The following is a 230,686-nucleotide window of genomic DNA, read 5'->3' as shown; positions in this document are numbered from 1 at the left end:
GATCAACGCCTTGGAGTTCCCCGGCTACTTCCTGGTGGTGCACGATATCGTCAGCTTCTGCAAGGACAACGGCATCCTCTGCCAGGGCCGCGGTTCGGCGGCCAACTCCGCGGTCTGCTACGCGATCGGCATCACCAACGTCGATCCGGTGCGCAACCAGCTGCTGTTCGAGCGTTTTCTCTCCCCGGAGCGCGACGGCCCGCCGGATATCGACATCGACATCGAATCCGACCGTCGCGAAGAGGCGATCCAGCACGTCTACCGCAAGTACGGCCGCGAGTACGCCGCGCAGGTGGCCAACGTGATCACCTATCGCGGCAAGTCCGCGGTGCGCGATGCCGCACGGGCCCTGGGGTTTTCGCCGGGTCAGCAGGACGCGTGGAGCAAGCAGGTGAGCCGCTGGACCGACGTCGGCGCCGAGACCGGCACCGACATCCCCGCCGAGGTGCTGGAGCTGGCCGCCGATATCGAGGGCCTGCCGCGGCATCTCGGTATTCATTCCGGCGGCATGGTGATCTGTGACCGGCCGATCGCGGACGTCTGTCCGGTGGAGTGGGCACGCATGCCCGGCCGCAGCGTCTTGCAATGGGACAAGGACGATTGCGCCGCCATCGATCTGGTGAAGTTCGACCTGCTCGGCCTCGGCATGCTCTCCGCGCTGCACTACATGATCGACCTGGTGCGCGAGCACAAAGGCGAGACCGTCGAGTTGCACGAACTCGATCTGGCCGAACCCGAGGTCTACGAGATGCTGTCGCGCGCGGACTCGGTGGGCGTGTTCCAGGTCGAGTCGCGGGCGCAGATGGCCACGCTGCCCCGGCTGAAACCGCGCAGCTTCTACGACCTCGTGGTCGAGGTGGCGCTGATCCGTCCCGGTCCCATCCAGGGCGGCTCGGTGCATCCCTACATCCGCAGGCGCAACGGGGCGGAGGACGTCCGCTACGACCATCCGGCACTGCAGAATGCGCTGGAACGCACGCTCGGCGTGCCGCTGTTCCAGGAGCAGCTCATGCAGATGGCCGTCGATGTCGCCGGATTCACCGCCGTCGAGGCCGATCAGCTGCGCCGCGCGATGGGCTCCAAACGCTCCCCGGAACGCATGGAGCGGCTCCGAGAACGGCTCTACCGGGGCATGCGCGAGCGGCACGGCATCACCGGCGAGGTCGCCGACCGGATTTACGAGAAGCTCTACGCCTTCGCGAATTTCGGCTTCCCGGAAAGTCATTCGCAGAGCTTCGCCTCGATCGTGTTCTATTCGGCCTGGTTCAAGCTGCATCATCCCGCCGCGTTCTCGGCGGGTTTGCTGCGCGCCCAGCCGATGGGCTTCTACTCACCGCAGTCGCTGGTCGCCGACGCGCGCAGGCACGGCGTCGTGGTGCACGGCCCCGACGTCAACGCCAGCCGGGCCGAACCCACTCTCGAGGCGAAGGGCAGCGAGGTGCGCCTCGGGCTCGCCGCGGTGCGCCAGATCGGCGACGACATCGCCGAACGCATCGTCGCCGCCAGGGGCGAGCAGCCCTACACTTCCTTCCTCGACCTGACCGGGCGGGTGGAACTCACTGTCGCCCAAGCGGAATCGCTCGCCACCGCGGGTGCGCTCGGCAGTCTCGGCGTCACCCGCCGCGAAGCATTGTGGGCGGCGGGCGCCGCCGCGGGCGAGCGTCCGGATCGTCTGCCCGGGACGGGCGCGGCTACCACCGCGCCCGCCCTGCCCGGGATGAGCGATCTGGAAATGGCCGCCGCCGACGTGTGGGCAACGGGTGTCTCCCCGAGCAGCTATCCGACCCAGTTCCTGCGTCCGCGGCTCGACGCCCTCGGCGTCATCCCGGCGGCCGGCCTGGTCGAGGTGCCCGACGGCTCCCGCGTCCTGGTGGGCGGCGCGGTGACGCACCGGCAGCGTCCAGCCACCGCGGAGGGCGTCACCTTCCTCAATCTGGAGGACGAAACCGGCATGGTGAACATCGTCTGCTCGGTAGGTCTGTGGAGTCGCTACCGCCGCCTCGCCCAAGGCGCGACGGCCCTGCTCATCCGTGGCCGGGTGCAGAATGCCGAGGGCTCGGTGAGTGTTGTCGCCGAACATCTGCAACGCCTGGATCTGCGAATGGGATCCAAGTCGCGCGACTTCCGTTGAACACGAAGCGCAAACGCTACTGTGCCAGGCATGAGGAAGCTTGCTGTGCTGTGCGTCGGCGTGCTGGGGTTGACTTTGCTCGCCGGCTGCGGTGACGACGAGAACGCGACACCCGGCCTGGACCGATCGTCATCCATAGCCACCCGTCCCGCCCCTGCGGTCGTGCCTCCCGGGTTCCGGGAGCAGGCGCCACCCAAACGGGACAACTCGGGCGGCGAACCGATGACCGCGCGCAAGGAAGTCGTCACCGGCAGCGTCGAGATCACCGCCGACGCACCGATCGCCGCGGCGGGAGCGATCATCGACCGGGTGCGCGACGCGGGCGGTCGGGTCGACAGCCGCACCGAACAGCCCGGCACCGACGACTCCGAGCCGAGCGCCACACTCATCGTCCGGCTCCCCGCCGACAAGACCGATGCGTTCATCGCGGGACTCGGCGGTGTCGGCCAGGTCACCCGGGTCACCACCAACCGCGACGACGTCACCATGCAGTGGGAGGACCTGGACGCCAGGATCAAGGCGCTGCAGACTTCGGTCGACCGGCTGCGCGCGCTCATCGCAGGCGCCACCAACACGTCCGACCTGATCGCCGCCGAGCAGGCGCTGTCCAGCCGCCAGGGCGAGCTGGACAGCCTCACCGCGCAGAAGCGGCGCCTGGACGATCAGGTTGCCTTGTCCACGCTGACCATCGACATCACCACCGACGAAAAGAAGTCCGACGACGACCCCGACAGCTTCTGGGACGGCATCGTCTCCGGTTGGCACTCGCTGGTGGACTGGTTGCAGGACGCGGTCGTGTTCAGCGGCAAGGCCATTCCGTGGCTCGGCTTCCTCGCGGTACTGGCCGCGGTGCTGTGGGCCGCCGCGCGGCTGGTGCGGCGTGGGAAGGCCGCACCGCGTGGGGAAGAATCGGCGCCCAGCGCCGCTTCCTCGGAAGGTGCGGAACCCAGCGCAGGAGAGAAGGGTGTCGACAGTAGTAAGGGCGACGATAAAGCCGAACAGCCGTAAGGGCCCGCTGGTGGAAACCCTCGATGACGGCAGCCTGCAACTGTATGTGCGGGCGCCCGCCGTCGAGGGCAAAGCCAACAAGGCGGCCATCGAGCTGCTCGCCGAGTACTACGGAGTGCCCAAGTCCGCCGTGCGCCTCATCGCCGGGACCACTTCGCGCTTCAAACGCTTCGAAGTCGACATCTGAGACCCTGCCTCACCTCGCTGAGGTGGGTGGCGGGCTGCGGACTCGGGCTATCAGTACTCCAGTTCCGCCCAGGGAATGTAGATGGGGAAGGGGAAGTCGATCTCCACACCGTTCGGATTGTCGTGGGTCCATTCGCCGACCACGAGGTAGTTGGCCGCACGGAGCGGATGGACTCCATCCGGCAGGTGGGCGTGCCCGGTCTCGAGTCCGTACGCACGGACGGTGGCAATGGCGCTCGCCTCGCGGGCGAGCGAGACTTCCCAGTACCAGGGTATTCCGGCGCTCGCGTAGCGGCCCTTCTTCGCCTCGATGTCGGTCTGGGTGTTGGACGGGGAGATTACCTCGCCGGCCAACAGGACGTCGGCGGCGCGGACGTCCTGATAGGGGGATTCGAGGCAGCGGTGTACCAGGAAGTCTGGTGTCACGAAGTCGGACTTGCCATTGGGCCCGAAGAAGACGTTCGTCTCGAGGTTGGCTCGCCAGCAGTGCTGTGGGTTGGCTGACATGTCCTTCCGGGCGCTGCGTTCGAGCGCTGTCCACATGCGGGCTGTGAAGATCTGGTGTTCACCCGGACCACGCCGCACCCAGACCACCCGCCCCTTCCACAACTCGATGTGTTCTGCGATCTCCTCGGGGAGACGCTCCAACTCCTCCCAGGTCATGTAATCCGGGAGGTCCGGCCGCTCAGCGCGTGGAAGGGACATGCAGCCATGGTAGCTGCGCAGTCCGCGGCTCACACCGCTCCCAGGGACCCGAGTTGGCCCAGACTTCACAGGGTTGGGCGCAGGCTGGCCGCCTCCTGGAAAGCGAGCCGGCGCCATGCCTCGTACATCGACCGCCGCCACGTTCCGACATTCGGCGGGCCGGGCGGGCTAGACCCCGCCGGGAAACCCGAGTTGGCGCCATGCCTCGTAGACGGTTACCGCCGCCGCGTTCGAGAGGTTCATCGAGCGGCGGCCGGGCAGCATCGGGATGCGCAGCCGGTCGGTGATGTGCGGGTCCGCCAGCACCTCCCCCGGCAGTCCGGTGGGTTCGGTTCCGAACAGCAACACGTCGTTCTCGCGGTACGTCACATCGGTGAATCGGGTGGTGGCCTGCGTGGTGAACGCGTAGACCCGCTCCGGGCGCAGCGCCGCCCACGCCGCCGCCAGATTCGCGTGCACCGTCACCGACGCCAGATCGTGGTAGTCCAACCCGGCCCTGCGCAACTTCGGCTCGGACAGCTCGAACCCCAACGGCTCGATCAGATGCAGATGACACCCGGTCCCCGCGACCAACCGGATCGCGTTGCCGGTATTCGGCGGAATGCACGGCTCGTGGAACATCAAGTGGAACACAGCGGACCAGTCAACCAGGTTGCACGGTGCGATCCGACAGGGCGTTGGTCACTCGGGCAGTAGCCGGAGGGGTTTGGGGTGACGGGTCCGGACAGCGTGGAAGTGTCGGCGATCCAGGGTTGCTACCTCGTCCACGTCGAGTCGTTCGGCGACCGCAAGGACCGCAGCATCGACGGCTCCCAGTGGGAAGTCGGCGTATTTTCGAACCAGTTCGGCCATTCGTAGGAGATCGGCTCGCGTGAGTTCAACAAGCTCGATTTCTTCGTTGGCTATCGATTCCAGGAACTTGGCCTCAGCAGACGGCCCGACACGAGTCTCCAAGAAGTAGCACACTTCTGCGAGTGCGGAGCAACTCCTCCGACCTCGCAGCGAGATCGGGCTCTGCGTGCATCAAACCGGCGAATGAGAGGCGCCTGCGCCGCTCGCCGACCGGCTCGGCCGTCTGATCGCGCTGGGCGGTATCCGTGACAACCAACTGCAGCGCCACGGCGCGCAACGCATGCGCTTGGTCAGGCGTGAGCCGATCGACCAAACGATGCAGGTCGTCGTAGTCGTGCGCTGCGGTCATAGCGCCGATTTTAGTGGCTTGCCACTATTCATGTCGTGACCGGGAGCAGCAACCTCGTTTGACGTTGATGAGCGGTAGCTGCCCGTTCTGCGGAGACTGATGCACGGCTCGTGGAACATCAGATGGAACACAGGTGTCAGTTGATCAGGGGCCGAGAGCCACCGACCGCGTCGGTCAGTCGGTCAGCAGTCGGAGCGGAACCGGGTGACGGGTCCTGACCGCGCCGATCACCACTGGGTGTACACCGTGTGGTCTGTGCCGAGGGCGCGAACGGTGTGGCCGGGAAAATCGATCTGCAGCACGATGGAGTCATGCGGAACCGGGCACAGTATGAGCGCGGGACTACGGGCGGAGTGGCCTGGCAGGCGGTGGCGGCCCCGGCCGACGTTGCGCTGTCCGGGATCGCGCGCGAGTATTCGGAATTTCGCGAATGTGCCTACCAACCCGTTGAGCGTAGCGAGGTGGCCGGTGCCGAACCGGTGCTCATCGTCGAATTCGATGATCCACTGCTTGTAGCCGATGTGGCGGAACACGGGTCGCCGCGGGTGTGGCAAGCATTCGGCGCGGGCATGAGCCAGGGGCCGACCTCCACCTTGCACGCGGGTAAGCAGCACTGTATCGAGGTGCGGCTGACGCCGCTCGGGTTGTATCGAATGTCCGGCCTGGCGATGGACGAACTGAGCAATCGCGTGGTCAGCCTCGAAGATCTGTTCGGCCGGGATGGTCGCGAGTTGCCCGAACGCCTTGCCTCCGAGCCGGATTGGGCGCATCGGTTCGACCTGCTCGACTCGATGTTCGTGCGCGCCGCGACCAATGGGCCCGAGCCGGACGCCGAGGTCGCGTTCGCCTGGCATCGGTTGCAGCGCACCGGCGGAACCGCGATCATCGGCGAAATACTGACCGAGATCGGCTGGAGTCGTGCTCGATTGGCGAAACGTTTCCGCAGCCAAGTCGGTCTGACACCCAAGGCCGCCGCGCGGGTGCTTCGTTTCGATCGCGCTATGGCGCTACTCGCCGAGCCGGGCCACCGATCGCTCACCTCGATCGCCTTGGCGTGCGGCTATTACGACCAAGCACATTTCAATCGAGATTTCCGTGAACTCGCGGGATGCTCACCGCGGGAGTGGGCGGCAGCGCAGCACAACTTGCCGGGAGCACCGGCCCCCGCCGTTCGATGAACATTTTTACAAGACGGTCGCGGATCGCGGGCCTAGCGTCGGTGCTGTCCAGCAAATTCGATTGCGGAGGAAACCACGATGACCGGTGAACCGACCTTTTTCGAGATCGGCGTGCCCGATGCGGTGCGCGCTCAGAAGTTCTACCTGCGGCTTCTCGGTTGGACACCGCACCCGATGGGTGAGGATGGGCAGGCGTGGCTCGAAACCGGAGGTATCCGCGGCGGGTTACACAACCACGACGAGGACCGCCGAATCGACATATTCTTCAGCGTCGCGGATATCGAGGCTGCGGTCTCGGCCGTCCGCGAACTCGGCGGTGAAGCCGAGGATCCCGGACCCGAGGAGCCGGGCTTCGGCCGATTCGCTTTCTGCAAGGACGACCAGGGCGTGCGGTTCGGACTGCATCAACTTGCCCGCTGAGTCACTGCTCCAGCGAAAGCCGCATCTCTGCTCCGCGGATCGGTGAAGTCCGAGCGGCTTTCTCCCAACGCTCGGGGTGTCTGCAAGAATCGGGGCGTGACCGATGCCGATACGCCTTCCGTGGAGCAGCGAACCGTGCGCCGCAGTTCGGGGGCGGAATTCCTGCGTTGCCATCTGCCGATGGTGGTTGTCACGCTGGTCATCGTGGTGGCGGTGGTCTTCGTCGCGTCCGATCGGTGGCGGCGCGGGGCCTTCTTCTTCGGTGGCGCGACGTTGCTGGCCGCGGCGTTCCGGCTGTGCTTGCCGACCGAGCGGGTCGGTCTGCTTGCGGTGCGCAGCAAACCCTTCGACGTGGGGACGCTGACCCTGCTCGGTTCGAGCATCTTGTTCCTCGCGGCCACCATCAATCTCGGCTAGGGAGTAGTGGCCCGGTCGCTCCGGCGGGCAATTCACGCAGGCGACTACGGCATGGTACGGGGCGAAACACCCTGGGGCGGCGGTCTTTTCAGCGTTCGGGCCGCACGCCGTCCCGCGCCAGCCGCATGGTCTCGGTCAGCAGTTTCGACACTGCCGCCGCCTCGGTGAGGAACCCGTCGTGCCCGTCGCGGGAATGCACGACCTCGAGCCCGTCGCAGCCGGGCAGCAGATCGGCGAGCTCCTGCTGGGTCCGCAGCGGGTACAGGCGGTCGGAGTCGACGCCGCCGACGACGCACGGCACCGGCGTCGCCGCGAGCGCCGCTTCGACGCCACCGCGGCCGCGGCCGACGTCATGGCGGTTCATCGCCTCGGTCAGCAGCACGTAGGTCGCCGGATCGAAGCGTTTGCACAGCTTGTCGGCTTGGTGGTCCAGGTAGCTCTGCACCGCGTAGCGGCCGCCGTTCCACGGGTCCTCGTCGCCCTGCGGCTTGTTCTCGAACCGATGGTCGAGCTCGAACTCGGTGCGGTAGGTCAGGTGTGCGATCCGCCGGGCGATGGCCATGCCCGCCAGCGGGGCGCGGCCGGTGGCGTGGTAGTCGCCCCCCTGCCAGTCCGGGTCGGCCTTGATCGCCGCGATCTGCGTGATCTGGGTGCCGATCTGGTCGGCGGTGGCGCGCGCGCCGACCGCGAGCACCAGCGCGGCGGCGACTCGCTCGGGCGCGCCGACCATCCACTCCAGCACCCGCATGCCACCCATCGACCCGCCGACCACGGCGGCGAGCCGGTCGACGCCGAGCAGGTCCATCAGGATCGCTTCCGCGGTCACCTGATCGCGGATCGAGATCTCCGGAAACCGTGTGCCCCAAGGCTTTCCGTCCGGAGCCGAACTGGACGGCCCGGTGCTGCCCTTACAGCCGCCGAGCACGTTCGTGGCGATCACGCACCATTCGTCGGTGTCCAGCGGCGCGCCCGGTCCGACCATGCCGTCCCACCAGCCGGGCAGTGGGTGCATGTCGTCGGGCTTGCCGACGACGTGCGAGTCGCCGGTGAGGGCGTGTTCGACCAGCACGACATTGTCCAGCTCCGGGGAGAGTTCACCCCAGCGCTGCACCGCGAGGCGCACGTCCGGAACGACCGCGCCGTTCTCCAGCCGCACGTCCCCGATGGGGATGAAGCAGAGCTCGCCGTCCGGAGGCGGCAGGGTGACGTCGGACGCGCGGAGGCTCGATTCGGTACTCACGGTCATGTCGCCGCCGCCGTGAAACCGGCGCACCGATCGGCGCGAATGTCCTCGATGCCCACCGCGAGGCGGATGGCTCCTGGACCGATTCCTGAGGTCGGCTCCTCCGGCATGAACTGGGGATGCGTCATCGACGCGGAGGGAATCACGAGAGAACGCACATCGCCGATGGTAGCCATGCGGCCGTACCGGCCCGATCCGCCTGCGAACGTCCTGCTCGCGTTCACATGGACCCGCAGGGTCTCGAAGGACCACTGCGCCGGTTCGTTCCCGGCCGCGGACGCGGTCGATTCACTCATGGTTTGCTCCAAATGAAGGTGTTCGCCGGTACAGCAGGGGCTAACGGTGTGCCGAACAACACATACCGGCGACCTCCTGATGCGCGCTTGCTCCCGACTCTCGGGAGCCAGGTCATCACCCGGAGCACCCCACCGCTGCTGGAGGGTTGCCGACCAGCGAGCCGGGGCTTGGCGCTGGCACTCATGACCTGCCCGGCATCATAACCGGCGGGCGGTCAGCGTCCGAAATCCTTCGGCGAACTCACTGGCCGGCGTCGTTCGGCGGGACGCAGCAGATGCGTACGAACTCGTCGAAGGTCTCGATGAACGCGGTGCGCCCGGCCCGGGACGCGGTCGCCACGTCCTCATGATCGAACGATCCGCCGGTGCACTCCATGCCGACGGTGCCGATCAGCTGCCAGGCTCCGACGATGAGCCGCACGGCGCGCGCGTCCGGCTCGGTGCCGAGGCGCTCGGCGAGCACGGCCGCGATCGCGGTGTTCTTGGAGTCGGCGTGCTCGAGACTGCGTGCGCTGACCGAGGGGCTGCTGCGCAGGATTCGCCGCATCTGCTGGTATCGCCGGAACGAGATCGGGCTGGTGTTGCCCGCTCCGGCGGCCTGGTCGACCACGTGCAGGAAGGCCTCGCGCAGCGCCTCCAGTTCGTTGCCGGCGCGGGGGAGCCCGCGCAGCGTCTCGGCGACGGCGATCCCGAAGTCCTGCACGGGGCCCAGGATGATGGCCTCTTTGCTGTCGAAATAGCGGTTGATGGTGCGCGGCGAGACGTCCGCGCAATTGGCGATCTGCTCGATCGTGGTCGCGTCGAAGCCCTGCGTGTCGCACAGATCGAGCCCGGCCTCGATGATGCGCAACCTGGTCTGCTGCTTCTTACGTTCGCGCAGTCCCGGGGTCGCTGGGGCGTTGTCCGCCGCTGCGCTCGCGCCCATCGGCGCCGATGACTCGAGCATTTCCTCATGCTAACGCAACCCTCCGTTTTCTTGTCGTAAACCGCCAGATGTCGTAGTACGACATTTTTCTCTTGACGACAAATGTCGCTCGATGACAGGATGATCCGGCACATCGAGGACGAGGAGATGACAGTGACGGAAACTGCGAAGGCGGTGGACGCGCCCGCAAGACAGGGCCGCTCGGCGCGCTGGCTCGCGCTGGCGGTAATCGCGTCGGCCCAGCTCATGGTGGTACTGGACGCCACCATCGTGACCATTTCGCTGCCGTTCGCGCAGCGTGATCTCGACATCAGCGATGGCAACCGGCAATGGATGCTCACCGCCTACACGCTGATCTTCGGCGGCCTCCTGCTGCTGGGCGGCCGACTCGCCGACTACCTCGGGCGACGCCGGATCTTCATCATCGGCCTGATCGGCTTCGCGGGCGCGTCGGCCCTCGCCGGGCTCGCCCAGAACGGCGCGGAACTGTTCGCCGGGCGCGCGTTGCAGGGCGCGTTCGCCGCGCTGCTCGCACCCGCCGCGCTCTCGCTGCTGTCGGTGACCTTCACCGAACCTGGCGAGCGAGCCACCGCGTTCGGCGTCTTCGCGGGCATTTCCGCCGGCGGTGCTGCGCTGGGGTTGATCGCGGGTGGCGCGCTCACCGAGTACGCGTCGTGGCGCTGGTGCCTGCTGGTCAACACGCCCATCGCGCTGGTCGCGCTGCTCGGCGCGCTGGCCTGGGTGGTGAAGGACGCGCCTGCGCCGCGCACCGGAGGTTATGACGTGCCCGGTGCCGTCACGGTGACGCTCGGTCTGATCGCCATCGTGTACGGATTCAGCCGCGCCGCCGAGGACGGCTGGCTGGCCGGCAGCACCCTGGCGCTGCTGATCGCGGGACTGGTCCTGCTCGTCGCCTTCGTCGCGATCGAACGGCGCTCGTCGAACCCGCTGCTGCCGCTGCACATTCCGGGCGAGATCAACCGGGGTGGCGCGTTCCTGGCCGCGCTGCTCATCCCGATCGCCATGTTCGCGATGTTCCTGTTCCTGAGCTACTACTTCCAGATCACGCTCGGTTACTCCGCGCTGAAGGCGGGTTTCGCGTTCCTGCCTTTCCCGGCGGGCATCGCGATCTCCGCGGCCGTCACCAGCGCCCTGCTGCCGAAGCTCGGCCCGCGGCCGTTGATGGTGGCCGGCGCCGTGCTCGGCGTCATCGGCTTGCTGCTGCTGGCGCAGTTGAACTTGGGCGACAGCTTCGTCGCCGGGGTGCTGCCCGCCCAGGTGCTCATCGCGCTCGGTATGGGCCCGCTGTTCGTCGGCATGCAGACCGTCGCGCTGCACCAGGTGGAGGAAGAGGACTCGGGCGTGGCCTCCGCGCTGCTGAACGCCGCTCAGCAGGTCGGCGGCGCGGTCGGCACGGCGCTGCTGACCACCATCTCGGTGCAGGTCGCCAAGACCTTCGCGCAGGAGAACCCCACCATCGACAATCTCGCCGCTCGCGCCGCGATCCACAGCTACGACGTGGCCTTCTATGTGGGCGCCGGGTTCTTCCTCGCGGCGGTTCCGATCATCGCGCTGATGATCCGGGACCGGCCGGAGAACCTGATCGAAGGCTCCGAGGACGGGGCCCGGATTCCGGTCGCGGTCTGACCCTCCGCAGGTGAGGTCCGCGCATCGCCTCGCGGTGCGCGGACCTCGCTGTTTGTCGGGGGTGCGTACCTCGCGACTTCCGGGCGGATCGGGATCGACGGTTGCCGCACCGAAACGGAAGGCGGATCATTACGGCGGCGGTTCGCGGGTGCCCGTGCCCCGCGGAAGCGCTACCGATCTATCGATCGGTAACTGACGTGGTGCGTCTCACACCGGGGGCTGCCGGTGCGGTGAGGACTTCGGCAGCAGTACGCTTGTCTTGTTTGCACCACAAGTCTCGCGGACAACGCGGGACCGTATACGTTGTCTGTTGGAACAGCTGGGGTCCGCTCACAAGCGTGTTCGCCTGGCCGTGCAATGAGGGCACCATCCTAGGAGGACACGAAGATCCATGTCCAAGATCAAGGTTGAAGGCACCGTCGTAGAACTCGACGGCGACGAGATGACCCGGATCATCTGGCAGTTCATCAAGGACAAGCTGATCCATCCCTATCTCGATGTGAACCTGGAGTACTACGACCTCGGCATCGAGTACCGGGACAAGACAGACGACCAGGTCACCATCGACGCCGCGAACGCCATCAAGCAGCACGGCGTCGGCGTGAAATGCGCCACCATCACGCCGGACGAGGCGCGGGTCAAGGAATTCGGCCTGAAGAAGATGTGGCGCTCGCCCAACGGCACCATCCGTAACATCTTGGGTGGCACCATCTTCCGTGCCCCGATCATCATCTCGAACGTCCCGCGGCTGGTGCCCGGTTGGACCAAGCCGATCATCATCGGCCGTCACGCCTTCGGCGACCAGTACCGCGCCACCGACTTCAAGGTGTTCCAGGGCGGCACCGTCACCCTCACCTTCACCCCGGACGACGGCAGCGAGCCGATCGTGCACGAGGTCGTGAAGATGCCCGAGGACGGCGGCGTGGTCATGGGCATGTACAACTTCCGCAAGTCCATCGAGGACTTCGCGCGGGCGTCGTTCAACTACGGCCTGCAGCAGAACTACCCGGTGTACATGTCGACCAAGAACACCATCCTGAAGGCCTACGACGGCATGTTCAAGGACACCTTCCAGGACATCTTCGATGCCGAGTTCAAGAGCCAGTTCGACGCGGCAGGCCTGACCTACGAGCACCGCCTCATCGACGACATGGTCGCCTCCTCCATGAAGTGGGAGGGCGGCTACGTCTGGGCCTGCAAGAACTACGACGGCGACGTGCAGTCCGACACCGTGGCCCAGGGCTTCGGCTCGCTCGGCCTGATGACCTCGGTGCTGCTCACCCCGGACGGCCAGACCTGTGAGGCCGAGGCCGCGCACGGCACCGTCACCCGGCACTACCGCCAGCACCAGCAGGGCAAGCCGACCTCGACGAACCCGATCGCGTCGATCTTCGCCTGGACCCGCGGCCTCGAACACCGCGGCAAGCTGGACAACACCCCCGAGGTCATCGGCTTCGCGCAGACCCTGGAGGACGTGGTCATCAAGACCGTCGAGGGCGGCCAGATGACCAAGGACCTCGCGCTGCTCGTCGGCGGGGACCAGGGCTACCTGAGCACCGAGGAATTCCTCGGCGCGCTGGACGCCAACCTGGCTCGCGCGCTGCGCTGAACTCCCCCGCCTCGCTCGCCCGCCTCTCCGGGTCTTCAGGCCGTACAAGTCGGGTGGCGCAAGAGCTGCGTTCAGGGCCTGCGCCGGGTGCCTGGGCAAGGTCTGGGCGTGCCCGACGAGTTACCCATGTTCGAGCGAAATCAGCTGTCGCTTGCGCAGGCTGATGTGAACGCCGAGTTCCGTGTTGATGCGGAGCATCGGTGCTGATCCGGGCACCCGCAGTCACACTGGTGGAACGGGTGCCCGGACTGTTTCGGCGATCAGTTCGCACCGGCTTCGGCGCGCTGAGCGCGCAGGTGGCTCTGTTCGCGCCGCTGACTTCGGTGCGGTCCAGCAGGCTCGCGACAGCCCGGGTGGAGCTGCCGCTTCTCTTCGGCGATCAGTTCACGGCGGCTTCGGCGTAGCCCATGGCGCCGCAGGTGAAGGTGGCTACCTGCGTTCGCCGCTCAGCTCGCGGCGACTGCCGCCTGGTCGACCAGGCTCGCGACAGCTCGGGTGAAGCTGGCTGTTCCGTTGCCACGTTCGACCTCCGCCTCGAACAGCCGCAGCAGGGGATCGAGCAGATCGGTCGCCACGCCCTGCTTGCGGCTGGCGGTCAGGATGTTGGCCAGGCCCGCCCGATTGACCGCGAGGTCGGAGAAGTTGACCGGGAATTGGCGCGAGTCGATCTCAGCGGCGAGCACCGGCAGCATGTCCAGCAGCGCGCGCAACCATGGGACCAGGAAGCCGTCGGTGAACTCGCCAGCGGTGAAATCCTCACTGCCGACCATCGCGACTGCCTGGAAGAACCCGGCGAACATGCCATACATACCCGCGAGTACCGCCATATCGTGCAATCCGGCCAGGCCCGCGTCCGCGCCGAGGAATTGCGCGTTCCCGAGTTCGGCGATGGTGGCGGCGTGCTCGGCCTGTGCGGCGGGGGAGCCGCTGTACATCAACAGCGTGTCGGGTGTGCCGAGAGTCTGTGGGACGCCCAGGATGGCGCCGTCCAGAAAATGGCCGTTGCGGGCGTCGATCGCGGTGACCAGGTCGCGGGCCTCGTCCGGGCGACCGGTCGCGACATTGAAGACGGTGCGCCCATCCAGCCCGCCGGACACCGAACCGAGCAGGGTCGCCGCCGCTTCGGTGTCGGCCGATGCCACCATGACGAGCCGCCCTGCCGCGATCGCCTCGGCTGCGGATGCCGCACGCGTCGCGCCGAGCTCTTCGAGCCCGATTCCCTTGTCCGCGGACCGGTTCCACACGGTGGTCGGGTGGCCGTTGCGCAGGAAGATCTCGGCGATAGCCGCGCCGATGCGCCCCAAGCCGAGCACGGTCACCGGTGTCCGGTTGTCATTCATGGATTCCTCCGTCGATGCGTGAAGTTCGGGTGTGGGGCGCCCGCAGACCAGTCTCGGCGCTCGAGCCCGCCGATCGTGAGTGGCAGGACTGCCCATCACCGAACTATTCCTGCCATACTCGGGGCATGTCCGGTCGAACTGTTGCGATGGCGATCGCCCCTGGAACCCTGCATCCCTGGGATCTCTACGAACTCGGCGTGGTGGTCTCGATCTTCGGCACGCCGCAGCCCGATCTGGCCGACCCCTGGTACGACCTGCGGATTTGCTCGGTGACCTCGGAACCGGAGACGCAACCGATGGGCTTCGGAGCGTTCCTGCGCCCGGAATACGGGCCGGCGGAATTGCTGGAGGCAGACACCGTGATCGTTCCGTCCGTCGCGCAGGATTGCGTCACCGCCGAACGCGAACTGCCGGGAGAGCTGCTCGACGCGCTGGTCGAAGCCCATCGGCGCGGCGCCCGCATGGTCGCCCTGTGCGACGGGACCTTCGCGCTGGCCGCCGCCGGACTCCTGGATGGACGCCGGGTCACCGCGCACTGGGAGCACGCGCCGCTGCTGGCCGAGCGCTATCCGAGCATCGAAGTGGACGACTCGGTGCTGTACGTCGACGACGAGGACGTCCTCACCAGCGCGGGCATGACCGCCGCGCTCGACCTCTGCCTGCACCTGGTCCGCCGCGACCTCGGCGCCGCCGTCGCCAACCGGTTGGCTCGCCGCATGGTGATCCCGCCGCACCGCTCCGGCGGGCAAGCGCAATTCGTCGACCTGACAGTGCCCGCGCGCGCCGAAGACGACCTCGGCCCCGTACTGCAATGGGCCATCGCCCACCTCGACGAACCTCTCACCGTCGAAACCCTTGCCGCCAAGGCGAACATGAGCCAGCGCACCTTCCACCGCCGCCTGCAACGCTCCACCGGCGCGACCCCGATGCAGTGGCTCCTCGGCCAACGCCTCGCCCACGCCCAATCCCTGTTGGAATCCACCGATTACGGCATAGAGCGAATCAGCCGAATGTCCGGCCTCGGCACCGCCACCAACCTACGCCGCCATTTCGCCGACGTAATCGGTGTTACTCCAGCGGAATACCGCCGCACCTTCCAACAGCGCGAACCGGCGGGTGCCGGTGCGGGCGGGGAGCCCGCGTAACCCTGGCCACCGCGCCGGTTCACGCGACGTGCCGTCGCGATGGCGGTCAGGGCCGCCGCGACGGCAGTTTCATCTGAGTGCCACCTTGACGCCACCCGAGAACATGGAGTCGTGCAACTCCAGGGCGGCAGGGACAGTGCCCGGCGGCACGTCGAACACGATCGTCACCGAGATCTTGTTGCCGGGGTTGATGTCCGCCGAGAGGCGTTCGTTGACATTGATCTCAGCGCGGGTGTCGTTGGTGAACTTGCGGCCCTGGTCGTCGATCAGGGTTTGATTGCTGCCGAAGTAGCCACGCGCTTCATTGCCGATGTTGCTGACATCGACATGGATCAGAAGGTATTCGCCTTGGGCTGTGGTGCTGAGGAACTGGTTGTCGCCGACCGTCCTCACGGGCGGGTCGACGGCGGTGACAACGAACTCGAACTTGCCGTCCCGGACCGCCGACCCCACGGGTGCGATATTGGACTTCGGGGGAGCTTTCGGGGCGGCAGGCGCTGGTGCGCCTGCCGCGGCGGACTGTTGCGCCACAGCGGTACTGGATGTCGCGGTGGTGCTCGTGTCGGAGATGGCGGCGACGCATCCGCCGAAGCCGCAGAGAACGAACAGCCCTGCGAGCAGCAGCCACGGCCACACCACCTTCTTGCGTGGAGGCTGCGGCGGCGGGTATGGCTGCCCGTACGGCGGCTGGCCATAGGGCTGCGAGCCATATGGTTGCTGAGGGTACTGCGGAGTGGTCATGGATGGTGATTCCCCTGTGTAGATGCGTGGGTGGGCCTTCCCCCGCTATTGCTGGCCCAGCTCCGGCGGAGCCTGACGGCGGGGGAATCCCGGCTCAGCCTTGCCGTGTTACGGGTCACAGCGTGTCTGGCGGGACACGCCGTGACGATCATCGAATGGCGTGGTACGGGTCCAGATCTGCTCGTTCACTCGGGCTCGGGTGTAGATCACTGGCCTATTGGTGGATTCTGTTGCTTTGCAACGAAAATCGTTTACACCTGGCTCTTCCTGTGGCGTCGGCCGACAGTTGGAACTGAGAAAAGACTGCTGCGACGGGGAACCCGACGCCGACGCCAGGAGAGCCATGCGCACCGCCGTGAATCCCCCGGTGAGTTCGGATACGGCTGTCGGCACCTGGATCGATACGCAAACCCAGAAGATACGCTGAAGGCCCTGCGCCTCGAAATCTGAACGAGGGCAGGGCCTTCCGGCCTTTGGTCAGTTGCGGTTGAGCTTGCCGTCGATGACGCATGTGGTGAAGGCGTCCCACTCGCCCGGGGTGAAGACCAGCGCCGGGCCGGTCGGGTTCTTGGAGTCACGGACACCGACATGACCGCGCCCGAGGAACGCGACTTCGACGCATTCCTTGCCGCCCGAGGATCGGCTGCTCTTGAACCAGTCTGCTCCGGACAAGTCGATACTCACAGTGCATACTCCCTTGCCATCTGCCGGAACCGATCCCGGCTCTCTACCTCGCTCAGCGCCAAGTCCTGAAGCGCTGCATGCGCCTGATGGTAGCGTTCGACCGCGATTGGTCTTTCCATGTAGAGGTCTCCCAGGTAGTTCTCCTGGTACACCACCGTTGGCTCTACTGGCTTGCCCTTCGCATCTATCCCGAACACGAGGATGACGTACGGTCCGAGCTGAGCGCCCAACGGAGCGCCAGCCGAGAACGGCAGCAGCCGGATGCTGATGTTAGGCAAAGTGCTGCGGTCCGCCAAATGACGGCACTGCGCTCCCATCACTTGTGGCCCGCCCACGATCCGCCGCAGCACCGCCTCGTGGATAACGACGTGCAGAATTACCGGTTGGCGACTTCGCGTGATCAAGGACTGTCGATGCATCTTGATCTGGACTCGCCCTGCCAGCTGCTCTGGAGTGTCATTTGGATACGCACCACGAGCGAGAACGTGCGCGTACTCCGGGGTCTGGAGCAGCCCGGGTACGAGATCGGGCTGATACACCGTCAGTTCCTTGGCGGAAGATTCCAACCCGACATATAGATTGAAATTTTCCGGGATGAGATCGCCATACTCGTGGTACCACGACTTTACATTCGCCTGCTTCGCGAGGCCGATTAGCGCGGCGGTCAGTTCGCCGTCCATGCCGTAGATGTCGCACAGCTCTTTGACATCGCGCCACCGGACTTTCTCGGCGTTGCCGGTCTCGATTCGTTGGAGTGTCGACTCGCTCCACTCCATCAGCTCGGCCGCCCGCACGATGGTCAGGTTGCTGCGTTGCCGCCATTCCCGCATGTACCGGCCGAGCTGTCGGCGAGGCAGCGTCGACCCTGTCTCAGACATGGGTTCCCTCACCATGAATGATGCAGTCCTTCACGCAGAATGACCCAAGTCCCCCGAGAGATTGTGCCTCTGCATGAACTACGTAGTTCGTCAGAAGATTCATGAAAGAGATTGTGCCGCAAGGTTGCCGGTGGTGTCCTGAGTTCCGTATCGGAATGCGGAACGGTCACCGCATCGGGCGTTATGTCAGGCATGTCGACATATAAGAGGACGAACCGGATGGACCACATACCTTTTGGTGATACGCCATTGACGCGGTGCCACTATTACCGGCGCGTGTGCGACTTACCCGCCGTAATTGATCCGCCGCACCTGGGTCGCATTATTATGCCCGCGACACACGTCGGGGCCCTGATCATGCCCGGATCTCTGGGGCAGGCCGTGAAGACCGAAATGCAGTGCTGGGGGACCGATCTCGGTCCGATTCTGTCGCACCCCCGGTCGCGCAGATGGACCTATCTGATCCGGCCGGATCTGCCGGACGAGGTCAGCTTGTTCGCCGAGCTGTTCCGCTTGAACGTCTCGGTGGTCCGCGACGGCGGCACCATCGCCTTGCCCTCACCCACCGGCGAGTGTCCGGGGTTCCGGCACTGGGTGGAGCCGCCGCGCTCCATGTACCGCCCTTCGGGCCGCGCCGTGCTCGACGCGATCCGCGCCTGTTCCGGACCGGGCAGGCGCCGGGCGGCAACGCATGTGTGAAAACGATTGCGGCCCATGGACTCTGTGGTCGCACTGCGGATTCGTCGCGCTCGACCCGAACACCGAGGTGCTGGTCGAGGTTGCCTGCCCGTCCCGCCACTGCGCGACGTGGGTCCGGCTCGCCGACAGCAAACTCATTGAACATGAACGCACCGAGGGCGGACGCCGCCCCTGGACCGGAGTCCGCGTCGACGACGACCGCGCCGCCTTCCATGGCATGCCGGTCATCGACCCCGAAGCGGCGCGATGGAGCGGCGAACAGTGATGAACACCGACCTGTCACCGCTCCCCAGCGAACCGGATGTGCATCTCAGCGTCTTTCTGCACGGCGCACGCTTCGACTTCGCCGCCTGCCGGACCGCCGCCCTACGCTTCATCGAAGACCATCAGGCACGACACCACGCCGACGCCGTATACGTAATCCCTGGCGATGCGACCGGCCTACCGCGGCTACCGTGCGAGCGCTTGTTCCTCGGACCATGAACCGGACCTGCGTGGGTCGCCGACGTTAGTCGAATGGTGGCGGAGCGCTACCGTATCGCCGCCATATCACTACGTTCGCCGAACCAGTCGGCATGTCGGTATCCCGCACCGTGCGTAGCCGGTTGCGACTGGGCGCTTTAGTGGCCCGTCGGTGTTTCTGGCCGGGATCTGATGCCGGAAGCGATTTCGAGCTGGCTCGCTGGCACGGAGACCATCGAGACCAAAGAAGCATCGGCTCCGGGACTTGGGTGGTGTTTGCCGTTTCGTCCGCTCGGTGCGTGGCATCGGTTTGACCAACCGTGGGCGAGCCATCCTCGCGGAGCGCTGGCTCCCATCGGAGTACTGGAGTACGGCCGCTTTGCGCGGCTTCGGTTGCTCGACCCGTGCTCGCGCCGATACGGGGTTCCGGTAGTAATCGTGCGACAAGCCTGGTGTCTCACCCTGGCCACCAATGCGGTAGTCGCCTGGACCACCGAGTATTACGGGCTCGCAATCGAGCAGATGCGCCGGGCCGGTCGGAGAGTGGACGACGAGGCTCGGCCCACATCTCACCCGCCCACAGCGAGAACATCAACTTCTTCGGTGCGATCGAGGCCGACATCGACGCCGAACTCGCCCAACTCGGACCCATTGGCTATCGACCGCTGCGGGTTCGCGACAACCTCTTCTGATCGTCAGCGATCGCAGCGACCAGTATCCGATGGGGCGGGTGGGGGGTAGACCCACCGCTCGTGGCGCATATATGCGGTAGTCGGCTGGACCATCGGGTTGCCGACTCGGCGGGTCAGCTGGCGCGGCGGGCGACCCAGACGGTGCGTTCGGTGCGCAGGGCGAGGTCGTCACGGCGCAGGATGTTGTGCGGGCTATCAATATCGAGCAGCCGATCGAGTGCGGCGAGGTCCTCGGTCGCGACCGCGCCGGCAACGCTGTGGCGCAAGCGCTGCAGGGCGGCGAGCGCGTAGCGGCCGACGGCCGAAGTCCGCGAGCCCGCGATATTGACGGTGAAGGTGCGCACGCCGTCAACGGTGAACCCGGCAGAGGTCAGCATCGGACCCCAGTCGGCGCCACGGTGGGGCACGTGCTCGGCGTCGAAGTGGGCGGTCGTGGCGTGGCACCGCTCTTCGAGGCCAGGCCGGTCGGCTGGGGCGGTCACCGGCAGGAACCGTGGTAGTCCTGCAAGCTCGACGACGGCGAACAGGCCGCCGGGCTCGAGTGCGTCGTGGACCTTGCCCAACGCTTGGACGGGATCGGCTATGTGGTGCATCGCGGCCGAGGCCCAGACCAGGTCGGGCGCGCCGAGGTCGGGCCACTCGGCGGCGTCGAGGTCGGCCGCAACGGTGTCCACGCGCTCGAGCATTCCGGTGGCGCAGGCCTTGTCTCGCAGCCGGCGAAGGTGTTCGACGGAGGAGTCGACTGCGGTGACATGCGCGTCAGGGAAGTGTGCGAGCAGTGTGAAGGTGCCGGCGCCCGTGCCGCTGCCCAAGTCCACGATCGAGCGTGGCGCTGCCTGGACGGGCAGCCATGCGGCAATGGCGGTGGTGTACTCGGCGAGGACTTCCGCATCCAGGTCGAGAATTTCGGCTTGGCCAGCGGACGCCGCGACATCGGGGGTCGCGTGATGGATGCTGTTCGAGTGCGTGTGGGCCATGTACACCACGCTAAGCCGTCATGCGTAAACGGCAAATAATCTTCCCATATGCGCAAGAAGAGTGTTCCCCAGAGTGCCGCACGCGCAAACGTGCGGCAGCGGCGATCACGTGCAGGAGCCGTCCGCTGCACAGTCATCGCTTCGCTCGGTGGCAGCGTCGCGCTGGTGGCCTCGGCGGGCGTCGCGGTCGAAGATGCCCAGGATTTCGCACGGACCGCCGTCGGCGCCGATGGCGTGCGGCAGCATGGTGGGGAACTCGGCAGCCTGGTTGGTCTCGACGCGGAAGCGCCGGTGGCCCAGCATGAGGACCGCGGTTCCGGACAGTACGACGAGCCACTCCCGGCCAGGGTGCGCGCGCATGCGTGCGGGATTGTCCGGCGGCGGTTCGGTCATGCGCTGGCGCACGACGCTCATGCCCGGCTCGCCCTTGATCGACCAGCGCATCAACCCGTGCGCCGCATCGATCATCGGGCTGATGACGACATCGTCGGCGGCGGTCTCCACCAGCTGATCCAGCGTCGTGTCCAGGGCGCGAGCGAGGGTGACCAACTGATCCAGCGCGAGTCGGCGCTGACCGTTCTCGATGCGCGAGAGCGTGGCCTGGCTGAAGTTGGCGCGGGTGGCCAGTTCCTCCAGAGACCAACCCTGCGCCACGCGTAAGGCGCGGATGCGCTTGCGTACAAGGCTGTCCAGCTCACTATCTTCTTGCGGCATAGGCAAGATTGTATGCCTTTGATGCAAGCCGCGGTTATGGTCGCCCATGGATGTCCACAACAGCTGGACCAGGCAGAAGGGTAAGGAAATGGCGGAGACCGCTTTCACCTACGCGTCTGACACACTGCCCGATGAGACCGTCGACGTCGTGGTGATCGGCGGGGGCGCCGCGGGCCTCAACGGCGCACTGATGCTGGCCCGCTCCCGCCGCTCGGTCGTCGTGATCGACAGCGCGAGCCCCCGCAACGCACCCGCCGAGGCCATGCACGGCTTCATCGCGCTCGACGGCACCCCGCCCGCGCAACTGCTCGAGCGAGGTCGGCAGCAGGTGCGCCACTACTCCGGCCGGGTCGTGTACGCGACCGTGGCTTCCGCCGAGCCGGCCGACCGGTCCGCCGACGGTGACCTGCGGTTCACCGTCGCCCTGGCCGACGGCCGAACCCTGACCGCCCGCCGTGTGCTGGTGGCCACCGGACTGCGCGATGTGCTGCCCGACGTACCCGGCTTGGCGCAGCATTGGGGCCACAGCGTGGTGCACTGCCCCTACTGCCACGGCTGGGAGGTACGCGACGAGCCCATCGGCATCATCGCCACCGGTCCCGCCTCGATCCATCACGCGCTGCTCTTCCGTCAGTTGACCGACGACCTGATCTATTTCACCGGCGACACCGAAATGGACGACGACACCCGCGCGCGCTTCGCCGCCCGAAACATCCGCATCGTCGGCACACCGGTGACCGAGGCCCTCACTTCCGACAACGGCACGCTCACGGGTGTGCGTCTGACCGACGGCCGAGTCATAGCCCGCCGCGTTCTTGCGGTCGCCACCCACATGCGGGCCCGCACCGCAGGCGTGGAAGGACTCGAACTGCCGATGGAGGACCTGCCCGACAACATGGGCCGCCGCTTCTCCTCCGGTATGGCCGGAACCACCGACGTGCCCGGCGTGTGGGTGGTCGGCAACGCCACCGACCTGACTGCCCAGGTCGGTGCATCCGCCGCAGCCGGCGCGCTGGCCGGCGCCCACATCAACGCCGTGCTGGCCACCGCAGACACCGACGCGGCCCTGGCCGCAACACAGGCCACCAGCACCTGACGGGTGGCCACCGCGGGCCCACCTCGGTCCACCCTCAATCCCCGGCGACCGGCTCTGCTTCGGCGCTGACTTCGGCGTGCCCTTTTCGAGAGGAATCCATGAGTACGAACCAACCCGCACAGGCGGTCCCCACCACAGGTAGTGGCGGGGGCACACCGGATGCAGGTGAGCTGCGCACCATTCTGATCGCGGTCTCGATCGCGCTGATGGCTGTCATCGCCTCGGTGTCCGGGCTCAATGTCGCCCAGACCCAGATGGCTGTCGAGTTCGGCGCCTCGCAGAACACCATTCTGTGGATCATCAACATCTACACCCTCACCCTGGCCGCGCTGCTGCTGCCGCTCGGCGCCATCGGCGACCGGCTGGGCCGCAAACCCATGCTGATCGCCGGCCTGGCCGTTTTCGGCATCGCCAACGTCGTCGCGGGGCTGGCTCCCAACGCCGAGGTCATGCTCGGCGCGCGTGTCGTCGGTGGTATCGGCGCGGCCATGATCATGCCCATCACCCTTGCCGTGATCACCTCCACCTTCCCCGAGGAACAGCGCGGGAAAGCGATCGGCGTGTGGACCGGAGTCGCCGGCGGCGGCGGCATCCTCGGCATGTTCCTGTCCGCGCTGCTCGTCGACGTCGCCGACTGGCGCTGGCTGTTCGTCCTTCCCGTGGCGCTGGTCATCGCAGCCCTGGCGACGGCGCTCAAAGCGGTGCCCAACTCCCGCGAGCATTCCGCCCACGCATTCGATACCGTCGGGGCGCTGATTTCCGTTATCGCCGTGGTCGGTCTCATCTTCGTGCTGCAAGAAGGCCCCGAACGCGGCTGGACCGCACCCGCGACACTGATCAGCCTCGCCGTGGGCCTCATCGCCACCGTCGGATTCGTGGCATGGGAGCTGCGCCGCCGCGACGCCGCACTACTGGATGTCCGCCTCTTCGGTGCGCGTGGTCTCGCTGGCGGCTCGATCACGCTGCTGGTGGTCTTCGGTGTCCAAGCAGGTATCGCCGTGGTGCTGTTCCCGTTCTTCCAGGCGGTGCTCGGCTGGTCGGGTCTGCTGGCCACGCTGGCGCAGATGCCCATGGCCGTGGCGATGATGATGACCTCCGGTCTGGCCCCCAAACTGGCCGAGCGCATCGGCTCCCGCTCGACCATGGCGATCGGCATCGCATTGGGCGGCGTCGGCCTGGCGCAGATGGCCGGGTTCGCCTCCGTCGTCGTCGGCTACCTGTCCATCCTGCCGGGCATCATCGCCATGGGCGTCGGCATGGGTCTGGCGATGACTCCCTCCACTCAGGCCATCACCAGCTCCCTGCCGCGAGAGAAGCAGGGCGTGGCCTCCGCTCTCAACGACGTCACCCGCGAGTTCGGCACCGCACTCGGTGTCGCCCTGCTCGGCGCGCTCGTGGCCACCGGCTACCGCAACGCTATCGATGGCAAGCTCGACGGCATCCCGCAGGACACCGCGGATACCGCACGCGCAGGCATCGCCAACGCCGTCGAGGCCGCCGGCGGCGCGGGCTCACGCGCACAACAGCTGGTCCAGGCTGCGCAGCAGTCCTTCGTCGATGGCTGGCAGCAAGCCATGTGGGTGGGTGTCGCCGTGATGGGTGCCCTGTTCCTCTACATCCCCGCCGTCGGCCCGGAGAACACCGTCGCCTACCCAGCGCAGGACGCCGAAGCGCCCGAGCCCATCGCATCGCGCTGACCACGCAACAACCGGAGTGGCTCGTTCATGCCTCCCTCGGTTGGCGTGCGGGCGCCGGGCAACGCCAGCCCGGTGCCCGCATGTGACCGGCCTGCGTGAGCGCGACGTGCTGTTCGGGCTCGGCAGCTCGATCTGCTACTGGCACGACCCGTTCGGCAAGCTCTTCCTTCAAACCCTCGCCATGGTCGCCGAGTTCGAGGCCGATCTGAACCACCTGCGCACCCGCGAGGGCATGGCCAAGGCCCGCGCGAAGGGCCGACTCGAGGGCAAACAGCCGAAACTGCCTCTCGCCGCACGGAAAACGATCCACCGCCGCTACCACGACCCCGACGACGACGCGAGCCTGGCCGACCTCGCCGAGGAATACAGCGTCGGCCGCTCCACCATCCACCGCATCAGCGGCACCGCGCCACGGGCATAGCACTCATTTACCCGGCACCCCCGAACTACTCGCCATCACCGCTGGTCAAGCCACTGTCGTTGTTTTCGCACGATTACTACCGGAACCCCGATACGGTGTGCGAACTCACGCTTGCTCGGGAAGAGAGTGCGGCTGGCAGACGGTTACATGAACACGTGACCACTCCTGTCGCCACCCGTATCAGCGCGCGTCCCGAGCGCACCGATTGGCACGTGCCCGCCATGTTGGCATTGGCGCTCGGTGGATTCGGGATCGGGACAACCGAGTTCGTCACCATGGGTTTGCTGCCGGATATCGCCTCGGCCATGGATGTCTCCGAGCCGACCGCGGGGCACGCGGTGTCGGCCTACGCGCTCGGTGTGGTGATCGGTGCACCGCTGATCGCGGCGCTGTGCGCGCGGGTGGGGCGCAAGCGATTGCTGGTCGCGCTCATGGTGGCGTTCACGCTGGGCAATGTGGCCACGGTGCTGGCGCCATCGTTCGAGACGCTGGTGCTGGCGCGGTTCGTCTCGGGGTTGCCGCATGGTGCCTACTTCGGTGTCGCCTCGCTGGCGGCCGCCACGCTCGCACCGGTAGGGCAGCGCGCCAAGGCGGTTGCCGCGGTTATGCTGGGCTTGAGCGCCGCCAACGTTGTCGGCGTTCCCGCAGCTACCTGGCTCGGCCAGCATCTCGGCTGGCGCGACGCGTTCGTGGTGGTGGCGGTGATCGGCGTGGCCACGGTCGCGGCCCTGCTGCGCTTCGTCCCCGAACTCACCGGCATCACGATGACCAATCCGATGACCGAACTCGGCGCCCTACGCCGTCCGCAGGTGCTAATGACGCTGCTGGTCGGGGCCATCGGCTTCGGCGGCATGTTCGCCGTCTACACCTACATTGCCACCACGCTCATCGATGTCGCGGGCCTGCGGGCCGGACTGGTGCCGCTGGTGCTGATGCTGTTCGGCGTCGGCATGGTGGTCGGCAACATCGTCGGCGGCGTCCTCGCCGACCGCGGCGTCGACCGGGCGATCTTCGCGGCGATGATCGCCATGACCGCCATCCTCGGCGGCTTCGTCCTCGCCGCGCACAACCCCTACACCGCCGCCTTCGGCGGACTCCTGGTCGGCGCTTCGGGAGCCGCGCTGGCACCCGCCCTGCAGACTCGCCTGATGGACGTCGCCGCCGACGCCCAAACCCTCGCCGCCGCCCTCAACCACGCCGCCCTGAACATCGCCAACGCCGCAGGCGCCTGGCTCGGCGGCCTGGTAATCGCCGCGGGCCTCGGCTATACGGCACCTGCCCTGGTCGGCGCCGCTTTGGCCGCCACCGGCGTTTTGTTGTTCATTGGGACGGTCTGGGCCGCGCGCAGGTAGCAGCCAGAGCGCGGACGAGATCGTGACGGCCGCCATCACCCCACCAGACGCCTCGTGGTCATGAGCATTCATTCATCCTTCCCCGCAAGGCTTTTCGTGGTCGCGCGGCAAACAAACCGCACGGCACGACAACTCGTTCTCACAGGAAATCATTGGCAGGATGGTCGGTTTCATGACCACTCCAGCTACGTGCGGTCGGCGCGAACATTGGGGCGTTCGGGATGTCAACCAGCCTCTGGTCGGGGATGCCGCCTGGATGGAATCGCTCTCCAGGGGGATGCGACGGCCGGGTCCTTGGATCGATGATGCTCGTCATGTCTTTGCGTCGCACCGCGTTCCGCGTGTTCTTGAGTACCGCCATGCTCACCGGCGCGTTGGCGGCGTGCACGTCCACCGAGGCGCCCGCGGCCGGTATCCGCTGGGAGCCCTGTGCGGAGAACGGTGCGTACGACTGCGCGGCCGTGCCGGTGCCTATCGACTGGGCACAACGCGATGGGGCGACGATCGATATCGCGGTGGTGCGGGACCGGGCCGATGACCCGGCGCGCAGCATCGGGACGCTGATTTCGCTGCCCGGCGGACCCGGTGACTCCGGTGTGGACCAAATCCTGCGTGGCTCGCGGTTTTCCGCGGAGTTGCGGTCGCGATTCGACATCGTCAGTCTCGATCCGCGCGGCGTGAAACGCAGCCACCCGGTGCGCTGTGATGCCGGGTTGGCCGATCGTCCGAACATGGTGCCCGATTCGGGTGGTCGACTCGATGAGATCCACTCCTACGCACGAGCTCTTGCCGCGAGCTGCCGACAGCACACCGGACCGCTCATCGATCATCTCGACGCGGTGAGCGTTGCGCGGGACATCGATGCGGTGCGTGCCGCGCTCGGCGACGACCGCATCAGCATCTACGGCCGTTCCTACGGGACGCTGGCGGGTCAGGCATTTGCCGAGCTGTTCCCGCAGCGTCTCCGCGCCATGGCCCTCGACAGCGTGGACGATCACGCGCTCGACGGCCCGGATTTCCTCGCCGGTGAAGCCCGTGCCGCGCAGGACTCTTTCGGTGAATTCGCGTCGTGGTGTGCGCGAGACGAACTCTGTGCCCTGCACGGTACCGACCTGGACCGGGCCTACGGCCGGCTCGTCGCCGCGGCCGGACGGGGCGAGCTGCAGAACCCGAGAATGCCCGGCAAACCGTTCGGGCCCCTCGAACTCAGCTGGCTGGTCACCCGGCGGCTATACAACCCTGACTGGCCCGAATTGGCCACCGATCTCCAGACATTGACGAATCAGCCGCCGGACCGCCCCGCCCCGGCGGCACCACCCCAGCAGCTCGGCGAAGCCGCACCGATGCCGGAGATCTTCGTTTGCTCCGACTGGCGATTCCGGATTCTCGACCAGGATCAGTGGGCGCGGCTATGGCGCGAGCAGAACGACAACGCTCCGACCCTGCGCGCTCACTTCGCTTGGGGCGTGGCCGCCCTTTGCTCCGGATGGCCGACCGGACCGCAGAATCCGCCACATCGGCCACAAGTCATCGACGGCCCACCGATCCTGGTCATGAACTCCCGGCACGATCCGGCAACTCCGCACGAGTGGGCCGCCGCGGTAGCAGCGAACACCGACCGCGCGACGTTGCTGACCTACGAAGGCTGGGGCCACGGTGTCTACGAACGAAATTCCTGCACCACGACCGCCGCGGACAACTACCTGGTCGATCTGACCCCGGCCCCGGCAGGCTGCCCGGCCCGCTGACAAGTCGCCGCCTGGGCTCAGGCCCGGGTTGTGTGTGAATCAGCGTGCCGACCAGGACAGCAATGTGGCGGATCAGGTCAGCGATCGAGCGCGGTGGACGCACCTCGACCCGCGGTTCGGATCGGCCGTCGACGTCCTGGAGCATCCGTGCGGCGTTCGTTCGATCATGCCGAGTCATCCGCGAGAAGGTCGGCGGCGGTGGAAGCGGCCTTCAGGCCGCTGCCGGTGAGCAGGACGACGGTCGACTCGGCGGGAGTGATCGTGCCTGCACTGCTGAGTCGTTCGAAGGCGGCGGCGGCGCTTGCGCTGGTCGGCTCCGCGAACAGGCCGTTGTTGCACAACCTGCGTAGGCCTTCGACGATCTCGGCTTCGGTGATCGCGATCGTGCTTCCCGCGGTCGCGCGCAGTGCCGCAATGATCTGGCGCAGGCGCAGGGGCTGTTTGATCGCGGTGCCTTCCGCGATCGTCTGACGGACGTCCCGGTCGACGGGGGTATCGACGCCTGCTTGGAAACTCGCGTCGATCGGGGAGCAATTCAATGGCTGTGCGGCGAAGAGCCGGGGGAGTTTCGTGATCTGTCCGGAGGCGAGGAGTTCGGTGAAGCCGAGGTAGCAGCCGAGCAGAGTGCTGCCTGCCCCCACCGGCATGATCACGTTGTCGGGGGCGGTGAAGCCGAAATCCTCCCAGATCTCGTACGCCAGGGTCTTGGTGCCCTCGAGGAAGAAGGGCTGCCAGTTGTGGCTGGCGTAGAACGTCGTCTCCGATTGCCGGATCGCCTCGGCCTGGGCGGCTTCGCGTGGTCCTTCGACCAGCTGGACGTCGGCACCGTACGCTCTGACCTGAGCGATCTTCGCCGGTGACGTGTAGGCCGGTGCAAGGATCTTGACGTTCATGCCGCCAGCGGCCCCGTATCCCGCCACCGAAGACCCGCCGTTGCCCGAACTGTCCTCGAGGACGGAGGTAATCCCGGCGCGCCGCAGATACGAGAGCATGACGCTCGTCCCACGGTCCTTGAAGCTGCCGGTCGGGCTGAACCATTCGAGCTTGAAATACGGCCGGTGCTGTCCCCAAGTCGTCTGGACGACGGGAGTGCGCCCCTCCCCGAGCGATATGGGATCGGCGATATCCACGGGGAACGCGGCGCGATACCGCCACAGCGAGCGATCGCCTATGACGATGTCGCCGCGCGAGATCCCGGTCTGCGCCGTGATCATCATCGGACGCCGTGCGTCCGAGCACCACCTGGGCTCATCGAGCGGATACCGGGATTCGTCCACTGGATCCACGTACTGTGCTCGCGTCATCGGCCACCGTCCAAGTCTTAGAAAATTTGTCGAACTTTAGACAGATTGTCAGAGTGGTTGAAGGTGGTCAATCCTGGGGGTCGGCGCAGGCTCGGCCGACCGTGCGGAAGTGGGGAGGTTCGGCCGGACGAGGTAACCGGAGGCGAATCGGTCCTACTTCGCGTAGTTGTACACCGTCGCGCGAGAGATGCCGAGCAAGTTTCCGATGATCTGGGCCGAACTGCGGGAGTCGAAGTAGCCGTCCCTGTGCAGCTGCTTGACGAGTTCCCTCTTCGCCTCGCGGTCGAGGCTGCGCGGGATGTGTGACCGTTCGGCGGCGAAACCCTCGATCACCTCCCGCAATTCCCGGGAATTGCGGTGGCGGAGGGTCTCGACCTGATCGACCTCGGGCTCGCCTGTCGCCAGGAGGTTGGACAGGGTGAGTGTTACCGGCGACAACGTCGACACGTCCAGATTCAGGCACAGCGCACCGATGTACTTGCCCTCGCGGTTCTTGATGCCGATGGAGGTGCTCTTCACCGGGCGGCCATCGGGGAACTCATTGGCGTAGTTCTGGATCACGCTGGGGTAGTTGGGGTCGGCGATCCTGCGGAGGCCGAGTTCGGTCACCGAATCGCCGACCTTGCGTCCGGAGAGATTGTTCTCGATCGCCCGGATCGCGTGCTCGGGCTGAGTGAGATCGTGCAGGACGACTTCACACAACCCGGGGAACATCTTCCCGATGGCGACGACGATCTTCTCTGCCTCGAGCATCAGGTGCTCATCCTCGGACTCGGCCATTGCTGGTTCCGTTCTGATCGGTTCGGCTGATGTCCACGCCGAGCTTCCGACGCTGGTGCGTGGCATGTCGCGCTCGCCGCTTGGACAAACAGTATCAACTTGGACGAGGGGTATTGAATGGCGTGCTTGACGCATGCCGGCACACCTCTTGATTTCTTAGACATTTAGTCTAATCTTGGACGGCACGACGAGCCTTCGGGTCGTGAACCGTCCGCCAGAGCATCCGGTCGCACTGTGCGACTGGTGTCGTTGTCGGCAATTCCGGCAAGCCGGAGCCCCGTCTTCACCCATCGCACAAGGGCGCGGCCCGCTCGAGTCGTCGCCGTCATCAGGAGACCTCATGAAGAACAAGACGAGTGCCTTCATTGTCGGAGCCATCGCGCTCGGCATCGGCGCGGGGCTGTCGTGTCACTATCTCGTCGGATCGGCGGAAGCAAGAGAGATCGTCGTCGGTGCGCTCGATACCGTCACTCACCTGTTCCTGAACTTGGTCAAGATGGTCGTGGCACCCCTGATCTTCGCCACCATCGTCAGTGGTGTCACCGGAGCGACAGAGTCGCTGCGCCTCGGAAACCTCACCGCCCGCTGCCTGGCGTGGTTCTTCTCCGCGTCGATCCTGGTAGGCGTAGTCGGATTCACCCTCGCCCACCTCATGGGGGTCGGACATGGCCTGCACCTGGTTGCTACCGGCGAGGATTCCGGACTCGACACCGCCCTGAACTACAGCACGTTGATCTCCGATATCGCGCCGCAGAGCTTCGTCAAGGCCCTGGCCGAGAACAAGCCGATGCAGATTCTGGTATTCGGCGTCTTTTTCGGCGCCGCATTGCTCGCCCTCAAACGTACCGGGCGCGCCAAGATCGCCAACGCGATCGACGAACTCGCCACTGTGATGCTCAAAGTTACCGGCTACGTGATGAAGCTGGCGCCGATCGGCGTCTTCACCGCGCTCGGCTCCGCCTTCGCCGAACAGGGCCTGGACGCCTTCGCCACCTACGGAATGTTCATCGCCGGCTTCTATGCCGCCCTTGCGAGCCTGTGGGGTCTGCTTGTCGGCATCGGTGCCATCTTCTTGGGACGGGCGGTCTTTCGTCTCATGGCCGCTCTCCGTGAACCGGCGTTCATCGCCTTCTCCACCGCGAGCGCCGAGGCCGCCTTCCCCCGACTCATCGAAACCCTGAGTTCCTACGGTATCGACCGGCGCATCACCGGATTCGTCCTGCCGATGGGTTACGCGTTCAATCTGGACGGGTCCATGCTTTACATGACGTTCGCCTCGGTGTTCCTCGTCAACGCCTATGAGATCGACCTCAGCGTTCCGCAGCAGATCGCGATGGTGCTCGTACTGTTTCTCAGCAGTAAGGGGATGGCCTCCGTACCCCGTGGTTCGCTCGTCGTCATCGCCGCGGTTGCGCCCGGATTCGGAGTTCCCGCGGCAGGAATCGGCATCCTGCTGGCGATCGATCAAATCCTCGATATGGGCCGCACCGCAACGAACGTCATCGGCAACGGAATCGCCACAGCCGTTCTCGGGCGCAACCCGAACCCGGGCCCGGGTGACGACAAGGGTCCCCGAGTTCGAGTCGACACCGACGAGCCGGCCGCCACAATCCCGGTGTCCGCCAGCTGATCCGCATCCAACCGTCCGCAATCCATAAGTTTGTCGCGTCACCCATATCGCTGTGCCACTTACGAATTCAGAAAGCAGGCCCATTCATGACCGACCCGGCTCCGGCCATCGATCCGCGCGCGAACGTCGCCGACATCGCGGTGTTCGACAGCCCCGACCTGCCCGCACCGCTCGGTCACTACTCGCACGTCGCGGTCCACGCTGGGCTGGCCTACATCTCCGGGCAGCTACCCCTGAGCAGAGAGGGCGTTACGCTGGTCGATCAACCGTTCGAGGTGCAAGTGCGGCAGGTTCTGTCGAACCTCGATCACTGTCTGAAGACCATCGGGATCGACCGCGCCCGCCTGGTGCAGGTCATGGTCCACGTCACCGACATCGACGAATGGCCCACGTTCGACGCGCTCTACCGGGAGTGGATCGGTGATCATCGCCCGGCCCGGGCAGTCGCCGGTGCCAACGCACTGCATTACGGCGCCGCGGTGGAAGTCCACGCGGTCGCCGCCGTGAATCCGGCCACTTGACCATGGCCGTACCCATGCGGGCGGCCGTCCCTTGGTTCAGCGGGCCGTAGAGTTCGGGTGCAAGCGCCGCCGAGCGGATCAGGCGCTGGGACAGGGTTGTCGAGATGAGGAGGCCCGCGATCGAGGTATCACGCGTAGAAGGTGTGCAGGCCGAGCGTGCAGAGGGTGCCGCGACCGCGCCGGGTTTCGCGGTCCTGGCGAGCGCGGTTCTCGCTGTCGCGGTTCTGTTGTGCGTCCACACCGACCGGGCTCCATTCATTGGGAGATTCACCATCGCCGATCAGCTCATTGCCCTGGTAATCGGCGGGATTGTGCTGGCCGGTTCACTGTTGGTGTGGGCGATCAAGACGCTGTACCTGGTCGGCAGAGAGCGCCGGTGGTCGTGGAAGGTCGTCTTGGTGCCGGTAGTCGTCCTTGCGGGTCTGATGATCGGGTTGGTCTTCCAGCCCGCGAACTTCGACTCCGCACATCCGGAAATGGAGGACGTCACGGTCGAGATGTTGCGCGCGGATGGGCCGAGTGCACGCCTGGACCTGAGTCTCGGCGGGCTCGATATCAGCTTGGCCCAGCGCCGGTTCGATGGGCGCGGCTACATCTAGGACGACGAGTCCGCCCAGGGACCGGTCCGGTTCGGCGAGCGGCCCGCGCCGCTCGTAGTAACGCAAAGTCTGGGTATTCACCCCGGCCGCCGCTGGCTCGCCAGTGCGCAGCGCGGAGTCCTGACAAGACAATGACAAGTCGACTGCAAGCCGTCTGTGGGACGGTGGGGGCATGGATTCCCAGGGTTTGCTGTAGACATGAACAGGCCGCTGTTCGCTGCCTTGGACGAGGTACGACGCAAATTGAAGAGTTTGCTCGGACCCGCGCGGGACGCCGATGATGGGCGTCTCACTGGCAGCGAGGCGGTGCATGGGTTCTACCGAGCTGAGTCCGAGACCTGGCGCAAAGGGGCGGATGAGTACGATCGCGTCGACACTGAAGGCGCCGCAAAGGTCGCTGGCATCGCCTCCGAGACGGCAGGACTCACCCCCGCGCCCGCGCGATTCAGCACATCATCTGTGCCGCTCGCCGAGATACGCCCAGCAGGGGTGTCCCGGTTGATCCGCAATGCGCATCAACCGACGCGAGCCGAGGCGGATGCCATGCGGCGAGCCTACGACGCCCAGGCCACGATCATGTCCCGGATCGGTGACCGGCCACCAACCCTCGCCGAAGTGCGCGAACTGCTGGCGCTGGTCAACCCGACCAGATCACGGACGGCGGGCAACTGTATGGAGTGCTCGTGGGCGGTGCGCGATATTTTTGCCGGGCGGCCCGCGGTCGCGGGGCCGAGCGGTGCCCAGAAGTTCATCGAGCCCTCGACGGAACGTTTCCATGGCGACAGCCACCACGAGATTCACGAATCGATATCCGAGGAACTACACCAGCCCGGCCAGATCGCGATCATGTCGGGGAACCGATACTCCGATGCCTTCGGACATCACTACAACGTCGCCAACATCGACGGAGAGATCTACTATCTCGACGGCCAAACCGGCACCGTGACAGATGAGAACATCGTCCCGGACGGCGACTACTACGTCGTGTTCCCGATACACGACAAAGACCCATGACGGCGTGCGGGCGCCGTCAGACGGACCGGTCCGTAGATGACTATTCGGCGCGGCGGACGGCGAGAGCGCGGACGGCGATCTCGTGCAGGTGTGCCGAGGCGCGCCGCCAGCGGCGCTGTGCGCGTTCGGTATCCGGGTCGACGAAATTCGAGATCAGGATGCCGCGCAGCGCGTCCATCGCCGTGTAGATGAAGTCGCGCGCCTCCTTGCGGCGCACGTCGTCGGGCACGAATCGGGCGACGGCCAGCAAGACGGCGTTGTTGACGAATGGCTCGACCTTCTCCATCGCAGCGGCAAGCACCGGGTCGGTTCGCCCGGCCACCCACAGCTCGACGGTCGCGATGAACAGCGGACCCTGGTGGAGATCCCACAGGAACTCCAGCGCCGCCGCCACCGGATCGTCACCGGCCTCGACCCGGGACATCTCCCGCATGGCGGTCTCGGCGCGCAGCTGCGCCAGATGGCTGATCGCCGCCACCACCAGGTCGGTCTTCGAGCCGAAGTGATGCACCTGAGCACCGCGGGTCACCCCGGCCCGTTCCGCCACCCGCGGTGTCGTGGTTCCCGCGTACCCGTACTCGACCAGGCAGTCCACCGTCGCATCGAGCAACCGGGTGCGCATCTCGGTGCTGCGCTGCTCCTGCGTTCGGCGCTGCTGCTTCACGACTACGCTCCTGGCCACCTGCCGATCTTACACTTACATACAGTGCTGTATGTTGCGGCCATCCAAACCCCGGGCAGGGGGACGAGATTGCCCGGCCACCCTCGCGATATTCGCACCTGGCCGTCGACCCCTTGCCCACTTACATACAAGTATGTATGTTTGTTTTCAGCTCGTACTCGAGGGCCGCCCCGCGCGGTGCACACGATCTGAGGAGTTCGATGACGAACAAGGTTTACGTCGTCGGCGTCGGCATGACGAAATTCGAGAAGCCGGGCCGCCGCCGCGTCGAGGAAGCCGACGGCACCACCCGGGCCTGGGACTATCCGGACATGGCCAGGGAATCGGGCAGCAAGGCGCTCGCGGACGCGGGCATCGCCTACGACCTGGTGGAACAGGCCTATGTCGGCTACGTATACGGCGAATCCACGTCGGGTCAGCGCGCCGTCTACGAACTCGGGATGACCGGCATCCCGGTGGTCAATGTGAACAACAACTGCTCCACCGGCTCGACCGCGCTGTACCTTGCGGCGCAGGCGATCCGGGGCGGTCTGGCCGAGTGCACGCTGGCGCTGGGCTTCGAGAAGATGCAGCCCGGCTCGCTCGGATCCACCTGGGACGACCGTGAGCAGCCGATGGCCAAGCACATCATGGCGCTCGCCGAGATCTCCGAGGTGCTGTTCCCGGTGGCGCCGTGGATGTTCGGCGCGGCGGGCCGCGAGCACATGAAGCAGTACGGCACTACCGCCGAGCACTTCGCGAAGATCGGCTACAAGAACCACAAGCACTCGGTGAACAACCCGTACTCGCAGTTCCAGGACGAGTACACGCTCGATGACATCCTCGGCTCCCGGATGATCTACGACCCGCTCACCAAACTGCAGTGCTCGCCGACCTCCGACGGGTCCGGCGCGGTGATCCTGGCGAGCGAGGATTTCGTGGACGCGCACGATCTCGCCGGGCAGGCGGTGGAGATCGTCGGCCAAGCGATGACCACCGACTTCGCCTCGACGTTCGACGACACCGCCAAGAATCTCATCGGCTACGACATGAATGTGCAAGCGGCACGGAAGGTTTACCAGCAGTCCGGGCTCGGCCCGGACGACTTCCAGGTCATCGAGCTGCACGACTGTTTCTCCGCGAACGAACTGCTGCTGTACGAAGCGCTCGGCCTGTGTGGCGAGGGCGAGGCCGGGCAGCTGATCGACGACGACCAGACCTCCTACGGCGGTAAATGGGTGGTGAATCCGTCCGGCGGCCTGATCTCCAAGGGCCATCCGCTCGGCGCGACCGGCTTGGCGCAGTGCTCGGAGTTGACCTGGCAGCTGCGCGGCGCCGCGGGCAAACGCCAAGTGGACGACGTCACCGCTGCCCTGCAACACAACATCGGTCTCGGCGGCGCCGCCGTCGTCACCGCCTATCAGCGCGCGGTCCGCTGAATTCAGCTCGGCCGCAGTCGAACTCGACGAGGAGCAGCATGGGGCACATCGAAGCCACCAAGGACGTCAACGCCACGCCCGAGGCGTTGTGGGCGGTCGTCTCCGACCCGCGGACCTGGGACAAGTGGTTCACCATCCACGAGCGCTTCATGGAGGAGCCGCCCGCAGTGCTGAGCGAGGGCGCGAAGCTGGTCGCCAAGATCGTGATGCTCGGCATGGCGAACAAGCTGGAGTGGACCATTGTCTCGGTGGCCGCGCCGAACAAGCTGACGCTGGGCGGCACCGGCATGGCGGGGGTGAAGACCGAATTCACCTTCGACATCCGGCCCAACGGCGACGGCAGCACGATCCTGGTGTCCGGCGACTTCGAGGGCGCGTTGATCAAGGGCGCACTGGGCAAGGCGGTGGAGAAGGACGGCATCAAACAACTGGACCGATCGCTAGCACAACTCGACGCCCTGGCCTCGGCATGAGTTCCGATTTCACCACCGCCGCCCGCGTGGTCGAGTTCGATGACGCGGGACTGGAAACCTGGTGCGACGAAGAGCATTTCGAGGTTACCGCCGAGCGGATAACGGAGTACGCCGCCGCCACGAACGACCCGATCGCGGCGCATCTCGAGGGCGCCGTGGCGCCACCGGTCTTCGCCATCGTCCCGGTCTTCGAGGCCATGATGCTGCCGGTGATCGATGTCGCGCCGATGGACATCTTCGGTCGAGTGGTGCACGGAGAGCAGGACTTCCACTTCCATCGCGCCATCCGTCCCGGCGACCGGCTGGTATCGCGCGCAAAGGCGGTCGGCTACACCAGCCGATCCAATGGGACGACCATCACCATCCGCATCGAATGCCGCACCGAGACAGGCGAATCGGTCAACGATCAGTACCTGACCGCGTTCTTCCGCAATATCGACGCAGGCAAGACGGCCGGCGCGGCCGCTCCGGCGCACAAGTTCGACGAACGGCTGCGTGAGCGGAACCCGGTCGCGGTCGTGGCGCAGCACGTCGACCACGACCAGACCTTCCGCTACGCACCGGCCTCCGGCGATCCGGTGCCGCTGCACCTGGACGATCAGGTCGCCAAGGACGCCGGGCTGCCCGGCATCATCGCGCACGGGCTGTGCACCATGGCCTTCGCGTCCTGGGCGGTGCTCACCGAGCTCGCGGAGTCGGATGTGCACCGGCTGAGCCGATTCGCGGTGCGCTTCACCAAGCTGGTCTTTCCCGGCGACGACCTGGAGACCCGGATCTGGAAGGCCGGTTCGGCCGACGGCGTGACCAGCTACGCGTTCGAGACCGTGCGCGGCGACGATGTCGTGCTCAGCGACGGTCTGGCCGAGATCGCCGACTGACAGCGGCGACACGAGACACCGCCGCGGCATCCCATCGCGGGATTCACAACGACTTCAGGAGACAACACATGGGCGCACTGGCCGGACGGGTCGCCGTCATCACCGGGGCGGGCCGCGGTATCGGCCGCGAGCACGCACTGCTGTTCGCGAAGGAAGGCGCCGCCGTGGTCGTCAACGATCTCGGCGGCAGCAACGCGGGCGAGGGGACCGATACCGGGCCCGCTCAGGACGTGGTGCGCGAGATCGTCGCCGCGGGCGGTAAGGCGGTTGCCGACATCAACGACATCGCGACCTGGGAAGGCGCGCAAAGGCTTGTGGCCCAGGCAGTTTCGGAGTTCGGTGGGCTCGACGTCGTGGTCAACAACGCGGGCATCCTGCGCGACGCCTTTGTCGCGGGTATGACCGAGGCGCAGTGGGACGCGGTGATCGCCGTGCATCTCAAGGGCCATGCCGCTGTGCTGCACCATGCCGCCACCTACTGGAAGCAACAGTCCAAGGCGGGCAACCAGCCCAAGGCCGCCGTGATCAACACCGCCTCTGCCTCCGGCACCACCATCCCGAACCCTGGCCAGGCCAACTACGGTGCGGCCAAGGCTGGGATCGCCGCGCTGACCCTGGTCGCCGCCGACGAGCTGGCGCGCTACGGCGTGCGGGTCAACGCGATCGCGCCGATCGCGCGCACCCGGCTCACCCTGGCCACTCCCGGCATGGGCGACATGATGGCGGCCGAGGCCGAGGCGGCCGCCGATGGCGGGTTCGACGCCTTCAGCCCGGCCAATATCGCACCGCTGGTCGCCTACCTGGCCTCGGAAATCTGCCCGATCACCGGCAAGGTGTTCGCGGTGCAGGGCGGTGCGATCTCCGAGCTGGCCGGTTGGCACGATGTAAGGACCATCGAGACCGAAGGCCCGTGGCTGATCGACGACATCGCCGCCCGGCTGCCCTGACCTCGGCGGAACGTGAGGAGAACGACGATGTTCGAATGGTCCGAAACCGATGTGCTGCTCCGCGATGCCGTCCGGGCGTTCATCGACAAGGAGATCCGCCCCAACCTGGACGCGCTCGACAGCGGCGAACTGCCGCCCTATCCGATCATCCGCAAGCTGTTCGGTGAATTCGGTATCGACGTCATGGGCGGCGAGGCGGTGCAGAAGATGCTGGCCAAGCAGCAGGCACGAGAGGCCGTCGCCGCGGGGGAGCCGAGGCCGGAGAAGAAAGCGAAGACGAGTCCGTTCGCCGGACAGGAATCGCTGATGGCGGTGCTGATCAGCGAGTTGTCCGGGGTGTGCATGGGCCTGGTCACCGCGCTGGGGGTGAGCATCGGTCTCGGCGCCACCACCATCATGTCGCGCGGCACGCTGGCGCAGAAGCAGCGCTGGCTGGAGGACATCGTCACCATGCGGAAGGTGGCGGCGTGGGCGATCACCGAACCGGACTCCGGTTCGGACGCGTTCGGTGGCATGAAGACCTACGTCAAGCGCGACGGCGAGGACTACCTCCTCAACGGCCAGAAGACCTTCATCACCAACGGCCCCTACGCCGACGTGATGATCGTCTACGCGAAGCTCGACGACGGGGCGGGCGGGGACAAGCGCGAACGCAAGGTGCTCACCTTCGTGCTGGACAAGGACATGCCCGGGCTCACCCAGGGCAAGCCGTTCAAGAAGATGGGCCTGCACGCCTCACCGACCGGTGAGCTGTTCTTCGACAACGTGCGCGTCGGCCGGGACCGGCTGCTCGGCGAGACCGAGGAGCACAAGGGCGGCGACGGCAGGGAGAGCGCCCGCTCCAGTTTCACCGCCGAGCGCATCGGCGTGGCCTTCATGGCGTTGGGCATCATCAACGAATGCCATCGGCTCGGCGTGGAGTACGCCAAGAGCCGCACGCTCTGGGGCCAGGAGATCGGGCGATTCCAGCTGGTCCAGCTGAAGCTGGCGAAGATGGAGATCGCGCGGATCAACGTGCAGAACATGGTGTTCAACACGCTGGAGCGCGGCCGGGCGGGCAAGCCGCCGACGCTCGCCGAAGCGTCCGCGATGAAGCTGTACGCGTCCGAGGCGGCCACCGAGGTCGCCATGGAGGCGGTGCAGCTTTTCGGCGGCAACGGCTACATGACCGAATATCGCGTCGAGCAGCTCGCCCGCGACGCCAAGTCGCTGATGATCTACGCAGGCAGCAACGAGATCCAGGTGACCCACATCGCCAAGGGCCTGCTCGCGCAGTAGGTCCACACCGCGTCACACCGCGCGCAGGCGAGTGCGGCTGGCATAGACGTGTTCGGCGATGAGGGTGGCGATGCGATCGGGCGCCTCCAGCATGGGCACGTGGCCGACGCCGTTGACCAGGATGCGGTCGGCGGATTCGGGCAGTTCCTTCAGGTAGCGGCGAGCGTAGACGCGGTTGGGGATGACCCGGTCGTACTCCGACAGCAGCAGCCGGACCGGTGTCCGCAGCGTGGACAAGTCGTCCTGTGCCGGTGCACGCAGGGCGGTGATGATCATCGGGAGCATGGCCGGGCAGTTCAGTGCGGCCGTGATGGCGGCCGCGGCATCGCGGCGCGACACCGCGGACGCGTGCTTGCTCAGCGCGAGCAGGGCGATGCGCTGGGCGAGCGGGTTGTCGATCGCGAATCGGCCCAGGTGCTTGCCGATTTCGAGGAGCGGAACCAGGGAAAGGAATTTCAGATTGATCCGCAGCTGGGTCAGCGAGGGCGCGTGCCAACCGCCCGCGGGCGCGATCAGTGTCAGCGTGCGGGCACGCCCGCGGCGGGCGAGCTCCACACCGACCCAGCCGCCGAGGGAGTTGCCCGCGATATGACAGGTGCGCCAGCCCAATTCGTCGAGCTGATCGCAGATCTGGTCGGCGAGGAAGTGCACGTCGATGGACCAGCCGTTCGCGGACGGGCCGCCCCAGTGGCCCGCGAACGCGGGCGCGAACACCTCGCACTGCGTCGCCAGCCGCGCCGCGGTCTGCTCCCAGCAGTGCGGCGACATCGTGAATCCGTGCAGCAACAGCAGCGGGTCGCCGGAACCGACGTGCAGAGCCTTGATCGGCTGGAGCGGGTTCGCCGCCTTCGCGGAGCCGCGAGCGGCGGCTCGCGCGGGTGTGCCGGGGCGATCGGCGGCGGAGGAGGACTTGGAGGCGTCAGACGACATTGTCTTCACCCCTTCCTGGACGGCAGTGTCCGAGGGATTTCATCAGACCAGCATTGTACGGTCGAGGAGTGCCCTATATCTCGACAGTGAACGTGAACGGTGTCCGCGCGGCCGCGGGCAAGGGCCTGCTCGCCTGGCTCGCGGCCACCGAGGCCGACATCGTCTGCGTGCAGGAGACCCGCGCGACCGACGAGCAGGTCAGGGCCGCGCTGGCGCCCGCGCTCGACGCGGGATGGCAGCTGTCGCACGCGGAGCCGGAGTCCAAGGGGCGAGCGGGTGTCGGCATCCTGTCCCGGCGCGTTCCGCGTGCCGTGCGAATCGGGTTCGGCAGCAGTGAGTTCGGGGCCGCGGGCCGCTACCTGGAGGCCGATTTCGACGACGTCACGGTGGCAAGCGTGTACGTGCACTCCGGCGACGCGGGCTCCATACGCCAGGACGAGAAGTACCGCTTCATGGCCGAGCTCGGCGCCTACCTGACCGCGCGGACCGGAGATTTCGTGGTGGCGGGAGATTGGAACATCGCGCACACCGAGCGCGATCTGAAGAACTGGAAGGGCAACCTGAAGTCGGCCGGGTTCCTGCCGCAGGAGCGCGCCTGGATCGACGAGCTGCTGGCAACGGGCTACATCGACGTGGTGCGCGGTCTGCATCCCGGGGTCGACGGCCCGTACAGCTGGTGGTCCTACCGTGGCCGCGCGTTCGACAACGACAGCGGGTGGCGCATCGATTACCAGCTGGCCCGAGGCGATCTCGCCACCCGCGCCAAAGCGGCGGTAGTGGAACGCGCCGCCGCCTACGATCAGCGCTGGTCCGACCATGCGCCCGTCACGGTGCAGTACCGATGAACCGCTCGCCGAAGGTGATTCGCGGGCTCGGCGTCATCGGGGCGGTCGCGCTCGCGCTGATCGTCGCGGTGCTCGCCCTGCGCGGCGGCACCGATGCCACCACCGCCACGCCGGTCAGCCGCGCGATCACGACCGCCACAAGCACCGTCGTCACGCCCGGCACGGCGCCGCGGGGCGCGGACAGTGCGTCACCGGTCACCCAGGCGGCCGGGGTCCCGGAGCGCGCCTACGCCACGCTGCGGGAGATCGACGCGGGTCGCTGGCCCGACTCGGCGAATGCGCCGGGCACCAAGGGCGGCGAACGCTGGATGAACCGCGGCGGCGACCTGCCCGCCACGGATTCCGCTGGCAAGCCGCTCACCTACCAGGAATGGGACGTCAACCCGAAGCAGCCCGGCCGATCCCGCGACGCCGAACGCATCGTCACCGGCAGCGACGGCTCGGCCTGGTACACCGGAGACCATTACAAGACCTTCACGAGGATGCGCTGATGACAAAGACCGTCACGCTGTCGCAATTCCTTGCCCGTCCCGACGCGGACGAAGCGCCGCCCAGCCCAGCGCTCGCCCCGCCTGGCGTCACATTCGGAGCGCTCGCGGTCGACGCCGCCGAGTTCAGTGGGGTGCGCGACAAGGCGCCTTCCGGTTATCTGGTGCGCGAGGTACGCGGCGCGAAGATGCCCACCGCGGCGCGGGTCTTCGACGAGTTCGCCGCCGCGTTCCAGTTCCCGTACTACTTCGGCGAGAACAAGGACGCGTTCGACGAATGCCTGCGGGACCTGGCCGATTTCATCGGCGAAGCGGCCGGATACGTTGCCGTGGTGCGCGACTCGGCCGGACTGCTCGCCGACGAGCTGGTCGAACGCGACTGGTTCGCCGAGGCGATGCGCGACTGCGCGGCCTATTGGTCGCGGCGGGACGTGCTGTTCCGTGTCGTCCTGCAAGGTGACGCGCCCGACCTCCAGGACGTGTCGCTGCGGATGTGACGCGGGGCGCTCAGCGCAGCTTTTCCGCCAAATCCTCGCCGAGCAAGACGAACACATCGACGGTGTGCTCGATCAGTTCGTCGCGGCTGAGCTCGAGATCGCCTTGGAGCCAGGCGGTCAACGTCTGCACCAGTCCGCCGACCAGATACATGGCCCGGAAGTCGATCGCCGGGTCCGGGGCGGCGTCGCTGATCCGGTAGAAGTCGATGCCTTCCGCGGCCACCATCCGCGCGAACACGCGCACCGTTTCGGTGGTGCGTGCGCGCAGCTCCGGCGTCGCCATGCCCGCGATCAGGGCGACCTTCGCCTTGCGTGGGTCCTCGGTGAGCAGGTGCACGCCCGCGGTGATCGCGGCGTGCGCGGTCGCGCGGGTGTCCGGCGGGGCAGCGCGCACGGCCGCGAGGATGGCGTCCGCCAGCTCCTCGGCGATCCCGTCGATCAGGGCGGCGAGCACGGCATCGCGGCTGTCGAAATTCTCGTAGTAGTACCGTTCGTTCAGCCCCGCCCGAGCGCACAACCCGGAGACGGTCAGCTTCTCCAGCCCCTCGGTGCCGATGATCTCCAGCGCCGCCTCCAGCAACGCCGCGCGCCGCTGCGCCCGGCGCACCTGTGCGGAAATCCCCCCGTACGTTCGTTGCGCAGTCACAGGCTGAGTCTATTTGCAGCGCCTGTGCTTGTTCGGTCGCGACTTCGTCGCGACGTGTTCGCGGCCCCCTTATGGCTCGCGTCCGAGCGACCGCCGCTTGCGACTTCGTCGCGGACGCGGCGGCCGCTCGGACGCGAGCCGGGCCGCGAACGGGGGAATGCTCGGTCTCGCTTCGCTCGAAAGCGGGAGTTGGGCCCAGTGGGTGCGTAGTGCCACGTCTGAATGTCTCGGTGGTCAGTGGACCTTCTTGGCTGTTGCGGCGGCGAGCGTCCGCTGGCGACTGCGTCGTGGCCGCGGCGGCCGCTCGGACGTGAGCCGGGCCGCGAATGGGCAATGCTCGGTCTCGCTTCGCTCGAAAGCGGGAGTCGGGCCCAGTGGGTGCGTAGTGCCACGCCTGCATGCCTCGGTGGTCAGTAGACCTTCTTGGCTGTTGCGGCGGCGATCGTCCGCTGGCGACTGCGTCGTGGCCGCGGCGGCCGCTCGGACGTGAGCCGGGCCGCGAACTGGGAATGCTCGGTCTCGCTGCGCTCGAAAGCGAGGGGTGGTTGCCGACCCGAAGTCGTGGGGATCTCAGCAGCACCTCGAGCGCCTCCGACATTTGTCGCTGTGCAACCGAGGCGGCGTCCGCTGGTATACGGGCAGGGTGAGCTCGGGTAGTTCGCACATGGGCAGATCGGGGCGCGAGTCAAATTCTGGCAGACACTCTTGCCAGAATTTCAATTCTGGTGGATGCTGTTGCCAGATGCTCTCGACGAGGAGGCGACCATGTCCGAGCCCGGTTACTTCAGCGATCACTCGATGATTCGGCGGGTGATGAGCAAGCGCGCGGTGGGGCTCAGCTACGGCTTGCGCGCCCTGGTCATCGGCGCGGTGCATCCGCTGCTCTACGTCGGTACCGCGGAGAACACCGAGCATCGGATGACGCCCTACACCCGCCTCGCGCTGACCGGGCATCTGTTCGAGGCGGTGTTCCTCGGCAGCAAGGCCGAGGCCGATCGCGCGCTGGCGTTCACCAGGAAGAAGCACGTCGAGGTGCGCGGCACGCTGCCCGAGGACGCGGGTGCGCAGCACCCGGCCGGCACCCGGTATTCCGCGCTCGACCCACACCTGATGTTCATGACGATGGCCTTCACCTTCGACTCGGCCGAGGTGATGTACGACCTGCTGGTGCGCGCCATGACCGACGGCGAGCGCGAGGGGCTCTACCAGGACTACGTGCGCTGGGGCCAGCTGTTCGGCATGCCCGCGGACGCGGCGCCCAGCAGCTACCGGGAGTTCCGCGCCTTCTTCGACGGCTACCTCGCCTCCGACGAGCTGTTCCTCACCGACGAGGCGCGGCTGGTCGGCTCGTACCTGGCCGGTCAGCGCGTGCCCTACGCGCAGGGGGTGCCGCTGCAGCAGGTCACCTCCGTGTTCTATCTGCTGGTCCAGGGCAGCCTGCCGCCGCGTATCCGCCGGATGTACGGGATGCGCTGGGGAGTGTCCGAGGAGGTCGCCTACCAGGCGCTGTCGCGGGCGGTTCGCACCGCGCACGTCTCGGTCCCGCTGGTCCCGCCGGTGCTACGAGGCACGCTGGCCGGGCCGAGCGCACCGGTCTACAAACTGCTCTCCCGCCGCGAACGTGAACTGGTCGGCAGCGGGCGGCCGAGCATGCCCGGAATCGATCCACGCAACTGGGTGCAGCGAAATTCGGCTTGAGCCACATGCGAAGATCGGGGTATGTCCAGTCCTGCGCCCACCCCGGCCGCCGAACGCAAGCAGCGGGTTCTGTCCGGGATCCAGCCGACCAGTTCCTCGTTCCATCTCGGGAACTACCTTGGCGCGCTGCAGTACTGGGTGACCATGCAGGACGACTACGACGCGCTGTATTTCATCCCGAACCTGCACGCGATAACGGTGCCGCAGGATCCCGAGGAGCTGAAGGCGCGCACGAAGGCCGCCGCCGCGCAGCTGCTGGCGCTCGGCATCGACCCGAAGAAGTCCACCCTGTTCGCGCAGAGCCAGGTGCCCGAGCACGCGGAGCTGGCCTGGGTGCTCAGCTGTGTCACCGGGTTCGGCGAGGCGAGCCGGATGACCCAGTTCAAGGACAAGTCGGTGAAGCAGGGCGCGGAGAACGCGACCGTCGGCCTGTTCACCTACCCGGTGCTGATGGCCGCGGACATCCTGCTCTATCGCGCCCAGCAGGTTCCGGTCGGTGAGGATCAGCGCCAGCATTTGGAGCTGACCCGAAACCTCGCCCAGCGCTTCAACACCCGGTTCAAGAAGACGTTCGTGGTGCCGGAGGCGCATATCGTCAAGGGCACGGCGAAGATCTACGACCTGCAGGACCCGACCGCGAAGATGAGCAAGTCGGCCTCCACCGACGCGGGCCTGATCAACCTGCTCGACGACCCGAAGATCACCGCGAAGAAGGTGAAATCGGCGGTCACCGACACCGAACGCGAAATCCGCTACGACCCCGAACTGAAACCGGGCGTGAGCAACCTGCTGGTGATACTGAGTTCGCTGACCGGGACGCCGATCGTCACGCTGGAGAAGGACTTCGAAGGCAAGGGCTACGGCGAGCTCAAGGCCGACGTCGCCGACGCGCTGGTGGAATTTGTCACGCCGTTGCGGGCGAAGGTGCAAGAGTATATGGCGGATCAAGGCGAACTCGATCGCATCCTCGCCGCCGGAGCCGAGCGGGCGCGCGAGATCGCCGGCAACACCCTCGCACAGGTATACGACCGGGTCGGCTTGCTGGCTCGTTAGGCGGCTGCCTCGCCTTCGCTCGCCCCGGCGCGGGCTGAGGACGGACTTCGTCCGGCTGCGTGTTTTCTGCGGCTGCCTCGGCCTTCGCTCGGCGGTGCCTGGTGGGCCTCATGCGAGGTCTCTCGTTCGAAGGGGCGCAAGGTGCAGGTGATCGACAACATCAAAGCCGGGCTCGAACGCCGGATTCAGACGCTGCCGTGGCTGGATCATCTGGTCCGGGCGGCCGGGCGCTATGAGCGACAACGCGGCGACTATTACGCGGCCGGTATCACGTACTTCACTGTGCTGTCGCTGTTTCCACTGCTGATGATCGCGTTCGCGGTGGCGGGCGTGGTGCTGTCCAGCAATCCGGACCTGCTCGGCGAGTTGCAGGCCAAGATCGTCGAGAACATCCCGGGCACGTTCGGCGACCAGATCAACGACCTGGTCGGCAAGGCGGTCGAGTCGCGGCGCACGGTCGGCGCGCTCGGTCTGCTCGTCGGCATCTACACCGGCCTCGGCTGGATGGCCAACCTGCGGGCCGCGCTCACCGAGCAGTGGGAGCAGAAGACGCCGGACGGCAATTGGTTCATGACCAAGCTCTCCGATCTGGGCGCGCTGGTGGGTCTCGGTCTTGCCTTCGCGGTGTCGCTGGGGCTCTCGGCGCTGGCGTCGAGCGCCCTCGGCACGCGGCTGCTCAGCAGCCTCGGCCTCGAACAGCTACCCGGTGCCGGGGTGCTGCTGACGCTGTTGTCGACCCTGTTCGGGTTCCTGGCCTCCTGGGCGGTGTTCGCCTGGGTCATCGCCAGGCTGCCGCGCGAACCCGTCACCCTGGCCAGCGCGGCCAGGGCAGCGGCGCTGGCCGCGCTGGCATTCGAGGTGTTCAAGATCGTCGCCTCGATCTACCTGCGATCGGTGCTGAGCAGCCCGGCCGGCGCCACCTTCGGCTCGATCATCGGTCTGATGGTGTTCACCTACGTCACCTACCGGATCGTCCTGTTCGCCACCGCCTGGGCCGCCACCGCCGTCGAGAACGAGCCGGAAGCCGAGATCCCGCCGCCCGCCCCCGCGGTGATCGCGCCGCGAGCCCCCGCGCGCGAGATCCCGGTGGGTGTGGGTGCCGCTTTCTTCGGTGCGGGCGCTCTTGCGGCTCTCGCCCTTTCGGGGTTACGCCGGTTGCCCGGCCGCCGGTGACCGGTCCGCAGGCCGAGTTGTCCTGCGTGCCGGGCTGATCAACGCCGTCGAGTGGCTCGGCGGGCCCCGGCCAGCAGGATGAGGATCAGCATGACGCCGCCGGCGATCAGCACGGTCCTGGTACCGACGCGGCGCTCTCCGGCAGGAGGCATGGCGGAAGGGTCGGTTCCCGATGCGGGCGGCGCGGCAAGGGCGACTTCGCTCTGTTCGCGCTGGGGTGCCACCGCGTCACGCTGGGGTACCACCGCGCCGGGCATAGTGCCGATCGACGCCCCGCTGGACAACGCGAAGCCGTAGTCGAGCAGCCGGGCCGCCTGTTCCCATGGCCGCAACGGCCGCACCTCGGCCTGCAGCAGCGTGACGACGAGTCTGCGGCCGCCGCGCTGTGCCGCGGCGACGAACGTCTGGCGTGCGTCGTCGGTGAAGCCGGTCTTGCCGCCGAGGGTGCCCTCGTAGTTGTAGAGCAGCTGGTTGTCGTTGCCGATCGGGTAGCCGGGCCGGTCGGTGTCGCCCGGAATTACCGGGTCCGCGGGGTAACCGGGGAAATCGACCTGCTCGGTGTGGATCAGCTCGGCGAACAGCGGGATGGTCATGGCTTCACGGAACAGCACGGCCAGGTCGTAGGCCGAGGTGCTCATGCCGGGTCCGTCCAGGCCGGACGGGCTGGCGGCGCGAGTGTCCATGGCGCGCAACGACTTCGCCAGCTCGTTCATCTTCGCGACGGTGGCCGCGTCGCCGCCCAGTTGCGCGGCGATGGCGTGCGCCGCGTCGTTGCCGGAGGCCATGATCAGTGCCTGCATGAGCTGGCGATTGGTGTAGCGACCACCGGGACCGATGCCGACCCTGGTGCCGTCCACATCGGCGTCGTCCCTGGTGCCGGCCACGACCTTGTTCAGGTCCAACGTCCGAAGCGCCAGCGTGGCGAGCAGTACCTTGATCGTGCTGGCGGGCCGGTAGCGCCCGTGCGGGTCCTTCGCCGCGATCACCTCGCCGGTGTCCAGATCCGCCACCAGCCAGGCCGTCGCCGAGATGTCCTGCGGTGCGGGCGGCGCGGATCTCGGTAGCACGACTCCGCACTCGCCGAGCCGGGCGCCGCCGATCGGTGGCGTCGGAATCGGCAGCGGAGCCGGCGTCGGCTGCCCCGGCGCGGGCACCTCGGATGCATCGATCGGTGCGGGCGGCAGCGTCTTCTGCGGGCAGCCGTCGGTGTTCGGCGTGGTGAACGGTGTGGTGGTGGTCGGCGCGGCGAGTGCGGGCACGGCTGTCGTCCCGATCGCCACGACAGCCAGCAGGGCGCCTGCGTAGAACCTGGCGCGGCGATGGAACTCCGTGGTCTTCATCGGCAGTGAGCCTAGCGAGCATTCCGCCGGTCGACCGCACACCCGTTCCCAGCGAAGCGACCACTATTGACATCTACTAGCAAATGATAGTTACTATCAAAAGGTTGTAGATGTCATTTGTGGAGGTGTCATGAAGATCGACTCGACCCGCCGCTGGCTCGCGCTCGGCGCGCTGGCGGTCGCGATGCTGACCATCGGGCTCGACGTCACCGTGCTGACCGTGGCCCTGCCCACGCTCGCCGTCGACCTGAATGCGAATACCGCCGCGCTGCAATGGTTCAGCAGTGCGTACACGCTGGCGTTGGCCGCCGTGATGCTGCCCGCGGGCGCGCTCGGCGACCGCTACGGCCGCAAGAAGTTCTTGTTGGCCGCGCTGGTGCTGTTCGGTGTCGCGTCGATCGCCTGCGCGGTGGCAACCTCGCCCGGCCAGCTCATCGCGGCGCGGGTCGTGCTGGGGATCGCGGCGGCGGCGATGATTCCGCTGTCGATGTCGGTGTTGCCCGACATGTTTCCCGACCAAGGGGAACGGCAGCGTGCGCTCACCATCTGGATCACCTCGACCGCCATCGGGCTTCCGCTCGGCCCGATCGTGGGCGGATGGCTGCTGCGCAACTTCTGGTGGGGCTCGGTGTTTCTGATCAACGTGCCGATGGTGGTGATCGGCGCGCTCGCCGTCGCGGCGCTGGTGCCGGAATCGCGCAGCGCGCAGGGCTTCCGCATCGATCTGCTCGGCATCGTGCTGTCGGCCGCTGGCATGCTGGGGCTCACCTACGGCTTCATTCGGATCGGCGAGGAAGGCTGGGGCGACGGCCCCGCCTGGGCGACCGTCGCGGGCGGTGTGCTGCTGCTCGGGGCGTTCCTGGCCTGGCAGCGCAGGACCGCGCATCCGCTGGTCGATCTCGGCCTCTTCGCCGCCGACGGATTCCGCTGGGGCACGGCGTTTTCCATCGTGGTGAACTTCGCCATGTTCGGCATGTTCTTCACCGTGCCGCAGTACTTCCAGGCGGTGCTCGGTGTGGACGCGCTCGGCAGCGGACTGCGTTTGCTTCCGCTGATCGGCGGGTTGCTGGTCGGCAGCAGGCTGGTCGACCGGATACTGCCGAAACTGGGCATCCGTGTGGTGATCACCGCCGGGTTCGCGCTGCTCGCCGGTGCACTGGCGCTGGGCGCGCTGACCACCGTCGACAGCGGCTACGGCTGCACCGCGCTGTGGCTGACGCTGCTCGGAGCCGGTATGGGCGTGGTGATGCCCGCGGCCATGGGCGTGGCGATGGGCGAGCTGACCGCGGAGCGCTCCGGCTCGGGCTCGGCGCTGCTGCAGGCGTTGCGCCAGGCCGGCGGCACGATCGGCGTCGCGGTGCTGGGTACCGTGCTATCCACCCGCTACCGTTCGGAGCTCGGCGCGTTGAATCGCGACCCGATCGCCGATGGTGTCAACGCGGGTGTCGCGACGGCACATGAGGCGGGCGATCCGGCGATGCTGCTCCATGTGCAGGACGCGTTCGTCGGCGGCATGAGCGCGATGTTGTGGGCCTGCGCCGCGCTGTGCCTGCTGGCGGCGGCGCTGACGGTGGCGTTCGTCCGCACCCGGCGACCCGCGCAGGCGCCCGAGCCGGGTGCGGCAGAATCGATTCATGTCGGTTGAGCTACCCGCGAACGGGATGGCGCAGGGTCTGCGCGAGCGGAAGAAGGAACGGACCCGCCGGACGATTCGCATGGAGGCGTTCCGGCTGTTCCGCGAGCAGGGCTACAACGAGACGACGATCGAGCAGATCGCCGCGGCCGCGGATGTCTCGCCGAGCACCTTCTTCCGCTACTTCCCGACCAAGGAACAGCTGGTACTCGCCGACGACCTCGATCCGGTGATGATCGAGGCGCTGCGACGGCAGCCGCGCGACATCTCGCCGTTCGCCGCCCTACGCACGGCGGTGCTCGAGGTCTTCGCCGAGCTGCCCCCGGCCGATCTGGCATTCGAGCAGGAGCGGCAGGCACTGCTCTATCACGTGCCGGAGCTGCGGTCGGCCATCGGCTGGGAGATCATCCGCAGCATCGACCTCCTCGCGGGCTTGCTGGCCGATCATGTCGGCAGGCCCGCCGACGATTTCGAGGTCCGGGTGGCGGCGGGCGCGATGGCGGGCGCGGCACTGGCCATGGCGACGATGACGCCGTTGAACGTCGAGAACATCACCCGCACATTGGATTTCCTGGACGCGGGCATGCCGCTCGGGCCGGATCGCGAGTCCTGAAGACTTCCCTCCGGTCGTGCTCGGCCCGGGGGACCGGACTCACTACGCCCCGGCGGCGCTGGCGTGTCGCAATCGATCGGGTGTGTCGTCGTCCATGGTCGCGAAGAAGCCGCCGATCACGTCCTCGATCTCGGCGACCGATTCCGCGCAGTAGAGAATCGGCTGATAGTGGGTGATGTCGTAGACCGCGGTACCCATCTGGGCGATGTCGAGCGGGCGCAGCTCAGCGTGGCGGAACTCCTCGATCTCGCCGTAGGACGACAGCAGACCCGCTCCATAGCACCGGACCTCGCCACCTTCCCGGACGACGCCGAATTCCATCGAGAACCAGAAGACGTCGGCGAGAAACTTCAGCGCGCGCTCGGTGCTCAGCCTGTCGACGGCAGCGCCGACCGCGGCGTAGATGGCCGCGAAGCGCGGGCTGGCGATCTGGTTGGCGTGCCCGATGATCTCGTGAATCGCATCCGGCTCCGGTGTGTACAGCGGCGCGGAATGGTGCCGGATGTACTGGGTGGAATGGAAGATCCGGTCGGCGAAGGAGCCGAAGAACTCGCGTAGCGGCACCAGGCCTGCGGCCGGGACGTAGCGGAATCCGGTCAGTGGTGCGAGCGCCGACGACACCTCGTCCAGCTGCGGGATGTGGTCGGTCGGCAGGGCGAGTGCCTCGGCGGCCGCGAGCACCTCCGCGCTGGCGTAGGTGCGGTGTTTGCGGGCGAGTTCGGCCGAAACGATCCGCCACACCCGCTGTTCCTCGTCGGTGTAGTCGATGTGGGGGAGCGGCTTCCCCGGCGCGTAGTCCAGTGCCAGCGCGGCGATGGCGTTGCGCCGGGCCCGGTACTCCGGGTCGTGCACGCCGGGGTGCTCGTCGCTCAGGTGCACTGTCACATCGTCGCCGGAGCGGGTGACCGGCGAGTACAGCTGAGCCTCGTTGAACATGCTTCGATGCAAGCACCGCTGGCCGCCGTCGACAACAAAAGCCCGTCCAGCTGTGCAAACTGCCTAGCTGAACGGGCTTCTTCGGGGCGAGTCGGCAGCTGAGGCTGGGCCGCGTGCTGATCAGTGGCCGTCGTGCAGCGAATGCACCACCGCGTGACCCTTGCCGCGTCCGATCATCCATTTGTTCACCGGCGTGGTCACCACGAACGCCACCGCGAACGCGAAAGCGAGAGTCGCCCAGAACAGCGCGCTGTCCAGGTGGGCGTCCATCGCGCCCGGGACGGCGAGGATCACCGCGTTGTCCACGATCTCCATGACGGTGATCGACACGGTGTCGGCGGCCAGGGCGGTGCTCACGGCGGCGGCCAGTGGAAGTCCCGCACGCAGCACGCTGCGCATGGTGAACGCGTAGCCGAACAGGAACGCCAGCACGATGGCCAGGGCCATGGTCGCGGCGTTGTTCCACCCCAGCGCGGTGCCGATCACCATGCCGAGGACCTCGCCGATGGCACAACCCGTGAGGCAGTGCAGTGTCGCCGCAGCCGCCATTCGCCAGGTAGCCGATGGGTGGTGTGCGGTGGGGTGCTCTGCTGTATGCGTTGTGTGCGCGGCCTGGTCGCCGGAGGGGTCGTGCCTGTGATCCATGGCTGGGACTATACCCCCGTAGGGTATTAATGCAAGGCCGAGTTGGTGATTTGCCGGACATGAGCGGGCGCCATGGCGCAAGATGGCGAATGTACGAAGGAGGGCGCATGAAATCCGTGCGGATCGATCTCGACCAGAACTTGCTCGCCGCTGCCGCCGCCATCATGGGCACAGTGACGAGCGATGCCACCATCAACGAGGCCCTGCGCAGGATCGTCGTGCACGAGCGGCAGCTGCATCACCTGGAGAAGCTCGCCGCGAACGCCTTCTTCGCCATTCCCGAGCCGAAGGCCGCGGTCATCGAGCGGTAGCGGAAGGGCGCTACCGCTCGTTGGGCGGTTGCTCCGCGAGGGCACGCAACCAGACGCTCTCGAACTCGCGAGAATCGACCTCGAGGGCGGAATACTCGAACTGGGTGTCGATCTCGTCCACCGTGGGGATCGGCATCTGGCTGAGGCTGGTCGTGCCGGTGCCGTGCCGAGAATCGGCCCAGTCCATGCGGCCGTCGGAATAGACCTCGACCTTGCGCACCTCGAAACCGTCATCACCGATCTCGCTGAACATCTCGACCGGCTCGTCGGCGAAGTCGTGATGCCATTGCGCCCTCAGGTACCACATCGCCCATCAACTCCCAGCTCACGGACCGACTCGGTGACCGAACCGCCCCTCAGCATATGGCGTCGCCGGCGGATCGCCGGGATGCCGCAGGCGATCGACTCTGCGCGAGGTGTCGGTGGCGGCTGGCAGAATCCCCGGCACTGTTGGCGTGACCGAGGGGTGGAGTCATGGCGGTCTCTCTAGTCGATGTGCCGGTCGCGCAGCGGCCGCGCGAGCGGTTGCTGGTACTCGGGCCGCAGGCGCTCAGCGACGCCGAATTGCTCGCACTGCTGTTGCGGCACGGCAGGCGCGGTGCGAGCGCGCTGGATCTGGCGGCGGAATTGCTGGTCGAGCACGACGGGCTACCCGGATTGGCGTCCGCGCGTCCGGAGGAACTGTCGCGGCGGGCCGGGATCGGCGTGGCGAAGGCGGCCGCGATCATCGCCGCGTTCCACCTCGGCGCCCGAGCGCGCGGTCGGCCGGACACCGCGTCCCGGCTGGCCAGCGCCGCCGACGTAGCCGCAGCGGCCCGCCCGCAGTTCACCGGCGCCCGTGTGGAGCGACTGCTGGTACTGGTATGCGACGCGCAGAACCGGTTGCGCCACAAGGTGTTCGTCGCCGAAGGCGCCGTCGACCAGGTCGCCGTCCCGGTCCGGGAAATCCTGAACACCGTCCTCCGTCACGACGGCCGCGCCTTCGCCATAGTCCACAACCACCCCTCCGGCGATCCCACCCCCAGCCCCGACGACCGCCGCGCCACCGCCATCCTCACCGAAGCCGCCCACACTGTAGGCCTCCGCTTCCTCGACCACGTCGTGATCGCAGGGGAGCAATGGGCCAGCGCGCCGGGGTATCCGATGCGCTGACGGCGAATGGCGAATGCCGCCTCGATGCTGAGCCGGTGATCGCTTCAGTAGACGGAGTAGGAGGTGGTTCGGAGGTGTGCAGCTGGCAACCCTGCAGCATCGACTGTTGTCATCGGTTATCTCCGCCACGAGATGGACTCTGCCGCGGCGGTGTTCGGCGGCGTCGGTCACGATGGCCGTGAGTTCGGCGCACGCGAGGTTCACTTGTTCGGTGGGCCAGCCGTCGAGCTGTTCGGCCAGCCAGGACGCGGCTTCCGACGCCGCGTTCGGGCTGTATTGGCCCTCCGGCTCGGCACGAATGATTCGCTCGGACCGTTGGGCCGACTCCACCACTGTCGCAGGTCGGGTGGCCGCGACGGAAATGTCTTCGGTCGGAGCCGTTTCGCTGCCCATCGCCCAGGACGCGCCGGAATCGGTGAGCCAGAAGGTGAACTTGTCGTGCACGACCGACCACGCGGCCGCTGCTCGCGCTTGATCCTGGCCGAACCGGACGGCGGTGTAATGCGCTGCGACAAAGTTCCCGTCGGCGCGCACGGTGATCGTGCCCTCGGCAGGTTCCCTTCGGGCCGCGTTGACCCGGATGGTGAACGACTGGCCCTCGGCGGTCGCTTCCCAGGCGACAAGGTCGTTCCAGAAGACAACGCGGTTACCCGCGCCGTCGTCAGCGGACGAGTAGCCGGACAGCAGCTTGTATGCGTCGCCTTCGTGGCTGAGTATCTGTCCGACAAACATCTCGGCTGCCGCGCCTCGCCACATCAGGCCCTGGTGCTCGGAACCGAACTGTGCGTCGAATTCGCACACGCTGAGATCGGCTCCGCTGTTCTCCAAGGCGTCGAGGATCTGCGCGGGGTTCATCGGATCCCCGTTCCATTCCTCGAAACCTTGGCTGAACGCATCGAGACCCTTCACCCGGCCGCTGATCCGCCACCATCCGAAGCCGCTGATCTCATCCAGCGATACGCCCTGCGCGAGGAGTGCGCTGAGCAGATCCTCGTGCGACGCGTCGGCGGTGACGAACTTTCCGTTGGCGAGCAGGATGAAAGGGTCGCCGTTCTCGGGGTCGTTGGTGTGATAAGGCTGCTTGTCCGGCCCCGTCCCGGCTATGAGGAACCAACCGCGCGAATCCACCTCAGGCCAAACCAGTTCGACGTCGTCCGCAGGCTCGAGCGGAATTTCCGGCAATGGCATTGTGTCGTAGGTGGATCGGCTCGTCCCTGAGGATGAGGCTGTCCTTAGCTCGGAACCATCGCCATCGCCGAGGTCGATGGCTACGGGGTCGATGCGGTTGCCGGATGATGGCGGAGTCGCCTCCGATGTGGCGGATCTCGTTGTCGGCCGCTGGTCGCTCTCGGCTGCTTACGGTTGCGCGCTGGGGGAGGGGAGATCGATTCCGGCGGACCGTGCCGCCTCCGCGAGCTGTGCCCGGTTGCCGACCCGAAGCTTGCGGTAAATGTGTTGGGCGTGCGTGCGGACGGCTGCCGGAGTGATCCCCAGCGCTGCGGCAATTTCCGCGAAGTACATGTCCGCCAAGAGCATTCGGAGGATCTCGGTCTCACGATCGGACAGCACCAATGGGCGTGGTTGCGGCGCGGTCGGTGGCGCGGTGGTCGCCGGTGCGTCGGTGGTTGTGCGCAGTAGTTCGGCGATGGTACGGACGGCGCGGAGCTCTCGCATCTCGAACGCACGACTGCCGACGCCAGCCGCCTCTGCGGCTTCCGCGCGTGGCAGGCGGCGGACGAACCGCAATATCAGCGTCTGTCGATGCGTGGCGTTGGTGAGTCCGGGGAGGGCGAGTATGAGTGCTTCCGGCGTGGTCTTCTGAACCAGTTCCCGATCGGCTTTTGCCCCGGGACGCGCTTGGGCGTCACCGAGCAGCAGCGCCGAAAGTCGTTGGATGCCACGGTAAAAGGTATTGCGATGGTCCTTTCCGTGTGCTTCGGCCAGTTCACGATTGGCATGCCCGAGTACCAGCCGGTCCCTGACGACGGCACCCCGTTTTCCGCCGAGTTCGGCGAGACAGCGGTTGAATGCGTCGGGGTCGTCCCGCTGAGCTTCCTCGACCACCGCCAAGGCCTCATTGCCTGCGCGCCGCTCCAACAGCGCGGCGAGACGGGCGAAGGTGGCATGCTGTGCCGTACGGACGGCGGCGGGAGTCCGATCCAACGTGTCCGCGGTCCGGTCGGGTGACATTCCGAGCCCGAAACGGAGATGCAGAATCTGTCGCTGGGGCGGGGCGAGTTTTTCGATGCAGTCCTGCAAGGCCTGCCGGTCACTCGCCAGCGCCTCCCGAACGACCTGCGGCAGGTTCGGTGCGATCGAACTGGTGGCCAGCGTCTCCACCAATTCGGCGGCCGATGGTGCATCGGGCGGTCCTTCAGGTGCGGCCGTCCTTCCCGCCGACTCCGCACGAGAATTCGCCGCTGGCGTAGTTTCTGTCGGTTCGGTCTGGGGCGGGGCAGCCGGCGCGGGACTGCTGCCGGACTTCGTACGCTGCGGCCTGGGTGCGTCCGGGAGCGACGCCTGCACGCCGCCCGCATCCGCGACCGCGGCGACCAGCGCGCAGGCCGCATGCCACAGAGCGAGTGACTCTGCGGCGGGGTCGCCGGGCAGCACGGAGCGCGCGCCGGGATCCGAAGGTCTCGACGCGAATCGGCGTAGCATCTGCTGTTGGTTGGGGGTGAGCGCGTGCATGTGTTGCCGCACCTGCACGGTGTCCGCCTCGGCGAGCACCGCGGCCAGCGGATCCGATTCGCGCCACCGCGCTCCGCGGGCAACGAAATCCTGGATGCGGTACCAGATCTCGGCAATCTCACGGTGCTGGGCCATGAGATTTCTGGCGTTGACGACAACCCATTCCCCAACCTCCCGCTGCCCTATCTGGCCGATCCTCCGGATCGCGTGGGCACACGCCTCGTCGAAGACTTCACGAGCCGCCTGCGGCGCTCGCATGTTCGCCTGTATCCAGCGGAACACGTTGTGTGCGAAGGATTCCCGGAGGATGGCGACTGCCTGTTCGGTATTGCCCTGCGCTACCAGCTGTTTCACCTGCCGTCGGAACTGTTCCGGGTCTCCCGGCCTCTCCGAGCCGGACCGATGTGAGGGCGCGTCCAGTCGGTCGCGCGGCGAGGCGTCGGTGTTCGGCAAGGCATCCGCCGCGGTATCGGTGTGCTCAGAGGCAACGAAATCGCGACCCTCGGAGCTTTCATCGCCGAGGTCGATAGCGACGGGGTCGGTGCGATTGCCGGTCGACCGCGGTTGCTCACCAATAGGAATGGATGCCGTCGCCGACTTCGCGCTCGGGGGCTCGGGTGGCTCGACGAGGTATGTGTCGTCGGCGACGTCGTAGCCGTTGAATGTCGTGTTCTCCGAATCGATCCGGATCCGCTTCAGTTTCTTGCGCTCTGCGGTCAGGTGATCGAACAGCACGGGACGATTCGTCGAGGCGCCACCTTTGTGATCGATGACAATGGCGAGCCGACATCCGCGGGCGGTGGCAATTTCTTGTGCCCAGTCCATAAATTTTCGGTAGAAATCGGCGACGGAGACGTGGTTGATATAGTTCTCGATGGGATTGAGGCCGCGCACCAGCAGGAGGGGTTCGCCGGCTTCGCTACTGGTCTCGAGGAGAAGACTGGCTCCGGCAAACGCGGTTCGGGCCGGGTCGTCCGGGTTCCGGACCATGATGACGGCCGTCATATTGGGCATGGCCTCGGCGACCGAAGGGTATCTGCCCGCCCAGCAGGCGCTGGCGATATTCCCGGAAAGTTCGAGCAGTTGTCCCCGTGTCGGAACAAACTGCAGTGGAGTGGAATCGCTCGAGACGCCGACCCCCTGGGTTCGTAGTATCGCTTCTTCCAGCGCCATGACACTTGTCATCCGGCGGAATTTGTTCGCACTCTTGCGGCTCGAGAAGTAGCGAGCAAATACTTCTTGATTGGTGGTGTGATCGACAAAGTCCCGGACAAGGCCCACGTCCTCCAGCGTGGGTTCTTCGGGTCGTAGGCTTTTCAATCGATCGATCCACACCGGATGTTGCTGTATCGCCCATGCAAAGCATATGGTTCGCAGATCGTCATGCAGTTTACCGACCTGCACCAATCGCTGAAAATTATTCTCGAAATTCTCGAGTGACCGCAGCGCCGGGAACTGTTGTGATCCCCCTGCCTCCGATGCGATGAGTTCCTTCAGCTCATGCACTCGCGCTACCATATTCCGACGTGCTTTGTCGTTCATGGGCGAACCGTCGGCCAGCGTGTCCGAAGCGATGCAGCGGTCCAATTCCTCGATATGCTCGACAATACCGCGGCCGAGTTTGCCGACTAGATAGGTAATCGGTCGATGCGCGCTCGTCAGAGCCGAGCGCGCATCGAGCAGATTCTTCGCCAGCCTCTCGAAGCGGGTCAGCAGGTCCTCCGTCCATTGCGATCCGGACCCACTGTCGCGAGACCGTAGTTTGGCGATTTCGAGGACACTGCTGGGTTGATATTCCGCGGGGATCGGTGCGATTCTGCCTTCCGCCGATGCCCGATCATGGTAGCGGAGCAATTCACGCAGGGACGCCAGGGTGCGGGACCCCCAGTCGGACGAGTCATATCGGGTGACGATGATCAGCAACTGTCCCAGGAATTCCGACGACTGCACCTTTGCCAAATTCTCGGGCGAGATATTTGCGCTTTTGACCTCGGTCACGAAGGTGCGTGCGATCTCTATCAACTCATGAACTACGGCGTCTCCGGTGCGTCGCAAACCGAGGGTACTTCGCTCGGTTTCGGAGACGCTGTCCGATATCAGATCACGGACGCATCGGGCAAAACCAGGCGTTACATCCCGCATGATCTCCAGCGACGCACGAACCGTCGGCGGCCGCTTGGAGGAAGCTAGCTTACCTACCGTTGTGATGTAGCAGCTGAAGTCCGGACCGGGCGGCCCATCGACGTAGGTGTCCTCCACTGCGTGCAGCTGCTGCGGACTGAACGTCACCTCGGCCAGCACATCGTCCGGGATGTGCGAGATCTGGCCGGACCGCAGGAGTCTGTCCGCGAACTCGTGCCGGACAGAGCCAGGCGAGAAATCCTCGAGAGACGACAGGAACTCCCATGCAATATCCCTGCCATTCGTTCCGTCGCTGAAACATTTGTCGAGCGTATCGAGAAGACGCGATTCCATGCTTCCCGGCGGCAGCTCGGCAATACGGCTCAATTCCCGCTCGAAGCTTGCCAGGTCTGCAATTCGGATTGGCATTCCCGCGATGACATAGGGCGCGAAGTGAGCATTTTTCTGATGAATCTCACGTAACGCGGCAGCGACCTGGGGTCTCGAGAGAAGGTTGATCCCGTCTGCGACGGTGGCGACACTCCAATTCGGATCCCGCACCATTTCGTACAGTATCTCGTACGCTAGCGGAGTCAGGATCGCGTCCTCGATATCGGCGTGGGCGGCGATGCGCATTCGAATCTGCTGCTGGTTCAAACTACTGCCGAGGCGGTCCTTGGTCCCGCTGTCGGCGTAGTACTCGGCCCCCGCTTTTGTGAGCTCGAACTCGGCCGTGAGGTCACGAAAGTAGCCGACGATCGCTTCCTGCGCGTCGGCTGGTCGTCCGGCAAGTTCGTGTACGAGACGTGCGACGGTGTCCGTACTCAATGAAAGACGGGAGCCCAGCTGGGCGAGTTCCGCGGTCGTGTCCGCTGGTGCGGGCACTCGATCGAACGCCTCCAGTGCGGCGGATACAGATGCTGTGAATCCCCTGGGCACACGTCGATTGGTTTGCCTGAGGTCCAGCTCATCGCGGGTCAGCCACTGAACATCGTGGAGCTGCGTCTCGCCGACGGCACCGGCACCGAACCGCTCGGACACCTCTACCACCGCAATGCCGGCCCGAGTGGTGGCCGACGCATCCACGGCCCGCACATTCAATGCGGTTGCCTCGTGCGCGGAAGGCAGCCGCCACAAATCCGGCCGACCGTTGTCGTCGAACCCCTTGACCACCAGGATCCGCTCGACGCCTGCGGCATCGACATGCCGGGCCAGCACCTCGGCGGCCGGTGATCTGTCGCCAGAGTCGTTCTGCCCGGCGGCAGTGGTTGCCCGAGTTCCGGGCGACTGATCGGTCTCAACTCGGGGTGTCTCGCTCGGCGGCCCTGCGGTTTCCTCTGCGTCCAAGGCGGGCCCCTCAGCGGGCTCGTTACCCGCTGAGCCGTCCGGATCGCCGAGGTCGATCGCTACGGGGTCGATGCCCTCGGGGCGGCGCGCTGATTTGTCGGTCTGCGGTGTCTGATCGGTGGTCTCGGTCGGCGCGGCCGGATTGCGCGGGGCGGCCGCGGCGGTGCTGGCGGCGTGGCGGACTCGGATTGCTGCTTCCAGCTCGTTGCGCCCCTCGATCGGCGCGACCGACGGGTCAGGCGACTCGGCGTTGTCGATCGGTGGTGTGGGTTCGTCGCCGTCGCCGTCGCCGAGGTCGATCGCGACGGGGTCGGGGCTGTTGCCCGGGGTCGTTCCTGTGTGCGTCGACGGCTGTGCGGTGTCGGGGGCGGGGACACCGTTCAGCGAGAGGGCCCGGACCACGGCGTCGCGCACCTCGACGGACAGGTCCCGATCGCTCTCTGACAGACCCACCGCAGCGCGCACCCTCGCGGTGGCCTCTTCGAAGGCCGTGATGGTCCGCGCGTCTTGCTCCCCGAACACGTACCCGCGCACCGCGGCTTCGGTGTAACTGCGCAACACCGCATTCTCTGCCCGGCGCAGTGCTTCCCGGACGCCGCCCGACACACCCAGCGGCGCAGGGAATCTGCCGATGACGGCATCGATGACGTCATCTCGGCCGAGCCCGCCTCGGGCGAGTTCCGACAACAGCGGCAGCAGCCGATCCTCGGGGATGCGGCGCCACGCGTCGGTGATGGCCCGCCGAGCGGCCTCGGCAGCGGACAGCATCGAACGGCTGTTGTCGAGCAAGCGCTGTACGGTCCACTCGGAGTCACTGCCGGAGTAAAACTTTCGCACCACATCGTCGACCTCGGCGCGGCGGCCGTGGAAGAATTCGCTGACAGCCAGGTCCACGGCCACGCGCGAGGGCCGGTCGGCGTCGAGATCCGCGAGCAGCGAACGGGCCGCCGCAAGCAGCGCTTGGACGTAGCGATCATTCGCCCCGCGCAACAACCCTGACATTCGGCTGCGTTTTATCGGGACGATCTCGGCGAGCGTTCGGACATCGCTCTCGGTGAGGTCCGAGCGAGAGGTCAAATCCCGCAGCGTGGCAATCGTCTGATCGTGCCGGCGCGCGGCATCCGGGCGGGCTGCCAGCCGGTCGTCCACGAGGGCGTCCAATTCCGCACGGATACGAAGCAGCACGGTCGGGTCGATCATTCCGGCGCTGTCGGCCAGTTGCCCGAGCGCACTCTCCAGGTCGCGCATCTGGCCGATGACCTGCGTAACTTCCTGCTCGGGCTCGGGGTCCGGTGAGTGGTCCACCTCGCCGCTGTCGGCCGTGGGTGCAGCGACGGAGTCCACCAGCAGGTCGTAGATCAGCCCCACCGGCTCGTTGACACTGTCGCGGCCGTTGAGCACGACATCGACGAAGGCCTCGGCCAACGCCTCTGTGGGGTGGAAATAGCCGTTCTCGTCGAAGCTGTATACGGTCAGGTAGCGGTGCAGCCAGGCCGTGAACGCCGCGTAAGTATTCTCGCCCAGGCGATTTGCCTTGTAATGATCGAACAGCATCTCGTCGGCACGGTATCGAGCCTTCCGCCGTCCCGCGTAGTCGAGCATGTGGCCGAACTCGTGCACGACGATCGCATACGCAGGACGGTCGGCCATGCTGGGATGCGCCTTCCCGGAGGCGATTCGGTCCTGCATCCACCGACGGAGTTCGTCCGGATCGGCGGCCAAGTCGGCGTTGAATGTCATCCATTCGGTTGTGACGGCACCGGTGATGGGATCGGTCTTCGACATCGTCCTTGCGCCCACCTTCGACGAGAGCTCGCCGATGTCGATGCTGCCGATATCGACCTGCGGGTGCTGCGTGGCCATGTCGACCAAAGCCCGGGCGATCTCACGGATAGTCTCCGGGTCGAGATCGGGCCGGTCGAATTCGTGGACCTCAACGTCGGGATTGCCCGTCAGTCGGCGCAGTTCGTCGCGCAGCCATACACCGACCTCCGCCGGGCTCAACCGCGATACTGCGTCCCCGCCGACGTCCTCGTTGCCCGCTGGCTCGTCCGGATCGCCGAGGTCGACCGCGACCGGGTCGACGCGATCAGCGGTCGACGTCGGCTGCGTAGCGGAGGTAGTGGATCGCGTCGTCGGCGTCACGCTCGCTGGTTCGATCGGCTCGACACCCGTCTCGGTCACGACCACGATGCCGCGCCGCTGCTGCGTCCAGCCGAGCTCGGTGGCGGCCGACTGCACCCGGTTCGTCGTCTCGGGATTCGCTCCGCCGCGACCGTTGAGCACGCGATCTGCCTGGGCCTTGCTTACCTGCGCCCGAGTGGCCACATCGTCGAGCGTCACTCGCCGGAGCGGGCCTCGGCTCAGCACCCGCGACACCAACTCTGGTGGGAGTTCCCCGGCCAACACGTGCGCGATCCGATACAGCGCGCCCTTGACGGTGCTCTGGCTGCGGCCCGTCGCTCGAGCGACTTCGGGTTGCGAGAGGCCCTGCACCAGATACAGATCGGCGTATTCCCACTCGGTGCGCGAAAGCTGCGAGTAGCACGGCCCCAGCACATCCGGGTAGTGCGCCGCGATCGCCTCGATCAGGAACATCGCCGAGCCGTCGGTCAGCGACACACCGATGGACAGCATCGTCGCCAGCCGTGGCGCGGCGGCCTGCCGCAGCGCGGCGACCCGCGCCGGCGACAAACCCAGTGCCTTCGACTTCTCCTCGATGGTCAGCTCGTCGGAGTACAACAGGGCGCCGCCTGCTTGCAGTTCCGGCGGAAGTTGACCGATGCATTCCGTCAGCACTTCCGGTGGTGCTGATCGGATGATCCGAAACGCCCTGCCGCGGCGCGGATAGTCGGCGGTGCCCTCGTGGACCGCCGGGACCGGTGACTTCTCGTCGGGATGATCCACCACGACGCCGGGACGTCTACTTGCCCATCCGAGCCGAGCGGCTTCCGTCCGAATCCGCTGCTCCGTCTTCGGATCGGCGTGTCCGCCAGCAAGTACCCGGCGCGCCGTCCCCTCGGTCACTCCGGCCCGAACGGCGATGTCCGCCAGCGTTACTCGACGAAGTGCGCCCGCCCTCAGATAACGCCGCACCAATGTGGGCGGGAGTTCTCCCGCCAGTATGTGGGCAATTCGTCGCAGCAGCTTGTTGACGGTCGTCTGCTGGATGCCCCGAACATTCGCTATGTCATGTGTCGAAAGCCCCTGTGCCAGATACTGATCGGCATACTGCTGCTGGAGACGGGTGAGTCGCGGGAAACACGCTGCCAGTATCGCCGGATCGTGCGCGTGGACCGCCTCGACCAGCAGTAGTTCCCAATTCTCCGACAACAGCATTGCCGCCAGCAGGTCGGCGATGTCATGTTGGCGTTGTTGCACCGAGCTTGCCGGGCGGCTCAATCGTTCCGCCGTGACGGAGACGGGCAGTCCCTCCAGGAGCAGCAGCGTTGCGACGTTCTGGTCTCCCTCGGAAAGGAACGGGATCAGGTGCCGCAACTCATCCTTCGACGTCGCGCGGACGAGCTGCAGCTCCCTACCTCGCTGGTGGTACGGCACTCGATCGTGATCGGTGCGTACCACGGGAACCGGCGAATTCGACGTCTGTTCGTCGCCATCGGCGACAATCCCGGTCCGTCCACGTCGCACACCGAGGCGGCGCGCGGTCGCCCGGATCCGCTCGATCGTGTCCGGTCCGGCATCCGGATGCCCAGCGAGAACTCGTTTCACAGTTGCCGTGCTGACTCCCGTTTCCCGGGCGACATCGGCGTGGGTGGCCCGCCGGAGCGGTCCGCCACTCAGATACCGCTCCACGACCTCCGGCGAGAGCGTCGAGGCCATGCGCCGTGCGATGCGGTGCAGCATGCGGCGAACTCGCTTCGGCCTCCAGCCCAGCGCCGTCGCGATTTCGGGCACTGTCCGACCCTGCCGGAAATATGACTCGAAAACTGCCTGCTCGGCCTCGGTTACCAGCCCCGTGGCCGGTTCCAGCAGATCTCGGTCGTGAGCCCAGACCGCCTCGACGAGCAGCAGCATCTCCTCATCGGTGCGTTCGCTGGGATGCGGTTGGGAGCGCTGCACAGCGGGAGAGTCGACGTGGGACAACGCCATCGACACGGTGCGAACCGCGTTGTGCAGCCGCTTGTGGATGAGGTCCTTCTTGCGCCCCGTGGCGGCCGCGATGTCGGCCACCGTCTGCCCCATGAACCAGCGGACGAAGTATTCCCGAGGTCCGGGGCGAAGGCGTCGAACTACGCTGCCGAGCAGTTCGGGCCGCTCATGCTGAGCTGTTCGAATCACGGCCACATCCGTGGCCAGGCGTTCGTCATCCATCGCAAGCGCTTCGCCGCCCTCGGCGAGCACCGAGGTGAGGCCTTCGTTGTCGGCCGCGAGCGCGGCCAATGCCCTGACCAGCGGGCCATGCTGCGGCTTTTCCGCCGCGAACTTCCGGCCCAGCTCGGCACGTGCGCGAGCGATCAGCTCCTTCACTTCACCCCGCGCAGACCCCAAGTGGTCAGCTACCTCCTCCGGGGAATAGCCTTCGACCGCGGTGAGCCAGAGCACCGTGCGAAATTCTTCGGGCATCGATTCGAACGCCAGACCGATAGGGGTCTCCTCGGAGATCTCCGGTGCTCGATCGCCGCCCAGCTGGATTCGATCGAGTTTGGCCATATCGTCGGTGGGGACCTGCCGGCTGGCGCGAGTGCTGGCGGCAAACGCCCGGTGACGAACGGCCGTACGCAGGTAGGCGCCGAAACTGAGGTCTGGTCCGTCACCTCGGCGGATCCTCACGAGAAGGTCGGCGAAGCAGTCGGCCACGATGTCCTCGGCGTCGGATCGGTCGCCGACAATCTCCATGGCGGTACCGAGACCCCATCCGTAGTACCGCTCGTACAGCTCGTCGTAAGCGCCGGGGTCGCCCGCGCGAACTGCGGCGATCCGCTCTTGATCCCAGGCACGTTCCCGGCGCCACCGCTCGGGGATGTTCGCGTCGTCCCGGGCCTCGTGCGTGTTCGGCTGCGCGGGTGCGGGATGCTCGGACTCGGTCCCATCGCCGAGGTCGATCGCGACGGGGTCGATGCGGTTGGCGGATGGGATCGGCTTCGCGTCCGGAGCGGCGAATCGCGTTGTGGGCGTGGGGGATATGGGCTGTGGGGTCGACGCGTCGGTGTCGGCCCGCGAGATGGGCTGCGGAGCCGACGGATCGGCGTCGGACGGTCGTGTGGGCCCGTGGTCGGGTGTTCGAGATTCCTGTTCGCCGGCGTCCCGGCCCAGGAGCTGGACTGGGTGTTTGCGGTGCAGGAACTCGGGTAGTTGGCGGCGGGCGGGAGTGGGGGTGCCCGTCTTGATGCTCTTGAAATAGGCGGCGAAGGACTCTTCGAATGTGTCGTACGAGGGTTCCCATTTGTTTTCACCGTTTTCGTCACCGTCGTAATTGCGGACGTGGAGGTCACGTTGTTTCCGGGGGCGTTTCGCTTCTGATGCGGTGCTCGCATCCGGGGTGGTGGCGGTGTCGATGAGGGTGTCGAAGATGAGGATTTGGCCTTCGACGTCGACGATGTAGTGGATGTGTCCAGCAACGGTGACAGCGGCGCTGTCGATTTTGTTGCGTTTGTCGCGGATTTTTTTGACGGCTATGGCGATGGGGTCGAGGCCCCTGGTCTTCATCGGGCGGAGTTGGGCGCCGAGGGTCTCTTCGGTGATGCGCCAATTGTCTTCGGCCTTCCATCGCGGATCGGTGTCGACGGGTTCCGGCGCGGTGTCGTCACCCAGTGCCCGGTGGACGCGGCTCATATGGATGGCGCAGTTGCCGATGACCTCCGGTGCGGGGGTCGGTGTATCCGGAGTTGCCTGCGTAGGCGAGCCAACGCTCGCTGTTGCCGGGATCTGCGTCGGCTCGATTGCGGTCTCGGTCTCGGCGGGGCGCTCGCGTCGTCCGAACCACCCGCGGCCGCCTTTGCGGACGATCCGGTAGAAGACGCGGCCCTGTCTGACGAAAAGGACAACGCCGTAGCCGGCCGCGGCGATTGCGCTGATGGTCGCCGCCAGCGCGGCAACCGGGTCGCCGCTGTGCGCGTTCGCTGCGGCACCGCCGATGAGGGCGCTGGCCACGAATAGACCGGCACCGGCGGGGACATTCAAGATCCCGCCCTTCACACCTCCTACTCGACCTCGCATTTCCGAGGGGATGACCTTTTGCTCGTGCGTGCCGGCCCGGGCGAGCATGGTCCACATCACCATCGAGTCCACGAATGTCGCAGCCGCGATAATTGCGGGGTCGGTGGTTGCGGCCTGGAGCGCGAAGCCCCCCGCCGTAGTGGCTAGTGCTAGCGGGTAAAAGGTGGTGGTCTTTACATTGCGAGTCACCTTCGAGAGAACGCCGCTCATTATCCCACCTATGGCAGGCGCGGCGACCACCGCTCCTGCTGCCCAGCCCAGGTCGGAGGCTTCCACAACGGTGGCCGTGCGGAAGCCCATCATTGCAAACGCGGCATAATTTATCGCGGAGATTGCGGTGTAGTCACGGAGAAACTTGTCGTCCCACAGTGTCCGTGCACCGGCGGCAATATCACGGAACAGGGACTGCGGCGCGCTGAAGGTCTGGGGCGGCAACGACAAGTTCTTTATGTTTACCCAATTCGTCAGATAGGAAAGGGTGTTCAGGCCGAATGGCGCCGCGGGCGCGATGCCGGCCAGGCCGGGACCCAGGGCCTGTCCGGTGACAGATGCCGTGGATCCGGTGACGTTCCTCAGGTCGTTGCCTGTTTGCTTCTGTGCATCGGTGAGTAGAAGGTCCCCGTTCACTGCTTGAAAGGCGCGGAAATAGTAGGTCGCCGCGGTACCTTCGACCAGTGATGCCGCGGCCACCGTAAGGGCGAGATTCGGCGCATCGAAAAGCATCAAACCGGTGGTGGTGGCGGCAGCCGCCGCGCCGATCGCTTGGGCCCGTAGCATTATTTTTCGCCGATCGGAACGGTCGGCGGTGCGGCCGGCCAATGGCTCGGCGCCCTTCGCGAGCCACCCCGCGGCGGCGGCTATGGCGGCGGCCGCCGGTGATTGGCCCGCGTTCATCAGCGCATAGGGTGCGGCAGTCGTTGCCAGGCTGGTGCCGAAAATGTTGCCGACCTCTGCCGGGAGATACCACCTGCCCAGCAATAGGTGTGCGAACGGTTTGTTGACTACGAGCAGCTCTCGCGTCGACAACGACTTCTCGGCGGGCGGATCGGTCGGTTGCTGTGGTGTGGCGGGCTCCTCAGCGGGCTCGTTGCCCGCTGGATCGTCCGGATCGCCGAGGTCGATCGCTACGGGGTCGATGCCCCCGGGGCGGCGCGCTGATTTGTCGGTCTGCGGTGTCTGATCGGTGGTCTCGGTCGGCGCGGCCGGATTGCGCGGGGCGGCCGCGGCGGTGCTGGTGGCGTGGCGGGCTCGGATTGCTGCTTCCAGCTCGTTGCGCCCCTCGATGCCGAATTTGGCGTAGATCGACGTGGCTTGCTTCTGCACCGCCCACGGCGTTATTTCGAGTTCCGCTGCGGTTTCTTTATAGGTCTTGCCTTGCACAAGTCGCGTGAGAACCCGGAACTCTTGCCGGTTCGACCCGATTCGGGCGAGTTCGAGCGACCCGGCCACGTTCTGGTAGGCGATGCGTACGCTATCAGGTATTTCTTGCTCGACGATGTGTCCCATCGCCGGTGTCTCTATGAGTCCTCGCACCTCGTTCGCGATGGCGGACACGAGTTCCCGTCTGGTCATGTCGGGCAGGCCGGAGCGGAGAAAATTGGGCATCGACACGGGTGCGGTAGCTATGCCCGGCTGGAATTCCCATTTCAGGTCGAGGCGCAGGTAGTCCCAGACTTCCGTCAGATCCGACATCATCTGTTCGGTGTCGATTCCCAGGTCCCGAAGCTCCTGGAACCATTCGTCGAACGAATTGGTGCGCGCGGTGGTCGGCGGTGCCTGCAGACCCGACCGAGCGTGTGGCACGACCTCTTTCCGAGTGCTGCCTGCGCTCCGCGCGGCCTCGGTGAGGGACGCTCTGTCCTTCCAGGGTGTCCAGCCGTCTGTTCGAGGCTCCGATGCGGCCGGATCGGGCCGAGCAGTGGATGGAGATTCGGATGGCTGCCACGGTGTCCGTGCCGGCTGCCGTTTTGTATCACTCGGCTCGGCATGCGGCGGGCGGTCGGGCAGCTGCCCGGGGCCGAACTGTTCGATGATCGTGCGGTACATCGACTCCGAGTCGTCGCCCATCCGCACGCCCGCCATCTCCAGGCCCCGCACGATCTCGTACACCGTGTGCTGGTGGGGAAGCATGAAGGCGATCAACGCCGCAATGAAATCGTGCCGGGAGACGCCCGGCGGGCGCAGCCAGTCGAAGCGGGCGAGCATCCGGGTGGCGGTGCCGGAAATGCCGGCGTTCGAGGGGATTTCCTGCTCGGCCAGCCTGCGGATGTCGTCGTTGCTGTCGTCGGGGGCGACGTAGACGTATCCCGGTCGCCACGGGAGCTGGATGACCCGTTCGGAGTGGTCGAGGGCGAAGGCTTCCTCGGCATCGACTGTGCCCTCGTCGTGATAGACGCTGATCCATGCGATGCGGCAACCTTTCTCGTCGACGATTCGCTGTCCGCGGGGGTCGAGCATGTAGGTGGGTACGACATAGGCGACAGAGTCGTCGTGTTCTCTCAGCTGGGCTTCCAACCGGGAGGTATCGACGCGGCCGTCCTCGAGACGCGGGATTGCCACGCCGTCCTCGAGTTCGAGTTTGCTGATGCGCAGCACTCTCCGCTCCGGCAGCGCAGCGAATTCGCGCAGCGACAGCGGCATGCCCAGCGCGGCGGCATCCCGGGAAGTGGGAGTGAGACGTGGCACGTCAGAATTTCGTTCGGGGAATGCCAGCTTTCGTCGCTCGTACTCCGTGTAGGCCCGATCGGCGGCGTCGCCGTGCCTCCGCACGTACTTGACCGAGTTGAGGTCTTCCCAGGTGACCGGTTCTCCGGGCTGCTTGTCCTCGAGAACGGCCGCGCGAACCGCCTCCAGTGCGTCGAAGTCCAGCCCCAGCTCGCCCGCTCTGCTCCGTCGCCACGCCTCCGTCTGATTCATGTACCGGGCGATGCCCTGGTCCAACGTCAGGCCCACGCCTGCTTCCCCCAGCTCGGCATTGCGGATCATTGCGTTGAGCATGGCCGACAACAGTTCGCGCAGGTTTCCGTCGCGCCTCAGCTCGTCCATCGGCACCGACGGCAGCACCATGCCGCCCCACCGCGGCCTCGCGGACGCGTCGAAGACTGCTCGGATCCGCTCGTCCCGGGCCGCCGCTGGCAGATCCTCGAGCACGTCCTCGAACAGGCCCCTGATCACCGTCTCCAGTCGGTCCAGCACCGCCACCGCCGCAGCCTTGACCTCGGGCTGACCGTAGAGGTATCGGGCCAGCTCCGCCTCCTGGACTCGATGCAGGAGAGGACCGGGCCGTGAATCGCTCACATTGAGCGCTGCGGTTCCCGGCGGTGTCTCGCTCTGTGCGGGTCGAGCCCACGGGGTGGCGCCGGGCGTCGCGGTGCCCTGCGCTGATTGCTCCGCCGGTCCAGCGGCGCGCGACGGTTGGGGTGTGACGGGCGCAGGTTCGTCGGGGTCTCCGAGATCGATGGCGACGGGGTCCGGTCTGCGGGCTGCACTCGGTGTTGTGCCTTCGTCCGCCGGTTCGTCGAAGGCTCCCAGCCGCACAGCCTTCATCAGCAGGGGAGTTCGCTTCGTCTCGCCGAGTACGGCACCGATCCGGTCTCGGCGGCGCTTGACGGTGAATGTCGCCACGCCGAGCTGCGCGGCGATGGCCTGATCCGTGAGGCCGTCGGCCATCAATCGGAGGAGTTCTCGTTGCGCTCCGGAAAGTTGGACGGTACCGACCTGTGGTCGGTCCCCGTCGTGGACGAATCCCTGCCGCTTGGCCGCCAGGACCGTCTGGATGGCGCCGGTGGTACCGAACTTCTTGGCCGCACTCCTCAGGTAGTTCGTGACCGCGTTCGGATCGACGCTCAGCCGCCGCCCGATCTCCTCATAGGTCAAACTCTGGTAGATCAGTTTGAGCACCTCGAGTTCCCTGCTGGTGAGCCAGGGCGAGGACGTCGTTGTGGACGGGCTGCTGGGTCGGCCGATCCGAGCTGCGTTGCTTGCGGCCCGAACCGGTAGCTGGGCAGGGAAGTTCGCGGCGGCCGCCACCGCTGTGGCCAACTGACGCGCTGCGACCCAGAGCGCATGAGGATCGGATTCGGTGCCGTCGGCCGCTGTCGGCGATGTGCCGGGACCTGCGGGCCAGAAGGCTCGGATCAAACGGTCACGCCGGTGACTCGGCAACGCCTCCAGTATCCGGCGCACATCCGTGGTTCGGGTTTCGGCCAGCAGCCGGACCAGTGGGTCGGATTGCTCGAGCTGTGCACATTCGGCAACGAACTCCCGGATCCTGTGCCAGGGGCCCGCGATTCTGTGATGGTTCCAGATGACCCCTCGCGCAATATTGTTCAACCACAACTCGATGTTTCGGTTACCGAGCTGCCCGAGATCTGCAATCGCCGTAGCACATACCTCGTCGGCGATGTGGTGCGCTGCTTGCTGGCCGAAATTCTCTGCGAGGCGCGGCATCTCGGCCTCGAACCGTCGCCGGAGCAGGGCGGTCGCGAGCTCCGGTCGTCCGTTCGCGACGTGCTGCTCGAGCACCTGCCGGAGCCGCGCTGCGCTGTCCCAGGGGGTGCCGACCCTGCCAGCGGTGTTCGCCTGTTGAGCCGTGCCGTCGTGCTGTGGGCTCGGCTGTGCTCCAGGGCGATCCGGCGAGTCCCGCAGTGGGGTGGTGTCCAGTGGTCGTGACCCGACCGGCGTGGGATCGGCTTCGTCCGGATCGAGGTCGATCGCGACGGGGTCAGGGCCGCGATTGGTCGGGGTCGCGGGCCCGTCGTGGTCCGTCGCTGTATTCGCGGGGGTGTCGACCTTCGCGGCCGATAGGAAGGCCGCTGCGGCGGTCACATCGTCGGCTGTGCCCGCTTCGATGCCGGCCTGTACCAGTGCGCGGGTGACGGCGCCGAGATCGCCCGGGGCCTCGGCGAGCGAACGCCGGACGATGGCTGCGATGGGTTCGGGGTCGTCCGGGCTGATCGGTTCCCACACGCCGTCCGTCAGCACCAGGACGACACCTTCGCCGCGTATGTCTCGGGCCTTCTCGCGCGGTTTCAGCCCGTCCAGAGACCGGCCCAGGTTGTGGGTGAGACCCGGGCCGCCGATCGGCGAGTGTTCGGCTTCCTCACGAGTGGTGTCGTCGAAGATATCCAGAACGTCCTGGACCTTCGAGTCGTCCCTGGTCAGCTGAATCGGAGGGCCGCCGTCCAGTGGAATCCAGTACGCCCGGCTGTCGCCGACCCAGTCGACGGTGAGCCGTCCCGACACCATCAAAGCGACCACGATCGTGGTGGCAGGGGGGCTGTCCGCGGGCGACTCCGGCGGCAAGGCGAGTACCGCCTCCTGGGCGGCGGCCACCGCGCCGTCGACTACGGCCACCGGATCGATCCGGCCGTCTCGGTCGGCCTGCCGCAGCGCCGCCACCACGAAATCGTGAGCGGCTGCTTTGGCGGCCGCGGAGGCGCGGTGACCGCCCTTCGGCCTGGAGAGACCGTCGTTCACGATGAGTGCGGTGGCCTCTTCGTCACCGACATTCATTCTGATCAGGGCGAAGGCATCCTCGTTGATCGCGTGTTGGCCCCGATCGCTCGCTGCCGCAACGGAACCCAGATCTTCCACCGTCAGGTTCTCTTCGGCATAGCGCCGCGGTGCGGTTTCATCGGAGCCGCGGGGTTCCTCGACATGGTGTCGCCGTGGGTGTTCCGATCCGGGCTGCGCTGCGCGGTCCTCTGCGGCCCGATCGCGCGACGCTGACCCGCTGGGATCGGATGCCGCGGGATCGGCGAGATCGTGCTGCCGGGGCTGGGTTTGTGCGATGTAGTCGGGTTGTCCGTCCGCACCGGGCCAGACGACGGGTGCGCCGGGTTGCGCCGCCGGAGGAGTGGCCGTCACGTGATGTTGCGGTTCGCCCAGCATCTCCGCGATGTTGCGGACCGCGCGGTCGGCCGTGCCGTAGTTCTCGGCGGCTTGCGCGAGTCGTCGTTCTCGATCGGTCGCCCCAACCAGGGCGGCAGCGGCATTGTCGCGAAGCTCGGTCGCCGCCAACAGCTCTGAGATCGCGCGGAAATGGTCGATCAGGAACGCGAGGCGCTCCCGGCCTATCCGTGCCATACCCCCCAGCAGTTCCTCCAGCCACTGCGACATATCCCGCAGCGCGTCATAGCGCCGCGTGGCCTCGGCAAGCTGTTGTTGGTTGGTGGTACTTACCGAATCGACAGCTGCCCCCGCAGCCACCATCTCCGCGAAGATCGTTTCGGCCACGTCGCGCAGCCGCTCTGTCTCCCCCGGCCGGAGATGATCCGCGGGCCGGGTCCGGATCGGTGTGTCGGTGTGCGGGCGGGTCTGCGCCCAGACCTCCGCGACGGCGGCGAGAGCCGAGCCGAGCCGAATCTCCGCGGCGTCCTGCCGGGCCTGCAGGACGGCCGACGTCCCTTCGCGCAGGCCCTGCTCGTAGGCGGCGTTCGCCTCGGCGGCTTCGTCCGCGCAGGCCAACCACGCCGACATCTGGTGCGCGAACTGCTCCAACAGCCGCAGCCGTTCCGCGGGAATCTGCATATTCGGCTCCCGCCGCGCGGTCACCAGCTCATCGATCAGAGCGGGTGCGCGATTCAGCACGGGATCGTTCGAAACGTCCGCTGCGCCTTCCAGTCTCGCAGCGACCGCCGCACGCAGCGCCCGCAACTGTTCTATGTCACGGGATTCCGCGTTGTCGGGCTGACGGTCTGCGGGTGAGCTTTCGTCGGGGTCGAGGTCGATTGCAACGGGGTCGGGTCCGTGGGGGGTGGTCGGCCTGGCACTTTCCGGCTGATCCGTCCGGCGAGCGGCATTTGCCTTGTGCTCCCGATATTGGCCGTGGATTCGTTCGGCGTCGTCGAGGAGACCGGACTTCTCGCGATACTCCTCGACCAGCGGGAGTGCGCGCGCCTGGCTGGAGTTCAGCTTGCCTTCTCGCTCGAGATGCAGCAGCGCCCCCAGCAACCTGTCGACCGCTGCCGCGGTCGACAGATCTGCGCGCCCCTTGCTGAGCTCGAGGAGTTGCCGCCGCAGTGCGTCGACTTCCTGCCGCAACGTCTTCAGTTTTCCCGGATCCGCGACCAGTTCCTGAGTTGTGGGCAGTGGGGCCGGATCGTGTTCGTTCGGGTTCGTCGACGAATCGGCCGACTCGGTGGGGCGGTCAGGGGACGAACCGGGTGTGTTGGGCTCGTCGGGATCGCCGAGGTCGATCGCGACAGGATCGATGCGGATCCCGGATGTCGCCTCACGGTCGCTGGTCGATTGCTGTTCTTCGAACCAGATGGTTTTGCCGCCGGCGCGTTCCAAGGTGACGCCCCAGGCCGAGGCCATTGTTTCGAGCATGCCGAGGAAGAAGCCGTGGGTGTCGGCGACGATTCCGGTTTCGGCCCATTCGGCGGCTTGGTCGTCGGTGAAGCCGGTGGCGTCGACGGTGCCTCGAGTGGTTGCCTCCTGTCGTGCGGGCAGGCCGCGGCTGGTGTCGGTGACCCCAACGCGAATTGTGTTTCCGTCGAGTTGGATTCGCACCCGGGCGTCGCCTTGGTCGGCATAGCGGTAGACATTTTGTACGAGGTCGGATACGAGGACGGTCACCTCGTAGGGATCCGGGTGGCCGGCCTGTCGCAAGCACTGTCGTACTGCTCGCCGCGCGAGGCCCGGGCCATGTTGCAGGGAGTCCTGCGGTATCGGCAGGTCGAGGATGAGTTCCTGTGGTGCTTGCGAGGGGTCGTTGGTGTCGGGCGTTTCGAAAAGCTTGAACCAGACTTGTTTTCCGCTGTTGCGGGGGAGCTCCCATCCCCAGGTTTCGGTGTGCGTGTCGAGGAGGTCGACGGCGCGCCACCCGAGGCGGCTGCCGCTCTCCCGCGCCGGCAGGGTGCGGCTGTTGTCGCTGACGTGGATCTCGATCCAGCGTTGACCTGATTGTCCGTGGATGGCAGCGGAGATGTCGGGTGTCCCGCCGCCGTCGGCGCGAGCTTGCAGCGCGAGTTCCCAGGCGATGGCGGCGGCCTGGTCGGTGTGTTCGGCGATGGGCCAGTCGGCCAGCGCCCGGTGCAGCGGTTCGACGGCCGCGGCGATGTCCTGCAGATTCAGGCATAGGGTGGCGGTGTCGACCAGGTGACGGAGTTCGGCGGGAGCGTCCGGGCGGCGCGTGAGTGCGCGGAGGTGGTGCAGCGGGTCGCTGCTGATGCGGTCGGTCCATCCGGTTCCCGGCTCGGGCAGGCCGAGGATGTGAGCGAGTGCGTGGTCGAGTCGTTCTGCCCGGCTTTGCCATTGGGCACGCTGGTCGGGGGTGGTTGTCTGGCGGGCGAGCTGCTGGGCTTCGGCTTCGTGGGCGAGGCGGTCGACCACCCAGCCGGGGAGCCGGGTGAGGTCGGCTCGGTCGGTGGCGTCGCGGCGCTCGGTGTCGGTCATGGATCGCAGTTCGACATCGATCTGGTCGAGGACCTGCTGGACCGCGCCGGGCAGGCTGTCCTGTAGGGCCGCGGCGACATCTGCGCGGGTATGCGTTGCGGCCGTCGCGCTTTCATCAGCGTCCGGCATCTGTGCGCCGGAAGCGGATTCTTCTGTGCGGTCGGTCGAAGATGCCTGCGGGTTGTTCGGTGGCTCGTTCGGTGTGTCGGACGGGCGCGCAGCGCTTCTGTGCAGCCTGCTCGAGTCGGCAAATGGTGCGGCACCGTTGCGCGGATCGGGCTGAACCGCCCCGAAACCGGAGGTGTCGACCGGCGTCGCATCCGTATCAGGCGACAGCGCGTCTCGGTGGGCGTTGACGTCCTCCAACGCCTCCACCAACTCGGTGGTTGTCTCGCGCAGCTCCGGAGTGGGTGTCACGGGTGACCGCAGTTGCCCGGCTTTCTCCCGGAGGCGGGACAAAAGCAGTTCACGAAGTACCCGCAGCAGGTCGGGCGTCTGCGCCGCGTCTACCAGACTCTGTGCTTTCGCATCGGCGCGCAGCAGGCCCTGGGCCGGCTCTCGGCGATCCTGTGTGGGTGAATCCGCATTGGCGGCATCGAAGACGAGCCGGGTGAGCCGTGCCGATTCCTCGCCCAGCCGGTGGAACTCCCGCGTCAATCGCGCGGTGTCGTCCGCGGCGGAAACGTGCGCCGCGTGGATTTCCGATTTCGACTCGTCGGTGGCGGAGTCGATCAGAGCGGCCAGCCGGTCGCGTTCGTCGCGCCACCGGTCTCGTGCGGCTCGCGCACGTTCGCGCGCGGTCACCACGGCATCGCGCCGATCGAGCAACTCTAGCAATGGGATTCGATCGCCTGGCCCGCCGGTGGCACCGCGGGGCTCGACCGCGTCGGCCCTGGCCTGCACCCGGAGGGTTCGCAGCTCCTCGGTGAGCATCTCCAAGCGCGCGAGCAGCTTTCGCTGCCTGGACTCGTCGGTCGGCGTCATCCGGTTCGGGTCGACCGGCGTGGGAAACAGTCGCGCCCGGACTGCGGCCGTGCGCGCGAGCTTGTCCTGTACGGCGGTGATCCGCGCACCCCAGGCGGGCTGCACCGCCGGCGGCACCACGGCCGGTTCGGCGGTGCTCAGCTGCCACAGTCGATACTGGCGCTGCGTGGTCGCCGCGCGTACCGCTTCCGGGAGTTCCTCGACCAGAATCCTGCCGGTCGGGTCCACCCGCACCTGCCGGGTGATCATCGGAATTCCCTGCTGCCGCAGTTCATCCCCCAATTCCTCGATCAGGGAGACGGGTTGGTAGGGGGCTTCGAACACCTCCAGCCGGACTCCGTCGATGATCCGCCCACGCGGACCGAACTGCAGACCGCCCCGGGCGGCCGCGACCTCGCGGACCGCCAGCTGCTCCGCTTGTGCGCGTGCGAGGATCAAATCGGTGTCGAGACTCTCGCACCGTTGCTCGACCGCCTCGAGATGGTCGAGCAACGTCTGCAGCCGGGCCGCCCTCTCGCTGTCGATCCCCGGACGGGACTGCGCATCTTGAATCCGGGTGAACAGGTCGGCCACGTCCAGATACGCCTGGCCGGCTCCGGTTGCGGCCCAGGCGCCGAGGCCGAGGAGCTCGGCCAGGCCGTCGGTCTGCACCAGCAGCCGTCTGACGTCGTTCAGGAGGTCGGCCCGCTGCCCGGCCAGGAAGGAAATATGGTGAGTCCATTGCCCCAGCTCGCCAGTGGGCGGTTGCTCCCACTCCGCGAATCCTGGCAGTGGTTCGACAGCGGCCGTTTCGTGGCTGCGAGGGGTGGCACCATACCTTTCGGCCTGTTGACGTTCCACGAGCCGGGCCAGCTCATCGAATGCGCAGAGCTTCCGGCCGTCGCGGCCGGTAACCACCACGATCGTGTCCGCGGCTTCGAGGGCCCTTTGCTCGTCGGGACGCATATCGCGCCATCTCCGCGCCGACCGCGCCAGCACGCCGTCCGGTGACGTGCTCGGGTCGAAGCCGGATGCCGCGGGGACCGGCTCGCGGTCGTTCGCGCGGTCGGTGCGAATCTGCACGTCCCGCCATACTTGTGCCAGCGGGATGCCCCGCAGGAGTGCCTGCAATACGTAGACCGGATGTGTGAAATCCTTCGGCGCGCTCTTGCCGAATGCATTGTTGGCCTCGGCCAGGGCTTCCGTCGGGTCGAAAACCGATTTCCCGCCCAGGCCGAGGTCTACCGTGCCCAGGTTCAGCTGGGTGCGTTTCTGTCCGTATTCCTCACCCGCAACGATCCGGCTGCGGGTATCGCTGTCGAGTTGTTTGAGCCAGGCGTCGTATACGGACTTCAGGTCGACCCAGCCCGTGTCGTCGGTTTCCGCATCCCATGGACCGTGGTGGGTCCGCCGCCGCCCGCGGGCAGCCCCGCCATCGTCTCTCCGGGAGAGTCCGGACTGTCGTAGCCATTCATCGAAAGCCGCTCGACTCTCGAATTCGTTCAACCAGAAGTCGAATGCTGCGAACAGGCGGTCTCCGTCGCGCCGCGTCTGCTTGACGCGGCTGTAGCCATTGAGCTGTCCCAACCAATCGTCGAATCGGGTCAGCGGCGGTAGCGCACCGGCCCTCCGGAACTCGATGAAATGCTGATACAGAAACCCGAATGCCTTCGCGTCCAACCAGTCGGTGTAGTCATGCCTCCAGTCGAAGCGGGAATGCCCGGGCAGGGCGCCTGCCCGCCGCCGCTCCGCGAGGTGCTCGTACCGGAAGTTTCCGTCCTCACGCGGGCTATCTTTCGGCGCCCGTAAGTGCGCAAGCTCGTGCCGGACAATATCGTAGACAGAGTCTCCGGTCGGCGCGTTGAGTCGGCCGGACCTATAATTTCGTTCGAACAGCTCCCGAATATACTCCGGATTCCCGAAGTAGGTTTCATTGAGCAATACATAGTTCTCTGGTTCGTCACCGAAAAGCCGCCCAGCGGCAGCGAACGTATCACTGTCCAGAGGCAGGACCACCACCGCGTCGGGGCAGATGGCGTCGGCTTCCTCCAACTCGTCGAATATTGCTTTCCGAACCGACATCGCCATATCGACGGAGAGTTTCTCCAGGCCCAGCACCTCGATGCCGTAGGTCGAGTAGAGATCTCCCGCAATCGCCTGTTTCACGCTGCGTTCCGCATCCGAAGCGGTGCTCAGTGCCGGAGATTCGGGCAGTGCGGCGGCGGAATAATCTTTCCACGCAGTGGCGGGACCGGATTTCCATACTCTTGCCCGGCCCAAGGAATTGTTCCCTGCCGACGGTGGTGTCCCTGTGGCTGCCGTCGCGGCGACTGCCAACGGTCCGTCCTGGTGGTACCAGTACCCGACCTCGTCGGCAGCCCGGCATACCTGGCGTATGGCCTCAGGTTCCCCGATCCCCTTCTCTGCATCGCGGACAACGGCCTGGGCTGTGCCCGCGGCCGCGACCACCTCGTCAAGGTGCGGTTGCGGCCTGATGCTCGCCGGGACGAATTCGTCCCCGACCCACCGCGCGGGGCGGAGACGCTGCTCGACATAGGTTGGATCGACCAGCGCTGCGATATCTTCGCGATCGGGGAGCACGCCCAAGTGCTGGGCTGCGACCAACATGCGTTGCATGGGCTCGCTATGCCACCGTTTTCTCGAATCGGATCGTCCGTTGAACGCACGGCTGACGGTTGCCGCGGTCACACCTGCCAACCGGGCTATATCGGATAAGGTGGGTTTTCTCGCGGCTTCATCAGGGTCGAGCGTCCGGTAGCGCTCGGCCAGACGGCGAGTGAGCGGAGCAATCGTGTCGTCGGCAGCAATGTTCTCGGCATACGCAGGTGTCACCTCGTCGAGTCCGACCCCCAGCCGCTGTGCCAGTTGGCTGCGCAATGCGTGTATCTGCACGGCGTCGAGGGGAACGAGTGTCTGCTGCTCGGACCCCGGGAGCAGGAAGAGTTCGATCGCGTCCACGAGATGCTCGAGCTCCGCCGAATGCGTCACGCGCGCAACCCAATGCAGTTCGGCCAGTACCTCGCCGGTGGTCATCGAACGGGGCGGGTTCAGTTCCCGCAACCCGAGCAGTTCCAGCAGGTCATGGTCGAGCTCCCGGCGCCGCCTTTCGAAACCCCGCCGGCCCAGCGGATCCGGTTGTTCCTCACCCGCGCCTCGGACCGGCGGCTCCTCGACGTCATCGGATGCTCCGAGCTCGGCACTGCGACGGGTCGTCGCCTCCTGATCCGAATGCAATTCTAGTTGGGCCGCGGCCCACTGCACGACGGCGTGGCCGTCGACGGTGGCCACCGCTGCGGGCTTCGTGACCTGCATCTGCTCCGCCAGCAGGGTGACAGCCAGTCGTACCGATCCCTGGCTCAGCTGGTCCGGTGTCACACCGAGCCGATCGGCCAGCACAGTCTCAGCGGGGTTCGATTCCGAATGTGGTTGCAGTGCGGCGGAAACCGATCGCGCGCCGTCGGCCGCCTGTTTTGCTGCGGCAGTTTCGAATGGTTTATGGTGCGGGTCGGGCATCGCAGCGCTGCCCGGCAATCTCTCCCCGGCCACCGGCCGGTGCCCGAACAACTCGTTCGCCAAGCGGTGGAAGGCCTTCGTCTGCAGGCTCTTCGCGGTGCTGACGGCATTGCTCATCAATTCCGCAGCCTCGGACAGCGGCAACCGTTGGCCGATGCGGAGTTCGACGAGTCGCCCTTCCGCGGGCGAAAGATGCTCCTGGACACAGGCGTCGAATAGTTCCCGGTTGTCGCGGCGGACGATCCGCAGCACCTGCATCAGCTGCTCACCCTGCGCGATCCGGCCTCGATGCACCTGCGGCCGAGCGGATGCCGGTCGCTTCTCGTCGCCTTCCGGCGCGTCGGGCACCAGTCGTTCTCCGGCCGCTGGGAGGTGCCCGAAGAGTTTGAGCGCCAGGAGGCGCGTGGCTCGGGACTGCATGGACCTCGTTCTGGCGGTTGTCTTGTTCAGTGCCGCTGCGGACTCTTCGAGGGTCAGGCCCTCCTGCACCCGCAGCCGGACGAACGCCAGCTCGGCAGGCTCGAGAACCTCGAGGCCCGCTTCGAAGGCATTCAGGTTGTCGCGCTGGGCGTCGGCGAGCACAGCCACCAACTGTTCGACGCGGGAACGCCATTTGCCTCGGGGCGGCGTTTCCGATCGCGGCCTTTCTGTCGATGCCTGCGGAGTACCGCGGACGTCGCCGGTCGCGCTGTCGTCGCTGGTCGACGGGAGCTCGGAGGGCGCGCCTTGTTGCGCTTGCTCCTCACTGTCGTCGCCGACCGACACTGCCAGTCGCCGGATCGTGGCGTGGTCCAAGTCGACCAACAATTTCGACCCGTAGCTCTTGAACGGCCGTATGGATGCGGCCTCTGCACGACTCAACCCCATTCCGAATCTGCGGTGTAGCCAAGCTCTTTGGTTCGGGGCGAGCCCATCCAAGGCCCGCTGGAGCCGGTCAGGAGGCGCCGCAGCGATTCGGCGGATAACGGGTTCGGTCGCCTCATCGGCTCGCACCTCGGCGAGTACCCCGTCGCGGATGCGCTGTAACAGCTTGCGCGCCAGCACATCCTGCGCAAGATCCTGCAGCCATTCCCGGATACTCGTTCCCTCGGGGACCTGCCGGCCTTGTGCTTCGGCATACTGGAACACTTCGCCGTTGACCTCTTGTACCAGCCGTACTTGCGACGCAGGCACCTGCCCGCCGGGTGCCGCGGATACACCCAGTGCGCGCAGCAAGTACCGGAATACGGCCTCGCCGTGCTGGTTTCGCAGATCGCCGAGGTTGGCATCGGCGGGTCCGGCGGTGCCGGGAGTGTCCGACTCATCGGGATCGTCGAGATCGATCGCGACAGGATCGATCCGGGTGCCGGATGTCGCCTCACGGTCGCTGGTAGATTGCTGTTCGTTGCCGGTATCGGCGTCTCCGACGAATCGGTGCTGTTGTGCCGCCTGCACGGTGGGATGCAGCCCGTCGGTGTGTAGCTTGATTTCCGCGCGCGCGATGTACCCGTTCACCGTGTTGCGGGACAACCCCAGCCTGGCCGCGATCTGTCCGGCCGTCAGGCCCTCGGCGAGCAGCGCGAGTACTTCCCTTTCCCGGCGCGTGGGCACGGTGGGGTGCCGCTCCGCGAGTGTGGAACGGAATGCCTGAACGGTGTCCGTGGGGACCGTGCCGGCGATGGGGGTATTCGGCAAGTCCGCCACCACCAGTCGCAGGGTCTGTACCTGCTGAGGCGACAGGCCGGGTGGCTCCGGAGATGACGAGGGCATGAGAACCTGCCCCTCGAAACCCACCTTCTCGGCCAGCCGAGCGAGCAGCCGGTTCGATTGATCCGGCGTCATTGCGAGGGCGGCCGCGAGGGAATCCTCTGCGATGCCGTCGGCAACCAGGCACATGACGTAGAACTCCCCCTCCGACAATGCGACCGCGTCGACCGTTCCCATCGGCCCGTCCGGGTGATACCAGAACCCGACCTCGTCGGCCGCCCCGCGTACCAGCCGCATGTTCTCGCTCGTGCCCGACCCTTTCACCGCATCACGGACCGTGGCCTTGGCCGCGCCCGCTGCCTCGGCCAACTTGTCGCGAGGCGGCTGCGGTTTGATATGCGCCGGGACGAACTCGTTGCCGATCCGGCGCGCCGGACGAACGCGACGCGTCACGAAGTTCGGATCGGTGAGGGCTGCGATGTCCGCGCGGCCCGGCGGTACACCCAACCGGTGGGCCGCGGCCAGTACGCGCTGCGTGGTCTCGCCGTGCCACGGCTTCTTCGCGCCGAACCGTCCGTTGAAAACACTGTGGACGTATGACTCGCCCACACCTGCCAGCCGGGCGATATCGGCTCGTGTCGGTTTCTGCGCGGCTTGGCTCGGGCGGAGGGTGAGGTAGAGCTCCGCCAAACGGCGCGTCTGTGGCGCAACGGTCTCGTCGGCGGCCAGCGCTTCGGCGTGCGTGCGGGTCAGCTCGTCGGCGGCGACGCCCACCTGCTGCGCCAGCTGGTTGCGCAGCGTGTGAATCCGGACCGTGTCCAGCGGGACTGCCGCCGACGGTTCGAGAGGTGCACACAGGAAGGTCTCACTCGCGGCGACAAGGTGTTCCAGTTCCGGCGAGTCCGTCAGGCTTGTGATCCAGTACAGCTCGGCCAGCACCTCGCCCGTTGTCATCGGCTGGGGTGGGCTCAGGTCTTGCAACCCCAGCAGTGCCCGCAATTCTTGGTCGAGGGCCCGGCGCCGGTTGTCGAAACCGTTCTGGTCCAACGGATCAGCCTCAGGGTCGGCCGCATCCCGGAGACCGGATTCTTCGCCGTCGCGCCGCTCCAGCTCGGCAAGCGCGCCCTCGCGAGTGGCCGCTTCCTGATCCGCATGCAGTTCGAGCTGGGACCGGATCCACCGACTCAGCGCCTGACCGTCGATGCCGGTCACGGCGGTGGGCATGGCGTGTGTCTGTTCCGCGACGAGGGCGAGGGCCAGGCGTACAGCTCCCCGCGTCACCGCACCCGGTGGCAGCCCGAGGTGCTCGGCCAGCGCGGTCTGGGCCGGGTCCGAGGCCGCTTCGGCGGGCTGGGCCGATTGTGCCTCGCCGGATCCGTCGATGTCGGCGGGGATGGGCGAGGCCTCGTGGGAGTCGGGTGTCGACTCGTCTCGGCCGTTGTCGGTATCCGTCGCCGTTGCCCGCCGCAGCGCGTCCGTGACGCGCGCCTGCAACTCCGGGTCCGGGGCGTCCGCGGGATCGTCGACGGCGATACCGCTGTGCAGTGCCCAGGCGACCAGCCCGGCGGTGTCGTTGATACCGAGTTTGGTACGAAGGCCGATCCGGATGTGCTTCACCAACGGCACCGAGATGCCCAGCTCTGCCGCAATGGCCGGGTTCGTGAACCGCCGGGCCACCAGGCGCAGGACCTCGGTTTCCTGCGGTGTCAGACTGACGTCGACCGTTGGTTCGGGTATCGGTTCCGGGTGGTCGGCCGACCATGCCCGCTGCGCCGCCATCAGTAGCACGGCCCGATCAGGGGTTCCGAGCTTCACCGCGATGCTGTCGAGTTCGTTGATCACGGTGGCGTGCGATCCGCCCAACGTGCGAGCGATCGCTTTGAGTGACAAGCCTTGTGCGGCCAGCCGCAGCACCTCGGGTTCACGCGCGGTCAGTTCGGACGAGTGGGTGGCGATCCGAGATCGGAAGGCGCGCACCGTGGCCCAGGACACCGCTGCCGGATCACGGCTCGTGCCCGGCAGCGACTCGGCAAGCGACTCGAGCCGCTCGAGCTGCGATGTCGGTTCCGGTCGCTCCGCCGACACCCGAATCCGGCCGCGCGTGCCGATCTTATCGGCCAGCTGTGCCAGCACGGGGTCCAACCCACTGATCGGCAAACCGAGCGCTGTTGCGAGGGCCTCGTACGGCACTCCCTTCGTGACCAGGTGCAGGAGGAGCGCCTCGGCTTCGCTCAGCTCGACAGTCTGCGCCGCTGCGGCCGGCGACCGGAGGCTGCGCGCCCGGGCCGCGAGTTCCTCGTGATCCGAGGTGCCCAGCTTGGCCTGGATGTGGATCCGATAGCCCCGTGCCGTCGATGCCGTAACTCCCAGCCGGTCACCGATCGCCTGATCCGTGAGATCGTCCGCCACCAGGTCGAGAACCTCGCGTTCGCGGGGAGACAGATCGACGTGGTTCCGCGTTGCCGCGGAGTGGGGATCGCCGGGCTGGAACGCCCCCTGCCGCTGTGCCGCCAGCAGACCGGGCAGCCTGCCCTCGACGCCCAACCGGCCGGCAAGCGCGGCCATGAATGTCCGCACTCGATACCGAGTCGTCTCCAGCTCGGTAGCGATGTCACGATTGTCCAGGCCGTTCGCCGCCAGCTGGAGGATGGCGACCTCGTCCGGGGAGAATTCGACGTCGACGTGCGGGCCGGATGGTTCGTCCAGCCATGCCTCTCGATCTGCCGCGAGGACCGCGGGAATCAAACTCGGGCAGTGGAGTTTGGCGCAAGCATGCCGGGCGTAACTCTGGACAGTTTTGTGCGAAATCCCCATCACGGGGCCGATTTCGCGGTACGACAGTCCGCGTGCACTCAGGCGCAGCACCTCGAGCTCCCGGGGGGTCAGTCCGCCTCTGTCCGGGATCGGATCGTCGGATTCGGTTCGATCCGATTCCGGAGCCACCCCTGCGGGAGATTCCCCGGCCGCCCGGACCCGAGCGACTGCCGAGGCGAATTTGCGAATCGGAGCCCACAGTAGAGGGTCCATGTCCTCGCCGGGAGCCGGTAGCACTGCTTCGGCCGTCCGGTCCGATTGGCCTGGCCAGAACTGGCGGAGTACTCGCTGCTGGTTCCGGTCGAGCCCGGCCTCGCGGAGAGCGCGCTGCAGATCCTCGGGGGCGGCATCGGCCAGCGCGCGGGCTACCGCATTATTCCGTTCGCTCGATGGACCAGCGACGTAGATCGCCAAGATCTGCTGCCGGAAGCTGTCGAAAGAAGCACGCCTCGACGCCGGAGCTGAGCGAGGAGTCGGCAAGTCCGGGCCGGGTTGCGTCGAGCCCGGCTGCGCATCGTCGGGATCATCGAGGTGGATCGGCGCCGGAACAGCCGCCCGCGCGCGCGGCTCACCGAGCTGCTGCCAGAACGCCGTCGGGAACACCGACCGGTGGTCAGCTCGTCCGGCTGCCACCGCTCCTGATGAATTATCTTGGGGCGCTGTCGGTTCGGGCGTCTGCGCGGGAGCCTGTGCGGTGCGATCCGGGGACGATGCGACGGTGGCGCGGTGCTGCGCCTGGAGCCGGGCCAACTCGTCGAGCACGAAACCGCTGTCGGGGTTCAAGTACGCGACTTGCTGTTCCGCGTAGGCGGCGCGGGCGGCGGGGGATTTCGCGCGCCATCTCGCGGCCAGGGACGCGGCCCGGCCCTGCGCGGCGATGCTCGGGCCGAACTCGGAGGCGGCCGGGACCGGCCCGCGGTAGTTGGCTGTTGCCAGGGCGTTGCGTTGTGTGGCGTCCTTCAGGACCTGGGCGAACGGAACTCCCCGGAGCAATGCCTGCAGTGCGTAGACCGGGTGTGTGGGGTCCGCCGGTGCGCTCCTGCCGAACGCATTGTTCGCCTCGGCCAGCGCCTCCGCTGGGTTGAATACTTTGAGTGCGCCCAGTTCGAGCTTCTCTGCATCCAGCCCGAGCCTCGTCGCATCCGGGTCCAGAGCGGTGCGAGACTGTATGCGCTCCTCGCCCTTGCGTATTCGCTGGTTCGTGGTGTCATCGAGCTGCTGCAACCATGCGTTGTATACGGCCTCGAGGTCGACCCAGCCCGGTTCGTCGTCGGCTTCTGCACGACCGCGGTCGGCCGGGCGCCGCGCACCCGGAACCTCGGCGCCGTCTCTGCGTGAGATTCCGGATTCCCGCAGCCATGCGTCGAAGTCTGCGCGACTCTCGAATCGGCTCAACCACGATTCGAAGGCCCCGAACAGGCGGTCTTCCTCTTCATCCCGCGGTTTCTTCCGGCTGCTGCTGTACGCATCGAGCTGCCCCAGCCAATCATCGAATTCGGTTTCGGGCGGTAGCGAACCGAATCTTTTCAGTTCAGCGAAATGCGTGTACAGGAAACCGAAGGCCCGTGCCTCTTTCGAGTCCTTGGAGCTCTCTTCCTGGATAGGTCCGATTCGCGCATGGTCCATCGGCCGTTTGTCATAGAGGCCCTTCCGGGCGTTTTGGTCCCGCAGGTGAGCCATCTCATGGCTGATGGCGTCGTACGCAGGATCGCCGGTCGGGGCATTCAGTCGGCCCGCCTGCACAGCGTCGTGCATGGTCGCCCGGAAGTGCTCCATGTCCCCGAAGAGGTTCTCGTTCAGGACCATACAGATCGGGGCGGTCTCGTCGACGCCATCGGCAGTCCAGATACAGGCACCCGTATTGCCGCGCATCGGAGCGATGAGTATGACGTCGAGGTCGATCGAGCGGTCCGCGGCGAAACCATCGACGATCGCATTCCTGATCGACAGGGCCGTATCGACGGAGATCTCCGGCTTGTCCAGTCCGAGCACCTCGATGTCGAACGTCTCGAACAACTGCCGGGCGATGGCTTGCTTGGTTTTTCGATCGGCCTCGGCTGTTCTCGCAGGGTTCGCTCGGTCGCGGTTCTCGGCCGAGGATTTCCGGTGCCGGGCCGTCGAATCGGCCGCCCGTGCTGCGATCTCCTGCGCGACCCACCCGAACAGGGCGACCTGAGCGTCGGTGAGGTCGTTGCTGCGGGATTTGGAATCGAGCGCTTCGTTGACGAGTCGACGTACCGCGGGATTCAGGTGATTAAGGCTGTCGAGCCACGTGTCTTGCGCTTCGCCGAGCAGCCAGTCGCCGATGTCGACGCCCGGGGGGACTTGCCAGCCACCGGCTTCGGCGGCGCCGAGCGTGGCACGGGCGACGGCGTGCGCCAGGAGCTGGATCCGCGTGGGTGAGGTGCCGTGCTCCGCATCCCCGCTGAGTACGGTACACATGGCCTGGGCGGTGGCGGGGCCGAAATGGCGGTCCAATGTCTGCGCGGCGGACCGGTCTCCCTGCTGCGCCCGTTGCAGTATCTCGGTGCGGTCGCCGGCGGGCAACTGGTCGAACGGGACGGTGGTATCCGGAGCGGCCGCGAGGAGGGGCTGGGCGGTCGGCACCTGCGCAACCAATTGGGCGACGGCTGCGGTTTGCGCGTCTTCGAGCCGACGTCCTTGCTGCAACGCCGTCCCGGCATCGGTGACGAATTGACGCTGCGCCGGATCGAGTTGATTCAGGCTGGTGTCCAGCAGATTTCGTGCGGTCTCGCGCAAGTGGTCGGCGACGTCGGTCCCGATGGGGATCCCTTGCGACTCGACCTGATCGAATGCTGCGTCGCGGATGGCCTGCGCCACCGGCAGCAGCGGTGCGGCCGCCTGTCCGCCGGGTGCGTCCAGCAGCCGCAGGAGGTGGTGGAGGGTGCTGTCGCCGTGCTCGTCACGCAGGTTGGGCGCGACCGGTGGGTTACCGGAAGCCAGGGTGGATGTGGCCCCGGCAGCGAGGCCGGCGGCGGTCGGGACGGGGGTGCCGTTGTGGGTGGCGGCAGGGGCGTGCTGTGTGTGCGGGGTCGCATGTGGACCGGTCGCATGCGGAGCCGCCGTACCTGCGGTCTGGGGAGGGGGATGCTGGGGTTGCTGGGTCGCAGTGCCATGTGCGTCGGTGGGCGGGGCGTTGGCTCGGTTGGCGCTCGCGTACTTGGAGGCCAGCTGATTCGTCTCGACGGCGTCCTTCATCGCCGGGACGGCGTGCTTCCACAGGTCGGACTCAGCGTTTCGCAGCGCCGTTTCGGCCTTGTTGAGTTCGATGCGGGTGGCCTCGGTGTTGCGGGCTTCGTGCTGTTCCTGGGCGGCTCGGTGCGCCTCGACGGCTTCCTTGTACTGGACGATCTGTTGCGTGACGCCGTGGTCGGTGACGCGGCCCAGAAAGTCCTCGGGGGAGACGTAATGCACCGCCGAGCCCGGGGTGCCACCGTGCTCGCGGTCGTCGCCGGATCCGCCGCGGGCGCCGCGACCATCGACCTGATCGTTGACCCGCTCGGAGTACGACGGCCCGCCGCTGACCTTGACGTCGACACCGCCGAGCTCGATCACATCCTTCGACGGTGTCGGGTCGGCGCCGCGGCCGCCGTCCTTGTTGGTGATATAGATGGTGCCCTTGTCCCCGAATTCCTCGATCTTCTGCCGGACGAGGGCCTCGGCGTCGGCATTGCTACCGCCGTGCTCGGCGTAGAACTCCGCATCGACCACCTCGAACTTCAGCTCGAATTCCGGGCCGTGTTCTTCCTTCGCCATTGTGCGGAGCAGGTCGACCAATCCGATCCGTCCGGCTTGCTGGTCGCCCCGGATTTCGCCGTTGTCCATACACACGATCCACTGCGCCCGACCCGTTTGTTCCCCGTCGACAACCCTCGCATCCGTCAGGATGTCGCGAGCAAGCTGCGTGAGTTTCGCATGGGTATTTTCGTAGAATTTCGGTGGTTCCACGATCCGTTGCGATGTATAGAATGTCGGCAGTTCCGGCACCGGCCCCACGCCGTACAGGTCATAGGTGATGCCCTCGACACCCTTCAACGTCCCCGACAAACCGGACGGCTCGAACAGCATTGCGCTGCCGATCAATTGCTGGTCCGACATCCGCAACGAATGCTCCTGATTCGCCCGGACCGGCAGGCCTTCCTTGAGATCCACGAACTGACCGACGTCCTGCCAGCGCACTTCGGTCGATTTCGTCCTGTCCCACATCGCCTTGTCGTTGGTTTCGTGAGCGAGGATACCGATCTTCGCGCCCTCGCCCTCGTCCGCCCTCGTGACGTAGTGCGTGCCCTTCTCGAGGCCCCAGCGTGCGTTGGCGGCATCGGCGTAGAGCTTCAGCTCCGAGACGGTGACAGGTTCACCCGCCACCTTTTCGAGCTTGGCGACAGCTCCCAGGGTCGTCTCCGCTGCCCACATTCCCCGCGTGTTCTCAGGTCTGTTGAAATCAGCAGCCGTCAGACCGTGCTCACGTTCCGCAATAGCCAATCGATCCCAGATCCCCTGCAGTTTGGCGACCACCTCGGGTGTGGCTTCCTCCGCCGCCCCGGGGGAAAGCACACATTCGGAATTGCCGTCGAAGATGGTGTCGAATTCGTCGATGGTGAGCTTGCCCGCCGGGAACGGGTCGTACCGGATGTCCAGGCCATGGTCGGATGCCGCGGTATCCAGCCTTTCTTTGATCAGATCGATCGACGGTTTCGTGTTGAGGAAGTCCCGCAGTGCCGTCACCTCCTGGTGCGACATGCCACTGGCTGCGAGCTCGTTCATCATCGAATCCGCGGTCTTCAACGCGCGGAACAGGTAGTCCTCCTTCGTGCCCACGATGATCCGGCTACGGCCGGGCACCGGATCCGGCAGCGGGCCGTCCTGATCCATCCGGACCACATCGATCCCCGTATCCGACTCCGGCCGCGCCACGAACGCCTCGAACTCACCGGCCAGCTCACCGGCGAGCAGATCACTGCTGGTCCATGCATGTGCGGTGCCGTGATCGATGGCATCGGCCACCTTCTTCATCACCATGACGATGGTTTTGCCCTCGCCGGTCTTCATATCGACCGGACCGTGCTCCAGCAGCAGGAACGCAGCGGCCTGCGTCTCCCGCACCAGCCGATGCCGGTCGTCACCCCGGCGAATCCATTCCGTCATCGCCGCGACGCGATCCTCCCTGGATCCCCGCACCATCGTGTCGACCAACGACTCCGGTGATGCGTTCGCCATCGGGCTCGAACCGTCGGCCGTGCTGCCCGGCTCTCGCAACGCCCCGATGGCGCGACCGGCATCCAGGGCCGCGCGTACTCGCTCCTGGGCAACGACGTCGAACACGGCGCCGCGATCGGTGAGCACCCCAGCCTCGTAGTCGTTCATCAGCGAAACGCCCGCGTTGTCCGAGATTTCCACCAGGTCACGGGCTCTCGCCTGCGCCGCTGCGTCGTGCTGGGCCACCGCCGCGTCATACGCATCCTGGCACTCGGCCAACTTCGTCCGAGCTTGCCGGAGCTGTTCCTGAGCCGCCCGCGCGGCTTCGACGGCCACTCGATCCTCCGCCGTGCCCGGCCCGAAGAGATCGCGCATCTTGTCGCCGAGGCCGAGGCGGGTGGCCCGCTCATGCTCCTCCGCCACTCGTACGGCCTTCTCCTGCCGCTTCAGCTCGGCATGTGCGGCCTGCTCGCGCTCGGCCGCCGCTTCGACACGCTGCCGGTGGTGTTCGCGCACCAGCTCGTTCTGCTGCCGCTCTGCCGCAATACGCTGCTCTACTTCGGCTCTCGCCTTCGCACGTGCGTCCGCGGCGGGGTCTTCATCGCGAGCGGCGGGCGGCGCATCCGAGTCATCCTGTGCGCGAGGGTGTTCGGGTTCGGAATTGGGTTTTGGTGCGTCCGCGTCGTCGGGGGTATCGGATTTCGTCTTCGCTTGTTGCTCGCTCGCACCATCGTCGCCGGCACGGCCGCCGGTGGCATCGTCTCCTCTGGTGTCGGACTCGTCGGGTTTCGGCCGCGACGCTTCCTCAGCGTCGTCGGAATGAGCTTTGGCCTGTTGCTCATTCGTCCCGCCGTCGGCCGTGCGGCCGTGCTCCGATTCCGGTTTGCCGGCCGGAGGCGGCGTGTTCCGGTTGCCATTCTCGGTGGCGTGAGCCGTCGTCGATCCAGGTAGTGCCGAGCCGTCCTCGGCATGCCCGCGTGCTCCTTCGACCGGTTCGACGGCCGGAGGGCGCTCTGCAGCAGCATTCTTCGGGGCCGACACACGTGGCGGCCGATTGCCTCCGGCAGCAGCGGGCGGACCACCGGCAGCGGGTGTGCCGGGCTGGACGCCAGCGGCCGGTCGCGCTGGGCCGCCCGTCGGCTGCGCGGTCTGCCGCTGCTGCCCGGCCGCGTCGACGAGCCTGTCCCCGCCGGGGGCGCGCGGACCGGAATCGCCGCGTTGTGGAGGGGGCGCCGGGTCGGTGATGACCGTCATTCTCGGGGACACGTCGTGGTCCGATGACAGGACGCCGTCGGCCGAATCCTTGTGCGCCGCCGCCGGTACCAGTTCGGACACGGCCGGTTCGGGATGGGCGGCTGCGTCAGGAACACGTTGTGCCCCTTGGCCCTCGGTCGCCGACGCGATCGGACCCTGTTGCGCCAATGCGTCGTGCGGGTCGGTCGTGACGGGTTGCGGACCGGATTCCTCGTCCGCTGCGACACCTCGATGCCGAACCGGTGCCGACGGCCCGGCTGCCGGATCGTCGCTGCGGGCATCCGCGACCGCGCGGCCTCGCCCGGCCGGCCCCTCGCCCGCCGTGTCCCGGCCGCTGGGGTGTGGCCGGGCCGCGGCGCCGGCGTTGTCCGGCACCGCGGCGTGCTCCGGCGTGGAATGCGGTGCCGGCGGCGAGGTATTTTCGGAGCCAACCCGATGCCGGTCGCCGTGAGCCGACCCGGGTGTGGCCTCGGCCGGTCGAGCGCTGCCTTCGCCGGTATCCGCGGGGTGCGGCCGCGCGGAGTCGTCGGGGCCGGCTACACGGTGATCATGCTCGGTGGTCTGCCGTGCCGTGCCCGCGTTCTCGGCGGCGCTGTTATCCGAGTCGTGCGGTGCCGGTGGCAGTTCACCGTCGGCAGGAGCCTTAGCGGCGCCATCGACCTCGGAATCCGGTTGTGCGGCAGGAGCATTCCGTGACCCCGGCGCCTCCGCAGGCGCCGGATCCGTCCCGATGCTCGGCACGCCGACCGGGTTGACGGTGGTAGCGATGGCGGCGGCCGGGAAGGTGACGTTCTTGACAGGATTGACGTTGTCGACCAGCACGCCGGGCACGCCTGTGGGTTCCCAGTCCATGCTGTTGTTCGGCACGGAGAACGGTTGCTCCGGCCGCGACTTGTACTCCTTCGACGGCGACACATCAGGTGGTTGAATGCCTGCGTCGGAGTCCGGCGTTGTCCTTGCAGGGGCCGGATCCGCAGGTGTGGCATCCGCGTCCGAGGGGGGCTTGACGGACTTGACCGGGTTGAGGTTGTCGGGCAATGCATTCGGCAGATTCGAGGGCTGCCAATCGGCACTGTTCAATGGGAGCGCAGGACGGGCCGGCCCGTCCGCGGTAGCCCCCGTTTGGCGCAGCAGCGCCACAAGATTGTCGATCTGCTGTTGCTGATGGGTGGGGGAGGGGTTGTTCGGATCGAAGTCAGCGGTGAGGATGCCATGCGAGCGCAGTGCGTCGACGAGCGCACCAGGCGACGCTTCGGCCGTGGTGACATCCGGTGAGGCAGCGGGGTCGGCAGTCGTGTCGGGAAGTGGTGCCCGGCTGCGCATCCCCTGTGCCGCAAAGGCTGCTGCGCCGATGAATCCGCTACCGATACCGGGGATCAGGCCCTCAGTGAAGGCCTTGCGGCCGAACGGCTGATCCGACAGCACAAGCGAGACGGCGGTGCCGCCGAGAGCGCCGACGGCTCCGGCTCCGGCGCCGACCATGGTGGTGCCGGCGAGCTGCAGGGCCACCCGTCCCGCGGTGCTGTTGGCGTTTGCGCCGATGGTGGCGACCTTCGGCCCGGCCCAGAGTCCGAATAGCATGCCGAGGAAGCCACCGACACCGCCGGCGGCCGTTGCCACGCCGACCGACTTCCAATCCATCTGTTCGCGGTCGCCATTGGCAACCTGAATCGCCTGGGCGCCGGCTTGCGTGCCGCCGCCCAGTGCTACCCCGATCACGACTCCGTTGCGCAGCAGCACCATCGAGCCGCGTTCCGCGGCCAGTTCCGCACCGCGTCCGGAAAGGAATGCCACGAATCTCATCCACGCGCGCTGCGCCGCGGTTCGGGTCGCCATCTGTGCTATGGCGGCCTGGATCGGACCACCGGCCACGAACATCAGTGCGCACCGGGCCAGCTGGATGGCCAGGATCACGGCCATGCTGATGATGACCATCTTCTGCAGCTCGGTGGCGTTGGCGCTCTCGTAGAGCTGCCTGGCGAGGCTGTCGCAGTTGGTGGCCTGCTTTCGGAAGCGATCGGCCGTGCGCCGGTGCTTGTCGGCGATCGCGGCGACGGTGTCGCCGTGTGAGCCCTCGGGCGGCTTTGCCTTGGCCTCGTGATATTCAGCCTGCTCACGACACCATTCGGCCATATCCGACCAGGCATCGGCGGCGCGTCGTTCCGCGTCCTCGTCGCCCAGAGGGAAGTGCCCGGCGACACACATCACTACGGCCGGGGGGAGCCAGTCCGGCAAACCCAGCGTCATGTGCGCTCGCGTTCGTCGATGCGTATCTGGCAAGCGGCTCCGTGAACGCTACTGTTGCCGGCATCGCACGGTCGCACCCGAATCCCATGCCCTCCCGCCGGCGGGAAGTTCCTCTCCGGTCGTCGGCAAGTACGCAGCATCGTCTGCACTACGCGGCCCGGGTACTACCTCGGGGGATCTTCGTTGTCCCCGCGGAAGAAGGCGCGAATCTCGTTGAGGCTGGGGGCGTCCGGGGAGATATCGGGCAGGTCGGGCAGGTCGTCGAAGTCGGCATCAACGGGTGCGGCGAGGGCCTCGGTCTGCTGCTGCGCCCGGCGCGCCGCGGCCCGAGTGACATCCACGATCGCCCTGCTCAACTGCTCCGGTGTCTGGCGCATTGCCGCGGCAGTGAGGCGCAGGTCAGTCAGCACGCCGGCGGCGTCCACGGTCACCTCTACCGATTGGTCGGGAGAACTCGCTTGCGTGCGAGCATTTTCCAGTTCTCGGAACACATCGGCGAGTCGGCCCTGCTGACGTTCGAAGGAGTCGAGGAGATGTTCGAGCTGGTTGCGCATGCCGTAGTTGGCCGAGCGCAGGCCTTCGCGCTCCCATCGATCCATGCCACTACCTTCCGACTCGCCCTCGAAATCCTCAGCGGACAGCGACGACCGCGGACCTCCGAACGTGCCCATAATGATGACCGACAGGTGCGTGGCAACTCTCACCGCTGGTGGGAAGGGGGACGAACCAGACGCCGTCCGCCCCGGCGGCAACGGGTCTCATTGCCGGTCCGGCAACGCCGCACGCGACATCACCACCAGCAGCCGACCCAGCACCTTCTGCGGGCCGTTGGCCTCGTCCTCACTCGATTCGACCGCGGCGAATCCCTCGGCCAGCGCCCTGCCCGGAACGAACAGACCCTGCTCGAAACAGTTGTCGCCGAGCTGCGCCCGCCATCGCTTGTAGCCGGCGACCACCCGGCTCAGCGTCTCGCCCCGGAAGTCGTTGATCCGCACGTATTCGGTGATGAGCGCGCGTTGCGCCTCCCGGTGTGCCCGAAACCCGCCGGTGAGGTCGACCGCGGCGCCGAGTTCCCGCAGGATCGCGGCATACATCGGTCGCCGTGGTGGACCGGATCCGGTCGTCGCCCGAGAACCACCGGCCAACATCCGAGGATCGGTCACAGCAGTGCGAGCCAGCACGATCCACGGCGCCGCCTCTCCCGATTTCTTTGCCGTGCTGCGATTCTCGACCGCAGATAGCGAACCCGTCACATCCCGGATCTCGATTCCGCGCAGCACGGACGGCATCCGCGGGAGGACGGTGTCGACAGCATCGGCGATGTCCTGGACCGTTGCCGCGGCGATACCCGCCGCGTCGAATCCGACGATCTCGATGTTGTGCCGAGCGGCCATCTCCCGAGCGATCCGCATGGCCCCGGCGTCGGTTTCTCGGCGCGCACGCACGCCTGCCTGTTTCGGGGGCCGCTTCTGCTCGGGACGTTCCGGCGCCGGCTTCTTGCCCGCGGGCGGGCGGTCCGGGGTGCGTGGAGGAGATACCCGAGGCGGGGTTTCGTTCGCCGGCGCGCCCGAGGGGCTCGGAGCCTTTGCCCAAGGGGTGCCCGACCTGTTCCGCGACCACGGCGTATCCGCCGACGGCTTGCCGGAGTCGTTGCGGCCGCCCGGCATCGTCTGTGGACCCGCCTGCTTCCCCGTCGGTGTATTCGTCGGCGCTCCCTGTCGCTCTGCGCCGTTACCGGGCGTCGTCGGCGATCCGGTCTCGGCTGCCGGGGGTTGGTCGCCGGATTTGTCATCGGGCGATTCGGTTTCTGGGGCATTGCCCGTCGAATCGTCCGGCTGTCCGGATTCCGTAGGTTGCTGTCCAGACTCCGCGGGCTGCTGGCCGGATGCCGGGGGTTGCTGCGTATCGACGCTGCCGCGGTCGTTCGGGGTGTCCGACTGCGGACGGGCGGAGTCTCCGTTCGCCGGGCGATCGGACGTGCCCGGCGGCCGTGCGGAATCGTCTGTGGTGCTGAGGGATTCGGTAGACGCCGCCTGCGGAATGGGTCCTGCCGACCGGTTCTGGCTCGGTGCGTTCGTGTCCGGGATGCCATCGTCGGCCGGGTTTCGGATGTTCTGCCCGCCGTAGTGGTCTCCGTCCTCGAACGCATCGGCCGCATGCTTCATCGCGGAACTCATCGCCCGCATGTCCGCGACGAGGTCGTCGAACCCCTCCAACGTACGGTCGGCACCGGGCTTGTAGGTGTGTGCGAACGTCTCGCCGGCTTCGTCGTCACCCCAGAACTCACCCTCGTCGGCGAGTGCCGCCTTCAGCTCGTTCGTCACCCGCTCGGCGTCTTCGGCCGCCTGCCACAACTCCGCCGCCGATTCGCGCATCTGGGCCAGGTCGACCGACAGTGATTCGGCCACGCAACCCCCTAGGTCGATATCGAGACGGCCCGGCCGTCTTCGGCTGCTGGACGGGACGTCGCGCATCGGCGAACAGCCACGCGCTAGGCCGACCCGAGCCGAAGCATAAGCGACGTTCGCTGGTGTTCCCGTCTGCGGGAATGCCGCTTGCCTCGGCCGGCATTTATGCCCCGGGCCGGGGAGCTGTTGGGAGTGCGTGCACGATCAGGAAGCCGAGCGTGCGGATATGCGGCTCCCTGCCGATGTCACGCCGGAAGACCTCGAGCCGCAACTGCCGTGGCATCCGGTCAACGCCGTATCCGCCGGTGTCACCGGCAACCTCCTCACCCATCTCGCTCTGGCCGTTCTCACCGGCGCGCTGTCCGTCGAACCCGGTTTCCGGTCCGGTGTGAACCTCGTCGTCCCCGGTGATCTACTGCTGACTGCTCTGGGGTGGTCGCGAATGACGAAGGCCGCCACCATCTTTGGGATGGTGGCGGACTTCGGGTTCGGTGCCTGGGGTCAGCGGGTGAAGAGCAGGGCTCGTTTGACTTCTTGGATCGCCTTGGTGACTTCGATGCCGCGGGGGCAGGCGTCGGTGCAGTTGAAGGTGGTGCGGCAGCGCCAGACGCCTTCGACGTCGTTGAGGATGTCGAGGCGTTCGCGAGCGCCTTCGTCGCGGCTGTCGAAGATGAAGCGGTGGGCGTTCACGATCGCGGCCGGGCCGAAGTAGCTGCCGTCGCTCCAGTACACGGGGCAGGAGGTGGTGCAGCAGGCGCACAGGATGCACTTGGTGGTGTCGTCGAACCGGGCGCGGTCGGCCTGGCTCTGGATGCGTTCGCGGGTGGGCTCGTTACCCGTGGTGATCAGGTAGGGCTTCACCGCGCGGAACGCGTCGAAGAACGGCTCCATGTCCACCACGAGGTCCTTTTCCACGGGCAGGCCGCGGATCGGCTCGACGGTGACGGTAATGGACTTGCCGCCCTTGGGCAGCATGTCCTTCATCAGCACCTTGCAGGCCAGCCGGTTGACGCCGTTGATCCGCATGGCGTCGGAACCGCAGACGCCGTGCGCACAGGAGCGACGGAAGGTGAGCGTGCCGTCCAGGTACGACTTGATGTAGATCAGCACGTTCAGGAAACGGTCGGTCGACAGGACCGGCACCTGGAACGATTCCCAGTGCGCGCCTTTGTCGTCCTCCGGGTTGAACCGGGCCACCTTGACGGTGATCATCACCGAGCCCTCGGGGACCGGAGCGGGCTTCTGCGAAGAGGGTGCTTCGGCAACAGCAGTCATCAGTACTTACGCTCCATCGGCTCGTAACGGGTCTGCACCACCGGCTTGAAGTCCAGGCGGATGTCCGACAGGAGATCCGAGCCTTCCTTGTAGGCCATCGTGTGCCGCATGAAGTTCACGTCGTCGCGGTCCGGGTAGTCCTCGCGGGCGTGGCCGCCGCGCGACTCCTTGCGGTTGAGCGCACCCACCACGGTGACCTCGGCCAGCTCGAGCAGGAAGCCGAGCTCGACGGCCTCGAGCAGGTCGCTGTTGTAGCGCTTGCCCTTGTCCTGCACGGTGATCCGCGTGTACCGCTCCTTGAGCGCGTGGATGTCGGTGAGCGCCTGCTTGAGCGTGTCCTCGGTGCGGAACACCGAGGCGTTGTTGTCCATCGACCGCTGCAGCTCGGTGCGGATGTCGGCGACCCGCTCGTTGCCGTGCTCGGAGAGGATCAGCGCCAGCCAGTCCTGCACCATCTGCGCCGGGTTCTCCGGCAGCTCCACGAACTCGCTGCGCTGCGCGTACTCCGCGGCGGCGATACCGGCGCGCCGTCCGAACACGTTGATGTCCAGCAGCGAGTTGGTGCCGAGGCGGTTGGCACCGTGCACCGAGACGCACGCGCACTCGCCCGCGGCGTAGAGGCCGGGGACGATGTCGGTGTTGTTGCGCAGGACCTCGCCCCGGATGCGGGTCGGGATGCCGCCCATCACGTAGTGACAGGTCGGGAACACCGGCACCAGTTCCTTCACCGGGTCCACACCGAGGTAGGTGCGGGAGAACTCGGTGATGTCGGGCAGCTTCTCCTCGAGCACGTCCTCGCCGAGGTGGGTCACGTCGATGTAGACGTAGTCCTTGTTCGGTCCGGCGCCGCGGCCCTCCAGCACCTCGAGCACCATCGAGCGCGCGACGATGTCGCGCGGCGCGAGGTCCTTGATAGTGGGGGCGTAGCGCTCCATGAAGCGCTCGCCGTCGGCGTTGCGCAGAATGCCGCCTTCGCCGCGGACGGCCTCGGAGATCAGGATGCCGAGCCCGGCCAGACCCGTCGGGTGGAACTGGTGGAACTCCATGTCCTCCAGCGGCAGGCCTTTGCGGAACACGATGGCCATGCCGTCACCGGTCAGCGTGTGCGCGTTCGAGGTGGTCTTGTACATCCGGCCCGAGCCGCCGGTGGCGAACACGATCGACTTGGCGTGGAAGACGTGGAGGTCGCCGGTGGCCAGCTCGTAGGCGACCACGCCGGTCGCGACCGGGCCGCGGTCGGTCTCGGTGAGCACCAGATCCAGCACGTAGAACTCGTTGAAGAACTCCACGTCGTGCTTGACGCAGTTCTGGTACAGCGTCTGCAGGATCATGTGGCCGGTGCGGTCGGCGGCGTAGCACGCACGGCGGACCGGGGCCTTGCCGTGGTCGCGGGTGTGGCCGCCGAAGCGCCGCTGGTCGATCTTGCCCTCGGGCGTGCGGTTGAACGGCAGGCCCATCTTCTCCAGGTCGAGCACCGCGTCGATGGCTTCCTTGGCCATGATCTCCGCGGCGTCCTGGTCGACCAGGTAGTCACCACCCTTGACGGTGTCGAAGGTGTGCCACTCCCAGTTGTCCTCTTCGACGTTGGCCAGCGCGGCGCACATGCCGCCCTGCGCCGCGCCGGTGTGGCTGCGGGTCGGGTACAGCTTGGTCAGCACCGCCGTCCGGACACGCGGGCCGGCCTCGATCGCGGCGCGCATGCCCGCGCCACCCGCGCCGACGATGAGGACGTCGTAGCGGTGCTCCTGAATCGGTCGAGATTCACTCATGCCTCCACCTCGCTGCGCTCGGCTCCGGCATGTGTGAAACACGCTGTATTGATGATTCGTTCGCTGCGCTCACTCATGGGAGGGGGCCTGTTCCTAACTGATGTTGGGGTCGAAGGTGAAGATGACGTAGGTGCCCACGCCCATGACCAGGATCATCGAGCTGACCAGCAGGGTCTTGAGCCAGAACCGGGTCGAGTCCTTGCGGGAGTAGTCGTCGATGATGGTGCGCAGGCCGTTGCCGCCGTGCAGCTGTGCCAGCCACAGCATGCTCAGGTCCCAGAACTGCCAGAACGGGCTGGACCAGCGACCGGCGACGAAGGCGAAGTTGAGTCGCTTCACGCCGCCGTCGAGCAGCAGCATGATCGTCATATGGCCGAGCACCAGCACGATCAGCAGCAGGCCGGAGAAGCGCATGAACAGCCAGGCGTACTTCTCGAAGTTGTTGGACGAGCGGGCGCGCGGCGAGCGGGGGAGATCCAGGCTGGCCGGACGGTCATACGACTTGCCGAGAACAGGTGCAGTCATGATCAGTGCTCCGTGAACAGGTAGAAGAACTGGCGCCCGACCGCGGGAACAGCCAGCAGGAACCACGCCGCGAGGACGATCCAGAGCATCAGGCGCTGGTACTTCGGGCCCTTGGCCCAGAAGTCCACCAGGATCACGCGGACGCCGTTGAGCGCGTGGAACAGCACGACTGCGACCAAGCCCATCTCCATCAAGGCGACGATGGGCGTCTTGTAAATCTCGATCGCCTCGTTGTAGGTCTCCGGGCTGACGCGCACCAGCGCGGTGTCCAGCACGTGGACGAAGAGGAAGAAGAAGAGGGTGACGCCGGTGATCCGGTGCAGCGCCCACGACCACATTCCGGGGTCGCCTCGGTACAGCGTCTTCCGCTTCGGCTGGGCCGGAGCTTCAATCGTGGTCATAGAGTGCGGTGCCTCCAACGTCGTTGATGGACCCGGTTGCAGGTCCGACGCCGGCGGGGCGTTGGGTGCGAATGCCCAGGTGGCTGTACTCCGGCCCGTCGCGGGAAACCTGAACCGATCTGTTCTGGACTCTAATCCCCCAGCAATCCCGGAACTAATTCGGCGTACCGTGCGTTGCGCGACAAACGATCGGGTTAGGTTTACCTTTCTCGACATGTGCGGGGTTCTGTCCTGGCCCTCGCGCGGCCATGTTCGGCTCGGCCCGAGAGGGGTTCCTCATGTCGGAAATTGACTGGAATGTGTTGCGCAGCAACGCAATTCGAGTTATGCGCAATGCCTATGCGCCCTACTCGCGGTTTCCGGTCGGCGCCGCGGCTCTCAGTGTCGATGGCCGAATTGTGAGCGGTTGCAATGTGGAGAATGTCTCATATGGATTGGGCCTGTGTGCCGAATGTGTACTCATCGGTAACTTGATTTCGGGGGGTGGTGGACGTCTGCTGGCCGTCTCGGTGGCCGATTCTCGCGGCGAAATCCTGATGCCCTGCGGGCGCTGCCGCCAATTGCTCTACGAGCACGGTGGCGCCGACCTTCTGATCGATCACAAAGCGGGACCTTTGCCGCTGCGTACGCTGCTCCCGGATGCCTTCGGCCCCGACGACCTGGACGCCGGGCAGGTGTGAGCCGAGTTCGTCAGCACTCCGCGTCGATGTCGACAAGAACCAGGGTCGGCGTGGCTCGTGCCAGACTGACGAATGTGACAGCACTGGACGCGGTTTCGATCATCACGACCAAGCGCGACGGCAGGGAACTGTCCGACGCACAGATCGATTGGGTGATCGACGCGTTCACCCGCGGCGCGGTGGCCGACGAGCAGATGTCGGCGCTGGCCATGGCGATCCTCTGGCGTGGGATGACGCGGCGCGAGACGGCCAGGTGGACCGCCGCGATGATCGCCTCCGGCCGCCGGATGGACCTCACCGACCTGCCCCGGCCGACCGTGGACAAGCACTCGACCGGCGGGGTGGGCGACAAGATCACGCTGCCGCTGGCGCCGCTGGTCGCCGCGTGCGGCGCCGCGGTGCCGCAGTTGTCCGGGCGCGGACTCGGCCACACCGGAGGCACGCTGGACAAGCTGGAATCCATCCCCGGCTGGCGAGCGGACGTCCCGGTGTCCCGAATGCGCGACATCCTGGCGGACCCTGGCATCGGCGCGGTGGTCTGCGCGGCGGGCGCGGATCTCGCGCCGGCGGACAAGCGGCTCTACGCCCTGCGCGACGTCACCGGCACGGTCGAATCGATCCCGCTCATCGCCAGCTCGATCATGAGCAAGAAGATCGCCGAGGGCACCGCGGCGCTGGTGCTCGACGTCAAGGTCGGCTCCGGCGCCTTCCTGAAGACACTCGACGGGGCGCGGGAATTGGCCGCGGCCATGGTCGCACTCGGCGCCGACGCGGGCCTGCGGACGGTGGCGCTGCTCACCGCCATGGACACCCCGCTCGGCCGCACCGCGGGCAATGCCATGGAGGTCGCGGAATCGGTCGAGGTGCTCGCGGGCGGCGGACCCCCTGACGTGGTGGAGCTGACCCTCACCCTGGCACGCGAGATGGTTGCCCTGGCCGGGCTCGACGTCGACCCCGCCGACGTCTTGGCCGACGGCCGGGCGATGGACCACTGGCGCGCCATGGTCCGCACCCAGGATGGCGACCCGGACGCGCCACTGCCCGTCGCCGAGCACACCGAGACCATCCGCGCCGCTGCCGACGGCGTGTTGACCAGGCTCGACGCGATGGGCGTCGGCATCGCGGCCTGGCGTCTCGGCGCGGGCCGAGCGCGTCAGGGCGATCCGGTGCAATTCGGCGCCGGAGTGGAAATGCACGCGAAACCGGGCGATTCCATCACCGCGGGACAGCCACTGCTCACCATGCACACCGACACTCCCGAGGCATTCGCGGGTGCCGCGGCCGCCCTGCGCGATGCCGTCACCATCGACTCCGCGCCCGTGGCCGCGGCCGCACCTCTGATCCTCGATCGCATCGGGGTCTGATCGGCGCCGCCGGTCGGTTCTGGTGTCGCGTTGTGGACCGGCCCGCATCCGATGGGCAACGAGATGGTTGCCACGGCCGGAGTCCGCTGCCGTTTCGGCGCGCTGCGGCTACCGTCGATACATGACTGGACCGATGCCGCTGACCCTTGCCTCGATCCGCCAGGCGCCGAAGGCCCTGCTGCACGATCACCTCGACGGTGGGCTGCGGCCCGCCACGGTGCTCGAGCTCGCCGCGCACAGCGGTTACGACGACCTACCCGCCACCGACGAGGTGTCGCTCGCGGCCTGGTTCCGGGACGCGGCCGACAGCGGATCGCTGGAACGGTACCTGGAGACCTTCGACCACACCGTCGCCGTAATGCAGACCCCGGAGGGCCTGCGCCGGGTCGCCCGCGAATGCGCCGAGGACCTCGCCGCCGACGGTGTGGTGTACGCGGAGGTGCGCTTCGCCCCCGAACAGCACTTGGAGCGCGGGCTCACGCTCGACGAGGTCGTCGAGCACACACTGGCCGGTTTCCGTGCGGGCGAGGCGGCCGCCGCCGAGCAGGGCCACACCATCGTGGTGATCTGCCTGCTCACCGCGATGCGGCATGCGGCGCGCTCACGGGAGATCGCCGAGCTGGCGGTGCGCTTCCGCGACCGCGGCGTCGGCGGTTTCGACATCGCGGGCGCGGAGGCGGGCTTCCCGCCGAGCAGGCATCTCGACGCGTTCGAATACATGCGCGCCAACAGCGCGCACTTCACCATCCACGCCGGGGAGGCGTTCGGTCTGCCGTCTATCCACGAGGCGCTCGCGTTCTGCGGCTGCGACCGGCTCGGTCACGGCGTGCGGATCACCGACGACATCAGCGTGCCCGGCGCGATCGAGGACGCGCGGCTCGGGCTGGTCGCCAACTACGTCCGGGACACGCGCATTCCGCTGGAGCTGTGTCCGTCGTCGAACGTGCAGACCGGCGCCGTGCCCTCGCTGGACAAGCACCCCTTCGACCTGCTGGCTCGGCTGCGTTTCCGCGTCACCGTCAACACCGACAACCGGCTGATGAGCGACACCAGCATGAGCAAGGAGATGCTGAAGCTGGTCGAGACGTTCGGTTACGGCTGGAGCGATCTGGAACGGTTCACCATCAACGCCATGAAGTCGGCGTTCATCCCGTTCCCCGAGCGGCTGCGGATCATCGACGACATCATCAAGCCCGGATACGCGGTGCTCATCGGATAGCCGGACACAACGAGATTCGAGTGGTCTCGGCCTGGCGATCGACCCGGCGCGGCCTCGGGTCACGCGCCGGGCTCGCTGCTGCAGGAACGAGAGCGAGTCGGCGGTGAGGCCCTCCCAACCGGTCGGGCATCGGTTCGCTAGCGTGACGAGAATGGCGACCTTGCGCATCCCCCGCCGGTTCAACGGCCCGCCCGACTCCGGTAACGGCGGCTACGTGGCCGGTCTTCTCGCCGAGCAGCGCGGCGAGGACGCGGTGACCGTGATCCTGCGCAGCCCGCCGCCGCTGGAGACGCCGCTCGACGTGCGCGACGGACGGCTGTACGACGGCGACGCACTGATCGCGGAGTCGACCAGCGGCAAACTCGAGCGGGACGCACCGCCCATCGTCCCGTACACCGAAGCGGTCGCGGCGTCGGACACCTATGTGAGCATCGAGATGTTCGCGTCTTGCTTCGTCTGTGGCAGTGGTCGCGCGGACGGGCTGCGCATCGAACCCGGCCGGGTGAGCGAGAACCAGGTAGCCGCCCCATGGGTGCCCGACGACACCGTGCCGATGCGGCCGCTGCTGCTGTGGGCCGCGATGGACTGCCCCGGCGGCTGGTCGCTACCCGGCATGCTCCACCGTCCCGCACTGCTCGGCTCGATGACCGCCATCGTGCACGATCTGCCCCGGGTCGGCGAGCACTGCGTCGTCGTGGGCGAGTATCACGGCGAGCAGGGCCGCAAATGCTTCGCCTCGACCGCCGTCTACGGCGACTACGGACGCCTGCTCGGACAAGCCGAGCAGGTCTGGATCCGATTGACCTGATTACTGCTTGTCGAGCCTGGACTCCAGGTTGCGTTCCAGCTCGCGCCATGCCTGGGCCTCGGCGGTGAACGGCGGGTTGGGCGCCAACCGGGTCGGGTCGGGATTCAGCAGGTAGGAGACGTACCAGCCCAGCGGGGTGGACTGCGCCAGCGCCTGTTCGACGGTGTCGTCGTCGGCGTAGTCGGCGGCGTCGGTGAACAGTTCGACCGCCAAGTCGAGCTGTTCGATGTCGACCGCCTCCGGTCCCTCCGCCAAGTCCTCGGAGAGGCCGGGGAGCACGTACACGTTCTCGTCGGTCACCTCGACCTCCAGCGAGCCGTCCACCGCCGCGGTCTGCACGTCGGCGAAGGTGCTCACCCGGGCCAGGTCGTGCTCGTGATCGTCGGCGAGGTAACGGGCCAGCGCGCGCTCGGAGGAGAACACCGTGATCGAGCCCCTGGCGCCGAGGAAGATCGGTTCGTCGTCCAGGTAGCAGCGCAGCGTGAAGAAGCTGCCCTCGGACATGACGATCTTGATCGGGTCGATGCCGACCTCGTTCCAGAACGACTCGTCCTCGTCCTCGTCTTCCTCCTCCTCGTCGTCGAGGTCGACGGACTCGAACTCCTCGTCCTCATCACTGTCGGCCGCGTCGTCGGCGTCGACGACGTTCTCCTCGGCGGCCAGGAGTTCGGCCTCGGCGACCGCGACCGCCTCGGCATCGACCTCGGGGGTCTGCACGACGGAGTCGATGGCGTCCAGGACGTCGTCCCAGCCCTTGGCGATGGCCGCGCCGATCTGGTCCCACAGCTCCTCACCGTCGCGCCCGACGAAGGCGCTCACCCCGCCGGGCAGCGCGCCGAGCACCGGATGCGAACCGAAGAACTTGGTCACCGCCTCCAGTTCGCAGACCTCGCCGATGTTGCGCACCATGCCGAGGGTGTCCTCCAACTCGGCGACGGTGTCCACGTCGGGATCGCCCGCGGCCAGTTCCGGCACCGCGACCAGATCGAAGGAGAAGTTCTCCTCCGGCTCCAGTTCGACGGCCGACAGGCCCGCGACGACCTTCCACGCCGGATGGTCGACGAGGTCGTTGTCGGAGTTGGTGCGGATGAACGCGGCCAGCTCTGCAACGGACTCGAAACCGTAGAGGGCGTCCTCATGTCCGAGGAACGCCTCCCACTCGTCGTCACCGTCTCGCCAGCGCGGTGCCCACAGGGTGACGAGATCGCCGTCGGTCAGGCCGAGCTCGATCGGGACGATGTCTCCAGAAGCCATGTGCGGAAGCCTATCGACCTTCCGAGTCAGGCACTATCCGGCCCGCCCCCATTCGTCGCTCCGGGCGGCTGCCCGGCGGGGACGAACGACTCGTTCAGTGTCGCAACGACCTTGGACCGCTGTGCGCCGGCGTCCTCGGCGGCCTGTCGGCACGCCCATACGATCAGCTGTCCGACCTCGGTGGGCGGCAGCGATATGACCGACTCCGCCAGCGTGAGACCCACCAGCGCTCCGTCGCTGTTCACCTCCACGCTCACCGCGCCGTCCTCGCTGGTGAATCGTCCGCGCACCTGCTCGAGCCCGTACAGTGCCGCTTCCAGCGCCTCCAGCTTCTGGGTCGCCGACGCGACCAGGGCGTCCATTTCCGCGCTCATACCTCCACCTCGCTGGCGCTCGGCTCCGGCATGACCGCGTTCGCGGCTGTGTCGATGATTCGCTCGCTTCGCTCACTCATGAGACCTCCACCTCGCTGGCGCTCGGCTCCGGCATGACCGCGTTCGCGGCTGTGTCGATGATTCGCTCGCTTCGCTCACTCATGAGACCTCCACCTCGCTGGCGCTCGGCTCCGGCATGACCGCGGCTCGGCTTGCTCACACCGGCCTCATCCAGCTCGTCGGTCCCGTGTCCGCGTCGTCGATCCGGTCCAGTTCGTCCACCGCCTGTTGGCGAGTGGGCAGGCCGAGCCGGTCGAGCATGTCCGAGGGCATGCCCGTCTCGGCGAGCAGTTCGCGCCGTCGCGCCCGCGCCGCGATGGTGGAGCGCTGGGTGAGCCGCAGGATCTCGTTGGCGAGTGACTGTGCGCCGTAACGATATTCGCTGCGCTCGAACTTGATCTCCACCGGCATGCCCTGATCGGTCGCCCGCACCGAGATGGTGCCCGACCGGTTGCTGCTGGCCGCCACGGTGACGTTGGGGACTTGTGGTTGGGTCATGTTGTCGGCCTGTAGAAACCGTAGAAGTCCATACCTGAGTTCTCCGTTCGAATCGAGCTGATCTGGACCGGGTCACCCGCCTCGACGAACTGGCCGTTGCCGACCACCATTGCCACGTGGCCATCCCAGATCGCGAGGTCGCCGGGCATCAGGTCGCCGGGGGAGACCGGTGTGCCCCCGCTGCCCTGCTCGGCCGCGAGCCGGGGCAGGTCGACGCCCGCCTCGCCGTAGGCGTATTTGGTGAGCCCACTGCAGTCCAATCCCGCGCCGGGGGTGTTGCCGCCCCAGACGTAGGGGGTGCCGAGGGTGCCGATTGCCGAGCGGACCGCCGTGGCGGCCTGCTCGTTCGGCGCCTCCACGACGCTGCCGTCGGGCAGCGTGAGCTTCACGCCTTTGCCGTCGTCGGGCATCCCCGAACCGGTGTCGGGCCGGGGCACACCCGGAGTGCCCCGCGTGGTCCCGGGAGTTCCTTGGGAGCGGGGCGAGCTCATCGCGGTGTTCATCATCTGGCCCGCGCCGGTGAGCACGCCGGACGCGGTGGAAACCAGCTGCTGGACGCCGGAGGCGGAAGCGGCGACGGGGAGTCCGGCGGGCGGCGGGGTCGGTGGCGGTGGGGTCAGCTCGTTCATCGACGCGGTCTGCGTGTGCAACTCGTTCTGCACCCGGCCGACCACGTTGAGCGCTTGGCCGAGATGGTCGATCGCCGAGCCGACGAGCACCGTCAGCCCCTGCGGCGTCGCCAAGGCAGGCCCCATGCTCGCCGCGGTGTTCACGAACGACTGCGCGATATCGGTGAGTTCTTTCTGGCCCGTCTCGACCTCGGCGGCCGCCTGGTTCACCACCGTGGCCATCTCGTTGCCGCGATCGGAGATGGTGGCCGCGGAGGTCTGCACCCGGAGTGCCTTGGCGGTGGCGGCGTCCGCGGCGCGGCCGTCCCACGCGGCGTTCATCCCGTTGATGCTGTCGCGACCCATTTGATGGATCTGGTCGACCACGGCCGAGGTGCTGCGCAGCGCGTCGGTGGGACCGCCGGTGGGCAGCACGCCGGAGCCGAAGCTGGCGAGCAGGTCCAGGATCGGTTTGGCCAGCGCGTTGATATCGATCACAGGCTCACTCCAGTTCGGTGGCCGCGTTCTGCAACGCGCTCGCGGCGGCGGTGTCGGTCTCGGTGAGGACGGTCGCCGCGCCGGTGGCCGCGCCACCCATGCTCGTCAGCACGGCCGACAGCTGGCCGATCGCGGCGACCTGCCCGGCATGCGCCGCGGTGTAGGCCGCCGTGAAGTCGGCGCCGATGAGTCCCATGATCGGGCCTAGCAACGCGGGCTCCGCCGCGGCCGCGCAGACCCCCGCCGCCGCCATCTCGCCCGCCATGACGTGGGCGGTTGCGCCATAGGCCGCAATGCCCTCGGTGTCCGCCGACATCTTTCGCATCAGAGCTTCCCCCATCTGTTGTTCCCAGGCAGAGTACGTCATCCACTTGGTTCGACGCGCGCTGTTCCGGTTCGGTTCCGCCGCTTCGGAAAAAAGTCGGGTCGAGTCCCACGGCGCGCCCGCGATCGACCTTATCGTTCCCTCATGCGCACCCACACCGTCGACCATCCACTCGTCGCCGCCCTGCTCACCACGATGCGCGACGAGCGCACGCCGAACCCGGCTTTCCGTGCCGCACTACGTGATCTGACCGGAATCCTGATCTACGAGGCGCTGCGCGAGGCGCCGGTCGAGCGTTTCGAGATCGTGACGCCCGTCGCCGCCACCGAGGGCGTCCGGTTGGCGCAGCCGCCGTTGCTGGTTCCGGTGCTACGCGCCGGGCTCGGCATGGTCGACGCTGCCGCGGAGTTGATCCCGGACGCGAGGATCGGATTCCTCGGCATGGCCCGGGACGAGGAGACCCATGTGCCCATGCCCTATATGGAATCGCTGCCCGCCGACCTCGCCGGATCGCCGGTCTTCGTGCTGGACCCGATGTTGGCCACGGGCGGCTCGATGCGCTACACCTTGGAGCGGCTCGCGGCTCGCGGCGCCACCGACGTCACCGCGGTCTGCGTCGTCGCGGCGCCGGAAGGTATTGCGGCGCTGGCCGACTCGGGGCTGCCGGTGCGGCTGGTCACGGCGGTGGTGGATGTGGGACTGAACGAGAACGCCTTCATCGTGCCCGGACTCGGCGACGCAGGCGATCGGCAGTTCGGTCCGCGCTGACCCGGTGCGGGGACGTAGCCGGGCTTGCGGTTGCGTCCTCCGTGCCCGAAAGGCATTGTCGCGCTGGCGGAATCGGGTGGTACTCGACAATGTCGTCGACCACACCCCTGCGGCCGAATGGCTTCGAGCTCGGCGCCGACATGGTTGTGTCGGCCGCTGAGCACATCGACGGCAGGGCCGGGTACTCAGCTCGGGCGGGCCCGGCCTCGGCGACGCGGGCGATCACAGTGCGGCCCGTGCTGATGATGCAGGGACGATCAGAGTGTCAGACAGAAGTCGCGCAGCGCCGAAAGGCGTACGCGCGCAGCGTTTCGCGCGCCCGGAAGGTCGGCGCGTGAGCCGACCGTCTCGACCACCTCCAGGTAGCACTTGAGCTTCGGCTCGGTGCCGGAAGGACGCACCACCAGGCGGGACGACGCGCCCTCGAAGATCAGCGCGTCGGTCCGCATCCGGCCGCGCACCTGGAGTTGGTCGGTGTATTCGACCGGCTCGTCGGCGATTTCGTCCGGCGGGTTCGCCCGCAGGCGCTCGACCACCGCCGCGGCATCGGCGGCCGAGGCCAGTCGCAGCGACACCTGATCGCCCGCGTGCAGGCCGAATTCGACCGCGTAGTCGTCGAGTTCGTCGTTCAGCGTGCGGCCCACCGCCTTCAGCCGGGCGACCAGGTCGGCGACCAGCACCGCGGCGGAGATGCCGTCCTTGTCCCGGACTGTCGCCGGGTCGACGCAGTGGCCGATCGCCTCCTCGTAGGCGTACACCAGGCCGTCGCCCGCGCGGGCCAGCCACTTGAACCCGGTGAGCGTCTCCGCGTAGCGGCCGCCGCGCGCCGGAGCCAGTCTGGACAGCAGCCGCGAGGATACGATCGTCGTCGCCACCAGCGCGTCGGCGGCGGCGGTGCGAAGCACGCAGTCACCGAGCAACACGCCGGTCTCGTCGCCGCGCAGCATCTGCCAGGTTCCGTCGGACTGCGGAATGCCTACCATGCAACGGTCGGCGTCCGGGTCGAGCGCGATCGCCACATCGGCGCTGATCCGCGCGGCCAGCGCGTGCAGCAGGTCGGTCGCGCCGGGTTCCTCCGGGTTCGGGAACGCCACGGTGGGGAAGTCGGGGTCGGGCTCGAACTGTTCGTCGACCATGTGGACGTCGGGGAAGCCCGCCGCGGTGAGCGCTTCGACGGCGAGGTCGCCGCCGACGCCGTGCAGCGGGGTGAGCGCGATCCGGATGCGCGCCCGCTCGCCGGGGCCGCCGATCAGGGCGGGCAGTTCGGTGACGCGGCGCAGGTAGCGCCGCACCATGTCGTCGTTCGCGAGGGTGACCGTGGCACGATCGACGGGCTCGATGACCTTCTCGATGCAGCGCTCGATTTCGGTGTCGGCCGGGGCGATCAACTGCGAACCGCCGTCGAGATAGACCTTGTAACCGTTGTCGGTGGCCGGATTGTGCGACGCGGTGACCTGCACGCCCGCGACCGCGCCGAGCTCACGCACCGCGTACGCGACCACCGGCGTCGGCAGCGGACGCGGCAGCAGCGTCACCGGAAAGCCCGCCGCGGCAAAGACTTCCGCGGTTGCCGTGGCGAATTCGGCGGATCCGTGCCTGGCGTCACGGCCGACGACCACCGCGCCGCCGCCGAGACAGCGGCCGCGCAGCCAGTCGACGATCCCGGCGGTCGTCCTGGTCACCGTGGTGACGTTCATGCCGTCCGGACCGTCGTGCAGCGGCCCGCGCAGGCCGGCCGTGCCGAAGCGCAGCATCTACACCCGTTCCAGCACGCCGCGCAGTAGTTTGCCGAGTCGCGGCGCGGCGGCATGCCCTTCGGCGAGCACCTCGGCATGGGACAGGTGTGCGCCCGTGACCCCCGCGGCCAGGTTGGTGACCAGCGAGATGCCCAGTACTCGGGCGCCGAGCGCGCGGCAGGCGATGGCCTCCAGCACCGTGGACATGCCGACCAGGTCCGCGCCGATCGTGCGCAGCATCCGGATCTCGGCCGGGGTCTCGTACTGCGGACCGGTCAGGCCCGCGTACACGCCCTCGGTCAGGCTCGGGTCGATTTCTCGGGTCAGCGTCCGCAATTCGGGATCCCACGCGTCGACCAGATCGACGAAGGTCGCGCCGGTCAGCGGCGTGCGGCCGGTCAGATTGAGGTGATCGCTGATCAGGACCGGTTCGCCGACCCGGAGGCCGGAACGGATGCCGCCCGCGGCGTTGGTCAGCACGACGATCTCCGCGCCCGCGGCGATGGCCGCCGTCACCGGATGCACCACGTCGGCGGGCTGGTAGCCCTCGTAGAGATGCTGGCGGCCCATCAGCAGCAGCACGGGGGTGTCGTCCACCCGGAGCGAGTGGACCATGCCGACGTGGCCCTGCGCGCTCGGCGTCCCGAAACCGGGCAGTTCCGGCATCGGCACCGACGCCCGTGGCGCCCCGATCTCGGCGGCCGCGTCCTGCCAGCCGGACCCCAGTACCACCGCGACCCGGTGGCGTGGCACTCCCGTACGTTCGGCGATCGCCTCGGCGGCCTCTTGGGCAAGCATGATCGTCACTCTAGCGCCAAGATCGCCCGGCCAGGAGGCCTGACGTGGCGGGGCTGGGCGCTCGACTCCTACCCGCGAGTAGGACTTTCCGTGCCCGCCGGATACGCTGCACGCATGCCGTATCTGGAACGTGAAGGGGAAGTGTTCGTCCTCTACCTCGGCGCAGAGGGACAGACCGACAGTGAGAACCGCTTCCACCCGGACTGGATCGACGAATTCCACGCGCTGCTGGACAAGGTCGAGAGCTCCGAGGGTCCCGCCGCGCTGGTCACCACCGCGACAGGGAAGTTCTACAGCAACGGTCTGGACACCGACTGGCTGTTCGGCAACATGGACAAGATCCACGGTTACCTCGACCGCGTGCATTCGCTCTACACCCGCCTGCTCGGCTTCCCGCTGCCGACCGTCGCGGCGATCAACGGTCACGCCTTCGGTGCGGGCGCCATGCTGGCCACCTCGCACGACTTCCGGGTGATGCGCGCCGACCGCGGCTTCTACAGCCTGCCCGAGGTGCACCTGGGCATGCCGTTCACCGTCGGCATGAACGCCCTGCTCAGCGAGCGGCTGAGCAACCAGGTGTGCGTGCAGGCGATGACCACCGGCCACCGCTACCCGGCCGACGAGGCGATCGCCGCGGGCATCGTGGACGGCAAGGCCGACGCGTCCGCGCTACTCGCGACCGCTGTCGAGCGAGCAGCCGCCCTGGCGGCCAACCGCAAGCCGAACCTGCCGGTGATCAAGCGCGCGCTGCACGCGAAGGCGCTGGCCGGACTCGCGGTGACCACCACCCCGGAGAACCTGGCCTTCGGCGCAAGCTGACCCGGCGTCCGCCATCGCCCGCATCGGACTGCGCGCGCACCCAGAGCACCGTTCACGGCCAACCTGGCTGCGGAGACGTCCGCGCCGAAGCAACCAGCGTCTCGCATACGCCGAGCGCCTGCCGCCGACAGCCAGCGGACACCCAGGTCGTGTAGCGACGGCCACACGACCACACCGGCCCATCCCCGGTTATGAGAAAGCGCGACCGAGCGCTCGGCCCGGCTCGTATCCGATCAACCGCCCCCTCGGCGACAAGTCAGCGGCGGCTGGCACCCGGTTCACAGCTCCATAGGTCGGTGAACGTCGAGGTCCCGCGGTGACCGCCCTGCTCGACGACACCGGCCCATCCCCGGTTACGAGAAAGCGTGACCGAGCGCTCGGCCCGGCTCGTGTCCGATCAACCGCCCCCTCGGCGACAAGTCAGCGGCGGCTGGCACCCGGTTCACAGCTCCATAGGTCGGTGAACGTCGAGGTCCTGTGTGACCGCCCTGCTCGACCACTCGGCCCGACTCCCGTTTTCGAGCGCAGCGAGACCGAGCGTTCCCGTTCGCGGCCCGGCTCGCGTCCGAGTGGCCGCCGCGTCCGCGACGAAGTCGCCAGCGGCGGTCGCTCGGACGCGAGCCATCAGGGGGCCGCGAACACGCCGCGCCGCAGGCGCGGCAAATCAGACAGAGCCGCGACGAAGTCGCTGCAAATCAAACACATGCGAGACTGTGTTGCATGCCACCACCGCGCCGTGGGCCCGACCGATCGCACCGTGACGACCACGTTGTGTGCTCGGACGCCGACCCGGCCGATCGCAGTGACGCCGCGATCGACGCGGCGTCCGCCGAGCTGATCGCGCTCTCGCACGCGATCCACGCCGAGCCGGAGCTGGCGTTCGAGGAGAGCCGCAGCGTCGCCAAGACCATCGCCCCGCTCGCCGAACGTGGGTTCCAGATCGAGACCGAGGTTGCCGAGCTGCCGACGGCCTTCCGTGCCAGCTACGGCAGTGGGCCGCTCACGGTGGCCCTGTGCGCCGAATACGACGCGTTGCCCGAGATCGGGCATGCCTGCGGGCACAACATCATCGCCGCCTCCTCGGTCGGCGCGGCGCTGGGCCTCGCCGAGGTCGCCGACGCGCTGGGCATCACTGTGCTGGTGTTCGGCACGCCGGCCGAGGAAAGCGGCGGCGGCAAGGTGCTCATGCTGGAGCGCGGAGTGTTCGACGACGTCGCGATGGCGATGATGGTGCACCCCGGTCCGCTGGACATCGTCAGGGCCCGCTCGCTGGCGCTGGCCGACGTCTCGGTGGTCTTCCACGGGCGCGAGGCGCACGCCAGCGCGGCCCCGGAGGAGGGCCGCAACGCGGGCGACGCGGTCACCGTCACACAGGTTGCCCTGGGGTTGCTCCGACAACATCTCCTGCCGGGCCAGCAACTGCACGGTATAGTCGGCGACGGTGGCGTAGCTCCCAACATCGTGCCCGGACGTGCGGAACTGCTGTATTACCTACGCGCAGTCGACTCCGCATCCCTCGACGATCTGACGCGACGAGCGTCGGCTTGCTTCGAGGCGGGTGCCCTCGCGACCGGCTGCACCCACGAAATCCGGACGCTCGCGCCGACCTACACCGAGTTGACCCCGGATCCGGAGTTATTGTTCGCCTACCGCGAGCAGATCATCGGATTGGGACGCGTGCCGCTCGCTCCGGAACTCGAGGCGCAGCGGCCGCTGGGCAGCACGGACATGGGCAACGTCACCAACGTCATTCCGGGCATTCACCCGGTCATCGGCATTGATGCCGGTGGTGCGGTGACACATCAGCCAGGCTTCGCCGCCGCGAGCGTCAACGCCTCGGCGGATCGTGCGGTCCTCGACGGCGCGCTCGCGCTCGCGCGTACCGCGATCACCGTCGCACGCGATGACATCCATAGAGACAGGTTGTTGCAACGGCTAGTTCAACGACAGGAGGACATTCGGTGAGCACATCCGGCCGTTCGGCGGCGCAGGCGACGGGTCCGACAGCGGGCGCTCGCGTGGTCACGGAAGGCCTCGGGAGCGCCGCGGCGGCGGAGACCGTGGCATCCGGGCGGAAAGCGGTGGAGTCGTGGCTGGCCGATCACACCGTCGACCTGGTCCAGTGGCGACGGCACATCCACGCCAACCCGGAACTGTCCCGCACCGAGTTCGGCACCACCGAGTTCGTCTCGGCCTGGCTGACCAAGGCGGGTCTGGCCCCCCAGGTACTTCCCGGCGGCACCGGTCTCATCTGTGATATCGGGCCGGAGGGCCGACGGATCGGTCTGCGCGCCGATATCGACGCGCTGCCCCTGCAGGAGTTCACCGGACTGAGTTTCGCCTCCACTGTGCCGGGAGTGTCGCACGCGTGCGGCCACGACGCGCACACCACGATCCTGCTCGGCACGGCGCTGGCCCTGGCCGAGGTGCCCGAGCTGCCGGTCGGCGTGCGGCTGGTCTTCCAGCCGGCCGAAGAGGTCATGCCCGGCGGCGCGATCGATGTGGTCGCCACGGGAGCGATGGCCGACGTCGAGCGGATCTTCGCGCTGCACTGCGATCCACGCTTGGAGGTGGGCCGGGTCGGCATCCGGGTGGGCGCGATCACCTCGGCAGCCGACACCATCGAGCTGGTGCTCGACTCGCCGGGCGGCCACACCTCACGCCCACACCTGACCAGTGACCTGGTCTACGCGATCGGCACCGTGATCACCGGCCTGCCCGGCCTGCTGAGCCGCCGGATCGACCCGCGCACCAGCACCGTGATGGTGTGGGGCGCGGTGAGCGCGGGCAAGGCGCCGAACGCCATTCCGCAGACCGGCATGCTCACCGGCACCATCCGCACCGGCGATCACGACACCTGGTCGCTGCTGGAGCCGATGGTGCGCGAGATCGTCGACGGCCTGCTCGCCCCGACAGGCGTCCGCTACCAGCTCAACTACCGGCGTGGCGTGCCCCCTGTGGTCAACGAGGAGCACTCCACCCGCATGTTCGAGGACGCGATCCGTGCGCTCGGTCCCGACACGCTGTCGGACACCTTGCAGTCCGGCGGCGGCGAGGATTTCTCCTGGTACCTGGAAGAGGTGCCGGGCGCGATGGCGCGCCTCGGCGTGTGGCCCGGCGAAGGCGAACAGCTGGATCTGCACCAGCCGACCTTCGACATCGATGAGCGGGCGCTCGCGGTCGGCGTTCGAGTGCTGAGCAATATCGTGCTCGGTGTTTGATTTGCAGCGCCTGCGGCTGCATCTGATTTCCAGCGCCTGCGGCGCTGGGTGTTCGATGGCCTTGTACCCGACGGGGCTGGGAGTGTGTCGGCCACGGCGTGGCCGACACGGAAGTTCACGCCGCTGGTGTCCGGCGTGGAACATGTGGTCAGCCGAAGTTGCCCGGCCCCACGTTGCGGCTGTTTCGGGTCCGTAGCTCGTGTACGTAATCCGGTGGCGCGCCCGCTTTTTCGGCGGCGTCCGCGATCACGCCGAGGTAGCGGGCCGACGGCAGGCCGCCTTCATAGGCGTCCAGCACGTAGAGCCAGGCGAGGGTGGGTTCGGTGTCGCCGTCGCCGTTGCGGGTGACGCGAAGGCGGATCTTCTTGTGGATGCCGAAGTCCGAACCTTCCCAGCGGTCCAGCCGCAGCTCGTCCTCCGGGGATACGTCGTAGAGCACGACGAAGACCTGGGAACCCGGTTCCTCGACGACCGTCGCGAGAGGCCCTTCCCAGCCGATGTCGTCCCCGGCGAAGGTGAGCCGCCAGCCCTCCAACCAGCCCGTCCCGGACATGGGGGAGTGTGGACAGCGCTCGAGCATCTGCGTTGCGTCCATGTTGGACCCGTAGGCGGCATAGATCGGCACCTGCAAAGGGTAGCCAATAACCTTCGCGGACCGCGTTTGATTGCCGCACCTGCGGCGCGGCGCGCGGCGCGGAAGTGTCGCGCAGCGGTAACTCGGTCGAAAGTGCGAGGTGGTTGCCGGATAACGTTGACTTCGTACCGGAGATCCCGGTGCGAAGCACGAGCGGAGGTATCAATGACCCGCATCGCGATCATCGGTGGCGGACCGGCCGGCTACGAGGCGGCCCTGGTGGCGGCCCAGCACGGTGCGTCGGTGACGCTGATCGATTCCGACGGCATCGGCGGGGCGTGTGTGCTGTGGGACTGCGTCCCCTCCAAGACGTTCATCGCCTCGACCGGAGTGCGCACCGACCTGCGCCGCGCCCGCGATCTCGGGATCACCCTCGACCCGAACCAGGCGCAGGTCCAGCTGCCTGAGGTGAACGCTCGCGTGAAGGCGCTGGCACTGGCCCAGTCCTCGGATATCCGCTCGAAGTTGCAGACCGTCGGGGTGACGGTGCTGTCCGGACGCGGCGAGTTGATCGATCCCGGCAGCGGTCTGGCCGCGCACCGGGTGCTCGCCAAGCTGGCCGACGGCGCCCAGCAGACCGTCGAGGCCGAGGTGGTGCTGATCGCCACCGGAGCCAGCCCCCGCGTGCTGCCCGGCGCCGAACCGGACGGTGAGCGCATCCTCAATTGGCGTCAGCTCTATGACCTGGAGGAGCTGCCGGAGACCTTGGTGGTGGTCGGCTCCGGCGTGACCGGTGCCGAGTTCGTCTCCGCGTACACCGAAATGGGCGTGCGGGTGAAGCTGGTCTCCAGCCGCGACCGCGTGCTGCCCGGCGAGGACGCCGACGCGGCCCTCGTGCTGGAGGACGCGCTCGCCGAACGCGGCGTCGAACTGGTCAAGCACGCACGCGCCGACGCGGTGGAGCGCACCGCCGAAGGCATCGTGGTCAAGTTGTCCGACGGGCGCACGGTGTCCGGCTCACACGCGCTGATGACCGTCGGTTCGACACCCAACACCGCGGGGCTGGGGCTGGAGCGGGTGGGCATCGAACTCGATCGCGGCGGCTACCTGCGGGTGGATCGGGTTTCGCGCACGTCGGTGCCGGGCATCTACGCCGCGGGCGACTGCACCGGTCTGCTGCCGCTGGCCTCGGTGGCCGCGATGCAGGGACGCATCGCGATGTACCACGCACTCGGCGAGGGTGTCAGTCCGATTCGCCTGAAGACCGTTGCCTCCGCGGTGTTCACCCGGCCTGAGATCGCGACCGTCGGGGTGAGCCAGACCGCGATCGACAACGGCGAGGTACCCGCGCGCACCGTGATGCTGCCGCTGAACACCAACCCGCGCGCCAAGATGTCCGGGCTGCGCCGCGGTTTCGTCAAGATCTTCTGCCGTCCCGCGACCGGTGTGGTGATCGGCGGCGTGGTCGTGGCGCCGATCGCCTCGGAACTGATTCTGCCGATCGCCCTTGCGGTGCAGAACAATCTGACGGTGAACGACCTGGCCCAGACCTTCTCCGTCTACCCGTCGCTCACCGGGTCGGTGACCGAGGCGGCCCGTCTGCTGATGCGGCACGACGACCTGGATTGACGTCGGCTTGACGCATGCTGTGCCGTGTCCGGTTTCGGACATCGTGCCCCGCGAACACGGGGCTGGCGCGCGGCGTGGGTGATCTTGCCACCCTTGGCTATTCGCCACATTGCCCATCGTGCACACATGTGGTTCACTCCTCGACAGAGATGCGATCGGAGGGCGATCGCGAAGTTCGGTGCGGGGGGATGGGTTCCTTTCCAAATCGGCACGGCGAACGATCCGGATCGTTCGACGATCGGGCGTCTCACCCAGGGACAACTGAATGCGGCCGACCAGGTCGCACCCGTGAAGGGAATGCGCAAGTGAAACATCGTAAGCCGAGTCGGGCGCAGCGAGCGATGGCGAGCACCTCGTTGCCACTGGCCACAGCGGCTGCAGTGGCCACTCTCTTCGCGGCGCCGGCGGGGGCGGCTCCCAACGATCAGCCCACCACTCCGCCGACGCCCGCTCCGGCGCAGCCGGGCGTGAACGAGTCGCCGAGCACGCCCGAGACCACCCAGCCGGATCCGAACAAGCAGGATCCGCAGAAGCCGGAGAGCAAGCCGACGCCGAGCCAGCCCGGCGTCACCACCCCGGACTCGGACCATGCCGCGCCCGACCAGAAGGACCCGCGACTCGGCCGGCCGTCGCAGCCGGGTGTGACCACCCCGCGCGTCGCGCCGCTGCCGGTCCCCGGCCAGCAGCCGGGCGAGCCGCAGCCCGCGGTGGTGCCGGACCAGGCCGCCCCGCAGCCTGGGCAGGAGGCTGCCCCGCAGCCGGGCACGCAAGGCGGCGAAAACGCCGAGGCGCAACCGGAGACGCTGGTGCAGCCCCAGAAGCCGCGCTGGCAGGCGCCGCGTCAGGAGACCGCCCCGCCCGCTCCGGTCGTGGAGATGACCGGTCCGCACGCGGAGGTCGGCGCGAACATCAACGGCAACAGACTGCTGCCGGGCTACGTGGCCAACACCCACCACTTCAGCAACGAGGCGGGTTACGTCGGCACCATCGGCTACCGCACGCCGACCGGCCAGGGCGAAGCGGGCGTCTCGGTGGAGTTCGTCGACAAGAACACCGTCAAGCTCACCACCTACACCGGTGGCGAGGGCCTGGCCGACAACAACGCCACCGCGGTGTTCGACACCACTCAGCTGAACATGGCCAAGGCCGCGGTGGAGGATTGGATCCGGGAGCAGCCGGGCGGCGCGGCCGCGCTCGAGGCCGCCGCACAGGTTAAGCTTCCGCTTCAGTCGGGCGATATCGCTCCGCAGACCGTCGACGTGGCTGGTGTCACCGCCCAATGGGGTGGGTCACTCCAGTACTGACACGAGCTGATCTCGACGGGTGGGGCGGTCGTTCGCGACCGCCCCACTCGTGTGTCCTGGGAAAGGATTGGGTGTGACCTCCGAGGGTGATGCGAGGGAGAACGAATCCGACCAGTCCGGGTCGGAGTTCGGTCCCCCGTTGGGGGAGTTCGGACCGCCGGTTTCCGAATTCGGGCTGGCCGTTTCGGAATTCGGTCCACCGATGGGCGCCGACACCGGCCCGCGCTGGCAGGTGCCGCAGCAGCCCACCGACCACCCCGAACTCATCTGGCGCCCCGCGGGCGAGCCGGAGACGACGCCCGCACCGCCACCGCAGTTTCGCGCGCCGGATTCCACGGTCTACACCGAACAGCCGCCCGCGCCGGCCCAGGCCGAGCAGCCTGCCGCGGAGCCCGCGCGCCCACAGAACACCGGCAGCGAGCGGGACACGTGGTGGAACCAGCCGACCGCCGAGGGCGGCGTGCCGAAGCCACCTCCGGCGTCCGAGTCCGGCCTGTCCTGGGCCGAGGACCCGATCGCGATGCGACTGGCGCTGCGCGTCCCCCCGACGCCGGCACCCGCGCGGCGCTCCGGCTCCTCGCCCCGATGGGTCGTGCTCGGGGCGCTCGCGGCGGTCGTGGTGCTGATCGCCCTGACGGTGACCATCATCGCGGTCTCCCGCGACAACGGCGACAGCAGCGCCGCGCCGAGCGTCGGCGGCACTACGGCGGCGTTGAGCTGCCCCTCCAACAAGGACGGCAAGGTCACGGTCGGCAACGGCTCGGGCGACGCCGGCAGCGGCCCCGGCGCCATCCTCGGCTTCCAGTACGCCTTCTACGTCGAGCGCAGCGGTGAGCGAGCCAGGCGATTCGTCGCCGCCGACGCGGAGAACGTCTCGACCGCGGAGGTCATTCAGCAGGGCATCGACGAGCAGGTGCCGGTCGGCACCACGCACTGCCTGCGGATCACCGAGCTGGCCACCGACACCTTCGACGTCGACCTGACCGAGCACCGGCCCGACGGCACCACCACGGTGTACAAGCAGACGATCACCACGGCGAGCCGGGACGGCAAGACGCTGGTCTACGCGATCCGGGAGCGCCTGTAGCGGGTCGACCCGCGTCGCTCCCAGATCATGGGATGAATATTTCGGATTCTGGTCGGGGTATGCGACAGTGGGGTTATCGCGTACCGCGGCGTCTCCCGGAGGTTTCCCATGTCGCCGACCATCCCACCGCTGGCAGGAAAACTGGAGGGCCTGCGGAGTTCGGCGATTCGTGACCTTCTGAAGCTGACCTCGCGCGCCGAGATCGTGAGCCTGGCCGGTGGCCTGCCCGACGCCGAGCTGATGCCGCGCGAGCGGCTGGCCGCCGCCGCGGACGCGGCCCTGAGTCACCACGGCTGCCTGCAGTACACCGAGTCGACCGGGTGGGCGCCGCTGCGCGAGGTGCTCGCCCAGCGGGAGTCGGCCGGACTCGGCCGCCCGGTGGAACTCGCCGAGGTGTTCGTGACGCACGGTTCACAGCAGGCGCTGTCGCTGCTGGCCGAGGTGCTGCTCGACCCCGGCACGCTGGTCGTGGTCGAAGATCCGGCGTATGTCGGTGCGCTGCAAGTCTTTCGGGCCGCGGGTGCGCGTATCGCCGCGGTGCCGTTGGACGCCGAGGGTATGCGCACCGAGGCGCTCGCCGAGCTGATCGCGGGTGGTGCGCGCCCGGCCGTCGTGCACACGGTGAGCAACTTCCACAACCCCGGCGGGGTGACGATGAGCCCGCGCCGCCGCGCGGAACTGGCGAGGTTGGCCGAGGAGCACGGCTTCTGGGTGATCGAGGACGATCCGTACGGTGAGCTGTGGTTCGACAGCCCCGCGCCCGCTCCGGTGGCGTCCTACTCCCGCAACGTCATTCGGCTGTCGAGCGCGTCGAAGATCCTCTCGCCGAGCCTGCGCGTGGGCTGGATGGTCGCGGCCGAACCGGTCTGCCGGGCCGTCGAGCTGCTGAAACAGGGGGCGGACCTGTGCGGTTCGGCGCTCACCCAGCAGATCGCCGCCGACCTGCTCGCCGACACGGCATGGCTCACCGTCCACGTCGACCGTGTCCGCGGGGTCTACGGCGAGCGGGCGAAGGCGCTCGTGCACGCGACGCGCACCCGCTTCGGAGATCGTGTGCGGTGCAGCGACGCGGTGGGCGGCATGTTCGTCTGGGCCGACTTCACCGACGGCACCGACACCGATCAGTTGCTGGCGCGCGCGCTCGACTCCGGCGTCGCCTACGTTCCCGGCTCCGCCTTCGCGGTGGACGGCGGGTACCGCAACTCGATGCGGATGTGCTTCACCACCTCCGACGCGGCGACGCTGGAACTGGCGATCGACCGGCTCGCGGACGCCGTCGGGTAGCGGGCCGGAGACGTTCAGTCGACCCAGTTGTAGGTGCGCTCCACCGCCTTGTTCCACGCCGCGAGGTGTGCGTCGCGGTCCACGTCCGGCATGGTCGGGTGCCAGGTCTTGTCGGCGGCCCAGTTGGCCCGGATGTCGTCGGCGCCCGACCAGTAGCCGACGGCGAGTCCGGCCGCGTACGCCGCGCCGAGCGCGGTGGTCTCGTTGACCACCGGACGCACGACGGGCACGTCGAGGATGTCGGACTGGAACTGCATGAGCAGGTCGTTGGCGACCATGCCGCCGTCCACCTTCAGTGTGGTCAGTTCCAGGCCGAGCCGCTGTGACTCGGCGTCGGCCCGCATCGCGTCGACCACCTCGCGGGTCTGGAACGCGGCGGATTCCAGCACCGCCCGCGCCAGGTGCGCCTTGGTCACGAACCGGGTGAGCCCGGCGATCACGCCGCGTGCGTCCGGCCGCCAGCGCGGCGCGAACAGCCCGGAGAAGGCGGGCACGATGTAGGCGCCGCCGTTGTCGGCGACGCTGCGGGCCAGCGGCTCGATCTCGTCGGTGGTGGAGATGATGCCGAGGTTGTCGCGGAACCACTGCACCAGCGAGCCGGTGACCGCGATGGAGCCTTCCAACGCGTACACCGGGTCGGCGTCGCCGAGGCGGTAGCACACCGTGGTGAGCAGGCCGTGCTTGCTGAACACCGGTGTCGTTCCAGTGTTCAGCAGCATGAAATTGCCGGTGCCGTAGGTGTTCTTGGCCTCTCCGGGCGACAGGCACGCCTGGCCGAAGGTGGCGGCCTGCTGGTCGCCGAGGATGCCCGCGACCGGCACCCCGGCCAGCGGCCCGGAGCTGATCGGCGCGTAGACCTCGGAGGAACTGCGAACCCGCGGCAGCATCGACTCCGGCACGCCGAACTCCGCGCAGATCCGCGAATCCCACTGCAGCGAGCGCAGATCCAGGAGCATGGTGCGGGAGGCGTTGGTCACGTCGGTGATGTGTTCGCCGGTGAGGTTCCACAGCACCCAGCTGTCGATGGTGCCGAAGCACAGCTCGCCTGCTTCCGCGCGCTCCCGCACGCCGGGCACGTTGTCCAGGATCCAGCGCAGCTTCGGCCCGGCGAAGTAGGTGGACAGCGGGAGCCCGGTGCGGTCCTGGTAGCGGGTCGGCCCCACCTCGCCGCCCAGCTCGGCGCACAGCCGATCGGTGCGGGTGTCCTGCCAGACGATCGCGTTGTGCACCGATTCACCGGTCGTGCGATCCCACACCACCGTGGTCTCGCGCTGATTGGTGACGCCGACCGCGGCGATGTCGCCGCTGCCGAGCCCGGTGCGCTCGAGGACCTCGCCCAGCACGAACTCGATATTGCGCCAGATGATCTCGGGATCGTGCTCGACCCATCCGGGTTGCGGGAAGATCTGCGCGTGTTCACGCTGTGCGACGCCGACGACGCGCCCCTCCCGGTCGAAGACGATGCACCGACTCGACGTCGTGCCCTGGTCGATGGCGGCCACAAAGGAACGCATTCCAGCAGGCTACAGCGTATGTGTTAGCGGATTCGGCTTTGCAGCGCCCGCGGCGCAGCCAACGGCCGAGCGCGATCTCGCTACGTGAGAGGTCCATGTAACGTGAGAAGGTCCACGCAACCGAATCGGTTCAACCCCCGGTTTCGAGCGTAGCGAGACCGGGCATGCCCTGTTCGCGGCCCGGCTCGCGTCCGAGCGGCCGCCGCGTTCGCGACGCAGTCGCGGCAAAACAACACAGCGCATCCGCGTCGGCGGGAGGAGTCGAGCATGACCAGGAAACCGGATTCGCAGTTCCTCGGCCCGGAGCAGCGCACGACGGCTTGGGAGCGCTTCGGCAAGGATCATTTCGACGTGGTCGTCGTCGGCGGTGGAATAGTGGGGGCAGGCATCGCCTTGGACGCGGCGACCAGGGGTTTGCAGGTCGCGCTGGTCGAAGCCCGCGATCTCGCGTCGGGTACCTCCAGTCGGTCGTCGAAGATGTTCCACGGCGGCCTGCGGTATCTGGAACAGCTGGAGTTCGGATTGGTGCGCGAGGCGCTGCGGGAACGCGAGCTTTCGCTGTCCACCCTGGCGCCGCACCTGGTCAAGCCGCTGCGCTTCCTGTATCCGCTGACCCGTCGCGCCTGGGAGCGTCCGTACGTGGCCGCCGGGCTGGTCCTCTACGACACCATGGGCGGTGCGAAATCCCTTCCCGGCCAACGGCATCTGACGCGAGCAGGCGCGCTGCGGCTGGCGCCGGGATTGCGGCGCGACTCGCTGATCGGTGGCGTCAGCTACCACGACACGGTCGTCGACGACGCGCGCCACACCATGATGGTGGCGCGCACGGCCGCGCACTACGGCGCCGTGATCCGCACGTCCACCCAGGTGGTGGGATTCCTACGCGAGGCCGACCAGGTGGTCGGCGTGACGGTGCGCGACACCGAGGACGGGCGCAGCGGAGAGGTTCGCGGACATGTCGTGATCAACGCGACCGGCGTGTGGACCGACGAAGTCCAGGCTCTCTCCCATCAGCGGGGCCGGTTCTACGTGCGGGCGTCCAAAGGCGTGCACATCGTGGTGCCGCGCGATCGGATCGTCAGCGACACCGCGGTCATCCTGCGCACCGCGACCTCGGTGCTGTTCGTCATCCCGTGGGGCACGCACTGGATCATCGGCACCACCGACACCGACTGGAACCTGGACCTGGCGCATCCGGCTGCCACCAAGGCCGATATCGACTACCTGCTCGAACGAGTGAACCAGGTGCTGGTCACGCCGCTCACACCCGACGACATCGACGGCGTGTACGCGGGACTGCGCCCGCTGCTGGCCGGCGAGAGCGACGAGACCTCCAAACTGTCGCGCGAGCACGCCGTGGCCCGGGTCGCGCCCGGCTTGATCGGCATCGCCGGCGGGAAGTACACCACCTACCGCGTGATGGCCTACGACGCGGTGGACGAAGCGGCGCAGGACATCCCGGCCCGGGTCTCCCCGTCGGTCACCGCGAAGGTGCCGCTGCTCGGCGCGGACGGCTACTTCGCGCTGGTCAACCAGGCGGTGCAGCTGGCCGAGGTCTACGGCGTGCACCCCTACCGGATCAAGCACCTGCTGGACCGGTACGGCTCGCTGATCAACGAGGTCATGGCCTTCGCGGAGGACAAACCAGAACTGCTGCAACCGATTACGGATGCGCCATCCTATTTGCAGGTGGAGGCGGTCTACGCGGTGGCGGCCGAGGGCGCGCTGCACTTGGACGACATCCTGGCCCGGCGGACCCGGATCTCGATCGAGTACTCGCACCGCGGCGCCAACTGTGCCGAGCAGGTGGCCGGGCTGGTCGCCCCGATCCTGGGCTGGGACGAGGAGGAGATCGACCGGGAGGTCCGGACCTATCAGGCGCGAGTCGACGCGGAAGTCCGCTCACAGACCCAGCCCGACGACGCCTCCGCCGACGCCCTGCGGATCGCAGCCCCCGAACCCCGCCCGGAGATCCTGGAACCGGTGCCGTCCGAGGGCTGATGCGCATTCGCTCGAATGTGGGTCTTTCCGGGGCCGAACGGTCCGAGAGCAGTCGTAGCTACGGGGTGGCGAACCCGGCTACGTGGCCGGAACGGGCTGGCAGTGGGGGCAGAAATAGATGCCGCGTTCCCGCTGCACCACGCGGTCGTGATCAGGTGCGGTGTCGCCGAGCAGATCGGCTTGCAGCGGGGTGCCGCAGCGTTGGCACGGGCGGTGGGTGCGGCCGTAGGCCAGTGGGCGCCGCGGGGGTTTGTCGACTGCTTCGGCCAGTACCCGGTGCGCCTCGTTGACCAGGGCGAGTAGATCCGGAACGTCGCCGACCCGGGTATCAGGGTGCACGCGGCGCAGGAAACAGACCTCGCTGCGGTAGATATTGCCGATGCCCGCGAGGTTGCGCTGGTCGAGCAGGGCGACGCCGATCGGCTGGCCGGGATATCGCTCCAGACGCCGGACCGCTTCCGCCGCATCCCAATTCGGGCCGAGCAGATCCGGCCCGAGATGGCCGACGATCCGGTCCTCGTCGCCCACCCGCACCACCTCGACGGTACCCAGCGAGAACCCGACGGCTTCCACGTCCTCGGTGCTCAGCACGACCCGTGCGGCTACCCGTGGTTTGGTCCAGCGCTGTCCGCAGTGGAACACGCGCCAGCTGCCCTCCATCTTCAGGTGCGTGTGGACACTCACGGTCGGCGTCCGGATGAACAGGTGCTTGCCGTAGCTGCCGACGCTCTCGACCGCCTGTCCGCGCAGATCGACCGTCGCATACCTGGGCACGCGAAAATCGCTGCGCGTCAGCTCCTTTCCGGCCAACGCGGCACGGAGCCGGTTGGCGGTAAGGAATACGGTGTCACCCTCGGGCATACATCGGCCTCGATGCCGTGCAACCGTTCTCGCCCGTGGTCGGGTCGGCGATGCTGCGCGGGCTCACGGGTGGCTCCGCAGGCGCAAGCCGCGCGGGGTGCTGGAAAAGCCCGCCTCGGTGAGGAACCCGGCGAAGGTGTTGCCGTGCACGGTGTCTCCGTTGACGCGGTCGATGACCAGCGAGTCCACTCGGCGGTGCCGCACCAGGTCGGCGAGGGCCTGCGCGGCGCTGCGGCGGGCGTCGGTGTCCTCGGTGAAGGTCAGCAGGGTCTTGCCGCCCCGTTCCAGGTAGAGGACCAGTTCCCCGTCCATGAGCACCACCAGCGCCCCGGCCTTGCGTCCGGGACGATGCCCGCCCTCGACATCGCTCTTCGGCCAGGCCAGCGCGGCGCCGTATGGGTTGGCGGGATCACAGGCGGCCAGCGCCAGCACCGTGCCGGTCGGTTGCCTGGACTCGGGGCGGGCGCGCTCGGTGTCGAAGGAGCGCAGTCGGTCCACCACGTCGGTGGTGGAGAACTGAGCGCCGCCGAGCGAGTCGACGAAATATCCTCGGCGGCAACGTCCGCGGTCTTCGAATTCCGTCAGCACCCGGTACATCAGCGCGAATCCACCCGGCACTCCCTCATTCTGCACCGATCCTCTGGTCAGCACCCCGTACCGCTCCAGAAGCAGATCCGCGGTCGCGTGCGCGCGAACGGTGTTGTCCGAGACGCGCTCCGGCAGCAGCGACCACCGGCCGGCAACCGATGGCGGGCCGGAACGAGTCGGCATGCTCGGCCTGGGTAGGTAGGCGCGGCCGCGCGGAGCACGCCGGGGAGTGCGGTGGGCGGTGGTGGTCCGCGTCGTTCCCGACAGCAGCGCTCGGACCGGGGCGAATGTGTCACCGGAAACCAAGCCTGCCCAGACCAATTCCCACAGCGCCGCGGCCACTGCGGCGTCGTCGAGGAGACCGGTGGCATCCGACAGCTGCCGGAAGAAGAACGCGCCGCCGCCCTGCGGCACGGGCACCAGTCGTCGGCTTCCGCCGAGGCGTTCATCACCGCCCACGCCTGCTTCCCGTCCGTCGGATCGGCCGCCGGTCGAAGTCCTATGCGTGCCATTGCCGTTGATCGACGAAGGATTCGGCTCATCCAGCGGCACCGGCTCCCGGGCGGCGAGGGCATCGGCAGGCGCATCGCGCCCTACACGTGATTCCCGTCCGGCGGATCCATCCCCGGTCGAATCCGCCCGCGCGTCACTGCTGTCGGCCGCCGATGGATCGGGCTCGTCCAGTGCCACCGGCTGCCTGCTCGCCGCGGCGCCGCTGGTCCCGAGAGGTGTCCACGGCACGAAGGTCGCCCCCAATGCCGTGAGCAGCCGCAGCTGAACCTCCGACAGCTCGATCTCATCCGGGGGTGCGAGGGTGAACGGAGCTTGCTCGGTCAGGTGCAGGGCGATCCAGCCGTCCTTGGCGGTGATGGCCCCATGTCCGGACCAGGTCACCTCGCCGGTCGCCATCAGTTCGTCGAGCATGGCGGGGGTGTAGTCGGGCACCCGCGCGGGCAGGATGAGCGATTCCCACGCCGACGCCGGAATGGGCACGCCCGCTAGCTGTTCCACGACGGCGGCGACGCCGTCCACGCCGCGCAGTTCGCCGGTGCCGATGTGCTGCCAGGACGGCAGGAAGCGGCCCAACGCCGCTGTTGGCACCGGCTCGACTTCGTGCCGTGCGGCGGCGAGCGAACGGCGGCGCAACCGGCGCAGCACTTGCCCGTCACACCATTCCGACCCGCCTGCTCCCGGCGTGAATTCGCCCTCCACCACGCGTTTTTCGGCGACGAGCCGGTGTAGCGCGGAAGCGGCGACGGCGGTGCCGAGCCCGAACCGTGCCGCGACCGCCTCGGTGCCGAAAGGCCCGTGCGTGCGGGCGTAGCGGCCGACCAGATCGCCGAGCGGATCGGCCACCGGTTCGATGAACGCCGCGGGCGTTCCGATCGGCAGTGGAACGCCGAGCGCGTCGCGCAGGCGGGCCGCGTCCTCCACCGCAGCCCACCAGCTTCGGCCCGCGAACGACACCTCCAAGGCCCGCCGCGCGGCCACCAGGCTCGCGAACCATTCCGTGGGGTCCGCTTCGCAGCGGTCGGCGGCTTCGACGGCGGTGAGCGGCCCGAGCAGCCGCAGCAGATCCGCCAAGCCCTCGGCGTCTCTCGCGCGCCGCTCCGGGGTGAGCCGCTGCAGTTCGCGCTCGGTCAGTTCGATGACCGCGGCGTCGAGCAGTTCGCGCAGCTCGACCCGGCCGAGCAGCTCGGCGAGCAGACTCGAGTCGAGCGAGAGCGCGGCGGCACGGCGCTCGGCCAGCGGGCTGTCGCCGTCGTACAAGAACTGGCCGATGTAGTTGAACAGCAGGGCGTTCGCGAACGGTGACGGCGTCGCGGTCTCCACTTCGACCAGTCGAACCTGGCGGCGCGCTATCCGGCCGAGCAACTCGCGCAGCGACGGCAGATCGTAGACGTCACGCAGGCATTCGCGGACCGTCTCCAACAAGATCGGGAACTCGGGAAACTTGCGTGCCACATCGAGCAGCTGGGCCGATCGCTGCCGCTGCTGCCACAGCGGGGCGCGTTTGCCGGGGTCGCGGCGGGGCAGCAGCAGGGCGCGTGCCGCGCATTCGCGGAACCGGGAGGCGAACAGGGCGGAGCCGCCCACCTGCTCGGTGACGATGTCGTCGATCTCGTCGGACTCGAAGACGAACAGTTCGGCGCCGGGCGGATCGTCGGTGGTGTCGGGTAGCCGCACGACGATGCCGTCATCGGAGGCGTTCGTCGCGGCGTCCACACCGAACCGCTCGCGCAACCGCGCCCCGATGGCCAGCGCCCACGCAGCGTGCACCGGCAGGCCGTAGGGCGAGTGCAGGACCAGCCGCCAGTCGCCGAGCTCGTCGCGGAAACGCTCCACCACCAGCGTGCGGTCGGTGGGCAGATGACCGGTCGCGGTGCGCTGGTCGTCCAGCAGCGTGAGCAGGTTCGCGGTCGCGTTGTCGTCGAGACCGGCCGATCGCAGCACCGATGCGACGCCGTCGTGCGCCGGACCGGTGCCGGTTTCGGCGCTGCCGGTCCTCGACGCACTGCTCTTGCGCCGCACTGCCTTACGGGTTCCGGTGGCACCGTCCAGCTCGGACACGCGCCGCTGTCCGACCGTGCGCACGAATTCACCGAGCGCCGCACCGAGTTCCGCGGGCCGCCCGAGCCCATCGCCGTGCCAGAACGGCAACCGGCCCGGCTGCCCGAACGCGGGCGTGACCAGCACCCGGTCGAAGGTGATCTCCTCGATCCGCCAGCTCGTCGCCCCGAGCGCGAACACGTCGCCGACCCGTGACTCGTAGACCATCTCCTCATCGAGTTCACCGACGCGCGACGCCTTCTCGCCCACCATGTACACCGCGAACAAGCCGCGGTCGGGGATCGCGCCGCCGGAGGTCACGGCCAGGCGTTGCGCGCCGGGCCGCCCGGTGAGCGTCCCGGCGTCGCGGTCCCAGACCAGCCGGGGCCGCAGCTCGGCGAACTCGTCGGAGGGATAGCGCCCGGAGAGCAGATCCAGCACCGATTCGTAGGCCGAGCGCGGTAGCGACGCGTAACTCCCCGTACTGCGTACGACCTCGAACCACGCGTCCACGTCGATCGGATCGAGGGCGCATGCGGCCACGGTCTGCTGCGCGAGGATGTCCAGCGGGTGCGCCGGGATCTGGATCGCCTCGATCTGCCCCGCGGTCATCCGCTGCGACGCCACCGCGCAGTGGAGGACGTCGGTGCGGTGCTTCGGGAAGATCACCCCGCGGGAGATCTCGCCGACCTGGTGTCCGGCGCGCCCGATCCGCTGCAACCCACTCGCCACCGAAGGGGGCGCCTCCACCTGCACGACCAGGTCCACCGCGCCCATGTCGATGCCGAGTTCCAGGCTGCTGGTCGCGACGACGCAGCGCAACCGCCCGCTCTTGAGATCGTCTTCGATCAGCGCCCGCTGCTCCTTGCTGACCGAACCGTGGTGCGCCCGCGCCAGCAGCGGCCCGGCACCGTGGATCACCTCGGTGGACGCCCCGAGCTGGGCGGGCGGTTTGTGTTCGGTTTCCACCGGTTCGCCGAGCCGTTCCGCATAGGCCTCGTTCAGCCTCGCGGTGAGACGTTCGGCCAGCCTGCGGGAGTTGGCGAACACGATCGAGGATCGGTGCTCCAGGACGAGATCGACGATCGCCTCGTCCACGTGCGGCCAGATCGATCCCGGCTGGTCGGAGTCGCCCGGCTCGGTCATGTCCGCGACGGGCACGCGCACCGACAGGTCGAACGTCTTCGGCGCGGGCGGCGCGACCAGGGTGATCGGTGCAGTGCCGACCAGGAACCGCCCGACTTCCTCCGGCGGCCGCACGGTGGCGGACAGGCCGATGCGCTGCGCGGGCCGCTCGGTCAGCAGGTCGAGCCGGGCGAGCGACAGGGCCAGGTGCGCGCCGCGTTTGGAACCGGCGATCGCGTGCACCTCGTCCACGATCACCGTGCCCACCTCCCGCAGTGTGTCCCGCGCGGCGGAAGTGAGCATGAGAAACAGCGATTCCGGCGTGGTGATCAAGATGTCCGGCGGGGTGCGCAGCATGGACCGCCGGTCGGCGGCGCTGGTGTCACCGGAACGGACCCCGACGGTGATCTCCGGCGGCTCGACGCCGAGCCGCTTGGCGGTCTGCGTGATGCCGACCAGCGGCGCCCGTAGATTGCGCTCCACATCCACCGCGAGTGCCTTCAGCGGCGACACGTACAGCACCGCGGTGCCGCCACGCTCGGCGGTCTGCTCCGGGGTAGCCAGCTGGTCGATTGCCCAGAGGAACGCGGACAGCGTCTTCCCCGACCCGGTCGGCGCGATGACGAGGGTGTGCTCGCCCGCCGCGATCGCCTGCCACGCCCCGAGCTGAGCGGATGTGGGCGCGGGAAACGCGCCGTCGAACCACTCCTGGGTCGCGCGGGAGAACTGGGCCATGGCATCAGTGTGCACCGGCGCACCGACAAGCCCACCCGTGCCATGGGACACAGCGCACCCCGCGCACGACGGAGCCGAGCGTGAGCGAAGCGGGAGCAATCGAACTACGGCCGTGGCGATCGCGCCGTACGCTTCGACAGGTGCAAAAGGTGCTCAGACTCGATCTGGTCAGCCATGGCATGACCGAGGCGATGCGCAAGGCACGTTTTCCGGTCGACGAATCGCTCACCGAGGCAGGCCGCCGAGCGGTGTCGGGATGCGGACCGTTGACCGCTCCGCGTGTGCTCACCGGACCGGAGCGCCGGACCGTGGAGACCGCCGCACTGCTCGGCCTGCCCGGTGCGGAGGACGGCAGGCTGCGCGACCTGGACGCGGGCGCCTGGCGGGGCGGGGAACTCATGTCGGTGCCCCAGGACGAGCTGTACGCATGGCTCACCGATCCCGGGTTCCGCGGGCACGGCGGGGAGTCCGTGGTGGACGTGATCGAACGGACCAGATTCTGGATGGCCGAGGTCGCGGCGGGGGCCGTCTCCACCATCGCGGTCACCCACCCGGCGGTCATCCGGGCCGCGCTGCTGGTGACGCTGGATGCCCCGCCGAAATCGTTCTGGCGCATCGATATTCCGCCCGGCAGCGTCACCCGCCTGCACTATCGCGGCGAATGGACGCTGCACTTCACGGCCTGAGGCCGGTCGGTGCCGCTCGGCTGATCACCGAGACGGGTGGCATTTCGGCCGAGTCCGGCTAGTGTCTGAGACTATGAGTAACAACAATGGGTCGCAGCGCCGCGGCCTGGCCATCGGATGCGGTGGCACCGTGGGGGCCGCGTGGATCGTCGCCGCGTTGGCCGCCGCCCGCGACGTGCTCGACTGGGATCCGCGCGAGGCGGACGTGTTGATCGGCACCTCGGCGGGCGCGGAGACGGTGACGATGCTCGGCAGCGGCGTCTCGGTCGACGAACTGGTCGCGATGCAGCGCGGCACGTCGACCGATCCCATCCTGAGCGAGCACCGGCAAGCCGAACCGGGGCGGTTTCCTCCGCTGCCGCGTCCGCGACTCGGCTCCCCGCGGCTGCCTCTGCGGCGCCGAGAGCCTGGACAGGCGCTGCTGGCCGCGGGCAGCGGACTGCTGCCCATCGGCGGCGGCGACCCGAGCTGGTTGCAGCGGCTGGCCGAACGACTCAACCCTGGCCGTTCCTGGGTAGCCCATCCGGCCACCCGGCTGGTGGCGATGGATTACGAGACCGGACAGCGGGTGGCGTTCGGTTCGCCCGGCGCTCCCGATGCGACGATCGGAGAAGCACTGCGCGCGTCGTGGGCGATCCCCGGCTGGTTTCCGCCGGTCTCGATTGCCGGTCGCCGCTTCGTCGACGGCGGCGCGGGTTCGACCGCGTCGGTGGATCTGCTCGTCCCCGAAAAGCTGGATGAAGTGCTCGTGCTCACTCCGATGGCCTCGGCGCGACGACTGCCCGCGACCGGTGTCGGTCATCTGTTGGAGCGGCAAATGCGCAATCGCATGACCGCGAAGCTCGATGCCGAGATTGCGCGGTTGCGCGCCGCGGGCACCAAGGTCCTCTTCGTGGGCGCCACCGCCGACGACCTCGCGGTGATGGGCGCGAACTTCATGGACGGCCGTCGCCGTCTCGCCACCTTCGAACACAGCCTGCGCAGCACTCGTCGCACGCTCGAACAAGGAGCCTTCGAATGAGAATTCTCGGATCCGGCTACCCCGCCGTCGACCTGCGCGAGGCCAGAGTCCTGATCACCGGCGGTGGCCGCGGCATCGGCCGAGCCGCCGCGGAACTATTCGCCGCCAAAGGATCGCAGGTCGTGCTCGCGGACGTGGACAAACCCACCGCGGAAGCGGCCGCCGCCGCGATCGGCGGGGTCGCCTATGAACTGGACGTGCGCTCGCGTGGCCAATGGGACGCGGTGATCGACGCGGTCGGCGGGGTCGACATCCTGGTCAACAACGCGGGCGTCATGCCTGCGGGCGCGTTCCTCGACGAACCGGATGTGGTCGGCCAGGCCACGCTGGACATCAACGTGTGGGGCCTCATCCACGGTATGCGGGCCACCGCGCCGGGCATGATCGAACGCGGTCGCGGCCACATCGTCAACGTCGCCTCGCTGGCGGGCAAGGTGCCGATCCCCGGCCTCGCGGTCTACAACGCGAGCAAGTTCGCGGCCGTCGGCCTCTCGGCGGCAACGCGTCTGGAGTTCGCCGGACATGGCGTCAGCGTCAGCTGCGTCCTGCCTTCGGCCGTGCGCACCCGCCTCTCCTCGGGGCTGGCGCTCGGCAACGGCATGCCGACCGTCGAACCGGAGGACGTCGCCGCCGCGATCGTGCGCACCTGCGTCACCCGTAAAGCCGAAGTGGCCGTGCCGAATTTCCTCGGTCCGGTGGACATCGCGCTGGCCGCCGCGCCGGAACGCGCGGTGCGGCTGGTCCGCAGGCTGTTCGACGGTGACCGCGCCCTGCATCCCACCGACGCGAAGACCCGCGCGGAGTACGAGCGGCAGGTCCGCTCCATCAGCTGATCGGAACGAAAAGCGGCCCGGGAGATCATCTCCCGGGCCGCTGCTCGCGCGTGCTCAGCAGTTCGTCGTTGCGGGCTCGCCGCGGAACCTGGCTTCCACGTAGTTCCACGCGTCCGCGAATCCGGCGACGGCCGCGGTCATGTGCTCGGAGATGTCATAGGTGTGGAACTCCACCGGCGCCCCTGCCTTGCAGTACCGGTCTGCGACCTCGGCGACGGGCCCGTAGAAGGTCAGCGTGTCGAATCGGCCCTGCCAGAGATAGGTGGGAACGGTCGGAACGCCCTGGAAGTGGCGAAGGCTGTTCTCCCGCAGTACCGCGCGCGCCTCCTGGCTGTCCATCAGGCTCTTGGTCGCCGCCATCTGCTCCGCACTGCGGAAGGCGCCGTGGAAGAGCAGGAACCGGCGGCAGGCGTCGTGCGTGAATTCCCGGAACCACAAGCCGTTTGCGTTGAGCTGATCGGAGACCGGCAGCTGGTCCGGGTACTCGCGTTCCAGTCCCATGGCCGCGGCGAAGGCAAGCCCGAATCCCGGGTGCGGCTCGAAGCCGAGCGACATCGCCATCGCCTCCAGGTCCGCCGGGATGCCGCCGGCCACGGCCGCGGTGAGGCGCAGATCCGGCGCGTAACTGGGTTGCAACGCGGCCGCCCAGGCGGTGGCCATGCCGCCGCCGGAATAGCCCGCGATGGCGACCGGGGAGTTGGACAGACCGAGATCGGCGACCTTGCGCACGGCCTTGACGCTGTCGAGGGTCATCATGCCGCCCAGCTTCGCCGCGCCGTAGGCGGAGGTGGGGCCGAGGTAGTCCGGCAGCGAGATCGCCCAGCCGCGTCCGATCGGCAGCATCGCGCCGACGGCGTCCTGCAATTCGCCGTTGAACAGCGAGCGCGACGGGTTGCACTGGGTACCGAGGGAGTTGATCAACGCTTGATAGGAGACCAGCGGCGGGTTCTCGACGCCGACCGGCAGCAGGACGGTCGTGACGCCCATGACCGGCTCGCCCTGTGAGTTGGTGGACCGGAACGCCACCTGCCAGCCCTCGGTCCCCACGTAGAGACCGGTGTCGATCCTGCGGGCCCGCACTACGTCGCCGGGCGCCAGCGCCGCCAGCTCAGGCGGCGCGCTGTAGAACAAATCAGGGTCGGGCGTGGGGTAGAGCGGCTGAGCCGTCGCGGGGAGGCCGAGCAGGCCGACCGAGACGACGCTCAACAGCAAGATCGCGATCCGGAACGGAATTCTGGACACGGTTTTCCTTCGAAAGTCAGCCGCCACCGACCCACCGGCGCGCGACGGTCGTGCCGCGGCGTCGGTGCTTCGGACGGACCGGCACTGCACGGAAACCCGCGGCGAACCACCTCGTTCGCCGCAGGAAGGAACAGAAGGAATCACCGGAACGGCCGGGGCCGATCGCGGCGAACTGGTGCACCCTCCTTCTGCTCCGGGACCGCCGGTGGCCTCGGAGGCGGCACCATCCGCTGCGAAAATAGCGTCGAACCGAGCGGAATGCCGAAAGAGAAACGACGAACAGTACAAATCACAACACGTGCGGCTCGGTGTTCGACAAGATCACTATTGAGTGGCTGCCCATGGACCGGTAAGCGGAACCGCACGCGCCCGGGGGCTCACCCGAGACTGAGCACCGTCCGATTGCCCAGCGGGTGTTCCAGGTCGACGACGACCACGCCGTACTCGCGCTTCTGCTCCGGGCTTGCGCCCTGGCACGGCGGCATGCCGCGATGCAGGCCCCGGATCAGCCGCACGCTCACCCGCTCAGCCGATTCCTCGACCCGCGCGGTGAACCCGATGCTCGGGCAGCCGACCGGCCCGGGGATGTGGATCGCGAGCTTGTCCGTGCCGTCATCGATGTCGTACTCCGAGAAGGCCATCGCCGTACTCGGTTCCAGATCGGCCGCGTGCGGGATGACGACCATTGTTCCGCCCGCGTAGCGGCGGGAACCCGGATCGGCGCGCGCGCCCGGCGCCGCCGCGGCGGTCGGATCCCGTGCGGAGGTGGCGTCCGAATCCGCGTCCGGCGCCTGCTGCCCGCACGCGGTCAACGCCCACAGCGCGGCGGCTGCGACGACCGCCGTGCCCCTCCTGCGCATACCCATCTCTCAACCTTCACACAGGTGCGGACCGGTGTGGGGGAGCAACGCGGTGTGGCGTGCCCACAGCTCCGTCCTGCCGGGAGGTCGTTGTGTGCGTCATCACATTTACCTCGCACTGTGCAAAGTCCGTGCCCATCGTGGGCTTATCTGATTGTGCAGAATGCTCAGTCAGTTTTCTATAGGTTGTGCGTTCAGATCTTCGGATACAGGATGTCGGCACCAAGTGCTCAACGATGCGAGGTGCCGGATCGGTGCCGAGCGGACGGGTGGATCTGTATGACCGAGCTCGCTGACCGCGATCTGATCGCAGCTCCCTATGACCTTGCCGACCGTTACCGCGTGGGCGCGGGGACGGTTGTCCTCACCGGCGTCCAGGCCATCGCTCGACAGCTGGTCGAGCAGCACGTGCGCGATCTGCGCGCCGGCCGGCGGGTCGGCACGTTCGTCTCGGGCTATCAGGGCAGTCCGCTCGGCGGCGTCGACAAGATGCTGGCCGGGATGCCGGATGTGCTCGCCGATCACGACATCACGTTCGTCCCCGGATTGAACGAGGAATTGGCCGCGACTTCGGTGTGGGGCAGCCAGGCCGACTTGCCCGCCGGCACCGCGACGCACGACGGCGTCGTCGGTGTCTGGTACGGCAAGGGGCCGGGGCTGGACCGGGCTACCGATGCGCTGCGGCACGCCAACATGTACGGCGTGAACGCGCGCGGCGGCGTGCTGCTGCTGGTCGGCGACGATCCGGCGTCGAAGTCCTCCACCGTGCCCGCGGTGAGCGAGCGCTCGCTGGCGGCGATGAACATCCCGGTGCTGTTCCCCCGCAACGCCCGCGAGATCATCACCATGGGCTTGCACGGCGTCGCCCTGTCGCGCGCCTCGGGGTGCCTCGTGGCGCTCAAGATCGTCGCCGACGTCGCCGACGGCGCCTGGACGGTCGACGGTTCGATCGGCGACATCGACATCGTCGTGCCCGAGATCGACTGGGAGGGACGGCCGTTCCGCTACCGGCAGCGTCCGATGGCCGCGCCCGCGGACAGCCTGCTCGCGGAGGCGGATCTCTACGGTCCGCGCTGGGAACTGGTGCAGGCCTACAGCACACGCAACGGGTTGGACGTGATCGAGGTGAACCCCGCTCACGCCACTGTTGGAATCGCCGCCACCGGACCGGCTTTCGATGCGGTCCGGCAAGCCCTGATCGACCTCGGCGCGGACGACGACACGCTGCGCCGCGCGGGCATCCGACTGCTGCGCATCGGCATGCCGTACCCCATCGCGCCCGAACGGGTTCGCGAATTCGCCGACGGGCTCGCTCGGCTGATCGTCGTCGAGGACAAGACCGCCTTCGTCGAAACCCAGATCCGGGACATCCTGTACGGCACTCTCGGCGCTCCCGAAATCGTCGGTAAGCGGGACGCTTCGGGCCGTCCCCTGTTCGGGCAGGACGGCGAACTCACCTCCGGGCGCATCGCCGCGCCGCTGCGCCGCGTGCTCGACGACTATCTCGAATTGAAACGTCCACTGCCGCAACCACTGTCGCTGGCCGTCCTGCCTGCCAAACGTGCGGCCTACTTCTGTAGCGGCTGCCCGCACAACCGCTCTACCGCCATACCCGAAGGCTCGCTGGCCGGCGGCGGCATCGGCTGTCACACCATGGTGACCATGTCGGGTCGCGCCGACAGCAAGGTCACCGGGCTGACCCAGATGGGCGGTGAAGGCGCGCAATGGATCGGCCAGGCCCCGTTCACCGACGTACCGCATCTGTTCCAGAACATCGGCGATGGCACGTACTTCCACTCCGGTCAGCTCGCTGTCCAGGCGTGTGTCGCGGCGGGGGTGAACATCACCTTCAAATTGCTGCACAACGACGTCGTCGCGATGACCGGCGCGCAGCATGCGGAGGGCGCGCTCACCGTGCCGATGCTCACCCACAAGCTCACTACCGAAGGCGTGCGGCGGATCATCGTCTGCGCCGACGAGCCCGAGCGTTACCGCAAGCGTGATCTGGCCCCCGGCACGCTGCTCTGGCACCGGGATCGGCTCGACGAAGCGCAGCGCATCCTGCGCGAGGTGCCCGGCGTCACGGTGCTCATCTACGACCAGCACTGCGCCGCCGACGCCCGGCGGCAGCGCAAGCGCGGCACGTTGCCGGTGCGCCGCACCAGGGTGGTCATCAACGAGGCGGTGTGTGAGGGCTGTGGCGACTGCGGCGTGCAGAGCAACTGCCTCTCGGTCCAGCCGGTGGACACCGAGTTCGGCAGGAAGACCAGAATCGACCAGACCTCCTGCAACACCGACTACAGCTGCCTGAACGGCGACTGCCCCTCATTCGTCACGGTCGAGCTGCCCGACCCGGCGAAGGCGAAGAAGCGCACTGGCATTCGGCGCCCCGAGCCGCCGCGAGTGCCCGACCTTCCCTACCCGGCGCCGACATCGACACAGAACGTCTTCCTCGCGGGTATCGGCGGAACCGGCATCGTGACCGTCAACCAGGTGCTGGCCACCGCGGCGATGCGGGCCGGATACGAGGTCGCGAGCCTGGATCAGATCGGCTTGAGCCAGAAGGCCGGGCCCGTGGTCTCCCACCTGCGGTTCGTGCTCGGCGATCTGGAACCGGCGAACCGGCTGGCGCCCGCCTCCGCCGACTGCATCGTCGCGTTCGACCTGCTCGCCGCCACCGATGACAAGAATCTCGCCTACGGCTCGCGGACGGCCACCGTGGCCGTGGCGTCGACCAGCAGGACGCCGACCGGCGACATGGTCTACGACAAGTCGGTGTCCTACCCGGAGGAGCGGCAGCTACTGAGCCGTCTGGCGCAGGCGTCGCGCTCGGTGCACTCGTTCGACGCGCTGGCCGCGGCGGAAGCGCTGTTCGGCACCACCGCCGCGGCGAACTTCCTGTTGGTCGGCGCCGCCTACCAGGTCGGCGGCCTGCGGTTGCCCGCAGCGGCGATCGAGGAGGCGATCGAGATCAACGGCGTCGCGGTCGGCGCGAACATCGCCGCGTTCCGCTGGGGCCGGGTCGCGGTGGCGCGGCCGGACGAGTTCGCCGCGGCTACCACGCGGCAGCGTCGACCCAAGGCTGAAAGACCAGTGCCCACAAGCCTTTTCGATGGACTGACTGCGGTAGGGGAGACCCGGCGGCTGGTGGAGTTGCGGGCCGAAGAGTTGATCGGATTCCAGAGCGCCGGAATCGCCCGCGCGTACGTAGGCGCCGTGCAACGGGTTTGGGAGGCGCAGAGCCGAGTCGGCGACCGCACCGAATTCAGTGAGCAAGTGGCGCGCGGCTTGTACAAGTTCACCGCGTACAAGGACGAGTACGAGGTGGCGCGCAGGCTCACCGATCCGGCTTTCCTGGACGACGTCGCGGCGCAGCTGCCCGATGGCGCGAACCTGACCTACCGGCTGCACCCGCCGATCCTGCGGGCCATGGGCCGCGAGAAGAAGATCGGCATCGGCCCGCGCGGCCACTTCGCACTGCGTTTGCTGGCCAGGGGAAAGAGACTGCGCGGCACCAAGTTCGATCCGTTCGGCTACGCCCACGTGCGCCGGGTAGAGCGTGCCCTGCGCGACCACTACCTCGAGATGGTGACCACCCTCGCCGACACCCTCGACGCGGAGAACTACGACCGTGCCGTGGAGGCCGCCGGCCTCGCCGATGTCGTGCGCGGCTACGAGGACATCAAGCTCGGCAACGTGGCGGTCTACGCCGAGCGTTTGCGCGAACTCGGTATCGAGCCGCCGCGTTGCTAGCGGCGATCTCGCTTTGCGGCGCGGTTGTCCACAAGGTCCCGGGAAATTGGGGGCAACCGCGGTTCTCGTTCTACCTGTAGCCGGTCACCTTGCCGATCCACTCGATGAAGTCCTCCGGGTCTTCATTGCTGCCGTGCCCTGCGTCCCAGTACATCGCGGCGTCGACGGCGTCGCCCAGGTTCTCGAGTCCGGCGGCGAGATTGCCCACGACCGTCAACGAGGTGTCGGTGTCCTTGGTGCCGACGCGAATCCACCAGTGCTTGGCCCGCGCGGGATTCCTCTGCCCGATGAAGTGCGTCGGGTTCATCATGGTGATCTTCTCGGGCAGGTCACGGTCGAGTTGTGCGCCTGCGTCGCCGGTCGCGGTCCGCAGGCTGTAGTGGGTGAAGTGCCTGGCCTTGGTCGTTCCCACACCGAACAAGTTGTTCTCGCCGGACGACAGATCGAACGCGTCGAACGCGGGCGCGTTCTTCGTGCGCTGCCCGACGTGAACGAGAAAGTCCTGCCACGGGAACTCCGCTCGATCGCCTGCCCAGGTGATCCAGGTGTTGTCGGCCAGGTAGCTGGATCGTTCGGGGGCGGTCAGATCCGTGAGGTACTCGGTGGCGGCCGGTTCGAGGTAGGTCCGCACGAGATATCGGCCGTAGTTGTCGGCCGTGATCGGTCCGAACCCGTTCTTCCCTTGCAGGCCGAGTGACGCCTGGTAGTCGACGAACGCCCTGCTCAATTCCCGTGAGACGGTCGGGTCGAGTTCGCCGGAGGCCAGCGGGTTGGCGCCCCAATTCCATTCGTACGCCATATCCGCGTGCTCGAGATCGGCGATGGGGCAGTAGCAGGCGCTGGCGAAGACGGCATCACTGGCGTCCGCCGCGCCCAGTTCATCGAGGTACCGGTCGTATATCCGGCTGTCGCCGGACGCGCCCAGCAGGGCAGAGAGCGCGCCGCCCGCGCTGACCCCGGTCGTGACGATCCGGTCGGTGTTTCCCGGCACGCGACCGGAATTGTGCCGCAGGTACCGGACGGCGGCCTTCAGGTCGACGATGGCGGCCGGGGCCACGCCGTAGTGCACGCCGTCGTCGGCGACCAGGTCACGCCCGCGTGCGCCGGACTCCACGACGACGTACCCCGCGACCAAGGCGAGGTCCGGGTTCCTGGTCCGATCGCCGCCGTCGAAGCCATTCGGCTTGCTGCTCGTCGCCGACGACGAGAGGTATCCCCCGACCGAGTTGCTGAAGAGAATGGGCGCCTTGCTCGTGTCGACCGGCTTTCCGTCGACTTCGACGGGAACACTGATATTCAAACTCTGATAGGCCTCGTCCACCGGTTCCGCGACGTAGACGATCCCCCGATAGAGGCGATAGGTCACCTTCTTGTCGCACTCGACGGTGGCCACGGTCTTCGTCTCCACCGTGAACCTGTCCGGGTCGAAGACCAAGGCGTCCATCGGGTTCCCCTCGGCCTTTCGCGAGCAAGCGGTACCGAAGATCGGCACGGCCACCGCCGCGGCACATCCCTTGAGCATCGCTCTGCGCTGCACAGCTATCTCCTTCGCGTACGTGACAAGTCATGGCGCGACGGGCGTCGGTGGAACTGTCGCTGGAACGAATCAGCTGGTATTCGGGTAGAGCTGAGAGGAAAGGATATCGGTGTCAGACCTATCGCCCGCGAATGTGTTGCGCTGCGTCACCAAGTTCGGCGATCCATTGGCTACCAGATCGCTTGCTCGCAAGAGCGGGGGGTGTCTGTCTGGTCACGGCAAGTCACCGTGTCCTCGTCACTGACCATGTGCTTGGCTCCGCGCTGTGCGCGCCCGATCGAAGTCGGGCGTCCGGTAGAGGCGTTCCGGGACCTGGGCGAGTGTCGACGGGTGTGCTCGCTCGCCGAGGCCGTAGAGCTGTTGGAAGCTCATGATGAGCGGGCGCCAGGCGTCCGGGTCGATACGGTCCGTCGTTCCCGCCATCCGGATGTTCTCGTGCACCAGGACGCGCGTGATGCGTACCTCGATGACGACCACGTACCCGGTCTGCTTCGGGTCATCGGCCGCGAGCGGATGCTCGGCCTCGACCACGGCCTCAAGGGCGACCGGGCATTCGGCGACCCGCGGTGGCGCAACGGTTTCCGATGCGACCGGAGTCAGTCCCGCCGTGCCGAATTTGTCCGGCTCGTACCGGTAGCCACGCTCCAGCTTGAGCGGCGGTACCGGATCGGTTCCCGTCGTGAGCGCCAGCCGGTCGACAGCAGGGGCAAGCGCGTCGGAGGGCAGATTCAACACGCATTCTCCGGTGCGGAGCATGTTCTGCGGCGTCTTCGATCCGGCACCCAGCCCCAAGATGCAGCGCCAACCGAGCCAGAACGCCGACGACATCGGCGCGAGGTTCGGCGTTCCGTCTTCGTTCACCGTGGAGATCAGCACGACTGGCGTTCCGAAATACAGGATGCCCGGCTCGATTCCGATGTGCGTAGTCATCGTCGTTGTCGTATCCACACCTCGAGACTGCCCCGCAAGATCATTCCCGGCTGGCGGAATCTGGACCGAGCATTGGCCCGCCGGTGCTCCGAAACGCTCGCGCCCGCAGTGAGCAGCATCGGCAACGACGAACAGAGCGCCTCGTCGAGAGGCTCGGCCGCGTTCATAGTGCGGTGTCGTTTCGCTGCACAACGGCAGCGCGAGCAGGGGCTGGAGCTGGAGCTGGACCGATGATCATCTATCGCTGGACGGGAATCGAATCGAAGGCACTGCGGGAAGCCATGCTGCTCGGCGTCGACAAGTTCGCCGCCACGCTGAGCATCACCGCACGCACCGTGGCGAACTGGGGAGGCACAGGGAGCCCAGGCACGGCTACGCCCGACCAGCTACAGACCGAAGGAGACGCGGTAGTGACCGTGCTCGACACTGTCGATGGAGTGGGCCGGGCTTCGGCGGGAAGCCCTGGGCCAGAGTGCCATCGGCCCTCGGGCCCAGGGCGTTGTCAGTGCGAGCAACCTGCCCGGCCGGGGGTCACCGACCGCCCTGTGGCGCACCGGTCAGTGGTCCGTCTCGGTCGTCTACACCGAGCGCACGCTTCGCTCGCTGCAAGACGAGGCAGCGCGGGGAACACAGGGTGTGGATATCGAGGGCGCGTTGGGCCTGCCCCTGGGGGAGTTCACCGGGATCGGCGAAGCAGTCGCCGATATTGGAGATGAGTGATCGCATGTGTGGTCAACCAACTCTCACCGGGACGACAGCGTCATCGGTGAATCGACCCCGGCCAACCGTAAGGGCAACCAAGCCGACATTGCCTGCCGCAGAAATCAGTGGACCGGCAATCGAAGCGAATTCGAATCCGCTCACCATGAGCACTCCGAGCAAGCCGAGACCGCCGGCAAAGGCATTCGCGGCGAACATTTGCCAGGTTTCTTCATGGGGTTTGAACCATGCGTGCCGGAGCGTCGGCACGGTGGCAATGAGATTCGCGCACACGGCAAAGAGTGCGCCGAACGCCTTCTCCGGTACTTCGACCGTGACCATTACACAGGCGATCGAAGAAATCAGACAAGCCCAATCGATATTGTCTCCCGGTCGCAGACCGGACCCACGCGTTATACCGACGGCGATGACCGCGGCATTCATAGCTGCCGCAGCGGCGTTTATGCTCGCCGCAAGATGCGCTCCCTCGAGATACGCCACGACCGCGAATACGGTATTCGCGGTGCACCACGCCGCCCACGATGCGATACGCGGCCGTGTGTCACCTTCCAGTATCCCCGCCAGATATGCGATGGCACCATACAATGAAATGCCGACGCTGAGGCACGCCAGAGACGAGCTGACATTCCAGAAATCACTCACGCGAAACATTCCTCACAGATTCTTGCTGTTGCACGCAGGGATGGCCGACATTGGCGATTGAATCCATACGAACACGCCGAAGGAGACAAGCCGGCGCGGCGATGGGAACCGGGCATTGCCTGTGGGTAAACGCTTCGGGATGAATTGTCCGGGTGCGACTCGAAAATATCGTGACACGGCGACATCGGTACCGCAATCCAAGGACTGCCTCGTAATCGTCTGTTAACGCGTGCTTTGCCGCAGCGCCGGCTATGAGTCCGCAACGGCAATTCTGACGCGGATCCACCGCTTGGGGATGTGAGCGTGGTAACAGATATGCGATCCTCGTCGCAGAAGTGTTCCACGTCGCCGGCGGGGGGCGACGACGTGCGCCGTCCGTGACGCCCCTCCGGCAAAGAAAAACGGCCCGGAACTGTGTGTTCCGGGCCGCATTCTAGTAGCGGGGACAGGATTTGAACCTGCGGCCTCTGGGTTATGAGCCCAGCGAGCTACCGAGCTGCTCCACCCCGCGTCGGGTACACACAACACTACACAGGAATGTGTGTAACACCGAATCCGCTGGTGGGCGGGGGTGTTCAGCCGAACTCGATGCCCTGGGCGAGGGGGAGTTCAGTGGAGTAGTTGATCGTGTTGGTGGCCCGGCGCATATAGGCCTTCCAGGAGTCCGAGCCGGATTCGCGCCCGCCGCCGGTCTGCTTCTCGCCGCCGAAGGCGCCGCCGATCTCGGCGCCGGAGGTGCCGATGTTGACGTTGGCGATCCCGCAGTCGGACCCGTCGGCGGCCAGGAAGCGTTCGGCCTCGCGCTGGTCCGTGGTGAAGATGGAAGACGAAAGGCCCTGCGGCACTTCGTTGTGCAAAGTGATCGCGTGGTTGAAATCGTCGTAGGCGAGCACGTACAGGATCGGCGCGAAGGTCTCCTCGCGCACCACCGCGGTCTGGGCGGGCATGCGCACGATAGCGGGACGCACATAGTAGGCCTCGTCGCCGTACCCCTCGACTCGCTCACCGCCGCAGACCAATTCACCGCCGTCGGTCACCGCCTTGTCCAGCGCGGCGCGCATTCCGGTATAGGCCTTCCCGTCGATCAGTGGACCGACCAGCGCCCCGTCGTCGAGCGGATTGCCGACGGGCAGCTGCCGATATGCCCGCTCGAGCCGGTCGATCAGCGGGTCGACCACGTCGCGGTGCACGATCAGCCGCCGCAGCGTGGTGCAGCGCTGCCCGGCCGTGCCCGCCGCCGCGAACACGATCGCCCGCACCGCGAGCTCGAGATCAGCGGAGGCGGTGACGATCGCGCCGTTGTTGCCGCCCAACTCCAGCAGACTGCGTCCGAGCCGCTCGGCAACCCGCGGCGCGACGAGCCGCCCCATCCGCACCGAGCCGGTCGCGCTCACCAGCGCCACTCGTTCGTCCTCGACCAGGCGGGACCCGACGTCGCGCGCGCCCTGGATCAATTGATGCACATCGGGATCCGCGCCGACCTCGCTCGCCGCACGCCGTAGCAACGCGTGGCAGGCCACCGCGGTCAGCGGCGTCGTCTCCGAGGGCTTCCACACCACGGTGTCACCGCAGATCAGTGCGATCGCCGTATTCCACGCCCACACCGCGACCGGGAAGTTGAACGCCGAGATCACCCCGACCACGCCGAGCGGATGCCAGGTCTCCATCAACCGGTGCCCCGGTCGTTCGGAGGGCATGGTGTGCCCGTACAGCTGCCGGGACAGGCCGATGGCGAACTCGCAGATGTCGATCATCTCCTGCACTTCGCCCGCGGCCTCGGCGGGGATCTTGCCCGCCTCCAGCGTCACGAGCTCGGCCAGGTCGTTCTTGTGCGTGGTGAGCAGCTGCGCCAGTCGGCGTACGACCGCGGCCCGGACCGGCGCCGGAACGCTCCGCCACGCCTGGAAGGCGGTGGCGGCCCGGCCGATCGCGGCGTCGACGTCGTCGAGCGAGCTGGACCGGAGGGTCAGCAGCTGCCCTCCGGTGATCGGAGTGCGTGCAGGCAGCTCGCCGGGTTCCGGCGGTTGCACGCCGAGTTCGTGCAGCACCGCGGTCGCGCGGGCGGCGAGTTCCTGGGTAGTGGTCTTGGCGCCGAGTACTTCAGTCATCTGTTGTTCCGCCGTACCTTTCGGCCGCATCGCGGCATTTTTGTCCCGCTGAGCGGGGCGTGTGCGTCCCACATAGCGGGAGGAGGGAGGTCAGGTTCCGGACACGAGGCGGGCTGCCTGGGTTAGCCTTCGCTGATGGCGGATACACCGGCAAGACCCGTACTCGATGACATCGATCGCCTGCTGATTCGTGAACTGATGGCCGATGGACGGGCCACCCTGTCGAATCTGGCCGAAAAGGCAAGTCTGTCGGTGTCCGCCGTGCAATCGCGGGTCCGCCGATTAGAGGCCCGCGGCGTGATCCGCGGGTATACCGCGCACGTCGATCCGGAAGCACTCGGCCAGCTGCTGTCGGCATTCGTCGCGATCACTCCTCTCGACCCGTCGCAACCCGATGACGCGCCCGCGGTGCTCCAGCACATCCCCGGCATCGAGGCCTGCCACTCGGTGGCCGGCGACGAGAGCTACATCCTGCTGGTGCGCGTGGCGTCTCCGAGGCACCTCGAACAGCTGCTCCAAGAGATCAGAGCGACCGCCAACGTACGCACCCGAAGCACCATCATCCTTCAGACATTCTATGACAGGTAGGGATTGCTCGGAATTAATCCGATTTGGTGTAGAGGTTGCGTAAAATTTTACGTACCCTCAGGGCGTGACCATCGAACTGGAACGCACCCGCCCGGCGGTCACCCCCGCCGCCCGGGTCCATGAGATCTTGTCGGCCAGCATCCTCGCCGACGGCTTCGACCTCGTACTCGACCTCCGACAGTCCCGCGGCTGCCGTCTCGTCGACGAACGTGACGGCACCGCCTACCTCGACATGTTCGGCTTCTTCGCCTCCAACGCGCTGGGCATGAACCATCCAGCCCTCGCCGACGACGAGGAGTTCCGTGCCGAACTCCTCACCGCGGCACTGAACAAGCCGAGCAACTCCGACATCTACACCGTGGAGATGGCCCGCTTCGTCGAGACGTTCGTACGGGTGCTCGGCGATCCCCGCCTACCGCACCTGTTCTTCATCGACGGCGGCGGTCTCGCGGTGGAGAACGCCCTCAAGATCGCGTTCGACTGGAAGAGCAGGCACAACGAATCACACGGTCGCGCACCGGAACTCGGCACCAAGGTGCTGCATCTGACCGGCGCGTTCCACGGCCGCACCGGCTACACCATGTCGCTCACCAACACCGATCCGGTGAAGACGGCGCGTTTTCCCGCGTTCGACTGGCCCCGCATCAAGGCGCCCTACCTGACCGACGCCTTCGACGTCGAGGAGGCGGAAGCGTGCGCGCTGGCCCAGGCGCGCCGGGCATTTGCGGAAAACCCGGACGACATCGCGTGTTTCATCGCCGAGCCGATCCAGGGCGAAGGCGGCGACCGGCATCTGCGCCCGCAGTTCCTGCAAGCCGTGCAGCGGCTGTGTCACGAGAACGACGCGCTGTTCATCCTGGACGAGGTGCAGACCGGCGTCGGTATGACCGGAACCACCTGGGCCTACCAGCAACTCGGGCTGGCGCCGGACGTCGTCGCCTTCGGCAAGCGGACCCAGGTGTGCGGCGTCATGGCGGGCGGGCGCGTGGACGAGGTGCGCGACAATGTGTTCGCGGTCAGCTCGCGGCTGAACTCCACCTGGGGCGGCAACCTCGCCGACATGGTGCGCACCCGGCGCATCCTGGAGGTGCTCGAGCGCGACGAACTCATCGAACGGTCCCGGCCGCTGGGTGCGCATCTGCTCGATCGGCTGGCGGGAGTAGCCGCGCGGCACGCCGACGCCACCGAAGCGCGTGGGCGGGGACTGATGTGCGCGATCACGCTGTCTTCGGCTCGGCTGCGGGACGAGGTGCTCACCGCGCTGCGCGAACGGGAGCGCGTCCTGATTCTCGGCACCGGCGAGCGTGGCATCCGCTTCCGTCCGTCGCTGACGGTCACGATCGCCGAGCTCGACGCGGCCGTTGAGGCCCTGGATCGGGTCCTGACCAGCCTCGAATAGCTCGCGAACAGGATGATCCGGGCATTCCGGTGTCCTCGGCGCGGGGTGCGCCGGAATCCCGGATTCACCTTCTAGGCTTCGCAGCCATGTCCTCTCGTCTTCACCACTCTCCGAGCGGGTGCAGCGCGTGAACCGACAGCGTATGTACCGATGCTGCGCGCCCCACCTCGCGGTGTCGCTCACTGTGCTGTCCGCCGTGGCAGGCTGCGCCGCCAGCGACGCGGGCACGGTGGGCGCCGAGGCGGCCGGTGCGGCCACGACCACCGTGGCCGCACCGCCCACCAATGCGCTCCCACCGCACATGACCGATCTGCTCCCCGGGATGCCGCCGCCGCTCTCGCCGACCGACGTGTACGCGGCCAACCGCGAGTTGAGCCCGAGCGTGACCGACCACCGCCCGCTGGTCTACGTGCCCAACAGCCAATCGAATACGGTCTCGGTGATCGATCCGGACACCTTCCAGGTGATCGACACCTACCCCGCGGGCGGCTCGGAGCCGCAGCATGTCGTGCCGTCCTACGACCTGCAATCGCTCTACGTCACCAACGACTTGCCGCTGGGCGGGGGCAGTCTGTTGCCGATCGATCCCCGCACGGGCAAGCCGGGGGAGCCCTTTCCCGTGCGCGATCCGTACAACATGTACTACACGCCGGACGGTCAGTACGCCCTGGTAGTCGCGGAGGCGGACAAGTCGCTGGACTTCTACGACCCACATACCTGGCAGAAGATCCACGCTCTGCCGGTGCCCGACTGCGCAGGCGTCGATCACATGGACTTCACCGCCGACGGCCGGTTCGGCCTCGCGTCCTGCGAATTCATCGGCCGGATGCTGGCCTTCGACGTCGCCGAGCGCAAGGTCGTCAAGGTGGTCGACCTGCCCGGTGGCCGCTCGGGCAAGCCGCAGGATGTGAAGCTGTCGCCGGACGGGCGCACCTTCTTCGTCGCCGACATGGCCGCCGACGGCATCTACACCTTCGACGCGCACACCTTCGAGAACACCGGTTTCGTGCCGACCGGCAAGGGCACGCACGGGCTCTACGTCACCCGCGACTCCCAGCAGATGCTCATCACCAATCGGCACGAAGGCAGCATCTCGGTGTGGGATTTCGCGGCGAACGGGCTGGTGCACAAGTGGTTCGTGCCCGGAGGCGGCAGCCCCGACATGGGCAATATCTCCGCCGACGGGCGCATCTTCTGGGCGTCCGGCCGCCACCACAATGAGGTGTACGCCATCGACATCGTCAACTGGGATCTCTTGGCGCGCATCCCCGTCGGGAAGGGGCCGCACGGGCTCACCATCTGGCCCCAACCCGGACGCTATTCCACCGGGCATACCGGCGTCATGCGCTGATCGCGCCCAGTCGTCATCGGACAAGGCACAGCCAACACGGTCTGTGCGCAGGCTGGGTGGGCTTGCGATGCTTTTCCTGGGCTCGCGCCTGGTCAGGAGGAGACCGGGCGCAGGCCCAAACCGCTCTCGATGAAGCGGCGGACGGACGTCAGCCCGGCCTCCAGGGCCGGCTGGTAGCCCGGGCGCGCCCAGCCGGTGATGCTCGCGGTGCCGTCGCCTGCGGGCGTCACCCCGATCTCGGCCACCAGCTCGGCGGTGGTCGGTTCGCAGACGGCCCAGGAGAAGTGGGTCTCCTCGGCCCAGGCCGCGCTGCGCCGGGCCACGTAGTCCGGGTCGGTGACGCCGCCCTCGGTCAGCGCGGGGCGGTCATCGATGCGGTCGTCCGCGCGCAGAGCACGCAGATACCAAGCGCCCGCGTTGATCTCGATCGGTTCCATCAGTCCTCGCCCGCCTCGCCGCGCCGGCTGCCGAACAGCGCACCTGCGTAGCATTCCGCGCCACCGAACAGCCCTGCCGCGACATACGCGGACTTCCCCGGCATCGCGCTGGCGCGTTCGGTGCTGCCGAGGCGGACTTCGGGTAGATGCTTCATGTGGAGCAGGCTAGCCGTTGCGGGTCATGGCGTTCGTGTCGCGGGGACGGGCGGGGTTCGGCTCGCGTACGACATCGCCAACCGTGGTGCGTCTCGGCCGCCGCGTCGGCGCTGAGACCGAGATTCCGCAGCGATTCGCGGGGAGACGCCCGGTGGGCCGCTCGAGTGCGCCGGCCCGCATCTGATGCCGGTCCAGGGCCGGAGGTCGCCGCGGCAGGCGTGCGGTACAAGCGCCGCACCGGGCGAAGGCCGTTCGACGGACGGCGCCGCAGGGGACTGTCGTCCAGCACACAGTGGTGTGTCCCGCGGCGTGCGGTTACGCTCCGAAGAGGCCATGTCCTCGGTATACACACGGTGAGCTGGTGATTTCTGTTGTCGGCTCCGCAGGCGAGGGGCGGGTCGACCAGATGTCGACGGTGACTGGAGGTTCGCGATGAGGGAGGTGCGATTCGGGGGTTACCGGCTGGAGCGGCTGCTCGGCAAGGGCGGCATGGGGCAGGTGTGGCTGGCGTACGACACGGCGGCGGCGCGCTGGGTGGCGTTGAAGCTCTTGCCCGCCGAACTCGCCGCCACTGGGGGCTACCGCAAGCGATTCGAGCGCGAGGCCGCGGCCGTGGCACAGCTGCGCGACCCGCACGTCCCGCGGATCCACCGGTTCGGCGAAATCGACGGCCGGATCTACATCGACATGCAATTCGTCGACGGCGCCGATCTGGCGGGCAAACTCGTGGCCGCGGGGCGGATGACACCGGACGTGGCGGTCGGCATCGTCGGTCACGTCGCTGTCGCGCTCGACGCGGCGCACCGGGCGGGGCTGGTGCACCGCGACGTCAAACCCTCGAACATCGTCGTCCATCCCAGCGGCTTCACCTATCTGATCGACTTCGGCATCGCGCACGGGCTAGGCCAGACGGCCGTGACCACCACCGGGATGGCAATCGGCACGCTGGCGTATATGGCGCCGGAACGGTTCACCGGTGCGGTGGACGGTCGCGCGGACGTCTACTCGCTGGCCTGCGTGCTCTACGAATGCCTCACCGGTTCGCGCCTCTACGGCGACACCGATCCCGCGCAGCAGATGCACGCCCACCTGATGTCGGCGCCACCACGGGCCCGCTCGGTGTGCGCCGATGTTCCCGCTGCGCTGGATGCCGTCATTGCGCGTGGTCTGGCCAAGGATCCGGACGAACGATTCCCCACCGCAGGCGAATTCGCCGCCGCCGCACGCGCCGCGATCGGTGCCGCGGCCCCGCACGCGGCACCGCCACCCACGCCTTCCGGCGCTGGCCGTCCGGCAACGAAGCCCGATGGACCGGCGGCGCTCGTGCCACAGCGGGCGCCGACCGAGCACCTGCCCGAATCCGGGAACTCAGCCGGGGAGGCCGCAGAGAGCGGGCACTCGCAGGAACATGTTGCCGCCGCGCAGTCCGGCGCCGCCGACGGCTTGCCCGGGGCTCGCCCGCGGGCAAGCGGTTCGGAGGCGGCCGCGCGACCTGCGCCCACGCCCACAAAGGTCCTACCGGAGCCGGGGCCCACGCCGACCCTGGTGGCCACCGAACTCGACTGGTCTCTGCTCGCGCCCCGTCCCTATCCGGCTCCGGGGCCGGGTGTTTCGAATCCGGGTTCTGCTGTGCCGGGCTATCGCGGTACGCAACAGCCCCCAGCGGGTAATCGCTATCCCGTTGCCGGACAGCCGTACACCGTTGCCCGGCGGGGGTATCAGAATGCGTCCTACCCTGCTGCACCGGTCCGGCGCGGACACCAGGGCAGCGGTTGGCAGGCGCGGTTGCTGGCTCTTCAGGCGCGCGTACTGTCCCCGAGGCCGGGTCCGGCTGTGCCACCGCCCTATTCGCGGCCCGGCGCACCGGCGCGCAAGGTCTTCCCGTCGGTCGGACGTCCTGGTTATCCAGCGGTTCCGGCACGACGCCCGGTCACGCCGGTGCTCCGACGCCCCCCGCGACGGCGCCGGGGTTTGCTGTCGAAGTTGATCGGCGCGCTGGTCGTAATTTTCCTCGCGCCCTTCGCGTTCGCCGCAGGGTGCGTCGCCCTGATCGCGGCGGGGAGCAGATCGGGCGACTCGGGCACGCCCGCCCCGGCGCTGCCGCCTTCCGTGGCGGCTGTAGAGCACCCGGGACCGCCCCAGGACCAGCGGCTGCCCGACCCTGCCGCCGTCGCGCCGGTCGGCACCCCCGTCCGCGACGGCAAGTTCGAATTCGTCGTGACGAACGTGGACGCGGGCGTCTCCCGAATCGGATGGCAAACGGCCGCAGGCTCGTTCCTGACCGCCACACTGACCATCCGCAATATCTCCGACGAGGTGAAGTGGTTCCTACCGCTGGGGCAGCGCCTCGTCGACGCACAGGGCACTCCCTTCGACCACAACGCCACCGCCACCATGTGGCAGAACACGCAACAGCGCCTCGGCTACTCCTTCGAACTGCGCCCCGGCCGATCTGCCACCACCCAACTGGTCTTCGACCTCCCGCCGAACACCAGCCCCGACCATCTCGAACTCCACGACTTCGTGCTCTCCAACGGCACTCGCGTCAAGCTTTCTTGACTTCTTCGCCCGGTTCGGCCCGTAGCCCGGGGCGTCGTGCCCGCCAGGGAAACGCAGTTCGCGGTGATGCCCACTCCAGGGTGGAGAAGGGGTCCGGCGAGCACAAAATGGCTGCCCCACGGAGCGCGGGCGCTGTGTGAGCAGCGCCACGGTGTGCCGCGATCACCGCACTACGGCGGGGCGGTGGAGGAGCGGCCATCGAGGACAGGATGGCGGCCGCACGCACCGCGCGGGCGTTGTGTGACCAAGCGCGACACGTGCAGCGAGTACCGCTATACGGCGTGGATGGTGGTGGAGAGGGCGCTGAGGACGGCGTGGCGGCCGATATGGAGGGCGGCGGCCAGGAGCGTCGTATCGCGTGCGGCGCTGTCGATATCGGGGGACCCCGGCGGCGGGTGGATCTGCAGGACGGAATCGCCGAGAGCGGCCAGCGCCTTGTCCTCGATGTCCTGCTGACGCGGGCGTTCCAGCCACGCACGATAGGCGCCGGGGGCCACCGCACGCAGATAGCCGCCGCCCACGATCTGGTGCAGTCGTGAGGCGGGCGGGCGTCTCTCGTCGACGCGGCGGGTGCGCAGAACCAGGGCATGCGTGGCGCCCGCTTCGACGGCGGTGCGGATCGGCACCGTCTCGGCGAGACCGCCGTCGAAGTAGGCGGAGCCGCCCAAGCTGACCGGTGGCCCGGCCAGGATGGGCAGCCCCGCCGACGCTCGCAGCGCACGCATGAGGGTGCGCTTGTCGGTGATATGCGGATGCAGGTCGACCGCCCGACCGGTACGGGTATCGGTGGCGATCGGATGGAACGTCGTGGAGTTCGCCAGAATCGCGTCGAAATCCATCGGCTCGATGCTGTCGTACACCTCGTGGACGAGGTACCGCAGATCGAACGCGGGTCGCCCGCGCAGGAGGCGGGCCGGGTCGATGGCGCGGCCCATGATCACCGGGTCGGTCCACGTGCGCATCCCGGGGATCGCACGCCCGCACAGCAGCCAGGCGCCGTTGATCGCGCCCGCGGACGTCCCGTACACCGCGTCGAATACCCCGGCGAGCCCGAGTTCCTCCAGCGCGGACACCATTCCGCTGGAGTACACACCTCGGCTGCCACCGCCCTCGACGACGAGCACGAGCCGATGCCCGTCGGCACGGCTGGACGCGGCACGGCGCGCGCGGATCAGCTCCGCGACGGGGGAGACGCTTGGCGAGCTGGTCACCGCATCACGATACGACACCTCGGCGTGAACCTCAGGCCGGAGAAATGAACACACCCCGAACGAGCGGAGCGGGCGCGGACGTCGTTGTCCTGCGCCCGCTCCGAGACGGTCTTCGTCAGGTGTCTACTTGATCTCTGCGAGAACCGTGCCCTGCGTGATCGCCGCGCCCGTCTCGACGGACAGGCCGGTGACCACACCCGCCTTGTGGGCGTTGACCGGGTTTTCCATCTTCATGGCTTCCAGGACCACGATCAGATCGCCTGCCTCGACCGACTGGCCCTCCTCGACGGCGACCTTGACGACGGTGCCCTGCATCGGAGCGGTGACCGCGTCACCCGAGGCCGCGCCGCCGCCCGCGCCGCCACGCTTGCGGGGCTTGGGCTTCTTGCGGATCACACCGGCGCCGTTGCCCGCTGCCCCGCCGGCTCCGGCTCCGACGGTGAAGTTGCCGGGCAGCGACACCTCGACGCGGCGCCCGCCGACCTCCACGACGACCTTCCGCCGCGGCAGTTCCTCGTCCTCGTCGGCCGCAGCGCCCGCGCCGGCGAACGGCTCGACGGTGTTGACCCACTCGTTCTCGATCCACTTGGTGTAGACGTCGAACTTCTCGCCGTCACCCACGAATGCGGGGTCCTCGACGATCGCCCGGTGGAACGGGATGACCGTGGCCAGGCCGTCGACCTGGAATTCGGCCAGCGCGCGCCGCGCCCGCTCCAGTGCCTGGGTGCGGTTCTCGCCGGTGACGATCAGCTTGGCCAGCATCGAGTCGAACTGTCCGCCGATCACGCTGCCCTGCACCACACCGGAGTCCACGCGCACGCCGGGGCCGGCCGGCTCCTGGTAGACGATGACGGGGCCGGGGGCGGGCAGGAAGCCGCGGCCGGCGTCCTCGCCGTTGATGCGGAACTCGAAGGAGTGGCCGCGCGGGGCCGGGTCCGCGGTGATTTCCAGCTTCTCGCCGTTGGCGATCCGGAACTGCTGGCGCACGAGGTCGATACCCGAGGTCTCCTCGGTGACCGGGTGCTCGACCTGCAGACGAGTGTTCACCTCGAGGAAGGAGACGGTCTCGCCCTGCACCAGGTACTCCACGGTGCCCGCGCCGTAGTAGTGGGCTTCCTTGCAGATGGCCTTGGCCGAGGCGTGGATCTTCGCACGCACCTCGTCGGACAGGAACGGAGCCGGCGCCTCCTCGACGAGCTTCTGGAAGCGCCGCTGCAACGAGCAGTCGCGCGTGCCCGCGACCACGACGTTGCCGTGCTTGTCCGCGAGCACCTGAGCCTCGACGTGCCGGGCCTTGTCCAGGTACTGCTCCACGAAGCACTCGCCGCGGCCGAAGGCGGCGACCGCCTCGCGCACCGCCGAGTCGTACAGCTCGGGGATCTCCTCGACGGAGTGCGCGACCTTCATGCCGCGGCCACCGCCGCCGAACGCGGCCTTGATGGCTACCGGAACGCCGTACTTCTCGGCGAATTCGACGACCTCGTTCGCGTTCTTGACCGGATCCTTCGTGCCCGCGGCCATCGGCGCGTTCGCGCGCTCGGCGATGTGCCGGGCGGTGACCTTGTCGCCCAGGTCGCGGATCGATTGGGGCGAGGGGCCGATCCAGATCAGCCCGGCGTCGATGACCGCCTGGGCGAAGTCGGCGTTCTCGGACAGGAAGCCGTAGCCGGGGTGGATGGCGTCGGCGCCGGACTTGGCCGCGGCGTCGAGAATCTTGTCGAACACGAGGTACGACTCGGCCGAGGTCTGGCCGCCCAGGGCGAAGGCCTCGTCGGCGAGCTTCACGAACGGTGCATCGGCGTCCGGCTCGGCGTACACCGCGACGCTGCCGATACCGGCGTCCTTGGCCGCCCGGATCACACGCACGGCGATTTCGCCCCGGTTAGCTACGAGTACCTTCGTGATCCGCGCGCTGGCATGGCTGGGCACTGAGCCTCCTGTGTGCATTCTTTGGTCGCTTCGCGGGGATGGGGTTGCTGCGCAGGCTCCGCTCCCGTAGTCGACAAAACTTACGTCTCGGCGAGTGTAGGCAGTCTGCCAACAGACGCCGAACTCGGCTAGCCCTACTCCACAGTAGGTCGTGGATCACAACGTACGCGGCCTGTGGTCGGGACCGTACACGACTGCGCCTCGCTGGGGCTCGGCTCCGCCGTGCCCGAGTGCGCTGTGTTCTCGGTTCGCTGGCACCCGGCTCACAGCCCTACCTGCCGCGGGTGCGTCTCGAACCACCGCCAACGGGGACCTCGCCGGGTTCATCCCCCTTGGCGATCGGCATCCGCACCGAGTTGCCCCACTCGGTCCAGGAGCCGTCGTAGTTGCGCACGCGGTCGTAGCCGAGCAGATAGGTCAGCACGAACCAGGTGTGGCTGGACCGTACGCCGACCCGACTGTAGACGATCAGCTCGTCCTGGCCGGGCAGCGTCCGATAGATGTCGGCGAGTTCGGTGCGCGAGCGGAACCGCCCGTCGGAGGCGAGCGCCTCGGTCCACGGGATGTTCGACGCGGTGGGAATATGGCCACCGCGCAGCGCCGCGTCTTCCGGATCGTCCGGCTTGTGGCTGCGCGCGCCGGAGTACTCGTCGGGCAAGCGCACGTCGAGCAGCGGCTTGCCGAGGTGGGCGAGCACGTCCTCGCGGAAGGCGCGAGCGGTGCCGTCGTCACGGCGCACGGTCGGGTATTCGCAGGCCACGGTGTAGGCGGGCTCGAAGGTCGTGTCGCGTTCCTCCGAGATCCACGCCGCCCGTCCACCGTCGAGCAACCGCACGTCCTCGTGCCCGAACAGGGCGAATACCCACGCCGTGTGCGCCGCCTGCGCGTTGCCCCGATCCCCGTAGATCACCACGGTGTCGTCACGTTCTATTCCTTTGGCGCGCATTAGTTCGGTGAAGCGGGTTCCGTCGATATAGTCGCGCGTGACCGGATCGTTCAGATCGCTTCGCCAATCCAGTTTGGTGGCGCCCGGAACGTGCCCGATGTCGTAGAGCAGCGTGTCCTCGTTGGCCTCGATGATCTTGAGTCCCTTCGCGCCTATGTTTGCCGACAGCCACTCGGTGGTTACTAGTCGGTGAGAGTGTGCGTAGGAACCGAACGAGGGATGAGGATCCGGAGCAACGGGCACGGTATGGGTCCTTCGCACGTGGGTTAGGGCGGTCGGTGGCAGCGATCGGGAAGTTTCACAGCGATGGTAGGTGTGAGACGACAGTGACTCTCGTTTCAGATCACAAATCGGATGAGGGGCGAATAAGTGGCACCTGGATCCGATAAAGTCTCCCGGGAGGAGGGGTGAGCTATGTCCGATTCTTGGCCGCGGCGGCGACTGCTCGCGATCCTACGTGGCGCCAGTGAGCCTCTCGATGCCCAGGAACTGGCCAGGATCACCGGGCAGCACGTCACCACGGTCCGGTTCCATCTGGACGTGCTCACCAGGGAATCCCTCGTCCGGCAATTCCAGCAGCCGCCGCGAGGTCGCGGTCGTCCGCGCATCGGTTACAGCGCGGTGCAGCGATCGGTGGGCTACCAGGACTTGGCGCAGGTGCTCGCCGACCAGCTGGGGCCGGATCCGCGGCGCAGATCGGAGGCCGCCGTCGCGGCGGGCCGGGCATGGGGGACCAAGCTCGACATCGGTGAGCACCGGGTCGAATCGCTGGAGGACGCCAAGGACGTCACCATGACGCTGATGTCGGAACTCGGCTTCGCGCCCGAACGCGACCCGTCCTCGGAGAGCGGGGACAAGGTGCTGATCCGGTTGACGGCCTGTCCGCTGCGCGAACTCGCCCGGACGCACTCCGAGGTGGTGTGCGGAGTCCATCTGGGCCTGCTCGAAGAGGTACTCGGTCGGAGCGGCGCGCGCGGCGAGATCGACGTCCGGATACATCCGTTCGTCGAGCCGGAGTTGTGCGTGGCGCGGCTGGAACTCATCGCCGCGTCACACGACGAGACACACGAGGCGGCAACGGTGCCCCCTGGCGGTGACGCCGAGGCGTTGACCACCCCGTCAGGCCGTGTGGCCCCACAACTGCGTAACGCTGATCCCAACGTCGCCAAGCAGTCGGCGCAGCAGTGGTAGCCCGATTCCGATGACGCTGGACGGGTCGCCGTCGATGCGATCGACGAACCAGCCGCCGAGTCCGTCGAGAGTGAACGCACCCGCCACCTGAAGCGGCTCGCCGGTGGCGATGTAGGCGTCCAGCTCGTCCGGTTCCGGCTTGGCGAAATGCACGGTGGTGCTGCTGCAGTCGACCGCTTCGGCGGTGACCTGACCGTCCGCCAGCCGCATGACGCAGTGGCCGGTCACGAGGTCCGCGCTGCGTCCGGCCATGTCGCCCCAGCGGGCACGCGCGACCTCGGGGGTATGCGGTTTGCCCTGGAGCTCGCCGTCGACGAGCAGCATCGAATCACAGGCCACCACAACGCAGTCGGCGGCGAACTCCGGAATGCCTGCGGCTACGGCGGCCGCCTTGGCTCGCGCGAGCTCCACCACGACCACCTGAGGTGGCGTGCCCTCGGGCAGCGCAGCGGCCACCGCGTCCTCGTCCACTGCGGAGACTCGGACGATCGGGTCGATACCCGCCGAGCGGAGCACCTCCCGGCGGGCAGGCGACGCCGAAGCGAGAATCAGATGGGTCACCCGCGCAGGTGGGACAGCTGCGGGAAAGCGTACGGGGAGAACGGCGAACTGCCGCGGTGCATGAGCGTGGGACGGCCCCACATGTCCGGCGGCCCGGACGGACCCGCCGGCTCGCTGTCGCTCGCGATGGCGGACAGCACGCACACCAGCGCGGCGAGTTCCTCGTCGGTGGGTGAGCCCTTCACAACACGGAAGAACGGCTCCGCGGTGGCTTCGGCAAGCGGCGCGTCGGCGTCCGGGTCGGTGGCCGCACCGATCTCGTCCGCGATCGGGTCGACTGTGAGATCCAGTTCGACGGCGCTCAACACATCTTCTTCTGCCACGGTCGTCACAGTGCCAGGTCCTCTCTTTGCCTCGATCGGGATGATCACCTGATCAGGCTGTTCCCATTTTCCGGCTGTTTACGGATGAAGCAATCATCCTCGGATTCGCTCATTGCGTCTCAGCAACAAGCATGCGCGGCCTAACGAGGGTATCGCTCGATCACAGCGGAATGTTGCCGTGCTTCTTCGCCGGAAGGGTCACCATCTTGCGTTCGAGCAGTCGCAGCGCGGACACGATCTGGCCGCGCGTGTGCGACGGCGGGATGACCGCGTCCACGTATCCGCGCTCGGCGGCGACGTACGGGTTCACGAGCGTGTCCTCGTACTCGTTCTGCAGCTCGAGCCGCAGGGCGTCGACGTCTGCGCCCTCCTTGGCGGCTTGCTGCAGTTGCTTGCGGTAGACGAATCCGACGGCGCCGGAAGCGCCCATGACGGCGATCTGCGCGGTCGGCCAGGCGAGGTTCACGTCGGCGCCCATGTGCTTGGAACCCATGACGTCATAGGCGCCGCCGTAGGCCTTGCGCGTGATGATCGTGATTTTGCCCACAGTGGCCTCGCCGTAGGCGTAGAGGAGCTTCGCGCCGCGCCGGATGATGCCGTTGTACTCCTGTCCGGTGCCGGGCAGGAAGCCGGGAACGTCGACCAGGGTGATGATCGGGATGTTGAACGCGTCGCAGGTGCGCACGAACCGCGCGGCCTTCTCCGACGCGTCGATGTCCAGGCAGCCGGCGAACTGGGTGGGCTGGTTGGCCACGATGCCGACGCTGCGGCCGTCTACCCGGCCGAAGCCGACGATGACGTTCATCGCGCGCTCGGCCTGCACCTCGAGGAACTCGTCGTCATCGAGCAGGCGACGGATCACCTCGTGCATGTCGTAGGGCTGGTTCGGCGAGTCCGGGATGATCGTGTCCAGCTCGAGGTCCTCGTCGGTGAGCGAGTCCTCGATCGCGCCGGGGATCGGATCGGTGGCCGGGAACCGCGGCGCCTCGGCGCGGTTGTTGCTCGGCAGGTAGGACAGCAGGTCCTTCACGTAGTCCAGCGCGTCCTGCTCGCCGGAGGCGACGTAGTGCGCCACACCGGACTTCACCATGTGCGTGTGCGCGCCGCCCAGGTCCTCCATGGTGACGTCCTCGCCGGTGACCGTCTTGATGACGTCCGGGCCGGTGACGAACATCTGGCTGGTGCCGTCGACCATCACCACGAAGTCGGTCAGCGCCGGGGAGTACACGTGACCGCCCGCGGCCGGGCCCATGATCAACGAGATCTGCGGGATCACGCCGGAAGCCTGGATGTTGCGGTGGAAGATCTCGCCGTAGAGGCCCAGCGAGACGACGCCCTCCTGAATGCGCGCGCCCGCGCCCTCGTTGATGCCGATCAGTGGGCGGCCGGTCTTCAGGGCCAGGTCCATCACCTTGACGATCTTCTCGCCGTAGACCTCGCCGAGACTGCCGCCGAACACCGTGACGTCCTGGCTGAAGATGCAGACGTCACGACCGTCGATGGTGCCGTAGCCGGTCACCACGCCGTCGCCGAGCGGACGGTTGTGCTCCAGGCTGAAGTTGACGCTGCGATGGCGGGCCAGCGCGTCGAGTTCGACGAAGGAACCCTCGTCCAGCAGGGCGAGGATGCGCTCGCGGGCGGTCATCTTGCCCTTCGCGTGCACCTTGTCGACTGCGGCCTCACCCATCGGGTGCTGTGTCTCTTCCAGCCGATTCCGCAGGTCAGCCAGCTTCCCGGCGGTGGTGTGGATATCGGGGGAACCCGCCGGGCCTGCGGCGGGCTGCTGCTGGACACTCGTCATGGCTTCGGAGTGTAACCAGTGCCAGTGCTTCTCTCTAACCCAGTCCGCGCTACCGACGAGTAAAAACCGCAGCTAGATCATACTTCCGCGACAAAATTCCTGGTCGGTCGCCGGGTCGGGAAGGCGGAAAATGAGTATCGCCCGCCGGGGGTGTCCGGATAGCCTGGGGGCGACCGATTTTCGAGCTCAGGGGAGGAGCCCGGCATGTGGGAATGGAGCAAAACGGTCGCCGAATACGCCGCCGCCGCGGCGTGGACGCACACGCAGGCCGTCGAGGCCGAGCCGAAGTACGGAGAGCCCGAGACCTGGTCCGAGACCGCCGTCGAGGCGCCGTCCGCGGAAGGTGATGGGGTACGCACGGCGGCACGCGACCCGATCCTCGGCGAGTACGACCTGGTCGGATAGCGCCTCGCCCGGCGGGTAGCCTGCCGGTATGCAGAGGCCACCGTTGGATGCGGAGCAATTACGGCGCAACGTCATCGAGTCGCCCGAGCTGTCGTTCTTCTCGCAGATCGACGTGGTGGAGTCGACCGGGTCCACGAACACGGACCTGATCGGGCGCGCGGCCCAGCCGGGCGCCGACCACGCGGTTCTCCTGGCGGAGGCCCAGGAGCAGGGGCGCGGCCGGCACGCCAGGGCCTGGGTCAGCCCGGCCCGGGCGCAGATCTCGATGTCACTGCTGGTGCGGTTGCGCGGAATCGACCCGGCCACGCTCGGCTGGCTGTCCCTGCTGACCGGCGTGGCCGTGGTCGACGCGTTGCGGGCGACCGCGGGCGTGGCCGCCGAGCTCAAGTGGCCCAACGACGTGCTCATCGATGGACGCAAGGTCGCGGGCATCCTCGCTGAGGTCGCGTCGGGCGCCGGCGCGCCGGCGGTGGTGGTCGGCGTCGGGCTCAACGTGAGCCTCACCGAGGCGGAACTGCCGGTGCCGCACGCCACCTCGCTCGTTCTCGCCGGGGCGAAGGAGACCGACCGCACGGTGCTCGTGTGCTCGCTGCTGACCGAGTTCGCGCGTCGTTTCACCGCTTGGCGCGACGGCGACTGGGCGATCGGCGAGCTGGCCGCCGCCTACCGCGAGCGGTGCGCCACCATCGGCGTGCAAGTCCGCGCCGAGCTACCCGGCGGCCGGACGCTGACCGGCATCGCCGAGGACATCGACGACGCGGGCCGCTTGCTCATCGCCGGTGCGGCGGTGTCCGCCGCCGACGTCACACATCTACGCGCGCAGCCGTGACCGGCGACGAAACGGCAAGCGGCACAAGGCGACCGGTGATCAGGCCTGCTGCGGGACGGCGCGCGCGGCCTCGCGGGCGAGCGCGCGTTCGCGCTGCTCCTCGAACTTGATCACCTTCTTGCCGAGCTTGTCCACGAACAAGCCCAGCTCGTCGCGCGCCTGCTCGCCGCGCGGCCCGAAATCCGAGCGCTCGAAGACGTTCCACTGCTTGAGCACCGGCTGGATGACTTCCTCGAGGTGCTGGCGCAGGTCGTAGATGCCGTGCTTGGCCATCAGCACGCCATAGCGGCGGAAGTTGGGCATCCCGGCGCCGGGCATCAGGAAGTTCGTCACGATCCGGGTGATCGCGGGCATCGCCTGGTCGGGCACCAGGTCGAGCGCAGCACCGCAGAGGGTGCGATAGAAGATCATGTGCAGGTTCTCGTCCGCGGCGATGCGTTGCAGCATGCGATCCGCCACGGCGTCGTTACACGCCTTGCCCGTATTGCGATGCGACACACGGGTCGCCAGCTCCTGGAAGGTGACGTAGGCGACGCTCGTCAGGAATCCGCCCCAGCCCTCCGGCGACTGAACGCCGTTGGCCATGTGGATCATCCTGGCTTCTTCCAGGGCGACCGGATCGACGCCGCGGGTGACGACCAGGTAGTCGCGTATGACGATGCCGTGCCGATTCTCCTCCGCGGTCCAGCGGTCGACCCAGGTGCCCCACGGGCCGTCCTCGGAGAAGTTCTGCGCGATCTCCCGGTGGTAGGAGGGCAGATTGTCCTCGGTGAGCAGATTCGTGATCATGGCGACCCTGGCCACTTCGCTCAGTTTCGACTGCTCCGGAGCCCAGTCCACGCCGCCCAGCGCGGCGAAATTGCGGCCGTGCGTCCACGGCACGTAGTCGTGCGGATTCCAGTCTTTCGCCATGGACAGGTGCCGATCGAGATTCTGTTCGGCCACGGGTTCGAGTTCGGTCAGGATTTCCAGCGATGTCAGGTCCTTGGTCACGCGTTCCTCCACGGTCGGAATTCGGCTATGTGGGCAACCGGGCGTTGTGCGGTGCACTTCGGGCGGGGGCGGAGCCAGGTCGAGCGGGAAGCAACTGCGTGGAGGAATCGTCACACGCAGGCTGACGATTGTGCAGCATGACGCGCTGCGGCGTGCGTCTTTCGGTATCCGCACCCGGTAGGGTGCGTGGCATGGGTTATCCGGAGGATGTCCTGGCGCCCGACGAACAGTTGCTGCTCCATCGTCATCCGCATTGGAAGATGCTCTTCTGGCCGATCGTGACACTGATCGTCGCGACCGCGCTGGCCGGTTTCGCGGGGGGACTCATCTCGCGCAGGGCCGAGGGGACCGCGCGCTTCGCATTGCTGATCACGGTGCTCGCGGTGTACCTGGTGATTCTCCTATGGCGTTGTGTCGCACCGATAGTCAGTTGGAAGTCGACGCATTTCATCGTCACCGACCGCAGGGTGCTGGTGCGCCAAGGTGTGATCACCCACAGCGGCATCGACATCCCGATGAGCCGGATCTCCAGTGTTCAGTTCCGGCACGGCCTGTTCGACCGACTGCTCGGCACCGGGACGCTGGTCATCGAGTCGTCCTCCTCGGAGCCACTGGAGTACGACGACATCCCGTCCGTGCAGCAGGTGCATTCGCTGCTGTATCACCAGGTGTTCGAGGTCGAACGCCAGCGCAACGGGCACGACGACCGCTGGGACGACCGCCGCAGCTACCGGTGAGGCCGTAACCTGGGCGTATGACCGCCGTACTGCTGGCCGAGGACGACGAGGCCATCGCCGCTCCGCTGTCGCGCGCCCTCGGCCGCGAGGGCTATTCGGTGACCGTCGAGAGTTTCGGTCCCGCCGTGCTGCAGCGTGCGCTGGAGGGCGGCCACGATCTGCTCATCCTCGACCTCGGTCTGCCCGGCATGGACGGGCTGGAGGTTTGCCGTCAGGTGCGCGCCCGCGGCGCGGATCTGGCTGTGCTGATGCTCACCGCGCGCACCGACGAGGTGGACTTCGTGGTCGGGTTGGACGCGGGCGCCGACGACTACGTCGGCAAGCCGTTCCGGCTCGCCGAACTGCTGGCCCGAGTGCGAGCGTTGTTGCGGCGCAGCGGAATCGGCGACGACAGTGTCGAGGTCGGTGGCATCCGTATGGAGCCGGCGGCCCGGCGGGTGCTGGTCAACGGGGTCGAAATCGGTTTGGCCAATAAGGAATACGAGTTGCTCAAGGTGCTGATCGACCGGGCGGGCCAGGTGGTGGCGCGGGAGACCATCCTGCGCGAGGTGTGGGGCGACGCCGAGCTACGGGGTTCCAAGACCTTGGACATGCACATGTCCTGGCTGCGCCGGAAGATCGGCGACGAGGGGCCGATGGCCGAACGGCGCATCGTCACCGTCCGCGGTGTCGGGTTCCGGCTGAACACCGACTGACATGCGCCGCCGGATTCTGCGTTCGATGCTCACCGTGCTGACGCTGACCACGGTGGTGCTCGGTGTGCCGCTGATCTACACGGCGTGGCTGTGGGTGGAGGACATCACCCGCAACGATCTGCAGAACCGGCTGGACCGGATCGCCGCGGAGATCATCGCGCAGGAGCACGGCGATGGGATGGTGCTCGGCGAGCTGGACACCCGGTCGGTGGCGCCGCTGGTGCCCGAGAACAGCAGACTGACCATCGTCTATCCCGCGCCCGCGGACAACGCCTCCCACCGCGACCTCGGCGTGGCCGAGGTGCCCGACCCGCTGGTCGAGTCGCTGTCGATGGGCACGTCCGGGTCACTGCGCCTGGAGGTGCCCTCGGCGCCGATGCACGCCATGCAGCGCCAGGCGGTCGCGGTGGTGGCGCTCGCGGTGCTCGCCTCGCTCGGCGCGGCCGTGTCGGTGGCGGTGGTCACCGCGCGCCGGGTGGCCGATCCGCTGCGCGACGTCGCGGCGCGCGCCGCGCGGCTGGCGATGGGCGACTTCCGGCCCGATCCGCGCAGGCACGGCATCGCCGAACTGGATCGCGTCTCCGACGTGCTCGACTCCGCGACCGTGGAGATCGCCGGACGACTGCAGCGCGAGCATGCCCTGGTCGCCGACGTCTCGCATCAGTTGCGCAGCAGGCTGACCGCCGTGCGGCTGCGTCTGGACGAGCTGTCCGCGCATGCCGATCCGGAGGTGGTGCACGAGGCCGAGGAAGCGATGGCCCAGGTGGACCGGCTCACCGAAGCGATCGACGACCTGGTGCGCGCATCCCGCGACGAGGACGCAGCCGATCGCGATCCGGTGCCGGTGATGCACGAACTGCGCGGCGTGGTCGCCGAATGGACCCACCCGTTCTCCGAGGCGGGCCGGACCCTGACGTTGACCGGCGACGAGTCGCTGTGCGCGCCGATCACGGGTTCGCGGTTGCGCGAGGCGGTGGCGGTGCTCGTGGACAACGCGCTCATGCACGGCGGCGGGACCTGCACGGTGTCGGTGCGTTCGGTGCGGCCGGGGGCCGACCGCGAGCCGCTGGCGTGTGTCGAGGTCGCCGACGAGGGCCATGGGGTGCGTGACGAGTTGGCGCCACACATCTTCGACCGGGGCTTCTCCGCGGGCGGTTCGACCGGTGTGGGGCTCGCGCTGGCGCGGGCGCTGGTCGAGGCCGACGGCGGGCGGTTGGAGTTGCAGCGGCGCAGGCCCGCGCTGTTCGCTGTGTTCCTCGGCTCGTCGAAGGTTCGTCCGCCCAACTCGGTGGTGCCCGAGCCGCGGTGACTCAGCTGCGGCCGAGTTCCTCTTCCACGAGATCCACGAATTCCGCTTCGAGTTCGCTCATTTCATCGGGGAAGACCCAGCGGCGCATCGCCCAGAACCGGAACGCCATCTGCAGCAGGTTGCCGATGACGAAGGCGCTGATGAAGTCGGCGATGTTCTCCACGGTGAAGCTCACGTTGGGCTGCCGCAGGTCGAAGATGTAGCTGGAAATCCACAGCGGGGTGAACGCGAGGACGACGCCGACACCGCTGACGCCGAAGAACAGCAGCGCTTCGTGATGACGCTCGCGTCCGCCCCGATTCTTGAACGACCATTCCCGGTTGAGTATGTAGGACGCGATCACGGCGATGACGCCGGAGATGATCTTGGCGGTCACCGGCTTCTCCGCCAGCACCGTCCACTTCAGCGCGTAGAAGATGCCACTGTCGATGACGAACGTGGTCGCGCCGACGATCGCGAACTTGATCAGTTCCCGATGCCGGTACGCGATATCTTGCAGCGGCTTGGGCAGGACGCTGACCACGTCGTCGACGAATGACACAAGACCGGAGTGTACCGGTCCCGATCATTTGCGCCGGACATGACAATATGGTCCGACGTGAGCGCACGATCCTTCGATCCATCGGCCATGCCCACCGTCACCATGATCGGTGGTGGCCAACTCGCGCGCATGACCCACCAGGCGGCGATCGCGCTCGGCCAGCGGCTGCGCGTGCTCGCCGAGAACCCTGAGGACCCGGCCGCGCAGGTGAGCCCGGAGGTGGTGATCGGCAGTCACACCGATCTGAGCGCGCTGCGCAAGGCCGCGGTCGGCTCACACGCGCTGACCTTCGACCACGAGCACGTACCGACCGACCACCTGGAGGCGCTGGTCGCCGAGGGCGTCAACGTGCAGCCGCCGCCGCGGGCGCTGGTCTACGCGCAGGACAAGCTGGCCATGCGCACCAGGCTGAGCGAGCTCGGGCTGCCCGTGCCCGCGTTCACGCCGGTGACCTCGGTGGCCGACGCGGTGCGGTTCGGTGCGGAACACGACTGGCGGATCGTGCTGAAGGCAGTGCGCGGCGGCTACGACGGGCGCGGTGTGTGGATGCCCGATTCCGCCGCGGCGGCGGAGGCGATCGTCAGCGATCAGCTCGCCCATGGCGTTCAGCTGCTCGCGGAGGCCAAGATCGACCTGAAACGCGAGCTGTCGGCGATGGTGGCGCGTTCGCCGTTCGGGCAGGCGGCGACCTGGCCGGTGGTGGAGACCGTGCAGCGCAATGGACAGTGCGCGGTGGTGATCGCGCCCGCGCCCGGTCTGCCGGAGGATACGGCCGCCGCCGCGGAGACCATGGCGCTGAATCTCGCCAAGGAACTCGGCGTCGTCGGCGTGATGGCGGTGGAGCTGTTCGAGACCACCGACGGCGAACTGCTGGTGAACGAGCTGGCCATGCGGCCGCACAATTCCGGGCACTGGGGGATGGACGGCGCCCGCACCGGCCAGTTCGAGCAGCATCTGCGTGCCGTGCTGGACTACCCGCTCGGCGACACCGCTCCGCTGGCGCCGGTCACGGTGATGGCCAATATCCTCGGCGCGCCGCAGGCCCCGGCCATGTCGATGGACGAGCGGCTGCACCACCTGTTCGCCAGGATGCCCGATGCGAAGGTGCATCTGTACGGCAAGGGCGAGCGCCCCGACCGCAAGATCGGGCACGTCAACATTCTCGGCGACGATGTGGCCGAGGTTCGCGAGAAGGCCGAGCGCGCGGCGCACTGGATGTCGCACGCGGTTTGGACCGACGGATGGGATCCGCATGAGTGAAGCAGAGGGCGTGACCCCGCTGGTCGGCCTGATCATGGGCAGCGACTCCGACTGGCCGACCATGGAGGCCGCAGCGGAAGCCTTGGCGGAGTTCGGGATTCGCTTCGAGGTGGGCGTCGTCTCGGCGCACCGCACCCCGCAGCGCATGCTCGACTACGCGCGCGACGCCGCAGGCCGCGGGCTGAAGGTCATCATCGCGGGCGCGGGCGGCGCGGCCCACCTGCCCGGCATGGTCGCCTCGGCCACCCCGCTGCCCGTGATCGGTGTGCCGGTTCCGCTCAAATACCTCGACGGCATGGACTCGCTGCTGTCCATCGTCCAGATGCCCGCCGGCGTCCCCGTCGCCACCGTCTCCATCGGCGGCGCCCGCAACGCGGGGTTGCTGGCCGCCCGCATCCTCGCCGCCCACGACCCGGCCCTGCGCACCCGTATGGAACAGTTCCAGGCCGGACTGGAACAGATGGTTCTGGAGAAGGACGACGCCCTTCGCGCCAAGCTGTTGGGCTGATCCGTTCCCGAGCGCGATATGCCGGAGACCCCTTTGCGAGGGGGCTTCATCAATGACGTGGTCCGTATCGGCGACACCGTGCGCCGCCGCCCCAGTGCGCGGGCCGAGTTCGTGCACGAACTCCTCGGCCGGTTCGAGCAGTCCAGTTGGACCGGCGCGCCTCGTTTCGTCGGCATGGACGAGCAAGGGCGTGAGATTCTCACATACCTCGACGGATATGTGGCATTCGACCAGGAACGCTCCGCGCCGATCGCCTCCCGGGCTGCCTTGGCCCGGATAGCGGAACTGATCCGCGCGTTCCACGACGTGACCGCGGGAACCGATCTCGCGGCGGACGCCGAAGTCGTCTGCCACAACGACCTCTCACCGAAGAACACCGTCTATCGAGACCTCGGCGACGGCATGCAGCCCGTGGCTTTTCTCGATTGGGACCTCGCTGCCCCGGGCCGCCGGATTCACGATCTCGCGCACGCATGCTGGCAATACCTCTATCTCGGTCCCGGTATCACCGATGCCGCGACGGCCGCCGAGCCGCTGCGGCTGATGTGCGACGCCTACGGAACCACCGAACGCTCCGAACTCCTCGACACGATCCTCTGGTGGCAGGACCGGTGCCAGCGCGGAATCGAAATCGCCGCCGCCGCAGGCGAACCCGCAATGGTCCGGCTGCGCTCAGATGGAGTGCCCGCGCGCATCCGCGCTGCGCACCGGTGGGTCACTGAGCACCGCACCGAGCTGGGAGCCGCGCTTAGCTGAAGGCCATGGTCAGATGCCGAGATCCTGACCGAGCCTCGCCATCTCGTCTATTGCGGCACGGCTCTTCGCTTCGGTTCGCTGCTGATATGGCTTCAGATCGTCGTAACGGATCCGGCGATGTCTCCCCACCAGGCGGAACGGTATCTCGCCTGCCTCCAGCAACGACACCACGTAGGGCCGGGAGACGTTCAGCACGTCTGCTGCCTGCTGGGTGGTGAGTTCGGCGTGCGAGGGCAGCACTGTGATACCACGCCCCTCCGCGGCCTGCGCCAGGATGAAGACCAGCAGGTTCACCGCCTCGCGCGGCAGGACGACAGCGTCGTCGCCCGCCTGTTCGGTATACATCCGGATGTTCTGCTCGGCCGGGTGCCGCACGAGGTAGTCCTTGATTCTGTGCATCGCCGGGCCCGCGATATGGGCATCGATCGCACCCTGCTCGGCATGCATCGCGGCTCGAGTGTTCCCCATTAGGGCCACCTCCTAACCGCAGTATACGAATTAATCGAAATTATCGAAACGGTTCCCTGCGGGGAACTGAGGTACTCGGTTCCTGACTTACGGTTAGTGCGTGACTACAGGGGATATCGCTCGGCCGCGGGGCAACGACGACACCGCGTACTTTCGGCTCACCGTGGTTGATCAGGCGCTGCGGTTGTTCGCCGAGAAGGGGTACGAGGCGACGACGGTGGACGAGATCGCGGAGGCGGCCGGGATCTCGCGGCGGACGTTCTTCCGGCAGTTTCGGTCGAAAGAGGATGTGATCTTCGCCGATCACGAGTCGCAGTTGGCGCAGGCGGCGGAGTTTCTCTCCGCGTCGCGCGAGGACCCGTGGGAGGCGGTGTGTGCGGCGGTGGTGCAGGTGTTCGAGCGATTCACACAGTGGCGGGAGATCGCGGCGCGGCGGTATCAGGTCGTGCGCCGCGTGCCCGCGCTACGCGAGCGGGAGATCGTCACGGTGTTCCGTTACGAGCGGTTGTTCACCGACTACCTGCGTGAGCGGCTGCCCGATGTCCCGGATCTGGCCCGGGTGCAGTTCACCGCTGCGGTGACCGCAACGCACAACTACCTGCTGCGCAGGATGGTGCGCGGCGAGTCGGACGCGGGCGCCGCGGATCTGCGGGTGGAGCTGGCAGCGATTCCACGTGGCGCCGGGCGCGCGCTGAACGGCGACGAGTTGGTCCTCGCGGTATTCCCGCGCGACGCCCCGCCCAGGCAGGTCGCCGATCTGCTCGTCCGCAAGCTCGGTACGCTCTGACCCCGGCCGAAATGCGACGAATCTGACACTCGGTGCCACGATATATCCGCATGTGACTGGCATGTAGCGGGTATACTCGATGAAAATGTGGCACTGAGTGCCGACCGTGTTGACGCGCGGCGGACATCAGCGATCATCACCGACGACCAGGAGTGAGCTCGATGGCGGGAAACCCCGATTTCGACCTGTTCAAGCTAGAGGACTTCCACGATGAGCTCCGCGAGGCGATCCGTGCACTCGCGGAGAAGGAGATCGCCCCGCATGCGAAGGACGTCGACGGCAACTCCCGGTTCCCCGAAGAGGCGCTGACCGCGCTCAACGCCTCCGGCTTCAACGCTGTGCACGTGCCCGAGGCGTACGGCGGCCAGGGCGCCGACTCGGTGGCCACCTGCATCGTGATCGAAGAGGTCGCCCGCGTCTGCGGCTCATCCTCGCTGATCCCCGCGGTCAACAAGCTCGGCACCATGGGCCTGATCCTGAACGGCTCCGAGGAGCTGAAGAAGAAGGTGCTGCCCGACATCGTCGACGGCGAGATGGCCTCCTACGCGCTGTCCGAGCGCGAGGCCGGCTCCGACGCCGCCGGCATGCGTACCCGGGCCAAGCAGGACGGCGACGACTGGATCATCAACGGCTCCAAGTGCTGGATCACCAACGGCGGCAAGTCCTCCTGGTACACCGTGATGGCGGTGACCGATGCGGACAAGGGCGCCAACGGCATCTCGGCCTTCCTGGTGCACAAGGACGACGAGGGCTTCGTGGTGGGCCCGCTGGAGCACAAGCTCGGCATCAAGGGTTCGCCCACCGCGGAGCTGTACTTCGAGAACTGCCGGGTGCCGGGTGACCGCATCGTCGGCGAGCCGGGCACCGGCTTCAAGACCGCGCTGCAGACCCTCGACCACACCCGCCCGACCATCGGCGCGCAGGCCGTCGGCCTCGCCCAGGGCGCACTGGACGCGGCCATCGCCTACACCAAGGACCGCAAGCAGTTCGGCAAGTCGATCGCCGACTTCCAGAACACCCAGTTCATGCTCGCCGACATGGCGATGAAGATCGAGGCCGCCCGCCTCATGGTCTACAGCTCGGCCGCCCGCGCCGAGCGCGGCGAAAAGAACCTCGGCTTCATCTCCGCCGCCGCCAAGTGCTTCGCCTCCGACGTCGCCATGGAAGTCACCACCAACGCCGTCCAGCTGTTCGGCGGGGCCGGTTACACCACCGACTTCCCGGTCGAGCGCATGATGCGCGACGCGAAGATCACTCAGATCTACGAGGGCACCAACCAGATCCAGCGTCTGGTGATGTCCCGCGCGCTGCTGAAGTGATGTTTCCGTAGATCGCAGGACGTTCGGGCGTGCCTGGGAACACATCTCAAGCCGTCTCCAGGCCGTCGAGCAGTACAGGCCGCCCGAACATCCGGTCGATCGCACGCCGCGCCAGCTCCAGATGGGTGTAGGTGTGCGCAGCGTGAAATCCGGATCGTTGTGACCGAGGAAGGCGACGAGTTCGGTTACCGAGCAGCCAGCCGCCAGCGGCATCGGCGCGAACAAGTGTCGCAGCGCGTGCATACCGTCAATCTGACTCCGGTACGCCAGCCCGGAATTGCGGAACGCTCCCATCCACACTGCCTTCGTGAACAGGTCACCGGTGTAGAGCCGACCCTTCTCGCCGGTCACCAGCAGCCGCACCGTCACCGACTCGCCGTCCGGCCTGCCCCACGGCAAGCTCACCGAGGTCGGCATCTGCCCGATCCACCGGCTGTGGTTCCGTCGTAGAGCTTCGACAAACCGGAATCGTCACCTCGGTCACGGGTTCCGCAGGGGCGCAAGGACACCGAGGCCCCGTTCACCCTGCCCATTTCGCATACGAACTACTGCGCGACCTCCGGCCGCGTGGCCCTGAAGTGTGGTGGCCTGCATTGTGTTCACGCGCCCTTCCAGCGTCAAGAGCGCCTACGGCGTCACTCCGTGATGGCTACGCCACTCTTGACCCCGGAGCCTCTACGCGCGAAAGGCAGGCCGATAAGGGGCAGGCACAGCCAGCCCGCCTTTACGTGCAACCCACCACCCAGCAGGACCAGGCCGTGCTCCGTCAATGCCCTCATACTTGTGATCGTGATCGACTACCTTGACCAGCTGCGCATCACTATTCAGCACCACGACCGAGGCCTCTCCGAACCGCCAGCTGAGGAGTGGCTTATTGTCGCCCGACCGGCAGGTGCAGTGGATCGTGACGCGATCCGTCATGACTTGGTAACTGCATTTCGCCAAGAAAACTACGCTATACAAGATCGCCATGACCTACTTCACTGGGGTGCTTCAGCAGCAGTACTTGAGTTCGTGATGCAGGTAGCCCAGAACGTCGCCGAGGACGGCATCTCTGATGCTCTGAAGCTCGGACTAGGCTATTCCCTTGCTCAACTCAGCCAGCGAATCGGGCGGGGAAGCAACGTGGAGCTGGTCACGATGACCGAAGACGAAGCTGTTAGAGCCACCAAACGCTACGTTCAACGCCAGTACCGAATTCGCTTCGAAGACCTCGCCGTCACTGCAACCGAAATAGACCACCAAGCAAGGTGCTCCACTGTCACCCTGGCGGCACCCGACAGCAAGTTCTACGTGGTGACGATCCGCAAGACCAACACTGAGATCGAGATCTTGAAGATAACCATCCAGCATTAGTTACGAAGGCAGTCAGCTCCGTTAATTCTCGTCTGCTCACACCTACGGTTTGCCATATGTGGCCGATATGAGGTACGTCATACAGCTACGCGAATAGCGTCGTGTACTGCTCGATTGTTGGCTGTATGCGCGATGGGTAACGTTTTGCCCGCCCAGGACTCTCTGGGTTCGTCGCTTGAGCTTCGTACAGTGCCACTGCGGACTCGGTGACAAAGATCGCAACACTGATGGCCTCGGAAAGCATGGCACCGACATCGCCGATGTTGAGGCAGAAGTCGATACCCCAGTTGTATCCGTGCGTGAAGCTAGAGCACAGACGGTACTGCTGGCTGATTTGAGCAGGAAGGTCTACGGAGTCGAACTCGGTCTTGAGGTGTACGGGTCGGTTGGCTGAAAGCCAATCGCCCGCCTTGGTGACCATCGTAGAGAAATTGTCGGTCTCCCGATCAAGACTCGCCACTCGGTCACGTTCTTCGACGGCGAAATGTAGGTGATCTCGCATACCTGATAGGTACGGTTCAGGGATCACGCGCTTTCCAGAATCGTGGGTTTCCAACTCAACACGCAGATGACTCGACTTCTGCCCTGCTCCAACCATCGACGCGCCAGCAGCACGTTTTCTCCGCTGATCTCGAGTTGAGGGCGACAGCATCCAGATACATTGTGACGCAGACTCAAATGCCGTCCGGCAGAGTGACATCACACTCGCGGGGTGATGATTGAACGGAAGCGATTTCGGCACTAGTTCGAGCATCACGCAGGTCATAGTAAGGGCATCGGCTGCGTTCATGATTGGGTAGAGCGCTGCGCCAGCGACGCCATGCGGTGTGTTGGCCTTAAAGTGGGTGTCGTCATCCTGATCCATGACGCTGCCGCTATCAGGACGCTCAGGATTGAGGCCCCAAGCACTTAGCTCACGACCGCGTCTGGCTCGTTCCATCATCCGCCCGAGAGCCGGGTACTGGACCAGCCCGAGCGCATAGATACTCTCAGGATTCACTACGCAGCACTCCAATTCATCGGTTGGGCTTCCATGCCCAGACAGTCGAACGATAGCGAGACATACCGACAAATTGGCTTGTTCGCTGGATAGCCAAGGTGCGTCCGGCGCGATCTGTAGTCGCGCGCCCTGCTCAGGAAGGCCGTCCACAGGCCGTCGCATGGTCGGGAGCTTTCAGACTCAGCGAGAAATGTCGAGACGGTTCAAAGCAGGTCACGGATGGTTTCGGCATAGAACTAGCTGATGGCTCAAAACCGGCTGCAAAATCGCCCAGATCTACGAGGGCCCAGCCCGTCCCGCCTCCGACGCATCGGGCGTTCTGTGGTCGACCCGTCGATTGGGACGTTCCGGGGGAGGCCGGTTCGGATCTCACGTCAGTCGTAGAGGCGCGCAACGATGTTTCGGACCGCAAGGCTCGAATCTCACTGGCGTAGGGGCTGGCAGACGGAGTGGATCCCCTTTCCATGGCGGTAGGCCGGACTGGCTGATGGGCGGTCTCAAGGTGCGGGCTCACCATGCTCGAGGTAGGCAGTGTGGCCCTGGGTATGGGCGGCATGGGCCTGTCGCAGCCGACGGGCGAGCCGTGGGATTGCGTAGTCATCGAGCTCGGCGACCGGAACCCATTTCCAGCGGTCGAGTTCGGATGCCTGAAGCTGGATGGCTTGCTCGTCGCCGAGGTCGCCGCAGTCGAACACATAGAGGACCTTGTCGCGATCGGCAGGGGTCGGCGCCCAGTCATGAACGAGCAATCGCTTTGGAGCGCGGTCGATCCCGAGTTCCTCATGGACTTCGCGGTGGCAGGCCGCAGCGGGCGCCTCGCCTGGCTCCAAGTAGCCGCCTGGAATGTCCCAGCCGTTGCCGTATGTCTTGTGCACCAGCAGCACGCTGTCGCCGCGCACGAACAGTGCGCCCGCGGCCAATCGGGCGCGAGCGAACTGATTGTCCTCGTCTGTCATCGGGTCACCTCACGATTCGCATACGCTGGGCAAGGGACTGCAACGCGAACGATGAGCTGTTGTGGGCGTTGCGCATCCAGGTGAGTACGAGCTGTCGGCTCAAATAGTGGTGTCGAACTTGTTCCGGGGCCACCTGCTCTGCCGCCAGCACAGCGGCTATCGAGTCCTGCTGACGGCCCGCGAGATTGAAGGCGCGAGCGACCTCGAGTTGATGTCGAATCCTGCGTTCCATCGGGAGCGCGGAAGTATCTAGATCCGGACCCAACTGTAGTGCGATCTGCACATCTCCGAGTTCCATAGCCGTGTTGACACGGTGGATTGCGACGTTGGTCGGGCCAAACGCGGTCCACAGACAGTTGCGGTCGCTGCCGAGTCGAGTTGCGGTCTGTTCGGCTTCGATCAGAAACTCCTGGACAATATCTCGCCGGTTGCTGCGGGCGGCGGCCATCGATCCGACTAGCAGAAGAGTTCCGTACGCCGACAGCACCTCGGCACTACCACTGCAGAGATGTGGCTGTAGGTAACTCGCTCCAGCTTCGACGAGGTCGAGAGCGGGCTGCACGCGGCCCGTGGACATCACGGTGAAGGCGACCGATCGCATCAGGGATCCGATAATCGCAGCGTCGTCTGTATGCTGTGCGGAAGCGAGACCGCGCTCGGCGGCGTTCCATGCGAGGTCGGTCTCGCCGAACTTGGTCAGGACAGACGCTGCCGCCTGATATCCCAACGCGAGCACCCGGTAGTTGGGGACATCGGCTTTGCTCTGGACTCCCAAAAGCGCTGCAGACAGCAGATCCGGCAATTGTCCGGCAGCGGCTCCGAACCTCGATGCCTGGTAAGCATCGAAAACTCCGCTCAATCTGCGTACCAGAGCTGGCAACTGGACAGATCCGACAGTACGGGTCAATGGAAGCAGCGCGGGTATCAGGTGGCCGTAGTCCATCAAAGCGGCACGCAGGGCTGGGATCGTGGATGTTCCGCTGTCACTAGTCCACTCAAGCAGTGTCGGTTCACCGATCAAGTCTCCGAGCGAGACGTCGAGGGCATCGGCCAGCAGTCGGATCACGGACAGACGGTCCAATGGGATCCGGTTGTTCTCGACCTTGCTGATCCAGTCTTCGGTGCGGCCGACCAACCCGGCGAGAACCTCCTGAGACATGCCGCGTCGGCGTCGGTACCAAGCCACTCGTTCGCCGATGGTGAGGTCCTGCGTCATTCCGCGCACTAGATGATCTTCCGCCTTTGTTGACAAGGATGCCCGGAAGGAAATTCCGGGGCGCGAAGCCGATCAGGGCTCACGCTACTGCCTGACCAACGACAACAGTGGTGGATGGGGTGGATCGCCGTGAGTATCGAAGAATTCAGCGCAGTGGCCGACTGGGTGGACTATTACCGTCGACAGTTCCATCTTCCCGCCGAGGAACGCGGCGGATATGTGATGCTGCCGGTGACCAACACCGTCGGGATCGTCCACATGCCGAAGTCAGCCGCACAGCGGGTCTTGGATTCATTGCGTGAGCAGGGCACTCCAGGACCACTGCTCGCGCGGCAGATTCGCTGGACGTTCGTCGCCGCCGTGGACTATAGCCCTGGATGCCAAGTGCTGGAGCTGTTGTCCCGCAACGACATCTGCATTCCGGTGGTCGGTAGCGCCTTGATGATCCCGACGAGCTTCGGAAGATGCACGCGAGAAGGCTCCTACTGGGTCAACCCTCCTGAGCGCGATCGACGCCTGCCGCTGTTGTCCGGTGTCATCACAACCGCGCTCACCGTTAGGGATGCTGACACATGCGGAGAGGAGCACCGAGCGTAGGCAAAGGTCGCCCTGCTCGGTTGGGCCGATATTTCGCTCTCTCGGTGACAGGCGCGACTATCCGACCAGGTCGGCGTATTCGCGGTGTTCGGTGATGTACTTCTCGACGTACCAGCAGGTGGGGATGACCGAGAAGCCCGCCTTGCGGGAGTCGTCGAGGGCGTAGCCGACGACCTGGGCGGCGATTCCGTGGCCGCGGAACTCGGGGAAGGTCAGGGTGTGGTGGAAGTCGCGGACCTTGGTGTTCGCGTTCTCGGCGTAGTCGGCGTAGCCGGCGAGGGTGTCGTCGATGAAGATCTCGAAACGGGTATCGGCGACGTTGTGTTCGAGCCTGGTCGTCATGATCGGGTAGAACTCCTTGGCAGCGGGGAATGTTCCGGCGTGGCGGTTACAGGATCGCGCCGGGGTTGAGGATGCCGTTCGGGTCGAGTGCGTCCTTGATGCGGCGTGTGAGGGCCATGACGTCGGGGCCGAGTTGGTCGGGCAGCCAGGCCTTCTTCAAGCGGCCGACGCCGTGCTCGCCGGTGATGGTGCCACCGAGGGCGATGGCCAGCTCCATGATCTCGCCGAAGGCGCGGTGCGCTCGTGCGGTGTGGTCCGGGTCGGACGGGTCGTGCACGATCAGGGGGTGGGTGTTGCCGTCGCCCGCATGCGCGATCACCGACACGGTCACCGCGTTGCGCTCGGCGATCGCGGCGATGCCGGTGACCAGGTCGCCGAGCCGGGGCAGCGGGACGCCGACATCCTCCAGCAGCAGGGGGCCGAGTTTCTCCACGGCGGGGATCGCGAAACGCCGTGCGGCGGCGAAAGCTTCGCCCTCGGCTGGGTCCTCGGTGTGAAAAACCTCTGTCGCGCCTGCCTTCTCGCAGGCGGTCGCCATGATCTCGGCCTCGCGCCGGGCGAATTCGCCGGGCGCGTCCGACCGTGCGACCAGCAGCGCGGCCGCCGTGCGGTCCAAGCCCATCCGCAACTCGTCCTCGACGGCGTTGATCGATACCGAGTCCATGAACTCGAGCATCGATGGCCGCAGTTCACCGGTGATCGTCAAGATCGCCTCGGTAGCCGCGGTCAGCGTGCCGAAGCTCGCGACCACCGTGCTCTGCGGCGGCTGCGCGGGCAGCAGCCGCAAGGTCAGCTCGGTGATCACTCCGAGCGTGCCCTCGCTGCCGACGAACAGTTTGGTCAGCGACAAGCCTGCCGAGTCCTTCAACCGCGGACCGCCGAGCCGCACCACGGTGCCGTCGGCGAGTACTACCTCCATGCCGAGGATGTAGTCGGTCGTGACGCCGTACTTCACACAGCACAGGCCGCCCGCGTTGGTCGCGGCGTTGCCGCCGATCGAGCAGATCTCGAACGACGAGGGATCCGGCGGGTACCACAGGCCGTGTTCGGCGACCGCACGCTTGACCTCCGCGTTGAGCAGACCCGGCTGTACTACCGCGGTCCTGGTCACCGGATCGACCGTGATCGCGCGCATCCGCTCGGTGCTCAGCACGATTCCGCCGTCGATCGCGGTCGCGCCGCCGGACAGGCCGGACCCGGCGCCGCGGGGGATTACCGGGACGCGGTGCGCGCTCGCCCACCGCAGCGTCGCGGCCACGTCGTCGGTGCTGGTGGCGCGCACCACGGCCAGGGCGGTGCCCGCGTCCGGATCACGCGCCCAGTCCTGCCGGTAGCTCGCGAGCAGATCGGCATCGGTGAGCACCGCGCCGTCGGGGAGGCAGGCGATCAGGTCTTCCAGGTCCACACCCATCACGCTAGCTCCACATGCCCGATATCTGCCGCTCGGCCGATCCGTCAGCGTGTAACCGGCGGAAGCGAGGTGATCGATGGGTGTATGCCAGACCACAGCTCGGGGCACGCGGTCGAGTACGACGAATGGTTGATCGCGCTGGACCGCTGCGCTGTCTTCGGCCGGGTAGCGCTCGGCGAAGCGGTCGAGGCTCGGTGCCGCGATGCCCGCGCGCTACTGGAGGCGCCGCTAGCCGGGCCGAGGTCGCGCGCGGACGTGCCCTCGCGACTTGGCTGGACCATCCGGCGGGCGCGTGCCATGCACGAACCAGCTGAGCTACCGGCCGGTCTCCGGCTGCTCATCTGACAGACACCTACCGCTGGCAGGCTGATCGCGTGCACGAGCTGTCCGAGACCGCCGACAATATCGCCGATCGGTTCACCCGCTGGTGCGAGGCAGTCGTCCGCCGATTGCCTTTCGGGCTGGATCGTCTCGTCCCCCAGACCTTCCTGGGCTTCGCCCTGATCAACAGCTTCACCTTCGGCGTCGACCTGGCGTTGCTCACCCTCTTGCACGGGTGGTGGGGGTTGCCGATCTGGCTGTCGGTGACCGTGGCGTATGTGTGCGCGTTCGGCCTCAGCTTCGTGCTCAACCGGACCTTCAACTTCCATTCGCATGCACCCGTCGGCAGGCAGGCCGCCGTTTACGTCGTAGTGGTCGTCATCAACTACTTGGCGTTCATCCTCGGCGTCGGCAGCGGGCTGGCCGCGCTCGGCGTGGAGTATCACCTGTCCCGGCTGCTGGCGGGCGGCTGCGAGGCCGTCTACATGTACAGCGCGATGCGCTGGGTGGTCTTCCGTCGCCGCGCGAACCAGCCGGAGCCCGAACTTGCACCTGATGCGACGTGATGTCCCAGCGTCGCGCGAATGGCGCAGTGGGACGAGGTCTGGCAGTCGGACATGGCTTCGGAATCGGTTGCGGTTCAAGGATTCCTGTCGCCATGATCACGTAAGGTGGATGCACCTCCAGCCGAGGGGCGGTGGACATGGTCCACACACCGCGCCCAGGAAGGAGGTGGTGGGGGATGGCGAAACATCGCCGGAAAAAGCAAGAGACCCCGGTCGACTACGGCATCATGTTGGTAGCAGCTGCCGTGATCGCCGGGGTGCTCATGCTGGTCCGCCGAGTGTGGACTAGATAACCCACCAGGTGGGGCCGTCATACGGGGCGGTCCCACCGCTCAGCATCACTCGCGTGACGGATCCAGTGTAGAGCTGCTGTGCTGGTGTTGCATAGCATCGATGCGAGTCGGTTCCCAAAGGCGGACGATTCGAGGCGCGAAGTCGCAGGCGCGGTGGTTTCGATGTCGACCTGCACCAAGCCGCCGGGGCTGTCGAGTTGTGACCTCGAGCAGCGGCTGCGGACGTTCATCTCGCCGCTGGACCGATCAGTTCCTCGGTATCCGATCCCTCGATGACGATCGCGTCGTCGTCGGTGAGCGCCCAGTGCGCGATGCCCTCGGCACGGTATCGCGCGGCAAGCCGGTTGCATTCGCCGTCCGGATCGGTGGCGGAATCGATATGCGGGACGATTGGGCGATCGACCAAACCGAGTCCGTCCCATTGTGGTTCGACGCCGGAGGCCGGCGCGACCTCGGCCGGGTCGTCGAGTGTCTCGAGGCCGTGCAGGTCTGGTGTGAGCACACAGGCGCCCGCGCTGTAACCGGCGTAAGCCAACGCGTCCTCAGCGAGTAGCCGAGTGAGTGCGAGATCCGCTCCGCTGCGGGCGAATTGGGCGCGCAGCACGAACGTGTTCCCGCCGCGCACCCACACGAGGGGGAACTCGGCCAGGCGGTGTTCCAGTTCAGCGGCACGCCCGACGAAGTCGCGCAGGTCGATCTCCTCAGGGATGTACCCGAGCTTGCGCAGCGGCACCAAGTCGCTGGTGATAGCAGATGCCCGCATGGCGGGCCATGCGTCGCAAGCATTTCCGATGACCGCGACCCGGCCCGGCGGCCCGGCGAGCCCGACCAGCCGGTCGTGGTGCGCCCCGAAACGGTAGCTGGACAGGAAGAGGCGCACGCGGGTCAGATGGTGAAGGCCAGGTGGCTTACCAGTCGCTGTCCGAGGTCGGTATTGCCGTGGATGGTGATCTCGTCGAGGTGTTCCTCGGCCTTGGTCCGGCCGCCGCCGAGCCGCACGAAAAGCTGGGAGTCCATGTCGATCTCGACCGTGGCGGGTTCCTCGAACGCGTCCACGTAGTTCGCCCGGCCCGCCACCTGGATACGCAGCGTCCTGGCCAGCGGACCGGTCAGCGCGAAGGCGATCCGCGCGCCTTCCGGCGCCTCGCCCTTCTTGGCCACCACGCGCGGAACTCCGAGCACGAACTCGGCGAACGCCAGCTCGCCGCGCGGCCCGCCCTCCTCGACCCGTGCGCCCAGCGCGTCGGCGATGTCGAGTTCGTGCATCCAGCAGTCGAACAAGCGCACCCGCATGAACCGGCCGTAACTGATCTGACCGATCGGCGACACGGTTTCCTTCTCCCATTCGGCGTCGCCCATCGCCGCGAGTGCCGCTCGCCTGCGATCGATGACATCGCGGTAGAGCCCGAGCAGTCGGGCGCCGGACAGCGGACGCAGCCGGTCCACCCAGATCTCGTTGAGCACCGCGGTCTCGTTGCGCACATAGGGAAGCGTGCGCACATCGGTCTTGACTCTGGTCGGGTCGTGGGCGGGCGGGCGGTCGCCGAGCAGCCAGGACTCGGTGCCGATGACGTGGGCGACCACGTCGAACACGGTCCAGCCCGGCAGCGGCGATGGCGTGCGCCAGCGGTGCTCGTCCAGCGGGGCGACCAGTGCGTCGATCGCGTCCCATTGCTGCGACAGCAGGTCGATCTGCGCGGTGCGGTCCAGCGTCTCGATCATCCGTCGACTTCCTTTTCCGGGCCTTCGCCCTCGTTGTCCAGTGCCGTGATGCCGGCCCGGATGGCGGCGGCCGTGGTGACCGGGTCGTGCGGACGCCGCAGCAGAAAACCCTTGGCGAACCGGAACGTGTCGCCGTGCCGGCGGGGAATCACGTGCATGTGGACGTGCGGGACCGTCTGAAATGCGGCGATGCCGTCGTTGAGTACCAGGTTCGCGCCGTCCGCGGCGAGACTGCTGCGGCGGATGGCCAGCGCGAGCCGATGCCCGGCCCGGAAGATCTGCGCGCCGAGTTCGGCATCGAGGTCTTCCAACTCGGCGGCGTGCCGCTTGGGGATCACCAGCGTGTGCCCGCGGGCGACCGGCCGGATATCGAGGAATGCGCAGAGCGTGTCGTCCTCGTACACCTTGGCCGCCGGAGCCTCGCCTGCCACTATGCGGCAGAAGACGCAGTCGTTCACACGCTGGACCATACGGCGTACGAGCGACGCGGAACACCCCCTGCGTCCCGGTCGAGCATGACGCACGTCACTGTTGGTCGCCCCGCCGATGCCCTGACCAGTTGTCGAACGTCGGGGTAAGTAAGGGACTTTTCCGTACGGTCTTGCCGCGTTCATCTGGGGCGACCACGATCACACAGCGAGAGGGAAAACAGGTAGACCATGGTTCGGCAGTCGGCGCCCGCTCCGCGACGACCGCTGGGTCCGGTGTTGCGGCGCGACTTGCCCGGCGTGTGTGACGGGCATCTCAGCTAGGCTCACCGCGAGCCAGGTACAGTTGCGAGGATTTGGGCGAACTTACTCGACGGTAACATCGTCCGATCGTCTACCCGTTGCCTGAAGCTCAGTACGAGAAGGAAGTCTGACAAGTGGAGACAACGCAGAGCGTAGGCGATCCATCGCCGCGCGGCGCGCGTGTCGGAGTCGTCCGCGAATCCGCCGCGGGAGAACGCCGTGTCGCATTGGTGCCGAAGATCATTCCCAGCTTGGTGAAGCAGGGCGTGGAGGTCGTCGTCGAGTCCGGCGCCGGACTCGGTGCGCTGATTCCCGACAGCGCCTATGAAGAGGCGGGTGCCACGATCGGGGATCCGTGGTCCGCGGATGTCGTCGTCAAGGTGGCCCCACCCAGTGACGACGAAGTCGCGAAGCTGTCCGAAGGGCAGACGTTGATCGGTTTCCTGGCGCCGCGGAACGCGGAGAATCAGATCGGCGCGTTGCGGGCCGCTGGAGTGCAGGCCTTCGCGGTGGAGGCGATCCCGCGGATTTCGCGTGCGCAGGTCATGGACGCGTTGTCGTCGCAGGCGAACGTCGCCGGTTATAAGGCAGTGCTGCTGGCCGCCTCGGAGTCGACCCGCTTCTTCCCGATGCTCACCACCGCGGCGGGCACGGTGAAACCGGCGACGGTGCTGGTGCTGGGTGTCGGCGTGGCCGGGTTGCAGGCGCTGGCCACCGCCAAGCGTCTTGGCGGGCGCACCACCGGGTACGACGTGCGGCCGGAGGTGGCCGATCAGGTGCGTTCGGTCGGTGCGCAATGGCTCGACCTGGGCATCGATGCCGCGGGCGAGGGCGGGTACGCGCGCGAGTTGACCGAGGAGGAGAAGGCCACCCAGCAGCAGGCGCTCGAGGACGCGATCAAGGGTTTCGACGTGGTCATCACGACCGCGTTGGTGCCGGGGCGTCCGGCGCCCAGGTTGGTGACCGCTGCGGCGGTGCAGGGCATGAAGCCCGGCAGCGTGATCGTGGACCTGGCCGGAGAGACCGGCGGCAACTGCGAGCTGACCGAGCCGGGTGAGACCGTGGTCAAGCATGAGGTGACCATCGCCTCGCCGCTGAACCTGCCTGCGACCATGCCCGAGCACGCCAGCGAGCTGTACTCGAAGAACATCGCGGCGCTGCTGGAGTTGATGCTGGTCGACGGCGAACTCGCGCCGGACTTCAGCGATCAGGTGCTGGCCGATTCCTGCGTGACTCGTGATGCGACCGACGCGACCGAACCGGCGGACGCGAGTGCGGCTGCGGAGTCGACCGCCGCGGTGGACGCGGCCGAGGCCGCGGAGCCGGTGGAGTCGGCCGAGGCGAAGGACGCGACCGAGGCGAAGGTGGAGAGCTGATGTACACCGAACTGTTGGCGAATATCGCGATCCTGGTGCTGTCCGGGTTCGTCGGCTTCGCCGTGATCTCCAAGGTGCCCAACACCTTGCACACTCCGCTGATGTCGGGCACCAACGCCATTCACGGCATCGTCGTGCTCGGCGCGCTGGTCACCCTGGGGAACGTGCAGGATCCGTCGCTTCTGACGCAGGTGATCCTGTTCGTGGCGGTGGTGTTCGGAACCCTGAACGTGATCGGTGGTTTCGTGGTCACCGACCGCATGCTGGGCATGTTCAAGGGCAAAAAATCGGGAGCCGCGGCTGAGTCTTCGGCGAAGGCGGGTAAGTGATGCACACCTTCGACAATGTGACCTATCTGGTCAACGGCCTCTACATCGTGTCGTTCGCGCTGTTCATCTACGGTCTGATGGGCTTGACCGGCCCGAAGACCGCGGTGCGCGGCAACCTGATCGCCGCGGCCGGTATGGCGCTCGCGGTGGGGGCGACGCTGATCTCGGTCCGGCACACCAGCAACTGGATTCTGATCATCGCCGGTCTCGTGGTCGGCATCGTTGTGGGCGTGCCGCCCGCGAAGTACACGAAGATGACCGCGATGCCGCAGCTGGTGGCCGCGTTCAACGGCGTCGGCGGTGGCACGGTAGCGCTGATCGCGTGGTCGGAATTCATCAATTCGCAGGGCTTCTCGCATTTCGAGGAAGAGCCCACGGTGCATATCGTGGTCGGTTCGCTGTTCGCGGCGATCATCGGTTCGGTGTCGTTCTGGGGATCGTTGATCGCGTTCGGCAAGTTGCAGGAGATCCTGCCCGGGCGTCCGATCGGGGTCGGCAAACTGCAGCAACCGTTGAACCTGCTGCTGTTGCTCGGTGCGATCGCCGCGGCGGTGGTGATCGGCGTCGGCGCTACCGGTGACGGGGTGTCGCAGCTGTGGATGATCGCGGTGCTGGTGCTCGCCGGTGTGCTCGGCCTGATGGTCGTGCTGCCGATCGGCGGCGCGGACATGCCCGTGGTCATCTCGCTGCTCAACGCCCTGACCGGATTGTCGGCCGCGGCCGCCGGTTTGGCGTTGAACAACACCGCGATGATCGTCGCGGGCATGATCGTCGGCGCGTCCGGCACCATCCTGACCAACCTGATGGCCAAGGCGATGAACCGGTCCATTCCGGCCATCGTCGCGGGCGGCTTCGGTGGCGGCGGCGCGGCCGTCGGCGGCGCCGGTGGTGAGCAGAAGCAGGCCAAGGCCACCTCCGCGGCCGACGCCGCGATCCAGATGGCCTACGCCAACCAGGTGATCGTGGTGCCCGGCTACGGCATGGCCGTCGCGCAGGCGCAGCACGCGGTCAAGGAGATGGCCGAACTGCTGGAGAAGAAGGGCGTGGAGGTCAAATACGCCATCCACCCGGTCGCCGGTCGCATGCCCGGCCACATGAACGTGCTGCTGGCCGAGGCCGAGGTCTCCTATGACGCGCTCAAGGAAATGGACGAGATCAACGGCGAATTCAACCGGACCGACGTCGCATTGGTGATCGGCGCCAACGACGTCACCAACCCGGCCGCCCGCGAGGACGCCGCCAGCCCGATCTACGGCATGCCCGTGCTCAACGTTGACCAGGCCAGGAGCGTGATCGTGCTCAAGCGCTCGATGAACTCCGGTTTCGCCGGTATCGACAACCCGCTGTTCTACGCCGACCACACTTCCATGCTGTTCGGCGACGCCAAGAAATCCGTCAGCGCAGTCACCGAAGAACTGAAGGTCTTGTAGGCCGGAAGTTTCGACGCGAACGCCCCTGCACCGAGCCTTCGGTGGAGGGGCGTTCGTCGTAATTCGATGGACACCCCGGTCTGTCACCCCGGATCATGCTCGGAGTGTCCGCACGTCATGAGCCTCTTCGGTTGATCGGTCCCGGGCAGCCTTCGGCCGATCCCGCCGAGCGGCTGCCGTGGACCGTCACGGTCGATTCGACCTACTCGATCCGGGACGCGATCGATGCCCTCGCGCTCGGTCCGTTCCTGCGCGGCGACCAGCCGTGCGCCCGCACAGCGCATCTGGAGCGGGTGCGTCCGGACGCGCCGCTGCGGCCCGCATGCGGCCGTGTGGTGCGCACGGTGCGCGACGACGACAGCGGCGCGACGCTGGTGGTCGGCACCGGGTGGTCGTTGCGCTCGGTGCGCTGGTCGGGCGGATCGGCGCTGGTCGAAGTCACCGCCGTCACCGATGCGCTCGCGGACGAACTGCTCGCCGAGGCGATCCGCGACGCGGCCGCTGCGCCCGAGGTGGGCGAGACCGTCGAGATGGGTTTCTGGCATCTGCACAGCCACGGCCCGCAACGGCGCGCTCGTTCGATCTCCGCGCCGGAGTGGTCCGCGATCCGCGGCAACTACGCGGGCGAGGTCGCCGCCGCGATGGATCATCTGATGACGCTCACGGTCGGCGACGTGCGCGGCCGTCTGGTGCTGTTGCACGGACCTCCCGGCACTGGGAAGACCACCGCGCTGCGCGCGCTGGCTCGCGCCTGGGGCTCCTGGTGTCAGTTCGATTGCGTGCTGGATCCCGAGGTGATGTTCGGCAAGCCCGGATATCTGATGGAGGTGGCCGCTGGCGTCGACGGTGACGGAGGCGAGCGCCGCTGGCGCATGCTGGTCCTGGAAGACTGCGACGAGCTGATCCGCGGTGAGGCGAAGGAGGCGGCGGGCCAGGGACTTTCCCGACTACTCAACCTGACCGACGGCATGCTCGGGCAAGGCCGTGACGTGCTGGTCGCGATCACCACCAACGAGGATCTGTCCCGGCTGCACCCGGCCGTGACGCGGCCGGGGCGGTGTCTGGCGCGGATCGAGATCGGGCGGCTGTCCGGCGCGGAGGCGGCGGCCTGGCTGGAAAGGGAGCGCAGCGACGCCACCGCCTGCCCGGACGGCGCGACCCTCGCCGAGCTCGTCGTGCTGCGCGATGGTGACGTTCGGATCGATGCCGTCGCACGAGACACGGTGAATCCGGGGCTGTATCTCTGACCCGGCAAAGCCGAAGTCATTGCGGCGGTTCTTACTGTGTCCAAAGAGGACCGTGCGGTATCTCATGCGGCGGCGCCCGGACGGATCGGCTAGATTCCATGGGTTCGCCGGTCGCCCAGTGCGGACGGAACCACGCGAGACCCGGGGAGGGGATCCATGACCACACCACCGAACCAACCGTATCCAGGTCAGCCCGGCGGCCAGCCGGGCTTTCCTCAGCAGCAGCCTGCAGCCGGGGCGCCGCCAGGCTTTCCGGGCCAGGCCCCTGGCTACGCCGGACAGCCGCAGGGCTATCCACAGCCGGGATATCAACCGCAACCCGGCTATGCACCACAGGGCGGCGGCTTCCCGCCGCCGCAGCAGCCGAACTACCCCCCTGGCGGTTTCCCTCCGCCTGGGCCGCCGCGGCAGAACCGCGGTGGCGGTAGCGGAATCGGCAAGATTCTCGCCGTGCTCGGCGCAGTGGTGGTGGTCGGCATCCTGATCGTCGGCGGCCGGACCGTGCTGCGCTCGGACGGCGAGAAGATCGAGATCGGCCAGTGCGCGAAGTTGTCGGGCAGCACCGTCAAAGCAGAGTTCGCCACGAAGGAATGCTCGGATCCGGAAGCCAATTACGTGGTGGCGCAACGGCTCGATGGCTCGAACGCGGACTGCCCGACCAAGGATTACGCCAGCTACTACCAGACCGGCCGCGACGAATACACGCTGTGCCTGCGGTTGAACGTCAAGGAGGGCGACTGCATCGACGGCGGCTTCCTCGGCGCCAGCACCAAGGTCGCCTGCAGCACGTCGGCGGACTTCAAGATCGGCCGGGTGGTGCGCGGCACCGCGGATATATCCGCGTGCGGGTCGAAGGCCACCGAGAACGAGACGATCGTCTACCCCAAGCCCGAGCCCATCACGCTGTGCCTGGTGGAGCCCGAGTAGGCCGCGGCGGCTGATCGCTAGCGTGGAAGGATGACGAGCATCGGCGCGCGGTTGCTGCGGACCAGGTGGCTCGTGCGCGCGCCGATCGTCGTGTTCCGCGCGCGGCTCGGCTTCTTGTACAGCGGGCGGCTCCTGCTGCTCGAGCACACCGGTCGCACGTCCGGCCGCCCGCGCTCTGCGGTGCTGGAGACAGTCGCTCGGCCGAGCCCGGACCGCATGGTCGTCGCGTCCGGATTCGGGACACAGGCGCAATGGTTCCGCAACCTCGTCGCTGATCCCCGCTGCCGGGTGAGTATCGGTGCGCGCCATCGGGTTCCGGCGCTCGCGCGGGTGCTCGGCCCGGACGAGTCCGCGGTGGTGCTCGACGGCTACCGCCGCGAGCACCCCAAGGCGTACCAGGGGCTCGGCCGGATCATCGAGGAGGCCACGGGCTCGGCCATCGAACAGGTGCCGCTGGTCGAGTTGTCCTTTCCGGCCTGAAATCTGTTCAGCTCGAAGCTTTTCGCGGCGTGGCGACCACGCTCGCGTAGCGGCAGCAGAGCAGCATGGCGACCAGGGGCACCACCATGGCCGTGGTCAGCGGCACCACCGCGGTGAGCCAGCCGATCACCGTGGGACCGGCGAGCAGTCCGAGATAGCCGATGCTGAACACCCGGGACATGTCGGTGGCGGCGGTGTCGGAGCCCAGATTGCCTGCCGCGCTGAAGATCTGCGGGACGCCGCCGGAGAGTCCGAGTCCGGCCATAGCCCAGCCGAGCAGCGTCAGCGGAACCCACGGCGACACGATGATCACCGCAAGTCCGATGGCCGCGATCAGCGCGCCGTAGCGAACCACCGCCACCCGGCCGAACGCGTGGCTGACTCGGTCGGTGCCGAACCGTCCCACCGTCATCGTGGTGGAGAAGGCGCCGAACGCGAGCGCCGCGGTCGCCTCGTCGGCGCCGAGATGCTCGCGCATCTGCAGCGTGCTCCAGTCGGCGGCCACACCTTCGGCCAGCAGCAATGCGAAAGCGATCGCGGCCAGCGCCACTACTTTCCGGCTGCGATCGCCGGTTGCGGTATCCGTCGCGATGGCGGTGCTCCGGTCGGGCTTGTCCAGCGGTTGTGCGGCGTGGTACTCGATCGGCTCGGCCTCGGACCGGACCGGGTTGTGCTCGGAGTCGACTTCGAGCAGCGCTGTCTCTCGCTCGAGCGGAGTCGTATCGTGCTTGCCGGGTTCCGAGTCCTGCTCAGGCAGCGGTGCGTCGCGCTCGGACGCGTGCGCGGCAGCGACGGCGGCAATGGTCGTCTCCTCCTCGCCGTTCGCGTCGAGTGTGGTGTCGCGCAGCAGCCGCGGCACCAGAGTGAGGGTCAGCGCGACACAGCCCAGCGCGGCCAGCACCAGGGTCAGGCGCACATCCCAGCCCGCGCGCAACGTGGCGGCGCCGAGCAGGGAACCGAGCAGGCCGCCGCCGGAGAACAAGGCGTGGAACGCGGCCATGATCGGACGCCGATAGGCCCGTTCCACATGTACCGCTTGGGTATTCATCGACACGTCCAGCGCGCCGTTGCCGAAACCGAAGCAGGCCAGCGCCAGCGCCAAGGTCACCGGTCCGGTGGCGAGGCCGGGCCCGAGCACCGCCACCGAGGCGATGCACGCGGCCGCGCCGACCAGCGTCCTGCTGCCCAAGCGGTCGGCGAGTGGACCGGCCAGCCGCATGCCGACGATGCCCGCACCGGCCATCAGCAGGATGAACATGCCCAGCGTCGACTTCGAGACCCCGGTGCGGTCGGTGACGACCGGGATGTGCACCACCCACATGGCGAGCAGGAAGCCGTTCAACGCGAATACCGTGAACACCGCGGCTCGCGCGACGCGGATCGGACGATCGACCGTCGGGCTCAACACCACTTCGACGGTACCGACGGGCGATCCGGTATGGCCAGCTCCCCCGCGGAACCGGTCCAGGGCCTCGTTGACCTGGTCGTGCGTCCGGTGCATGACGCTCGACGCTGCGCGTCATGTCCGCGGGCGAGCCTACTGATCACTTCAACGCCTCATCGCTGCGAGACATTCCAGATTCCGGTGATCACCGTCTCCATGACGTAGTCCGCGAAATCCTTCGGGTCCCGTCCGAGCGCCCGGCGTACCCCGTCCGCCGGCTTGGCATTGCGGCCGTCGAGCACGGCGCCGAAGAGGTAGTCCAGCAGGCTCACCGTGTCGGCGGGCACCCCGCATTCGGTCAGTCCGGCGACGAAATCCGTGCGGGAGATCGGCACGAAGGCGATCGGCCGGTCGGTGGCCGCGCCGATCTCCGCGACAGCTTCGGCGAAGGTTATCGCTCGCGGGCCGGTCAGTTCGTACATCTCGCCGTCGTGTCCACCCGAAGTGAGCGCGGCGACGGCGACGTCGGCGATGTCGTCGGCGTGCACGAACGGCTCCGGCACGTGGCCATTGGGCAATGCGACCTCCCCGGCCAGGATGTAGTCCGTGAACGCGCCTTCGCTGAAATTCTGTGCGAAGAAGCTGCACCGCACGATGGTCCAGTTCAGGCCCGATTCCTGCACGATCTGCTCGCATTGCACGGCTTCCGGCTCGCCGCGGCCGGACAGCAGCACCAGCTTGCACACCCCGGCATGCGCGGCGGCCGCGGCGAACGCGCGGATCACTTCGGGAGCACCGGGAACCGCGAGGTCCGGTTGGTACGCGACGTAGGCGCTGTGCACGCCGGTCAGCGCCGCGGCCCAGGTGTCGCGGTCGGCCCAATCGAAGGGGATGTCGGCGGCTCGGGAACCGACGCGGACCGGATGCCCGGCCGCTTGGAGCCGGGCGACGACGCGGCTGCCGGTCTTGCCGGTGCCGCCGGTGACGAGGATGAGGCGCTGGTCAGCGGTGGTGTGTGTCATGTTTCGAGTACACCGGTCTCGGTCGAGACGGACCATGGCTCATCGGCTCATGATCATGCGCGATCGTCTACAGTTGACGAGTGGATGCGCTAGCCAGTCTGCTCGAAGGTCCTCGCGCCCGCGGTGCGTTCGTCATGTGTTCGCTGCTGGATCCGCCGTGGTCGCTGCGGATTCAGGACAAGTCCCCGCTGACCGTGGTGGCGATGATCCGCGGCGGCGCGTGGATCGTCACCGACAAGGGCGCGCCGCGGCAGCTGACCGCGGGGGATGTCGCGATCTTTCGCGGGCCCGATCCGTACACGGTGGCCGACGACCCGGCGACCGAACCGCAGATCGTCATCCATCCGGGGCAGGTGACGAAGACGATGGATGGTGAAATACTCTGCGAGACACTCAGTCTCGGCGTTCGACAGTGGGGCACCGACCCGCATGGCGCCACCATGATGGTCACCGGGACCTACGAGTCCGCGGGCGCGGCCAGCGAGCGTTTGCTGCGCGCGCTCCCGCCGGTGATCGTGTTGCAGCGCGGCGACTTCGACAGCAGGGTGCTCGACATCCTGGTCGACGAGGCGACCAAGGACGAGCCCGCGCAGAGCGCGGTACTGGACCGCCTGCTGGATCTGGTGCTGATCGCCGCGCTGCGCGCGTGGTTCGCCCGCAACGACGCACCCGCCTGGTACCACGCCTACGGGGACCCGCTGGTCGGCAAGGCCTTGCGCCTGCTCCAGCACAACCCGGCGCACGGGTGGACGGTCGCGGGCCTGGCCGAGGCGGTGGGAGTGTCGCGGGCCGCGCTGGCCCGCCGGTTCACCGACCTGGTCGGTGAGCCGCCGATGGCGTTCCTCACCGAATGGCGGCTTGCGCTGGCCGCGGACCTGCTCCAGGAATCCGATGCCACCATCGAGGCGATCGCCCGCCAGGTCGGGTACGGCAGCGCCTTCGCGCTGAGCACCGCCTTCAAGCGTCACTTCGGCGTCTCCCCGCGCGACCACCGCCAGGGCCGGACTCCCACTGAGCTATCGTCGGCCGGGTGACGCAGCAGTATCCGGTGCTCTGGCCGGTCCCCACCCGGTGGGCCGACAACGACCACTACGGGCACGTGAACAACGTGACGTACTACTCGTATTTCGACACCGCGGTCAACGCGTGGTTGATGCACGCTACCGGTGCCGATATCCGGACGCTGCCCGCGCTCGGTGTGGTGGCGCAGACCTCCTGCCAGTATCTCGGTTCGCTCAGCTTCCCGGACCAGTTGCAGGTCGGCCTGCGCATCTCGCGGCTCGGCCGCTCCAGCATCACCTACGACCTGGCCATCTTCCGCGAGGCCGACGGTGGCCTGGAACTGGCCGCCACCGGCACCTTCGTGCACGTCTACGTGGACGCGGAGACGCGGAAGCCGGTCGAGATCCCGGAGGTCATCCGGACCGCCGCGGCGGCGCTGGTCACGGACTGACAGTCTCCGAACGGCCACAGCGCACCGGGTTGCCGCGATGCGGTAGAACGGCGCACCGGCACGCCTAGGACGTTTGCGGTGTATGGCGTCACATGCGGCTGAGGAGCGTCAGCGGGTCCTCCACGAGGCTCGCGGTGGTGGCGAGGAAGCGGGCGGCCAGTTCTCCGTCGATCATCCGGTGGTCGAAGCCGGCGCCGAGGGTGGTCACCCAGCGGACTGCTAGTTCGTCGCGGAATACCCACGGCCGCTTGCGGATCGAGCCGAGACACAGGATCGCGGCTTCGCCCGGATTGACCAGCGGTACCCCGGCGTCCACGCCGAAGACTCCCACGTTGGTGATGGTGAAGGTGCCGCCACGCAGGTCGGCGGGCGTGGCGCGGCCGGCACGGGCGGTGTCGGCCAGCCAGCCGATCTCGCGGGTGAGATCGCGCAGGCTCAGGGTCTGCGCCTCTTTGATGTTCGGCACGAGCAGGCCGCGGTCGGTGGCCACCGCGATGCCCAGGTTCACAAAGTGTTTGGTGACGATCTCCTGGTTGGCTTCGTCCCAGAAGGCGTTCATGCCGGGGAAGTCGGCGAGGGCGGCCAGCGCCGCCTTGGCGACCAGCGCCAGCGGTGTCGGGGCTAGGCCCGCAAAGGATTTCGTGCTGCGCAGGTGGTCGAGCAGTTCCATCGAGGCGGTGCAGTCGACCGTGACGAAGACGCTGGCCTGCGGGATGGTGCGGGCGCTGTTCGACATCGCAGCGGCGGTGCGCTTGCGGATGCCGCTGATCGGGGTACGGGCCTCACGCGCGGCGGGGCGGACTGCATCGGCGTCGGTTGATGTCCCGGCGCCGACTGGACGCGGTTGCGAGACGGGCACCGCGCCGCGCACGTCGTCCACGGTAACCGCGCCGCCAGGCCCTGACCCCGCGACGAACCACAGATCGATGCCGAGTTCGCGTGCGAGCTTTCGCGCGGCGGGAGTCGCCGCCGCGCGCGTCGCGCCGAGCGCTGAACCTGGCCGTTCCGGCTCCCGAACGGCGCTGTCGGGCCCAGCGGTAGCTGCCGTGCCGTTTGCTGAACCCGGTCTTTCGGGGCCGAGTTCAGGTGAGGTATCTGCCGCGATATCGCTCGCGCCGAGCGCTGGACCCGGTCGTTCGGGTTCCCTGACGGCGGTATCCGGCTGGGCGGTATTCGCCCCGACCTCCTGCGTGATGCTCTGCGCCGGTAGTACTGCGGGCCTGCGGCGCCGAGACGCTGCTTCCTCCCCAGGACCGTAGCCGACCAGAACCGAGGATCGCCCCGATTCCCGAGCGGCCTCGTCGGGTCCGGCTTTCTGCTCGGGCTCCACGCGAATGAGCGGTGCGCCGACCGCGACGGTGTCGCCCGGCTGCGCCAGCAGTTCCACCACGCGGCCCGCGAACGGACACGGTAGCGACACCACCGCTTTGGCCGTCTCCACCTCCGCGATGGTCTGGTTCAGCTCCACCGTGTCGCCGACTTCCACCGCCCAGGACACCAACTCGGCGTCGGTCAGCCCTTCCCCGAGGTCCGGGAGCCGGAACTCCAGCACGGACGCCGGAAGAGGCCGGCGGGCATGGTCTTCCACGTGGGCACCTCTCACTACGGCGAACCCCCGTCAGGCGGCGAGGGAACGGTCGATCGCGTCGAGAATGCGGTCGGGGTCGGGCAGGTGGTGCTTCTCGAGCTTAGCCGGGGGATAGGGAATATCGAATCCGCCGACGCGCAGGACCGGCGCCTCCAGGTAGTAGAAGCAGCGCTCGGTGATCCGCGCGGCGATCTCCGCGCCGAGCCCGGCGAATACCGGCGCCTCGTGCGTGACGACCAGCCGCCCGGTCTTCGCGACCGACTCCTCGATCGTGTCGAAGTCGATCGGCGACAGACTGCGCAGATCGATCACCTCGAGCGTATGGCCCTCCTCCGCAGCGATTTTCGCGGCCGCCAGCGCGGTCGCCACGGTGCCGCCGTACGCGACGACGGTCGCGTCCGTACCCGTGGCGCACACTGTTGCGCGATCCAGCGGCAGCCCGCCGTCGCGGTCGAGTGCGACGAAGTCGACATCGGCCTTGTCCCAGTATCTGCGCTTGGGCTCGAAGAAGATCACCGGGTCGTTCAGCGCGATCGCCTGGCGGATCATCGAATACGCGTCCACTGGATTGCTCGGTGTCACGACGCGCAGCCCCGCGGTATGCGCGAAATAGGCTTCGGGCGATTCGGAGTGGTGCTCTACCGACCCGATGCCGCCGCCGAACGGGATGCGAATCGTGAGCGGAGCGTTGACCTTTCCCTGGGTCCGATAGTTGATCTTCGCCACGTGCGAGACGATCTGGTCGAACGCGGGATATACGAAGCCGTCGAACTGGATCTCGCACACCGGCCGATAGCCGCGCAGCGCCATGCCGAAAGCCGTGCCGATGATGCCGGATTCGGCCAGCGGCGTATCGATGACCCGATTGTCGCCGAAGTCTTTCTGCAGTGTGTCGGTCACCCGGAACACCCCGCCGAGGCGGCCGATGTCCTCGCCCATCAGCAAGACCTTCGGATCGTCCTCCAGCGCGCGGCGCAAGCCGGTGTTGAGCGCGGCGGCGAAGGTGGTGATCATTGTGTGACTCCTTCTCCTCGAGCGGAGGACTCGCCGGGATCGCCGGACAGGTACTCCGTATACGCCCTCCGCTGTTCGGTGATCAGCGGGTGCGGTGTGGTGTAGACGTGGTCGAACAGCTCCGTCGGCGCGGGATCGGGCATGTCGATGGTGGCGCTGCGCACAGCCTGGGCGACCTCGTCGGAGCGCTGGGCGACGCGTCGGGCGAACGCCTCGTCCCACAGGCCCTCGCGCTCGAGCAATCTGCGCATCCGGTCGATCGGATCACGCCGCGCCCACTGCTCGGTCTCGGCCGCCGAGCGATAGCGGGTGGGATCGTCCGCCGTGGTGTGCGGACCCATCCGATAGGTGAGCGCCTCGATGAACGACGGGCCGCACCCCGAGCGCGCCCGTGCTACTGCCTGCCTGGTCACAGCGAGCACGGCCAGCACGTCGTTGCCGTCGACCTGCCTGCCTGGCATGCCGTATCCGTCCGCGCGGCGCGCGATCGGGGTGGCGCTCTGCACGCGCACCGGTTCGCTGATCGCCCAGTGGTTGTTCTGGCAGAAGAACACCACGGGCGCGCTCCAGCTCGCGGCGAACCCCAGCGCCTCCGCGATATCGCCCTGACTGCTCGCGCCGTCGCCGAAATAGGTGATGGTGGCGATTTCGGCGCCGTCCAGGTGCGCGGCGAACGCGTAGCCCGTGGCGTGCAGGCCCTGGGAGCCGACGACGATGTTCGGGTTGGTCATGTTCACCGCGTGCGGGTCCCAGCAGTGGTGGGCGGCGCCGCGCCACAACCGGGTGAGATCGGTCGGCGGCACACCGCGGCAGTAGGCTACGGCGGTCTCGCGATAGCTGCAGAACACGTAGTCGTCCGGATGCAACGCGTGCGCCGAACCCACCTGGGCGGCTTCCTGCCCGAGCAGTGGCGCCCACAGGCCGAGCTGGCCCTGGCGTTGCAGCGCGGTGGCCTCGGTATCGATCCGGCGGGTGACGACCATGTCCTCGTACAGCGTGCGCAGGTGGTCGGGGCCGACATCGGCGACCAGCGCGGCGTACTGCGGATCGAGCACGCGACGGCCATCCGGCTGGACCAATTGGACCGGATAGTCGGACTTGCCCGTCATCGGTGCTCGCCTCCTCGTCCGTCACGGCCGTGGGAATGTGTTCTATCTCACAGCATCCACTAGAACGCGAACTGCGCAAGTGCTTGACAGGCGGATGGGCAGAATGCTCAATTCCGACCTGGCGAATGGTGTCATACTGCGTTGTATGACCAGAGAAAACGTCGGCGTCACCCTGGACGCCACCGACGCCAGGCTGTTGCTGGAGCTGGTCGCCAATCCCAGGGCGACGGGCGTCGAGCTGGCCGCCCGGCTCGGCCTGTCCCGCAACACCGTGCAGGCTCGGCTGTCCCGCTGGGAGGCCGGGGGCGTGCTCGGCAGTTTCGAGCGCCGTGTCGAGCCGCGCGCGCTCGGCTATCCGCTCGCGGCGTTCGTCGCGGTCGTCGTCGATCAGCACCGGCTGGATTCGGTGGTGGACGAGCTCGCGGAGGTGCCCGAGGTGACCGAGGTGTGCGGCATGACCGGGCTCACCGACCTCACCGTGCGTGTGGTCGCGCAGGACGCCGACGACCTGTATCGCATCGCGGGGCAGATCCTCAAGATTCCCGGCGTCGAGCGGACCAATATGGCGCTGGTGATGCGCGAGCTGGTCGGTCCGCGTACCGCCCCGCTGCTGGATCGCCTGGCGAACTCGAGCTGAACGTGCAGCTCGCGCCGACCGAGCGGAGGCTGGGGTAGCCGCATGGCCGAGCGGAGGCTGGGTAGCCGCAGGGAAGGCGGAGTCGGACGCAGTCCGTCCTCAGCTCGCGCCGGGCCGAGCGGAGGTTGAGGTAGCCGCAGGGAGGGCGGAGTCGGACGCAGTCCGTCCTCAGCTCGCGCCGGGCCGAGCGGAGGCGAGGCAGCCGCCTAGGGTATTGGGATGGAGATTTGGGGCAAGGTTGCGATCGTCACGGGGGCGGGCGGGGGGATCGGGGCGGCGCTGGCGGAGCGGCTCGTCGCTGGTGGGGCGCGGGTGGTGCTCGCCGATCTCGACGGTGCGAGTGCGGCGCGGGTCGCGGAATCGCTCGGCTCGGCTGCGGTCGCGGTCGGTGGCGACGTGGCCGACGAAGCGGTGATCCGCCAGCTGATCGAGCGCGCCGAGGCCGAATTCGGTCCGGTAGACCTGTATTTCGCGAATGCGGGCATCGGCGGCGGCGCGGGGCTGGACAGCACCGATCAGCAGTGGGCGGCGGCGCTCGAGGTCAACGTGATGGCCCATGTCCGCGCCGCACGGCTGCTGGTGCCGGGCTGGCTGGAGCGTGGCAACGGTTACTTCGTGAGCACGGCGTCGGCGGCAGGGCTGCTCACCCAGCTCGGTTCGGCGCCCTACGCGGTGTCGAAGCACGCGGCCGTCGGTTTCGCCGAGTGGCTATCGGTCACCTACGGCGACAAAGGGGTGCGGGTGAGCTGCGTGTGCCCGATGGGCGTGGACACCCAGCTGCTGCACGGCGGTCTCGTCCCGCCGGAACACGCCGCCGAAGCCGAGCTCGCGGTGAAAGCCGTCACCAGCGCGGGTGCGGTGCTGTCCCCGGACGAGGTCGCCGAGATCGTGCTCGCCGGTGTCGCGGACGAGCACTTCCTGATCCTCCCGCACCCCGAGGTACTGAAGATGTACCGCCACAAGGGCTCCGACTACGACCGCTGGCTCGACGGCATGCGCCGCTTCCAGGCCGCCCTGACCGAGTAGCGCCGATACGCGGCCCGGCGGCCGGTTGAAGAACAAGGACAAGCCCTTTCAACAGCATCGGCGGACCATTCCGCGCGAAGATCGCAACTAGCGGCGGATGCCCCTCGCGCAGGCGGCGCGGGGCCGAGGGGCACGGTAGCGTGGCGCATCCGCCTAGCGCAGGACCTTGCGCACCACCAGACCGGCGAGCAGCGCCCAGAAGGCCGCGCCGATTCCGGCGAAGCCGACGCCCGACGCCGCGATCAAGAAGGTGACGATCCCGGCTTCCCGGTGTTCGTCGGAGCGCAGCGCCGCGTTGAGTGCCGCGGCGAGTGTGGCGAGCAGGGCAAGACCGGCGACGGTTTCCAGCGTTCCCGCCGGAGCGGTCGCGATCAGCGTGACCAGTGCGGCGGAGCCCAGCGCGAGCAGCAAGTACGTGACGCCGGCGGTGAACGCCGCGATCCAGCGCCGTTTCGGGTCCGGATGGGCGGCCGGCGCCGCCGAGAGCGCGGCGCTGATCGCGGCGAGGTTGATCGCGTGCCCGCCCGCAGGCGCCCCGAGGACGGTGCCGAGGCCGGTCACGGTCATCGCCGCACGCCAGGGCACCCGATAGTCGAACGACGCCAGGACCGCGGTGCCGGGAATGTTCTGCGACGCCATGGTCACGATGTAGAGCGGGATCGCGACGCCGATCAGCGCCTGCCAACTCCAGTGCGGCAGGGTCAGTTCCAGCGACGGAACCATGCCGCCCACGTCGAGCGGCTTGTGCTGGACGACGATGCTGATCGCGGCGCCCGCCGCCGCGGTGGCGAAAGCCGCGATCACGGCCCAGCGCCGGGCATACCGTTGCAGCACGAGCCAGACGAGGATCACCGGAATCACCACCACCGGACTGGTCTGCACCGCACGCACCGGAGCCAGGCACAGGGGCAGCAGCACCCCGGCCAGCATTGCCTGCGCTATCTCCACCGGGATCGCGGCGACCAGCGCACCCAGCCGCTGCCACAGTCCGGTGATCACGATCAGCACCCCGGCGACCACGAACGCGCCGATCGCCGCGGGCCACCCACCCGCAACGGCGCCGGTGCCCGCCAGCAGCGCCGCGCCCGGCGTCGACCAGGCCAGCGTGATCGGCATCCGATACCGGTAACTCAGCAGCATCATGCCGAGCGCCTGCGTGACGCACAGCGCGAGCAGACCCGAGGCAGCCTGCGCGGCGCTCGCCCCCACCGCGGTCAGCCCGCTCAGCACGACGGCGAACGCGCTGGTGAAACCCACCAGCGCCGTCACCGCGCCCGCGCCGAGCGGCACGAGACGGGACTCGGACCGATCGGGTTCGTGCGCGGTACCGGCGCCCGTGGTGCCGAAACCGGGGGCCGTGGAAACATTGGACATTGGCCGGATATTGCCCCTGGTCACCGGGACGTGTCGCCAGCCAGTGCCCGGAAACTGGCCTGACTCGCGGCGCCCTGCTTCGCGTCTCGCGCTGCGGAACGCCGGAGTATCGCGACAACGATGCATTCGGATGCGTAGGGTGGGGGAGTCGGTGCGCGAGGATGCGATTCGGGACGAGGAGCTGAGTTGAGCGCGGTGCTGATCTCACCGGGAGAGCTTCGGGAAGCGTTGGCGGACAAGCGGCTTCGCCTGCTGGACGTCAGATGGGCGCTGGGCGACCCGGACGGGCCGCAGCACTATCTCGACGGCCACATCCCCGGAGCGGTGTTCGTCGATCTGGAAACCGAACTGGCCGCGCCACCCTCACCCGCGCGCGGCAGGCACCCGCTGCCCGAACCGACGCACCTGGAGAAGTGCGCGCGCAGTTGGGGTCTGTGCGACGGCGATCCGGTGGTCGTCTACGACGCCACCGGCGGCATGGCCGCTGCCCGCGCCTGGTGGCTGCTGCGCTGGGCGGGCGTCGCGGACGTGCGCATTCTCGACGGCGGACTGCCCGCCTGGACCAGCGCGGGCGGACCCATCGCGACCGGCGCCGAACCGGATCCCGAGCCGGGTGATGTCGAATTGAGCCCGGGCGGGCTGCCGGTGATCGACGCGGACGGCGCGGCGCGCTGGGGAGGCGTGCTGCTGGATGCCCGCGCGGGCGAGCGTTACCGCGGTGAGGTGGAGCCGATCGATCCTCGTGCCGGGCACATTCCCGGCGCCCTCAGCGCTCCGACCGCCGACAACCTCGACGCCGATGGCCGCTTCCGCCCGGCGGACGAACTGCGCGACCGTTTCGGCGGATTCGGGTCCGAGCCGATCGCGGTCTACTGCGGGTCGGGCGTGACGGCAGCGCATCAGATCGCGGCGCTGGCCCTGGCGGGTGTCGAGGCGGCGCTGTATCCCGGTTCGTGGTCGCAGTGGTCGAACGATCCGAAACGGCCGGTGGCGACCGAGAGCTGAAGGCGACAGCTCGCTACAACCAGGCGCGGGCCAGGAGATCGTCGTCGGTGACCTCGCTCGCCCGGGGCGGGAACCGGGTGGCCGCGATCGACTCGACGTGCGTCCCATCGTGCCCGATCAGCCATGAGCCGCCACGCTCCTCGCACTCGGCGATCTTCGCGAAGGTGGTGAGCAGGAACGTGACCGCTTCACGCGGGTCGCTTGTCCGCGCCAGACGCTGGGATTCACCAGGTCGCGACAGGTCCAGCCACACGCCGCACTGTCCGTCGCACCGCATGCCGACGATCTTGTCGGCGTGCACGAAGGTGAACTTGCGTCGTTCCCACGCGGTCGTCGGTGTGAAGCTCTGTTCGAGGACCTGGAGCAGAATCGTCATGCTGCTTCCTCCGCTTCCCTTGACACCAAGCTGCGGTTCTTCCGCGATGACCAGCGGATATTCCAGTATGTTCCTTTTCCGGTCCGTTGGGTACTGCCCGGCCGTCCCGCCAGGTCGGAGTCTTCTCATCGTCCGGCCCATGCCGCCGCGCCCGGCTCGCCCGTGCCGGCCGCGCATCTGCGGCACCTTCGAAACTACGCCTGACCTGCGTCGTCCGCTCGGTGCGGCAGGTCGTCGGCGTGTCCGCCTATCGCCACCGCGCAGTCCAGCCCATCCGGCGGTTCCCATCCGAGAGCGCGTCCGCTTCCGTCCGGACCGCGTCCGGTGCGTCGATGGGCCGACCGGAGTTGCGCGACGGCCCCGCCACAGTGGCCGTGGGCGTGTCGGACCCGTTTGATTGGATGGGGTGATGCTGCACGGTCTGTGGTCGCCGGGACGCGGGTTGCTGCTCTGGCACGACTTGCCGGCCACCGTGCTGCCCGAGGAACTGGGCACGCTTCCCGACCCGCTGGGCAATACGTTGCGTGCCGCGAAGTTCCGGCATCGAGCGGAAGTTCTGGTGGGGTCGGGCGCGAGCGACCAGGTCCGTGCGCATGCTCTGACTCCCGCCGCGGCGGCAGAAGTGCTGCGGCAGCGGCTGCCCGCCGAAGCGGTGGCGGGGGATCTGCGCTTCCTCGCGCACGTCGCGCGCGGGGTCGAGCGCTGGGTGCGCGCCGGGCGGGTCGTGCCGGAGCTGCGCAGGGAAGACAGCCAGTGGTGGGTGCGCTGGCGGCTGGTCGGCGGCGAGCGGCAACGTGCCTGGCTGGCCGAACTGGCCGTGGCCATGCCGCAAGCCTTGCGAGTAGCCGGGCGTCCGGCCGCGTTGCTCGACGATATGGTCACCGAACTCACCGATCCGATCGCGCGGGCGCTGGTCGACCACTCGGATTCGCCGCATCCCCTGGTGGCTGCCCTGGTCGGCGATACCGCACTGGACAACGGCAGTTATCAGGTGGCCGAGGTGCTGGAACGCTGGCGCGCCAGCCTCACCGGCGACGAACCGGAGCTGGTGCTTCGCCTGCTCGAGCCGGATGGCGAACTGGGCGCCGTCGACGAGACGATGGCACTGTGGCGGTTGGAGGTCTGCTTGGCCGTCACCGGCGAGGCACCCGAATCCGTTCCGCTGCACGGTGACCCGAACCTCATCCGGATCGTGGTGGACAAACTCGGCGCGGCGCAGCGGGCCTATCCGCGATTGCGCGATCTGCCGAGCGATCCGCGCAGCATGGATCTGCTGCTGCCCACCGAGGTGGTGCTCGACTTGGTCGCGCACGGCGCGCACGCCCTGCACGCCGCGGGGGTCCGGCTGCTGCTGCCGCGAGCGTGGAGCGTCGCCGAACCGAGCATGCGGCTGCGAGTGGAGAGCGCGGTGCCCGCGGCGGAGAGCACGGTCGGCATGCGCGGCCTGGTCTCCTACCGCTGGGAACTCGCACTCGGCGACATCGTCCTGACCCCGGCCGAGATGGAACGACTGGTGCGCGGCAAGTCGGATCTGGTCCAGTTGCGCGGTCAGTGGGTGCAAGCCGACCACAAGGTGCTCGCCGCCGCGGCCCGGTATGTCGCCGCGCACACCGACGACTCTCCGATCACCTTCGCGGACATGCTCGGTGAGATCGCCGCGTCACGGGTGCAGCAGGTGCCGATCGCCGAGGTCACCGCGTCGGGCTGGGCCGCGGACCTGCTCGATGGCGCCCGCGAACCGACACCGGTCACGCCGCCGGTCGGGTTGAAGGCCGACCTGCGGCCGTATCAGGAACGCGGTCTGGCCTGGCTGGCCACCATGAGCCGGATGGGTTGCGGCGCGATCCTCGCCGATGACATGGGGCTCGGCAAGACGGTCCAGGTGCTCGCCTTGCTGGTGCACGAGCGCGAAACGGCGTCGCCTGCTTCGAATGATGGGGCTGGGTGCGTCGCCGCGAAAGCGCCCGGCGTCCGCGACGGCGATCGGGTTCGCGCGTCCGCGACCGGCTCTGCGGGCCCGACTTTGCTGGTGTGCCCGATGTCGGTGGTCGGCAACTGGCAGCGCGAGGCCGAGCGATTCGCCCCCGACCTCCGGGTGTGGGTGCACCACGGCGCGGGGCGGCGGGCGGGTGGCGAACTCGACGAGGCGATCGCCGCGGCCGATCTGGTGATCACCACCTACACGCTGCTCGCCCGCGATGTCGAGGAACTCGGCAGGCAACCGTGGGACCGCATCGTCCTGGACGAGGCGCAGCACATCAAGAACGCGGGCACGCGGCAGGCGCGGGCGGCGCGGTCGCTGCGCGCGCGGCATCGGCTGGCGCTCACCGGGACTCCGGTGGAGAACCGGTTGGAAGAGCTGCGCTCCATCATGGATTTCGCGATGCCCAAGGTGCTCGGCAGCCCGCAATCGTTCCGCGCGCGCTTCGCGGTGCCCATCGAGCGCGAGCGCGACGAGAACGCGATCAGCCGCCTGCGCTGGCTCACCCGGCCGTTCGTGCTGCGCCGAGTGAAGACCGACCCCGCGGTGATCAGCGATCTGCCGGACAAGCTGGAGATGACGGTGCGGGCCAATCTCACCGTCGAGCAGGCCGCGCTCTACCAGGCGGTCGTCGACGACATGCTGGCCAAGATCAAGGACGCCGAAGGCATGGCCCGCAAGGGCGCCGTACTCGGCGCGCTCACCCGGCTCAAGCAGGTGTGCAACCATCCCGCGCATTTCCTCGGCGACGGGTCGGGCGTGCTGCACCGCGGCGCCCACCGTTCCGGAAAGCTCGCTCTCGTGGAGGATGTGGTCGACTCGGTGCTCGCCGACGGCGAGAAAGCCTTGCTGTTCACCCAGTTCCGTGAGTTCGGCGGGCTGATCGCGCCGTATCTGGCCGAGCGGTTCGGCGCCGAGATCCCGTTCCTGCACGGTGGCGTGCCGAAGAAGAAGCGCGACGACATGGTCGCCCGGTTCCAGGCGCCGGACGGGCCGCCGCTGATGTTGTTGTCGCTCAAAGCAGGTGGCACGGGAATCAACCTCACCGCAGCCAATCACGTTGTCCACCTGGACCGCTGGTGGAATCCCGCGGTGGAGAACCAGGCCACCGACCGCGCCTTCCGGATCGGGCAGCGGCGCAACGTCCAGGTGCGCAAGCTGGTGTGCGTGGACACCATCGAGGAGCGGATCGACGAGATGATCACCGGCAAGCGGCAACTCGCCGATCTGGCCGTCGGTGCGGGGGAGAACTGGATCACCGAGCTGAGCACCGACGAACTGCGCGATCTGTTCACCCTCGGCGCCGCGGCGGTGGGCGAATGAGCCCCTTCGTCGACTACTCCGAGTACGGAAAGAAGCTGCCGGTGCGCGGCGGGGCGGCCGCGCGCAGCCGCCGCGGCGCGTTCGGGCGCACTTGGTGGGGCAAGGCCCTGGTGGAGTCGGTGGAGCGGATGGCGGAGCCGGGGCGTCTGTCGCGCGGCCGCAATTACGCCAGGTCCGGTCAGGTGGTGAACTACCGGATCGAGCCCGGCGCCGTCACCGCGGAAGTGCAAGGCAGTCAACCACGTCCGTTCACGGCGCTGTTCACCGTGCGTCCGCTGCGCGAGGACGAGGTCGAACTGCTGATCGAGATGATCCGTTCCGCGCCGGGCATGCTCGCCGAGATCGCGTCCGGCGCGTTGCCGACCGACCTCGGGCCGCTGCTGCTGCCCAGCACCGCGGCGGACCTGGATTTCACCTGCACCTGCCCGGATCCGGGCTGGCCGTGCAAACATGTGGCCGCGGTGTGCTATCTGCTGGCCGAGCGGCTCGACGAACGCCCGCGCGAGATCCTCATCCTGCGCGGCCTCGACCTGGACACGTTGATCGGCGGCATCGAACGCGAGGCTCAGCCTGCCGCCTCCGATGACCCGTATGGCGACAACATGATTTTGCCGGACCTGCCGAACCTCGAATTCCGCCCCGCACCAGAGGATTTGGACCCAGTGCTGCTGCGCAAGGCGCTGCGGATGACCGCGCCCGACGAGACGACCGCCGCGACCGGCCTGCGCGAACTCATCGCGCTCTATCGCCGGTTCGACGGCTGAACGGCTTGGTGGGCACCCAGCATCGGGGCTGTCGGTTGACGCCGGACAATCGGGGCGGGATCGAATCCGGCGCTGCCAAGGGACCGGAGACTTCCCGACGCCGGGTGCCGCTATTAAGTCTCCCGCCCAGCCCTTCCATACGGAACTGCCCCAGGAGCGCCCGCGCACTGCCCTTGCGCCGAACTTGACGCGTAAACCGTGATCGGCAACAGTCGTCGCCAGATCTACTGGAGCCCAATGCTCTTCATCCAGCCGGGCCGCCGGTAATGACGAGGTGAAGTCGTGCCGACGCTGTCGGCCGGGTACTGAGCCCACACCCGAGGTTCCCGGCAGCATCGGAACGTGGAGCGACCGAACTCGGATGCCGTGAAAAACGCCCGAGAAATGCCCATCCACCAGCGTATATGTTCTGTTATAGGCTGGTGTACGTGGCAGGGAACAGCCCATCGGCAGCGTTGCCGCGCGACGATCTCGGAACCTCCGTGGACGTCCGCACGCCCCCGCGCCGGGTGGTGTCGCTGGTGCCGTCGCTGACCGAGGCTGTGGCGCTGACCTGCCCGGAAGTCCTTGTCGCCGCCACACAGTGGTGCACGCATCCGGCGGACTTGGCGGTCGAACGGGTCCGCGGCACCAAGAATCCGAACATCCGGCGCATCATCGAACTCCGCCCGGACCTCGTGTTGTGCAACATGGAGGAGAACCGCCGCCTCGATGTCGTGCGCTTACGCGCCGCGCGAATACCGGTGTGGGTCACCAGGATCGAAACCGTCGACGACGCAATGGCTTCCCTCGCCCGGCTCTGTATCCAGGCGCTCGGCGTCGGCATCCCGCGCTGGCTGGTCGAGGCGGAATCCGCGTGGGCGCCACCGGCACCCGAACCGGAACGCGCCGCGGTCATTCCGGTCTGGCGCAATCCGTGGATGGTAGTCGGACGCGAAACCTTCACCGGCGATATCGCGCGCCGTCTCGGCTTGCGGCTGGTGCACGCCCACCGCCCCGAGCGCTATCCCCGCGTCACCGAGGCGGAGCTGACCGAGGGTGTCGAGCTGGCGGTGCTCCCCGACGAGCCCTACGTTTTCACCGAATCCGATGGGCCGGACGCCTTCCCGCATATTCCGGTCGCGTTGGTGGAGGGCCGCGCCCTCACCTGGTACGGGCCGTCGCTGGCGACCGCTCGCGACGAACTCACCGCGCAACTGGCCCGGGCGCGGCTCCCGAATCAGCCGAGTTCGTAGTCGTCTCAGTCCGCGATCCGGTACACGCGCTGCGCGGTGGTCCGGAAGACCTGCTCGAGTTCCGTCTTGCCGCCGCCGTGACCGGTGATCGCGGTCGCGATCGTCTCGATACTGCCCGCGATGCTGGTGATCGGCTTGTCCACGGGGAAGTTCGAGCCCCAGATGAGGCGATCGGCGCCGAAGACGTCGAGGGCATGCTCGACCAGCGGGCCGATCCGGTCGAGCAGCTGCGGCACCGGCGTCGGCGTGCCGCGGGGCGGGACCGGATGGCCGAGGATCGGCATCATCAGCCCGCTGACCTTCGCGACCACGTTCGGGCGCGCGGCCAGCGCGGAGAGATCGTCGCGCCACCGCACCAGCAGCTGTCTACGCAGTCCGGGATGGGTGCCGGTGTGTTTGCCGACCGCGCCGAAAATGCCTGCGGGAGTGCCGAGATGGTTCAGCACGATCGGCACCTCCGGATACCGCTCGGCGAGAGCGGTGACTTCCGGAATGGCGTGCGAGTACACCCACGCCTCGAAGGACAGGCCGCGGTCGGCCAGGTGCGCGAAGCCGTCCAGGAACGCCTTGGTGGTGAGTTTGCCCGGCGTGTCGGTGAACGACCGCACGCCCGGATCGGGATGGTGGGCGACCATCGCGCGGATGCCGCGCAGCAGCGGCGAGGCGGCGGCATGCGCGTCCAGCAACTCGGGGAACCCGGGCTGCGCCGGATCGCCGCCCGCGAGAATCGCGCCCAGTCGCGGTGCTGCTTCCAGCGGCAGCCCCGCCACCCAGGCGGTTTCCCCTGCCTTCCCCAGCGGCCCCGGCTGCGACCATTGGACCTCGATGTGCGCGACCACCTCGATCGGCGCGTTCCCGGCATCGGCGCGGTAGTCGAACGGGAGATAGGGCCGAAGGTAGGCGACCGGATCGCCGACGAACTCGCTGTCCCGCCGGGGCGCGAGGCGCTTGGCCACCTCCACCGGCACCGGCAGCAACCGCAGCATCGTCGCCAACCGGCTGAAATCCCGGGGCGTGGTGAACGGGTCCCACTGGTGGATGTGTGCGTCGATGATCCGAATGCCCGAGAGGTCCATGTCTGCCGTCCCAACCGCGCTGATGGTCTGCCTGGCGATTGTCACACGCCCCGCGCCGCGGGTCCGGAAATCAGCGGGACCCGTAGGCGGCCAGGAAGGTACGGATCGCGGCCGCGGCGATGCTGTCGAGTTCGCCGGCCTCGACCGCCCGGGTTCCGAGCCGGGAACGGGCCTCCAGCGGGCCGGTGAGCAGGGCGAGCAATTGGTCGGCAGCCTCCGACGGGTCGGTGACGCGGAGCCTGCCCGCGAGCGCGAGCCGGGCGAGCCGGTCGGCCAGCGCTTCGGCGACGGCGCCCGAGGTGCGGGTGAGCACGGTGTCGACGAGGTCGGGAAACGCCGCGAGCTGGGCATAGGTGAGCGCGCGCAGGGCGCGGGCGCGATCGCTCGCACAGATCTCGAGCAGCCGGGACGCCACATCGGTCAGTGCCACGGCCAGATCCTCGCCCGGCTCACGCAGCTCGTCCACGATCGCCAAGGTCTGGGCCGCCACGGCGTCGGCCGCGGCGAGCGCCGCATGCTCGAACAGCGTCTGCTTGTCGTTGAGGTGGTTGTAGACCGTCGGTTTGGCGACGCCGGCAGCGTCGGCGATCTCCTGCACACAGGCCTTGTCGTAGCCACGGCGAGCGAAGACGGTGAACGCGACGTCCAGGATCGCCTGTCGCTTGTCGATGCGGCCGCGCGCCGCCGTTGTTCCGGCCACCTCTGCATGCTAGCGCCTCGCCGGACCGGAATGAACTTACAAGTTCAATCTTGTGGATCTACCAATTAGTTCTCTAGATTGAACTAGTTAGTTCAATTCGAGGAGGAATTCATGATCGTTCACCTGTTGCGCTTCGGCTTCCGCCCCGAGACGACCGAGGAGCAGAAGGCCGAGGTCCTCGCGACCATGCGGCGCACCGCGTCGGTCGAGTCGGTGTCGTTCTCGACCGTCGGCCAGAACCTGGGCGACGCGTCCGAGGGGCTGACCCACGCCTACTGCGTGGGCATCGAAGACTTGGCCGCGCTGGAGCGATACCTGCACGACCCGGTGCACTTGGACGGCGATCCGCGGATCATCCCGTACTTCGCGAAGATCGCGATCGGTCCGGACGTCTCCGATCAGCCCGACCCTGAGCTGCGCGAGAAGATCATGGCGCTGCACGAGGCGAAGCTCGCCGAGTATCCGGAATGGGCCGCGCTCATGGACACCATCCCCGAGGTGCGAATCTTCTGACGGCTCAGCCGTTCGGCATGACTCACACGTTGCGGCGGTACTGACCGCCGACGCGGAAGAAAGTGTCGGTGATCTGCTGCAGCGTGCACACCTGGGCGGCGTCCATCAACACCGCGAAGATGTTGTCGTCGGTGCGGGCCACCGCTTCCAGACGGGCCAGTGCGGTGTGGGCGTCGTCGCGGTGCCGCTGCTGGAACTCGCGGACCCGCCGCAGCTGCGACTGCTTCTCCGCCTCGGTCCCGCGCGCCAGCTCCAGCACCCGGTGCGGTTCGCCGTGTGAGTTGCGGAAGGTGTTCACGCCGATGATCGGCAACGAACCATCGTGTTTGCGCTGCTCGTAGCGCATCGATTCGTCCTGGATCTTGCCGCGCTGGTAGCCGGTCTCCATCGCGCCGAGCACGCCGCCGCGTTCGCTGATCCGGTCGAACTCGGCCAGTACGGCTTCTTCGACCAGGTCGGTGAGCTCGTCGACGAGAAAGCTGCCCTGCAGCGGATTCTCGTTCATCGCGACGCCCCACTCCCGGTTGATGATCAGCTGGATCGCCAGCGCGCGGCGCACCGATTCCGTGGTCGGGGTGGTCACCGCCTCGTCGTAGGCGTTGGTGTGCAGGCTGTTGCAGTTGTCGTAGATCGCGATCAGCGCCTGCAGCGTGGTGCGGATGTCGTTGAAGTTCATCTCCTGCGCGTGCAGCGACCGGCCGGAGGTCTGGATGTGGTACTTGAGCTTCTGCGACCGTTCGCCTGAGCCGTAGCGATCCCGCATGGCGATGGCCCAGATGCGCCGGGCCACCCGGCCGATGACCGAATATTCCGGGTCCATCCCGTTGGAGAAGAAGAACGACAGGTTGGGCGCGAAGTCATCGATGTGCATGCCGCGCGCGAGATACGCCTCCACATAGGTGAACCCGTTGGCCAGGGTGAAGGCCAGTTGGCTGATGGGATTCGCGCCCGCCTCGGCGATGTGGTAGCCGGAGATCGACACCGAGTAGAAATTGCGGACGCTGTTGCGCACGAACCATTCCTGGATGTCGGCCATCATGCGCAGGCTGAACTCGGTGGAGAAGATGCAGGTGTTCTGGCCCTGATCCTCCTTGAGGATGTCGGCCTGCACCGTGCCGCGCACCGTGGCCAGCGTCCGCGCGCGGATATCGGCCGCCTCGGCGTCGGTCGGTTGCCGTCTGTGCTCGCCGGTGAACCGATCCAGCGCCTGGTCGATCGCGGTGTTGAGGAAGTACGCCAGGATGGTCGGCGCGGGGCCGTTGATGGTCATCGACACCGACGTGGTCGGCGCGGTCAGATCGAAGCCGTCGTAGAGCACCTCCATGTCCTCGAGCGAGGCGATCGACACCCCGGACGTGCCGACCTTGCCGTAGATGTCGGGGCGCTCGGCAGGATCGTGACCATAGAGTGTCACCGAGTCGAATGCGGTGGACAGCCTTTTCGCGTCGGAATGCTCGCTGAGCACCTTGAACCGGCGGTTGGTGCGGAACGGGTCGCCCTCGCCGGCGAACATCCGCGCCGGGTCCTCGGTGTCGCGTTTGAACAGGAAAACTCCCGCCGTGAACGGGAATCGTCCTGGCAGGTGCTCGGCGCGCAGGAACCGAAGCAGCTCACCGTGATCGGTGTAGCGGGGCAGGGCGACGCGCGGAATCGAATTGCCGGACAGCGTTTCCCGGCGCAGCGCGGTATGGATCTCGCGATCGCGCACGCGCACCACTTGCTCGTCTCCGCGATAGGACTCGGCCAGCGCGGGCCATTCGGCCAGCAGCGCGGCATTCGCCGGGGTGAGATCGGCGCGCGCCCGCTCGGCCAGTTCGGCGACGGCCGTGTCGTCGGGCAATTCGGCCGCCACTTGCTCGAGGCGTTGCGCGCGCTGCGCGGCGACGACTTGGGCGGCGGTCTCGGCGTGATAGCCGCGCACGGTCTCGGCGATCTCGGCCAGGTAGCGGACTCGCGCGGGCGGAATGAGCTGCGCGAAGCGCGTGGAAACGCGGGTGTCCACCTTCGGCAGCGCGCCGGGCTCCAGCGGTAGACCGTGTTCGGCGAGCAAACCGGTCAGGTGCTGGTAGAGCGCTGTCACTCCGTCGTCGTTGAACGTCGCGGCGCTGGTACCGAAGACGGGCATGTCCTCCGGCGTCGCCTGGAACTCCTCCCGATTGCGGATCAGCTGCCGCGCCACGTCGCGCAGCGCGTCCGCGGCGCCGCGGCGCTCGAACTTGTTGATCGCCACCACGTCCGCGAAATCCAGCATGTCGATCTTCTCCAGCTGGGAGGCGGCGCCGAACTCGGGCGTCATCACGTACATCGACACGTCGACGTGCTCGCTCACCGCCGCGTCGCCCTGACCGATGCCCGGCGTCTCCACGATGACCAAGTCGTATCCCGCGGCTTTGCAAGCGGTCACGATCAGATCGATGTTGTCCGGCAGTTCCCGTCCACCGCGGGTGGCAAGCGAGCGGAAGAAGACGTGGTCGCCGTCCAGAGCGTTCATCCGGATCCGGTCGCCGAGCAGCGCGCCGCCGCCGCGCCGCCGGGTCGGGTCCACCGCGAGGATCGCGACCCGCAGCTTGTCCTGTTGGTCCGAACGCAGGCGGCGCACCAATTCGTCGGTGAGCGAGGACTTTCCGGATCCGCCGGTCCCGGTGATGCCGAGCACCGGCACCCGGCGCGCCGCCGCCGCCTCGATCAGCTTCCTCCGGTCGGTCTCGGGCAGCGTGTTGCCTTGCAGACAGGTGATGACGCGGGCCAGAGCGGCTCGCTCGCCCGCGAGCACCGCGTCCAGCGCGGACGGTTGGGCCGCCACGTCGATATCGCAGTCGCGGATCAGCTGATTGATCATCCCCGGCAGGCCGAGTCGTTGCCCGTCCTCGGGGGAGAAGATGGTCACGCCGGATTCGGCCAGCCGCGCGATCTCCTCGGAGACGATCACGCCCCCGCCGCCGCCGAAGATCCGCACGTGCTCGGCCCCTGCCTTGCACAAGGCGTCCGCCAGGTATTCGAAGTACTCGACGTGGCCACCCTGGTAGGAGCTGACCGCGACGCCCTGCGCGTCCTCGGTGAGCACCGCGTCCACCACCTCGCTGACCGCTCGATTGTGGCCGAGGTGAATCACCTCCGCGCCCTGGCTCTGCAGGATGCGGCGCATGATGTTGATCGCCGCGTCGTGCCCGTCGAACAGAGCGGCGGAGGTGACGAAGCGAACGGGATGGATGGGCGTGTAGAGAGCGCTGCGGTCTGCCACGGGATTCCTCCGGCGAGTCCATTGGCGCCCAATACTAGGACGTCAAACTAATCTTACGGTGATAGTGATCACATCGCCAGGTTGTCCGCGGGATCGGGTCTGGGTCATCGACGGCCCGCCCTGCACTCCCGCTCGTGTCTGCGATGTGCCGAGTCTTGTTCGTGCCACGCAGCGGACATGCGGTTTGTCGAGGTCGACGCCTACTGGCGGTGTTGGTTCGCGAACGTTGTGCCGGTCCTGGTTTGCGTTGTCGAGCGCTCGACTCGGGCAGTGGGACGGTTGAGGTCGACGGTTTGTCGCGATGGTTTTGCGAGGGGTCTGCGTCGTCGGAGCGCGGTTAGTCCAGGTCGGTGCCGACACCGGAGCGGGCTGTCCCGGGCTGATTCGTGTTGTCCGAGCTGCCGACTCGGACATACTGGGCGCATGATGAGCGACGACAGGGCGGCGACAGCGGTAGGGCGGCTGGTCGCCGAGGGTGTGCTGTCCCGAGAGCAGGCCGACGCGGTACTCGCGGCGCTTGCTGTCGAGCAGGCTGCGGCGGCGCGCGGGAAAGTGCTCGCCGAGATCGCCGCCTACCTTGGCACCGGTCTGCTGTTCGGTGGGATCTTCCTGGTGATGGATTCGTCCTGGGAGGACCTGGGCCGTCCGGTCCGGGTGGGCGTGCTCGCCATCGCGGCGGCCGGGCTGCTGTTCGGCGGAGTCCTCCTCGCCGGGGCGTTGTTCACCCGCCAGCGGGCGTACGGCGCCCGCGCCAGGCTTGCTTCGGTGCTGTTCGCGCTCGCTTCTATCGCGCTCGCCGCAGCCGTCGGCACTGCGTTGGAGGACGGGAGTTCCGACGCCGCTTGGGTTTCCGCGTGTGCGGTAGGAGCGGTGGTCGCGATACTCGGCTATCTCGCGCTGCCTTCGGTGCTCGGCATGCTCGTCTGCGCGTGCTTCGTGCCCGCCGCGATCGCGGGGTTGCTCACCGAAGTGTTCGATCTCGACGACGCGTGGGGCAGTGCGGCCGTGCTGCTGGTCGGCGGCGCGTGGTTCGCGCTGACCAGAATCGGCGCCCTGATCGAAACCCAGGTCGGATACCTGATCGCGATGGTCACCTCGGTCGCGGCCGCGCAGAGCATCGACGTCGAGGGGCGGGCCTGGGCCTACGGGCTCACGGCGCTGGTGGCGCTGGTCTGCTTCGTGCTGTACGCGACCCAGCGATCGACGGTGCTCGTCATCGGCGGTGGCGTGTCCATCGCGCTCGCCGCGGGCGAGGCGGTCTCCGAATGGACCGACGACGCGCTCGGCGCGGCGGTCGTGGTCGTGGCGATCGGCGCGATCACGCTCGCCTTCGGCGCCTTCCAGCTCACAAGATCCCAGAAGAAGCCGAGCTAGGTCAGCCATGCGCCACTCGCTAGCGCTGTGGACGCCCGAGCGCCTCGGGTAGCCGACCGCCGCAGACGTGGGATGAATCACATCACGCACAACGGTCTGTCGATACTTGGACATCCAACTATAGGATCCCCGTATACCGCATCGCGGTGTCCCGACTGGCTACGAGAACAGGACTGGCATGGTTCGCGAACTCACCCACTTCATCGGCGGACAGCATGTGCCGGGCGCGTCCGGCAACTTCGGCGACGTCTTCGATCCCAATCTCGGCCGAGTGCAGGCCCGGGTGCCGCTGGCGAGCAAGTCCGAAGTCGAGGCGGCCATCGCGAATGCCGAGGCGGCGCAGCCGGAGTGGGCCGCGTTCAACCCGCAGAAGCGGGCGCGCGTGCTGATGAGGTTCCTCACCCTGGTGCAGGACGAGATGGATTCGCTGGCCGCCCTGCTGTCTTCCGAACACGGCAAGACCATCGCCGACGCCAAGGGTGACATCCAGCGCGGACTGGAGGTCATCGAGTTCGCCACCGGCATCCCCCACCTGCTCAAGGGCGAATACACCGAGAGCGCGGGCACTGGCATCGACGTCTACTCGATGCGCCAGCCGCTCGGCGTCGTCGCGGGCATCACCCCGTTCAACTTCCCGGCGATGATCCCGCTGTGGAAGGCCGGTCCCGCGCTTGCCACCGGCAACGCGTTCGTGCTCAAGCCCTCCGAACGCGACCCCTCGGTGCCGCTGCGGCTGGCCGAGCTGTTTCTCCAGGCCGGTCTGCCCGCCGGTGTGTTCAACGTGGTCAACGGGGATAAGGAAGCGGTCGACACGCTGCTGCACGATCCGCGGATCAAGGCCGTCGGCTTCGTCGGCTCCACCCCGATCGCGCAGTACATCTACGAGACCGCGACCGCGAACGGCAAGCGCGCCCAGTGCTTCGGCGGCGCCAAGAACCACGCGATCGTCATGCCGGACGCCGATCTCGACGACGTCGCCGACCAGTTGATCGGCGCTGGTTACGGTTCCGCGGGCGAGCGCTGCATGGCCATCTCGGTGGCGGTTCCGGTGGGCGAGGAGACCGCCGACCGCTTGGTGGCCAAGCTGACCGAGCGGGCGCACAAGCTCAACGTCGGCCGCTCCGACGACCCGGGCGCCGACTTCGGCCCGCTGGTCGGCCAGGACGGGGTGCGTCGCGTGAACAACTACGTCCAGCTCGGCCTCGATGAGGGGGCCGAGCTGGTGGTGGACGGTCGCGGGCTGGTCGTGGACGGCGCCGAGGACGGCTACTTCGTCGGCGCGACGTTGTTCGACAACGTCACCCCGGACATGCGGATCTACCGCGAGGAGATCTTCGGTCCGGTGCTCAGCGTGGTCCGCGCCAAGGACTACGAAGAAGGGCTGCGGCTGGCCAACGAGCACGAGTACGGCAACGGCGTCGCGATCTTCACCCGCGACGGCGACACTGCCCGCGACTTCGCCGCTCGCGTGCAAGTCGGCATGGTCGGCGTCAACGTCCCGATCCCCGTGCCGATCGCGTACTACACCTTCGGCGGCTGGAAGCGTTCCGGTTTCGGCGATCTGAACCAGCACGGGCCGGATTCGATCCGCTTCTACACCAAGACCAAGACGGTGACGCAGCGCTGGCCCTCCGGCCTGAAGGAAAGCAACGCGTTCGTCATCCCGACCATGGACTGACGCGCATGTTCGACTTGAACGACGACGAAAAGGCGATCCGCGACACCGCACGCGGCTTCGCCGACGAATTCCTCGCCCCGAACGCGCTGGAATGGGACGAGCAGAAGCACTTTCCCGTCGATGTGCTGCGTAAGGCGGGCCCACTCGGCCTCGGCGGCATCTACGTGCGCGAGGACGTGGGCGGTTCCGGCCTGCGCAGGCTCGACGCCGTGCGGATCTTCGAGCAGCTGGCCACCGGCTGCCCGGCCATCGCCGCATACATCTCCATCCACAACATGGCGACGTGGATGATCGATCGCTACGGCGACGAGGATCAGCGCAACCGCTGGCTGCCCCGCCTGACCACGATGGAGCTGCTTGCCAGTTACGCGCTGACCGAACCGGGTGTCGGATCGGACGCGGCGGCGTTGAGCACCAAGGCCGTCCGCGACGGCGACGACTACGTCTTCAACGGCGCCAAGCAGTTCATCTCCGGCGCGGGCGCCACCGACGTCTACGTCGTCATGGCGCGGACCGGAGACGCAGGGGCGCACGGGATCTCGGCGTTCATCGTGCCCGCCGGCACGCCCGGCGTCTCCTTCGGCGCCAACGAGAGGAAGATGGGCTGGAACGCGCAACCGACCCGTCAGGTGATCTTCTCCGACGCCAGGATTCCCGCGTCGAACCGGCTCGGCGCGGAAGGCGACGGCTTCCGCATCGCGATGAACGGGCTCAACGGCGGCAGGCTGAATATCGCCGCGTGCTCGGTCGGCGGCGCGCAGGCGGCGCTGGACAAGACGGTGCCGTATCTCGCCGAGCGGCACGCGTTCGGCAAGCCGCTGCTGAAGAATCAGGCGCTGCAATTCGAACTCGCCGATATGCGCACCCAATTGGAGGCCGCTCGCACCTTGCTGTGGCGGGCCGCCGCGGCACTGGACGCCGACGCGCCGGACAAGGTCGAGCTGTGCGCCATGGCGAAACGATTCGCGACAGACGCCGGTTTCGAGGTGGCCAACAAGGCGCTTCAGTTGCACGGTGGCTATGGCTATCTGGCCGAGTACGGCGTGGAGAAGATCGTCCGGGATCTGCGCGTGCACCAGATCCTCGAAGGCACCAACGAAATCATGCGGGTGGTCGTCGCCCGCTCGGTGGTAGGAGCGGCATGAACGGTCAGGCCCGGAGGCGGCAGCGCAGCGTGACCACGCAGGGCCCCGTTCATGCCGGCAGTGGATACAGCATGAACGGTCAGGCCCGGAGGCGGCAGCGCAGCGTGACCACGCAGGGCCCCGTTCCTGCCGGAAAGGACACAGCATGACCGAACCAGAAGTTCTGCTCGAACAGCGCGACGGGCTCGGCCTGATCACGCTGAACCGGCCGAAGGCCATCAACGCGCTGAATCACTCGATGGCCCTCGCCATTACGGATGCGCTGCGCACTTGGACCGAGGACGACGCGGTGCGCACCGTTGTCGTCACCGGCGCGGGTGAGCGCGGGCTGTGTGCGGGCGGGGATATCGTCGCCATTCACGCCGACGCGAAAGATGGTGCGAATACACCGGATTCGGCGACCGGCCGGTTCTGGCGCGACGAGTACGTCCTCAACGCGCTGATCGGTCGCTACCCGAAGCCGTACGTGGTGGTGATGGACGGCATCGTGATGGGTGGCGGCGTCGGCCTGTCCGGGCACGGCAGCCACCGCATCGTCACCGAACGGTCCAAGATCGGCATGCCGGAAGTGGGCATCGGCTTCGTTCCCGATGTCGGCGGCACCTATTTGCTCGCGCGGACCCCGGGCGAGATCGGCGCCCACGTCGCGCTGACCACCGCGCGCATGAGCGCAGGCGACGCGATCGCGGCAGGCTTCGCCGACTATTTCGTCGCGTCGAATGACCTGCCCGCCCTGCTCGAGACGCTGCGTTCGGAGAGCGCCGACATCGCGATCGCCAAGTTCGCAACGGACGCACCGGAATCCGTGCTGGTCGCCGGACGGGGATGGATCGATGCCTGCTACGGCGCCGATTCGGTCGAGGAGATCGTCGCGCGGCTGCGGGCGCACGAAGCGCCCGAGGCGCGGGCGGCGGCGGTCGAGATCCTGGCGAAATCCCCGGTCGCGCTGAAGGTCACGCTGCGCTCGCTCCGGGCCGCGCGGACCGCGCCGAGCCTGGAGACGGTGCTGAACGAGGAGTACCGGGTCTCGATCGCCTCGCTGTCCTCGCACGATCTGGTCGAGGGCATCCGCGCGCAGGTGATCGACAAGGACCGTACCCCCAAGTGGTCGCCAGCGACTCTCGCCGAGGTTACGAACGCGCAGGTAGACGCATATTTCGCCGAGTTGGGCGAACGAGAGCTGGGTCTGGTGGCCCCGGAGGTGGCGTGATGAGCAAGCGAATCGGTTTCCTCGGCCTCGGCCACATGGGCGCGCCGATGGCGGCCAACCTGGTACGGGCGGGTTATGAGGTAGTCGCCTTCGATCCGGTGCCCGCGGCGCGGGAACAGGCCGAGCGTGACGGCGCGACGGTCGTGGGCGCGGCCGCCGACGCGGCGGCCGCCGACACCGTGATCACCATGCTGCCCAACGGCAAACTCGTCCTCGACGTGTACGCCGAACTGCTTCCGGTCGCCGCACCCGGCACGCTGTTCATCGACTGCTCCACCATCGACGTGGCCGACGCCAAAACCGCGGCCGAACGCGCCACCGCCGCCGGACACCGCGCGCTGGACGCTCCCGTCTCCGGCGGTGTGGCGGGCGCGGCGGCCGGGACGCTGACCTTCATGGTCGGCGGCGCCGCCGAAGGCTTCGCCGCCGCGCTTCCCGTGCTCGAGGTAATGGGCGGCAAAGTCGTGCACTGCGGCGGCTCCGGTGTGGGCCAAGCGGCGAAGATCTGCAACAACATGCTGCTGGGCATCTCGATGATCGCGCTGTCGGAGTCGCTGGTTCTCGGCGAGAAGCTGGGCCTGAGCCACCAGTCGTTCTTCGATGTGGTCTCCACCGCCTCCGGCCAGAGCTGGGCGCTGACCAGCTACTGCCCGGTCCCCGGCCCGGTGCCGACCAGCCCCGCCAACAACGACTACCAGCCCGGTTTCGCCACGGCGCTGATGACCAAGGACCTCGGCCTGGCAGCGAACGCTTTGCGTGAGAACAACGTCGATGGTCAGCTCGGAATGCTCGCCGCCGAGATCTATACCCGGTTCAACCAGACGGACGCCGGGCGGGACTTCTCCGCTATCGTCACCGATATCCGAGAACGTTCCGACCAAGAGGGTGCCTGAAGATGAACGCATCGCGAAGCGATTCCGTGGGGGGCGGCGGCCGGGTGACGGGAGGGCCGGACTTCGAGACGATTCTGCTGGAACGCAAGGGCCGGGTCGGCTGGATCACGCTGAACCGCCCGCAGGCGCTGAACGCACTGAACGCGCAGGTCCTCGACGACGTCATCGCCGCGCTCGACGAGCTCGAGCACGACGACGGGATCGGCGCCATCGTGATCACCGGGTCGGAGCGGGCCTTCGCGGCGGGCGCCGACATCAAGGAGATGCAGCCCAAGTCGTACATGGACATGTTCCTCAACGACTACTTCGCCCGCTGGGACCGGCTGGCGCAGTTCCGCAAGCCCACCATCGCCGCGGTCGCGGGCTACGCGCTGGGCGGCGGCTGTGAGCTCGCCATGATCTGCGACATCCTGCTGGCGGCCGACACCGCGAAGTTCGGGCAGCCGGAGATCAAGCTGGGCGTCATCCCCGGCATCGGCGGCTCGCAGCGCCTGACCCGCGCGATCGGCAAGGCGAAGGCGATGGACCTAGTGCTCACCGGCCGCAATATGGACGCCGAGGAGGCGGAGCGTGCCGGTCTGGTCTCGCGCATCGTGCCCGCCGCGGAACTGCTCGACACCGCGCTCGAGGTCGCCGAGACCATCGCGTCGATGTCGCTGCCGGTCACGATGATCGCCAAGGAAGCGGTGAACCGCTCGTTCGAAACCACCCTCGCCGAGGGCCTGCGCTTCGAACGCCGCGTCTTCCACTCGCTGTTCGCGATCGAGGACCAGAAGGAAGGCATGAGCGCCTTCGTCGAGAAGCGCCCCGCGAAGTTCACCAACCGCTGACGACTGGTGCCGTCCAGGGCCGGCTACCGCATGGGCCCCGAGATGCAGCCAGCCGAAGTCACCCTGCCGAGTTTGTACGGTCCGATGTACAGTCGAAGACATGACCGACTACCACAGCGTTCCGCTCACCGAGCTGCGTGACCAGCTCGGCCAGGTCGTCAACGACGTGGCCGAATCCGGTCGCCCCGTCATCGTGACCCGCGCCGGCAAGGAGATCGCCGCCGTGGTCCCGGCCGCACTGCTCCGGTCGGGCCTGCTGCCCCCGGCCTACTTCGACGATGCCCTGCGCGCGCAGACCATCGCCGAACTGGACGAGAAGATCAACGCGCACACACCCGAGGAAATCGCCCAGGCCCGCGAGTGGCTACGCCGAGTCAAGGCTGCCGACCGCGCGTCTGCGGCGGGCGCTGCGTGAGCAACGTCGCTGACCACACCGCACTGACCTCCTTCGCCGAAACCCCGATCTTCGGGCAGGTCTTGGTCGATGACTACGTCCGTGATCGGCGATTTCTCGCCGTGCCGACGGTATCCCTGATGGAGGCAACCCGAGCCGCGGACACCAGCAGCGGTGAACTGGCCGATCTGCTACGTCGCCGCGTAGTGATCAAGGTTGTCGACCTGGACGCCGAGCTCGCCGTCCGCATCGGATCCCACATTCCCGTCACGGGCGCGCAGGCCGATTGGCCGCTGGTGGCCCCAGTCGTATGGGTTGCCCGCAGCCTCGATATCGGAGTCCTGACCAGCCAGCCCCGCCTCTACAACGGGTACGGAGTCCGAGTCGTTCCGGTGCTTTGACGCGAAAAGGTTGCCCGTGCAAACGGATTCGCCCATCCACCGTGAAGGTTAGTGCACGGTTGGCGATCCAGAGTGCAGGTGCCGATGAGAACTTCCACCTGCCCGATCTCGGGCGCGCTCGATCGAATGGGACGCCTTCACCGCAGGCGTAGCCGATGGAGAGTTCGAGCGCCCCTGAGCCGGAACTGCGAAGTCCCGCCCCTCGAAACGCGAAACGAGCGGCGGGGCTTCATCTTTTGGGAACCAATCCGGGCATCGGGTGGGTTCCACGGTGCGGCATGCTCACGCGCGCCCGAAGTGATCGGCGCCTACGCGGGCCGACAACGATGAACCTCACCGTCGAGAAGAAGGCGGCGATGCTGTGTATGCCGCGAGTGGCGTCGGTGTCGGTTTCGTCCAAGACGGCAGCGCTACCCGCCCGTAGCCTGGCAAGGCGCGGCCCGAAGCGGCGCGTCGAGCTGACGCCCGGCCCGCCTGTATCAGCTGGCCACCGGCAGTCTCCGCCGTCCATTCTCAGGAGGATTCCTTGACACGTGAACTGGTCTACACGGGCTTCATGTCGCTCGACGGAGTGGTGGACTCACCAGGCGGCCAGGTCGAGGGGCACCGCAGCGGCGGCTGGGTGTTGGACACCGAGTTCGTGCCCGAGGCTTACGCGCTCAAGGCGGAGGAACTCGCTGAGACGACGGCGCTGATGTTCGGCCGCCGCAGCTACGAGGTGTTCGCCCCGATCTGGCCCGATTCGGAGGATCACGTCGCGTACAAGGAGCTCCCCAAGTACGTCGTCTCCACCAGTCTCACCGACGACGCCGTGATCGAGGGATGGGGCCCGATCACGATCCTGCGGTCGATCGACAATATCGCCGAACTGAAGCAGAGCGCTGGTGGCGCGATCTTCATCCACGGCAGCTCCGAGCTCGCCCGGCGTCTGTCGGACGCCGATCTGATCGACCGGTACAACCTGCTCGTGTTCCCGGTGCTGCTGGGAGCGGGCAAGAGCCTGTTCAGCAGGGCGGACCGGGACAAGCAGAAGCTGCGCCTCAGGGAGTCCGCGACCTACTCCAACGGAGTGGCCAAGCTGGTCTACGACGTCGTGCGCTGAGCGGGATCGAGCGCGATTGCACCGCCGAGGCCCTCGCGGAGCTGCCGTGCCGTCCGCCCGACGTACCGTCGCAGCGCCCGGGCGAGATGGGGTTCGTCGTAGTACCCGAGTGTGCCGACGACATCGCTCTCGGCCTCACCCGAGGTCAGCAGTGCCGCGGCGGTGCGAGCGCGCCCGATCTGCCGCACCGCGCCTCGGGTGAGGCCCGTCGCCGCCCGGAAGCGGCGCTCGAGCGTGCGATCGGTGACCGCGGGACGGTGGCCCCGCAGAGTCTGCGCGACCAAGCGATCGTGGATCACGACTCCGTCTCGGACGAGTCGGTGGACGAGCGCCTCGGCGTCGTCCGGGTGGGGCGTCTCCCAGCGGGCACCGTCCAGCCAGAAGGTCCGGTGGGTCACATCGGGCAAGAGGATCCCACTGTCGACCAGGGAGGGAGCGGCCACCGCGCGAGGGGACGTGCCGACCGCGAACTGGATACCGACGAAGGTCGCGCTTTCCGGCACAGGGGCGGTGCCGGTGCGGCTCTCGGGACCTGTGACGCCCGCGTACGCCGTCCCCTCCTGTTCCCAGAACACCAGACCCCAGGTCTCGGTCGCGACGGAGGTCATCTCCGCGACCTGCTCGCTCCGGCACGTCCACACAGAGGCGATCCAGGGCGAATCCGACGCACGCGTCTCGAACAGCAATCCCACCGTCGGCATTCTAATCCGAGCACAGAGCCGCATCTGTGGAGATTTTTGACGGTCTCGATGCGCGTGATGAGCGCCGGCGATGAATACAGATGCCCCTGAACGAACTTCCCGAGCCCATGCGCTGAGGATCACGTACTACGACAGCACGCGAATCGGTAGAGGCGGCTGCCCGCACTGATGGATGGTTGTGGGCATCGACCTGACACCGATGGCGCCGTCCACGTTCATCTGATCGTGTCACGCCTCATCGAGATTCATCGAAAACTCCCGGTGTGCAGCGAAGAGTTTCAGTTGGCGTCGAGGTCAGCGGCGACGAGTTCGGCGATCTTCTCGAGGGTGGGCTGGTGATCGCTGGTGACGACCACCTTGGTGCCCTTGGCTGCGGCAAGGGTCATGATCATGAGGGCGGAACCGGCGTCGACGGGTTCGCCGCCGAGCAGGGACAGCGTGACCGGGACGTCGGCTGCCTGCACGGTCTCGGCGATGATGTTGGCCGGTCGAGCGTGCAGGCCGATCGTGGAGCCGACTTCGACGGTGATGTAGCCCATGGTGGTGAATTCCTTTGTGCGGCGGTGTTTCATGCGGTGGCGACGAGGCCGGAGTCGGGGATGGCGGACATTGCGGGTTCTTCAGCGGTGGGGCAGGACATCCAGCGCCGTGACGGACACGGCGGCGGGCTCGATGTGGTGCGGGCCGGGCAATTCGGTGCCGGGCAGGGCCACGGCGGCGCTGCCGTAGGCGACGGCGAGGCGCAGCCGGTCGGCCGGTGCGGCGCCGTCGAGATCGGCCAGCAGATAGCCGGCCAGCGCGGAATCGCCTGCGCCGACGGTGCTGCGCGGGGTGATGGCCGGTGGGGTGGCGTGCCAGGCGCCGTCGGCGGTGACGAGCACGGCGCCGTCCGCGCCGAGCGTCGCCAGCACGGCGTCGACGCCGCGGGCCACGACCGCCGCGGCCGCCTTCGCCGCGGCAACCGGATCGTGTAACTCCGCCGGGTCGAGGCCGGTGAGCTGGCCGAGTTCGTCGGCGTTCGGTTTGAGCAGCTGCGGTGCGGCGGATTCGAGCCGCGCGGCCACCGCCTGCAGCGGGGCGTCGGACGTGTCGACGGCGACCCGGGTGCCGCGCAAATGGTGCAGCAGCTCGACGTACCAGTCATCGGGCACCGCGAGCGGCAGCGATCCGGACAGCACTACCCAGCGCGCGTCCCGTGCGAGTTCGATGAGCGCATCGGCCAGCCGCCACCGTTCCGCCACGGTCAACGGTTCGCCTGGTTCGTTGATTTTGGTTGTGGTGCCGTCTATTTCGGTGAGGGTGAGGTTGACGCGCGCCGGGCTGCCGCACGGCACCGCCCGGTAGTCGATGCGGGTTTCGGACAGGGCGCGCAACAGCGGGTCGTCGCCGTTGCCGGGCAGCACCGCGGTCGCGGCGACACCGGCGGCGGCCATCACGCGTGCGACGTTGATGCCTTTGCCGCCTGGGTGGCTGGTGACCGCTCGGGCGCGCTGTACGCGTCCGCGTCGCAGTGGCTGGGGCAGGTCTACGGTACGGTCGATGCTCGGATTCGCGGTGAGAGTGACGATCACGCGGTCACTACCTCGATGCTGTACTCGGACAGCTCGTTCCGCGCCGACGGCAGCAGCTCGTCATCGGTGACCAGTGCGTCGCATTCTTCGATCGGTGCGAAACGGATCAGATCCTCACGGCCGATCTTGGTGGAGTCGGTGACCACGACGACCCGATGCGCGCTGGCCACCATCATCCGCTTGACCGCCGCTTCGTCCGGATCCGGAGTGGACAGCCCGTGCGCGATCGTGAGCCCGTTGGTCCCGATGAAGGCGACGTCGATGCGCAGCTCGCCCAGCATCCGGATGGCGTCGGCGCCGACCACGGCCTGGGTGATCCCGCGGACCCGGCCGCCGATCAGGTGCAGCCGCACGTTCGCGTATCCGCTCAGCCGGGCCGCGATCGGCACGGAGTTCGTTACCGCGACCAGCTCGCGATCGGTGGGTAGATGCGCCGCGATGCGTGCCGTGGTGGTGCCCGCATCGAGCAGGATGCTGCCACCGGCGGGTGGCAGAAATTCCAGCGCCGCCTTGCCGATCCGGTCCTTCTCGGCCGCACGGCTGCCCTCGCGCTCGGTGGTGCCGAGTTCGATCGCCGTCAGCGTCGCCGCGGGCACCGCCCCGCCGTGCACCCGGCGGACCAGTCCGGTCCGGTCGAGGACCGCAAGGTCGCGGCGCACGGTCTCGGTGGTCACGCCGAACTGCTCCGACAGATCGGTGACGGATACGCGGCCGCGTTGCCCGACCAGTGCGGCGATGGCATGCTGCCGCTCTTCCGCGTACATCCAACCCTCCCGGCTCTGTGTTTGTTTATATTGTTTTATGCCTGAATGTGTTGCTTTGTCAAGAGTTCTGCGTAATATAGGTCACACCGCACCCGCGACCGGCTTCGGGCCGCGCTCGCTCGACGACAGCGTGGAGGAGCAGTCCCATGACGGGATTGATGCAGGATAAGGCCAATACTTCGGTGCTTTACGGCACTCCGGCGGTGCCCGGGGTGATCGCCGCGCCCGCTGTCCGGCCGACGCCACGGGTACGGATCGACACCGGAATCGAGCCGATCGACACGCCCGATCGGGCATCCGAGGTGCATGCTCTGCACGGGGCCGCCGCGGCTGTCGCCGAACGGTTGCGGAATCGGGCGGCCGCCTCGACCGGCGCGGCCGCCGAGGTGCTGTCGGCAAATGCGGCGATGGCGACCGACCGCGGTTGGCTCGGCGCCGCGGACCGGCTGATCGATGCCGGGGCTTCCGCGGCCGCCGCGGCGGCCGCCGCCACCGACCAGTTCGCGGATATGTTCAGCAAGGTCGGGGGTTTGATGGCCGAACGCGTCACAGATCTGCGCGACGTCTGCGACCGGGTCCTGGCCGAGCTCGCCGGCGCACCGGAGCCCGGGATTCCCACCCCCGCGCGACCGTCGATCCTGCTGGCCGACGACCTCGCACCGGCCGATACCGCCGGTCTGGATCCGAACCTCGTCGTCGGTCTGGCCACCTCGCTGGGCGGGCCGACCAGCCACACCGCGATCATCGCGCGCCAGCTCGGCATCCCGTGCGTGGTCGCTGTCGAGGGGCTCGATGACGTCGCCGCCGGGACGGACATCCTGCTGGACGGATCGGCCGGGCGCGTGCTCGTGCGCCCGGATCCCGAGACCGCGGCGACAGCCGTCACGGCCTACCGCGCCTCGGCGGATCGGGCCGCGCGGTGGACCGGGCCAGGCGCGACCGCCGACGGACATCGAGTCGAGGTCCTGGCAAACGTGCAGGACGGCACCGGGGCACGGGCGGCACGCCGCGGCCCGGCCGAAGGTGTCGGACTGTTTCGGACCGAATTGTGTTTCCTGGACCGCGAATTCGAGCCGACCGCCGAGGAACAGGCGGCCCGCTATCGTGAAGTGCTCGACGCCTACCCCGAGGCGAAGGTGATCATCCGCACCCTCGATGCCGGATCCGACAAGCCGCTGCGCTTCGCGGGCCATTCCGACGAGGCCAACCCCGCGCTCGGTGTGCGCGGATACCGGATCGCCGCGCGTGACAGCGGACTGCTGGACCGCCAGCTCGACGCTATCGCCGCCGCGGCAGCCGACAGCGGACGCGCCCCGTGGGTAATGGCGCCGATGATTTCCACTGTGGCAGAAGCGAAGGCGTTCGCCGATCGGGTCCGCGCCCGCGGCTTGGTGCCCGGCGTCATGATCGAGGTGCCCGCCGCCGCGATCATGGCGGAAGCCATCCTCGAGCAGGTCGACTTCGCGTCGATCGGCACCAACGATCTCGCCCAGTACGTAATGGCCGCCGACCGGATGTCGCCGCAGCTGGCCTCCTTCACCGACCCCTGGCAGCCCGCGGTGCTCGAGCTCGTCGCTCGAACATCAGCAGCCGGTCGCCTGCTCGGCAAACCCGTCGGCGTTTGTGGCGAAGCCGCCGCCGACCCGGTGCTGGCCTGTGTGCTCGCTGGTTTCGGCATCACCTCCCTGTCCGCGGCCGCCACGGCGGTCGCCGCCGTCGGGGCCGCACTGGCCACCGTCACGATCGACGACTGTCGCCGCGCCGCCGCCGCGGTCCTGGCGACGACCGATCCGCAGGCCGCCCGCGCGGCGGCCAGATCCGTTATCGCGGGGGATACAGCCCGGTAAGGCCATGAGCGATGTTCGTGGACGGGTTCACATCAGCGGCGCAGCAATCCGACGGTCAACCGTCGTCGACCCGCACCGTGCCGTTACTGGAACCTGCACAGCTGTTTCAGGCGATCTCCGGCCGCTTCACCAGCGCCCTACCGCTCGTCGGGTGGGCGCGGGAACTCGGTGATCTGCATGCCGAACTGCTGCCGTTCCTGGTCGACCAGGCGCCGCGGCCGCGCGGCTTCGATGGTGAGCAGATTCGCGCACTGATCGAAAAAGTTGTGGGCGAGATCGACGCGTGGGCGGCGCGCAACATACCGCGCACGAATAACGCACGCAAACACACGCACTCGCTGGGCGAGGTGATCAGCCACATCGCAAAGACCTATGCCGAGGCGTGGTGGACGGTGCTGCATTCGGCGGACGTCGAACTGCGGCACCAGGCGTGGTTTCACCTCGGCGAGGCGCGTGAAGGCTACGCGGAAATGGTGAACGAGATACGCGCACGACAACTCCAGCTGCCGCTGGGGATCAGTGGAATTCGGAGAGGTCGAATGCACTGGAAGATCGAATAGGGCCTGGTACCGGGATTCGTCCGTCTCGAGGTGCGGGTGCTCGACACCCTCGCCGCCCGGCAACGACGCCGCCCGCGGTTCACAACGGCGTGAACCTCGAGACAGACGGTTACCGGCAATCCGTTTCTGCCGGTGTCACCGAGCACGGTATACCGCTCGGGCTCCGATCACCGTCACGCACGTATGACCGAGGGGCCGAGAGCCTCGAACCGCCGGGCTTCGACCACCGGCAGTTCCACGCCGGTAATCAATGCCTCGAAATCCGCGACCTCGGCGAAGCGGCAGAAGCTGGTCATCCCGAACTTGCTGTCCGCGGCGACGAGGACACTGCGCTTGGAGCGGCTGACCGCCTGGCTCTTCACCGCGGCGACCGCCGGATCCGGCGTGGTCAGGCCGTGTTCGACCGAAATACCGTTCGTACCAAGGTAGGCGAGGTCGATGACGAGTTCGCCCAGCATGCGCAGTGCCCAGTGGTCCACGGTGGCAAGCGTGCGGCCGCGCATGCGTCCTCCGAGCAAAAGGACAGTTATCCCCGCGCTATCAGCAAGAACCTCGGCGGCGAGCAACGACGAGGTGACCACGGTCAGCTCGCGGTCGGCGATCTTCTCGGCAATGAGGCGCGGTGTGAAACCCTCATCGAGATATATGGTTTCGGCTCCGTGCAGCAGGCCCGCCGCGGCGGCGGCAATCCGGTGCTTCTGCGCGAGGTCCACTCGGCTGCGGTAGTCCACGCCCGACTCGAACGCCGCGCTCTCGAGCGGGATCGCCCCGCCGTGCACCCGTTTGACCAGCCGCCGATCGGCCAGCACACGCAGATCGCGACGGATGGTTTCGGTAGCCACCCCGAATGCGGAAGCCAGCTCGCCCACGTCGACCCTGCCACTGGTCCGGGCGTGCTCCAGAATTTTCGACTGGCGCGTGTCTGAATCCACCAGGGCATTCTGCTCCATCGACGATGGATCCGTTGCGGGCCGACGGCACCTGTCAAACGGGATGAGACCGACCGCAGCACATCCAGCAGCCCGAGCCGTGATCTACCGTGGTAGGTATGACTGCCCTGCAGTACCGGCATCTGCTCATCGCGCGTGCCGGCGGTGCCGTCCGTATCACGATGAACCGGCCGGATCGGCGCAATGCCCTGTCCGCCGAGCATTTGGCCGAGCTCCTGGCCGCCTTCCGGGCCGTCGGGGAAAGCGACGCCACCGGCATCGTGCTGGCTGCCGCCGGTCCGGTGTTCTCCGCCGGTCACGACTTCGCCGATGTCGCCGCGCGCGATCTGCTCGGAGTGCGCGAGCTGCTGACGGTGTGCACCGAGCTGATGTCGACCATCGAGTCGGTGCCGCAGGTGGTGGTCGCGCGGGTACACGGCCTGGCGACCGCGGCCGGCTGCCAGCTGGTGGCCTCCTGTGACCTCGCTGTCGCCGCCGAATCGGCGGGGTTCGCGCTGCCCGGGGGCAAGGGCGGCTGGTTCTGCCACACGCCTGCGGTGCCGGTGGCACGTGCGATCGGCCGTAAGCGCCTGATGGAGCTGGCGCTGACCGGCGATCCGATCGATGCGCACACGGCCGCGGGGTGGGGCCTGATCAACCGCGTCGTGCCCGACGCCGACCTGGACGCCGCCGTCGACGACCTGCTGGCCCGCGCCACGCGCGGCAGCCGCGCCAGCAAGGCGCTCGGCAAGCGAACCCTCTACGCGCAGCTCGACCGGCCCGAGGACGACGCCTACGCCATTGCCCTGGAAGTCATGGCTGCTGCCGCCCAATTGCCGGACGCGCGCGAGGGCATGACCGCGTTCCTGGAGAAGCGCCGGCCGGTGTGGCCGGACTAGGGCTCGGGAGTGAGAAGGAGGTCGACCCGGAGCGCCGTGCCGGCGTTGCTGCCGATCGGTTCCCCGAGCCGCCTCCCGCACCCGGCGCCCCTCATAACGCGCCGGGTTCTCCCAAGCCCCCGGTCGGCCTGGTGTCATCTCCTGCGGCACCCGCCCATGGGGGAGCGGTCGGCGGCAGCTGGGCAGGTAGCAAGGCCGCCGTCACGCGGGTGTGTTCGCATCAATCGTCACTGTTGTCGAGGACCGCTTTGACCTCGTCGGGCGTTCGCGCCGCACGCAGCCGCTCAACCTGGTCCTCATCCACGAAGACCTGGGCAACACGGTTCAGCAGCGCCAGATGGTCATCTCCGGCCCCAGCGATGCCGATGACGAACTCGACCGGCTTGCCGTTCCAGTCAATGGCCTCCGGGTAGCGCACGACCGAGATCCCCGAATGACGAATCTTCGTCTTCGCCCCGTTTGTGCCGTGCGGAATCGCAAGCCGGTTGCCCATGTACGTAGAGATCGATCGCTCCCGCTCGTGCATGGAGTCGACATACGACGCGTCGACCGCGCCTACGGCGACCAGCAGTTCGCCGACCTCATTGATAGCGTCGGCCCTGGTACCGGCCTGACCGGACAGCACAATCGAGTCGAGGGAGAGCACGTCGGTGCCTGAGATCCGGTCGTTCTGGACCGGTTTGCCGTCCACCGGGGCGCTGACCCGGTCGGCACGTGCGATCATGGCGACGATTTCGTCGTATTCAGGACTGTTCATGAAGTCATCGACGGAAACATGAATGGCCGAGGGCGTCCGCTCCCGCGCCCGGTCGGCCAGGTCCTCGTGGGTGACGACAAGGTCATAGCTGTCGGTCAGGTGCGAGATCGCCTGGTTGACGACGCTGACCTCAGCGAATCCCGCACTCTGGATCCGCCTGCGCAGCACGGAGGCACCCATGGCGGAGGAGCCCATTCCGGCATCACAAGCGAAAACAATGCTGGAAATGGCTGGTGTGGCGATCGTGCCGGTCGACGAGAGCGCGGTGGAGGCAATGGAACGCTTGCCCTTCATCGCCTCCATGGCGGCGGTGGCGTCGGCCAGGTCGGGTTCGTCGGTTACTCGGTCTGTCTTCAGCAGGAGAGCAGCGACCAAAAACGTCACGGTCGTCGCGCAGACGACGGACAGCGTGACTCCGAGAAAGCTGCCACTGGCAGTCTGCGCATATACCGCGATGATCGATCCGGGCGCGGCGGGCGCGCGCAGACCGGAGCCGAACAGCACGTTGATGAAGACACCGGCCATGCCACCGGCAATGGTGGCCACGATCAGTTTCGGCTTCATCAGCACGTAGGGGAAGTAGATCTCGTGGATACCGCCGAGGAAGTGAATGATCGCCGCCCCGGGAGCCGACAACTTCGCCGCACCTCGGCTGAACACCGCATAGGCCAACAGGAGTCCCAAACCCGGACCTGGATTGGCCTCCAGCAAGAACAGAATCGACTTTCCGCTCTCGCTGGCCTGGCTGGTGCCCAGTGGTGTCAGGATGCCGTGGTTGATGGCGTTGTTGAGGAACAACACCTTCGCGGGTTCGATGAACACCGAGGTCAGCGGCAGCAGGCCGTGGTCGACCAGGAAATCCACGACATTGCCTGCGAAGCGGCTGAATGTGGACACCAGGGGACCGATGCCGAAGAAACCGGCCACAGCCAAGGCCCCGCCGCAGATCCCCGCTGAGAAGTTGTTCACGAGCATCTCGAAACCGGGGCGGATCTTGCCGTCCCAGAGCGCGTCGAGCTTCTTGATGACCCAGCCACCGAGGGGGCCCACGATCATCGCACCCAGGAACATCGGCACATCCGCGCCCGCAATCACACCCATCGTGGCGATCGCACCCACGACAGCGCCGCGGGTGTCGTAGACGATCCGGCCGCCGGTGGCCCCGATCAAGATCGGCAACAGGTAGGTGATCATCGGCGCGACGATGCCCCCGCTGGCGTGATCGCCCCAGCCGCCGATCTGGGCAACCCAGCTGTCGTCGCCCCATTGATCGGTCAAGGCCGTGATCCAGCCTTTCTCGATGAACAGGGCGGTGATCAGGCCCCAGGCGATGAAGGCGCCGATATTCGGCATGACCATGTTCGACAGGAACGTACCGAACCTCTGCACACGCACCCGCGCGCTGATACCGGACTCCGGTGGGGTGATAGACATCTTGACTTCCTCAGAGCAGCTTGACCGGCAGTGTGACTCCAGCCACATGGTATGCAGTAGTAGACCGCATAATCGGGCATGTTGACAAGAGATCGGGCATAAATGGGCACAAACTTGTGTGGCTTTACGCCCGAATGGCCGCTACGGTGGACCGTGGCGAACGTCGCCGACAGGCCAGACGACGGCGGAAGGAACACTGATCCATGAAGGCGCTGCGCTACTACGCACCCGAGGACGTCCGCCTGGAGGAGATCCCCGAGCCGGAGTGTGGTCCGGAAGAGATCAAGCTCCGGGTGCGCAACTGCTCGACGTGCGGTACGGATGTCAAGATCTTCTACAACGGCCACCAGAACCTCACCCCTCCGCGCACAATCGGCCACGAGATCGCCGGCGAGGTCGTTGCGGTCGGCTCGTCGTTGCGGGAGTTGTACGGCACGGATTGGCGGATCGGCGACCGCGCACAGGTCATCGCCGCAGTGCCTTGTGGCGAGTGCCACGAGTGCGGCAGGGGCTGGATGGCGGTCTGTCAGAATCAGACGTCGGTGGGGTACCAGTACGACGGCGGGTTCGCCGAATACATGATCGTGCCCAGCCAGGTGCTCCGGGTCGGCGGCCTGAATCGGATCCCGGACAACGTCGGATACGACGAGGCTTCAGCGGCCGAGCCCTTCGCCTGTGCCATCAACGCCCAAGAGCTGCTCGGCATCGAGGAGGGTGACACGGTCGTCGTCTTCGGTGCCGGTCCAATCGGTTGTATGCACATACGCATCGCGCGCGGCGTGCACCGCTGCGGGCCGGTCTTTCTCGTCGATGTCAATGCCGAGCGCCTCAAATTGTCGGCGAATGCAGTCCAGCCCGACGAAGTGATAGACGCGACCGAGGTCGACGTGGTGGAGCGAGTCATGGAGCTGACCGGCGGCCGTGGTGCTGATGTGGTGATCACGGCGACCGCTGCCAACATCACCCAGGAGCAGGCCATCGCCATGGCCGCACGTAATGGCCGCATTTCCTTCTTCGGCGGGCTGCCCAAGACCAACCCCGTCATCACCTGTGACTCCAACGTGGTGCACTACCGCCAATTGCACATCCATGGAGCCAACGGATCCGCACCCGAACACAACAGGCGCGCCCTCGAGTACATCTCCACCGGCAAAGTACCGGTGAAAGACCTCATCACCCACCACATCTCGCTGGAAAACGTGCTGGACGCCTTCTCGATCGTCAAGAACGGCGAGGCGATAAAAGTCACCGTGGAGCCCTGAGCTATCGGCGCATCCATATGACGCCGCATGCCGTGCGTGACTGCCGCTTGATCACAGGCCAGAGCCCGGTATCCACCAAGGTCGTCAGCGACTTGATTCTCGCTGCCTCGGCTGAGTCCGAGTAATCAGCGAAGGGTCGACCACAAAGCCCCGTACCTCGAAACGCGAAACGAGCGGCGGGCTCAATCCTGTGGGAACAGATGGGGATGCGCCGTGGGTCAACCGAAGGATCTCGGTGTGGGCGCGACGATTTCGGCAGGCGTGGGCTCGCTGCCGCTTTCCGGCCGGGATGAGCCTTTGTCGGTGGCGAGGAGTCCGGCGATGGTGGCGCCGAGCGCGACGGTGACCGCGACTGCGGCGATGAGCTTGCGCCGGTCCACGGTGGAGGGGACCAGTGCGGCGGCTCCGGTGCGGGCTCGGGGCATCCGGAGGTCGCCGCTGCGTCGTTCGGCGGCCAGCAGGACGGCTCCCCGTGCGGAGACCAGGTCCGGTTCCGGGTCGTAGATGATCGGCAGATCGACCAGTTCGGTAAGTTCGGCGCGGATGCCGGGACTCCGGGTGCAGCCGCCGAGCAGCACCATCGCCTCGGGTCGCACGCCGGTTTCCTCGATGGTCTGGCGCACGAACGACGCGGAGTGGTGGATGCCCGCGGCGAAGAGTTCGGTCAAGTCGCTGCGGGTCAGCACGGCGCGGTCGCCGGTGCCGGTGTCGATCGCGGTGACCACCCTGGCGTCGCTCAGCTCCTCCCGATGACGCCTGCTGGTCGGCTTGTCGGTGAGTACGCCGTCGCGGGCCAGCCGCCAGCGCAGCAGCGCATCGTAGCCGTCGCCGCCGAGCACCGTGCTGCGTTTGCTGGACAGAATCGTATCGTTGCGGCAATCGGCGTGGGTGATGGTCAGCCCGGAGCTGCCCAGGTCGTACAGGATCACCGAGCCGCTGTCCGGAAGTCGGCCGGTGAAACGGAGATAGCGCAGCTGGGCGAGCGGTTCGTCGACGATGGTGAGCCTGCGCTCGCCCGCACCGGCGCGGATGGCGTCGGCGTGCAGCGGACAGCGGCAGGTCACGGCCGTCCCGGAGATCAGCTCGTCGCGCGCGCCTGCGGCGCCCATCATCTGGCGGATCGCCTCGAAGACCGACTCCTCGACACCGCCGCCCGCCCGCCGGGGCACCTCGCAGTGATCGATCGGAGGTAGGTGCGGCTGATCGGAGTGTGTCAGCATCGCGTGGGCGCCGCCAGCGCCCGCCGATACACCCAAGACCAGCACCATGGATTACATGGTGAACCTTTTCGCTGCCGCTGCCAAGATGACGGGCCCGGCAATTCGCCGCTTGGATGCCCGGTAGACATGTGCCGGTCGGAGCACGGGAATATGCGACCGACCGGTACTGTCGCTCATTTCGCGGCGGTGGCCGACCAGCGCGCCGTTCCCTCCCCGGTGTCGAAGTCGCCCGCGGCATGGCGGAATTCGGCCAGCAGTTGCAGGAGTGTGTGCAGCCGGTCGGGCGGGAGCCCGGGGAGCGCGAAGACCTTCTCGTTGAGTTCCTTGGTCGCCTTCGCCACCAATTCTCTTCCGTCGTCGGTTATTTCGATCAAGGTAGCGCGCCGGTCGCTGGGATGTGGCACGCGCTCGACGAGTTTCGCCGCTTCCAGGCGGTCGACGGTGTTGGTCACGCTGGTGGGGTGCACCTGCAAGCGCGCGCTGGCCTTCGCCATCGGCAGCGCGCCGGTCTTGCTGAAGCTCAGCAGCGTCAGCAGTTCGTAGCGCGAGAAGGTCAAACCGGTCGGTTTCAGCGCCTCGTCGACCCGCGCCATCACGATTTGCTGGGCGCGCACCAGCGAGGTCACCGCGGCCATACCGTCGGCGACGTCGCCCCAGCCGTGGCCGACCCACTGACGGTGGGCCTCCTCGATCGGGTCGAGCGGAAGCGGGCGTGGCCGAGACATATTTCGATCATTCCATGCGGCCCGCGTCAGCCGGGGACATCCGACCAGGCTTCGGATCACTGTGAGCGCAATGGTGGGCCGCGCCGCCCGGTTCCGGGCACTATCTAGGGCGAGGCGGGCGTGGCTGAGTGGTTTAGGCAACGGTCTGCAAAGCCGTTTACGCGGGTTCAATTCCCGCCGCTCGCTCCAAGCGTCCTCGGGGACGGCCGCTCTACGCGGCCGCCGCTCGGCTCGGTGTACGCCACTGCCGAGCCGAGCGCCTCGAGGCGCACGTCGCGCGGCACATGGTTGCGGCAGAGTGCGATCAGACCTCGGCGTGCCACGCGCATGTGCTTGTGCTGGGCGTCGTTTCAGGCGGCCGCGCTCGGTTCCGGGTACGCCAGGATGCTGGCCATGCCCGCCGGGAGTTCGCCGGCTCGTTACGTCAATCCCGAGAAATTACGCAGCACAACATGATTGCGATCGGCACAGGTGCCGAACGTGTAATCGGGGAGGAGTCCGAAATACTCGCCGCGGGTGAGGGCGCTCCAGCGCCGCGCGCTCTCGGTGCGCGTCTTGTAGAAGTTGATCATGTAGCCGCCTTCGTAGAGGCGCAGCAGGCTGTAGCCGCCCGGGTACTCCTTGACCGCGGCGACCTCCAGGAATTCCACCGCGCACGGCGCGTCCGGCCGGGTTCGCCGATTGCGATGGGTGTGGCCGCTGTGGTGCAGGAAGACGCCGGGGCACCGAGCGTAGAGCGCCTGCAGTTCGGCGCTGTCGCGTCCGTTGAGCACAAATCCGGGCCCGGCGACATTGGTGAGCCCGGATTCCGTGGTGACGGGATGATGGCCGAACATGAGCGTCGGCCGATCCGGGTCCGCGCCCAAGCGCTCGGTGAGCAGATCGAATTGCGGACGATCGATAGACCCGCCCGCGCCGTCCAGTTCGCTGGTGTCCAATCCCAGCACCCGCAGGCCGCCGATCTCGTGTTCGATCAGCTGCTGGCGCGCGGCGAAGGCGTCGGCCCAGCAGTCGTGGTGGCCTGCGGGCGCGGGTGCGCACCCGGCGTATTCGGCCCCTACGTGCGGCCGGTCGTGGTTGCCACGGACGGCCAGGTAGTCCCGGCCGAGTGCGCCCCACGCGTCGAGCCGGGCGCGCACCGCGCGGGTTTCGTGCTCGGAGGCTTCGGCGGTGAGGTCGCCCGCGAGCAACAGGCGCTCCGCTGCGCGGTCGGGGCGGCGCAGGTCATCGAGTACCGCGGCAAGCATCACCTCGGGGTAGGGCGCCAGGCCCGGGGCCTGCCGGAAACCTGGTGGCAGTTCGCCGACGAGCAGACCGCTGACCTGCTCGCCGAAGTGGATGTCGTTGGCCAGGGCGAGGGTGCGCAGTCTGCGGCCGGGCGGCGGGACGAGCGTCGTGAACTCGCCGCGTGCTTCCGGCGCCGCGGGACCGGATGTGGTGAGTGAGAGCGCGGGCGTCGCGCGAAGACCCGCCGACCATGCCTCGAAACGGTAGGCGCGGCCCGGTTCGAGCCCGCCGATCTCGGCGTAATGGAACGGGGTCGGCCGGTCGTCGGCGTATACGGGCGCCGGTCCGCGCGGGGAATCGGCGGGACCGATGCGCACCTGCGTGTCGGCGTCCACCGGGACCAGTCGCCCGGTCGAGTCGGGCGCAAGCGTGGTCCAGGTGAGAACGGCCGAGGTGTCGGTGATCGTGACCACCTCGAGATCCGTCACGACGAGTGGATTCGATTGCGCCCGAGCTGGTTTCGCGTAACCAGCGAGGGGGAACAGTGCGGCGAGGCCGAGCGCCCCGAGTAGGGTCCTGCGGGTCGGTCCGCAGCAACTCATGCGTGCCTGCATTCGGTCAGCGCGTGCTCTCCGCGGAGCAGACCCTCCACATGCCGTCTTCCTTCTCCAGGTGCTCGGTTGTGCCTGCACCGGTGTCGGGCTGCTCGCGATAAGCCATGCCGTCCTCCCGTCTGCTCCGGCGCCTGGAACGTTACGGCATGGCGTGCCGAGAGAACGGAAACCAAACCGGCGGGACCGTTCGCGAACTGACGGAATCCGGTAACGAACGCGCCCGCGTCGGCGTGCTCAGGCGTCGGTCTCCGCAAGCGCGTCATACCAGCGCGCGGTGTCGGTGTACTGGTGCAGCCGGGTGATGCGGCCGTCGTCGTGCACCTGCCACAGGTGCACGAACTCGGCGTCGTACTCGCGACCGGTAGCGCGGGCGGTGCCGCGATAGTGGCCGGTCACCACGACGGTGCCGCCGATGGTCTCCTGCCAGGTT

Annotated in this window: 189 protein-coding genes, 2 tRNA genes, 2 pseudogenes and 1 riboswitch (2 of these 194 running past the window's edge); of the genes and pseudogenes, 104 read left to right on the top strand and 89 right to left on the bottom strand. The window is 67.5% G+C overall.

Going from position 1 to position 230,686, the window contains the following annotated elements; genetic code table 11:
* The 3 genes in view from OHA40_RS10795 to OHA40_RS10785 are tightly spaced (at most 30 nt apart) and all read left to right on the top strand, a layout consistent with a single transcriptional unit that may run on beyond the window.
* A protein-coding gene (locus OHA40_RS10795; RefSeq protein WP_330232916.1) for an error-prone DNA polymerase crosses the window boundary here: on the top strand, window positions 1-2,131 show its 3' portion. 1,229 nt of this gene lie to the left of the window's left edge; only the last 2,131 of its 3,360 coding nucleotides appear in the window; its start codon lies beyond the left edge, outside the window; its stop codon occupies window positions 2,129-2,131.
* 30 nt (window positions 2,132-2,161) lie between these two features.
* Window positions 2,162-3,139 (top strand): DUF4349 domain-containing protein, encoded by a 978-nt coding sequence (locus OHA40_RS10790; protein WP_330232915.1) that lies wholly within the window; start codon window positions 2,162-2,164, stop codon window positions 3,137-3,139.
* On the top strand, window positions 3,096-3,326 hold the full coding sequence (locus OHA40_RS10785) for a DUF167 domain-containing protein (RefSeq protein ID WP_330232914.1): 231 nt from the start codon (window positions 3,096-3,098) through the stop codon (window positions 3,324-3,326). Before OHA40_RS10790 ends, OHA40_RS10785 begins: the two co-directional genes overlap by 44 nt.
* Window positions 3,327-3,376: 50 nt before the next feature.
* Here the strand turns inward: OHA40_RS10785 and OHA40_RS10780 are convergent, their stop codons facing one another.
* The 3 genes from OHA40_RS10780 to OHA40_RS10770 all read right to left on the bottom strand — a co-directional run bounded on the left by OHA40_RS10780 (window position 3,377) and on the right by OHA40_RS10770 (window position 4,996).
* Entirely contained in the window at window positions 3,377-4,030 is a 654-nt protein-coding gene (locus OHA40_RS10780) for a Uma2 family endonuclease (RefSeq protein WP_330232913.1), read from the bottom strand.
* Window positions 4,031-4,198: 168 nt separating this feature from the next.
* A complete protein-coding gene (locus tag OHA40_RS10775) occupies window positions 4,199-4,663 on the bottom strand; it encodes a tRNA (cytidine(34)-2'-O)-methyltransferase (protein WP_330232912.1) in 465 nt (154 codons plus the stop codon).
* Window positions 4,664-4,711: 48 nt separating this feature from the next.
* Complete coding sequence (locus OHA40_RS10770; RefSeq protein WP_330232911.1) at window positions 4,712-4,996, bottom strand: PIN domain-containing protein; 285 nt, start codon at window positions 4,994-4,996, stop codon at window positions 4,712-4,714.
* Window positions 4,997-5,542: 546 nt separating this feature from the next.
* Between OHA40_RS10770 and OHA40_RS10765 the strand changes: the two genes are divergently transcribed.
* The 3 genes from OHA40_RS10765 (at window position 5,543) to OHA40_RS10755 (ending at window position 7,246) form a co-directional block, all read left to right on the top strand.
* Window positions 5,543-6,409 (top strand): helix-turn-helix domain-containing protein, encoded by an 867-nt coding sequence (locus OHA40_RS10765; protein ID WP_330232910.1) that lies wholly within the window; start codon window positions 5,543-5,545, stop codon window positions 6,407-6,409.
* Window positions 6,410-6,487: 78 nt separating this feature from the next.
* The gene (locus OHA40_RS10760; protein WP_330232909.1) at window positions 6,488-6,829 is read left to right on the top strand and encodes a VOC family protein; all 342 of its coding nucleotides are present in this window, start codon (window positions 6,488-6,490) and stop codon (window positions 6,827-6,829) included.
* A 180-nt stretch (window positions 6,830-7,009) separates the two neighbouring features.
* Entirely contained in the window at window positions 7,010-7,246 is a 237-nt protein-coding gene (locus OHA40_RS10755; RefSeq protein ID WP_330234127.1) for a DUF3017 domain-containing protein, read from the top strand.
* An 88-nt stretch (window positions 7,247-7,334) separates the two neighbouring features.
* Here the strand turns inward: OHA40_RS10755 and metX are convergent, their stop codons facing one another.
* The 3 genes from metX to OHA40_RS10740 form a co-directional block, all read right to left on the bottom strand.
* Window positions 7,335-8,492, bottom strand: coding sequence for a homoserine O-acetyltransferase MetX (metX, locus tag OHA40_RS10750; protein WP_330232908.1), 1,158 nt, complete (start codon window positions 8,490-8,492; stop codon window positions 7,335-7,337).
* The gene (locus OHA40_RS10745) at window positions 8,489-8,785 is read right to left on the bottom strand and encodes a hypothetical protein (protein WP_330232907.1); all 297 of its coding nucleotides are present in this window, start codon (window positions 8,783-8,785) and stop codon (window positions 8,489-8,491) included. The genes metX and OHA40_RS10745 overlap by 4 nt, the downstream gene beginning before the upstream one ends.
* A 78-nt stretch (window positions 8,786-8,863) precedes the next feature.
* Window positions 8,864-8,974: riboswitch (SAM riboswitch) on the bottom strand.
* 52 nt (window positions 8,975-9,026) lie between these two features.
* Window positions 9,027-9,731 (bottom strand): TetR/AcrR family transcriptional regulator, encoded by a 705-nt coding sequence (locus OHA40_RS10740; RefSeq protein ID WP_330232906.1) that lies wholly within the window; start codon window positions 9,729-9,731, stop codon window positions 9,027-9,029.
* 126 nt (window positions 9,732-9,857) lie between these two features.
* Between OHA40_RS10740 and OHA40_RS10735 the strand changes: the two genes are divergently transcribed.
* The 3 genes from OHA40_RS10735 to OHA40_RS10725 all read left to right on the top strand — a co-directional run bounded on the left by OHA40_RS10735 (window position 9,858) and on the right by OHA40_RS10725 (window position 13,370).
* Window positions 9,858-11,357 carry an MFS transporter gene (locus tag OHA40_RS10735; RefSeq protein WP_330232905.1) on the top strand — a complete coding sequence of 500 codons (1,500 nt, stop codon included), beginning with the start codon at window positions 9,858-9,860 and terminating at the stop codon, window positions 11,355-11,357.
* A gap of 391 nt (window positions 11,358-11,748) precedes the next feature.
* A complete protein-coding gene (locus OHA40_RS10730; RefSeq protein ID WP_330232904.1) occupies window positions 11,749-12,966 on the top strand; it encodes an NADP-dependent isocitrate dehydrogenase in 1,218 nt (405 codons plus the stop codon).
* A gap of 200 nt (window positions 12,967-13,166) precedes the next feature.
* A complete protein-coding gene (locus tag OHA40_RS10725; protein ID WP_330232903.1) occupies window positions 13,167-13,370 on the top strand; it encodes a hypothetical protein in 204 nt (67 codons plus the stop codon).
* 42 nt (window positions 13,371-13,412) lie between these two features.
* Here OHA40_RS10725 and OHA40_RS10720 read toward each other — a convergent pair whose 3' ends face one another.
* Window positions 13,413-14,306: an imine reductase family protein gene (locus tag OHA40_RS10720; RefSeq protein WP_330232902.1), complete on the bottom strand. Its 894-nt coding sequence runs from the start codon at window positions 14,304-14,306 to the stop codon at window positions 13,413-13,415.
* A 125-nt stretch (window positions 14,307-14,431) separates the two neighbouring features.
* On the opposite strand from OHA40_RS10720, the gene OHA40_RS10715 reads away from it, so the two are divergent.
* The gene (locus OHA40_RS10715) at window positions 14,432-15,451 is read left to right on the top strand and encodes a GlxA family transcriptional regulator (protein WP_330232901.1); all 1,020 of its coding nucleotides are present in this window, start codon (window positions 14,432-14,434) and stop codon (window positions 15,449-15,451) included.
* 69 nt (window positions 15,452-15,520) lie between these two features.
* On the opposite strand, the gene OHA40_RS10710 is transcribed toward OHA40_RS10715, so the two are convergent.
* From OHA40_RS10710 to OHA40_RS10700, 3 genes are all read right to left on the bottom strand, one after another.
* Window positions 15,521-16,192, bottom strand: a complete 672-nt coding sequence (locus OHA40_RS10710; protein ID WP_330232900.1) for a DUF4352 domain-containing protein — start codon at window positions 16,190-16,192, stop codon at window positions 15,521-15,523.
* Between the two features lie 477 nt (window positions 16,193-16,669).
* Entirely contained in the window at window positions 16,670-16,876 is a 207-nt protein-coding gene (locus tag OHA40_RS10705; RefSeq protein ID WP_330232899.1) for a DUF397 domain-containing protein, read from the bottom strand.
* Complete coding sequence (locus OHA40_RS10700) at window positions 16,873-17,754, bottom strand: helix-turn-helix domain-containing protein (protein ID WP_330232898.1); 882 nt, start codon at window positions 17,752-17,754, stop codon at window positions 16,873-16,875. The genes OHA40_RS10705 and OHA40_RS10700 overlap by 4 nt, the downstream gene beginning before the upstream one ends.
* Before the next feature lie 357 nt (window positions 17,755-18,111).
* Here OHA40_RS10700 and OHA40_RS10695 point away from each other — a divergent pair, with 357 nt between their 5' ends.
* From OHA40_RS10695 to OHA40_RS34700, 4 genes and pseudogenes are all read left to right on the top strand, one after another.
* Window positions 18,112-18,453: a DNA-directed RNA polymerase subunit beta gene (locus OHA40_RS10695; RefSeq protein WP_330232897.1), complete on the top strand. Its 342-nt coding sequence runs from the start codon at window positions 18,112-18,114 to the stop codon at window positions 18,451-18,453.
* Entirely contained in the window at window positions 18,446-18,718 is a 273-nt protein-coding gene (locus OHA40_RS10690) for a hypothetical protein (protein ID WP_330232896.1), read from the top strand. Before OHA40_RS10695 ends, OHA40_RS10690 begins: the two co-directional genes overlap by 8 nt.
* Window positions 18,715-18,936 carry a hypothetical protein gene (locus OHA40_RS10685; protein ID WP_330232895.1) on the top strand — a complete coding sequence of 74 codons (222 nt, stop codon included), beginning with the start codon at window positions 18,715-18,717 and terminating at the stop codon, window positions 18,934-18,936. The genes OHA40_RS10690 and OHA40_RS10685 overlap by 4 nt, the downstream gene beginning before the upstream one ends.
* 423 nt (window positions 18,937-19,359) lie before the next feature.
* Window positions 19,360-19,607 (top strand): annotated as a pseudogene (locus OHA40_RS34700) (Tn3 family transposase); the annotation flags it as partial.
* Between the two features lie 113 nt (window positions 19,608-19,720).
* On the opposite strand, the gene OHA40_RS10680 reads toward OHA40_RS34700, so the two are convergent.
* Both OHA40_RS10680 and OHA40_RS10675 read right to left on the bottom strand, forming a co-directional pair.
* Window positions 19,721-20,584, bottom strand: coding sequence for a class I SAM-dependent methyltransferase (locus tag OHA40_RS10680; RefSeq protein ID WP_330232894.1), 864 nt, complete (start codon window positions 20,582-20,584; stop codon window positions 19,721-19,723).
* 105 nt (window positions 20,585-20,689) lie between these two features.
* Window positions 20,690-21,298, bottom strand: coding sequence for an XRE family transcriptional regulator (locus tag OHA40_RS10675; protein ID WP_330232893.1), 609 nt, complete (start codon window positions 21,296-21,298; stop codon window positions 20,690-20,692).
* Between the two features lie 46 nt (window positions 21,299-21,344).
* Between OHA40_RS10675 and OHA40_RS10670 the strand changes: the two genes are divergently transcribed.
* From OHA40_RS10670 to OHA40_RS10650, 5 genes are all read left to right on the top strand, one after another.
* Window positions 21,345-22,394 carry an NAD(P)/FAD-dependent oxidoreductase gene (locus OHA40_RS10670; protein WP_442943979.1) on the top strand — a complete coding sequence of 350 codons (1,050 nt, stop codon included), beginning with the start codon at window positions 21,345-21,347 and terminating at the stop codon, window positions 22,392-22,394.
* Between the two features lie 98 nt (window positions 22,395-22,492).
* Window positions 22,493-24,091 carry an MFS transporter gene (locus OHA40_RS10665; protein WP_330232892.1) on the top strand — a complete coding sequence of 533 codons (1,599 nt, stop codon included), beginning with the start codon at window positions 22,493-22,495 and terminating at the stop codon, window positions 24,089-24,091.
* 82 nt (window positions 24,092-24,173) lie between these two features.
* A complete protein-coding gene (locus tag OHA40_RS10660; protein WP_330232891.1) occupies window positions 24,174-24,512 on the top strand; it encodes a recombinase family protein in 339 nt (112 codons plus the stop codon).
* A 221-nt stretch (window positions 24,513-24,733) separates the two neighbouring features.
* Entirely contained in the window at window positions 24,734-25,864 is a 1,131-nt protein-coding gene (locus OHA40_RS10655; protein ID WP_330234125.1) for an MFS transporter, read from the top strand.
* 314 nt (window positions 25,865-26,178) lie between these two features.
* Window positions 26,179-27,612: an alpha/beta hydrolase gene (locus OHA40_RS10650; RefSeq protein WP_330232890.1), complete on the top strand. Its 1,434-nt coding sequence runs from the start codon at window positions 26,179-26,181 to the stop codon at window positions 27,610-27,612.
* Window positions 27,613-27,776: 164 nt separating this feature from the next.
* On the opposite strand, the gene OHA40_RS10645 is transcribed toward OHA40_RS10650, so the two are convergent.
* Both OHA40_RS10645 and OHA40_RS10640 read right to left on the bottom strand, forming a co-directional pair.
* Window positions 27,777-28,916, bottom strand: coding sequence for a threonine synthase (locus OHA40_RS10645; protein WP_330232889.1), 1,140 nt, complete (start codon window positions 28,914-28,916; stop codon window positions 27,777-27,779).
* Window positions 28,917-29,069: 153 nt separating this feature from the next.
* Window positions 29,070-29,696 (bottom strand): helix-turn-helix transcriptional regulator, encoded by a 627-nt coding sequence (locus tag OHA40_RS10640; RefSeq protein WP_330232888.1) that lies wholly within the window; start codon window positions 29,694-29,696, stop codon window positions 29,070-29,072.
* A gap of 340 nt (window positions 29,697-30,036) precedes the next feature.
* Here OHA40_RS10640 and OHA40_RS10635 point away from each other — a divergent pair, with 340 nt between their 5' ends.
* The 3 genes from OHA40_RS10635 to OHA40_RS10625 all read left to right on the top strand — a co-directional run bounded on the left by OHA40_RS10635 (window position 30,037) and on the right by OHA40_RS10625 (window position 32,446).
* Window positions 30,037-31,326: a dicarboxylate/amino acid:cation symporter gene (locus OHA40_RS10635; RefSeq protein WP_330232887.1), complete on the top strand. Its 1,290-nt coding sequence runs from the start codon at window positions 30,037-30,039 to the stop codon at window positions 31,324-31,326.
* 86 nt (window positions 31,327-31,412) lie between these two features.
* Window positions 31,413-31,847 (top strand): RidA family protein, encoded by a 435-nt coding sequence (locus tag OHA40_RS10630; protein WP_330232886.1) that lies wholly within the window; start codon window positions 31,413-31,415, stop codon window positions 31,845-31,847.
* 104 nt (window positions 31,848-31,951) lie between these two features.
* Window positions 31,952-32,446, top strand: coding sequence for a hypothetical protein (locus OHA40_RS10625; RefSeq protein WP_330234509.1), 495 nt, complete (start codon window positions 31,952-31,954; stop codon window positions 32,444-32,446).
* A gap of 9 nt (window positions 32,447-32,455) precedes the next feature.
* Here the strand turns inward: OHA40_RS10625 and OHA40_RS10620 are convergent.
* Window positions 32,456-32,557 (bottom strand): annotated as a pseudogene (locus tag OHA40_RS10620) (MerR family DNA-binding transcriptional regulator); the annotation flags it as partial.
* Window positions 32,558-32,644: 87 nt separating this feature from the next.
* Between OHA40_RS10620 and OHA40_RS10615 the strand changes: the two are divergent.
* Window positions 32,645-33,460: a toxin glutamine deamidase domain-containing protein gene (locus OHA40_RS10615; RefSeq protein WP_330232885.1), complete on the top strand. Its 816-nt coding sequence runs from the start codon at window positions 32,645-32,647 to the stop codon at window positions 33,458-33,460.
* Between the two features lie 40 nt (window positions 33,461-33,500).
* Here the strand turns inward: OHA40_RS10615 and OHA40_RS10610 are convergent, their stop codons facing one another.
* Window positions 33,501-34,082 (bottom strand): TetR/AcrR family transcriptional regulator, encoded by a 582-nt coding sequence (locus OHA40_RS10610; protein WP_330234124.1) that lies wholly within the window; start codon window positions 34,080-34,082, stop codon window positions 33,501-33,503.
* Between the two features lie 260 nt (window positions 34,083-34,342).
* Between OHA40_RS10610 and OHA40_RS10605 the strand changes: the two genes are divergently transcribed.
* The 5 genes from OHA40_RS10605 (at window position 34,343) to OHA40_RS10585 (ending at window position 39,136) form a co-directional block, all read left to right on the top strand.
* Window positions 34,343-35,560, top strand: a complete 1,218-nt coding sequence (locus OHA40_RS10605) for a lipid-transfer protein (protein WP_330232884.1) — start codon at window positions 34,343-34,345, stop codon at window positions 35,558-35,560.
* A gap of 38 nt (window positions 35,561-35,598) precedes the next feature.
* On the top strand, window positions 35,599-36,033 hold the full coding sequence (locus tag OHA40_RS10600; RefSeq protein WP_330232883.1) for a type II toxin-antitoxin system Rv0910 family toxin: 435 nt from the start codon (window positions 35,599-35,601) through the stop codon (window positions 36,031-36,033).
* Window positions 36,030-36,911, top strand: coding sequence for a MaoC/PaaZ C-terminal domain-containing protein (locus tag OHA40_RS10595; RefSeq protein ID WP_330232882.1), 882 nt, complete (start codon window positions 36,030-36,032; stop codon window positions 36,909-36,911). Before OHA40_RS10600 ends, OHA40_RS10595 begins: the two co-directional genes overlap by 4 nt.
* Before the next feature lie 68 nt (window positions 36,912-36,979).
* Complete coding sequence (locus OHA40_RS10590) at window positions 36,980-37,858, top strand: SDR family oxidoreductase (RefSeq protein ID WP_330232881.1); 879 nt, start codon at window positions 36,980-36,982, stop codon at window positions 37,856-37,858.
* Between the two features lie 27 nt (window positions 37,859-37,885).
* On the top strand, window positions 37,886-39,136 hold the full coding sequence (locus tag OHA40_RS10585; protein WP_330232880.1) for an acyl-CoA dehydrogenase family protein: 1,251 nt from the start codon (window positions 37,886-37,888) through the stop codon (window positions 39,134-39,136).
* Window positions 39,137-39,148: 12 nt separating this feature from the next.
* Here OHA40_RS10585 and OHA40_RS10580 read toward each other — a convergent pair whose 3' ends face one another.
* Complete coding sequence (locus OHA40_RS10580) at window positions 39,149-40,066, bottom strand: alpha/beta fold hydrolase (RefSeq protein ID WP_330232879.1); 918 nt, start codon at window positions 40,064-40,066, stop codon at window positions 39,149-39,151.
* A 68-nt stretch (window positions 40,067-40,134) separates the two neighbouring features.
* Between OHA40_RS10580 and OHA40_RS10575 the strand changes: the two genes are divergently transcribed.
* From OHA40_RS10575 to OHA40_RS10565, 3 genes are read left to right on the top strand one after another with little or no spacing between them, the layout of a single operon-like run.
* A complete protein-coding gene (locus OHA40_RS10575; protein WP_330232878.1) occupies window positions 40,135-40,911 on the top strand; it encodes an exodeoxyribonuclease III in 777 nt (258 codons plus the stop codon).
* Window positions 40,908-41,402 carry a ribonuclease domain-containing protein gene (locus tag OHA40_RS10570; protein ID WP_330232877.1) on the top strand — a complete coding sequence of 165 codons (495 nt, stop codon included), beginning with the start codon at window positions 40,908-40,910 and terminating at the stop codon, window positions 41,400-41,402. The genes OHA40_RS10575 and OHA40_RS10570 overlap by 4 nt, the downstream gene beginning before the upstream one ends.
* Window positions 41,402-41,896 carry a barstar family protein gene (locus tag OHA40_RS10565; protein ID WP_330232876.1) on the top strand — a complete coding sequence of 165 codons (495 nt, stop codon included), beginning with the start codon at window positions 41,402-41,404 and terminating at the stop codon, window positions 41,894-41,896. The genes OHA40_RS10570 and OHA40_RS10565 overlap by 1 nt, the downstream gene beginning before the upstream one ends.
* 10 nt (window positions 41,897-41,906) lie before the next feature.
* Here the strand turns inward: OHA40_RS10565 and OHA40_RS10560 are convergent, their stop codons facing one another.
* Window positions 41,907-42,542, bottom strand: a complete 636-nt coding sequence (locus OHA40_RS10560; protein ID WP_330232875.1) for a TetR/AcrR family transcriptional regulator — start codon at window positions 42,540-42,542, stop codon at window positions 41,907-41,909.
* 729 nt (window positions 42,543-43,271) lie between these two features.
* Between OHA40_RS10560 and OHA40_RS10555 the strand changes: the two genes are divergently transcribed.
* The 3 genes from OHA40_RS10555 (at window position 43,272) to yhjD (ending at window position 46,466) form a co-directional block, all read left to right on the top strand.
* Complete coding sequence (locus tag OHA40_RS10555) at window positions 43,272-44,240, top strand: oxygenase MpaB family protein (protein WP_330232874.1); 969 nt, start codon at window positions 43,272-43,274, stop codon at window positions 44,238-44,240.
* A gap of 21 nt (window positions 44,241-44,261) precedes the next feature.
* The gene (trpS, locus tag OHA40_RS10550; RefSeq protein ID WP_330232873.1) at window positions 44,262-45,293 is read left to right on the top strand and encodes a tryptophan--tRNA ligase; all 1,032 of its coding nucleotides are present in this window, start codon (window positions 44,262-44,264) and stop codon (window positions 45,291-45,293) included.
* A gap of 141 nt (window positions 45,294-45,434) precedes the next feature.
* Window positions 45,435-46,466, top strand: a complete 1,032-nt coding sequence (gene yhjD / locus OHA40_RS10545) for an inner membrane protein YhjD (protein ID WP_330232872.1) — start codon at window positions 45,435-45,437, stop codon at window positions 46,464-46,466.
* A gap of 38 nt (window positions 46,467-46,504) precedes the next feature.
* Here the strand turns inward: yhjD and OHA40_RS10540 are convergent, their stop codons facing one another.
* Window positions 46,505-47,806, bottom strand: a complete 1,302-nt coding sequence (locus OHA40_RS10540) for a D-alanyl-D-alanine carboxypeptidase family protein (RefSeq protein ID WP_330232871.1) — start codon at window positions 47,804-47,806, stop codon at window positions 46,505-46,507.
* 130 nt (window positions 47,807-47,936) lie between these two features.
* Between OHA40_RS10540 and OHA40_RS10535 the strand changes: the two genes are divergently transcribed.
* The gene (locus OHA40_RS10535) at window positions 47,937-49,451 is read left to right on the top strand and encodes a DHA2 family efflux MFS transporter permease subunit (protein WP_330232870.1); all 1,515 of its coding nucleotides are present in this window, start codon (window positions 47,937-47,939) and stop codon (window positions 49,449-49,451) included.
* Entirely contained in the window at window positions 49,441-50,052 is a 612-nt protein-coding gene (locus OHA40_RS10530) for a TetR family transcriptional regulator (RefSeq protein ID WP_330232869.1), read from the top strand. Before OHA40_RS10535 ends, OHA40_RS10530 begins: the two co-directional genes overlap by 11 nt.
* A gap of 42 nt (window positions 50,053-50,094) precedes the next feature.
* Here the strand turns inward: OHA40_RS10530 and OHA40_RS10525 are convergent, their stop codons facing one another.
* A complete protein-coding gene (locus tag OHA40_RS10525; RefSeq protein ID WP_330232868.1) occupies window positions 50,095-50,988 on the bottom strand; it encodes a phenylalanine 4-monooxygenase in 894 nt (297 codons plus the stop codon).
* Between the two features lie 120 nt (window positions 50,989-51,108).
* Window positions 51,109-51,633, bottom strand: a complete 525-nt coding sequence (locus OHA40_RS10520; protein ID WP_330232867.1) for a DUF4396 domain-containing protein — start codon at window positions 51,631-51,633, stop codon at window positions 51,109-51,111.
* A gap of 107 nt (window positions 51,634-51,740) precedes the next feature.
* Between OHA40_RS10520 and OHA40_RS10515 the strand changes: the two genes are divergently transcribed.
* The gene (locus OHA40_RS10515; RefSeq protein WP_330232866.1) at window positions 51,741-51,944 is read left to right on the top strand and encodes a type II toxin-antitoxin system VapB family antitoxin; all 204 of its coding nucleotides are present in this window, start codon (window positions 51,741-51,743) and stop codon (window positions 51,942-51,944) included.
* A gap of 10 nt (window positions 51,945-51,954) precedes the next feature.
* On the opposite strand, the gene OHA40_RS10510 is transcribed toward OHA40_RS10515, so the two are convergent.
* Window positions 51,955-52,251 carry a DUF6881 domain-containing protein gene (locus OHA40_RS10510; protein WP_330232865.1) on the bottom strand — a complete coding sequence of 99 codons (297 nt, stop codon included), beginning with the start codon at window positions 52,249-52,251 and terminating at the stop codon, window positions 51,955-51,957.
* A 167-nt stretch (window positions 52,252-52,418) separates the two neighbouring features.
* Between OHA40_RS10510 and radC the strand changes: the two genes are divergently transcribed.
* Both radC and OHA40_RS10500 read left to right on the top strand, forming a co-directional pair.
* Window positions 52,419-53,096: a RadC family protein gene (gene radC, locus OHA40_RS10505; protein WP_330232864.1), complete on the top strand. Its 678-nt coding sequence runs from the start codon at window positions 52,419-52,421 to the stop codon at window positions 53,094-53,096.
* 438 nt (window positions 53,097-53,534) lie between these two features.
* On the top strand, window positions 53,535-54,314 hold the full coding sequence (locus OHA40_RS10500; RefSeq protein WP_330232863.1) for a hypothetical protein: 780 nt from the start codon (window positions 53,535-53,537) through the stop codon (window positions 54,312-54,314).
* 138 nt (window positions 54,315-54,452) lie between these two features.
* Here OHA40_RS10500 and OHA40_RS10495 read toward each other — a convergent pair whose 3' ends face one another.
* The 8 genes from OHA40_RS10495 to sdhC form a co-directional block, all read right to left on the bottom strand.
* Complete coding sequence (locus tag OHA40_RS10495; protein WP_330232862.1) at window positions 54,453-91,547, bottom strand: MFS transporter; 37,095 nt, start codon at window positions 91,545-91,547, stop codon at window positions 54,453-54,455.
* A 164-nt stretch (window positions 91,548-91,711) separates the two neighbouring features.
* Window positions 91,712-92,146, bottom strand: a complete 435-nt coding sequence (locus tag OHA40_RS10490; RefSeq protein ID WP_330232861.1) for a YbaB/EbfC family nucleoid-associated protein — start codon at window positions 92,144-92,146, stop codon at window positions 91,712-91,714.
* 159 nt (window positions 92,147-92,305) lie between these two features.
* The gene (locus OHA40_RS10485) at window positions 92,306-93,955 is read right to left on the bottom strand and encodes a hypothetical protein (RefSeq protein WP_330232860.1); all 1,650 of its coding nucleotides are present in this window, start codon (window positions 93,953-93,955) and stop codon (window positions 92,306-92,308) included.
* Window positions 93,956-94,118: 163 nt separating this feature from the next.
* Window positions 94,119-94,286: a hypothetical protein gene (locus OHA40_RS10480; RefSeq protein ID WP_330232859.1), complete on the bottom strand. Its 168-nt coding sequence runs from the start codon at window positions 94,284-94,286 to the stop codon at window positions 94,119-94,121.
* Between the two features lie 170 nt (window positions 94,287-94,456).
* Window positions 94,457-95,230, bottom strand: coding sequence for a succinate dehydrogenase iron-sulfur subunit (locus OHA40_RS10475; RefSeq protein ID WP_330232858.1), 774 nt, complete (start codon window positions 95,228-95,230; stop codon window positions 94,457-94,459).
* Entirely contained in the window at window positions 95,230-96,999 is a 1,770-nt protein-coding gene (gene sdhA, locus OHA40_RS10470; protein ID WP_330232857.1) for a succinate dehydrogenase flavoprotein subunit, read from the bottom strand. Before sdhA ends, OHA40_RS10475 begins: the two co-directional genes overlap by 1 nt.
* A gap of 93 nt (window positions 97,000-97,092) precedes the next feature.
* Complete coding sequence (locus OHA40_RS10465; protein ID WP_330232856.1) at window positions 97,093-97,524, bottom strand: succinate dehydrogenase hydrophobic membrane anchor subunit; 432 nt, start codon at window positions 97,522-97,524, stop codon at window positions 97,093-97,095.
* A gap of 2 nt (window positions 97,525-97,526) precedes the next feature.
* The gene (sdhC, locus tag OHA40_RS10460) at window positions 97,527-97,925 is read right to left on the bottom strand and encodes a succinate dehydrogenase, cytochrome b556 subunit (RefSeq protein ID WP_330232855.1); all 399 of its coding nucleotides are present in this window, start codon (window positions 97,923-97,925) and stop codon (window positions 97,527-97,529) included.
* 278 nt (window positions 97,926-98,203) lie between these two features.
* Here sdhC and OHA40_RS10455 point away from each other — a divergent pair, with 278 nt between their 5' ends.
* The 4 genes from OHA40_RS10455 (at window position 98,204) to OHA40_RS10440 (ending at window position 101,996) form a co-directional block, all read left to right on the top strand.
* Entirely contained in the window at window positions 98,204-98,605 is a 402-nt protein-coding gene (locus tag OHA40_RS10455; protein ID WP_330232854.1) for a cytidine deaminase, read from the top strand.
* 26 nt (window positions 98,606-98,631) lie between these two features.
* Window positions 98,632-99,969, top strand: a complete 1,338-nt coding sequence (locus tag OHA40_RS10450) for a thymidine phosphorylase (protein ID WP_330232853.1) — start codon at window positions 98,632-98,634, stop codon at window positions 99,967-99,969.
* Window positions 99,970-100,090: 121 nt separating this feature from the next.
* Entirely contained in the window at window positions 100,091-101,188 is a 1,098-nt protein-coding gene (locus tag OHA40_RS10445) for an adenosine deaminase (protein ID WP_330232852.1), read from the top strand.
* Between the two features lie 151 nt (window positions 101,189-101,339).
* On the top strand, window positions 101,340-101,996 hold the full coding sequence (locus OHA40_RS10440) for a hypothetical protein (protein ID WP_330232851.1): 657 nt from the start codon (window positions 101,340-101,342) through the stop codon (window positions 101,994-101,996).
* Here the strand turns inward: OHA40_RS10440 and OHA40_RS10435 are convergent, their stop codons facing one another.
* The 5 genes from OHA40_RS10435 to OHA40_RS10415 form a co-directional block, all read right to left on the bottom strand.
* Window positions 101,997-103,250, bottom strand: a complete 1,254-nt coding sequence (locus tag OHA40_RS10435) for a primosomal protein (RefSeq protein ID WP_330232850.1) — start codon at window positions 103,248-103,250, stop codon at window positions 101,997-101,999.
* Between the two features lie 26 nt (window positions 103,251-103,276).
* Window positions 103,277-103,624 (bottom strand): YbaB/EbfC family nucleoid-associated protein, encoded by a 348-nt coding sequence (locus OHA40_RS10430; protein ID WP_330232849.1) that lies wholly within the window; start codon window positions 103,622-103,624, stop codon window positions 103,277-103,279.
* A gap of 216 nt (window positions 103,625-103,840) precedes the next feature.
* Entirely contained in the window at window positions 103,841-104,182 is a 342-nt protein-coding gene (locus OHA40_RS10425) for a hypothetical protein (protein ID WP_330232848.1), read from the bottom strand.
* The gene (locus OHA40_RS10420; protein ID WP_330232847.1) at window positions 104,179-105,288 is read right to left on the bottom strand and encodes a C40 family peptidase; all 1,110 of its coding nucleotides are present in this window, start codon (window positions 105,286-105,288) and stop codon (window positions 104,179-104,181) included. The genes OHA40_RS10425 and OHA40_RS10420 overlap by 4 nt, the downstream gene beginning before the upstream one ends.
* Window positions 105,289-105,292: 4 nt before the next feature.
* A complete protein-coding gene (locus OHA40_RS10415) occupies window positions 105,293-105,613 on the bottom strand; it encodes a type VII secretion target (protein ID WP_330232846.1) in 321 nt (106 codons plus the stop codon).
* A gap of 144 nt (window positions 105,614-105,757) precedes the next feature.
* Here OHA40_RS10415 and upp point away from each other — a divergent pair, with 144 nt between their 5' ends.
* The gene (gene upp / locus OHA40_RS10410) at window positions 105,758-106,381 is read left to right on the top strand and encodes a uracil phosphoribosyltransferase (protein ID WP_330232845.1); all 624 of its coding nucleotides are present in this window, start codon (window positions 105,758-105,760) and stop codon (window positions 106,379-106,381) included.
* Window positions 106,382-106,638: 257 nt separating this feature from the next.
* Here upp and OHA40_RS10405 read toward each other — a convergent pair whose 3' ends face one another.
* Together OHA40_RS10405 and OHA40_RS10400 are read right to left on the bottom strand one after the other, a co-directional pair.
* Complete coding sequence (locus OHA40_RS10405) at window positions 106,639-108,135, bottom strand: phospho-sugar mutase (protein WP_330232844.1); 1,497 nt, start codon at window positions 108,133-108,135, stop codon at window positions 106,639-106,641.
* On the bottom strand, window positions 108,136-108,915 hold the full coding sequence (locus OHA40_RS10400) for a purine-nucleoside phosphorylase (protein ID WP_330232843.1): 780 nt from the start codon (window positions 108,913-108,915) through the stop codon (window positions 108,136-108,138).
* Between the two features lie 114 nt (window positions 108,916-109,029).
* Here OHA40_RS10400 and OHA40_RS10395 point away from each other — a divergent pair, with 114 nt between their 5' ends.
* From OHA40_RS10395 to OHA40_RS10385, 3 genes are all read left to right on the top strand, one after another.
* Window positions 109,030-109,734 carry an enoyl-CoA hydratase-related protein gene (locus OHA40_RS10395; protein WP_330232842.1) on the top strand — a complete coding sequence of 235 codons (705 nt, stop codon included), beginning with the start codon at window positions 109,030-109,032 and terminating at the stop codon, window positions 109,732-109,734.
* 720 nt (window positions 109,735-110,454) lie between these two features.
* Entirely contained in the window at window positions 110,455-111,699 is a 1,245-nt protein-coding gene (locus OHA40_RS10390) for a M20 family metallopeptidase (RefSeq protein WP_330232841.1), read from the top strand.
* Window positions 111,700-111,815: 116 nt separating this feature from the next.
* On the top strand, window positions 111,816-112,955 hold the full coding sequence (locus OHA40_RS10385) for a M20 family metallopeptidase (RefSeq protein WP_442944035.1): 1,140 nt from the start codon (window positions 111,816-111,818) through the stop codon (window positions 112,953-112,955).
* 148 nt (window positions 112,956-113,103) lie between these two features.
* Here the strand turns inward: OHA40_RS10385 and OHA40_RS10380 are convergent, their stop codons facing one another.
* Entirely contained in the window at window positions 113,104-113,580 is a 477-nt protein-coding gene (locus OHA40_RS10380) for a gamma-glutamylcyclotransferase (protein WP_330232840.1), read from the bottom strand.
* Between the two features lie 174 nt (window positions 113,581-113,754).
* Here OHA40_RS10380 and OHA40_RS10375 point away from each other — a divergent pair, with 174 nt between their 5' ends.
* The 4 genes from OHA40_RS10375 to OHA40_RS10360 all read left to right on the top strand — a co-directional run bounded on the left by OHA40_RS10375 (window position 113,755) and on the right by OHA40_RS10360 (window position 118,833).
* Window positions 113,755-115,158: an NAD(P)H-quinone dehydrogenase gene (locus OHA40_RS10375; RefSeq protein ID WP_330232839.1), complete on the top strand. Its 1,404-nt coding sequence runs from the start codon at window positions 113,755-113,757 to the stop codon at window positions 115,156-115,158.
* 380 nt (window positions 115,159-115,538) lie between these two features.
* A complete protein-coding gene (locus tag OHA40_RS10370) occupies window positions 115,539-116,462 on the top strand; it encodes a hypothetical protein (RefSeq protein WP_330232838.1) in 924 nt (307 codons plus the stop codon).
* A gap of 73 nt (window positions 116,463-116,535) precedes the next feature.
* Window positions 116,536-117,549, top strand: coding sequence for a hypothetical protein (locus tag OHA40_RS10365; protein ID WP_330232837.1), 1,014 nt, complete (start codon window positions 116,536-116,538; stop codon window positions 117,547-117,549).
* A 108-nt stretch (window positions 117,550-117,657) separates the two neighbouring features.
* Window positions 117,658-118,833: an aminotransferase-like domain-containing protein gene (locus tag OHA40_RS10360; protein WP_330232836.1), complete on the top strand. Its 1,176-nt coding sequence runs from the start codon at window positions 117,658-117,660 to the stop codon at window positions 118,831-118,833.
* Between the two features lie 14 nt (window positions 118,834-118,847).
* On the opposite strand, the gene glpK is transcribed toward OHA40_RS10360, so the two are convergent.
* Window positions 118,848-120,347, bottom strand: a complete 1,500-nt coding sequence (gene glpK, locus OHA40_RS10355) for a glycerol kinase GlpK (protein WP_330232835.1) — start codon at window positions 120,345-120,347, stop codon at window positions 118,848-118,850.
* A gap of 267 nt (window positions 120,348-120,614) precedes the next feature.
* Here glpK and glpD point away from each other — a divergent pair, with 267 nt between their 5' ends.
* Window positions 120,615-122,348, top strand: a complete 1,734-nt coding sequence (gene glpD / locus OHA40_RS10350) for a glycerol-3-phosphate dehydrogenase (RefSeq protein ID WP_330232834.1) — start codon at window positions 120,615-120,617, stop codon at window positions 122,346-122,348.
* Between the two features lie 78 nt (window positions 122,349-122,426).
* Here glpD and OHA40_RS10345 read toward each other — a convergent pair whose 3' ends face one another.
* Both OHA40_RS10345 and OHA40_RS10340 read right to left on the bottom strand, forming a co-directional pair.
* A complete protein-coding gene (locus tag OHA40_RS10345) occupies window positions 122,427-123,209 on the bottom strand; it encodes an Fpg/Nei family DNA glycosylase (protein WP_330232833.1) in 783 nt (260 codons plus the stop codon).
* Window positions 123,210-123,272: 63 nt separating this feature from the next.
* Entirely contained in the window at window positions 123,273-128,207 is a 4,935-nt protein-coding gene (locus OHA40_RS10340; RefSeq protein WP_330232832.1) for an ATP-dependent helicase, read from the bottom strand.
* Between the two features lie 140 nt (window positions 128,208-128,347).
* Here OHA40_RS10340 and OHA40_RS10335 point away from each other — a divergent pair, with 140 nt between their 5' ends.
* The 3 genes from OHA40_RS10335 to OHA40_RS10325 all read left to right on the top strand — a co-directional run bounded on the left by OHA40_RS10335 (window position 128,348) and on the right by OHA40_RS10325 (window position 130,747).
* The gene (locus tag OHA40_RS10335; protein ID WP_330232831.1) at window positions 128,348-128,893 is read left to right on the top strand and encodes a histidine phosphatase family protein; all 546 of its coding nucleotides are present in this window, start codon (window positions 128,348-128,350) and stop codon (window positions 128,891-128,893) included.
* A gap of 73 nt (window positions 128,894-128,966) precedes the next feature.
* On the top strand, window positions 128,967-129,914 hold the full coding sequence (locus OHA40_RS10330; protein ID WP_330232830.1) for a patatin-like phospholipase family protein: 948 nt from the start codon (window positions 128,967-128,969) through the stop codon (window positions 129,912-129,914).
* Window positions 129,911-130,747 (top strand): SDR family NAD(P)-dependent oxidoreductase, encoded by an 837-nt coding sequence (locus OHA40_RS10325; RefSeq protein ID WP_330232829.1) that lies wholly within the window; start codon window positions 129,911-129,913, stop codon window positions 130,745-130,747. Before OHA40_RS10330 ends, OHA40_RS10325 begins: the two co-directional genes overlap by 4 nt.
* A gap of 54 nt (window positions 130,748-130,801) precedes the next feature.
* Here OHA40_RS10325 and OHA40_RS10320 read toward each other — a convergent pair whose 3' ends face one another.
* Together OHA40_RS10320 and OHA40_RS10315 are read right to left on the bottom strand one after the other, a co-directional pair.
* Window positions 130,802-131,989, bottom strand: a complete 1,188-nt coding sequence (locus tag OHA40_RS10320; RefSeq protein WP_442943977.1) for a lipase family protein — start codon at window positions 131,987-131,989, stop codon at window positions 130,802-130,804.
* 377 nt (window positions 131,990-132,366) lie between these two features.
* On the bottom strand, window positions 132,367-132,855 hold the full coding sequence (locus OHA40_RS10315) for a hypothetical protein (protein WP_330232828.1): 489 nt from the start codon (window positions 132,853-132,855) through the stop codon (window positions 132,367-132,369).
* A gap of 273 nt (window positions 132,856-133,128) precedes the next feature.
* Here OHA40_RS10315 and OHA40_RS10310 point away from each other — a divergent pair, with 273 nt between their 5' ends.
* Window positions 133,129-136,602 carry an indolepyruvate ferredoxin oxidoreductase family protein gene (locus OHA40_RS10310; protein WP_330232827.1) on the top strand — a complete coding sequence of 1,158 codons (3,474 nt, stop codon included), beginning with the start codon at window positions 133,129-133,131 and terminating at the stop codon, window positions 136,600-136,602.
* A 70-nt stretch (window positions 136,603-136,672) separates the two neighbouring features.
* On the opposite strand, the gene OHA40_RS10305 is transcribed toward OHA40_RS10310, so the two are convergent.
* The 6 genes from OHA40_RS10305 to amaB form a co-directional block, all read right to left on the bottom strand.
* Complete coding sequence (locus tag OHA40_RS10305; RefSeq protein ID WP_330232826.1) at window positions 136,673-138,139, bottom strand: subtype B tannase; 1,467 nt, start codon at window positions 138,137-138,139, stop codon at window positions 136,673-136,675.
* Window positions 138,140-138,376: 237 nt separating this feature from the next.
* Window positions 138,377-139,069 (bottom strand): flavin reductase family protein, encoded by a 693-nt coding sequence (locus OHA40_RS10300; RefSeq protein WP_330232825.1) that lies wholly within the window; start codon window positions 139,067-139,069, stop codon window positions 138,377-138,379.
* Between the two features lie 531 nt (window positions 139,070-139,600).
* On the bottom strand, window positions 139,601-139,795 hold the full coding sequence (locus OHA40_RS10295) for a hypothetical protein (protein ID WP_330232824.1): 195 nt from the start codon (window positions 139,793-139,795) through the stop codon (window positions 139,601-139,603).
* A gap of 6 nt (window positions 139,796-139,801) precedes the next feature.
* Entirely contained in the window at window positions 139,802-140,431 is a 630-nt protein-coding gene (locus OHA40_RS10290; RefSeq protein ID WP_330232823.1) for a hypothetical protein, read from the bottom strand.
* A 437-nt stretch (window positions 140,432-140,868) separates the two neighbouring features.
* Window positions 140,869-140,942: transfer RNA gene (locus OHA40_RS10285), tRNA-Met, on the bottom strand.
* A gap of 64 nt (window positions 140,943-141,006) precedes the next feature.
* Window positions 141,007-142,539, bottom strand: a complete 1,533-nt coding sequence (gene amaB / locus OHA40_RS10280) for an L-piperidine-6-carboxylate dehydrogenase (protein ID WP_330232822.1) — start codon at window positions 142,537-142,539, stop codon at window positions 141,007-141,009.
* Between the two features lie 135 nt (window positions 142,540-142,674).
* On the opposite strand from amaB, the gene OHA40_RS10275 reads away from it, so the two are divergent.
* The 3 genes from OHA40_RS10275 to OHA40_RS10265 all read left to right on the top strand — a co-directional run bounded on the left by OHA40_RS10275 (window position 142,675) and on the right by OHA40_RS10265 (window position 145,877).
* Complete coding sequence (locus OHA40_RS10275; RefSeq protein ID WP_040774829.1) at window positions 142,675-143,127, top strand: Lrp/AsnC family transcriptional regulator; 453 nt, start codon at window positions 142,675-142,677, stop codon at window positions 143,125-143,127.
* 64 nt (window positions 143,128-143,191) lie between these two features.
* Complete coding sequence (gene lat, locus OHA40_RS10270) at window positions 143,192-144,526, top strand: L-lysine 6-transaminase (protein WP_330232821.1); 1,335 nt, start codon at window positions 143,192-143,194, stop codon at window positions 144,524-144,526.
* 127 nt (window positions 144,527-144,653) lie between these two features.
* Window positions 144,654-145,877: a YncE family protein gene (locus tag OHA40_RS10265; protein ID WP_330232820.1), complete on the top strand. Its 1,224-nt coding sequence runs from the start codon at window positions 144,654-144,656 to the stop codon at window positions 145,875-145,877.
* A gap of 92 nt (window positions 145,878-145,969) precedes the next feature.
* Here the strand turns inward: OHA40_RS10265 and OHA40_RS10260 are convergent, their stop codons facing one another.
* On the bottom strand, window positions 145,970-146,314 hold the full coding sequence (locus tag OHA40_RS10260) for a hypothetical protein (protein WP_330232819.1): 345 nt from the start codon (window positions 146,312-146,314) through the stop codon (window positions 145,970-145,972).
* Window positions 146,314-146,469, bottom strand: coding sequence for a hypothetical protein (locus OHA40_RS10255; RefSeq protein ID WP_330232818.1), 156 nt, complete (start codon window positions 146,467-146,469; stop codon window positions 146,314-146,316). Before OHA40_RS10255 ends, OHA40_RS10260 begins: the two co-directional genes overlap by 1 nt.
* Window positions 146,470-146,902: 433 nt before the next feature.
* Here OHA40_RS10255 and OHA40_RS10250 point away from each other — a divergent pair, with 433 nt between their 5' ends.
* Window positions 146,903-149,029: a serine/threonine-protein kinase gene (locus OHA40_RS10250; protein ID WP_330232817.1), complete on the top strand. Its 2,127-nt coding sequence runs from the start codon at window positions 146,903-146,905 to the stop codon at window positions 149,027-149,029.
* Window positions 149,030-149,301: 272 nt separating this feature from the next.
* On the opposite strand, the gene OHA40_RS10245 is transcribed toward OHA40_RS10250, so the two are convergent.
* From OHA40_RS10245 to OHA40_RS10235, 3 genes are all read right to left on the bottom strand, one after another.
* Window positions 149,302-150,240: a patatin-like phospholipase family protein gene (locus OHA40_RS10245; protein ID WP_330232816.1), complete on the bottom strand. Its 939-nt coding sequence runs from the start codon at window positions 150,238-150,240 to the stop codon at window positions 149,302-149,304.
* A 123-nt stretch (window positions 150,241-150,363) separates the two neighbouring features.
* On the bottom strand, window positions 150,364-152,169 hold the full coding sequence (locus tag OHA40_RS10240; protein WP_330232815.1) for an acetyl/propionyl/methylcrotonyl-CoA carboxylase subunit alpha: 1,806 nt from the start codon (window positions 152,167-152,169) through the stop codon (window positions 150,364-150,366).
* A 271-nt stretch (window positions 152,170-152,440) separates the two neighbouring features.
* Complete coding sequence (locus tag OHA40_RS10235; RefSeq protein ID WP_330232814.1) at window positions 152,441-153,358, bottom strand: sulfurtransferase; 918 nt, start codon at window positions 153,356-153,358, stop codon at window positions 152,441-152,443.
* Between the two features lie 171 nt (window positions 153,359-153,529).
* Here OHA40_RS10235 and OHA40_RS10230 point away from each other — a divergent pair, with 171 nt between their 5' ends.
* Window positions 153,530-154,306, top strand: a complete 777-nt coding sequence (locus tag OHA40_RS10230) for a helix-turn-helix transcriptional regulator (protein ID WP_330232813.1) — start codon at window positions 153,530-153,532, stop codon at window positions 154,304-154,306.
* On the opposite strand, the gene OHA40_RS10225 is transcribed toward OHA40_RS10230, so the two are convergent.
* The 3 genes from OHA40_RS10225 to OHA40_RS10215 form a co-directional block, all read right to left on the bottom strand.
* On the bottom strand, window positions 154,235-154,867 hold the full coding sequence (locus OHA40_RS10225) for a nucleoside triphosphate pyrophosphatase (protein ID WP_330232812.1): 633 nt from the start codon (window positions 154,865-154,867) through the stop codon (window positions 154,235-154,237). The two genes, OHA40_RS10230 and OHA40_RS10225, sit on opposite strands and share 72 nt — an antisense overlap.
* Window positions 154,864-155,190 (bottom strand): acyl-CoA carboxylase subunit epsilon, encoded by a 327-nt coding sequence (locus tag OHA40_RS10220; protein ID WP_442943974.1) that lies wholly within the window; start codon window positions 155,188-155,190, stop codon window positions 154,864-154,866. The genes OHA40_RS10225 and OHA40_RS10220 overlap by 4 nt, the downstream gene beginning before the upstream one ends.
* A 160-nt stretch (window positions 155,191-155,350) precedes the next feature.
* Complete coding sequence (locus OHA40_RS10215) at window positions 155,351-156,991, bottom strand: acyl-CoA carboxylase subunit beta (protein WP_330232810.1); 1,641 nt, start codon at window positions 156,989-156,991, stop codon at window positions 155,351-155,353.
* Between the two features lie 204 nt (window positions 156,992-157,195).
* On the opposite strand from OHA40_RS10215, the gene OHA40_RS10210 reads away from it, so the two are divergent.
* Both OHA40_RS10210 and OHA40_RS10205 read left to right on the top strand, forming a co-directional pair.
* The gene (locus OHA40_RS10210; RefSeq protein ID WP_330232809.1) at window positions 157,196-157,396 is read left to right on the top strand and encodes a hypothetical protein; all 201 of its coding nucleotides are present in this window, start codon (window positions 157,196-157,198) and stop codon (window positions 157,394-157,396) included.
* A gap of 28 nt (window positions 157,397-157,424) precedes the next feature.
* Entirely contained in the window at window positions 157,425-158,225 is an 801-nt protein-coding gene (locus OHA40_RS10205; RefSeq protein WP_330232808.1) for a biotin--[acetyl-CoA-carboxylase] ligase, read from the top strand.
* A 39-nt stretch (window positions 158,226-158,264) separates the two neighbouring features.
* On the opposite strand, the gene OHA40_RS10200 is transcribed toward OHA40_RS10205, so the two are convergent.
* Entirely contained in the window at window positions 158,265-159,218 is a 954-nt protein-coding gene (locus OHA40_RS10200; RefSeq protein ID WP_330232807.1) for an acyl-ACP desaturase, read from the bottom strand.
* Window positions 159,219-159,409: 191 nt separating this feature from the next.
* Here OHA40_RS10200 and OHA40_RS10195 point away from each other — a divergent pair, with 191 nt between their 5' ends.
* The 3 genes from OHA40_RS10195 to OHA40_RS10185 are packed head-to-tail and all read left to right on the top strand — an operon-like array spanning window position 159,410 to window position 161,959.
* Window positions 159,410-159,955 (top strand): PH domain-containing protein, encoded by a 546-nt coding sequence (locus OHA40_RS10195; RefSeq protein ID WP_330232806.1) that lies wholly within the window; start codon window positions 159,410-159,412, stop codon window positions 159,953-159,955.
* A 17-nt stretch (window positions 159,956-159,972) separates the two neighbouring features.
* Window positions 159,973-160,650, top strand: a complete 678-nt coding sequence (locus OHA40_RS10190; RefSeq protein WP_330232805.1) for a response regulator transcription factor — start codon at window positions 159,973-159,975, stop codon at window positions 160,648-160,650.
* A gap of 1 nt (window position 160,651) precedes the next feature.
* Complete coding sequence (locus OHA40_RS10185; RefSeq protein WP_330232804.1) at window positions 160,652-161,959, top strand: sensor histidine kinase; 1,308 nt, start codon at window positions 160,652-160,654, stop codon at window positions 161,957-161,959.
* Window position 161,960: 1 nt separating this feature from the next.
* Here OHA40_RS10185 and OHA40_RS10180 read toward each other — a convergent pair whose 3' ends face one another.
* Window positions 161,961-162,500 (bottom strand): GtrA family protein, encoded by a 540-nt coding sequence (locus tag OHA40_RS10180; RefSeq protein ID WP_442943973.1) that lies wholly within the window; start codon window positions 162,498-162,500, stop codon window positions 161,961-161,963.
* A gap of 39 nt (window positions 162,501-162,539) precedes the next feature.
* Between OHA40_RS10180 and OHA40_RS10175 the strand changes: the two genes are divergently transcribed.
* From OHA40_RS10175 to OHA40_RS10165, 3 genes are read left to right on the top strand one after another with little or no spacing between them, the layout of a single operon-like run.
* Entirely contained in the window at window positions 162,540-163,760 is a 1,221-nt protein-coding gene (locus OHA40_RS10175; RefSeq protein WP_442943972.1) for a 5-(carboxyamino)imidazole ribonucleotide synthase, read from the top strand.
* A complete protein-coding gene (gene purE / locus OHA40_RS10170; protein ID WP_330232803.1) occupies window positions 163,753-164,268 on the top strand; it encodes a 5-(carboxyamino)imidazole ribonucleotide mutase in 516 nt (171 codons plus the stop codon). The genes OHA40_RS10175 and purE overlap by 8 nt, the downstream gene beginning before the upstream one ends.
* Window positions 164,269-164,286: 18 nt before the next feature.
* Entirely contained in the window at window positions 164,287-165,024 is a 738-nt protein-coding gene (locus OHA40_RS10165; RefSeq protein ID WP_330232802.1) for a phosphotransferase, read from the top strand.
* A gap of 9 nt (window positions 165,025-165,033) precedes the next feature.
* Here the strand turns inward: OHA40_RS10165 and OHA40_RS10160 are convergent, their stop codons facing one another.
* A complete protein-coding gene (locus tag OHA40_RS10160; protein WP_330232801.1) occupies window positions 165,034-165,492 on the bottom strand; it encodes a helix-turn-helix domain-containing protein in 459 nt (152 codons plus the stop codon).
* A gap of 100 nt (window positions 165,493-165,592) precedes the next feature.
* On the opposite strand from OHA40_RS10160, the gene OHA40_RS10155 reads away from it, so the two are divergent.
* Both OHA40_RS10155 and OHA40_RS10150 read left to right on the top strand, forming a co-directional pair.
* Window positions 165,593-166,279 (top strand): TetR family transcriptional regulator, encoded by a 687-nt coding sequence (locus tag OHA40_RS10155; protein WP_330232800.1) that lies wholly within the window; start codon window positions 165,593-165,595, stop codon window positions 166,277-166,279.
* 161 nt (window positions 166,280-166,440) lie between these two features.
* Window positions 166,441-167,598 carry an acyl-CoA dehydrogenase gene (locus tag OHA40_RS10150; protein ID WP_330232799.1) on the top strand — a complete coding sequence of 386 codons (1,158 nt, stop codon included), beginning with the start codon at window positions 166,441-166,443 and terminating at the stop codon, window positions 167,596-167,598.
* Window positions 167,599-168,233: 635 nt separating this feature from the next.
* Here OHA40_RS10150 and OHA40_RS10145 read toward each other — a convergent pair.
* Window positions 168,234-168,377, bottom strand: a complete 144-nt coding sequence (locus tag OHA40_RS10145; protein WP_330232798.1) for a hypothetical protein — start codon at window positions 168,375-168,377, stop codon at window positions 168,234-168,236.
* A 10-nt stretch (window positions 168,378-168,387) separates the two neighbouring features.
* Here OHA40_RS10145 and OHA40_RS10140 point away from each other — a divergent pair, with 10 nt between their 5' ends.
* On the top strand, window positions 168,388-168,954 hold the full coding sequence (locus OHA40_RS10140; RefSeq protein WP_330232797.1) for a hypothetical protein: 567 nt from the start codon (window positions 168,388-168,390) through the stop codon (window positions 168,952-168,954).
* An 85-nt stretch (window positions 168,955-169,039) separates the two neighbouring features.
* Here the strand turns inward: OHA40_RS10140 and OHA40_RS10135 are convergent, their stop codons facing one another.
* The 3 genes from OHA40_RS10135 to OHA40_RS10125 form a co-directional block, all read right to left on the bottom strand.
* The gene (locus OHA40_RS10135; RefSeq protein ID WP_330232796.1) at window positions 169,040-169,819 is read right to left on the bottom strand and encodes a hypothetical protein; all 780 of its coding nucleotides are present in this window, start codon (window positions 169,817-169,819) and stop codon (window positions 169,040-169,042) included.
* Between the two features lie 632 nt (window positions 169,820-170,451).
* The gene (locus tag OHA40_RS10130) at window positions 170,452-170,910 is read right to left on the bottom strand and encodes an NUDIX hydrolase (protein WP_330232795.1); all 459 of its coding nucleotides are present in this window, start codon (window positions 170,908-170,910) and stop codon (window positions 170,452-170,454) included.
* Window positions 170,911-170,914: 4 nt separating this feature from the next.
* A complete protein-coding gene (locus OHA40_RS10125) occupies window positions 170,915-172,126 on the bottom strand; it encodes a helix-turn-helix domain-containing protein (RefSeq protein WP_330232794.1) in 1,212 nt (403 codons plus the stop codon).
* Between the two features lie 129 nt (window positions 172,127-172,255).
* On the opposite strand from OHA40_RS10125, the gene OHA40_RS10120 reads away from it, so the two are divergent.
* A complete protein-coding gene (locus OHA40_RS10120; protein ID WP_330232793.1) occupies window positions 172,256-172,723 on the top strand; it encodes a hypothetical protein in 468 nt (155 codons plus the stop codon).
* 57 nt (window positions 172,724-172,780) lie between these two features.
* On the opposite strand, the gene OHA40_RS10115 is transcribed toward OHA40_RS10120, so the two are convergent.
* A complete protein-coding gene (locus OHA40_RS10115; protein WP_330232792.1) occupies window positions 172,781-173,065 on the bottom strand; it encodes a GNAT family N-acetyltransferase in 285 nt (94 codons plus the stop codon).
* A gap of 46 nt (window positions 173,066-173,111) precedes the next feature.
* A complete protein-coding gene (locus tag OHA40_RS10110; RefSeq protein WP_330234120.1) occupies window positions 173,112-174,476 on the bottom strand; it encodes an FAD-binding oxidoreductase in 1,365 nt (454 codons plus the stop codon).
* An 84-nt stretch (window positions 174,477-174,560) separates the two neighbouring features.
* On the opposite strand from OHA40_RS10110, the gene OHA40_RS10105 reads away from it, so the two are divergent.
* A complete protein-coding gene (locus OHA40_RS10105; RefSeq protein ID WP_330232791.1) occupies window positions 174,561-174,821 on the top strand; it encodes a hypothetical protein in 261 nt (86 codons plus the stop codon).
* Window positions 174,822-174,850: 29 nt separating this feature from the next.
* Window positions 174,851-175,363, top strand: coding sequence for a GtrA family protein (locus tag OHA40_RS10100; protein ID WP_330232790.1), 513 nt, complete (start codon window positions 174,851-174,853; stop codon window positions 175,361-175,363).
* Between the two features lie 519 nt (window positions 175,364-175,882).
* Here the strand turns inward: OHA40_RS10100 and OHA40_RS10095 are convergent.
* Genes OHA40_RS10095 through OHA40_RS10085 form a run of 3 tightly spaced genes read right to left on the bottom strand, consistent with a single transcriptional unit; the run spans window position 175,883 to window position 177,836 of the window.
* Entirely contained in the window at window positions 175,883-176,536 is a 654-nt protein-coding gene (locus tag OHA40_RS10095) for a Type 1 glutamine amidotransferase-like domain-containing protein (RefSeq protein WP_330232789.1), read from the bottom strand.
* 5 nt (window positions 176,537-176,541) lie between these two features.
* Window positions 176,542-177,378, bottom strand: a complete 837-nt coding sequence (locus OHA40_RS10090) for a maleylpyruvate isomerase N-terminal domain-containing protein (RefSeq protein WP_330232788.1) — start codon at window positions 177,376-177,378, stop codon at window positions 176,542-176,544.
* Entirely contained in the window at window positions 177,375-177,836 is a 462-nt protein-coding gene (locus OHA40_RS10085; RefSeq protein WP_330232787.1) for an HIT family protein, read from the bottom strand. Before OHA40_RS10085 ends, OHA40_RS10090 begins: the two co-directional genes overlap by 4 nt.
* A gap of 407 nt (window positions 177,837-178,243) precedes the next feature.
* Here OHA40_RS10085 and OHA40_RS10080 point away from each other — a divergent pair, with 407 nt between their 5' ends.
* From OHA40_RS10080 to OHA40_RS10055, 6 genes are all read left to right on the top strand, one after another.
* Complete coding sequence (locus OHA40_RS10080; protein WP_330232786.1) at window positions 178,244-179,485, top strand: Re/Si-specific NAD(P)(+) transhydrogenase subunit alpha; 1,242 nt, start codon at window positions 178,244-178,246, stop codon at window positions 179,483-179,485.
* Window positions 179,485-179,814, top strand: a complete 330-nt coding sequence (locus tag OHA40_RS10075) for an NAD(P) transhydrogenase subunit alpha (RefSeq protein ID WP_330232785.1) — start codon at window positions 179,485-179,487, stop codon at window positions 179,812-179,814. Before OHA40_RS10080 ends, OHA40_RS10075 begins: the two co-directional genes overlap by 1 nt.
* The gene (locus OHA40_RS10070) at window positions 179,814-181,244 is read left to right on the top strand and encodes an NAD(P)(+) transhydrogenase (Re/Si-specific) subunit beta (protein ID WP_330234119.1); all 1,431 of its coding nucleotides are present in this window, start codon (window positions 179,814-179,816) and stop codon (window positions 181,242-181,244) included. Before OHA40_RS10075 ends, OHA40_RS10070 begins: the two co-directional genes overlap by 1 nt.
* Window positions 181,245-181,339: 95 nt before the next feature.
* Window positions 181,340-182,491: a DUF5925 domain-containing protein gene (locus OHA40_RS10065; protein WP_330232784.1), complete on the top strand. Its 1,152-nt coding sequence runs from the start codon at window positions 181,340-181,342 to the stop codon at window positions 182,489-182,491.
* A 156-nt stretch (window positions 182,492-182,647) separates the two neighbouring features.
* The gene (locus OHA40_RS10060; protein ID WP_330232783.1) at window positions 182,648-183,418 is read left to right on the top strand and encodes an LppU/SCO3897 family protein; all 771 of its coding nucleotides are present in this window, start codon (window positions 182,648-182,650) and stop codon (window positions 183,416-183,418) included.
* A gap of 30 nt (window positions 183,419-183,448) precedes the next feature.
* Entirely contained in the window at window positions 183,449-183,898 is a 450-nt protein-coding gene (locus tag OHA40_RS10055) for a nitroreductase family deazaflavin-dependent oxidoreductase (protein ID WP_330232782.1), read from the top strand.
* A gap of 7 nt (window positions 183,899-183,905) precedes the next feature.
* On the opposite strand, the gene OHA40_RS10050 is transcribed toward OHA40_RS10055, so the two are convergent.
* Window positions 183,906-185,399, bottom strand: coding sequence for an MFS transporter (locus tag OHA40_RS10050; protein ID WP_330232781.1), 1,494 nt, complete (start codon window positions 185,397-185,399; stop codon window positions 183,906-183,908).
* A 56-nt stretch (window positions 185,400-185,455) separates the two neighbouring features.
* Window positions 185,456-186,304, bottom strand: a complete 849-nt coding sequence (locus OHA40_RS10045; protein WP_330232780.1) for an NAD(P)H-binding protein — start codon at window positions 186,302-186,304, stop codon at window positions 185,456-185,458.
* Between the two features lie 80 nt (window positions 186,305-186,384).
* Here OHA40_RS10045 and OHA40_RS10040 point away from each other — a divergent pair, with 80 nt between their 5' ends.
* Together OHA40_RS10040 and OHA40_RS10035 are read left to right on the top strand one after the other, a co-directional pair.
* Window positions 186,385-187,338 (top strand): AraC family transcriptional regulator, encoded by a 954-nt coding sequence (locus tag OHA40_RS10040; protein WP_330232779.1) that lies wholly within the window; start codon window positions 186,385-186,387, stop codon window positions 187,336-187,338.
* Window positions 187,335-187,757 (top strand): acyl-CoA thioesterase, encoded by a 423-nt coding sequence (locus tag OHA40_RS10035; protein ID WP_330232778.1) that lies wholly within the window; start codon window positions 187,335-187,337, stop codon window positions 187,755-187,757. The genes OHA40_RS10040 and OHA40_RS10035 overlap by 4 nt, the downstream gene beginning before the upstream one ends.
* A gap of 88 nt (window positions 187,758-187,845) precedes the next feature.
* On the opposite strand, the gene OHA40_RS10030 is transcribed toward OHA40_RS10035, so the two are convergent.
* From OHA40_RS10030 to pdhA, 3 genes are read right to left on the bottom strand one after another with little or no spacing between them, the layout of a single operon-like run.
* Window positions 187,846-189,345, bottom strand: coding sequence for a dihydrolipoamide acetyltransferase family protein (locus tag OHA40_RS10030; RefSeq protein ID WP_330232777.1), 1,500 nt, complete (start codon window positions 189,343-189,345; stop codon window positions 187,846-187,848).
* A gap of 30 nt (window positions 189,346-189,375) precedes the next feature.
* A complete protein-coding gene (locus OHA40_RS10025; protein ID WP_330232776.1) occupies window positions 189,376-190,359 on the bottom strand; it encodes an alpha-ketoacid dehydrogenase subunit beta in 984 nt (327 codons plus the stop codon).
* Complete coding sequence (pdhA, locus tag OHA40_RS10020; protein ID WP_330232775.1) at window positions 190,356-191,468, bottom strand: pyruvate dehydrogenase (acetyl-transferring) E1 component subunit alpha; 1,113 nt, start codon at window positions 191,466-191,468, stop codon at window positions 190,356-190,358. Before pdhA ends, OHA40_RS10025 begins: the two co-directional genes overlap by 4 nt.
* Before the next feature lie 145 nt (window positions 191,469-191,613).
* Here pdhA and OHA40_RS10015 point away from each other — a divergent pair, with 145 nt between their 5' ends.
* Window positions 191,614-192,105 (top strand): Lrp/AsnC family transcriptional regulator, encoded by a 492-nt coding sequence (locus tag OHA40_RS10015; protein ID WP_040774899.1) that lies wholly within the window; start codon window positions 191,614-191,616, stop codon window positions 192,103-192,105.
* A 219-nt stretch (window positions 192,106-192,324) separates the two neighbouring features.
* Window positions 192,325-193,131: an SDR family oxidoreductase gene (locus OHA40_RS10010; protein ID WP_330232774.1), complete on the top strand. Its 807-nt coding sequence runs from the start codon at window positions 192,325-192,327 to the stop codon at window positions 193,129-193,131.
* 153 nt (window positions 193,132-193,284) lie between these two features.
* Here OHA40_RS10010 and OHA40_RS10005 read toward each other — a convergent pair whose 3' ends face one another.
* Window positions 193,285-194,505 (bottom strand): benzoate/H(+) symporter BenE family transporter, encoded by a 1,221-nt coding sequence (locus tag OHA40_RS10005; protein WP_330232773.1) that lies wholly within the window; start codon window positions 194,503-194,505, stop codon window positions 193,285-193,287.
* A gap of 186 nt (window positions 194,506-194,691) precedes the next feature.
* Between OHA40_RS10005 and OHA40_RS10000 the strand changes: the two genes are divergently transcribed.
* Window positions 194,692-195,510, top strand: a complete 819-nt coding sequence (locus OHA40_RS10000; RefSeq protein ID WP_442943971.1) for a sulfurtransferase — start codon at window positions 194,692-194,694, stop codon at window positions 195,508-195,510.
* A 13-nt stretch (window positions 195,511-195,523) separates the two neighbouring features.
* On the opposite strand, the gene OHA40_RS09995 is transcribed toward OHA40_RS10000, so the two are convergent.
* Window positions 195,524-195,886 (bottom strand): hypothetical protein, encoded by a 363-nt coding sequence (locus OHA40_RS09995; protein ID WP_330232772.1) that lies wholly within the window; start codon window positions 195,884-195,886, stop codon window positions 195,524-195,526.
* A 409-nt stretch (window positions 195,887-196,295) separates the two neighbouring features.
* Here OHA40_RS09995 and OHA40_RS09990 point away from each other — a divergent pair, with 409 nt between their 5' ends.
* From OHA40_RS09990 to OHA40_RS09980, 3 genes are all read left to right on the top strand, one after another.
* Complete coding sequence (locus tag OHA40_RS09990) at window positions 196,296-199,190, top strand: DEAD/DEAH box helicase (protein ID WP_330232771.1); 2,895 nt, start codon at window positions 196,296-196,298, stop codon at window positions 199,188-199,190.
* The gene (locus OHA40_RS09985; RefSeq protein WP_330232770.1) at window positions 199,187-199,954 is read left to right on the top strand and encodes an SWIM zinc finger family protein; all 768 of its coding nucleotides are present in this window, start codon (window positions 199,187-199,189) and stop codon (window positions 199,952-199,954) included. The genes OHA40_RS09990 and OHA40_RS09985 overlap by 4 nt, the downstream gene beginning before the upstream one ends.
* A gap of 428 nt (window positions 199,955-200,382) precedes the next feature.
* Entirely contained in the window at window positions 200,383-201,189 is an 807-nt protein-coding gene (locus tag OHA40_RS09980; RefSeq protein WP_442943970.1) for a helical backbone metal receptor, read from the top strand.
* Window positions 201,190-201,194: 5 nt separating this feature from the next.
* On the opposite strand, the gene OHA40_RS09975 is transcribed toward OHA40_RS09980, so the two are convergent.
* Window positions 201,195-202,265, bottom strand: a complete 1,071-nt coding sequence (locus OHA40_RS09975; RefSeq protein WP_330232769.1) for an amidohydrolase family protein — start codon at window positions 202,263-202,265, stop codon at window positions 201,195-201,197.
* Between the two features lie 70 nt (window positions 202,266-202,335).
* Window positions 202,336-202,965 (bottom strand): TetR/AcrR family transcriptional regulator, encoded by a 630-nt coding sequence (locus OHA40_RS09970; RefSeq protein ID WP_330232768.1) that lies wholly within the window; start codon window positions 202,963-202,965, stop codon window positions 202,336-202,338.
* A gap of 111 nt (window positions 202,966-203,076) precedes the next feature.
* On the opposite strand from OHA40_RS09970, the gene OHA40_RS09965 reads away from it, so the two are divergent.
* Entirely contained in the window at window positions 203,077-203,478 is a 402-nt protein-coding gene (locus tag OHA40_RS09965; protein ID WP_330232767.1) for a Dabb family protein, read from the top strand.
* A gap of 22 nt (window positions 203,479-203,500) precedes the next feature.
* On the opposite strand, the gene icmF is transcribed toward OHA40_RS09965, so the two are convergent.
* Window positions 203,501-206,719 (bottom strand): fused isobutyryl-CoA mutase/GTPase IcmF, encoded by a 3,219-nt coding sequence (icmF, locus tag OHA40_RS09960; protein ID WP_330232766.1) that lies wholly within the window; start codon window positions 206,717-206,719, stop codon window positions 203,501-203,503.
* Window positions 206,720-207,142: 423 nt separating this feature from the next.
* On the opposite strand from icmF, the gene OHA40_RS09955 reads away from it, so the two are divergent.
* The 9 genes from OHA40_RS09955 to OHA40_RS09915 all read left to right on the top strand — a co-directional run bounded on the left by OHA40_RS09955 (window position 207,143) and on the right by OHA40_RS09915 (window position 215,746).
* On the top strand, window positions 207,143-208,093 hold the full coding sequence (locus tag OHA40_RS09955) for a DUF2157 domain-containing protein (protein ID WP_330232765.1): 951 nt from the start codon (window positions 207,143-207,145) through the stop codon (window positions 208,091-208,093).
* Between the two features lie 178 nt (window positions 208,094-208,271).
* Window positions 208,272-209,771, top strand: coding sequence for a CoA-acylating methylmalonate-semialdehyde dehydrogenase (locus OHA40_RS09950; RefSeq protein ID WP_330232764.1), 1,500 nt, complete (start codon window positions 208,272-208,274; stop codon window positions 209,769-209,771).
* Window positions 209,772-209,776: 5 nt separating this feature from the next.
* Window positions 209,777-210,916 (top strand): acyl-CoA dehydrogenase family protein, encoded by a 1,140-nt coding sequence (locus OHA40_RS09945; protein ID WP_330232763.1) that lies wholly within the window; start codon window positions 209,777-209,779, stop codon window positions 210,914-210,916.
* 145 nt (window positions 210,917-211,061) lie between these two features.
* Window positions 211,062-212,126, top strand: a complete 1,065-nt coding sequence (locus OHA40_RS09940; protein ID WP_330232762.1) for an enoyl-CoA hydratase/isomerase family protein — start codon at window positions 211,062-211,064, stop codon at window positions 212,124-212,126.
* The gene (mmsB, locus tag OHA40_RS09935) at window positions 212,126-213,019 is read left to right on the top strand and encodes a 3-hydroxyisobutyrate dehydrogenase (protein WP_330232761.1); all 894 of its coding nucleotides are present in this window, start codon (window positions 212,126-212,128) and stop codon (window positions 213,017-213,019) included. The genes OHA40_RS09940 and mmsB overlap by 1 nt, the downstream gene beginning before the upstream one ends.
* Window positions 213,020-213,021: 2 nt before the next feature.
* Window positions 213,022-213,849 (top strand): enoyl-CoA hydratase, encoded by an 828-nt coding sequence (locus OHA40_RS09930; protein WP_330232760.1) that lies wholly within the window; start codon window positions 213,022-213,024, stop codon window positions 213,847-213,849.
* A gap of 100 nt (window positions 213,850-213,949) precedes the next feature.
* The gene (locus OHA40_RS09925) at window positions 213,950-214,264 is read left to right on the top strand and encodes a type II toxin-antitoxin system Phd/YefM family antitoxin (RefSeq protein ID WP_330232759.1); all 315 of its coding nucleotides are present in this window, start codon (window positions 213,950-213,952) and stop codon (window positions 214,262-214,264) included.
* Window positions 214,261-214,644, top strand: a complete 384-nt coding sequence (locus OHA40_RS09920; protein WP_330232758.1) for a hypothetical protein — start codon at window positions 214,261-214,263, stop codon at window positions 214,642-214,644. Before OHA40_RS09925 ends, OHA40_RS09920 begins: the two co-directional genes overlap by 4 nt.
* A 526-nt stretch (window positions 214,645-215,170) precedes the next feature.
* Entirely contained in the window at window positions 215,171-215,746 is a 576-nt protein-coding gene (locus OHA40_RS09915; RefSeq protein WP_330232757.1) for a dihydrofolate reductase family protein, read from the top strand.
* On the opposite strand, the gene OHA40_RS09910 is transcribed toward OHA40_RS09915, so the two are convergent.
* From OHA40_RS09910 to OHA40_RS09895, 4 genes are all read right to left on the bottom strand, one after another.
* Window positions 215,728-216,438: a helix-turn-helix domain-containing protein gene (locus OHA40_RS09910; protein ID WP_330232756.1), complete on the bottom strand. Its 711-nt coding sequence runs from the start codon at window positions 216,436-216,438 to the stop codon at window positions 215,728-215,730. The genes OHA40_RS09915 and OHA40_RS09910 overlap by 19 nt on opposite strands.
* A gap of 287 nt (window positions 216,439-216,725) precedes the next feature.
* Window positions 216,726-216,986: an HPr family phosphocarrier protein gene (locus OHA40_RS09905; protein WP_330232755.1), complete on the bottom strand. Its 261-nt coding sequence runs from the start codon at window positions 216,984-216,986 to the stop codon at window positions 216,726-216,728.
* A gap of 81 nt (window positions 216,987-217,067) precedes the next feature.
* Window positions 217,068-218,018, bottom strand: coding sequence for a 1-phosphofructokinase family hexose kinase (locus OHA40_RS09900; RefSeq protein ID WP_330232754.1), 951 nt, complete (start codon window positions 218,016-218,018; stop codon window positions 217,068-217,070).
* Window positions 218,015-218,782, bottom strand: a complete 768-nt coding sequence (locus OHA40_RS09895; RefSeq protein ID WP_330232753.1) for a DeoR/GlpR family DNA-binding transcription regulator — start codon at window positions 218,780-218,782, stop codon at window positions 218,015-218,017. Before OHA40_RS09895 ends, OHA40_RS09900 begins: the two co-directional genes overlap by 4 nt.
* A 146-nt stretch (window positions 218,783-218,928) precedes the next feature.
* Between OHA40_RS09895 and OHA40_RS09890 the strand changes: the two genes are divergently transcribed.
* Both OHA40_RS09890 and OHA40_RS09885 read left to right on the top strand, forming a co-directional pair.
* Complete coding sequence (locus OHA40_RS09890; protein WP_330232752.1) at window positions 218,929-220,629, top strand: putative PEP-binding protein; 1,701 nt, start codon at window positions 218,929-218,931, stop codon at window positions 220,627-220,629.
* An 11-nt stretch (window positions 220,630-220,640) separates the two neighbouring features.
* A complete protein-coding gene (locus tag OHA40_RS09885; protein WP_330232751.1) occupies window positions 220,641-221,189 on the top strand; it encodes a hypothetical protein in 549 nt (182 codons plus the stop codon).
* 173 nt (window positions 221,190-221,362) lie between these two features.
* On the opposite strand, the gene OHA40_RS09880 is transcribed toward OHA40_RS09885, so the two are convergent.
* Window positions 221,363-222,121 (bottom strand): DeoR/GlpR family DNA-binding transcription regulator, encoded by a 759-nt coding sequence (locus OHA40_RS09880; protein ID WP_330232750.1) that lies wholly within the window; start codon window positions 222,119-222,121, stop codon window positions 221,363-221,365.
* Between the two features lie 116 nt (window positions 222,122-222,237).
* Between OHA40_RS09880 and OHA40_RS09875 the strand changes: the two genes are divergently transcribed.
* The gene (locus OHA40_RS09875) at window positions 222,238-223,017 is read left to right on the top strand and encodes an enoyl-CoA hydratase-related protein (protein WP_330232749.1); all 780 of its coding nucleotides are present in this window, start codon (window positions 222,238-222,240) and stop codon (window positions 223,015-223,017) included.
* A 220-nt stretch (window positions 223,018-223,237) separates the two neighbouring features.
* Here the strand turns inward: OHA40_RS09875 and OHA40_RS09870 are convergent, their stop codons facing one another.
* Window positions 223,238-225,208, bottom strand: coding sequence for a PTS mannitol transporter subunit IICBA (locus OHA40_RS09870; RefSeq protein ID WP_330232748.1), 1,971 nt, complete (start codon window positions 225,206-225,208; stop codon window positions 223,238-223,240).
* A gap of 203 nt (window positions 225,209-225,411) precedes the next feature.
* Between OHA40_RS09870 and OHA40_RS09865 the strand changes: the two genes are divergently transcribed.
* Window positions 225,412-226,470, top strand: a complete 1,059-nt coding sequence (locus OHA40_RS09865; RefSeq protein WP_330232747.1) for a zinc-dependent dehydrogenase — start codon at window positions 225,412-225,414, stop codon at window positions 226,468-226,470.
* Window positions 226,471-226,688: 218 nt separating this feature from the next.
* Here the strand turns inward: OHA40_RS09865 and OHA40_RS09860 are convergent, their stop codons facing one another.
* Both OHA40_RS09860 and OHA40_RS09855 read right to left on the bottom strand, forming a co-directional pair.
* On the bottom strand, window positions 226,689-227,738 hold the full coding sequence (locus tag OHA40_RS09860) for an Hsp70 family protein (RefSeq protein ID WP_330232746.1): 1,050 nt from the start codon (window positions 227,736-227,738) through the stop codon (window positions 226,689-226,691).
* 125 nt (window positions 227,739-227,863) lie between these two features.
* Window positions 227,864-228,415 (bottom strand): MarR family winged helix-turn-helix transcriptional regulator, encoded by a 552-nt coding sequence (locus tag OHA40_RS09855; protein WP_330232745.1) that lies wholly within the window; start codon window positions 228,413-228,415, stop codon window positions 227,864-227,866.
* Between the two features lie 114 nt (window positions 228,416-228,529).
* On the opposite strand from OHA40_RS09855, the gene OHA40_RS09850 reads away from it, so the two are divergent.
* A tRNA-Cys gene (locus OHA40_RS09850) sits at window positions 228,530-228,604 on the top strand.
* A gap of 230 nt (window positions 228,605-228,834) precedes the next feature.
* Here the strand turns inward: OHA40_RS09850 and OHA40_RS09845 are convergent.
* Both OHA40_RS09845 and OHA40_RS09840 read right to left on the bottom strand, forming a co-directional pair.
* A complete protein-coding gene (locus tag OHA40_RS09845; RefSeq protein ID WP_330232744.1) occupies window positions 228,835-230,130 on the bottom strand; it encodes a metallophosphoesterase in 1,296 nt (431 codons plus the stop codon).
* Between the two features lie 360 nt (window positions 230,131-230,490).
* Window positions 230,491-230,686 carry the 3' end of a nuclear transport factor 2 family protein gene (locus tag OHA40_RS09840; RefSeq protein WP_330232743.1) on the bottom strand. 218 nt of this gene lie beyond the right edge of the window, so 196 of the gene's 414 nt are visible here — the last part of the coding sequence; its start codon lies off the right edge, out of view — the gene reads right to left on this strand; its stop codon occupies window positions 230,491-230,493.

Source organism: Nocardia sp. NBC_00508 (assembly GCF_036346875.1).
Taxonomy (GTDB): domain Bacteria; phylum Actinomycetota; class Actinomycetes; order Mycobacteriales; family Mycobacteriaceae; genus Nocardia.
Note: the sequence above shows the minus strand (reverse complement) of the source record. Positions and strands in the feature narration are given on the sequence as shown.

Excerpts from the sequence above, each read along its gene's own strand:
- OHA40_RS10790 (WP_330232915.1), top strand. The coding sequence starts at position 2,162 with ATGAGGAAGCTTGCTGTGCTGTGCGTCGGCGTGCTGGGGTTGACTTTG.
- OHA40_RS10780 (WP_330232913.1), bottom strand. The coding sequence starts at position 4,030 with ATGTCCCTTCCACGCGCTGAGCGGCCGGACCTCCCGGATTACATGACC.
- OHA40_RS10765 (WP_330232910.1), top strand. The coding sequence starts at position 5,543 with ATGCGGAACCGGGCACAGTATGAGCGCGGGACTACGGGCGGAGTGGCC.
- OHA40_RS10760 (WP_330232909.1), top strand. The coding sequence starts at position 6,488 with ATGACCGGTGAACCGACCTTTTTCGAGATCGGCGTGCCCGATGCGGTG.
- OHA40_RS10755 (WP_330234127.1), top strand. The coding sequence starts at position 7,010 with ATGGTGGTTGTCACGCTGGTCATCGTGGTGGCGGTGGTCTTCGTCGCG.
- metX (WP_330232908.1), bottom strand. The coding sequence starts at position 8,492 with ATGACCGTGAGTACCGAATCGAGCCTCCGCGCGTCCGACGTCACCCTG.
- OHA40_RS10745 (WP_330232907.1), bottom strand. The coding sequence starts at position 8,785 with ATGAGTGAATCGACCGCGTCCGCGGCCGGGAACGAACCGGCGCAGTGG.
- OHA40_RS10740 (WP_330232906.1), bottom strand. The coding sequence starts at position 9,731 with ATGCTCGAGTCATCGGCGCCGATGGGCGCGAGCGCAGCGGCGGACAAC.
- OHA40_RS10735 (WP_330232905.1), top strand. The coding sequence starts at position 9,858 with ATGACAGTGACGGAAACTGCGAAGGCGGTGGACGCGCCCGCAAGACAG.
- OHA40_RS10730 (WP_330232904.1), top strand. The coding sequence starts at position 11,749 with ATGTCCAAGATCAAGGTTGAAGGCACCGTCGTAGAACTCGACGGCGAC.
- OHA40_RS10720 (WP_330232902.1), bottom strand. The coding sequence starts at position 14,306 with ATGAATGACAACCGGACACCGGTGACCGTGCTCGGCTTGGGGCGCATC.
- OHA40_RS10715 (WP_330232901.1), top strand. The coding sequence starts at position 14,432 with ATGTCCGGTCGAACTGTTGCGATGGCGATCGCCCCTGGAACCCTGCAT.
- OHA40_RS10710 (WP_330232900.1), bottom strand. The coding sequence starts at position 16,192 with ATGACCACTCCGCAGTACCCTCAGCAACCATATGGCTCGCAGCCCTAT.
- OHA40_RS10700 (WP_330232898.1), bottom strand. The coding sequence starts at position 17,754 with ATGTCTGAGACAGGGTCGACGCTGCCTCGCCGACAGCTCGGCCGGTAC.
- OHA40_RS10695 (WP_330232897.1), top strand. The coding sequence starts at position 18,112 with ATGCCCGGATCTCTGGGGCAGGCCGTGAAGACCGAAATGCAGTGCTGG.
- OHA40_RS10690 (WP_330232896.1), top strand. The coding sequence starts at position 18,446 with ATGTGTGAAAACGATTGCGGCCCATGGACTCTGTGGTCGCACTGCGGA.
- OHA40_RS10680 (WP_330232894.1), bottom strand. The coding sequence starts at position 20,584 with ATGGCCCACACGCACTCGAACAGCATCCATCACGCGACCCCCGATGTC.
- OHA40_RS10675 (WP_330232893.1), bottom strand. The coding sequence starts at position 21,298 with ATGCCGCAAGAAGATAGTGAGCTGGACAGCCTTGTACGCAAGCGCATC.
- OHA40_RS10670 (WP_442943979.1), top strand. The coding sequence starts at position 21,345 with ATGGATGTCCACAACAGCTGGACCAGGCAGAAGGGTAAGGAAATGGCG.
- OHA40_RS10665 (WP_330232892.1), top strand. The coding sequence starts at position 22,493 with ATGAGTACGAACCAACCCGCACAGGCGGTCCCCACCACAGGTAGTGGC.
- OHA40_RS10655 (WP_330234125.1), top strand. The coding sequence starts at position 24,734 with ATGTTGGCATTGGCGCTCGGTGGATTCGGGATCGGGACAACCGAGTTC.
- OHA40_RS10650 (WP_330232890.1), top strand. The coding sequence starts at position 26,179 with ATGTCTTTGCGTCGCACCGCGTTCCGCGTGTTCTTGAGTACCGCCATG.
- OHA40_RS10645 (WP_330232889.1), bottom strand. The coding sequence starts at position 28,916 with ATGACGCGAGCACAGTACGTGGATCCAGTGGACGAATCCCGGTATCCG.
- OHA40_RS10640 (WP_330232888.1), bottom strand. The coding sequence starts at position 29,696 with ATGGCCGAGTCCGAGGATGAGCACCTGATGCTCGAGGCAGAGAAGATC.
- OHA40_RS10635 (WP_330232887.1), top strand. The coding sequence starts at position 30,037 with ATGAAGAACAAGACGAGTGCCTTCATTGTCGGAGCCATCGCGCTCGGC.
- OHA40_RS10630 (WP_330232886.1), top strand. The coding sequence starts at position 31,413 with ATGACCGACCCGGCTCCGGCCATCGATCCGCGCGCGAACGTCGCCGAC.
- OHA40_RS10625 (WP_330234509.1), top strand. The coding sequence starts at position 31,952 with ATGAGGAGGCCCGCGATCGAGGTATCACGCGTAGAAGGTGTGCAGGCC.
- OHA40_RS10615 (WP_330232885.1), top strand. The coding sequence starts at position 32,645 with ATGAACAGGCCGCTGTTCGCTGCCTTGGACGAGGTACGACGCAAATTG.
- OHA40_RS10610 (WP_330234124.1), bottom strand. The coding sequence starts at position 34,082 with ATGCGCACCCGGTTGCTCGATGCGACGGTGGACTGCCTGGTCGAGTAC.
- OHA40_RS10605 (WP_330232884.1), top strand. The coding sequence starts at position 34,343 with ATGACGAACAAGGTTTACGTCGTCGGCGTCGGCATGACGAAATTCGAG.
- OHA40_RS10600 (WP_330232883.1), top strand. The coding sequence starts at position 35,599 with ATGGGGCACATCGAAGCCACCAAGGACGTCAACGCCACGCCCGAGGCG.
- OHA40_RS10595 (WP_330232882.1), top strand. The coding sequence starts at position 36,030 with ATGAGTTCCGATTTCACCACCGCCGCCCGCGTGGTCGAGTTCGATGAC.
- OHA40_RS10590 (WP_330232881.1), top strand. The coding sequence starts at position 36,980 with ATGGGCGCACTGGCCGGACGGGTCGCCGTCATCACCGGGGCGGGCCGC.
- OHA40_RS10585 (WP_330232880.1), top strand. The coding sequence starts at position 37,886 with ATGTTCGAATGGTCCGAAACCGATGTGCTGCTCCGCGATGCCGTCCGG.
- OHA40_RS10580 (WP_330232879.1), bottom strand. The coding sequence starts at position 40,066 with ATGTCGTCTGACGCCTCCAAGTCCTCCTCCGCCGCCGATCGCCCCGGC.
- OHA40_RS10570 (WP_330232877.1), top strand. The coding sequence starts at position 40,908 with ATGAACCGCTCGCCGAAGGTGATTCGCGGGCTCGGCGTCATCGGGGCG.
- OHA40_RS10565 (WP_330232876.1), top strand. The coding sequence starts at position 41,402 with ATGACAAAGACCGTCACGCTGTCGCAATTCCTTGCCCGTCCCGACGCG.
- OHA40_RS10555 (WP_330232874.1), top strand. The coding sequence starts at position 43,272 with ATGCTGTTGCCAGATGCTCTCGACGAGGAGGCGACCATGTCCGAGCCC.
- trpS (WP_330232873.1), top strand. The coding sequence starts at position 44,262 with ATGTCCAGTCCTGCGCCCACCCCGGCCGCCGAACGCAAGCAGCGGGTT.
- OHA40_RS10540 (WP_330232871.1), bottom strand. The coding sequence starts at position 47,806 with ATGAAGACCACGGAGTTCCATCGCCGCGCCAGGTTCTACGCAGGCGCC.
- OHA40_RS10535 (WP_330232870.1), top strand. The coding sequence starts at position 47,937 with ATGAAGATCGACTCGACCCGCCGCTGGCTCGCGCTCGGCGCGCTGGCG.
- OHA40_RS10530 (WP_330232869.1), top strand. The coding sequence starts at position 49,441 with ATGTCGGTTGAGCTACCCGCGAACGGGATGGCGCAGGGTCTGCGCGAG.
- OHA40_RS10525 (WP_330232868.1), bottom strand. The coding sequence starts at position 50,988 with ATGTTCAACGAGGCTCAGCTGTACTCGCCGGTCACCCGCTCCGGCGAC.
- OHA40_RS10520 (WP_330232867.1), bottom strand. The coding sequence starts at position 51,633 with ATGGATCACAGGCACGACCCCTCCGGCGACCAGGCCGCGCACACAACG.
- OHA40_RS10515 (WP_330232866.1), top strand. The coding sequence starts at position 51,741 with ATGAAATCCGTGCGGATCGATCTCGACCAGAACTTGCTCGCCGCTGCC.
- OHA40_RS10510 (WP_330232865.1), bottom strand. The coding sequence starts at position 52,251 with ATGTGGTACCTGAGGGCGCAATGGCATCACGACTTCGCCGACGAGCCG.
- radC (WP_330232864.1), top strand. The coding sequence starts at position 52,419 with ATGGCGGTCTCTCTAGTCGATGTGCCGGTCGCGCAGCGGCCGCGCGAG.
- OHA40_RS10495 (WP_330232862.1), bottom strand. The coding sequence starts at position 91,547 with ATGACGCTGGGTTTGCCGGACTGGCTCCCCCCGGCCGTAGTGATGTGT.
- OHA40_RS10490 (WP_330232861.1), bottom strand. The coding sequence starts at position 92,146 with ATGGATCGATGGGAGCGCGAAGGCCTGCGCTCGGCCAACTACGGCATG.
- OHA40_RS10480 (WP_330232859.1), bottom strand. The coding sequence starts at position 94,286 with ATGGGTGAGGAGGTTGCCGGTGACACCGGCGGATACGGCGTTGACCGG.
- OHA40_RS10475 (WP_330232858.1), bottom strand. The coding sequence starts at position 95,230 with ATGACTGCTGTTGCCGAAGCACCCTCTTCGCAGAAGCCCGCTCCGGTC.
- sdhA (WP_330232857.1), bottom strand. The coding sequence starts at position 96,999 with ATGAGTGAATCTCGACCGATTCAGGAGCACCGCTACGACGTCCTCATC.
- OHA40_RS10465 (WP_330232856.1), bottom strand. The coding sequence starts at position 97,524 with ATGACTGCACCTGTTCTCGGCAAGTCGTATGACCGTCCGGCCAGCCTG.
- sdhC (WP_330232855.1), bottom strand. The coding sequence starts at position 97,925 with ATGACCACGATTGAAGCTCCGGCCCAGCCGAAGCGGAAGACGCTGTAC.
- OHA40_RS10455 (WP_330232854.1), top strand. The coding sequence starts at position 98,204 with ATGTCGGAAATTGACTGGAATGTGTTGCGCAGCAACGCAATTCGAGTT.
- OHA40_RS10450 (WP_330232853.1), top strand. The coding sequence starts at position 98,632 with ATGTCGACAAGAACCAGGGTCGGCGTGGCTCGTGCCAGACTGACGAAT.
- OHA40_RS10445 (WP_330232852.1), top strand. The coding sequence starts at position 100,091 with ATGACTGGACCGATGCCGCTGACCCTTGCCTCGATCCGCCAGGCGCCG.
- OHA40_RS10440 (WP_330232851.1), top strand. The coding sequence starts at position 101,340 with ATGGCGACCTTGCGCATCCCCCGCCGGTTCAACGGCCCGCCCGACTCC.
- OHA40_RS10435 (WP_330232850.1), bottom strand. The coding sequence starts at position 103,250 with ATGGCTTCTGGAGACATCGTCCCGATCGAGCTCGGCCTGACCGACGGC.
- OHA40_RS10430 (WP_330232849.1), bottom strand. The coding sequence starts at position 103,624 with ATGAGCGCGGAAATGGACGCCCTGGTCGCGTCGGCGACCCAGAAGCTG.
- OHA40_RS10425 (WP_330232848.1), bottom strand. The coding sequence starts at position 104,182 with ATGACCCAACCACAAGTCCCCAACGTCACCGTGGCGGCCAGCAGCAAC.
- OHA40_RS10415 (WP_330232846.1), bottom strand. The coding sequence starts at position 105,613 with ATGCGAAAGATGTCGGCGGACACCGAGGGCATTGCGGCCTATGGCGCA.
- upp (WP_330232845.1), top strand. The coding sequence starts at position 105,758 with ATGCGCACCCACACCGTCGACCATCCACTCGTCGCCGCCCTGCTCACC.
- OHA40_RS10405 (WP_330232844.1), bottom strand. The coding sequence starts at position 108,135 with ATGCTGCGCTTCGGCACGGCCGGCCTGCGCGGGCCGCTGCACGACGGT.
- OHA40_RS10400 (WP_330232843.1), bottom strand. The coding sequence starts at position 108,915 with ATGCTTGCCCAAGAGGCCGCCGAGGCGATCGCCGAACGTACGGGAGTG.
- OHA40_RS10395 (WP_330232842.1), top strand. The coding sequence starts at position 109,030 with ATGCCGTATCTGGAACGTGAAGGGGAAGTGTTCGTCCTCTACCTCGGC.
- OHA40_RS10390 (WP_330232841.1), top strand. The coding sequence starts at position 110,455 with ATGCCACCACCGCGCCGTGGGCCCGACCGATCGCACCGTGACGACCAC.
- OHA40_RS10375 (WP_330232839.1), top strand. The coding sequence starts at position 113,755 with ATGACCCGCATCGCGATCATCGGTGGCGGACCGGCCGGCTACGAGGCG.
- OHA40_RS10360 (WP_330232836.1), top strand. The coding sequence starts at position 117,658 with ATGTCGCCGACCATCCCACCGCTGGCAGGAAAACTGGAGGGCCTGCGG.
- glpK (WP_330232835.1), bottom strand. The coding sequence starts at position 120,347 with ATGCGTTCCTTTGTGGCCGCCATCGACCAGGGCACGACGTCGAGTCGG.
- glpD (WP_330232834.1), top strand. The coding sequence starts at position 120,615 with ATGACCAGGAAACCGGATTCGCAGTTCCTCGGCCCGGAGCAGCGCACG.
- OHA40_RS10345 (WP_330232833.1), bottom strand. The coding sequence starts at position 123,209 with ATGCCCGAGGGTGACACCGTATTCCTTACCGCCAACCGGCTCCGTGCC.
- OHA40_RS10340 (WP_330232832.1), bottom strand. The coding sequence starts at position 128,207 with ATGGCCCAGTTCTCCCGCGCGACCCAGGAGTGGTTCGACGGCGCGTTT.
- OHA40_RS10330 (WP_330232830.1), top strand. The coding sequence starts at position 128,967 with ATGAGTAACAACAATGGGTCGCAGCGCCGCGGCCTGGCCATCGGATGC.
- OHA40_RS10325 (WP_330232829.1), top strand. The coding sequence starts at position 129,911 with ATGAGAATTCTCGGATCCGGCTACCCCGCCGTCGACCTGCGCGAGGCC.
- OHA40_RS10315 (WP_330232828.1), bottom strand. The coding sequence starts at position 132,855 with ATGGGTATGCGCAGGAGGGGCACGGCGGTCGTCGCAGCCGCCGCGCTG.
- OHA40_RS10310 (WP_330232827.1), top strand. The coding sequence starts at position 133,129 with ATGACCGAGCTCGCTGACCGCGATCTGATCGCAGCTCCCTATGACCTT.
- OHA40_RS10300 (WP_330232825.1), bottom strand. The coding sequence starts at position 139,069 with ATGACTACGCACATCGGAATCGAGCCGGGCATCCTGTATTTCGGAACG.
- OHA40_RS10295 (WP_330232824.1), bottom strand. The coding sequence starts at position 139,795 with ATGCGATCACTCATCTCCAATATCGGCGACTGCTTCGCCGATCCCGGT.
- amaB (WP_330232822.1), bottom strand. The coding sequence starts at position 142,539 with ATGACTGAAGTACTCGGCGCCAAGACCACTACCCAGGAACTCGCCGCC.
- OHA40_RS10275 (WP_040774829.1), top strand. The coding sequence starts at position 142,675 with ATGGCGGATACACCGGCAAGACCCGTACTCGATGACATCGATCGCCTG.
- OHA40_RS10260 (WP_330232819.1), bottom strand. The coding sequence starts at position 146,314 with ATGGAACCGATCGAGATCAACGCGGGCGCTTGGTATCTGCGTGCTCTG.
- OHA40_RS10255 (WP_330232818.1), bottom strand. The coding sequence starts at position 146,469 with ATGAAGCATCTACCCGAAGTCCGCCTCGGCAGCACCGAACGCGCCAGC.
- OHA40_RS10250 (WP_330232817.1), top strand. The coding sequence starts at position 146,903 with ATGAGGGAGGTGCGATTCGGGGGTTACCGGCTGGAGCGGCTGCTCGGC.
- OHA40_RS10230 (WP_330232813.1), top strand. The coding sequence starts at position 153,530 with ATGTCCGATTCTTGGCCGCGGCGGCGACTGCTCGCGATCCTACGTGGC.
- OHA40_RS10215 (WP_330232810.1), bottom strand. The coding sequence starts at position 156,991 with ATGACGAGTGTCCAGCAGCAGCCCGCCGCAGGCCCGGCGGGTTCCCCC.
- OHA40_RS10210 (WP_330232809.1), top strand. The coding sequence starts at position 157,196 with ATGTGGGAATGGAGCAAAACGGTCGCCGAATACGCCGCCGCCGCGGCG.
- OHA40_RS10205 (WP_330232808.1), top strand. The coding sequence starts at position 157,425 with ATGCAGAGGCCACCGTTGGATGCGGAGCAATTACGGCGCAACGTCATC.
- OHA40_RS10195 (WP_330232806.1), top strand. The coding sequence starts at position 159,410 with ATGGGTTATCCGGAGGATGTCCTGGCGCCCGACGAACAGTTGCTGCTC.
- OHA40_RS10190 (WP_330232805.1), top strand. The coding sequence starts at position 159,973 with ATGACCGCCGTACTGCTGGCCGAGGACGACGAGGCCATCGCCGCTCCG.
- OHA40_RS10185 (WP_330232804.1), top strand. The coding sequence starts at position 160,652 with ATGCGCCGCCGGATTCTGCGTTCGATGCTCACCGTGCTGACGCTGACC.
- OHA40_RS10175 (WP_442943972.1), top strand. The coding sequence starts at position 162,540 with ATGACAATATGGTCCGACGTGAGCGCACGATCCTTCGATCCATCGGCC.
- purE (WP_330232803.1), top strand. The coding sequence starts at position 163,753 with ATGAGTGAAGCAGAGGGCGTGACCCCGCTGGTCGGCCTGATCATGGGC.
- OHA40_RS10165 (WP_330232802.1), top strand. The coding sequence starts at position 164,287 with ATGCCGGAGACCCCTTTGCGAGGGGGCTTCATCAATGACGTGGTCCGT.
- OHA40_RS10160 (WP_330232801.1), bottom strand. The coding sequence starts at position 165,492 with ATGGGGAACACTCGAGCCGCGATGCATGCCGAGCAGGGTGCGATCGAT.
- OHA40_RS10150 (WP_330232799.1), top strand. The coding sequence starts at position 166,441 with ATGGCGGGAAACCCCGATTTCGACCTGTTCAAGCTAGAGGACTTCCAC.
- OHA40_RS10145 (WP_330232798.1), bottom strand. The coding sequence starts at position 168,377 with ATGAGGGCATTGACGGAGCACGGCCTGGTCCTGCTGGGTGGTGGGTTG.
- OHA40_RS10135 (WP_330232796.1), bottom strand. The coding sequence starts at position 169,819 with ATGGATCAGGATGACGACACCCACTTTAAGGCCAACACACCGCATGGC.
- OHA40_RS10130 (WP_330232795.1), bottom strand. The coding sequence starts at position 170,910 with ATGACAGACGAGGACAATCAGTTCGCTCGCGCCCGATTGGCCGCGGGC.
- OHA40_RS10125 (WP_330232794.1), bottom strand. The coding sequence starts at position 172,126 with ATGACGCAGGACCTCACCATCGGCGAACGAGTGGCTTGGTACCGACGC.
- OHA40_RS10115 (WP_330232792.1), bottom strand. The coding sequence starts at position 173,065 with ATGACGACCAGGCTCGAACACAACGTCGCCGATACCCGTTTCGAGATC.
- OHA40_RS10110 (WP_330234120.1), bottom strand. The coding sequence starts at position 174,476 with ATGGGTGTGGACCTGGAAGACCTGATCGCCTGCCTCCCCGACGGCGCG.
- OHA40_RS10105 (WP_330232791.1), top strand. The coding sequence starts at position 174,561 with ATGCCAGACCACAGCTCGGGGCACGCGGTCGAGTACGACGAATGGTTG.
- OHA40_RS10090 (WP_330232788.1), bottom strand. The coding sequence starts at position 177,378 with ATGATCGAGACGCTGGACCGCACCGCGCAGATCGACCTGCTGTCGCAG.
- OHA40_RS10075 (WP_330232785.1), top strand. The coding sequence starts at position 179,485 with ATGTACACCGAACTGTTGGCGAATATCGCGATCCTGGTGCTGTCCGGG.
- OHA40_RS10070 (WP_330234119.1), top strand. The coding sequence starts at position 179,814 with ATGCACACCTTCGACAATGTGACCTATCTGGTCAACGGCCTCTACATC.
- OHA40_RS10065 (WP_330232784.1), top strand. The coding sequence starts at position 181,340 with ATGCTCGGAGTGTCCGCACGTCATGAGCCTCTTCGGTTGATCGGTCCC.
- OHA40_RS10060 (WP_330232783.1), top strand. The coding sequence starts at position 182,648 with ATGACCACACCACCGAACCAACCGTATCCAGGTCAGCCCGGCGGCCAG.
- OHA40_RS10055 (WP_330232782.1), top strand. The coding sequence starts at position 183,449 with ATGACGAGCATCGGCGCGCGGTTGCTGCGGACCAGGTGGCTCGTGCGC.
- OHA40_RS10050 (WP_330232781.1), bottom strand. The coding sequence starts at position 185,399 with ATGCACCGGACGCACGACCAGGTCAACGAGGCCCTGGACCGGTTCCGC.
- OHA40_RS10045 (WP_330232780.1), bottom strand. The coding sequence starts at position 186,304 with ATGACACACACCACCGCTGACCAGCGCCTCATCCTCGTCACCGGCGGC.
- OHA40_RS10025 (WP_330232776.1), bottom strand. The coding sequence starts at position 190,359 with ATGATCACCACCTTCGCCGCCGCGCTCAACACCGGCTTGCGCCGCGCG.
- pdhA (WP_330232775.1), bottom strand. The coding sequence starts at position 191,468 with ATGACGGGCAAGTCCGACTATCCGGTCCAATTGGTCCAGCCGGATGGC.
- OHA40_RS10015 (WP_040774899.1), top strand. The coding sequence starts at position 191,614 with ATGACCAGAGAAAACGTCGGCGTCACCCTGGACGCCACCGACGCCAGG.
- OHA40_RS10010 (WP_330232774.1), top strand. The coding sequence starts at position 192,325 with ATGGAGATTTGGGGCAAGGTTGCGATCGTCACGGGGGCGGGCGGGGGG.
- OHA40_RS10005 (WP_330232773.1), bottom strand. The coding sequence starts at position 194,505 with ATGTCCAATGTTTCCACGGCCCCCGGTTTCGGCACCACGGGCGCCGGT.
- OHA40_RS09995 (WP_330232772.1), bottom strand. The coding sequence starts at position 195,886 with ATGACGATTCTGCTCCAGGTCCTCGAACAGAGCTTCACACCGACGACC.
- OHA40_RS09990 (WP_330232771.1), top strand. The coding sequence starts at position 196,296 with ATGCTGCACGGTCTGTGGTCGCCGGGACGCGGGTTGCTGCTCTGGCAC.
- OHA40_RS09985 (WP_330232770.1), top strand. The coding sequence starts at position 199,187 with ATGAGCCCCTTCGTCGACTACTCCGAGTACGGAAAGAAGCTGCCGGTG.
- OHA40_RS09975 (WP_330232769.1), bottom strand. The coding sequence starts at position 202,265 with ATGGACCTCTCGGGCATTCGGATCATCGACGCACACATCCACCAGTGG.
- OHA40_RS09965 (WP_330232767.1), top strand. The coding sequence starts at position 203,077 with ATGATCGTTCACCTGTTGCGCTTCGGCTTCCGCCCCGAGACGACCGAG.
- OHA40_RS09955 (WP_330232765.1), top strand. The coding sequence starts at position 207,143 with ATGATGAGCGACGACAGGGCGGCGACAGCGGTAGGGCGGCTGGTCGCC.
- OHA40_RS09950 (WP_330232764.1), top strand. The coding sequence starts at position 208,272 with ATGGTTCGCGAACTCACCCACTTCATCGGCGGACAGCATGTGCCGGGC.
- OHA40_RS09945 (WP_330232763.1), top strand. The coding sequence starts at position 209,777 with ATGTTCGACTTGAACGACGACGAAAAGGCGATCCGCGACACCGCACGC.
- OHA40_RS09940 (WP_330232762.1), top strand. The coding sequence starts at position 211,062 with ATGACCGAACCAGAAGTTCTGCTCGAACAGCGCGACGGGCTCGGCCTG.
- mmsB (WP_330232761.1), top strand. The coding sequence starts at position 212,126 with ATGAGCAAGCGAATCGGTTTCCTCGGCCTCGGCCACATGGGCGCGCCG.
- OHA40_RS09930 (WP_330232760.1), top strand. The coding sequence starts at position 213,022 with ATGAACGCATCGCGAAGCGATTCCGTGGGGGGCGGCGGCCGGGTGACG.
- OHA40_RS09925 (WP_330232759.1), top strand. The coding sequence starts at position 213,950 with ATGACCGACTACCACAGCGTTCCGCTCACCGAGCTGCGTGACCAGCTC.
- OHA40_RS09905 (WP_330232755.1), bottom strand. The coding sequence starts at position 216,986 with ATGGGCTACATCACCGTCGAAGTCGGCTCCACGATCGGCCTGCACGCT.
- OHA40_RS09895 (WP_330232753.1), bottom strand. The coding sequence starts at position 218,782 with ATGTACGCGGAAGAGCGGCAGCATGCCATCGCCGCACTGGTCGGGCAA.
- OHA40_RS09890 (WP_330232752.1), top strand. The coding sequence starts at position 218,929 with ATGACGGGATTGATGCAGGATAAGGCCAATACTTCGGTGCTTTACGGC.
- OHA40_RS09885 (WP_330232751.1), top strand. The coding sequence starts at position 220,641 with ATGTTCGTGGACGGGTTCACATCAGCGGCGCAGCAATCCGACGGTCAA.
- OHA40_RS09875 (WP_330232749.1), top strand. The coding sequence starts at position 222,238 with ATGACTGCCCTGCAGTACCGGCATCTGCTCATCGCGCGTGCCGGCGGT.
- OHA40_RS09870 (WP_330232748.1), bottom strand. The coding sequence starts at position 225,208 with ATGTCTATCACCCCACCGGAGTCCGGTATCAGCGCGCGGGTGCGTGTG.
- OHA40_RS09865 (WP_330232747.1), top strand. The coding sequence starts at position 225,412 with ATGAAGGCGCTGCGCTACTACGCACCCGAGGACGTCCGCCTGGAGGAG.
- OHA40_RS09860 (WP_330232746.1), bottom strand. The coding sequence starts at position 227,738 with ATGGTGCTGGTCTTGGGTGTATCGGCGGGCGCTGGCGGCGCCCACGCG.
- OHA40_RS09855 (WP_330232745.1), bottom strand. The coding sequence starts at position 228,415 with ATGTCTCGGCCACGCCCGCTTCCGCTCGACCCGATCGAGGAGGCCCAC.